Source organism: Micromonospora sp. Mcm103 (assembly GCF_024519755.1).
Taxonomy (GTDB): Bacteria; Actinomycetota; Actinomycetes; order Mycobacteriales; family Micromonosporaceae; genus Micromonospora; species Micromonospora aurantiaca.
This window is the reverse complement of record NZ_JALJRJ010000001.1, coordinates 174,403-403,055: the sequence shown is the minus strand read 5'-3', so window position 1 is coordinate 403,055 and position 228,653 is coordinate 174,403. Positions and strand designations below refer to the sequence as shown.

Below are 228,653 nucleotides of genomic sequence, written 5' to 3'. Positions count from 1 at the left end.
GTCTTGCGGGCCGGCCCCGTCGGGGCACGATCAGCGGCAGCTCGTCACGGGGGTGGGGGACGACGTCGATGTCGTACCGGTAGACCTCGCTGAGCAGCGGGGCGGTGAGCACCTCGCGCGGTGCCCCGGCGGCGCGGACGCGTCCGTCGCCGAGCAGGGTCACGGTGTCCGCGTACGCCCCGGTCAGCGTCAGGTCGTGCAGCACCACGACCACGGCGTCCCCGGCGCGGGCCCGCTCCCGGGCGATGTGCATGACCAGTTCCTGGTGCCGCAGGTCGAGCGCGGCGGTCGGCTCGTCGAGCAGCAGCGTGGTGGCCCGCTGCGCCAGGACCCGGGCCAGCGCGGCGCGAGCCTGCTCGCCGCCGGACAGCGCGGGGTACGGCCGGGCCGCGAAGCGGGCGACGTCGCAGCGTTCGAGCACGTCGGCGACGACGGCGTCGTCCTGTTCCCGCTCGGGTCGCCCGGCCCACGGCGCCCGGCCCATCCGCACCACCTCCCCGACGGTGAACGGGAAGCTGAGCGTGTTGCGCTGGGCGAGGATGGCGCGGCGCCAGGCCAGCTCCACCGGGCTCCACGACTCGCGGGGCAGCCCGTCGACCTCGATCCGGCCGGCGGCGGCCGGTACGTCACCGCTGATCGCGCCGAGCAGCGTCGACTTCCCGGCGCCGTTCGGCCCGACCAGGGCGTGCACCTCGCCGGCGCGTACCTCAAGGTCGATCCCGTCGAGCACGGGCCGGCCGGCGCGTTCGACGCGCAGCCCCGCCACCCCGATCCGGAGGTGCCCGGCGGGCGCCGTCTCCGGGGGGCGGGCGGCGGCGAACCGGCGTGGCGTACGCGGAAGGCTCATCCCCAGCCTCCGGCCCGGTCGCGAGTGCGGCGCAGCAGCCAGAAGAACGCCGGACCGCCGATGACCGCGGTGAGCACGCCGAGGGGCAGCTCCTGGTGCTCGACGAGGGTACGCGCCGCGAGGTCGGCGCCGATCACCACGACGGCCCCGCCGAGCGCGCTGGCGATCAGCAGCACCCGATGGCCCGGTCCGGCGACCATCCGGATCAGGTGCGGCACGACCAGTCCGACGAAACTGATGATGCCGGTGAACGCGACAGCGGCGGCGCCGAGCAGCGCGGTGACGACGATCAGCCGCAGCCGCAGGCGTTCGGTGTTGACACCGAGGTGCCGCGCGGCGGGTTCACCGAGCGCGAGCAGGTCGAGGCGGCGCGCGTCGGCGCAGGCGACGGCGAGGCCGGCGAGCAGGCACGGCGCGGCGAGACCGACTGCCGTCCAACTGGCCTGGGCGAGGCTGCCGAGGTTCCAGAACGCGATGGCCTGCACGCCGGACTGGTCGGTGACGAACATGAGCAGCCCGATCACCGAGCCGGCGACCGCGTTGACCGCGACGCCGGTCAGGACCAGCGTCACCACCTCGGTCCGGCCCCCGGAGCGGGCCAGCGCGTACACCAGGTAGGTGGTGGCGAGGCCGCCGGCGAAGGCGGCGAGCGGCACGGTCCATCCGCCCACGACGGTGACGCCGGTGACGATGGCCAGGGCGGCGCCGACAGCCGCGCCGGCCGACACCCCGATCACGCCGGGCTCGGCGAGCGGGTTGCCGAAGACGCCCTGCATGACCGCGCCGGCGCAGCCGAGGGCGGCACCGACGACGGCCGCCAGCAGCACCCGGGGGAAGCGGACGATCCAGAGCGCGTTCTCGCCCTGTGCCGCCGACGGCAGCGGACCGAGGTCCAGCCCGAGGCGGTGCAGCACGGAGCCGAGCACCTCCGCGGGGGAGATCGCCACCTGGCCGCGCCCGGCCGCCAGCAGGGCGACGAGCACCAGGGCGACGCCGAGCCCGGCCACCAGTACGGTGCCCCGCCGGCCGGGGGACCGGGGCGCGCCGGTGACCGTCGCCGGGGCGGCGGCGGGCGCGGGCCGCTTCCGTAGCGTGGTCACGACGGGTCCTCGCACGAGTAGACGGCGCGGGCGAGGGCCTGGACGACCCGGCCGGATCGGACGCCGAAGGTGAGCAGCGTGCCGTCGGCCATGTCGACGACGCGCCGGTTGGCCCCGGCCGGCGTCTGCGCCACGCCGGGCAGCTCGACCAGGCCGTCCACGCCGCCGACGGAGGCGAGCCCGGCGCTCATCACCAGGATCACGTCGGGCGCGGCGTTGATGAGGCCCTCGCTGGTCAGCGGACGGAACTTGGACAGCCCGGCGGCGCTGCCGGCGTCGACGCCGCCGATCGCCTCGATCATCGCGTCGGACCCGGCGCCCCGGCCGCCGATCAGGTACACCCCGGCGGTGCCGCGCAGGTAGAGGAACGCGATCCTCGGCGCTCGGCCCGCCGGGGCGGTACGCCGGGCCTCGGCGATCTCGCTCCGCACGCGGGTCACCAGCCGCTCCCCGGCCTCGGGTACGCCGAGCGCCGCCGCGATCGCGCGGATGTGCGCCGGTACGCCGTCGAGGGTCGGCTCGGCAGGTACCCGCACGACCGGGATGCCGGCGGCGCGGAGCTGGCGCAGCACCTCGGGCGGCCCGACGCCGTCGTCGACGAGCACGACGCTCGGGTCGAGGTCGAGCACCGCCTCGGCGGAGAGGTCGTGCCCGCCCGGGGTGACCACCGGCAGGTGTGCGGCGGCGGGGAACGTGGTCGAGGTGTCCCGCCCGATGACGTTGCCGCCCAGGCCGAGGCCGAAGACGATCTCGGCGATCGAGCCGTGCAGGTTCACCGGGAGGATGCGGCTGACGTCGTCGACAGTCACCGTCGTGCCGTCGCCGGAGCGGACGGTGGCCGGCAGCGCGGGCGTGGGCGCCGGGCGGACCGGGTCGACGTCGGCGTCGTCCACCGTAGCGGTGACCGGGCCGCAGCCGGAGGCGGTCGGCGTACCCGATCGGCCCGGCGCGGCGCAGCCGGTCGCCGCCATGGTCAGCGCGAGCAGCGCGACGAGCGGTCGGCGGCCCGGTCGCCGGTGCGGGCGGCTCACCGGCCGGCACCGCGACGGCGCCGCCACCGGCCGAGGGCGACCAGGACAACCAGGGCCAGTGCGGCGGCCACCACCCCGACTGTCCATCCGCGTCCGGCCCCGGAGGTGTCGCTGACCCGCGTGACGTGGAGGTCGGAGGCCGCGGCCTGCGACGGCGCCCCGGCTCCGGGCGCGGCGCCCGCCGCTCCCGTCGCCCCTGCCGCGCCCGCTGCGGCCGGCGCGCTGCCGGAGACGGCCGGCGCCGGCGCGTCCTGTCCGGTGGTGGTCCGGGGCGTGGCGGCGGGCGTGGTCGCCTTCGGCGCCGGGCCGGCCTTCGGCGGGGCGCTCGTGGCGCCCGCGGCGAAGGTGACCGGCACCCGTACGTCCTGGGACCGGTCGGAGGGCCGGGTGTGGTCGGCGCGGGTGACGACCGCGCACCGCCGGACGGTGCAGTCGACGTCGCCGATGGTGGGGGTCACCTTGACCGCCACCGAGAAGGAGCCGCCGGGGCCGTACGGCTTGGTCAGGCCCTCGGCGTAGGCGGGCGGGTTCGACGAGATCCACTGCGAGGCGCCGAGGCTGCCGGTGGTGTCGGCGCCGCCGCCGCACGGGGTGGCCGCCACGCCCGGTCCGTTGTCGACGCAGTACGCGACGTAGATGCCCTTGTCGACGTCGTAGCCGCGCCCGGAGACGGACACGGTGGCGCCGGAGCGGCTCAGGCCGGTGCTCGGGGTGACGGTGAGCTTCTGACCGCCGCTGCCGGTGGCGGTGCCGGCGTGGGCCGGCGCGGGCGTGGCGACGACGGCGGCGGTGAGCAGAACGGTGGTCCAGATGGTGCGGCGCCGTGCTCGCATCGGACTCCTCACACGACAGGTCCGGCCGGGCGCACCGGCCGAGCAGTTGCTTAGGTTTGGCTAACCTAAGTGGCAAACGCGCAGGTGGCAAGGGGTCCGTTCGGCTGAAGATCTTGAGACGCTTCGCGGATCGCCCGATCATCTTAGGTTTGCCTAACCTAATACCTTCGCTTCCCCTCCCGAGAGGAACAGCATGTTCAGATCCAGAGCCGGAGCCCTCCGGTCGATGCGCTGGGCGGCGGTGCTCGCCCTCGGCGTGTCGAGCGCGCTCGTGGGCACCGGACCCGCCTCGGCGGCCGAGGCCGAGATCGCCAGTGGCAGCCTGAACTGGGGTTTCAAGGCCAGCTTCCGCAACTACGTCAAGGCCGGCAACGGGGACCCGCCGATCGCTGTCAGCAACGGCGCCAGTGTCAACGCCGACGGCACGTTCACGTTCCCGTCGACCGGCGGCACGCACGACGCCGCCGCCGGTACGACGAACGCCACGTACGGCGGCACCGTGGTGTTCTCGTACCCGGCGCACCTGCTGACCATCACGCTGGCCAACCCGACGGTCGCCGTCTCCGGCGGCACCGCCTCGCTGAAGGCGGACGTCGACCTGGCCACCACGATGACCGAGCCGGTCTCGGTGAAGCAGGCCACCATCGCCACCCTCACCGGCGCTCCCGCCACCAGCGGGAACACGGTGACGGGCAGCAACCTCGCCGCGGCGCTCACCAGCGTGGGAGCCGGCGCGTTCAACGGCTTCTACGCCGCCGGTGAGGCGCTGGACCCGGTGTCGTTCACGTTCACCACGGCCGGCGGCACCGCGCCCGCCACCCCGGCGGTGACCGTCGACCCGGCCCAGGGCCTCGACCCCGCCGGGGCGACCGTCGCCGTACGCGGCACCGGCTTCGACCCGGACGTCAACAACGGGGCGGGCATCTACGTCTCGTTCGGACCGAAGGTCGACGAGCACTGGGCGAACGCCGGCGTCCTCCAGGTCACCAAGTGGGTCAACAAGACCAACGAGCCGACCGACGCCCGGGACCGGATGGCCGCCGACGGCAGCTTCACCACGACGCTGCCGATCAGCGCCGTCTACACCGACCGCAACGGCGACGAGGTGGACTGCACCGAGGTGCAGTGCTACGTCATCACCTTCGCCGCCCGCGGCTCGGCCGACCGCCGCCAGGACACGTTCACCCCGATCACCTTCACCCGGACCGGGGCGGGTGGGAACTCGGCCCAGCAGCGGATCACCAGCACCGTGACCGGCGGCCCGCTCAGCCTGAGCGTGGCCGGAGCGAACGTCGCCCTGCCGCCGGTCGGCAAGGGCGAGTACGCACGGGCGCCGCTGAACACGGCCACGGTGGCCGACCTGCGCGGCGCCGGCACCGGCTGGAGCCTGGTCGGACAGGTCTCCGACTTCACCTCCGCCGCCGGTGGCGTCATCGCCGGGAACTACCTCGGCTGGGCGCCGACGGCGAACGTGGTGGACGACCCGCTGGGCGGCACCACCGGCGCCGTCACCCCGGGTGCGGTGGCCGCTCCCGGCGCCGGTCTCGGTGAGGCCCGCGCCCTGTGCACGGCCGGAGCCGGGACCAGCAACGGCGTCTTCGCCTGCGGCGCCGAGCTCAACCTCGGTGTCCCGGCGTCCGCCGCGGCGGGCGACTACGTCGCCACGCTCACCCTGACCCTCTCCTGATTCACCGACCGGGTCGGACCTGGTGGGGCGCGGGCACGTCGCCCGTGCCCCACCAGCCGCGCCCCGGCGACCACCTCGCAGCGGAGCACGGTATGCCCCTCCTCACGCCCTCCACCCGCACCCCGCGACGGCACACGCCCGGCGCCCCGGCCGCGCGGTGGTGCGCCGCGCTCGCCGCCGTGCTGCTCGCGGTGCTGCTCGGGCCGCCGGCCGCCGGCGAGGCCGCCCTCCGGCCCGCACCGTCCGCCGACCCCGGCGCCGTCCGCTGGGCGGTCCAGCCGTCCGGGCCCGGCGGGCCGACCGGGCGCAACTACTTCACGTACGACCTGGCGCCCGGTGACACCGTCACCGACCACGTCGGCGTCACGAATCTCGGCGACCGCCCGCTCACCTTCGCGGTGTACGGCACCGACGCGTACACCACCACCGACGGCGCCTTCGCGCTGCTGCCCTCCGACCGGGCCGCCACCGATGTCGGCGCCTGGATCGGCGTCGAGCGGCGAAGCTGGACCGTCCAGCCCGGCCGGCGCGCGGACATCCCGTTCCGCCTCACCGTGCCGCGCAACGCCACGCCCGGCGACCACACCGGCGGCGTGATCGCCGCTGTCGCCCAGGACGGCGTCACCGCGGACGGGCAGCGGGTCCGGCTCGACCAGCGGATCGCCGCCCGGGTCTACCTCCGCGTCGCAGGCGAGGTCCGCCCCGCCGTGACTGTCGAATCGGTACGCGTCGACTACGACACCCCGCTCAACCCGATCGGCCGCGCCGACCTCACGGTCACCTACCGGGTCCGCAACAGCGGCAACGTCCGCGTCGGCGGCACCGGCGCGGTGGTCGTCGACGGCCCCGGTGGCTGGACGCTGTCCCGGACCAGCCCGGTCGACCTGCCGGAGTTGCTGCCCGGCGCCGAGTTCACCGTCACCGAGCGGGTCACCGGCGTACCACCCGCGCTGCGGCTGACCGCGACTGTCGACCTCGCACCCACCACCGTCGACACCGCGTTGCCCCCGGTGCAGCGCACCGCGAGCGTGTGGGCACCACCCTGGCTGCTGATCGCCGCACTGGCGGCCGCCGGAGCCTGGCTCTACCTGCGCCGTCGCCGCCGTCGTCCCACCCCGGCCGCGCCGCCCACCACGACCGGGCCGGCGGCGGTGTCCGAGCGCGCGGCGACGGCTGCACCCGCCGGGCCGGCGTCGGTGTCCGAGCCCTCGGCCGCTCCCGCCGGGCCGGCGGATGCGTCCGGGGCCACCGCCGGGGGGACGGCCGAACCCCCGGCGGGCGGCACGCCGGCCGGTGCCCGGTGACGCCGGTCCTGCCGGCCGCCGCCGCGATCCTCGCGCTGGCCGTGGCGGCCCCGGCGCCGCCGTCCGCCCCGGACGGCACCGCCGTCTCCGCCCCGGCCGCGCCGTCGTCCACTGCGGCCTCCGCGGCGCCGCGGCCCGCTGTCGTCGTGCCGTCCGGCCCGCTGACTGTCGGGCAGCGGGTCACCGTCACGCTGCGCGGCTGGCCGGCCGGTCCGGTCCACCTCACGGTCTGCGGTAACGAGGCCCGCCGGGGCGCGCTCGACTGCGCCAACGAGCAGGGCACCACCGTCCAGGCGCCGGCGGGCACGACGGTGGCGCCGATCGTGCTGGCGGCGCCACCCGTCGCCTGTCCCTGCGTGCTGCGCGCGCATGCGCTGACCGGCACCGCCCGGGCCACCGCCGCGCTGCCGGTCCGGGGCGTGACCGCCGCCCCGTCGCCCGCGCCGGCCGCCACGCCGCGACTGCACCTCGACGAGCTGCGCGTCGCCGGCCGCCGCCCGCTGCGGGAATGGTTCGGGCTGCCCGAGACGCTCACCGTACGCGTCGCGCTGCGCAACCCCGGCCCGGCCGACGTGGTCGACCCGCCGTTCACGCTGCTGTTCGGCCGGCCCGGACGGGCGCACACCATCGTCGCCCCCCCGCCACTGGGCACCATCGGCGCCGGGCAGGTCCGGACGTACGAGATCCCGGTGCCGGTGGACGTCGCCGTGCTCGGGGCGCACGAACTCCACGGCCGCGTCGACCTGCCGGAACGGCCGGTGGCCTTCGTGGTCGAGACCAGCCGCCACCCCTGGGGACTGCTCGGTGCGGCAGTCCTGGTGGTGGCGCCGGTCGTGCTCCGGCCGCGCCCGCCGCGCCGCCGGGGCCGGCACCGCACCGGCGAGGGCGCCGGCTAGCCGACGGCGGTGGGGGAGGGCGGAGCGCTGCCGCCCTGCGGCGCCTCGGCGGTCATCAGCCGGACGATCTCCGCCCGGTCGGCGGCCGACGGCATCCCCCACTCCGGCCGGTAGCCGAACGCCCGGTCCAGCGGGATCGACGAGGTCCGGCCGTCGAGGATCTCCACCGCGTCGGTACCGATCAGCCCGGGATGCTCGACGCCGCACGCCTCGGCCACCTTGACCAGGTCGCGGCGCAGCGTACGGATGTAGTTCGCGGCCCGCACCGACTTGCGCGCCGGGTCCAGACCTCGGGCCAGCCACGCGTTCTGCGTGGCGACGCCGGTCGGGCAGGTGTCGGTGTGGCACTTCTGCGCCTGGATGCAACCGATCGCCAGCATCGCCTCCCGCCCGACGTTGACCATGTCGGCGCCGAGCGCGAACGCCACCACCGCGTTGTCCGGCAGACCGAGCTTGCCGGCGCCGACGAACACCACCTGCTCGTGCAGGTCGCGTTCGGCGAAGGTCCGGTAGACCCGGGAGAAGCCCTGCTGGAACGGCAGCGAGACCGAGTCGCTGAAGATCAGTGGCGCGGCGCCGGTGCCGCCCTCGCCGCCGTCGACGGTCACGAAGTCCACGCCGCGCCCGGTGTCGCGCATCAGCGTGGCCAGTTCCTCCCAGAACCCCAGGTCACCGACGGCGGACTTGATGCCGACCGGCAGGCCGGTCTCGGCGGCGAGCAGCTCCACCCAGTCCAGCAGGCTGTCGCAGTCGGAGAACTCGGCGTGCCGGGACGGGCTGACGCAGTCCTGACCGGCCGGGACGCCCCGGGTGGCGGCGATCTCGGCGGAGACCTTCGCCGCCGGCAGCAGGCCGCCGAGGCTCGGCTTGGCACCCTGGCTGAGCTTGATCTCCAGCGCGCGTACCGGCGCCGACGCCACCAGGTCCCTGAGCCGTTCCAGGCTGAACCGGCCCTGCTCGTCGCGGCAGCCGAAGTACGCGGTGCCGAGCTGGAAGACCAGCTCACCGCCGTTGCGGTGGTACGGCGACAGCCCGCCCTCGCCGGTGTTCTGCAGGCAGCCGGCCAGCGCGGCGCCCCGGTTGAGCGCCTCCACCGCGTTCGCGGACAGCGAGCCGAAGCTCATCCCGGAGATGTTCACCACCGACTCCGGGCGGAACGCCCGCGCCCGGCCGCGCGCCGCGCCGAGCACCTTGGCGCAGGGCAGCGTCACGTCGTGCCCGGCGGTCGGCGCCGACGGCGGCACCGCCCGGCCGAACGTACGGTGCTTGATGATCGGATAGCCGGAGGTGTGCTCGATGTCGTTGTCGGTGCCGAACCCGAAGTAGTTGTTCTCCTGCTTGGCCGAGGCGTACACCCAGCGCCGCTGGTCGCGGGTGAAGGGCCGCTCCTCGTCGTTGCCGGCCACGATGTACTGCCGCAGCTCCGGGCCGATCGACTCGATCAGGTACCGGGCGCGGCCCAGCACGGGGAAGTTGCGGCGCAGCGCGTGGTCGCGTTGCAGCAGGTCCCGCGCCGCCAGCGCGGCGACGGCGGCGACGGCTGCGGGTACGGCTCTCTTCGCCCAGCTCATCCCGCCACTCTTTCCGGCCCGGCACCCGGTCAAACGCCTGATGGAACCCGGCCACCCCGGGCGGTGTCATGGAAGCGGACCGACGGCGGAGGCTGCCCTGGACGACGACGACCTCGTCACCCGCGTACGCGCCGGCGACCGGGAGGCGTACGACGCCCTGGTCGCCCGGCACACCGCGTCCGCGTACCGGACGGCGGTGCTGCTCGGCGCCGGTCCGGACGCCGAGGACGTGGTCCAGGAGGCGTTCGTCAAGGCGTACCGGAAACTGTCCCGCTACCGGGCCGAGGCGTCGTTCCGGTCCTGGCTGCTCGCGATCGTCGCCAACGAGACCCGGAACCTGCACCGGACGCGGACCCGGCGGGACGGGCTGACGCTGCGCGCGGCGACGGCGGACCCGGTCGCGGCGGTCACCGCCGAGGACGGGCTCGACGCGGTGCTGGCGGCCGAGCGCCGGGCCGAGCTGGTCGGGGCGCTGCGCCGGCTGCCCGCCCGCGACCGCGAGGTGATCGTCTGCCGCTACCTGCTCGACCTCGGCGAGGACGAGACGGTGACTGTGCTGGGGGTGGCCCGGGGCACCGTGAAGTCGCGGACCCACCGGGCGCTGGCGAAGCTGCGGGCCCTGCTGGACCGGGAGGTGGCACACCGTGGATGACCTGGAACGGGAGCTGCGGGAGCTGACGGGCTGGCTGGAGCCGGCGCGGACACCGGACCTCACCGCGCGGGTCCGGGCCCGGCTCGACGCGCCCGCGCCGCGCCGCCGCCGGCGGTACGTGCTGGCCGCCGCGCTCGCCGCCCTGCTCGTGGCGGTGCTGCCGCCGGGGCGGGCCGCGCTCGCCGACGCGGTGACCGGGCTGTTGCGGTTCTCCGGGGTGGTCGTGGACACCGCGCCCGCCCCGCCGCCGACGGGTACGCCGTCGCCGCTGCCCGCGCAGCACGAGGTCGCCCTCGCCGAGGCGCAGCGGCAGGTCCGCTTCCCGATCCGGGTGCCGGCCCGGCTCGGCGAGCTGGACCGGGTGCTCGTCGCCGATCCGGACGGCACCGGCGCGCACCGGGTCGCCAGCCTGCTCTACCGGGGCGGGACGGTCCGGCTGGACGCCTTCGACGGCTCGCTCGACATCGTGTTCCACAAGCGGTCCCTCGGGGCGGACGTGACGCTCACCCACGTCGGCGGCGAGTTCGCGATCTGGGTCGGCGGCCCGCACGCGCTGGCGTACGTGGACCGCTCGGGCACGGAACGGGTCGCCACCGCGCGGTTGTCCGCCGCCACGCTCATCTGGGAGCGGGCCGGGGTGAGCTACCGGCTGGAGGGCGACCTGACGCGCGAGCAGGCGCTCGACATCGCGTCCTCGCTTGAGTGAGTGCGGCGGGAACCTCGGGGCGCCGGGCGGTGTCCTGTCGACGAGAGTCGTCGACGGGGGAGGCCGGATGTCCGTTCCGAGAAGAGTCCTGCTGGTGCCGGTCCTGCTGCTGGCCGGGTGCACCGGCCCGGCCGCGCAGCCGGCCGGCGGGCCGGCCACGGGCACCGTGCCCGCCACCGGACCGTCCACGCCGGCGGCCTGCGCCGAGCGGGTGGAGACCGGCCGGCTGCCGGACTGGGCGGACGCCGGGTTCACCGGCGACACCCGGATCCGGCACGTCTTCGGCACCGGGGGCGACATCGTGGCGATCCTGTTCGCGTACCCGCTGGTGCACGCGCGCGGCGACGGCGCGAACAACAAGATCCTCTGGGTGGCGCGCCCCGAGCCCGGCCGGTCCGAGCCGGCGCCGCGGACCCCGCTGGTGATCACCGCGACGCGGGACGGGACGGACACCCCTGTCGTCCGGGAGGTGGCGGGCGGACCCGGGCCGTCCATCGTCGACCTGCCGGCCGCCGGCTGCTGGCGGCTGCGGCTGGACTGGTCCGGCCGCACCGACACGATGGATCTGGTCTACCGGCCGTCGTCCCGCTGACCGGCATGGCCGCTGCCGGTCCGGGTAACGCCTCGTCATGGCGAAGTACACCGAGCCGGAACTGCGCGAACGCCTCAAGGCCGAGATCCGCGCCTCCGACAAGGGCGGACGGCCCGGGCAGTGGTCGGCCCGCAAGTCGCAGCTGCTGACGAACGAGTACAAGAAGGCCGGCGGGGGATTCGAGGGCCCGAAGGACGCACGGCAGCGCTCGCTGCAACGCTGGGGCGGCGAGAAGTGGCAGACCCGCAGCGGTGACACGCGTGCCCGCAACGGCGGCGAAACGCGCCGTTACCTGCCTGAACAGGCGTGGGAGGAGCTGTCGGAGACCGAACGGCGGGCCACCGACACCCGCAAGCGCCGCGCGTCGCGTTCCGGCCGCCAGTACGTGCCGAACACCGGCCCGGCGAAGCGGGCCCGCCGGGACGCCACCGCCGCCGAGCAGATCAACGAGCTGCCGGTGACCGAGGCCGTCAAGCTGGTCCGCGACCTCGACACCCGCCAGCTCGGCGCGGCGCTGCGCCGGGAACGCGGCGGCAAGGCCCGCAAGACGCTCATCGGACGGCTGGAGTCGGAACTGGGCCGGCGCCGGGCGGCGTGAGCGTGATCCCGTGGCGCACCGCGACGGAGGGGCCGGCCCGCAGGCCGGCCCCTCCGCGCGACCGTCAGCGGCGCGGGTGCTGCGGGATGCGCGGCAGCACGTAGGGCGGACCGGAGAACATCAGGTCGGCCTTCAGTTCGTGGTACGCCAGCTTCGGCTGGTAGTTCTCGTCGTAGACGGTGGCCAGGCCCTCCGGCGGGTCGGAGAACGCGCCGGGCACCCAGGAGTGCTTGTCGGTGAAGCCCCAGAGCGTGAACGACAGGCAGTGCCGCTCGGCCAGGCAGGCCTGCATCAGCACGCTGAAGTTCGCCGCGGACGCCTGCAGGCGCGGGTTGATCTCCGCGGAGTCGCCGGCCTCCACCCCCTCGGTGATCTGGCTGCGTACGTCCACCTCGGTCAACGCCGTGGCCAGCCCGAGCCCGGCGAACTTGCGCAGGGCCGCGGCCACCTGGAGCGTGCTGAAGTTGCCGTACTGGGTGCCCAGGTGGCCCTGTGCGCCCACGCCGTCGATCGGCACGCCCTTGGCCCGCAGGTCACGGGCCATGTTGTAGACGAACTGCGTCTTGTCGTCGGCCGGGTTGCCGGAGCCGAACGCCTCGATGTTGTAGTCGTTGTAGAACAGCAGCGCCTTCGGGTCGGCGGCGCGGGCCCAGCGGAACGCGTCGGCGATGTAGCCGGGGCCGAGGTTCTGCGCCCAGAACCCCTTGTAGTGCAGGGTGGACGGGGTGTCCCAGGGGTCGCTGACCGCCTCGTTCACCACGTCCCACTGCCAGATCTTGCCCTTGAAGTGGGTGACCACTGCGGTGATGTGGTTGCGCAGGATCTGGCGCAGCTCGGCCTTGCTGATCGAGCCGTCCGCGACGCCGCTGGTCAGCCACGCGGGCAACTGGTTGTGCCAGACCAGCACGTGGCCCCGGACCCGCTGGTTGTTCTTGCGGGCGAACTCGACCAGCTCGTCGGCCGGGCCCCAGTTGTAGGTGCCCCGGGTGGGTTCGAGGCTCTCCCACTTCATCACGTTCTCGGCGGTGACGGTGGAGAACTCGGACGCGGCCAGCTCGCGGTACCGCGGCTCGGAGGCGTCGTTGAGGGCGGCCATGTCCACCGCGGTGCCCACGTAGAGGCCGTGGCGCTTGGCCAGCTCACGCAGGCTCTGCGCGGCCGGGTCGTACGGGCGTCCGGCCGTCGCGGGGACGACGTTGAGGGCGGTGGCGGTCGCGACGGCGACGGCGCCGGCGGCGAGCCATCGTCTCAGCTTCATGGTCGTTCCTTTCGGGAGGGTGCGCGCGGCCCGGGGGCCGGCGGTGGCGGTGCCGGAGACGCCGCGCCGTGGAACGGTTCGGCGGGCGCCAGGGTGGACTGACGATGCGGCTTCCGAAACTTCCGATCAACCTTCCGGAAGTAGCCCGAAACATTACGGACGCCGATAGCCGTCCGTCAATCACCTGGGCGGGGAGGGTGAGCCGGCGCGTCAGCGCAGCGGGTGGCAGGAGGCCCGGACGACCAGCTCGGTGGGGAGCTGGATGTGGGTGTCCCGCTCGACGCCGGCGATGAGGTCGATCAGCAGGCGCAGCGACTCGGCGCCCATGCGTTGCAGCGGCTGCCGGATCGTGGTGAGGGGCGGGTCGACGAGCGCCGACTCGGGGATGTTGTCGAAGCCGATGACCGACAGGTCCTCCGGTACGCGCAGGCCGAGGCCGCGGGCCACGTCCACCGTGGAGATGGCCGAGAGGTCGTTGCCGGCGAAGATCGCGGTCGGCCGGTCGGCGAGCGCGAGCAGCTCGGCGGCCGTGCTGGCGGCGGTCTCGGTGCGGAAACCGCCCACCCGCACGAGCCGTTCGTCCACCGGCACGCCCGCGTCGGCCATCGCCTTGCGGAACCCGGCCTCGCGCAGGCGGGCCGACTCCAGGTCGGGCCGGCCGCTGATGTGCGCGATCCGCCGGTGCCCGAGCGACAGCAGGTGGTCGGTGGCCAGTACCGCGCCGGCGAAGTTGTCGGAGTCGACGGTGGGCAGGCCGGACGGGCCGGTGTGCGGGTCGACGGCCACCACGTGGAAGCCGTGCTTGGTCTCGACCACCGTCGGCGTCACGATCACCGCGCCGTCGATGAGCGTGCCGGACAGCCGCGCCAGGGAGCGCCGCTCCCACCCTATGGCCGCGCCCTCGCCGTCGCCGCTGGAGTAGGCGAGCAGCTGGTAGCCGCTGCCGGCGACCTCGCGGGACGCGCCCTTGAGCAGTTCGGTGGAGAACGGCTCGAACTCGGCGACCAGGATGCCCAGTACGTTCGTGCGGTGGCTGCGCAGGCTCTGCGCGCCCAGGCTGGCCTCGTACCCGAGCTCGTGGATCACCTGCTGGACGCGCTCGACGGTGGCCTGCGCGACGCCGTACCGACCATTGACAACTTTCGATACAGTTGCCACCGAGACGCCGGCCGTACGTGCCACGTCCGACATCTTGACGCGCTCCTGGAACACCACGCCGACGATGATAGAGGGCTCTTCCAGGGGGATCGAAGACGATGTCGAAAACGTTATCGATACCGATTGACTTCACGTTACGGCCCTGTAAAACTCCCCGGCAGGTAACCCGACTGAGTGGTCGAGGAGACATCTGTGGTGATGAAGCGCCGTGCTGGTGCCGTCCTGGCACTGTTTGTGACAAGCGCTCTGCTGGCCTCCGCGTGCAGTGGTGGTGGCGACGAGGAGAAGGCCGCCGAGAGCGAGCTGTACAAGAACCCGGTGACGTTGACCTGGTGGCACAACGCGTCGCAGGACGGGCCCGGCAAGACGTACTGGGAGAAGGTCGCCAAGGACTTCTCCGCGGCCCACCCGACCGTCAAGATCGAGATCGAGGCGATCGAGACGAACCAGCTCCAGCGCACCCGGCTCCCCGCCGCGCTGCTGAGCAACGACCCGCCGGACATCTTCCAGGCGTGGGGTGGCGGCGAGATGCGCGAGCAGGTCGAGGCCGACTACCTCAAGGACATCACCGACCAGGTGAAGGGCGAGGTGGCCGACGTCGGCAGCCCCGCCGAGATCTGGCAGGTGGACGGCAAGCAGTACGGCCTGCCGTTCCGGATGGGCATCGAGGGCATCTGGTACAACAAGGACATGTTCGCGAAGGCGGGCATCTCGGCGCCGCCGACCACCTTCGAGGAGCTCAACGCCGCCGTCACCAAGCTCAAGGCCATCAACGTCGTTCCGATCGCCCTGGGCGCCGGCGACAAGTGGCCCGCGGCGCACTGGTGGTACAACTTCGCGTTGCGCGCCTGCTCGGTCGACACGCTGAAGAAGGCCTCCAAGGACCGCACCTTCGACGACCCGTGCTTCGTCAAGGCCGGCCAGGACCTGAAGACCTTCATCGACACCAAGCCGTTCCAGAACAACTTCATCGCCACGCCGGGCCAGAACGACCCGACCAGCGCCAACGGTTTGCTCGCCAACGGCAAGGCCGCGATGGAGCTGATGGGCGAGTGGAACCGCGGGACCTTGGACACCGTCGCCACCGACAAGGCGGCCCTGGGCAAGTTCCTCGGCTGGTTCCCGGTGCCGGCGATCTCCGGCTCGGCCGGTGACCCGAAGGCGGCTCTCGGCGGCGGCGACGGCTTCGCCTGCTCCAAGAACGCCCCGGCCGAGTGCGTCGAGTTCCTCAAGTACATCGTCAGCCCCGAGGTGCAGAAGGGCTACGCCGCCACCGGCACCGGCCTGCCGGCCGTCAAGAGCGCTGCCGACGGCGTGACCGACCCGGCGCTGAAGTCCATCCTGGAGTCGACCGCGTCCGCCACCTACATCCAGCTCTGGCTGGACACCGCCTTCGGCAGCACCGTCGGCACCGCGATGAACGACGCGATCGTCGCGATCTTCGCCGGCAACGGGACACCTGAGAAGGTCGTCTCGGCCATGAAGGCGGCCGCAAGCAAGTGACGTCCGCATCGCAGACCCGTACGCCCGCCGTCGGCGCGCAAGCGCCGCCGGCGGGCCTCCGGCCCGGCGCACGGGCCGCCTCCCGCCGCGCCGAGACCCGTCGCAAGTGGTACGAGATCATCGGTCTGACCACGCCCGCGGTCGTCATCTACGTGATGTTCGTGCTGGTGCCGATGGGCTTCGCGTTCTACTACAGCCTGTTCCGCTGGCGCGGCGTCGGCCCGCCCACCGAGTACGTCGGCTTCCGCAACTACACGCTCGCCTTCCAGGACCCGATCTTCCTGGACGCGCTGCGCAACAACGCGATCATCGTGTTCGGGTCGCTGCTGATCCAGGGCCCGGTCGCGCTGGGCATCGCCCTCCTGCTCAACCGCCGCTTCCGCGGGCGCTCGGCGTTCCGCCTGCTGGTGTTCGTGCCGTACGTGCTGGCCGAGGTCACCGTCGGCATCATGTGGAAGCTGATCCTGACCGAGAACGGCACGCTCGACGCGCTGCTGCAGTCGATCGGGCTCGGTGGCCTGGTGCAGGCGTGGCTGGCCGACCTGGACGTGGTGATCTGGACGCTGCTGTTCGTCCTCACCTGGAAGTACGTCGGCTTCGCCATCATCCTGCTGCTCGCCGGCCTGTCGAACGTGCCGCAGGAGCTGAACGAGGCCGCCGAGATCGACGGCGCGAGCTGGTGGCAGATCCAGCGCCACGTCACGCTGCCGCTGCTCGGCCCCACCATCCGGATCTGGATGTTCCTGTCGATGATCGGCTCGCTGCAGGTCTTCGACATGATCTGGGTGACCTCGGTGCCGGCGGTACGGTCCCTCGGCGCCTCGGCCACCATGGCGACGTACATGGTGGACAACGGCTTCTTCGCCCGGCTCTGGGGCTACGGCAACGCGGTCGCCGTGATCCTGTTCGCCATCTCGTTCGTCGCGGCGCTGCTGTTCCAGCGTTTCCTGCTCCGCCGGGACATCGAGGGTGCCATCACCCGGAAGGGGAAGTGACAGTGGCCGTGAACTCCGTATCCGCCCCCTCGGCCGGGCGCCGGCCGGTGCAGTGGAGCTCGCCGCTGACGTACGCGATCGCGCTCGCGGTCGCGGCCGTGTCGATCGCACCCGTCGTGTACGTCGTCGTCGGCGGTTTCCGGACCACGCCGCAGATCGTGAACGACCCGGCCGGCCTGCCGGACCCGTGGGTCTGGGACAACTACTACCGGGTGCTGACCCAGAGCGACTTCTGGAAGCAGGCGTTCAACAGCGCCGTGGTCGCCCTCGGCACCACGCTCGGCGTGGTGGTGCTCGGCATGGCCGCCGCGTTCGTGCTCGCCCGCTACACGTTCCGCGGCCGCGAAGGGCTCTACACCTTCTTCACCCTCGGCCTGCTGTTCCCGGCCGGCGCGGCGATCCTGCCGCTGTACCTCATGCTGCGCGACCTGAACCTGATCAACTCCTACTACGCGGTGATCCTTCCGCAGGTGGCCTTCTCGTTGCCGCTGACGATCGTCATCCTGCGGCCGTTCCTGTCGGCCATTCCGCGGGAGCTGGAGGACGCGGCCGCCATCGACGGCGCCGGCCGGCTCGGCTTCCTCTGGCGGATCGTGCTGCCGCTGTCGCGGCCCGCGGTCGTCACCGTCGGCATCCTCGCGTTCGTGGCGAGCTGGAACGCGTTCCTCCTGCCGCTGCTCGTCCTCGGGGACGTCAACCTGCACACCCTGCCGCTGGGCGTGCAGAACTTCTCCAGCCAGTACACCACCGACACCGCGGGAGTCCTCGCCTTCACGTCGCTGGCGATGTTGCCGGCGCTGCTGTTCTTCACCTTGGCGGAGAAGCAGATCGTGGGCGGTCTCCAGGGCGCGGTCAAGGGCTGAGCGGCGGCGGCACCAGCACAACCAGTGGAAAGGCACACCATGACAGAGGTCCACGCGGTGGTGGACGGGCCGGTACCGGCTCAGGCAGGTTCGGACCACGACCGGCCGGACGGACACGACGCCGAGACGCGCGTACGGGAACTGCTCGCTCGGATGACGATCGAGGAGAAGGTCGCGCAGCTCGTCGGGTTCTGGGAGAAGGAGGACGGTGAGGCGGTCGCGCCCCTGCAGGGCGAGTTCGCCGACAGCGGCCGGCTCGAGGACTTCTCCCGGCACGGGCTGGGTCACCTGACCCGCGCCTACGGCACCCGCCCGGTCGACGCCGCCGCCCGCGCCGCCTGGCTGTGGAAGTTCCAGCGGGACCTGGTGACGGGCACCCGGCTGGGCATCCCGGCCATCGTGCACGAGGAGTGCCTGACCGGCCTGTCGGCGTGGAAGGCGGCGACCTTCCCGACGCCGCTGGCCTGGGGTGCCGCGTTCGACCCGGAGCTGGTCACCGAGATGGCGGCGGCGATCGGGGCCTCGATGCGCGCGCTCGGCATCCACCAGGGACTGTCCCCGGTGCTGGACGTGATCCGGGATCCCCGCTGGGGCCGGGTCGACGAGTGCATCGCCGAGGACCCGTACCTCGTCGGCACCATCGGCACCTCGTACGTGCGGGGACTCCAGTCGCAGGGCGTGCTCGCGACGCTGAAGCACTTCGCCGGCTACTCCGGCTCGCGGGCCGGGCGCAACTTCGGCCCGGTGCACGCCGGTCCCCGGGAACTCGCCGACGTGCTGCTGCCGCCGTTCGAGATGGCGATCCGCGACGGCGACGCGCGCAGCGTCATGCACTCGTACGCGGAGATCGACGGCGTGCCGGTCGCCGCCGACCCGACGATGCTCACCGATCTGCTGCGGGACCGGTGGGGCTTCGAGGGGACGGTGGTGGCCGACTACTTCGGGGTTGCCTTCCTCAACCTGCTGCACCACGTCGCGGCCGACAACGCGGACGCGGCGGTGCAGGCGCTGAGCGCGGGTCTCGACATCGAGCTGCCCACCGGCGACGCCTACCTGACCCTGACCGAGTCGGTGCGGGCCGGCCGGGTCGACGAGGCGCTGGTCGACCGGGCGGTGCTGCGCGTCCTGCGCCAGAAGCAGGAACTCGGACTGCTCGACGCGACGTTCGACGACGAGCCGCCGGGCGCGATCGATCTCGACTCGCCGGAGCACCGGTCGATCGCGCGCCGGCTCGCCGAGGAGTCGGTGGTCCTGGTCGCCAACGAGGGCGTGCTGCCGCTGCCGGCGGGCCGCCGGGTGGCGGTCGTCGGGCCGAACGCGGACCGGCAGGGCGCGCTGTTCGGCTGCTACTCGTTCCTCAACCATGTGCTGGCCCACCACCCGGGCGTGGAGACCGGCTTCGAGGTGCCGACCGTGCTGGAAGCGGTGCGCGCCGAGTTCGGCGCCGACTCGGTCACCTTCGCGGCCGGCTGCGAGGTGGACTCGGCGGACCGGTCCGGGTTCGACGAGGCGGTCGCCGCCGCGTCCGCCGCCGACGTGGCAGTGCTCGTGATGGGCGACCACGCCAGCCTGTTCGGCCGCGGCACCGTCGGCGAGGGCTGCGACCGGGACGACCTGGAGCTGCCCGGCGTGCAGCGTCAGCTCGTCGAGGCGGTGCTGGACACCGGCACCCCGGTCGTCCTGGTGCTGCTCACCGGCCGCCCGTACGCTCTCGGCTGGGCGCTGTCCCGGTGCGCGGCGGTGGTGCAGACGTTCTTCCCGGGTGAGGAGGGCGCCGGGGCGATCGCGGGCGTGCTCTCCGGGCGGGTCAACCCGTCCGGCCGGCTGCCGGTCACCCTGCCCGGCTCGGCCGGCGCGCAGCCGTACTCGTACCTGCACCCCGAGCTGGGGGCGGGCATGAACGGCACGAACCTGCCGGCGACGCCGGTGGCGCCGTTCGGGCACGGGTTGTCCTACACCACGTTCGCGTACACCGACCTGACCGTGCCGGCCGAGGTGCCGACCGACAGGCCGCTGAAGGTGTCGGTGCGGGTGACGAACACCGGCCCGGTCGCCGGTGACGACGTGGTGCAGCTCTACGGCCGCGACCTGGTCGCCTCGGTGACCCGGCCGGTGGCGCAGCTGCTCGGCTACCGGCGGGTGCGCCTGGAGCCGGGCGCCTCGGTGACCGTCGAGCTGACCGTGCCGAACACGCGGCTGGCCTTCACCGACCGCACGCTCACGCGCGTGGTGGAGCCCGGAGAGGTCGACGTCTGGGTGGGCACGAGCGCCCGGCGCGACGTCCAGGCGCGGACGACGCTGACCGGCGACACCGTCGCGATCACCGCGGAGTCGCCCCGCTGGACGACGACCGACCTTCGCTGAGCCGGGTCCGCCGGTCGTCCACGGGGCGACCGGCGGACCCTTTCATCTCATATTGGCGTTATGTCGTTTTTGGCTCAGTAGGCTCCAGGATGTCATCCAGCCCCGGCTGGATCCCGGTCGCCGGCACCCACAGGGATGCGTGAGTCACGATGATGGACGCGGACACCATGGTTCTGCCCCGGCTCGGGGACGCCGTGGTCGAGGACCCGTGGGGCGAGGACCGGCCGCGCCGGGCCGCCGCCCGCGCCGCTACCGCCGCGAGGCGCTGGCGGATCGCGGCGTGGCTGCTGCCGGCGGCCCTCACGGGTGCGCTCGGCGCCGCCCGGATCACCGCGTCGGCGCCGAGCGCCGGAGAACTCGCGACGCGGCGCGCGGCCACGTCGTCGTGGCCCGGGATCGGCGCCGCGCTGACCGGCGACGAGGTCGCGCTCGGGCCGTACCACCTTCTCCTGCGTGCCTGGGCGGCGCTGTTCGGCGCGGCGGACCTCGCGCTGCGCGTACCGTCGCTGCTGGCCATGATCGGGGCCGCGGCGCTCGTCGGCGCGCTCGCCGCCCGGATCGCCACGCCCGCCGCCGGCCTGGCCGGCGGGGCGATCTTCGCGGTGCTGCCGACCTCGATCCGGTACGCGCAGGAGGCGCAGCCGTACGCCCTGGCGGTGTTCGCCGCCGTGCTCGCCACCTGGCTGCTGGTGCCCGCGCTGGACCGGCCGGGCCCGCGGCGCCTCGTGCCCTACGCGGGCGCGGTGCTGCTGCTGGGCCTGTGCCAGCCGGTGGCGTTGCTGCTGCTCGCCGGCCACGGCTGGATCGTGCTGGCGTTCCGTCGCCGCGTCGCCGTCAGATGGCTGGCCGCAGTGGTCCTCGGGCTGATCCCGGTCGCCGCGCTGCTCGCCTCCGGCCTGCGCGACGGCGGTCATCTGGCGTCCGGCGTGCGACCGGGCGCCGCCGTGCTGGCGGCCACGCCCGGCGACCTGTTCGGCGTCGCCGCGCTCGGGGGCGTGCTGGCCGGGCTGGCGTTGTTCAGCCTCCCGCTGCGGTACGCCGCCGCGATCTGCACCGCCTGGGCGCTGGTGCCGGCGCTCGGACTGCTGGCGCTGGCACAGGCCGCGCCGGTCTGGTCGGCGGCGAACCTGCTGTTCACGGTGCCGGCCTGGGCGGTGCTCGGCGGGGTCGCCCTGTCCCGGGCGCGAGTCGCCGGGGCCGTCGCCGTGCTGGCTCTCGTCGCGCTGCTCGCCGTGGCGGCCCAGCTTCCCGGCTGACCGCGTGACCCGTCGACGATTGGGCGATGTCTGCCTGATTCGCACTTTTTGCGGTTGATTGTCGGCTTAGCATTCGGTCGGCTCCAGAGCCTGCAGACCATGGGGGAAACGTGGCCGTCGCCGCCGATACACGCCCGTCCCGCGCCACGACGGCCGGGCCGCCGGGTGCCCGCCCGATCGCACCCGTCCCGCCCGGGACGCCGGCCGATCCGGACCGCCGGCAGCGCAACGTCCGCGCCCGCCTCGCGTACGCCCGTTGCGGTGCCACCGCCGGCCCGCTGCGACCGCCCCGCCGCCCCGACGCGGCGGTCGAGTTCCGCCCCACCGCCTCGGTCGCCGCGCGGCTGGTGCTGACGCTGCTGGTGCTCGTCAACAGCGCCGCCGGCCTGGTCTTCGTCGGCTGGCTGCTGCTGCCCCAGCACGTGCCCGGGCCCGGCGTCGTCGGCCTCGGCGGCTGGCAGACCGTCGCCGCCCGGCTGGCGTTCTGCGTCGTCGTCGGCGTCGAACTGATCCGCCTGGCGCAGAACGTGGTGGTCTGGGTCTTCGCCTACCACGCCCGGGACCCGGTGCCGGTCGACCCGCCGGTCGGCCTGCGGGTCGCCCTGCTCACCACGATCGTGCCGAGCAAGGAGCCGATCGAGGTCGCCGAGCGGACACTGCGCCGGCTGCGGGAGATCGTCTACTGCGGGCACGTCGACGTGTGGATCCTCGACGAGGGCGACGACCCGGCGGTCCGGGCGATGGCCGCGCGGCTGGGCGTCCGCCACTTCACCCGCAAGGGCCGGCCCGAGTACAACCGGCCCGGCGGCGAGTTCCGGGCCCGGACCAAGTCCGGCAACCACAACGCCTGGCGGGCCGAGCACGAGCACCGCTACGACGTGGTCGCGAACGTCGACCCGGACCACGTGCCGCTGCCGAACTTCCTGGAACGCACGCTCGGCTACTTCCGCGACCCGGACGTCGCGTTCGTGGTGACCCCCCAGGTGTACGGCAACATGCACCAGAACTTCGTCGCCCACGGCGCCTCGGTGCAGCAGTACCTCTACAACGGGCTGATCGCCCGCGGCGGCAACGGCCTGGACGCGCCGCTGCTGACCGGCACCGGACACCTCTACCGCCCGGCGGCCTGGCGGACCATCGGCGGCTACCAGGACTCGATCATCGAGGACCACCTCACCAGCATCCGCGTGCACGCGGCCGTGAACCCGGCCACCGGCAACCGGTGGAAGGGCGTCTACACCCCGGACGTGGTGGCGCTCGGCGAGGGACCGACCTCCTGGGCGGACTACTTCAACCAGCAGAAGCGCTGGGCGGCCGGGATCTGCGAGATCCTGCTCCGCCGCGAGCTGCGTACGCCGCGCGACCTGCCGTCCCGCCGCCGCTGGCAGTACCGCCTGCTCCAGTTCTACTACCCGAGCGTGGCGGTGAGCCTGCTGCTTGGTAACGCCGCCACCGCGCTCTACCTGCTGACCGGCGTCGACGCGGGCCGGCTCGACCCGCAGGTCTGGGCGACGCTGTGGGGCTCCACCATCGGCACCTGGTTCCTGCTCTGGCTGTGGCTGCGCCGGTTCAACATCGCCCCGCACGAGCGGGAGGAGGTGGGCATGGTCGGCATGGCGCTCGCCCTGTTCGCCGGGCCGGTGTACGTGGCCGCCGCGGTGGGCGCGCTGCTGCGCCGCAAGCTCGGCTTCGTGGTCACCGCCAAGGGTGCGCTGCGCACTGTCGAGTCGGCGCGTACGTTCCGGCTGCACCTGTGCTGGGCGCTCGCCGCCGCCGGGCTGCTCGCGGCGAGCTTCGCGCTGGATCACGACTACCCGCTGCTGCGGGTCTGGCCGGTGCTGACGCTGCTGACCGGGCTCGCCCCGCCGCTGATCTCCTGGGTGGAGAGTCTGCGGGCCCGCCGGGACCGGGCCGCCGAACCGGCCCGGGAACCGCAGGTGGTGCCCCGGACCGTGACCGAGGGCGGTGTGCCGTGCTGAGGCCGACGCTGCCCCGGATGGGCCTGGCGCTGGCCGGGTTGCTGCTGCTCGCGTACGCCTTCGTGGTGGCGCCGGGCGCGTGGCGCGACCCGGGCACCGACGCCGCGGCGCGGCGGCCCGCCCCTGCCACGCCGCAGGCGAGCACCGACGTGCCGGCGGCGGCCGTGCCGAGCCCGCACGGTGGCCCGTTCCCGCCGGCCGGGCAGGCGTTCTTCGGCGTGATGACCGACAAGGGACCGTACGACTTCGCGCCGGTCGACAGGTTCGCCGAGGCGGCCGGGCGCGCGCCGCAGGTGATGCTCTTCGGCGCGGACTGGGCGTCGGCCGCGTTCGACCGGAGCCTGTTCGACCGGATCGCCGAGCGGGGCATGATGCCGATGCTCGGCTGGGAGCCGTGGGACCAAACCGTCGACAAGGCGGCCCGCCGCACCGAGCTGACCGACAGGCAGATCGACCGGCTGCGCGCCACCCAGCCGGACTACCGGCTGTCCCGGATCGCGCGCGGCGACTTCGACGCGTACCTGCGCTCCTGGGCCGACGGCGTCCGGTCGCTGGGCTACCCGGTCGCGATCCGCTTCGCGCACGAGATGAACGGCGACTGGTACCCCTGGTGCGAGCGGGCCAACGGCAACCGCCCCGGCGACTACGTCCGCGCCTGGCGGCACGTGCACGACGTCTTCGCCGAGGCCGGCGCCACGAACGTCACCTGGGTGTGGAGCCCGAACGCCCGCTGGGACAAGACGACCGCCGGGGTCACCGGGCTCTACCCGGGCGACGAGTACGTCGACTGGGTCGGCGTCACCGGCTACTACGGCAGTGGCGCGTTCACCAAGACGTACTGGTCGTTCGACCAGATCTTCGGCCCGACGATCGCGGAGATCCGCAAGGTCACCGGCAAGCCGCTCGTGGTCACCGAGACCGGCGCGGCCGACGCCGCCGGGCACAAGGCGCGGTGGATCCGGGACACGTTCCGCGCCCTGCCCCGCTATCCGGGCCTGATCGGGCTGATCTGGTTCGAGGTGGACAAGGAGAAGGACTGGCGTATCGCCGGCTCACCGGCGGCGGCGACCGCGTTCGCCGAGGCGGTGGCCGCCGAGCGCTACGACGTCACCTGGTCGCCGGCGGTACGGCCGCGTACCGGGCCCTGATCCGGCTCAGACCAGCGTGCGGACCGCCCGCAGCGCCGCCTCCACGTCCTGCTCGCCGTTGGCGATCGTCGCGCCGAATCGCAGGTACGACGGCCGGTAGGGGGTGCTGCTGGCGATCACGCCGGCCGACCGCAGCCGGTCCACCGCCCGGTCCGCCGGCACGCCCGGCACCTCGCAGCAGACCACCCCGGCGGACAGGTCGGCGGCGCGCGGCGTGACCAGCCGGACACCCGGGATCCCGGCCAGCCCCTCCTTGAGCCGGTCGGCCAGCTCCCGGGTGCGTTCGGCGACCCGGGCCGGGCCGATGCGCCGGTGGAACGCGAACGCGTCGGCGAGCGCCCACCGGTGCTCGAAGCTGTGGTAGCCGCCGGGTGTGTGCGCCGCGCCCGGCGGCACGGGCTGCCCGCCGGTGCCGCCGGCGAGCCAGCGACCGATGCCACGCCTGTCGAAGCTGGGGATCACCGGTGTCATCCGGGCCCAGGCCCGCTCGGCGGCCCAGACCAGGCCGGTGCCGCGCGGCCCGAGCAGCCACTTGTGGCAGCCGGAGACGAGCACGTCGCAGCCGAGCTGCTCCGGTGTGGACGCGTCCGCGCCGAAGCCGTGCACCGCGTCGAGGCAGAGCAACGCCTCCGGGCTGCGCTCGCGGACCGCCTCGGCCAGCCGGCGTACCGGCAACTTCACGCCGGTGCTGGAGTGCACCCAGGTCAGCGCCACCACCCGGGTACGGGGCGTGAGCGCCGCGGTCAGGCCGGCGACCATCTCGTCCGCCGTGGCCGTGGCCGCGTCCCGGTAGAGGCGGGCCCGGCGCACTGTCACCCCGTCGCGTTCGGCGCGCAACCGCAGCGCCTCGTGCATGGCGTAGAAGTCGTGCTCGGTGGTCAGCACCTCCTCGCCCGCTCGCAGCCGGATCGCGCTGTAGACCAGGCCGAGGCCCATGGTGGTGGAGTCGGTGAGCGCGATCTGCTCCGGCCGGGTGCCGAGGTGCCCGGCCGCCGCGTCCAGCACCGCGCGGTCCAGCCGTTCCTCGTGGAGCCCCAGGTAACCCGAGGCGTCCCGGTCGAGACCGGCGCGGTGGACCGCCACGGCGGCCCGTACCGGTGCCGGGTGCGGGGCGAAGACGAACGTGGCCAGGTGTGCCCGGGAGGGGTCGAGCGCGAACTGGGCGCGGACGCTGTCCCAACTGGCCGGATCCAGGGCGGGCGCGTCGTCCGGCGCCGCGGTCCCGCCCGCCGGGCGGTCCGGCTCGCAGCCGGTGGCCAGGCCGGTGACGCCTGCCGCCGCTGTCGCGCCGAGCAGGTGCCGCCGGGTCAGGTGCCGTCGCGTCGGGTGCATGGGGCAATCGTCCGCCGTGCATGTCACGGCCGGGTCACCGCCGGGGGACCGGTGATTTCACCGATGCGCACCGGCGGCAGGGCATCGATGCTGACGCATGTCGATGTAATTCCGGCGCAAGGAGTGACCGACGTGCCCACCACCACCCGTTCCCGTACCCCCGTCCGTGCCCTCGCCCGCCTCGCCGTGGCGGCACTGCTCGCCACCGGCGGCGCCCTCGCCGTCCCGGCCGCGGCGAGCGCGGCAAGCCCCTACGAGCGCGGCCCGGCGCCCACGAGCGCCATCCTGGAGGCCAGCCGCGGCCCGTTCGCCACCTCGTCGATAAACGTCTCCTCGCTGAGCGTGACCGGCTTCGGCGGCGGCGTCATCTACTACCCGACCAGCACCGCCGAGGGCACCTTCGGCGCGGTCGCCATCTCGCCCGGCTACACCGCCTCCTGGTCCAGCCTGAGCTGGCTCGGCCCGCGGATCGCCTCGCACGGCTTCGTGGTGATCGGCATCGAGACCAACACCCGGCTGGACCAGCCGGACAGCCGGGGCCGCCAGCTCCTGGCCGCGCTGGACTACCTGACCCAGCGCAGCTCGGTGCGGGGCCGGATCGACTCGTCCCGGCTCGCCGTGGCCGGGCACTCGATGGGTGGCGGCGGCAGCCTGGAGGCGGCGGCGGCACGGCCGTCGTTGCAGGCCGCCGTCCCGCTCGCACCGTGGAACCTGGACAAGACCTGGTCCGAGGTGCGGGTGCCGACGCTCATCATCGGCGGCGAGACCGACAGCGTGGCACCGGTGGCGACCCACTCGATCCCGTTCTACAACAGCATCCCGGCGTCGTCCGAGAAGGCGTACCTGGAGCTGGACGGCGCGAGCCACTTCTTCCCGCAGACGACGAACACGCCGACGGCGAAGCAGATGGTGGCCTGGCTGAAGCGGTTCGTCGACGACGACACCCGTTACGAGCAGTTCCTCTGCCCCGGCCCGAGCGGGTCGGCGATCCAGGAGTACCGCAACACCTGCCCGAGCGCCTGATCCGGTCCGCTCCCGGGGTGGTCGCCGTGGCGACCACCCCGGGAGCGTGTCCGCCTCTTTTCCGACGGGTTGCCCATCTGTGACACTGCATGCATGGTTTCTGCATCGACAGTGCATATAGACCTGTGGGGCCGGGACGACGAGTGCGACGCGATCCGCCGGCTCCTCGACCACGACGACGGCGGCGCGCTGCTGTTCCACGGACCACCCGGCTCCGGGCGCACCGCCCTTCTGGCGTACGCCCGCAGGTGGGCGGGACAGCGCGCGGTGCTGGCCGGCGCCGGCGTGGCCGACGAGGCGACACTGCCCTACGCCGGGCTGCACCGCCTGCTCGACCCGGTGCTGGACGCGGACACCGCACTCCCGGTGCGGCAACGCCGGCTGTTGCGCCGCACGCTCGGCGGCGACGGGTGCCCGGCCGAGCAACGCCTGGCCCTGGCCGCGGCGGTGCGGTCACTGCTCGCCGCCGCGGCGGCGGACCGGCCGCTGCTGTGCACGGTGGACGACCTCGACATCGGCGATCCGCAGAGCGCCTGGACACTGGCGGTGGTGGCGCGCCGGCTGCGCCGGCTGCCGGTGGCGATGCTGCTGACCGCCACCGCACCGGCCACCGTCGACGGCGTACCCGCCCACCGGCTGCGCCCGCTGGACGCCCGCGAGTGCCACGCCATGCTCGCCGGCCTGCGGGAGCGGCCACCCGTGGCGGTGGCCACGGCGCTGGCCGCGCTCAGCCGAGGCAGCCCGGCGGCGCTGGCCGACCTGGCCGGCACGCTCACCGCCGCCCAGTGGCGGGGCGAGGCGCCGCTGCCCGACACGCCGCCGGTGGACGGCGTACTCGCCGCCGCGTACCGGGCCCGCCTGGACCGGCTGCCCGTCCCGACCCGGCGGATGGTGCTGCTCGCCGCGCTCGACCCCGGCGACGACCCGGCCACGCTGGTCCGCGCCGCGTGGGCGGCCGGACTGACCGTCGAGGCGCTCGCCCCCGCCGAAGCGGCCGGCCTGCTGCGCACCGGGCCGGGCGGGGTGACGTTCCCGCACCCGCTCGCCCGCACGATGATCACCGCAGTCGCGCCGCTCGCCGACCTGCGCTCGGCGCACCTGCTGCTGGCCGGCACGCTCGCCGAGGGCACGCTGGGCCGGGCGCTGCGCCACGCCATCGCCGCCGACTGTCCGGCCGACATGCTCGCCGCCGAGTTGAGCGCGGCGGTCGACGAGGTGCCGGACCGCGCCGCCGCGGCGGTCGTGCTGCGCCGGGCCGCCGAGCTGAGCCCCGACCCCGGGCGCGCGGCCGAGCTGACCATCGCGGCGGCGCGGTGCGCCTGGACCGCCGGCGACCCGGACCAGGCCCGAGGGCTGCTACGGCGCCTGACCGCCGGACCGGCGCCCGGTCGGGCCGACCTGCTCCGCGGCGAGATGCAACTGCGCTGCGACGCGCCCGCCGCCGCGGTCGCCACGCTGCTGGCCGCCGCCGACGCGGTCACGCCGGCCGACCGGCGGGCCGCGCTGCTGGCGCTGGTCCGCGCCGGCGAGGCCATCTGCGTCACCGGCGACCAGTACCGGTACGCCGAAGTGGCCCGCCGGGCCGAGGCGCTGCGTCGGCCCGGCGACCCACCCGAACTCGACCTGCTGGCCACGTTCGCCGCCGGTGTCGGGGCGACGCTGCGGGGCGACCACGCCCGTGGCGGTCCGGCGCTGCGCCGCGTCGTCGTCCTCGGCGGCCGGCTGGCCGGTCCCGCGCTCACCCCGGGCGCGCTCGTCTGCGCCGCCGCGGCCGCACTGCTCGTCGCCGTGGACGCTCCCGCGCACCGGCTCGCCGGCCGGGCGGTCGAGCTGGCCCGCTCGCGCGGCGAGCTGTCCCTGCTGCCCCGGGCGCTGGAGCTGCGAGCAGTCGCCGAGTACTGGCTGGGCCGGCACGAGGCGGCGGCGGAGACCGCCCGCGAGGGCGTGCGCGCCGCCCGCGCCACCGGCCAGCACGTCTGCGCCCAGGTGCACCTCGGCATCCTCGCCGTGCTGGCCGCGGTCCGCGCCGACCGGGACGCCGCGCTGGCCCGGATCGCCGAGATCGGCGACGGGGCCGCACCGGGAAGCCGGCCGGACGCGTACGCCCGCTGGGCGCTCGGCGTGCTGGACCTCATCGACGGCCGGTACGCCGACGCGGTGGCCCGGCTGTCCGCGCTGGCCCGTACCGGCACCGGCCGGGGCCAGGTGCTGGTCCAGGTGATGGCCACGCCGTACCTGGTGGAGGCCGCCGCCCACGACGGCGGGCGGCCGGCCGCCGCGCTCGCCGTGTTCGACCACTGGGCCAGCAGCACGGCGAGCCCGTCGCGGCGGGCGCTGGCCGCGCGCTGCCGGGCGCTGCTCGCACCCCGGGGCGGCCCGGAGGCCGAACGGGAGTTCCACGCGGCGCTGCGGCTGCACCCGGCCGACACCGACCGGTTCGAGCGCGCCCGCACCGAGCTGCTGTTCGGTCGCGAGCTGCGCCGCCGGCGCCGCCCCCGGGACGCCCGGGCGCACCTGCACCGGGCCCGGGAGGCGTTCACGCTGCTCGGCGCCACCGTGTGGGCCGAGCGGGCGGGGGAGGAGCTGCGCGCGGCGGGGGAGTCGGTCGGGCCGGTGCGGCGCGGCCCGGAGCAGATGCTGACCGGGCAGCAGTTGCACATCGCCCGGCTGGTCGCGGAGGGGGCGACCAACCGGGAGATCGCCACCCGGATGTGCCTGTCCACCCGGACCGTCGACCACCACCTGCGCAACGTCTTCCACCGGCTGGGCGTGCGCTCGCGTACCGAACTGGCCCGCCTGCTGTCCTGACCGCCCGCCGCCCTCGGCCCGCGTGGTGTCGGCCGCCGGGCCAGGCGCGCCGCCGGGATCAGCGCAGTGCGGCCACCGCGGCGTCCGCGCCGCCGCGCCAGAGCACGCCGGCCTCGGTGAAGCCGGCCGCGCGCAGCGCGTCCAGGTGCCATGCCGCGGGCGGGTTCCACTCCGGGCTGTGCCCGGTCGGGTAGATCTGCCGCCGCTTCTCCACGAGCGGGCCGAGCACCGGGTCGTCGGCCGCCTGCGCCCACCAGTCCGGCCAGGACAGCGCCGCGCCGGCACGGTGCCGGGCGTCCCGGCGCGCCCGCGCGCGCTCGCCGAGCCGTGCGGTGAGCGTCGGCATCGCGTCGTCGGGCATGTGGTCGGCGTTGACGAACACGCCGCCGGGGCGCAGCACGTCGCGGATCTCGCGGTAGAGCTCGGTCAGGCGCGGACCGTCCACCCAGTGCAGCGCGGTGGCGGTGAGCACGGCGTCGTAGTCGCGGTGCGGCAGCGCGGCGGCCCAGCCGGACCGGTTGAGGTCGGCGCTGACCACGGTGGCCCGCCCGGCCAGCGCCGCCTCGGCGAGGGTGAGCAGCACCGGGTCGAGGTCGAGCACCGTCACCTCGGCGTCGGGCCGGCGGGCCAGCGTCCGCAGGCTGATCGAGCCGGTGCCCCCGGCCAGGTCGAGCACCCGTGGCGGCCGGTCGCCGGTGACCGCTTCGACGGCGTCGAGCATCGCGTCGAAGCGGTGCTCCCGGTCCGGCAGGTACGCCTCCTGCTGCCGGTCCCAGCTCTCCTGCCAGGCCCGTACATCCAGATCGTAAGGAGTCATACCCCTCACGATAGTTACCGGCAGGCGACCCTGTCGAGGCTTGTTGCCAAACCTTTGCAATAAGCGGGGGCGTCCCGGCGGCGTCACCGGGGCCGGACGTCCGGCGGGCCGACGGTGACGAGGCGGTGACGCGCGCTACGGCAGGGTCGCGGCACGACGACGGCACCGTTCGAGGGGGCTGCATGATCAGGACGATGCTCCGGCTGCGCGCGCGCCCCGGCTGCGAGCCCGCGGTCGGGCCGGCCTTCGAGACGGTCGCCGGGCAGCTCGGCGCACTGCCCGGCAACATGCGGCACGAGCTGCTGCGCGACGCCCTCGACCCGCGCGGCTTCGTCGTCGTCACCGAGTGGGCCGACGACGCGGCGCTGCGCGCGTACCGGCGCGGGCCGGTGGCGGCCCGCCTGGCCGACCTGCTCCGGCCGCTGACCGAGCCGGACGGCGACCCCGGCTACCCCCTGATGCGCGAGACCGGGGACGGGACGGGTCCGGTCTACGTGGACGTCGAACTCACAGTGCCGCTCGACCGGCTCGCCGAGTTCCACAGGGGCTACCCCGAGGTGGTCCGGCGGATGGCGGCGATACCCGGCTACCGCCGCGAACAACTGCTGCGGGAGCCCGGCTCGGACATCCACCACATCTTCGCCGAGTGGGACGGCTCCGCGCCGTTCCTCGCCTGGATCGGCGACCCGGCCCACGCCTCCGCGCAGGCCGGGCCGATCGCGCCGTTCCTTCTCGACATCCGGCGCCGGCTGTTCCACGTCGTGCCAGACGCGGACGACCGCCGACACCCCACCACGGGCTGGGAGGCCGACGTGCACAGGACAACAGACGTACTCGTCGTCGGGGCGGGGCCCACCGGGCTGACCGCCGCCGTCGAACTGGCCCGGCGGGGCATCGACTGCCTGGTGATCGACAAGCAGGTCACCCCGCCCGGCCACGCCGACAAGGCGATCGGTGTGCACTGCCGCACCATGGAGATCTGGGAGGAGCAGGGTGTCGTCCGGGAGGCCATGGACGCCGGCATCTGGCTCACCGGCAACACGGTCTTCGTCAACGGCGAGCAGACCCACCGGATGAGCTGGGAACTGCCCGGCCTGCCGTACGACCACCTCGGCCTGCCGCAGTACGAGACCGAACGGATACTCACCACCCGGCTGGCCACCCTCGGCGTCCGCCCGCAGCGCGGCGCCGAACTCGTCGACTTCACCCAGGACGCCGACGGCGTGGCCGCCACCGTCCGCACCGCCGACGGCGGCACCGAGACGGTACGCGCGGCGTACCTGGTCGGCGCCGACGGCGCGCACAGCCGGGTACGGGAGCGGCTCGGGCTCACCTTCACCGGCGGGCTCGGCCGGTTTCCGCAACTGTTCATGCTCGTGGACGTCGACGTGGACTGGGACATGCCGGACGGGCACCTGCTGCGGTTCCTGCACATGACCGACGGGCAGATGGACGGGATGCTCGTCTGCGTACCGCTGCGCGGCGAGCACCGCTACCGCATCGCCACCCTCGCCCCGCCCCGGTTCTTCGCCCAGACCGGCGGGCGCGACGCCCCGCCCGGGTTCAGCGAGGAACTCGACGAACCGACAATCGAGGACGTGCAGGCGGCGCTGGACCGCCTCGCGCCACCCGGCACCCGGGCGAGCAACCTGCGCTGGTCGTCGGTGTTCCGGATCAGCCACGGCATCGTCGACCGCTACCGCGACGGCCGCGTGTTCGTCGCCGGGGACGCCGCCCACCTGCATCCGCCGGCCGGCGGCCAGGGCATGAACACCGGCATCCAGGACACCTGGAACCTGGCCTGGAAGCTCGCTCTGGCGGTACGCGGGCTCGCCGCGCCCGGCCTGCTGGACAGCTACGAGACCGAGCGGCGGCCGGAGGGCGAGGAGATCGTCGGCCGGGCGGTACGGATGGCCGGCACCGAGGAGGTGGACCGCGCCGACCTGGAACGGCAGTTCCTCCAGGAGATGTCCATGCTGCTCAGCTACGCCGGCAGCCCACTGGTCGGGGAGACCGTCGCCGACCCGGCCGCGCTCGGTGACGCGCCCCGCCCCGGCGACATCGCGCCCGACGTCGACGGGCTGCGCCGGCGCGGCGTCGGCCACCCGCTGCGGCTGCGTGACCTCACCCGGGGCACCCGGCACACGCTGCTGCTCTACGCCGACCGCACGGCCGGCGTTGAGGAGCTGGCCGCGTTCACCGGCCTGTGCGCCGACGCGCGGCGGCTCGCCGGCGGGGAACTCGACGCGTACCTGCTGCTCGACCCGGACGCCGGCGAACCGCGACTGCTCGACCCGCCGGTGGTGCGCGACGCCGAGCGCCGCTTCCGCGCCGGGTACGGCCTGGCCGGCACCGGCCTGTACCTGATCCGCCCGGACGGGCACATCGGGTTCCGGGGCGCGCCGGTCGACCCGGACGCGCTGCGCAAGCACCTGCACCTGGTCTTCGGGAGTGTCCGGTGAGCCGGGTCCGGACCGTGCTGTCGATGCGGACCCGGGAGGGCTGCGAGGAGCGCTTCGAGGCGGAGTGGCTCACCGCGGCCGAACAGATCCGCACGCTGGACGGCTGCCTGCACCAGGACCTGGTCCGTGACGCCGACGACCCGCGCAGCTACCTGATCATCAGCGACTGGGCGGACCGCGAGCGGCTGGACGCGTTCGGCCGGAGCACGCACCGGGACCGGCTGCTGAGCATCATCCGTGAGCTGCGCGAGTCCGCCGACCGGCACACCTACCAGGTGCTGCACAGCGTGGCCGGCGAGCCGGGGGAGGGGCGATGACCGACGACGTGATGCCGGCGAGCGAGCTCTACACCGACGGGTTCGCCGCCGACCCGTACCCCGCGCTGGCCCGGCTGCGCGCCGAGCGGCCGGTCTGCCCGGTCGGCTCGCCGCGCTTCGACTCCTGGCTGATCACCCGATTCGACGACGCCCGCACCGCGCTGACCGACCCGCGCCTGTCCAAGGACCTGTACGGCCCGGGGCAGCACTACCTGAAGATCTTCGGCCCGAACTCCGAGGGCCTGAACCGCAACATGCTCAACTCCGATCCGCCGGAGCACACCCGCCTGCGCCGGGTGGTGTCGCAGGCGTTCGCGCCCCGGCGGATCGAGGCGTTGCGCCCCCGGGTGGCGTCGATCGTCGATCAGCTCATCGACAAGATGGCACCGCACGGCGAGGCGGACCTGATGCACGAGTTCGCCATTCCGCTGCCGATGACAGTCATCTGCGAGCTGCTCGGTGTGCCGCCGGCCGACCACGACCGGGTGCTCGACTGGACCCAGGTCATCCGTACCTCCGGCTCCACCAGCCGGCCGCCGGCGCAGGAGCGGGCGGCGGTGCAGGAGGCCCAGCTCCGGCTGCACCACTACCTGGCCGGGCTGGTCCGCGCCAAACGCGACGACCCGGCCGACGACATCATCGGCGCGCTCATCAAGGCCGTCGACCGGGACGGGACGCTGTCCGAGGCGGAACTGGTCACCACCACGTTCCTGCTGCTGTTCGCCGGGCACCAGACCACCGCCGACTTCCTCGGCAACGCCGTGCTGGCCCTGCTCACCCACCCCGAGCAGATGGAACTGCTGCGCGACTCGCCCCGCCTGCTGCCCGCCGCGATCGAGGAGCTGCTGCGCTTCGACGGGCCCCTGCCCGTGGCCAGCCCGCGCATCGCCACCGAGGACGTCGACTACCAGGGCGTACGCATCCCGCGCGGCGCGATCGTCGGGGTCGCGATCAACGCGGCCAACCACGACCCGGCGCACTTCGCCGACCCGGACCGGCTGGACCTGCGCCGGGTCCGGGGCCCGCACCTCGGGTTCGGGCACGGCGTCCACTACTGCCTGGGCGTCTCGCTGGCCCGGATGGAGGCCGAACTCGCGCTCGGCGCGCTGCTGCGCCGGCTGCCCGGACTGCGTCTCGGCGTGCCGCTCGCCGAGGTGCGCCGGCTCCCCGCCGCCTCGCCGTTCCGTGGCCTGCTGGAACTGCCTGTCACCTTCACCGCCTGACGGCGCCGCCGTCTCGCGCCGCCGCCCCCGTCGCAATCATTCAAGGAGCAGTCATGGTTTTCCGCAACGTGATCGTCTGTCACATGGTCCCCGGCAGCGAGCAGATCGTCGGCGGCGTGTTCGGCCACTACGATCAGGCCACCCGGCCGCAGGATCTGGGCGTCATCGGCCGGTACCTGCTGTCGCACCACGACCTCTACCTCCACGTGATCGAGCGGGAGCAGGACCCGCGGATCTCCGGGCAGACCCGTGGCCTGCCCGCTTTTCAGAAGATCGCCGAGGAGATCGGCCCGTACGTCACCCCGTACCCGCGCTACTGGAAGAACCCGTCGGACTCGGTCGCGAAGGAGTTCTACCACTGGGCGCCCGAGGGGGAGCCGCCCGCCGACACCACGCTCACCGTGATCGTCGGGCGGATCAAGCCCGGCGCCGAACCGGACGTGGCACGGGTCTTCGGCGAGTCCGACGCCGGGTCGCTCCCGGCCGACCTCGGTGTCACCGGCCGCTGGCTCTACTCGATCGACGACGTCTACGTGCACCTGCTCGAACAGGAGTCGTCGGCGGCCGAGGCGACCCGCGACCAGCACGGCGACAAGCCCGCCTTCGGCAAGGTGATGCAGGACCTTGGCCCGTACATCGAGCCGTACCGGCCGGAGAAGTGGCAGGGCCCGCAGGACTCGGTGGCCACCGTCTTCTACCGCTGGCAGGCCCAGGACTGAGCACGCTCCGCGCTCCCGTCGGCCGGGAGCGCGGAAACGCCGCCCCCGCGACCGGCCGTACGCCAGGCTGGTGCGGGGGTGCCGGGTGTCGACGAAGGAGATCGTCCAGCACGTCGGGGCGCTGCTGGACCTGGCCGGGGTGCTCGTCATCGCGGTCGGCGTCGCGGTCGCCACGGCGGTGTTCGCGGTGCGTTGCGCCCGGACCCGGCAGGTGGTCGCGCACTACCGGGCGTACCGGCAGGGGGTCGGCCGGGCCATCCTGCTCGGCCTGGAGTTCCTGGTCGGCGGCGACATCATCCGTACGGTAGCGGTGTCGCCCACGTTCACCAGCGTCGGCGTGCTGGCGCTGATCGTGCTGGTCCGCACGTTCCTCAGCTTCTCCCTCGAGGTGGAGCTGGACGGCCGCTGGCCCTGGCAGGGCCGGACTCCGGCCGCCCGGCCCAGCGTCGGCGCCCGCCCCCAGCGCTGAGCGTCGTACCCCTGCGGCAGCATGCGGGCATGGCGGAGTTCCGGATCGTGCGCGGCGACGCGACGAGCCCGCAGGCGAAGGGCCCCAAGATCGTCGCCCACGTCTGCAACGATCTCGGCGGGTGGGGGAAGGGCTTCGTGCTCGCCGTCTCGCGGCGCTGGCCGGAGCCGGAACGCGACTACCGGGAGTGGCACCGGCACCGGGCCGGCAACGACTTCGGGCTGGGTGCCGTCCGGCTGGTCCGGGTCGCGCCGGACCTGTGGGTGGCCAACATGGTCGGCCAGCGCGGGATGCGCCGGGGCAGCGCCGGGCCGCCGATCCGGTACGACGCGGTGGAGCGTTGCCTCGCGACAGTTGCCGGACACGCCGAGGAGCTGGGCGCGTCGGTCCACATGCCGCGCATCGGCTGCGGGCTGGCCGGCGGCTCTTGGCAGCGGATCGAGCCGTTGATCCGGCGCGCGTTGTCCGACCGCGGCATCCCGGTGACCGTCTACGACAGGTAGTGACCTCCGCCTGTCGCCCGCGTCACTTCGCCGAGCCGGCACCGACAGGTACCCCCAGGGGGTATGGTGGTGCGATGGAGCACGGATCCGGTCACGACACCGGCCACCACGGCGACCACGGCGGCGGTCACGGCGCGCACGCCGGGCACGACCCGGAGCAGTTCCGCCGCCGGTTCTGGCTGAGCCTGGCGCTGACCGTGCCGATCGTCGCCACCAGCCACATGGTGATGGACTGGTTCGGCTACTCGCTTGAGTTCCCGGGCGTGCGCTGGGTCGGCCCGGTGCTCGGCACCGTGGTGTTCGCGTACGGCGGCTGGCCGTTCCTCACCGGCGGGCTGCGTGAGCTGCGCGAGCGCGCCCCCGGCATGATGCTGCTGATCTCGATGGCGATCGTCGTCGCGTACGTCGCCTCGGCCGCCACCAGCCTCGGCCTGTTCGACCTGGACTTCTGGTGGGAGCTGGCCGCGCTGGTCACCATCATGCTGCTCGGCCACTGGCAGGAGATGCGGGCGGTCGGGCAGGCGCGCGGCGCGCTCGGCGCCCTCGCCGCGCTGCTGCCCGACGACGCCGAGCGCCTGGACGACGCCGGGCGGCCGCATCCGGTGCCGGTCGGCGAGCTGCGGGTGGACGACGTGGTGCTGGTGCGCCCCGGCGGGCGGGTGCCGGCCGACGGGCGGATCGTCGAGGGCGCCGCCGAGCTGGACGAGTCGATGATCACCGGCGAGTCGCGGCCGGTGGCCCGCGCCGCCGGGGATCGCGTGGTCGCCGGCACCGTCGCCACCGACTCCACCCTCCGGGTACGCGTCGAGGCCGTCGGCGCGGACACCGCGTTGGCCGGCATCGGGCGGCTCGTCGCCGAGGCGCAGGCCTCCGGTGGGCGCGCGCAGGTGCTCGCCGACCGGTTCGCCGCGCTGCTGTTCTACCTGGCGGCGTTCGCCGGCCTGGCGACGTTCGCGGTCTGGGCGCTGCTCGGCGACCCCGACCAGGCGGTGGTACGCACCGTGACGGTGCTGGTGATCGCCTGCCCGCACGCGCTCGGCCTGGCGATCCCGCTGGTGGTGGCGCTGTCGACAGCGCTGTCGGCCCGTGCCGGCATCCTGGTCAAGGACCGGCTCGCGCTGGAGCGGATGCGCACCGTCGACACCGTCCTGTTCGACAAGACCGGCACGCTCACCACCGGCCGGCACACGGTGACCGGGGTGGCCGCCACCGGCGGGACGGACGAGGCAGCCGCCCTGGCCCTGGCCGGCGCGGTGGAGGCCGACAGCGAGCACCCGCTGGCCCGGGCGCTGGTCGCCGCCGCCGACGCCCGCGGCGCCCGTCCCGCCGCGCGCGGCTTCCGGGCGCTGACCGGCCGGGGTGTGCGCGCCACGGTGGACGGCGTGGACTGGGCGGTCGGCGGGCCGGCGCTGCTGCGCGAACTCGACGCCGCGGTGCCGGACGACCTGGCCCGGGCCGCGCGGGAGTGGTCGGGCCGGGGTGCCGCGGTGCTGCACCTGGTCCGCCTGCCCGAGGGCGCCCCACCCGAGGTGGTCGCCGCGTTCGGGCTGGAGGACCAGGTCCGCCCGGAGGCGCGGGCCGCCGTGGCCGAGCTGCGCGACCTCGGCGTACGCAAGATCGTGATGATCACCGGCGACGCGCGCCCGGTCGCCGAGGCGGTCGCCGCCGACCTCGGGTTCCGGCCCGGCGTCGACGAGGTCTTCGCCGAGGTGCTCCCGGCCGACAAGGACAAGGCGGTGGCCGAGCTGCGCGGCCGGGGACTGACGGTGGCGATGGTCGGCGACGGCGTGAACGACGCCCCGGCGCTCGCTCGCGCCGACGTCGGGCTGGCCATCGGCGCCGGTACCGACGTGGCGATCGAGTCCGCCGGGGTGGTGCTCGCCGGCTCCGACCCGCGCGGTGTCGGCGGCGTGATCCGGCTGTCCCGCGCGTCGTACCGGAAGATGCGGCAGAACCTGGCCTGGGCGGCCGGCTACAACGTGGTGGCGATCCCGCTCGCCGCCGGTGTCCTCGCCTGGGCGGGGATCGCGCTCAGTCCGGCGCTGGGCGCGGTGCTGATGTCCGCCTCGACGATCGTGGTGGCGCTCAACGCCCAGCTGCTACGCCGGGTCCGGATCACCCCGGCCGACTGAACCGCAGTTCCGGTCCCGAGCCGCCTGGCGGCTCGCGGATGCGAGCCACCACGCCCCTTCCGGCTGGCACCTGCGGGCCGCTAGGGTGAGCGCGTGACGGTGTTCCGGATCGGTGAGGCAGCCGAACTGCTCGGGGTCAGCGCGGACACGGTCCGCCGCTGGATCGACGCCGGCAAGCTGCCGGCCACCCGCGACGAGCACGGCCACCGGGTGCTCGACGGCGCCGACGTGGCAGCGTTCGTCCGCGCGCCCGGCCACCCCGAGCTGTCCTCGGCCCGCAACCGGCTGCGTGGCATCGTCACCGCCGTCGTGAAGGACACCGTGATGGCCCAGGTGGACATCCAGGCCGGGCCGTTCCGGGTGGTGTCGCTGATGAGCCGCGAGGCCGTCGACGACCTCGACCTCCAAGTCGGCTCCGTCGCCGTCGCGGTGATCAAGTCGACCACCGTCGTGGTCGAGCGCGCCCCCGCCGCCACCCCCAGGGGAAGGACGAGCCCGTGACCGTACGGTGGATCCGCGCCGCGCTCGCCGCCGCGCTGGTGGGGGCGCTGGGCCTGACCGGGTGCGGCGGCGCCGACGAACCGGCCGGGCCCGACGGCGCCGGCCCGGTGACCGTGTTCGCCGCCGCCTCGCTCACCGAGTCGTTCACCACACTCGGCAAGGAGTACGAGGCCGCCCACCCGGGCCGCACCGTCACTTTCAACTTCGGCGGCAGCTCGGGCCTCGCCACCCAGATCACCCAGGGCGCGCCCGCCGACGTGTTCGCCGCCGCCTCCCCGGCCACCATGAAGACGGTCACCGACGCCGGTGATGCGGCCGGCGAACCGGCAGTGCTGGTGCGCAACCAGCTCGTCGTCGCCGTACCCCGAGGCAACCCGGCCCGGGTCGGCGGCCTGGCCGACCTCGCCCGCCCCGGCGTCAAGGTGGCGCTCTGCGCGGAGCAGGTGCCCTGCGGCGCCGCCGCGCGTACCGCGCTGGACGCCGCTGGTGTGCCGCTCACGCCCGCCACGCTCGAACAGGACGTCAAGGGCGCGCTGGCCAAGCTGCGCCTCGGCGAGGTCGACGCGGCACTGGTCTACCGCACCGACGTCCGCGCCGCCCCCGGACTCGACGCGGTCGAGTTCCCCGAGTCGGCGCGCGCGGTGAACGACTACCCGATCGTGGTGCTGCGCGCCGCCGGCAACCCGGCCGGCGCTCGCGCCTTCGTCGACTTCGTCCGCTCCGACGCCGGGCTCGCCGTGCTCACCGCCGCCGGGTTCCAGGCGCCCTCCGGCACATGAGCCGTGCCGTACGCCGGCAGCGGGTGCCGATCGCCCTGCTCGTGCCCGCCGGGTTGGGACTGGCCTTCCTCGTCCTGCCGCTCGCCGGGCTGCTGCTCCGGGCACCCTGGACCACGCTGCCCCAGCGGCTGACCGAACCGGGTGTGCTCACCGCGCTGCGGCTGTCGCTGGAGACCGCCACCGTCGCCACGCTGCTCTGCGTGGCGCTCGGCGTACCCCTGGCCTGGCTCTTGGCGCGGGTGGAGTTCCCCGGCCGGCGGCTGGTCCGGGCGCTGGTCACGGTGCCGCTGGTGCTGCCGCCGGTGGTCGGCGGCGTGGCGCTGCTGCTGGTCTTCGGCCGGCGCGGGCTGGTCGGGTCGTGGCTGGACGAGACGTTCGGGGTGACGTTGCCGTTCACCACCGCCGGGGTGGTGCTGGCCGAGGCGTTCGTGGCGATGCCGTTCCTGGTCATCGCCGTCGAGGGGGCGCTTCGTGGCGCCGACCCCCGGTACGAGGAGGCCGCCGCCACGCTCGGCGCCGGACGGTTCACCACCTTCACCCGGGTCACGCTGCCGCTCGTCGCCCCGGGAGTGGCGGCCGGGGCGGTGCTCTGCTGGGCCCGGGCGCTCGGTGAGTTCGGCGCCACCATCACGTTCGCCGGCAACTATCCCGGCCGCACGCAGACCATGCCGCTGGCGGTCTACCTGGCGCTGGAGACCGACCTGCAGGCCGCGATCGTGCTGAGCCTGATCCTGCTCACCGTCTCCGTGGTGATCCTCGCCGCGCTGCGCGACAAATGGGTCGGCAGCACATGACCGCGCTGCTGGACGCGCACCTGGTCGCCGAGCGGGACGGCTTCACCCTCGACGTGCGGCTGCGCATCGCCGCCGGTGAAGTGGTGGCGCTGCTCGGCCCCAACGGCGCCGGCAAGACCACAGCGCTGCGGGTGCTCGCCGGGCTGCACCCGCTCGCCGCCGGTCACCTCACGCTCGGCGGCGCGGACCTGGACCGGCCGGACCGCCGGGTGTGGACGCCGCCGGAGCGCCGGCCGGTCGGCGTGGTGTTCCAGGACTACCTGCTGTTCCCGCACCTGAGCGCGCTGGACAACGTGGCGTTCGGGCCGCGCCGCCGGGGCGCCGACAAGCGTGCCGCCCGCACCCGGGCCCAGGAGTGGCTGGACCGGGTCGGCCTCGGTGACCAGGCCCGGCGCCGGCCCCGGCAGCTCTCCGGCGGGCAGGCGCAGCGGGTCGCGCTGGCCCGCGCGCTCGCCGTCGACCCGGCGCTGCTGCTGCTCGACGAGCCGCTCGCCGCGCTCGACGCCCGGACCCGGCTGGACACCCGCGCCGAACTCCAGCGCCACCTCGGCGCGCACCCCGGCGCGACGCTGCTCGTCACCCACGACCCCCTCGACGCCCTGGTGCTCGCCGACCGACTGGTCATCGTGGAGCACGGCCGGGTGGTGCAGGAGGGCGACGCCGCCACCGTCACGGCCCGGCCGCGCACCGACTACGTGGCCCGGCTGGTCGGCCTCAACCTGCACCGCGGCCGCGCCGACGGACACGCCGTCACCGTCGGTGAGCTGACGCTCACCACCTCCGACACCGTTCACGGTGAGGCGTTCGTCGCGTACCCGCCGGCCGCCGTCGCGCTGCACCCGTCCCGGCCGGAGGGCAGCCCGCGCAACGTGTGGGCGGCCACCGTCACCGGTGTGCAACGCCACGGCGACAACCTGCGCGTGCAGCTGGCCGGGCCGGTCGAGGTCGCCGCCGACGTCACGCCCGCCGCCGCGGCCCACCTCGGACTGATCCCCGGCCGCCTGGTCTGGGCGGCGGTCAAGGCAGCCGAGACGCGCGCCTATCCGGCGTGACAAACACCGCTGGTCGCGACATGTGCGCAGGTGAGAGGTTTGATCTGCGCTCAACCGGTCACTGGGACGGTAGCGACGACGCAAAGGGGGACACGGTGCCCGACACGATCCGCAACAGGTCCAGTCTGGACGCCGACCTGCCACGGGGAGTCACCGACCCGTTGCTCTGGCGGGCCGCGTACGACGTTGCCGTCGCCCACCGGCCCGACGATTCCGGCCGGTGCGAGAGCCTGCTGTGTGACGGTCAGGTCGCGCCGTGTGACGCGCTGACCGCCGCCCACCGCGCCATGGAACTGGCCGGGGACCGGGACTCCGACCGGGCCGAGGCCGAGACCTGGCGTACGGAGCAGCGCCGGCGCGCCGCTTGAGCGTCGGGTCGCGGGCGGTTCGAACCGCTGATGCCCCGCTTCCGTGTTTATGATCGACAACTCGGTCGGAATGCGGGGAAGAGGAGAGTTCGTGACGGTCGACGCCCACGCGTTCTGGCTCCGCGCCCCCGGCGAGGGCGAGATCCGGCCGGTCCGGCTCGCCGACCCAGGCCCCGGTGAGGTGCTGGTCCGCACCCGCTTCTCGGGTGTCAGCCGCGGCACCGAGACGCTGGTGTTCACCGGCCGCGTCCCGGCCGACCAGCACGACGCCATGCGCGCGCCGTTCCAGGAGGGCGACTTCCCGGCGCCGGTCAAGTACGGCTACCTCAGCGTCGGCACCGTCGAGGCGGGCGACGAGCGGCTGCTCGGCCGTACCGTCTTCTGCCTCTACCCGCACCAGAGCGCGTACGTGGTACCGGCCGACGCCGTGACCGTCGTGCCGGACGGCGTACCGGCCGAGCGCGCCGTGCTGGCCGGCACCGTGGAGACGGCTGTGAACGCGCTGTGGGACGCCGCCCCGCTGGTCGGCGACCGGGTCACCGTGATCGGCGGCGGGATGGTCGGCTGCGCGGTGACCGCGCTGCTGACCCGCTTCCCCGGCGTACGCGTCGAACTGGTCGACGCCGACCCGGCCCGCGCCGGTATGGCCGCCGCGCTCGGCGCCGACTTCGCCACACCCGCCGACGCCACCGGCGAGCGCGACCTGGTGGTGCACGCCAGCGCCACCGCCGACGGGCTGCAACGCGGCCTGGAGCTGCTGCGCCCCGAGGGCACCGTGCTGGAGCTGAGCTGGTACGGCGACCGGCCGGTCACGCTGGCGCTGGGCGGCGCGTTCCACTCCCGACGGCTGGGCATCCGCAGCAGCCAGGTCGGCACCGTCTCGCCCCGGCGGGCCGACCGCAGCTACGCCGACCGGCTCGCGCTCGCCCTGGACCTGCTGGCCGACCCGGTGTTCGACGCGTTGCTCACCGGCCGGTCCCGCTTCGACGACCTGCCCGACGTGCTGGACCGGCTCGCCTCGGGTGAGCTTCCGGCGCTGTGTCATCTCATCACCTACGGCGAGGAGTGATCGTGTTCAGCGTGACCGTCCGGGACCACATGATGGTCGCCCACAGCTTCCGCGGCGAGGTCTTCGGCCCGGCGCAGCGGCTGCACGGGGCGACGTTCGTCGTCGATGCCACGTTCCGCCGCGCCGAGCTGGACGACGACGGGATCGTGGTCGACATCGGGCTGGCCACCGAGCAGCTCAGGGCCGTGCTCGCCGAGCTGAACTACCGCAACCTCGACGACGAGCCCGCCTTCGCCGGGGTGAACACCACCACCGAGGTGCTGGCGCGGACGATCGCCGACCGGCTCGCCGACGCGGTGACGGCCGGCCGGCTGGGGGAGGGCGCGCGCGGCCTGGCCGGGATCACCGTCACGCTGCACGAGTCGCACATCGCGTGGGCGAGCTACGAGCGGTCGCTCTGACCGGATGACAGTCGTCCACGTGGTGCTGCCGGGCGACATCGACGACCCGGCGGACCCCAGCGGCGGCAACGCCTACGACCGCCGGGTCTGCCGGGGTCTGGCCGCGCGTGGCTGGACGGTACGCGAACACCAGGTACCCGGCGGCTGGCCGCATCCGGGGCTTGGGGAACGCGCCGACCTGGCCGGGCTGCTCGGCGGGCTGCCCGACGGCGTACCGGTGCTGCTCGACGGCCTGGTCGCCTCGACCGTGCCGGACGTGCTCGCCCCGCACGCCGCGCGGCTGCGCCTGGTGATCCTGGTGCACCTGCCGATCGAGGGCGAGACGGAGGCACGGTCACTGGCGGCGGCCACCGCAGTGGTCGCCACCAGCGCGTGGACCCGCGACCGGCTGCTCGACCGCTACCGGCTGCGCCCCGAACGGGTGACTGTCGCGCCACCCGGCGTCGACCCGGCGCCCGTCGCCGACGGCACGCCCGGCGGGGGACGGCTGCTCTGCGTCGCCGCGGTCACCCCGGTGAAGGGCCACGACGTGCTCGCCGCCGCGCTCGCCGAGGTGGCGGACCTGGACTGGACCTGCGACTGGGTCGGTCCACCGGACCGGGACCGGGCGTTCGCCGACCGGCTGCGCGGGCGGCTCACCGCTACCGGTCTCGCCGGCCGGGTCCGGTTCACCGGTCCGCGCACCGGCCCCGACCTGGCCGCCACGTACGCGGCGGCCGATCTGCTGGTTCAGCCGTCGCGGCGGGAGACGTACGGGATGGTGGTCACCGAGGCGCTGGCCCGGGGCGTACCGGTGCTGGCGAGCGACACCGGCGGCCTGCCGGACACGCTCGGGCACGCCCCCGACGGCGACCGGCCCGGCCTGCTGGTGCCGCCGGGCGACCCGGGCGCGACCGCCGCGGCGCTGCGCCGCTGGCTCACCGACCCGGGCCTGCGGGACCGGCTGCGCCGCGCCGCCCGGCAGCGGCGGCACACCCTCACCGGCTGGACGGTCACCGTGGACCGGCTGGCGACGGCACTGAAGGAGGCGACCGCGGCATGACCACCTCACTCCCGCCCGGCTTCGCGGACTGGCTGCGACTGCGCGAGCCGGCCGACGCGGCGGCCCGCAGCACCGAGCTGGCCGACGCGGTCCGCGATCGGCTGCCCGCCGGCCGGCCGCTCGTCGTGCACGACCTGGGCAGCGGCACCGGATCGATGGCCCGCTGGCTCGCGCCCCGGCTGCCCGGCCCGCAGCGCTGGGTGCTGCACGAACGCGACGCGGACCTGCTGGCGCTGGCCCGGGCCGGACGGCTCACCGCCGCGGACGGCGCCGAGGTCACCGTGACCACGCGCGGCTCCGACGTCACCCGGCTGACCGCCGCCGACCTGGCCGACGCCCACCTCATCACCGCGTCGGCGCTGTTGGACATGCTCACCGCGGAGGAGGTCGAGCGGATGGCGGCCGCCTGCGCCGGCCACCCGACGCTGTTCGCGCTGACCGTGACCGGACGGGCCGAGTTCACCCCGCCGGACCCGCTGGACGCCGAGCTGACCGCGGCGTTCAACGCCCACCAGCGCCGCACCGTCGACGGCCGGGTGCTGCTCGGGCCGGACGCCGTGGACGTCACGGTGGCCGCCTTCCGCCGCCACGGCGTCGGGACGCTCGTGCGGCCGACCCCGTGGCGGCTCGGCCCGGAGCAGGCGGAACTGGCCGCCGAGTGGCTCACCGGCTGGGTCGACGCGGCGATCGAGGAACGACCGCATCTGTCCGGGCCCGCCGCGACGTATCAGAAGTGGCGGCTCGCCGAGGCCGCCGCCGGGCGGCTCGACGTGGTGCTGCACCACGCGGACCTGCTCACCGGCTGAACCGAACCGGGTGCTGGCACGTGACAACCGGTGGGAACGAGGGAGGACCGTTTGTCACACGTCGCCGTCGCCGGACCCGTACCGGCTGTCACACCCGCGCCACCGCGCCGGGCTCGGCCGGGCGGAGCCTGGCTCCGCCCGCTGCTCGGGCTCGCGGTGCTCGCCGCGCTCGTCGCGTCGGTGGGCACCGGCCCGTTCCTGGCCGGGTTGCGGCTGATCGACGCGCCCGCGCTGGCCGCCGCGCTCGGCATCGGCGTGATCACCACCGTCTGCTGCGCCTGGCGCTGGTCGCTGGTCGCCGGTGGGCTGGGCGTGCGGCTGCCGATGCGCGCCGCGGTGGCGCACTGCTACCGGGCGGTCTTCCTCAACTCCACACTGCCCGGCGGCGTGCTCGGCGACGTGCACCGGGCGGTTCGGCACGGCCGCGACGCCGGGGACGTGGCCCGGGGCGTGCGGGCGGTGGTGTGGGAGCGCACCGCCGGGCAGGTGGTGCAGGTGGTCATCGCGGTGGCGCTGCTCGCCGCGTTCCCGTCGCCGGTACGCCGGTACCTGCCGGCGCTGGCGGCAGTGCTCGCCGTGGTCGCGCTGGCGCTGGTGCTCGCCGCCCGCGCGGTGCCCCGCTCCGGGGCGTCCCGCTTCGCCCGGGCCGCCCGGACCGCTGTCGCCGACGTCCGCTCCGGCGTGCTGGGCCGCCGGACCTGGGCCGGCGTGGTGGTCGCCTCGACCGTGGTGTTCGCCGGTCACCTGGCCACGTTCGTGGTGGCCGCTCGCACGGCCGGCACGGACGCGCCGCTGTCGCACCTGCTGCCGCTGACGCTGCTGGCGTTGCTGGCGATGGCGGTGCCGCTGAACGTGGGTGGTTTCGGGCCGCGCGAGGGGGTGGCCGCGTGGGCGTTCGCCTCGGCCGGGCTGACCGCCGCGCAGGGTGTGGCGACCGGCATGGTGTACGGCGCGCTGGTGCTGGTGGCCAGCCTCCCCGGCGCCGCGGTGCTGCTCGCGCGGCGGCTGCCCCGGCGCGAGCCCGGCAACTGTCGGTGATCCCGCCTACGGTGGGGGAGCGAGGTGTGCGTCGCCGGGTCCGCCCGGCGACCGGACGACAGGAGAACCATGGACGAAACGCTGCCCACCGCGACGGTCCGGACCCGCGTGACGGTTCCGCTCCGGTTCCCCGACGGCTACGTGACCACGGCCCGCGTGCACACCTTCCACGGTCTCGTCGACGGCCGCGAGCACCTGGCGTTCGGTCTCGGTGAGCACGCCGACGCCGACCCGCCGCTGGTCCGCCCGCACAGCGAGTGCCTCACCGGGGACGTGTTCGGCAGCCAGCGCTGCGACTGCGGCCCGCAGTTGCGCGAGGCGGTCGAGCGGATCGCCCAGGCCGGCGGCTACCTGCTCTACCTGCGGCAGGAGGGGCGCGGCATCGGCCTGTACGCCAAGCTCGACGCGTACGCCCTGCAGGACGGCGGCCTCGACACGTACGAGGCGAACCTGGCGCTCGGGCGCGGCGCGGACGAGCGCGACTACACGGTGGCCGCGCAGATGCTCGCCGCGCTGGGCGTGGACCGGGTGTCCCTGCTCAGCAACAACCCGGACAAGGCGGCCCAGCTCGAGCGGCTGGGCGTGAAGGTGGCCGACCGGGTGTCCACCGGCGTGCACCTGTCGCCCGCCAACGCCGGCTACCTGGCGGCCAAGGTGACCCGCGCCGATCACGCCCTCGACCTGCCGTTCGTGCCGTGACCACCCGCCCGTACGTGCTGCTCAGCTGCGCGATGTCGATCGACGGCTACATCGACGACGCGAGCACCGAGCGGCTGCTGCTGTCGAACGACGACGACCTGGACCGGGTGGACGCGACACGGGCCGGTTGCGACGCGATCCTGGTCGGTGCGGCCACCGTGCGCCGCGACGATCCCCGCCTGCTGGTGCGCAGCGAGCACCGGCGCGCCGAGCGGGTGACGCGCGGGTTGCCGCCGTCGCCGGTGAAGGTGACCGTCACCGGCAGCGGCGACCTCGACCCGCGGGCCCGGTTCTTCACCGCGGGCGACGGGCTCAAGCTGGTGTACTGCCCGAGCGGCGTGGTGGACAAGGCCCGCGAGCAGGTGGGCGCGGTGTCCACTGTCGTCGACGCGGGCGATCCGGCCACCGCGGAGGCGGTGGTGGCCGACCTGGCCGGGCGCGGGGTGACGCGCCTGATGGTGGAGGGCGGCGGCTCGATGCACCGCCAGTTCCTCACCGCCGGCCTGGCCGACGAGTTGCACCTGGTCGTGGCGCCGTTCTTCGTGGGGGACGGGCGGGCGCCGCGCTTCGTCGGGGACGGCCGCTTCCCGTGGCACCCGGGCCGTCGCGCCCGGGTGGTCGAGGTACGCCAGATCGGCGACGTGGTCCTCACCCGGTACGCGCTGTCCGACCGCTGCCCGGCCTGACCGTCGTGTCGATGCGGTCCGCCCTTGTGCAAGCTCACGGTCGTGATTAGTTTGTTGACCATCCATACGAACTAATCCGCTGCGCTTCCCTTCCCGAAGGGGGACCGATGACCGCGCACCACCCCGACCCGGGCTCCTCCCGCCGCCGCTTCCTCGGCCTGGTCGGCCTCGGCGTGGCCGCCACCGCCACCGGCCCGCTGCTCGCTGGCTGCTCGGAGAAGCCGGCCGGCTCCGGCGCCGCCCAGAACCTCGACGCCGTCTCCGGCCTGCTGCCCACCCGCAAGGACCTGCCCGGCGGCATCAAACCCGACATCACGGGTACGCGTCCGGTGCCCGACGGCTACACCAGCTACCCGGCGAACCTCGTCGACGCCATCACCGACAAGCCCGGCACCAGCGGCAAGCAGGCCACCGCGATGACCCCCGCCTGGGGTCCGGCACCGCCCGGAGCCGCGCAGAGCGCCTACCTCCAGGCCGTGAACGCCGAGCTGGGCGTACCAGTCAACTTCACCATCCAGGACGGCAACACGTACGCCGACAAGCTCAACGCGATGCTCGGCGCGCGGGACGTACCGGACCTGCTGTGCGTGCCGGGGTGGGAGGTGGAGAAGATCCCGCGCTTCGCCGAGGCGATCAAGGTGCTCTTCGAGGACCTGACCGACCACCTCAAGGGCGACGCCGCCGCCGCGTACCCGATGCTGGCGAGCTTCCCCACCGGGGCCTGGCGGCGTGCGGTGTGGAACGAGCGGATCATGTCCGTGCCCAACCCCACGGACGGCCCGTTCCCGTGGGCGCTGTTCACCCGCAAGGACGTGCTCGACGCCCGCGGCCTGGGCGTGCCGGCGAACCTGGACGACCTGCTCGCCGCGGCCAAGCAGGTCACCGACCCGGCGCGCAAGGTGTGGGCGTTCAACGACGTCTTCGCCATGATCCAGATGTTCCACAAGGTGCCGGGCCACAAGGGCGGATGGCGGGTCAAGCCGGACGGCACCCCCGAGTTCAAGTACGAGACCCCGGAGTTCCGCCGCGCGCTGGAGGTCATGGCCAAGATCTACGCGGACGGCCTGGTCCACCCGGACATCATGGCCAGCAAGGGCGCGGACGCCAAGCAGCTGTTCGCCAAGAACGGCGCGATCGTCTTCCTCCAGGACGGCGTCGGCTTCTGGCAGGGCGCCCAGGCCGAGCACCAGAAGACCAACCCGAAGCTGAACATCCAGCCGGTGCCGATCTTCTCCGCCACCGGCGGCGACCCGCTGGTCTGGGGCGACGACGAGCCGATCTCCTACACGTTCGTCAAGAAGGGCCTCGGCAAGGACCGGGTCCAGGAACTGCTGCGGATCATCAACTGGTGCTCCGCGCCGCTCGGCAGCCAGGAGGCGCAGCTGCGAGACTTCGGGGTCGCGGGCAAGCACCACACCCCGTCACCGAACGGTCCCGTCAAGACCGACCTGGCGTTCAAGGAGATCGCCAACCAGTACTTCTTCATCAGCGGCCGCAACCCCACCATCGGGCCGTTCCCGGACACCCCGCGCTTCGTGCCGGACGTGCTCGCGTACTCCAACGAGATGGTCAAGCACATGGAGCCCAACCCCTGGGCCGGGGTGAAGCTGGAGATGCCCGCGGCCTACAAGGCCAACCAGGTGCCCACCGAGGACAAGTTCACCGACGTGCTGCGCGGCCGCCGGCCGCTCAGCGACGTGGACGCCATCGTCAAGGAGTGGAAGGCGAACGGCGGCGAGGAGGCCCGCAAGCTGCTCGCCGACTCGCTGCCCAAGGAGGGCCGGTGAACGAGCCGGCCGTCCTGGCCGGGCCCGAACGGGCCCGGCCGGACGCGCCGGCCCCACCCGGCCGCCCGCCCCGACGCCGCCCGTCCCGCCGCCGGGTGCCGCTGCGCACCCGGCTGCGCCGGGACTGGCAACTGCTCGCCATGGTGGCGCCCGGCTTCCTCATCCTGCTGATCTTCAGTTACCTGCCGATCGCCGGCAACGTGATCGCGTTCCAGGACTACAACCCCTACCTGGGCGACAACCCCTGGCAGGCGTTCCTGCACAGCGACTGGATCGGCTTCGGGCAGTTCCAGCTGCTGTTCGACGACCCGGCGTTCTGGGACGCGTTCCGCAACACGCTGGCGATCACCGCGTTCCAGCTCGTCTTCTTCTTCCCGCTGCCGATCCTGCTGGCGATCGCACTGCACAACCTGCTGTCCAGCCGGCTGCGCGGGCTGATCCAGACGATCGTCTACCTGCCGCACTTCTTCAGCTGGGTACTGGTGGTGACGTTCTTCGTCGCGATGCTCGGCGGCGCCGGGCTGCTCGCCCAGAGCATGCGCGAGGCCGGGATGCAACCGTGGAACGTGATGACCAACCCGGACACGTTCATCGTCCTGGTCACCGTCGAGGCGGTGTGGAAGGACGTCGGCTGGGGCACCATCGTCTTCCTCGCCGCGCTGTCCACCATCGACCAGAACCTCTACGAGGCCGCCGCCGCGGACGGCGCCGGCCGGTGGCGGCGGCTGTGGCACATCACGCTGCCCGGCCTGCGCCCGGTGATCGTGCTGCTGCTCATCCTGCGGCTGGGCGACGCGCTCTCGGTCGGGTTCGAGCAGTTCCTGCTGCAACGCGACGCCGTCGGCCGGCAGGCCGCCGAGGTGCTCGACACCTTCGTCTACCACTTCTCCATCGCCACCGGGAACTACGGCTACGGCGCCGCGGCCGGACTGTTCAAGGCCGTCATCGGGCTGGTTCTCATCCTGGCCGCGAACCGCGTGGCGCACATGCTCGGCGAACGAGGGATCTACTCGAAGTCATGACCACGCTGATCCGCCGGGCCGCCGGCGACCGATCCCGCCGGCCGGTGTGGCAGGAACCGCCCACCCCGGTCGGCCAGGGGCTCAAGGCCGTCCTGCTCACCGTGCTGGTGGCGGGCGTACTCTTTCCGCTCTGGGTGATCCTGGTGACCAGCCTCTCCTCCCGGGAGACCATCGCGCGGGCCGGCGGTCTGGTGGTCGTGCCCCGGGGCATCGACACGTCCGCGTACGAGACGATCTTCGCCGGCGGTGCGGTGACCCGGGCGCTGTGGATCAGCACGCTGGTCACCGTCTTCGGCACCGCCATCGCGCTGACCGTCACCGTGCTCGCCGCGTACGGGCTGTCCCGGCCGGGCTCGCTGGGCCACCGCTGGCTGCTGGCGTACTTCCTGATCCCGTTCCTGGTCTATCCGCCGCTGGTGCCGCGCTACCTGGTGGTCACCGGGCTGGGCCTGAAGGACACCATCTGGGCGCTGGTCCTGCCGCCGGCGATCAGCGTGTTCAACCTGGTCGTGGTGCGCGGGTTCTTCCAGGGCATCCCGTCGGAACTGCTGGACAGCGCCCGCATCGACGGCGCGAGTGACTTCCGGACGCTCGCGCGTATCGTGCTGCCGCTGTCCCGCGCGGTGATCGCCGTGGTCGGCCTGTTCTACGCGGTCAGCTACTGGAACGTCTGGTTCGACGCGTTGCTGTTCATCGACCGCAACGACATGTACCCGATCCAGCGGGTGCTCCAGAGCTACCTGCTGGCCGGGCAGGCCCCGCACACCTCCGGCGGCAGCAGCGGGGTGACCATGCCGCCGACCGAGGCGGTCAAGATGGCGGTGGTGGTGCTGACCGTCGCGCCGATCGTCGCGGTCTACCCGTTCATCCAGCGGCACTTCGTCAAGGGCGTGCTGATCGGCGCGGTGAAGGGCTGAGGCCGCGGGTCTGTCACAGCACCTGGGACAGGAAGCGTCGCAGTCGTGGGTGCTCCGGCGCCTCGAACACCGCCTCCGGTGGCCCGGCCTCCAGCACCACGCCCGCGTCCATGAACGCCACCGTGTCGGCGACGCTGCGCGCGAACCCCATCTCGTGGGTGACCACGACCATCGTCATCCCGGCGGCGGCCAGGTCCGCCATCACCGCGAGCACGCCCTTCACCAGTTCCGGGTCCAGCGCGCTGGTCGCCTCGTCGAACAGCATCACCTGCGGGCGCAGCGCGAGCGCCCGCGCGATGGCGACGCGCTGCTGCTGGCCGCCGGAGAGCTGCGCGGGCCGCGCGTCCGCCTTGCCGGCCAGGCCCACCAGGTCGAGCTGGGCGCGGGCCAGCGCCACCGCCTCGTCCTCGCTCATCTTCTTGAGTTTGCGCAGCGCCAGCGTGATGTTGCGCAGCACGCTCAGGTGCGGGAACAGGTTGAACTGCTGGAACACCATGCCGATGCGCTGGCGCAGCGCGTCCGGGTCGTCGCGCAGCACGCTGCGCCCGTCCAGCAGCACGTCACCCCGGTCCGGCTCGATCAGCCGGTTGATGGTGCGCAGCAGCGTCGACTTGCCGGAGCCGGACGGGCCGATCACGCAGGCCGCCCTTCCCCGGGCCACGTCCAGGTCCGCGCCGCGCAGTACCCGGTGCGCGCCGAAGGCCAGGTGCACGTCGCGGACGGCCAGGCTGACCGAGGTCGTGGTGGTGGTCATCGCGGGTCCTTTCCGGACGGGGTGAGATCCGCCGGCTCGGCGTCGGGCTCGGGCTCGGGCGGCGCGGCCGGGCGGCCCTGCCGCAGCCGCCGGTCCAGCCAGTTGACCGCGTGGGTCAGCGGCACGGTCAGCACCAGGTAGAACAGCCCGGCCAGCAGCAGCGCGGACTGGTTGCCGGTGTTGGCCGCGTAGTCCTGCCCGATCCGGAACAGCTCCCGCTGGCTGGCCAGCAGGCCGAGGAAGTAGACCAGGCTGGAGTCCTTGATCAGCGCGATGAGCTGGTTGACCCAGGCGGGCAGGACCCGGCGTACGCCCTGCGGGATGATCACCAGGCGCATCGCCTCGCCCCAGGAGAAGCCGAGCGCCCGCGCGCCCTCCAACTGGGCGGCCTCCACGCTGAGGATGCCCGCCCGGAAGATCTCACCGAGGTAGGCGGCGGCGATCAGGGACAGCGCCAGCACGCCCAGCGGATACGGGTTCGGGCCCCACACCTGCATGCCGAGCGGCGCCAGGCCCACGCCGATCAGGAGGATGGTCGCCGCGGCCGGCAGGCCGCGGAACACGTCGGTGTAGACCCGTGCCGGCCACCGCAACCATCGGGTACGCGAGATGCCGGCGACGGCCAGCAGCATGCCCAGCACCGAGCCGAGCAGGGCGGCGGAGACCGCCAGGGTGAGCGTGTTGGGCAGCCCGACGGTGAGCATCTCGGGCAGCGCCTCGCGCATCGAGTCCCAGTCGAAGAACGTCTCCCACAGCGTGCTCAGTGGATCCATGTCCGCTCCGTCCGCCCCGCTCGTGCTCGGTTACCGGTTCAGGAGGCGGCCGACGGCGACGGCACCGCCACCGACCCGCTGCCCGGCTTGAAGTCGGCCGGGATCGGCCGCCCCGGGTAGTACTCGGCCTGCAGGCGGCTCCACGTGCCGTCGGCGATGACCTCGTCGAGGCCCTTGTTCAGCGCCTCGCGCAGCTTGTCGTCGCCCTTCGCCACCGCGTACGCGGTAGGGGTGGGGCTGAGCTGCTTCGCCGCGACCTTGATCTTGCCGTTGCTGTCGGCGGCGGACTTGTCGCCGATCTCGGCCGGGGCGATCCAGGCGTCAGCGGTACCGGCCTTGAGCTGGTTGATCGCGCTGTTGTAGTCGGGCACCCGCACCGGGTCGAGGTTCTGCTTGGTGGCGTAGTCGTCCTGCACCGTGCCCTGGACCACCACCACGCGCTTGCCGGCGAGCTGGTCGAAGCCGGTGATCGAGGAGCCGGCCGGCACGTCCAGGCCGAAGTAGCCGAAGTCGTAGCCGTTGCCGAAGTCCACTGTCTTCTTGCGCGCCTCGGTGATCGTGATCGAGGAGCTGCCCACGTCGAACTTGCCGCTGTTGACCTGCGCGAGCAGGCCGGAGAAGTCGGTGCCGACGAACTCCACCTTCAGGTCGATCTTGGCGGCCACGGCACGCAGCAGCTCGTTGTCGAAGCCGGTGAACTCACCGTCCTTCAGGAAGACGTTCGGCGGGGCGTCGGTGAGCGTGCCGGCGCGGATCACGCCGGGCTGGAGCAGGCCGTACGGGTTGTCGGCCGCGGCGGTGTCGTCGTTGCCGCAGGCGGTGAGCGCGGTGACGGCGAGCAGGGCGGCCGCGCCGACGGCGGCGGCACGGGTCAGGACGGTACGGAAACGCACGATGTCTCTCCAGAGTGGATGGACGCGCGCGGTGCGCGTCGACGCCGGCCCGCCGGACGGACGGCCGGGCCGGAGAAGGGTGGAACGGGGAAAGGAGGAGTGGCGTTCGCTCAGCGCGCGAGGCGACAGGCGTCGCTGCACACCCGCATCAGGTCGACGTGGCGGCGCTTGACCAGCGCGAAGCGGGCCGGGTACGCGGCGACGTCGCCGGACGGGGTGGAGGGTGGTGCGGACATCGGTCTCCCTGGTCTGTTGCTGACCTGGGTGCCAGGCCACGCTTGCACCGGCGGCTGCCGGTGCCTGGTCTTCACCCGGGGCACCCCACCGCGGAGGAGGGTTGCCGGCCAGCGAGCCGGGGCTTCGCGCTGGCGCTCATGACCTGCCCAGAAGGCTAGCAGCACCGCCGCGGCGGTCGTCCAGCGGTTATGACCACCCTCACGTGGCCCCCGCACCGGCGGGCCGGGACGCCTGCCGCGCGGGTGCGGCCGGTGAGCCGCAGAATGGGCGAATGAGCGACCGGCGGGTGGCAGTCGACGACCTCGGTGCGTGGTTGATCAAGGGGAACGCGGACGCGGTGGACCTGACGGCCCGCTTCGTCGCCGACCCGCGCGTCACCGGCTGGTGCGTCCGACCGGGTTACCGGGTACGGCTGATGCGCGCCGGTCAGCCGGTCGTGTTCTGGGCCAGCGGCAGCAGGGGCCGGGCGCCGTACGGCGTCTGGGGCGTCGGCCGGATCGCCGCCCCGCCGGAGCCGGGTGCGCCGGGCGAGGCGTGGACCGCGCCGCTGGACCTGACGATCCTGGACGAGCCGCTGCGGGTACGCCGCGAGGTGCTGCGCGCCGACCCGCGGCTGGCCGGCGCGGAGGTGCTCCGGCAGCCGCAGGCGGCGAACCCGTCCTACCTGACAGTGGCCCAGTTCGAGGCGCTGCGCGCCTACCTGCCCCGCGACATCGGCACCTGACTCAGGCGGCCAGGGTGGCGGCGAGCCGGCGGGCCTCGGCGACCAGTCGGCTGCCGCCGCCCCGCTCCACCACGTCGGCCAGTCCGGGTACCTCGATCCGGACACCCGTCGCGGTCGCCGCTTCCGCTGCCACCGCCAGCAGGTCCGGCGTGCCCCGGGGCGGCGTCGGCGCGGTCAGCAACGGCGGCAACGCCGCGGCGAGCAGCCGCCACACGCTCAGCGGAGCACCCGCCGCCACCGCGTCGCGCAGCGGCGTGACCGCCCGGGTCAGCGTCACCTGCCCGCCGGCCGCCAGCGTGCCGAGGTGCCCGCCGGTCGCCGGCGCGTCCAGGTCACCGGCGGCGGCCAGGATCAGCACCGCGTCGAGCGCGGCCACCCGGTCCGCCTCGTGGCGGGCGCACAACCCGTAGGCCAGCGCGAGGTCGAGGGCCGGTCCGCCCGCGCCCGTGCACTCGGCCAGCACCGGCAGGGCGGCGGCGTGCCCGAGGGTGTCCTCCTGCGCCGCGCCGGCCACCTCGGGCAGCAGGTGGGCGGCGACCACGCCCCGGTGCCCGGGCAGGACGGCCGGCCAGACGTCACCCCAGCCGTCGGTCCACCGGCCGATCGGCGTGGGGGTCAGGGTGAGCAGGCCGAGCCGGTCCTCGACGCCGTCCGGCGGGGTGAGCGCGACGAGCGTCCGGCCCTCGGGTAGCCGGTCGTAGCCCCAGTCGTACCCGGCCGACCGCGCCCTCCGGCCCACCGTCACCACCTGCTGCGCCGGGGCCGGCACGGCGGCGCCGCGCAGCCAGCGGGCCAGCTCGTCGCCGGCCGGCGTGCGCAGCGCCGCGGCACGTTCGGCAAGTGGCCCGTCGACGCCGGCCGGCAGGCGCAGCAGGGCCTGCGCGAGATCCCAGCGCCACACCGGACGGTCACCCAGCGCGGCCAGCCGTTCGTAGAGCGCCACCGGCTCGATCGCCCCGGTGACCGAGGTCGGCGTGGACAGCAGGCCCGGGTCGTCGCGGCCGTCCAGCCGCTGCCCGATCTCGGCCAGGCGGGCGCAGGCGAGCTGGACGGGCGCGGGCCGGCGTGTGGCCGGCACCGGCGGACCACCCCGGAACGGGAGCGGCGCGCGTGGGCGGGACTCGGTCAGCAGCGTGCTCCACTGGTCGCGGCGGGTCGCCGCCTCGGCGTCGCCGCAGACGGCCAGCAGGAGCCCGTGCATCTGGATCGAGATGTTGAACACCGACCAGGGATGGTCGTACGCGCCGACCTGCTCGCGGCGTACCACAGGCAGCAGCGCCGCCGCGAGCCGCTCGCGGTCGGCGGTGCCGAGCCGGACCAGGCCGTCCATGACGCGTTCCGCCGTCAGCGCGGGCCAGCGCCGGCCGAGCGACGCCGCGATCTCCTCCACCAGTTCGTCCACGTTCTGGATCGGCGGCGGCGCGGCCGCCGCCGGCAGCGGCGGCGGCAGGTCGTCGCGGGCCTCGGCCACAGTGGCCAAGGCCACCGGCCGGTGACCGTGGCGCGCCGCCAGCGCCAGCGCCCGCTCGCGCAGGCCGGCGTCGGGATGGCCAGCCGCCACGGCGAGCACCGCGCCGATCTCCGCAGCCTGGTCCGGGTGCTGCCGGGCCAGCCGGTCGAGCCAGGACACCTGCGCCCGGACCAGTGCCTTCTCCGGCCGGGCCAGCACCGTCCGGGCGGCCTCCCACAGCGCCTCCGGCTCGGCGGCGTCACCGGCCTGCCGCAGCGTCCGCTGGGCGGCGCGGGCCACCGGCCCGGGACCGTCGGCGAGCAGCCGCAGATAGGCGCTCGACCGCACCGCCACCTCGTCCGGGGTCGGTGCCAGCAGGTCGTGCAGGACCAGGAACGGGCGCAGTGCGTCCGGGCGGTCGCCGCGCAGCAGCCGGCCGAGGACGCCGTTGAGCAGGACCGCCCGGTCGAGCCGGCCCTCCGCCGCCAGCGCCACCAGCGCCCGGGGCAGCGCATCCGAGTCCGTGCCCGCGCCGTCGCCGCGGGCCAGTTCGGTGCCCACGCCGTCCACCTCGAACAGGCGCGGCAACAGCGCGTCGAGGAACGGGTCCGCGCGCAGCCGGTCCACAGTCGGCAGGCGCGTCCCGCGCGGATCCGGCCAGCCCTGCGCCGCGGCCCAGCCACGCACGAAGTCGTCAGCGGTCGGCGGCGGCGCCTTCTCGGCCAGCAGGAGGCCGGCGACGAACCGCCAGCCCGCGACCATCCGGTCCCGGGGCAGCCGGTCGGCCAGCTTGTACGCCACGTCGGGCAGCCAGGTCACCCCGCGCTCCCGGGCGACGTCGACCACCGGCGCCGCGTCGACGCCGCTCAGCCAGACCGAACGGCGGCCGAGCAGCGCGGCCACCTTCGTCGGCGTGCTCAGCGTGCCCACCGCTGCGACCGCCAGCGTCGCCGCCTCGCCCTGCCACCACCAGGCGTCCCGCCTGCGGCGCACATCGGCGACCAGCTCGTCGCCGAGCGCCCGCCGGGCTGGCTCGTCCAACCCGGCCAGGGCCGACCGGACCTGCGACATCCGGCCGTGCACCACCGCCTCGACGAAGCCGGTCACGACAGCGCCCCCACCGGCGCCGCGACCATCGACACCGCCAGCGCGTGCCGGCACGGCCCCCGCTGCCCGCGGTGCCGCGCCCACCAGCGGCAGGAACAGGAGTACGCGCCGTCCGGGTGCCGTCGTACCCGGTAGGTCTCGGCGTCGGTGCGGACCGTCGCGTCCTCGCCGTCGCGCTCGACTGCGCCGCGCTCGACCAGCGCCCGCGCGCCGACCAGCCGTGGGTTGTCCCGCTCCGCGCGGCCCGCGTCATAGGGCATCACCCGGTGGAAGTACGCCCCGTCCGCCACGTCGTACCCGACCCGCCCGGCGGTGCCCAGCTGGGCGAGCGCGGCCCGCACCCGCTCGTCGGGCAGCGCGGCGGCGTCGGCCAGCGCGGCCACGTCGATCGCCGGATCCCAGTTGAGCAGCGCGCCCACCAGCTCCGCGTCGTCGACCACGTCGTCACCGGCGAGCGCCGCCAGTGCGGCGCCCTCACCGGAGAACCCCCGGTACGGCTCGGGGGACAGCGTCAGCGACACCCGCAGCGCCCCTGTGTCCAGCTCCCAGGTGCTCGGCACGGCCGGCGACCCGGCGCGCACCGCCGGGCCGTACACCCGCAGGGTGCGCGCGTGGCGCAGCACGCCGCGCAGCGCCGCGAGCCGGCCCGCGCCGGCCAGGCAGACAGCGCCCGGCACCGGGCGGGAGGTCAGCCGCAGAGTACGCCCGGCGGGCACCGCCCACAGCACACTGCGGTCGTTCGCGGCAGGCAGCCGGCGCAGGAACGCCGCCGCCTCCGCCGCCGCGATCTCGGCGCGCGGCTCGAAGCCGGCGGTGAGCACGTGCACCTCGGCGAAGCCGCGCAGCCAGCGGCCGGGCAGCGGCACCTTCCGCTCGACCACCGAGCCGTCCATGGTGGAGACCGTCAGGTCGTCCGGGCCGACCGCCACGTGCAGCGGCTCGATGCCACCCACCCGGGCCAGCGCCTCCCGCAGCGGCGGGTTCACATCCACGTTAGTGGTGCCGTGGCCGCTGATCTCCCCGTCCAGCCCGGCCGGCAGCACGTCCATCCGCGCGTACACCCCGCAGCAGCCGGAGAACGACTCGAACCGCAGGCGACCGCGGCTGCCGGTCACCACCGGGTCCAGGCTGGCCGGGTTGACCGGCTGGTGGTAGCGGGTGCGGGCCACCTCGGCGACGGCGAGCAGCCCGGCCGCCGACGCGGCCGCGGCGGTGAGGAACCCGGCGAAGAAGCGCGGGTTGGCCGCCGGGCCGCCGCAGGTCTGCAGATCGAGACCGGCGGCGCGCAGCGCGGACGGCTGAAGGTATCGGTACGTCTGGACGGCGTTCACGGCGCAGACCGTAGAGGGACCGACCGACAAAAGTGGGACGGTCCTGCTAGCTTCCTCGGATGTTCGCCCACGCCCTCACCGACGACGCCGAGCTGCGTCCACTGTCGCCCTGGCACGCCGACGAGTTCCTGGCCAACCTCGACCGCTGCCGCGACCACATCTCGCCCTGGGTCGGCGCGTCCTTCGTCGCCACCGACGCCGCGTCGGCCCGCAAGGTCCTCCAGGCGTACGCCGACCGGTGGGCCCGCGACGACGGCGGCATCTGGGGCATCTGGCAGCGCGGCACGCTCGTCGGTGGCGTGCTGTTCGTGTCGCTGAGCACCGAACGCGGGGTGTGCGAGGCGGGCTGCTGGCTGGAACCCGGCGCCGAGGGGCAGGGCCTGGTCACCCGCGCCGCCCGCTTCGTCATCGACTGGGCGGTGCGGGAGCGCGGCATCCACCGCGTCGAGTGGGTCACGAAGGCCGGCAACGACCGTAGCGTCGCCGTGGCGCGGCGGCTCGGCATGAGCCGCGACGGCGTCATGCGCGGCGCCGCACCGACGCCCGACGGCCGCGCCGACCTGGAGGTCTGGTCCGTGCTGGCGCCGGAGTGGACCGGCTGACCGCCGAAATTGTCGTACCCGGACGTGAACATCTGTCCATGGCTGTCCCCGCACTGGCCGACCGGTCCCCCCAGCCGCGCGCCCTGCCGCTGCGCGAGGTCCGCACCCGGCTCACCCAGCTCGTCTCCCTGGCCGAGCTGACCGACACCGTCACAGTCGTCACCCGCGACGGCGATCCCCGGCCGGTCGCCGCGATCGTGCCCGCGTCCGCCGCCCGCACCGGCGCCCAGGCGCGCGCGGACGCCGAACGCGTCGCCGCGATCAGCGCCGGCTGGGCCCGCCGCCTGGAGGAGTTGCACCGGCAGTCCAGCCGGCGGCACGCCGCCGAGCTGCGGGCGCTGGCCGACGCGCTCGCCGAGGCGTGGGCCGAACTCGACCGCCGCGCGCCGGCCGGCGACGCGGCGCTGACCCGGCTGCGCGCCGCGCACGCCGACCTGCTGCGCCGCTGACCCGTGGCGTCCCGCCGGTGTACGCGGGACGCCACGGCGTGCGGTCAGCTCCGGCCGCGCTCGGCCCGGTAGCGGCGGATCAGCTCGGCGGTCGAGGTGTCCACGTCGGCCAGGTCCGGGTCCGGCCCGGTGAGCTTCGGCGCGAGCTGGTTGGCCATCACCTTGCCCAGCTCCACACCCCACTGGTCGAAGGCGTTGATGTCCCAGATCGCGGCCTCGGTGAACGTGATGTGCTCGTAGAGCGCGATCAGCTGGCCCAGCGTCGCCGGGGTGAGCTTCGGCGCCAGGATCGAGGTGGTCGGGTGGTTGCCCGCCATCACCCGGTGCGCCACCACCTCGGGCGCGGTGCCCTCGGCCTCCACCTGCTCCCGGGTCCGCCCGAACGCCAGCGCGGCGGTCTGGGCGAAGAAGTTCGACATGAACAGGTCGTGCATGTCGCCCAGGTCGTGGTTGGGCCGGCTGAACGCGATGAAGTCCGCCGGGATCAGCCGGGTGCCCTGGTGGATGAGCTGATAGAAGGCGTGCTGCCCGTTGGTGCCCGGCTCGCCCCAGAAGATCTCCCCGGTCGGGTACGTCACCGGCGAGCCGTCGACGCGTACCGACTTGCCGTTGCTCTCCATGGTGAGCTGCTGGAGGTAGGCGGGGAACCGGTGCAGGTACTGCGAGTAGGGCAGCACCGCGTGGGTCTCCGCGCCGAGGAAGTCGGTGTACCAGACGTTGAGCAGGCCGAGCAGCGCCGGCACGTTGCGCTCCACCGGTGCGGACCGGAAGTGCTCGTCGACCGCGTGGTAGCCGGCCAGCATCTCGCGGAACCGGTCCGGCCCGATCGCCAGCATCACCGACAGGCCGACCGCGGACGGCAGCGAGTAGCGCCCGCCCACCCAGTCCCAGAAGCCGAACATGTTCTCCGGGTCGATGCCGAAGTCGCGGACCCGCTGCTCGTTGGTGCTCACCGCGACGAAGTGCCGGGCCACCGCGTCGTCGTCCGCGTCCAGCCCGGCGAGCAGCCAGCGCCGCGCCTGGTCGGCGTTGGCGAGCGTCTCCTGGGTGGAGAACGTCTTCGAGACCACGACGAACAGCGTGCTCGCCGGGTCCAGGTCGGCCGTCTTGTCGTGGATGTCGGTCGGGTCGATGTTCGACACGAACCGGCAGCCGATGCCCGCGTCCCGGTACGCCTTCAGCGCCTCGTACGCCATCACCGGCCCGAGGTCCGACCCGCCGATGCCGATGTTCACCACTGTGGTGATCCGCTCGCCGGTGTGGCCCCGCCACGAGCCGGAGCGCACGCGCTGCGCGAACGCCGACATGCGGTCCAGCACGGCGTGCACGTCGGCGACCACGTCCTGGCCGTCCACGGTGAGTGACGCGTCGGCCGGCAGGCGCAGCGCGGTGTGCAGCACGGCCCGGTCCTCGGTGACGTTGATGTGCCGTCCGGCGAACATGGCCGCGATCCGGTCGGTCAGGCCGACCCGCTCGGCGAGCGCGCCGAGCAGCGCGATCGTCTCGTCGGTGACGAGGTTCTTGCTGTAGTCCACGTGCAGGTCGGCGACCTCACCGGTGAGCCGCTCACCCCGCTGCCCGTCGGCGGCGAACAGGTCGCGCAGGTGCGTGGCGCGCATCGCCTCGGCGTGCTTGCGCAGCGCCTGCCATTCGTCGGTGGTGGTGACGTCCACAGCCATCGGGTCGATCTTCTCCTTCACGACGGGCGGTCGGCCGGCGCGCGCCGGCGAACCCCACAAGCCTGCCACCCGGACCGGTCGCGCGCGACGCGACCCGGCGGCGATCACCGTGCGGGCGGGTGTCTAGGGCCACCGCTGCGGGACACGCCGTTGGGACATCTGTACGACACGCCGGTTACTGAATGACATCCTTCGATAGCGGACCGTAGTATCCAGCGTTGCTGTCCGAACGCGTCGAGGAGGTGCCATGGCCGGGGTGATCCGTCCTCGTCCGGCGTCCGACCCGGAGGAGCCGGCCGGGGAGACGACCCTGCCCGAGCTCGTCGATCCGCACTGGATGCACCGGGCCACCGAACTGGCCCACACCGGCTTCTGGTCGGTGGCGCGCCGGCTGCCCACACTGATCCGCGAGGCGATCAGTCTCGCCTGGGCCACCAGCCGGCGGGACACCGCCGCCTCGCTGGGCCTCAACGTCGCCGCCGGTGTGCTCACCACGCTGGGCCTGCTCGCCACCACCGGGGTGCTCCACCAGCTGTTCGCGGCCGGCCCGACACCGGACCGGATCCGGGCGGCGCTGCCCGCCCTGGCGCTGGCGGCTGCCGCCGTCGCCGGGCGCGGCGCGCTGACCATCGCCGCCGGATGGGCGCAGGCCCGGCTCGTACCGCAGATCAACTTCACGGTGGAGCGGCGGCTGTTCGAGACGACGTCCGCCGTGGAACTGGCGGCCTTCGACGACGCCGGCTTCGCCGAGGAGATGGACCGCGCCCGCGACCGTGGACTGGCCGAGGCGGGCTCCCTGGTCAACGACACGGTCAACCTGGTCACCGGCGTGGTCGGCGTGATCGCCACGGCTACCGCCGTGACGATCATCCACCCGCTGCTGCTGCCCTGCCTGGTGGTCGCCGCCGCGCCGGAGGCGGTGACGGCGGTGCGGATGGCCCGCCGTCAGCACGTCGACTGGCTCGCCCGGATCACCCGGCGGCGACGCAAGTGGATGCTGGGCGACCTGATGGCCAACCGGCACACCGCGGCCGAGATCCGCGCCTACCAGATGCGCGACTTCCTGCTATCGGAATACCACCTCGTGACGCGCCTGGAGACGCGCGCCGAGCTGCGCCTGGCCCGGGCGCAGACGGTCACCCGGGCGATCGGCCTGTCCATCACGGGCATCGCCACGTTCGGGCTCTACGTGGTGCTGGGCGCGTTGCTGGTGGGCGGCGTGGTGGCGCTCGCGGCGGCGGCCACCGCGCTGCTCGCGCTCCAGGCCGCGCGTACGAGCCTGCGCACCGCGATCTTCGCCACCAACTCGCTCTACGAGGACGCTCTCTACTACCAGGACTACCGCGACTTCCTCGACCGGGCGGCACGGCGGATCCCGGCCGGCGGGCACCTGCCCGTCGACGGGTTCACGCGGATCGACGTCGACCGGGTCAGCCTGCGCTACCCGGACACCGACAGTGCGGCGGTCGACGAGGTCAGCCTCACGTTCCGGCGCGGCGAGGTGATCGCGCTGGTGGGGGAGAACGGCTCCGGCAAGACCACGCTCGCCAAGCTGATCGCCGGCCTCTACCGGCCCACCGGCGGCACGATCCGCTGGGACGGCGTGGACACCGCCGAGCTGGATCCACGCCAGACCGCCGCCCAGGTCGCGGTGATGAGCCAGGACTGGTGGAAGTTCCCGTTCACCGCCCGGCAGAACATCCGCGTCGGCCGCCACGACCGCGCCGACGGCCCCGGACCGAGCGTGGAGACCGCCGCCCGTGACGCCGCCGCGCACGACATGATCAGCGAGCTGCCGTTCGGGTACGACACGCTGCTGGACCGGCAGTTCAAGGACGGCCAGGACCTGTCCGGCGGGCAGTGGCAGCGGCTGGTGGCCGCACGCGGCCTCTACCGCGACGCCCGGCTGCTGATCTGCGACGAGCCGTCCGCCGCGCTCGACGCGCGTGCCGAGCACGCCCTCTTCCAGCATCTGCGGCGGCACCCGGACCGGGCCGTCGTGCTGATCACCCACCGGCTCGCGAACGTCCGGCACGCCGACCGGATCTTCGTGATGGACCACGGCCGGCTCGTGCAGTCAGGCGACCACGACACGCTGATGGCGCAGGGCGGGCTCTACCGCGAGCTGTTCGAGTTGCAGGCGGCCGGCTACCTCGCCGGCAGCGCGGAACCCGCCGACGGTTGACCTCCAGCGCACTCGAACTCCTACCGTGACCGGACCGCGCGCCACCCGGCCGGCGCGGTGCAACCCAGGGAGTTCACATGCGCTATCGCGTCCTCGGCGGCACCGGCATCGAGGTCAGCGTCCACTGCCTCGGCACCATGATGTTCGGCGTGGTCGGCAACCCCGACCACGACGACTGCGCCCGGATCGTCCACGCGGCACTCGACCGTGGGATCAACTTCGTCGACACCGCCGACATGTACTCGGCCGGCGAGTCGGAGGAGATCGTCGGCAAGGCCCTGCGCGGCCGCCGCGACGATGTGGTGCTCGCCACGAAGGTCCACTTCCCGATGGGGGAGGGGCCCAACCGGGGCGGCAACTCGCGACGCTGGATCGTCCGTGCGGTCGAGGACAGCCTGCGCCGGCTGGGCACCGACTGGATCGACCTCTACCAGGTGCACCGCCCGGACCACACCACCGACGTCGAGGAGACGCTCGCCGCGCTCACCGACCTGGTCCGGGCCGGGAAGATCCGTGCGTTCGGCTGCTCGACCTTCCCGGCCGAGGAGATCGTGGAGGCGCACCACGTCGCCGAACGGCGTGCGCTCGCCCGGTTCCGCACAGAGCAGCCGCCGTACTCGATCCTGGCGCGCGGCATCGAGACGTCGGTGCTGCCGGTCTGCCGCCGCTACCGGATGGGTGTGCTGGTGTGGAGCCCGCTGGCCTCCGGGTTCCTGTCCGGCCGGTACCGGCAGGGGCGGCCCGTCGACCTCGGCGCGGGCCGCCCGGCACTCACCCCGGCCCGGTTCGACCCGGCGCTACCCGGCAACACCGCCAAGTACGCCGCCGTGGAGGACCTGGTCGCGCTCGCCGGCGAGGTGGGCTGCACACTGCCGCAGCTCGCTGTGGCGTTCACCGCCGTGCACCCGGCGGTCACCTCGACCATCATCGGGCCGCGCACGATGGACCAGTTGGACGCGCTGCTGGCCGGGGCGGAGCTGACGCTCGACGACGCGGTGCTGGACCGCATCGACGAAATCGTCCCGCCGGGCACGAACCTCTACCAGCCCGACGGCGCCTGGTCCCCGCCGACCCTGACCGACCCGTCCCACCGCCGCCGCCCCCTCCCCGAGCGGGCCGCCGCCTGACCCCCGCTCCTCCCGCCAACCCCCGTCTCCGCCCTCAGCCCTCAGCCCGTCGATCATGGAGTTCCGGCCCCGGCAGACAGCGCGAACCGGACACTCGAGGGGCGCAAACCGCAAGATCGGCGAGGTGAGGCGAGGCGGGGTGGGGCGGGGCGAGGCGGGGTGGGGTGGGGTGGGGTGGGGCGGGTGGGGAACTGCGTCGACACGGGACGGGGGCGGCTCCACACTGGGCCTGTGGAACATCGGGAACTTGTTCGGGTGAGCAAGCGGCTGTCGCTGGCGTTGCGGCACCGGCCCGACGCGTACGGGCTGCGACTCGACCGGGCCGGCTGGGTGCCGGTGGCCGACGTGCTCGCCGGGCTGAGGATCAGCCGCGCCCAGCTGGACGCCGTGGTCGCGGGCAACGACAAGCAGCGCTTCGCCGTGGAGGCCGGCCCGGACGGGGCCGACCGGATCCGCGCCAACCAGGGCCACTCCGTCCCGGTCGACCTCGGCCTCACTCCGGCCGCGCCGCCGCCCCGGTTGTTCCACGGCACCGGCGAGGCAGTGCTGGACGCGATCCGGGCGCAGGGGCTGCGCCGGGGCGGGCGGCACCACGTACACCTGTCACCTGATGTGGCGACGGCCCGGCGCGTCGGTGCGCGCCGGGGCGGCGCGGTGGTGGTGCTGACCGTGGACGCGGCGGCGATGGCCGAGGCCGGGCACCTGTTCTACCGCTCGGCGAACGGGGTGTGGCTCACCGACACCGTGCCGCCGCCCTACCTCGGCACCACCTGAGCGGCGGTCAGCAGGCGGTCACCGGGTGGGCCACCACGGCGTCGAACAGGTACGCGAGGTCGTTCGGCGCGGCCCGGTCGGGCTGGACGGCGCCGGTGCAGTCGGTGGCGCGGGCGCGCAGCACGTGCCGGCCCGCGCCCGGCGGACGCCACCGGACGGTCCAGCGCTGCCAGGCGCCGCCCCGGTCGGCGGCGACCAGGTCGGCCGGGCGCCACCCGTCGCCGGTGTCCACCTCGACGTGCGCGATCGGGCCGTTGCCGGACCAGGAGCGGCCGGTCAGCAGCACCTCCTCGCCGGCCGGCACCCGGGCGTCCCAGGGCAGCTCGAACGCGCTGCGCACCGGCTGGGCGGTGAGGACGGTGCCGTCGGCCGGGTGGCCGGGGCCGAACATCCGGTAGAACTGCGTGTTCCACGGCGAGAACAGGGCAGTGGTGGAGACCTCGATCGCGCCGACCCACTTGATCGAGGAGATACCGACCCAACCGGGCACCACGACGCGTACCGGGAAACCGTGGTCGGGGGGCAGCGGCTCGCCGTTCATCTCGTACGCCAGCAGCACGTCGTCGAGCGCCTTCGCGACCGGCATCGGTCGGCGTACCCGGCCGAGGTTGACCCCGCCGGAGACGTAGTCCGGGTCGAGTCCCTCGGGCATCACGTCGACCGCCTCGTCGCGCAGCCCGGCCAGGCGCAGCACCGTGCCGAGCCGCACGCCCCGCCACCGGGCCACGCCGACGCTGCCCAGCCCCCACGCCACGCCCGGGGCGGGCTCGTCCTGCTGCTCGGCGAAGTAGCGCCGCCCGTTGCCGGCGCACTCCAGCAGCGCCGCGTGCTCCTCGGCGGGGAGCCGGCGCAGCTCGTCGAGGTCGAACTCGACCGGCTTGTCGCGGGTCGGCGCGCCGCGCAGGCCGTCGCCGAACAGGCGCAGCCGCCAGGTGGCCGCGTCCAGGTACGGAGTGACGGTGTGGTTGCGGACGAAGAATCGGTCGGTCGGGACCACGTACCCCTGGCCGGCCATCGACGGCCAGCGCATCTCGGCGTTGGTGTCCAGCGGGCGCAGCAGCTCCGGCGGCAGCGGCTTGACGATCGGCGCGCCGGGGTCGACGCCGACCGGCGCGGACGCCACCGCGACCGGCTCGCGTTCCGCAGCGGCGGCGGTCACCGCGGCCATCGCCGCGCCCACCTCCAGCAGCCGGTCGCGGTCGACGCCCGGCCCGTGTGCCTGCCCGGCGAGCCACTGCCGGCTCCGGTCGGCGTCGTGGACGGCTTCGGCGGGGGACGGGGAGTGACTCACTGCTGACCTCCGGGGTAGGCGACGCTGCCTTTCCTATTCAATCAGTAGGACTTCTCGTCGATCCGTCGCAGGTGGTGGTGACTCACGCCGCAGCGATCAGCGTCACCACCCCGGCCGCCACGAGCACACCGGCCCAGAGCCGGTCGACGTTGAACCAGGCCCGGCGCAGCACACCGACGCCGAGCACCTCGTACACCAGCAGGGCCACCACCAGCGCGACGGCGAGCATGGCGACGGTGTGCACGGCGGCGGCGAGCAGGCCGGTCAGCGCGCCGGCCGGCGCGGCGGCGAGGTGCCCGGCGTGCGGCCCGGCGCCGGCCGCCGGTTCGGCGAGCAGCACCGGCAGCAGCATCAGGCCTGCGCCGTGCGCCGCCGACATCAGGAACGACCAGGCGGTGAGCTGCGCCGCCGACAGCCGCATCCCGGCCCACCGGAAGTGCCGCTCGGACAGCAGCCGCCACAGCCCGAACCCGACCAGCAGCACCCCGCCGGCCACCGCGACCAGCGTGCTCGCCGTCACCGACCGGGTGGCGCTGACCAGGGCGGCGACCACCGCCACCGACGCCAGGTGCCCGGCCGCGATCGGCGGCAGGGCCGCCAGGAGCGCGGCCCGGCGACGCTCCTGCAGGCCCCGGGCCACCGCGAACAGCCATCCCATCGCCGGGTTCAGGCCGTGGAACGCGCCGAGGCCGGCCAGCGCCGCCCAGGTCGCGCCGGTCACGGGAAGCAGTACGAGTCGGACGAGGCGTCGCCGCCCTGCAACCGGGTCTGGTGCACGCGCAGGCCGCGGAACTCCTCGCCGCGCGGGAAGAACCGCGGGTCCGGCACGAGGCCGCCGGTCGCCGGGTCGACGTCGAGCTTCGCCACCCAGGCGCCCACGCCGTCGGGGTAGAACTGGTCGTCCCAGGCGCCGTAGAGCGAGTTGCTGACGTAGACGCGGCGGCCGTCGCGGCTGATCTCGACCATCTGCGGGCCGCCGGCCAGCGGCTCGTCCGGGTACGCCGGGTGCGGGGTGCGGTTGACGATGCCGCCCAGGCGCACCGAGCCGACGCGTACCGGGTGGAACGGGTCGCTGACGTCGTAGCGGATCAGTTCGCCGGTACCCCAGCAGGAGACGTGCAGGAACCTGTCGTCCACCGACAGGTCGATGTCGGTGACCAGCGGCGGCACCGCCCCGAACGGCTTGAGCAGGTCCGGCAGGTCGGCCGGGTCGGCCGGTTCGGCCGGGATGTCGATCACCTTGGTCACCGCCCAGGTGTCGCCGTCGCGGTGCCACAGCCAGATCGAGGCGGACAGGTCCTCGACGCTGATCACCACGCCGACGAAGCCGTACGACTTCGTCGGGTCGTGCGCGGGGCGCAGCTCCAGCGGCATCTGGTACTGGTCGCCGAGGTCGACGCGCTGCACGTGCCGGCGCCTCGCCAGGTCCCAGAAGTGGATCGCGTGCCCGTACCTGCGGCCGAGCAGCAGCTCACCGACGATGCCGTCCTCGATCATCGACGGCGTGCCCCACTCGCTGGTGACAAGCACGTCCTGGGTGTAGTGCCACCAGAAGTCGTACGCCAGGAACTGCGGCCCCCGGTCGGCCTCCCACGCGCCGCGTACCTCGAAGGTGGTGTGGTCGAGCACGGCGATGCCGCCGGGCCCCTCCTGCCCGTCCGCGCCGCCGAGCGCGGAGACGTAGATGCCGTCCGGCCCGCAGTGCACGGTGTGCGGGCGGGAGTACCCGGCACGCTCGCCCAGTTCCTTCGCCTCGATCACCTTGACCAGGCTCGGCCGGCGCGGGTCGGGCTTGGTGTCCAGCACGTGGATCCGGGACGAGCGCAGGCCCGGCACGATCAGGTAGCGGCGTTCCACGTGCGGGTGCGGCGCGGTCGGGCAGAGCGCGCTGCTGCACGCGTTCCAGCCGAAGTGGTGCAGCTCGTCGCCGGTGTTCGGCAGCTCGGTCCAGCCCACCACCCGGCCGTACGAGCCGGAGTCCGGGTCGGTGTCGAGGACCGCGATGGCGTCGGGGCGCTGCCCGGCGCGGTCGAACGCGGCGACGTACGCGAGTTTCTCGGCCGGCGCGGTGGCGGCGAGCGCGGGGGAGGGGTAGAAGGTCGGGTCGGGGGTCCAGCGGGTCATCGGTTCTCCCTCGCGGTCAGCCGGCGGGTACGCCGAGGCGGTCGAGCAGGTGGCGGCGCAACGCGCCGAGGGCCGGGTCGTCGGGGCTCGGGGACGGGCCGAGGCGTACCGGCACCTCCTCGGCGATCACGCCGTCGTCGAGCAGCAGGACGCGGTCGGCCAGCAGCAGCGCCTCCTCCACGTCGTGGGTGACGAGCAGCGCGGCGAAGCCGTGCTGGGCGCGCAGCCGCCGCAGCAGCCCCTGCATGCGCAGCCGGGTCAGCGCGTCCAGCGCGCCGAACGGCTCGTCCAGCAGCAGCAGGTCCGGTTCGCGGACCAGCGCGCGGGCCACCGCGACGCGCTGCGCCTGCCCGCCGGACAGTTCGGCCGGCCAGGCCCGGCCCCGGTCGGCGAGCCCCACCTCGGCCAGTGCGCGGCCGACCCGGTCGCCCACGTCCGGCCCGGTCAGGCCGAGCGCCACGTTGTTCGCCACCCGCTTCCACGGCAGCAGCCGGTGCTCCTGGAACACGACCGCGGCGGTGCCGTGCACCGCGTGCTCGCCGCCCGCGTCGCCGTCGAGCCCGGCCAGCACCCGCAGCAGCGTGCTCTTGCCGGATCCGCTGCCGCCGAGCAGCGCCACCGTCTCCCCGGCGCCGATGGTCAGGTCCACCCCGGCCAGCACCACCGCCGGGCCGAACGCCCGGGTCACCGCGTGTGCGGTGAGCACCGGCCCGGTCAGGTCGCGCGCAGTCCGCGTCGCCACGCCAGCGTCCTCCTCTCCGCGTACCGGATGAGCAGGTCGGAGGCCAGCCCCAGCAGCGCGTAGACGAGCAGGCCGAGCACCACCACGTCGGTCTGGCTGAACTCGCGCGCCTCCATCATCAGGAAGCCGACGCCGGTCTGCGCGTTCACCTGCTCGCCGACGACCAGGCTGAGCCAGGCCGCGCCGATGGCCAGCCGCAGCCCGAGGAACAGCGACGGCAGCGCGCCGGGCAGCACCACGTGCCGCAGCCGGGCCGCCGCGCCGAGACCGCAGGTACGCGCCGCCTCCACCAGCCGCTCGTCGATGTCGCGGATGCCGGCGTACGTGTTGAAGTAGATCGGGAAGAACGCGCCGAGCGCGACCAGCGTGACCTTCAGCGACTCGCCGATGCCGACCCAGATGATCAGCAGCGGGACCAGGCCCAGGTGCGGCAGCATCCGGGCCATCTGCACCGGCGGGTCGACCAGGTCGTCGCCGAGGCGCAGCAGCCCGGCCGCCGCGCCGAGCACCAGCGCCAGGCCGCCGCCGATGAGCAGGCCGAGCGCGGCGCGGGTGAGCGAGTCGAGCAGGTGCACGCCGAGTGTCCCGTCGCTCGCCAGCCGCCACCCGGTCGCGAGCACCGCGCTGGGCGCGGGCAACTTCTCCGCGGCGAGCAGCCCGGTCCGCGCGGCGGCCTCCCAGGCGAGTACCAGCACGACCGGGCTCGCCGCGCGCCGCCACCGCCGCGACGCGCGGGCCCGCGACCGCCGCGGCGTCGCCCGTTCGGGTACGACCGGAGCGGCCGCCTCGGCCAGCGCCGGACCGCTCACTGGAACGCCTCGTTGAACCGGCCGTCCACCCGTCCGGCGATGTCGACCGGTCCGGGTACGAGCTTCAGCTCCACGAAGCTGTCCGCGATGGCCTGCAACTCCGCGCCGATCTCCGGGGTGACCGGGGCGAGCGGCTTGGCGCTGCGGGCCAGCGCCCGGGTGGTCACGTCGAGCGGGATCTTCAGCTCCGGGGCGAGGACGGCGGCCCGCTCGCCCGGGTGGGCGATACCCCAGTCGGTGGTCTGCCGGTACGTGTCCAGGAACGCGCGTACGTCGTCGGTGCGGTTCTTCACCGCGTCCGGTGCGGCCAGCACGTACTCGCGGTTGCCGGCCAGGCCGGTGGCGTCGGCGAGCACCCGTACGCCCGGCTGCTCGGCCAGCGCGAAGTACGGATCCCAGATGATCCACGCGTCGACCTGCCCGTTGTCGAACGCGGGCCGCCCCTCGGCGGGCTTGAGGTACTTCACGTTGATGTCGGCGAGCGTCATCCTGTTCGCCTCCAGCAGCTTGACCAGCAGCCAGTGCACGTTGGAGCCCTTGTTCAGCGCGACCGTCTTCCCGCGCAGGTCGGCGAATCCACGATACGGGCTGTCCGCCTTGACCAGCACCGCCTCGCCCTGCGGGATCGGCGCCGACGTGCCGATCACGGAGAAGGGGATCTTTCCGGCGGCGGCGAACACCGGTGGCGCCTCGCCGACCTGGCCGATGTCGATCGAGCCGGCCTTCAGTGCCTCGGTCAGCGCCGGGCCGCTCTCGAACAGCGACCAGGTGACGTTCTTCGCGTCGCCGCGCGCCTTGACCAGGCTGAGCCCGCCGAAGCGCTGGTAGCCGATCCGCAGCGGGCCGTCGCCGCCGCTGGCGTCGGCCGCCTCGCCGCCGCAGGCCGTCAGCGCCGTCGCGGCGAGCAGCGCGAGGGTGGTGAGCAGCGCGGCCAGCGGCCGGCGGCGGGTTCTGGGGGTACGCATGGCGACTCCTCGGGGAGGGATGGGCCCGGCCGTCGGCGGGCGACAGCAACCTACCAACCCGATAGGTTTTATGGGTAGGGTGTCGGCGTGGTCGTCCCACCACTCAGGAGGCGACCCGTCCCATCCCGCACCGGAGGTACACCATGTCGCTCACCTTCCACTGGTTCCTGCCGACCTACGGCGACAGCCGGGACATCGTGGGCGGCGGACACGGCGTACCGGTCGGCACGGCCGGTGGCGCGCGGCCCGCGAGCGTGGCGTACCTGGGGCAGATCGCCCGCACCGCCGAGCAGCTCGGCTTCGCCGGTGCGCTCACCCCCACCGGCGCCTGGTGCGAGGACGCCTGGCTGACCACCGCCATGCTCAGCGAGGTCACCGAGCGGCTGAAGTTCCTCGTCGCGTTCCGGCCCGGCCTGCTCTCACCCACCCTCGCCGCGCAGATGGCCTCCACGTTCCAGCGCCTGTCCGGCGGGCGGCTGCTGCTCAACGTGGTCACCGGCGGCGAGTCGGCCGAGCAGCGCGCGTACGGCGACTTCCTGGACAAGGACGCCCGCTACGCGCGTACCGACGAGTTCCTGCACGTGGTGCGGGCGCTGTGGCGCGGCGAGACGGTCGACCACGACGGCGCCCACGTGCGGGTCGAGGGCGCCCGGCTCAGCCGGGTGCCCGACCCGGTGCCGCCGGTCTACTTCGGCGGGTCGTCCGGCGCGGCCGGGCCGGTGGCGGTACGGCACAGCGACGTGTACCTCACCTGGGGCGAGCCGCCGGCCCAGGTGGCCGGCAAGCTGGACTGGATCCGCGGGCTCGCCGCCGAGGCCGGTCGCGAACTGCGCTACGGCATCCGGCTGCACGTGATCAGCCGGGACACCGCCGAGGAGGCGTGGGCCCAGGCGCGCAAGCTGCTCGACGGCATCCCCGAGGCCGACGTGCGCGCGGTGCAGGACGGGCTGCGGCGCAGCGAGTCCGAGGGGCAGCGGCGGATGCTCGACCTGCACGGCGGCTCCCGCGACGGGCTGGAGGTCTCGCCGAACCTGTGGGCCGGATTCGGGCTGGTACGCGGCGGCGCGGGCACCGCACTCGTCGGCAGCCACACCGAGGTCGCCGACCGGATCGCCGAGTACCACGCGCTCGGCCTGGACGAGTTCATCCTCTCCGGCCACCCGCACCTCGAGGAGGCGTACTGGTTCGGCGAGGGCGTGCTGCCGATCCTGCGGCGGCGCGGGCTGTGGCGGCACCCGGCCGGTGAGCCGGAGACCGAGGCGCCGGCCGCCGTGCCGTTCTCACCCCAGCCCGTCCCGGCCCGCGGCTGACCGCGCCGCGAGTGGCCGCCGGTCCGTCCGGCGGCCACCGGCTCCGGTCAGAGCGGGCGTTGACCGGCGAGGAAGTCTGCCAGCACCCGGGTGTGCGTGGAGAAGGCCAGCTCGACCGGATCGGTGAGCACCAGCCACTCGGTGGCCTCCTCGGTCGGTGCCGACGGCGGCAGGTCACCGACCGGCCGCTCGGGCAGCACCCCGAAGACCATCATGGTGCCGCCCGCCGGGGCGCCGTGCACCGCGAACAGCCGCGCCTCGCCGGCCTCCGCCAGCAGGCCGGTCTCCTCCCGCAGCTCGCGGACGAGCGCCTCGGACCACTCCTCGCCGTACTCGATGAAGCCGCCCGGCAGCGCGAGCCGCCCCCGGGCCGGTTCGATGTCGCGGCGTACCACCACCACGCCGAGCCCTTCCGGCGTGCGGACCGGCAGCACCGCCACCGCCACCGGCAGCGGATTGCGCCACACCGTCTCGCCGCAGGAGGAACAGACACGCGGCCACCCGGCGCCCGCCGGGTAGGCCGCGCCGCAGAACGAGCAGTGCGAGTACGCGGTCACGCCGCAGCACGTTACCCGCACCTGTCGCCCGAGGTCAGGCGTCACCCCCTCGGGCCGGCGAGCGCGGCGCGCGCCTCCATCAGGGCGAACCCCAGGAGGTTGTCGCCCCGCCAGGTCGCCGGGTCGGCGGCGCGCGGATCGTCGGCGGTCAGGCCGATGCCCCAGATCCGGTCGGTCGGGCTGGCCTCGACGAGCACCCGGTCGCCGGTGCCGAGCAGGAACCGCCGCAGCGGCTCGTGCTGGGCGAACTTGGCGACACTGCCGGCCACCACGATCTCGTACCGGCGGGCCGTCCAGGTCGCCTCGTCGAAGTCACGGACCTGCCGGCCGAGCGCCTTGGCCCGGTGCGGATGCCCGGCCACCAGCACCCGCTCGGCGACCGCGTCGTCACCGAAGAGGGTGGCCTTGTGCCACATCATCCAGTGCTCGGCGGTGGCGAACTCCCGGCCGTCCACAGTGAACGCCGCCGGCCACCACTGGCTGAGGCAGCTCGCGCCGATGCTGCCGTCAGGCCGTGGCCGGTGCCCCCAGAAGTGCAGGTACTTGACCGTCCGACCGGCGTCGAGCGCGGCGGTCAGGTCGGCGACGGTACGGATCGACATGCCCGCAGTCTGCCCCACCCCACCGACATCCCACCCCCGCGTTTCGCCCCCGGCAAGGCACCGCGCGCCTCCCGCGCACCGACGTTGAACGTCTCGCCGCCCGTCGCGCGTCACCCGTCGACGCAGTCGCCCGGAGCCTGCCTCCTGCCCGCCTCACGAGGCGCGACGTCCCACTTTGAGGGAAGCGCGTTCCGCATCCCGGGATCCAGAGAGATCTTGGTAGGAAGAGGCCCCTATGGGGACCATTTCCTACCAAGATCTCTCGCCGGGGCGGGCGCCAACTCTCCACCGCGCCCCGTGGTCCTCGCCGATCTTGCGCTTTGGTGCCCCGCAATCCAGGCGGAAAGGGGCATCACAAGGGCCCGAACTGCAAGATCGGCGAGGCGAGGCGAGGCGAGGCGAGGCGAGGCGGGGCGAGGGCGGGAGGGTTAGGGAGTGGGGGCGCCTGTGTAGAACGCGGTTACTCGGGTGCCTGCCGTCCGCGCCTGCTCGGTGGGGGTGCCGGACTCGATGCTCGCCCTTGTCCAGCTCTCGCTGGACTCGGTGACGAAACTGCGGCCCTCCTCCGAGGCCATCCAGTCGGCTGCGGTGGCCGGATCGACGCCCGTGCCGTCGGCGGCGAAGTGGGAGGCCAGGCCGACCAGCGCCAGGTCCCAGCCGATGCCGACCGCGCCCGGACCGTACTCGGCCCACCGCTGGTCGTCGACGTGCGCGACGTGTTCCAGCTCGAAACGGGTGCGCCCCGGGCCGGCCTCGCGCAGCCGCACCTCGATCCAGCTCACCTCGCCGCCGAACTCCCAGGTGGCGGCGAAGCCGTGCGGCGGATCGCACCGTTCGACGGTGCCGCCGGCGTTGCCCTCCAGCTGGTACCGGCCGCCGAGGCTCAGGTCACCGGAGACCGGCAGGAACCAGCGGGGTATCCGTTCCGGGTTCGTGCAGGCGTCGAAGACGTCGGCGACGGGTGCGTCGTACGTCTGGGCGATGGTGAGCACCCGCGCCTGCCCGGCGGGGAGCGTACGGTCGCCGACGCGGCGCTCGACGGCGCTGATCTGTCCGGTCACGTCGATCATGGTTCGGTCCTCTCGTCGTCTGTGGTGTCCTCGCGCAGCCGTCGTTCGCGGCGGCCCCGGGCCAGTTCGGTGGCGAGCGCCGCCAGTGGCGGGGTCCAGAAGCGGCGGAACCCGTCCAGCCACGCGTCGATCTCGCGCAGCGGGCCGGGGTCCACGGCGTAGAGGCGGCGGGTGCCCTGGGCGCGCACTGTGGTGAAGCCGTGGTCGCGCAGCACCTTGAGGTGCTGGGAGACGGCGGGCTGGCTGATGCCGAACTCGCGCCGCACGGTCTCGCCGAGCGCGCCGGCGGGCTGCTCGCCGTCGGCGAGCAGCTCCAGGATCCGGCGCCGGACCGGGTCGCCGAGGACGTCGAAGGCGTGCACGACCCTTTGTATCATGCACGGCTTATATAAGCGAGGACTGACGTATCGCGGGGCGCCCGTCGCACCCGGGCGCCCCGCGTACCCCCGTGGGTCAGCCGCCGAGACGGGCGGCGACGGTACGGCGCAGCTCCGGAAGGCGGCCGTGCAGCAGGCCCGGGCACTGCGTGTCGTTGAAGTCCTTGTGCCCGTAGATCTCGGTGGGCGCGATGCCGTACTGCTGGCAGGTGAACGCGCAGAACGTGACCAGGCTGTTCCAGAGCGCCTGGGGCGGCTGCACGTCCACGTAGATGCCGTCGTTCTCGATGCCGATGGCCTGGCTGTTCTGCCCGACGCAGTGCGCGCCCTGCACCATGGTCTGGCCGTGCAGCAGCGCGTAGAGGCTGCCGTGCCGGCCCTCGGTCAGGTAGCCGCCCCGGCTGTTGGTGAAGTGCTGCCCGGAGTCGAGCCAGCCGTTGCCGTCCATGTGCAGGTTCTGGATGTCGCGGGAGTTGCGGTACGCCTGGGCGAGGCTGTAGTCGGTGGTGTTCGGGAACGCCGTGTGGTGGACGATGATCTTGTTCGGCCGGCCGGCCACCACGCTCACCGGCGACGAGGGCGGGCGGGCGCCCCAGGTCGCGCAGTTGGCGATGGTCGGCTGGTCGACCCGGGTGGCGGCGGCCCGCGCGCCGGGGCCGGAGCCGATCTGGGTCAGCGCGCCGACGCCGGCGGCGGCGCCGAGCAGGACCGCGCCGCGCAGCACGGTCCGCCGGGGTACGGGAACGGACATCGCAACCTCCTCGCGGAAGGGGAACGCCGGATCGGCCGGTACGCCGGGCGTGGCGGGACCGGCACCGCCCGCCACGCCCGGGCCGGTCTCAGCAGGGTCCGTTGCAGGCCAGGACGCGCAGCCGGTCGAGCGAGCCGTTCCAGACGTTCTGGTCACCGGGGAAGACTCCGGAGGAGGACCACTGCCAGAACGAGTACGTGCCCCAGCCCGCGGGCAGCGTGCCGACGCTGCTGGAGTAGCGGGCGATCCACAGTGGGTTGTTGGCGGCGAACTGCGAGGTGTTGCCGGTGCAGGTGCTCCACCAGTCGGTGGTGGTGTAGATGGTGGCCCACCGGCCGGTGCGGGCGTAGTACTGGTTGACGAACGAGGCGATCCAGCTGCGCATCGACGCCTGGCTCAGGCCGTAGCAGGTCGCGCCGTACGGGTTGTACTCGATGTCCAGCGCGCCGGGCAGCGTCCGCCCGTCCTTCGACCAGCCGCCGCCGTGGTCGACGAAGTAGTTGGCCTGGGTGGCGCCGCTCGTGGTGTCGGGGCGGGCGAAGTGGTACGAGCCGCGGATCATCCCGACGTTGTACGAGCCGTTGTACTGCTGGGCGAAGTACGGGTTGGTGTAGTACGTGCCCTCGGTCGCCTTGACGTACGCGAACCGGGCGCCGTTCGCCCACGCCCCGGACCAGTTCACGTTGCCCTGGTAGCTGGAGACGTCCATGCCGGGTAGCCCGGCCGGGGCGGCGCCGGCGGGGGCCGCCCCGGTCAGGGCCGCGGCGGCGACGGTGACGGTGGCGAGCAGTGCGGCTCCGGCCGCGCGCAGCGCCGATCGGATCGATCTGTGCATCTGTCCTCCCTGGGGGTTGCCGCGCTCCGGCGGCGGGAGTATGACGAAAGGAACTGTCGTCATTAGGGCACAGGGCGGAGAAACTTTTCAATAGATTGCATCGAAGAATCTCACTGAATTGGGTGCTCAGCCGAGCTGGGCGAGCGCCTCGGCGGCGGCGCGCTCGCCGGCGGTCACCGCGCCCTCCAGGTAGCCGCTCCACCGGGTCGCGGTCTCGGTGCCGGCCCAGTGCACCCGGCCCACGGGCGTGCGCAGTTCCGGGCCGTACGCGCACCACGCGCCGGGTGGCAGGACGCCGCAGAAGCAGCCGCGCGTCCACTCGTCCGCCGACCAGTCGTACTCGACGATGTCGTCGGGACGCGCGGCGGCCGGGCCGAAGATCGCGGCGAGCGCCTCGCACAGTGCGTCCCGGCGGGCGTCCTGCGGAAGCCGGCGCAGCGCCCGGGCCTGCGCGCCGTAGCTGAACGCGGTGAGCACCCCGCCGGGCGCGTCCGGCAGCGAGTTGTCGACCGTCTCGGTGAGCGGCCCGGTGTCGGTGCTGGACACGCCGGAGCGGCCGTCGGCCCGCCAGAACGGCTCCGGATAGAGCGCGTGCACCTTGAGCGCCACACCCATCGGCATCCGCTGGGTCAGTCCGTCGCGCAGCGGCGGCAGCGGCGGGTCGTACCGGATGCGCCCGGCCAGCGTCGGCGCCAGCGCGACCACCACCGCGTCGCCGCGGTACGTCTCGCCGCCGGAGCGCACCCGCACGCCGTCGTCGTCCTGCGCGACGCCGTCCACCGGGGCGCGCAGGCGCAGGCTCCCCGGCGGCAGCGCGGCGGCCATCCGCTCGGCCAGCGCGGCCGGACCGCCCGCCATCCGGTCCTGCTGGGCGCCACCGGCCATGCGCAGCAGCGAGCCGGTACCGCCGCCGCTGCGCAGGTAGAACAGCATGTGCAGCAGCGAGACCTCGTCCGGTGAGGCGGCCAGCAGGCCACCGGCGAGCATCCGGCCCGCGTATCCGGCGGTGACCGGGTCGGCCGCGCTCGCGTCGAGCCAGCCGCCGAACGTGACCCGGTCCCACCGTGCCGCCTCGGCGGCACGCCACGGCGCGGCCGGGTCGAGCGTGCCCGCCATCTCGTCGAGCGTGCCCAGCAGCGCGGACAGCCCCGGCGGCTCGCCGGTGGCCGGGCGTCCGCCGAGCAGCAGCGCCGCCGCACCGTGCGCGGGGGAGGAGAAGGTGGTCAGGCCGTACGCGGCGACGAGCGCGTACATCCGGTCCTGAGTCGGGCCGATCCACTGCGCGCCGAGATCCAGCCAGCCGCCGCCTGGTAGCGGGCGGCTGCGCGTCCGGCCGCCCACCCGGTCCCGCGCCTCCAGCACCCGTACCTCGGCGCCCGCCGCGTCCAGCGCGAGCGCGCAGGCCAGACCGGAGAACCCGGCGCCCACGACGACGACCCGGTGACGGCGCACGCGACGGCGTACCCCGCTCCCGGCCGGATTCACCCGGCCCGGCGTGTCGAAACCGGCATCAGTCGTTCGTGTGGAGGGTGAGAGGGCGGCGCGGGGCCGTCCCCGGCGGTGAGGAGACACCGATGAAGCAGTACCTGATCAGCATGTACCAGCCGGTCGGCGAGGGCCGTCCCGACCCGGAGTTCCTAACCGGGGTGATGCGCGAGGTCGAGGCCATCGGCCGGGACCTGCGGGAGGCGGGGTGCTGGGTGTTCGGCAACGGCCTGCACGACCCGCAGACCGCCACCGTGCTGCGCCCGGCCGGTGACGAGGTGCTGGTCACCGACGGCCCGTTCGCCGAGGGCAAGGAGTACCTGGGTGGCGTCACCATCATCCGGGCGCCCGACCTGGACGCCGCGCTGGACTGGGGCCGCCGCTACGCCCTCGCGACCACGCTGCCGATCGAGGTCCGCCCGTTCCAGGGCGAGGGATGACCGACGTCGAACGGGTCTTCCGGGCCGAGTACGGCCGCGCGGTAGCCGTCCTGGTCCGCCTCCTCGGCGACATCGACCTCGCCGAGGAGGCGGTCCAGGAGGCGTTCACCGTCGCCGTGTCGCGGTGGGCCGCCGACGGGCCGCCGGCCAGCCCGGCCGGCTGGATCATCACCACCGCCCGCAACCGCGCGATCGACAGGCTGCGGCGCGAGGCGACCCGGGCCACCCGGCACGCCGAGGCCGCCCTGCTGCACGCCGACGACGACCCGCCCGCCGAGGAGGGGCCCGTGCCCGACGACCGCCTGCGCCTGATCTTCACCTGCTGCCACCCGGCGCTCGCCGCTCCCGCCCGGGTGGCGCTGACGCTGCGCCTGCTCGGTGGCCTGAGCACCGCCGAGATCGCGCGCGCCTTCCTGGTGCCGGAGCCCACCATGTCGCAGCGCCTGGTCCGGGCCAAGGCGAAGATCCGCGACGCCGGTATCCCGTACCGGGTGCCGCGCGACGCGGACCTGCCGGACCGGCTGCGCGGGGTGCTCGCCGTGGTGTACCTGATCTTCAACGAGGGGCACACGGCGAGCGCGGGGGAGCGGCTGGGCCGCGCCGAGCTGGGCGCCGAGGCGATCCGGCTGGGCCGGCTGCTGGTGACGCTGATGCCGGACGAGCCGGAGGCGCTCGGCCTGCTCGCGCTGATGCTGCTCACCGAGGCGCGCCGCGCCGCCCGGACCGGGCCGGACGGCGTGCCGGTGTCGCTGTCCGAGCAGGACCGCCGCAGGTGGGACCGGGAGCTGATCGCCGAGGGGCAGGACCTGGTCCGCCGGTGCCTGCGGCGAGGCCGGCCCGGCCCGTACCAGATCCAGGCCGCGATCGGCGCGGTGCACGCGGACGCGCCCACCGCCGCCGCCACCGACTGGGGACAGATCCTCGCGCTCTACGACCAGCTCGCCGCCGTCGCGCCCGGGCCGGTGGTGGCGCTGAACCGGGCGGTCGCGCTGGCCGAGGTACGCGGACCGGCGGCGGGACTGACCGAGGTGGAGCGTCTGGATCTGGGCGGCTACCACGTGTGGCATGCGATCCGGGCCGACCTGCTGCGCCGGCTGGACCGTCCGAAGCAGGCGCGGAAGGCGTACGACGCGGCGATCGCCGGCACCGGCAACGCGGCGGAGCAGACGTTCCTGCGCCGCGCCCGCGACCGCATGCCGGGATGATCGCACCGACCGTGCAGGTAGGAGGCTCGCAGCCGGTCGAGAAGGGTCGTGATCGTCGGGGGCATTGACGCGGCGGCAGAGAAAAGTACACTCCCGGTGTAATTAGTTTTCTCTGCTCCCTCGACCGGCACGAGGTGACGATGAGCCCACCGGCCGCCCCCGCCGACGAACCGGGCCTGGCGCTGCACCACGTCGGCGTACGCTTCGGCGGCCTGGTCGCCCTCGACGACGTCTCGCTGCGGGTGCCGCCCGGCCGGATCGTGGGCGTGATCGGCCCCAACGGCGCCGGCAAGACCACGCTGTTCAACGTGGTCTGCGGCTTCGTCCGGCCGACCGAGGGCTCGCTCACCCTCGACGGCCGGCCGTTCCGGCCCCGCCCGCACGCCCTCACCCGGCTCGGCATCGCCCGCACGCTCCAGGGTGTCGGCCTGTTCGCCGGGCTGACCGTGCTGGAGAACGTGGTCGCAGGCGCCAGCCACACCGCCCGCGCCGGTTTCGCCGCCGCGCTGTTCGGCCTGCCCCGCAGCGACGACGACGAGCGGCGGCTGCGCACCCGGGCGATGGACCTGCTCGCCGAACTGGGCATCGAGAAGTACGCCGACGCGGCGCCCGCCACCCTGCCGTACCCGGTACGCAAGCGGGTCGCGCTGGCCCGCGCGCTGATCGCCCGGCCCCGGCTGCTGCTGCTCGACGAACCGGCCGGCGGTCTCGGCGCCGACGACGTGGCCGAGCTGGCCGACCTGGTCCGCGCGCTGCCCGACCGGGAGGACGGCTGCGCCGTGCTGCTCGTCGAGCACCACATGGACCTGGTCATGTCCGTCTGTCAGGAACTGGTGGTGCTCGACTTCGGCAAGGTGATCGCGGCCGGGCCGCCGGAACGCATCCGAGACGACCCCCGGGTCACCGAGGCGTACCTGGGCGCCGACGTGCCGGCCGAGGGGAGCACGCGGTGACCGCCGTGCTGGAGGTGGAGGCGCTCAGTTGCGGCTACGGGCCCGTGCCGGTGCTGCGCGACGTCGCGTTCACCGTCCCGGCCGGCACCGTCACCGCCGTGCTCGGCGCCAACGGCGCGGGCAAGACCACGCTGCTGCGTACCCTCTCGGGTCTGCTCCGTCCCACCGGCGGCCGGGTCCGGTACGCGGGCGAGGACCTGCGCGGTGTCCGGGTGGAACACCTGGTCCGGCGCGGCCTGGCGCACGTGCCGGAGGGGCGGGGTGTGGTCACCGAGCTGACAGTGGCGGAGAACCTGCGCCTGGGCGGGCTGTGGCGGCGCGACCGCGCCGACGCCCGGCGCGCGCTCGACGAGGTGTACGAGCTGTTCCCCGCCCTGGCCCGCCGCCGCGACCACGCCGGACACCAGCTCTCCGGCGGGGAACGGCAGATGCTCGCGATCGGCCGCGCGCTGATCGCCCGGCCCCGGCTGCTGCTGCTCGACGAGCCGTCACTCGGGCTGGCGCCCAAGGTCACCGCGCAGATCATGGCGCTGCTGCGGCGGCTGCGCGACGAACGGGGGCTCACCGTGCTGCTCGTCGAGCAGAACGTGCGCAGCGCGCTGTCCGTCGCCGACCAGGGCATCGTCATGTCGCTCGGGCAGGTGGTGACGGCCGCGCCGGCCGCCCGGCTACGCGACGACGACCAGCTCCGGCACGCGTACCTCGGATTCTAGGAAGGGGTCGCGGATGGAGCGGTTCTGGTTCCTCACCTTCGACGGGCTCGCCTCCGGGGCGGTGTACGCGGCGTTCGCGCTCGCGCTGGTGCTCATCTGGCGGGCCGCCCGGGTGGTCAACTTCGCCCAGGGCGCGATGGCCGTGGCCACCGCCTACGTCGGGTACGCGGTCGTGTCCGCCACCGGCTCGTACTGGCTGGGCCTGGCCGCCGCGATCCTGTCCGGGCTGGCCCTGGGCGCGCTGGTGGAGCGGGTGCTGATGCGGTTCGCCGGCCCCGGCGGCCCGCTCAACCAGGTGATCGTCGCGCTCGGGCTGGTGCTCGTCATCCAGGCGGTACTCGGCATGGTCTTCGGCAACGACTACCGGCCCGCACCGGCGCCGTTCGACACCGACGCGCTCACCATCGGCGGGGTGGCCGCGCTGTCCCCGTACGACCTGTGGGTGCTCGGCGCGGCGCTGACGGTGGTGGCGCTGCTCGCGCTGCTGTTCACCCGCACCCCGGTGGGACTGCGGATGCGGGCCGCCGCGTTCGCCCCGGAGGTGTCCCGGCTGCTCGGCGTCAGCGTCGGCCGGATGCTCACGCTGGGCTGGGCGCTCGCCGCCGGCGTCGGCGCGCTCGCCGGCATGCTCGTCGTCCCCACCGGACTCGGCCTGCACTCGCACGCCATGGACCTGGTCTTCGTGGTCGCGTTCACCGCCGCCGTGGTCGGCGGCCTGGACAGCCCGGTGGGCGCGGTGGTCGGCGGCCTGCTGGTCGGGCTGATCCTGTCCTACGTCACCGGCTACCTGGGACCGGACACCACCCCGCTGGCCGTCCTGGTGCTGCTGCTGTCCGTCCTGCTGGTCCGCCCCGGCGGGCTCTTCTCCGCGGCGAGAGCGAGGCACGTGTGACGAGCACCCCCACCGAGATCGCGCCCGCCGCGCCGTCCCCGCTGCGGCGGCTGCTCCCCGGCGCCCCCGCCGGACACGAGGCGCGCGGCTCCACGCTGCTGCGCCACCTGGCGCTCGCGGTGTTCGCCGGCACGCTCGTCGTGCTGGTGACCAACCAGCTCGCGCCGTACCAGAACCTCCAGGTGGCGCGCGTCTGCGCGTTCCTCTGCGTCACCGCCGGGCACACCGTCCTGGTCGGACTCAACGGCCAGCTCTCGCTCGGGCACGGCGCGCTGATGGCCACCGGCGCGTACACCGTGGCGCTGACCCAGCAGGCCCTGGACGAGCGGGCGATACGCGGCGGGTGGACGCTGCCCGCGTCGCTGCTCGTCGCCGTCGCGGTGACAGCGCTCGGCGGGCTGGTCGTCGGGCTGGCGGCGGCCCGGCTGCGCGGCCCCTACCTGGCCGGCGTGACCCTCGCCGTGGCGACGCTCGTCCCGGCGGTCACCACGATCTTCACCGGCGTGTTCAACGGCGAGCAGGGGCTGCGGTTCCCGGCGCAGACGCCACCGGCGGCGCTCGGCGCCTACTTCCAGCCGGAACGCTGGCTGGCCTGGATCGCGCTGGCCGCCGCGCTGCTCACCATGCTGCTGCTGGCCAACCTGGTACGCAGCCGCTTCGGCCGGTCCCTGCGGGCGGTCCGCGACGACGAGGTCGCGGCCCGGCTCGCCGGCATCCCGGTGGCCCGCACCCAGGTGCTCGCGTTCGTGGTCAGCGCCGCCTGTGCCGGCCTCGGCGGCGGCGTGTACGCGATGCTCACCGCCACCGTCGCGCCCGGCAAGTTCCCGCTGGACCTGTCGCTGTTCCTGCTCATGGCGATCGTGATCGGCGGGCTGGGCAGCCTCGCCGGCGCGGTCTGGGGAGCGGTGCTGCTGGTCGCGCTCCAGGACCTGCCCGGCCTGCTCACCGAACACCTCAGCCTGTCCGCCGGGCTGGCCCAGCGGCTGGAGGGCAACCTCGCGCTCGCGGTGTTCGGCCTGATCCTCATCGTCGTCATGCTCGCCGCCCCGGGCGGCCTGCAGGGCGGCGTGCGTGCCGTCCGCGCCCGGCTGCGCGCCGCGCTGCGCCGTCGTCGCGCCACCCGCCGGTCGCCGGACCGCTGACCTCACCGGTTCCACCCACACCGTTCGCACCGTCGCACCGGATTGGAGAACCATGCGCCCCACCACCCGCCGCGTTCTCGCGGCCGCCGCCGGCCTGGCCATGCTGGCCGCGCTGACGGCCTGCGCCGACGACGAGAAGCAGGCCGCCGAGAACGTCCCCGGCGTCAGCGACTCCGAGGTCGTCATCGGCACCCACCAACCGCTCACCGGACCGGCCGCGCCCGGCTACTCGAAGATCTCCGCCGCCACCAAGGCGTACTTCGAGCACGTCAACAGCAAGGGTGGCGTGCACGGCCGCAAGATCGTCTACAAGGTCATGGACGACGGCTACAACCCCGCCAACACCGAGAACGTGGTCCGCAAGCTGGTGCTCGACGACAAGGTCTTCGCGCTGCTCGGCGGCCTCGGCACGCCCACGCACACGAACGTGCTGGAGTTCGTCAAGACGCAGAAGGTGCCGGACCTGTTCGTCGCCTCCGGCAGCCGCAACTGGAACCAGCCGGACAAGTACCCGACCACGTTCGGCTGGCAGCCCGACTACACAGTCGAGGGCAAGATCCTGGCGAGCTACGTCAAGAAGGAGTTCCCCGGGGCGAAGGTCTGCCACTTCGGGCAGAACGACGACTTCGGCCGGGACTCGCTGGCCGGCGTCGAGCAGATCCTCGGCCCGGTCGCGGCGAAGCAGACGTACACCACCACCAACCAGCAGGTCGGCCCGGCGATCGGGGCGCTGCGCGCGGCCGGCTGCCAGGTGGTCATCTCGGCCACCATCCCCGGCTTCACCGCGCTCGCCATGGGCCAGGCCGCCGGGCAGGGCTTCAAGGCGCAGTGGGTGGTCTCCAACGTGGGCGCCGACTACACCACGCTGTCCGCGCAGCTCGGCGACAAGAAGGTGATCCTCGAGGGCATGGTCGCCGACAACTACCTGCCGAACGTGGCCGACACCGCGAACCCGTGGATCCAGGAGTTCACCAAGATCCACCAGAAGTACAACGCGGGCAACCCGGTCGACGGCAACGCGATCTACGGCTACTCGATGGCGTACACGTTCGTGCAGGCGATGCTCGCCGCCGGGCCCGACCCCACCCGGGAGAAGCTGGTCGAGGCCGTGCGCAAGGGCGGATTCCGCGGGCCCGGCCTGGTCCCGTTCCGGTACGCCGACGGCGTGCACGCCGGCTACGGCGGTGTGCGGCTCACCAAGGTGAGCAACGGCGTGCAGGAGTACTTCGGTCCCGCGTACACCACGGATGACGGCGACGGCGCGGTCACCGAGTTCACCGACCCGCCGACGACCCCGCCCGCGGACGCGGTGCCGACCGCATGAGGCGTCCCCGCCGGGCGGCCGGGTGCCGGCCGCCCGGCGGGACGCACGTAGAGTGGCCGCCGGCAGACGAGCAACAGGAGATTCCGTACCCATGATCGAGGTGGAGGCCGACCCGCCGGAGCGGGTGGACGGCCGGGCGGCGCGGGCCGAGCGGACCCGGGCCGCGATCGTGGAGGCGCACCTGGCCCTGATCGACTCCGGTGACCTGCGGCCCACCGGGGAACGGATCGCCGAGCGGGCCGGGGTGTCGCTGCGCACGCTCTGGACCAACTTCAAGGACATGGAGACGCTGTTCGCCGCGACCGGGCGGCGGGTCGGCGAGCGGCAGGCCGCGCTCTGGCGGCCGGTGCCGCCGGAGCTGCCGCTGACCGCCCGGATCGCCGCGTTCTGCGACCAGCGCGCCCGGCTGCTGGAGGTGCTGGCGCCCTCGGCCCGCGCGTCGGCGCTGCGGGAGCCGTTCTCCCCGCAGTTGCGGCGCAACCGGGAGGCGGCGGTCGCCCGGGTCCGGCACGAGATCGAGGCGGTGTTCGCCCCGGAACTGGCGCAGGCCGGGCCGGGCCGCGCGCAGCTGCTGGACGCGCTGACGGTGGCCGGCACCTGGTCGGCGTGGTCGATGATGCGCGACTCGATGGGGCTCGACGTCGAGGCCGCCCGCGCCGTGATGGCCCGTACGCTGGGCGCGCTGCTGGTCGACGCGATCGCCGCCGGCCTGCGCTGAGCGCCTGTCGGCCGGACCGTCAGGTGATTTCGTGGGTGGTCGCCACCTCGCCGAGCTGGCCCAGCGTGCTCAGGTAGGCGTCGTGCAGCTCGTCGGTGGCCGCCGTGCACGCGTCGGAGACGGTGACGATGCGATATCCGTTGTCGACCGCCTGATAGGCGGTGGCGGCGACGGCCAAGTTCGTCGCGACGCCGGTGAACACCACGGTCCGCACGCCCCGGCCACGCAGGATCAGGTCCAGGTCGGTGCCGGTGAACCCGCCGAGCCGGGTGGAGGTGACGACCACGTCGTCCGGCTGCCGCGCGACCTCGTCGACGATCCGGGTCTTCGGGTCGCCCTCCAGGAACGCCCCGCGCTCGGCGATCATCGCGAAGCTCGGGGTGTTGGCGATCAGGTCCGGATAGCCGGGCCGGTAGGCGACGCGGGTGAAGACCACGAGGCCGCCCGCGGCCCGCCCGGCCCCGGCGACCCGGGCCGCGTTCGCCGCCACGCCGTGCCGGGCCACCTGGCCGGCGAAGAACGGGCCGAAGACGCCGTCCGGGCTGACCACCTCGTGTTGCCAGTGGACGCCCACGATCGCGGTGTGTGCCCAGTCGATGCGCTGCATGTCGGTCCCGTCAGGGTGCGGAGAGCTGCTGCGGCGCCAGCTCGTAGCGGCTCAGGCCGCCGGCGGCGGTGCTCCTGCCGAAGGCGTCCCGGCGCCCCCAGCGGCCGGGGACGTCGAGCAACGCCACGTAGTCGAGGCTAGCAGGCAGGGCGGGCCGGGCCACGAGATCGTCGCCGACCGGCCGCAGGCCGAGCATCGTCCGCAGGAGCAGCAGCGGGGCCCCGGCCGACCAGGCCTGCGGGCTGCACGCGGTCGGATACCGGATCGGGTAGCGGGTCTCGGACCGGGCGTGCCCGGCGAACGCCTCCGGCAGCCGGCCGTCGTAGAACGCCGCCGCGTCCAGGATGCCGGCCGCGATGCGGGCCGCCTCGTCGGCGTACCCGTAGCGACGCAGACCCCAGGCGATGAACGAGTTGTCGAACGGCCAGATGGTCCCGACGTGGTAGCCCACCGGGTTGTAGCGGGCCTCGCCCTCGGCCAGCGTGCGGACACCCCAGCCGCTGAACATCGCCGGTGACATCAGGTGCCGCACCAGGGCCTCGGCCTTCGGCTCCTCGACGATGCCGCTCCACAGCAGGTGGCCGATGTTCGAGGACAGAGCGTCCACCTTGCTGCCGTCGCCGTCCAGCGCCAGCGCCATGTACTCGCCGTCGTCGATCCAGAAGTCGTGGTTGAAGCGGCGTTTGAGGTCGGCGGCGTCCCGCTCCAGCCGGTCCGCGTACGCCGGGTCGTGCCAGATCTCGCGGGCCAGCCGGGCGGTGCGCACCTTCGCGTCGTACGCGTACCCCTGGAGTTCGCAGGTGGCGCGCGGGAAGCCCGGCAGCCGGCCGTCGCGGTAGGAGATGCCGTCCCAGGAGTCCTTCCAGCACTGGTTCTCCAGGCCGTTCACCGGGTTGCGCCGCTCGTAGGAGACGTAGCCGTTGCCGGCCCGGTCGGCGTAGTGGTCGATCCAGTCGACGGCCGCCCGCGCCTCCTGCTCCACCGCGCGGACGAGGGCGGCGTCGCCGGTCCACCGCTCGTACTCGTCGAGCAGCACGAGGAACAGGGGAGTGGCGTCCGCGCTGCCGAAGTAGGGGCTGTGCGGTGTCTCGTCGAAGACGGTCAGCTCGCCGTAGCGCATCTCGTGCAGGATCCGGCCCGGCTCCTCCTCCCGGAAGTCGTCGATCCGGCTGCCCTGCCGGAAGGCGAGCACGGTGAGCGTGGTGGCGGCGAGTTCGGGTGCGAACGGCAGCGCCTGGAGGCTGGTGAGGATGCTGTCGCGGCCGAACAGGCACATGAACCACGGCAGCCCGGCGGCCAGGACGCACCCGGCTCCGGCGAGGAACGGGCTGAACCGCAGTGCGGCCAGGTCGATCAGGCTCTGCCGGTAGGTGTTCTGCAACGGTCCCCAGCTGGTCTCCAGGCGCGGCGCCCGGTCCAGCCACTCCCGCAGCTCGGCGGGCTTGTCCCGGGCGCGGCCCGCGACCCGCCCGGGCAGGCTGAGCCGCTCCAGCCCGCGGGGCAGGGGGAGGTCCGGCTCGGCGGTCAGCCGGGTCTGCCACCGGCCGTGCGGCTCGATGTGCACGCGCAGCGTCAGGCCGTTCTCGTCCACCTCCGCCGGAGCCGTCGCCGACACGATCGTCTCGCGGCGGAACCGTTCGCGCTGGTAGCCCAGGACGAGCCGCGGGCCGTCGACCCGCCGGTAGTGCCACCCCTCGCGGTCCGTCGTGCCCTCCTTGACCGCGAAGAGGTCCGCGAAGTCCGCGTCCGCCTCGATCCGCACGGTCAGGTCGACGGGCCGCCGGTCGTTGTTGACCAGGAGCAGCTCCTCCTGGAGTCCGCTGTTCAGCGTGTGGGTGCGGCGCACCTCGAGCGTGCTGTTGACGTAGACGTCCTGACTGCCCGGGACGAGGTAGAACCGGTTCTCGAAGTACTGGATGTCGTCGATGGACAGCGTGCTGAGCCGCTCGCCGTCGATGGTCAGCTGCCACCGGGACAGCAGACGCGTGTCGTGGGCGAACAGGCCGTGGGTGGCGTCGGCCGACGGGACGATGTCGCCCGCCCGGTCGCAGACCAGGAAGATCGTCCCGTCGAAGATGCCGACGTGGCCGTCAACCATCGTCGCCTCCCCGGTGTCGTTCCGGGCGCGATCCGGGCGGGGAGGGGAACAGCCGGCGTACTGTCGCGAACAGCCGCGGGCTGCCTTCCACCTCGGCCTCGCCGCGCAGGACCGTGGTCAGGAAGTACGCCTCACCCCGCGCGATCCGGTCGAAGACGGCCCGGTCCGCCCGGACGACCGCGTCCCCGCCGGTGGCCTGCCGTGCCGCGGTGACCTCGCCCCGGGCGATGGAGACCAGCCAGTGGTCGACCGACCCGTCGCCGGCGATGTCGAACCGGACGGTGCCCTCGTGGAGCGCTGTCAGCCCGCGCTGCCCGCGCTGCCCCAGGCCCCGGAAGAACTCTTCGGTGGCGTCCGCCATCGGCCCTCCTCCCGGTGGCGCTATTCCCCGCCACGGGGCCTGTCGCCTCACCCGGAGCGGGTGAAATCGGGGCTAGTCCTCGCGCAGGCGGAGCAGGATGCGAGCCAGCTCGGCCCGGTCCTCCGGCGAGAGCGCGCCGAAGAACCGTTCCGCCTCGGTGGCCCGGGCCTGCCGGATCGCCGTGCCGACCCGCTCGCCCTCGGCGGTGGGGGCGACCAGCGTGGCCCGCCTGTCGCCCGGGTCGGGCCGTCGCTCGACCAGACCCCGCTCCTGCAACCCGTCGACCACCTCGGTGGCCGAGCGCGGCGCGATGCGCAGGTGTTCGGCGAGCGCGCCGGGCCGCAGCGCGCCGTGGCGCATCAGCACGCCGAGCGCCCGCGCCTGCCCGGGGCTGATCTCCCACGGCGCAAGCGCGCGCTTGGTCTGGTGCCGCAGCCGGCGGGTCACCGCCCAGAACGTCTCGGCCAGGCTCTCGTCGCTGCCGTTCACGGGGAATACGGTAACAGCCTTTCTTGTTGTTCCCTCATGTTGAGGTAACCTCAGCACTGTTTTCCCCCGGCATGAGGAGCACTCTTGGATCGCATCCCCGACGGCCGTCGTGACGGCCGCACCGTTTCCCCCGCCGAGAAGGCCCAGGCCCGCGACGTGTCCCTGCGCCGCATCGGCGGCCTGTTCACCGCACACCGCGGCCCGCTCGCCACCGTGGTGGCGATCATCGTGGCGTCCTCGATCATCGCGATGGCCACGCCGTTCCTGCTGCGTGCCGTGATCGACCGGGCCCTGCCCGAGCGTGACCTGACGCTGCTGGCCTGGCTGGTCGCGGGCATGGTCGCGGTCGCCGCTGTCACCGCCGTGCTCGGCGTCGCCCAGACCTGGATCTCCACCCGCGTCGGTCAGCAGGTCATGCACCGGCTGCGCGCCGACGTCTTCGCCCACCTCCAGCGGCAGTCGATCGGCTTCTTCGTGCGCACCCGCACCGGCGAGGTGCAGTCGCGCATCACCAACGACATCGGCGGCATGCAGGCGGTCGTCACCTCCACCGCCACCTCGATCGCCGCCAACCTCACCACTGTGGTCGCCACCACCATCGCCATGCTGGCGCTGAGCTGGCGGCTCACGCTCGTCTCGGCCGTCGTGCTGCCGCCCGCGCTCTGGCTCACCCGCCGGGTCGCCCGGTTGCGCCGGGAGATCACCGCCCAGCGCCAGCGCGAACTGGCCGACCTCACCGTGACCATCGAGGAGGGGCTGTCGGTCAGCGGCGTCCGGCTGGCCAAGACCCTCGGCACCGGCCCGGCCCTGGTCGACCGGTTCACCGCCTCCTCGGCCCGCCTGGTCGACCTGGAACTGCGCTCCGAGCTGGCCGGACGCTGGCGGATGGCCGCCATGAGCATCGTCTTCGCCGCCATCCCGGCGGTGATCTACCTCGGCGCAGGGCTGCCCGGCACCGCAGGCACGCTCACCATCGGCACGCTCGTCGCGTTCACCGCGCTCCAGGGCAACCTGTTCCGGCCGCTGATGGGCCTGCTCAACGTCGGCGTCACGCTCACCGCGTCCCTCGCCCTGTTCGCCCGCATCTTCGAATACCTCGACCTGCCCGTCGAGGTCGCCGAGCCGGCCCGCCCGGTCCCGCTGGACCCGGCCACCGCCCGCGGCCACCTGCGCGTCGAGGACGTCACCTTCAGCTACCCGGGCAGCGACACCGCCGCCCTCGCGGGCGTCAGCCTGGACGTCCCGGCCGGCACCAGCCTCGCCCTGGTGGGGGAGACCGGCTCCGGCAAGAGCACGCTCGCCGCGCTGATCAGCCGGCTGCACGACCCGGACGCCGGCCGCATCACCATCGACGGGATCGACCTGCGCGACCTGCGCCCGGCCGACCTGGCCGCCGTCGTGGGCGTGGTCAGCCAGGAGACGTACCTGCTGCACGGCACCGTGCGGGACAACCTCCGGTACGCCCGCCCGGACGCCACCGACGCCGACATCGAGGCCGCCGCCCGCGCCGCCCGCATCCACGACCTCATCGCCGCACTGCCCGACGGGTACGACACCATGGTCGGCTCACGCGGCCACCGGTTCTCCGGCGGCGAGCAGCAGCGCCTGGCGATCGCCCGGACCCTGCTGCGCGACCCGCGGATCCTGGTGCTCGACGAGGCGACGAGCGCGCTGGACACCGAGACCGAGCGCGCGGTCCAGCGGGCGCTGGACGAACTGGCCCGGGGCCGGACGGTGGTGACCATCGCGCACCGGCTCTCCACCGTCCGCGACGCCGACCGCATCGCCGTGCTCGATCACGGCCGGATCGTCGAATCGGGTACCCACGACGCGCTGCTGGACCGGCGCGGTCGTTACGCCGCCCTGGTCGGCTGAGTGCCGGCCCGTGCGGCGCCGCCGCCTTTGCCGCCGGACCCGCCGTCGGTGTCGGATGCGCTGCCGCTGCCTGGTCCGCCGCTGCCCGGTCCGCCCGCGCCGATGCGGGAGGCCAGGTCCAGGGCGGCCCGGATCGGGTCGTCCGACCAGCGGCTGGCGAACGCCTCGTGCAGCCGCCACCCGGCCCGGATCAACGTGCGCTGCCGCTCCAAATGCGCCGCAACCCCGTCCGGGTGCACCGCGCAGACCACCCCGACCGCGTCGGAGTCCGTGCCCACGCAGAGGTCGACGCGCCACCGGCCCACCGGATAGCCCGGCCGCACCGGCAGCCCGAGCCGGCGCAGCTCCTCCGCCAGCTCGGCGGTCCAGCCCGTGGCCGGCTCCGCCTCCGGTGCGACAGGCGGCCGGCCCGCGTAGGCCAGGAAGTCACCCACCAGGCCCTCCGGTGAACGCAGCGAGGTGACCACCGTCAGCCGCCTCCGAGCCCGGGTGACCAGCACGTTGAACAGGTTCGGCCCGGCGGCGAACCGGTGTCGCGACGGCGGATCGTCGTCCACCAGCCCGAGCGACGCGATCACCACGTCCGCCTCGCTGCCCTGCAACCCGTGCACGGTGCCCGACCGCAGCCCGAGACGCTCGATCTCGTCGACGTCGTACGCGGCCAGCAACGCCGCCTCCACCGCGTCCGCCTGCGCGCGGAACGGGCTCACCACGGCGATCCCGCCAGCCGGGGGAGCGTCGGCGAACCGCCGTACGAGGTCGAGGACGGCAATGACCTCGGCCTGGTTGACGCCGTCGACCACGCTTGCCCCGTCCACGGTCACCACGTCGATGACGTCGGCGCGCTCGTTGCGCGGATGCCGGGTGACCAGTTCCAGCCGATCGCCGTAGAACCGGCGCGCGGAGAACCCGATCAGGTGCGGCACGGACCGGTGGTGCTCACCCAGCCAGGTGACCGGGGCGGCGCCGGCCGCCACGTCGAAGGCGCTGGAGCGGCGGACGTCGAGCCGGTCGCCGAACCGGTCCAGACCGTGCCGGCGCAGGGTGGCGACCACGTCCACGTCGGCCACGAACGACACGAACCGCAACTGGCGGGGGTCGCCGGCCACCAGCGCACGCCGCGCCCGGGCCAGCGCCGGCGCCGCCCGTAACTGGTCGATGTGCGCTGCCTCGTCGAGCACCACCAGGTCGAACATCCCGGGCACCGGGGGCAGCAGGTCCTCGACGTCGGTGACCGTGCCGACCCAGAGCGGCAGCGCCCGTACCAGCGCCTGGGCGTCCAGACCGGCCAGCAGCTCGCGGCGGCGGTTCCGCCCGGCCCGCAGCGCGGCGGCCAGGCCACCGGTGGCGCGCCGCGCCGCGTCGCTCCACCGATGCGCGCTCGTCGCCCGGTGGCGCATCGCCGTTCCGACGGCCTCCGCGAGCGCGGCTTCCGCCGTCGTCAGGGCGCGCCAGGCGGCGGCCAGATCAGTCCCGCCGGTGGCGGCCAGCCGCGCCGCCGCCCGTACCGCGCCCGCCGCGTCCAACGCGGTCCGCAGCCGCTCCACGGGTACGTCGTCGCCGCTGAGCCGGCGCAGCCGCCTGCCGGCGCGGGCCCGCTGCCAGCGCCGCCACCAGCCGTCACCGGACGTCGTGGCCGCCGTCAGCGCGGACCGGGCCGCGTCCAGGTCGGCGTCCGGGTCGAACAGGCGGGGTACGTCCCGGCTCAGCGCGGGCAGCAACGGCTGCCAGTCGGGCAGCGTGGCGGCGCGGCGCTCCTCGTCGAGGGCGGCGACGATCCCCTCCGACAGGGCCGCCACCCGGTCGCGGGCGGCCGCCACGGCGGCGTCGGCGTCGCGCAGCGTGGCGTCGTCAGTTCCGTCGGCCGCACCGCCGGCCAGGTCGGCGGCGATCGTCTCGCGGCGCTCGGCGTCGCCGAACAGCACCGGCGCCGGGCCGCTGTGCCGGCGCAGCAGGTCACCGAGCACGTCGGCGGCGTGCACCGACTGGGTGGCCACGAGCACCGACCCACCCCGGTCCACGGCGTCCAGCGCGGCGGCGACCAGCGCGTGGCTCTTGCCGTTGCCCGGCGCGCCCGACACGACCACGACCGGCTCGGTACGGGTCCGCCGCACCAGTTCACGCTGGGCCGCGTTCATCGGCAGGGGCGACAGCACCTCGGCCTCGGTGTCGTCGCTCCCGCCGCTGGTGTCCCGCCGGCCCCGGCCGGCGCGCCGGCCGCTCTCGCCGCCCCGCCTGGTGTCGTCGCCCTGGGCATTGGTGCCGCTCGGCGTGGAGTCGCCCCGGCCGGTGTAGAGCCGGCTCAGCGCCGTGTCGGCCAGTCCGGGCCGGGCCGCCCAGGCGAGCAGTGTGTCGCGTAGCCGGCCGGCCAGCACGTCGCGGGTGGTGAACAGCGCCGCGGCGGCGACGCCGACCAGTCCGTCGTCGTCGATGCGGCGGGGCGGCCGCGCCTGAACCGTCGCCGGTTTCAGGCCGGCCGCTTCGGCGGCGGCGGTGATCCACGCCTTGGTGCCGGGCGCGCCGAGCCAGCCCGGCCCGGCCAGCCCTGGGGCGGCCTCCAGCCGGCCGGCGAGATCTCGGTCCTCGACGAGCGAGGTCAGTTCCAGGTCTCCGGCGGGCACGATCCGGTAGCTGCGGCTGGTGCGCTCCAGGCGTACCGGCTGGGCCAGCAACGGCACGCGGACCCGGCGGCGGCCACCGTCGAGGTCGGCCGCGCCGACGACGAAGGCCAGGCCCCGGCGCAGGATCCGCTGGTCACGGTGCAGCGCGTCCAGCGCCGCCAGGCGGTCCAGTGTGGCGTCGCGCGGCGCGCGGTCGGGCTCGGCCAGCCAGATCAGCGGACGACCAGCGCCGGAGACGTCGAAGATCCGCTCGGCACCGGCCGGTGCCAGGTCGGCGAGCGCGGTGAGGATCCTGGCCGCCTCCATGGCCCGCGATTCTGCCGTATGCGCGCCCGGCCCGGCCACCGCCGGCCCAGTGCCGGCGATGAAGAGATGTAGAAAACCTTTGCCCTGACATTCATGTGTGTAGCTATTTACCCGACCGGGCGGCGGCCCTAGCATCGATCTACATCGTTGTCGATGAAGAGGAGGGGCGATGTCCCTGACGTTCACCGCCGCCCGGATGCGCGTGCCCGCGATGCTCACTGTCGCCGTCGTCGCGGGCGCGATGCTCGGTGTGCAGCCCGCGCAGGCCGCCCGGCCGGGCTTCCGGATGCCGTTCCTGTGCGGCCAGACCTGGCAGGGCAACAACTGGAACGGGCACAGCCCGGCCCACGCCATCGACTGGAACCACTACGACGCCAACGGCAGCCCCGACGACCTCAACCGCCGGACTGTCGCCAGCGCCGCCGGCACCGTGCTGGAGTCGTACTACTCCACCACCTCCGGCTACGGGAACACCATCGTCATCGGGCACGGCGACGGCTGGCGTACCCGGTACGCCCACCTCAACTCGCGCGCGGTGGCCAAGGGTGACACCGTGAAGCGCGGCGACGTCATCGGCCGGGTCGGCGCGACCTCGGCGAAGTACGACCTCAGCCCGCACCTGCACTACGAGCAGATCCACGACGGCAGCGTGGTGGTGGCCGTCGTCCAGGGCGTCACCTGGTCCGACGGGCTGAAGCGCAACCAGACCAGCACCAACGGCTGCTGATCCGGGGGGCGGGTCGCCGGGGCAGAAACCCGATCTGCAAGACGTGATTTAGAGAGCACCGATGGGTAGAGTGGCGCGGTGCGCGGTGGGGTGCAGGCTCAGGTGCCGGTGCTGTCCGTCGGCGACGCCGACGCGGCCGGCCGGTTCTACGCGCTGTTCGGCTACACCGGGCAGCCCGGCGAGGACGGCCGGACGCGCCTGCACTGCGGCGACCTGACACTGCTGCTCGTCGAGGGGACCCCGGTCCCGGCCACGCTCCACGTCCACGTCGACGACGTCGCCGCGATCGCCGAACGCCTCGCCGCCGCCGGGCACCCGGTCGAGCACACCCCCGGCGGCGAGTGCCGCACCGCCGACCCCGACGGCAACACGATCCTGTTCACCCGCGCGCCCGAAGTGCCCGTACCGCAAATCGAGCCGGACGGGCGGCCCGCGCTGGTCCGCCGAGCGGCCCAGGTAGTTGCCCGCCGCGACGGCACGCCCGGGCACTGCCAGATCGGCGGACCACGAGGCGAGCCCTGCACCGAGCCGGCCGAGGTCAAGCTCGCCGACTCGTGGGGTGACACGGTCTGGGGCTGCCTCACCCACGCCGACGAGACGCTGGTCAACGCGCGCGGCGCGTTCCTGGCCACCGAGGACGGCACCGGGCTGGCCGCGTACCTGGCCGCCCGCCAGGCCCGCACCGACACCGCCGCCGTACCGGGCTGACCGCCCCGGCTCAGACGAGGGGCCCGTCCCGGCTCAGACCTGGGGCGGCTCCGGCTCGCCCGGGCGGGGCCGCTGTCCCGGAGCCGTGCGCGGCGCGGGCGGGGGGAGCAGCGGCTCCAACGGGGTGAACGCCTCCACCGGTCCGTCCAGCCGCGATCCACGTCGCACCCGCCCCGCCTCGCCGGGCATCCCTCGCGCGTCCCGTACCGCTCCCGCCGGTCCGCTCCCGTCGGCAGGCGGTGCCGTGGTGGCCGGCTCGCCGTCCTTCCCGGCCCGCGCCGTCGTCGGTCGTCCACGCCGGTCGCGTTCCTCGGCGTACTCGGCGCGACGCCGGGCCAGGTCACGCTCGCACTCCAGCGCGATGCGCTGCTCCCAGTACGGCTGGAGCAGCTTGCGCACCCGCTCGTCCAGGTGGACAGTGACGTCCGGCTCGCAGGCGAACGTCACCTCGCCGCGCGCGTACGTCCAGGGCGGCGGGTCCTCGTCGGCGAGCGCGGCGGTCAACGCGGCGTGCAGGTCGCGCGGACGGTGCGGCGGCACCTCCGCCGCGCACCGCACGGCCAGCCGGTTCAGGCGTTGCGTGGCCTGCTGCTGGAAGTAGTCCACGTACCAGCCGAACAACTCCGGCCGGGCCGTCTCCGACGACCAGGTGTAGGTGGCGCGCACCAGGAACACGTACACCTGGCCCTGCGCCGGCACCGCGAGCGGCTCCGGGACGCGGCGGTCGACTGTGGTCACCGCCGTCACCGGCTCCTCGGTCCACCAGAGCTGCCGCAGCGTCGGCTGCGCGCCGTCCCAGAAACGCCGGGTCCGCACGTGCGCCGCCTCGCCCAGCGCCCGCGCCCGTCCGGCCCACCGCCGCCGGCGGCTGTCCACCGGCGCGCCGGGCTTCGGCCGGCCGCCGCCCCGCTCGGGCCCCTCCGGCACCGCGGTCATCGCACCCCCTCCATGCCGGATCGCAGCACCGCGTCCCGCGGCGTCACCGGGACGCGCGGGCCGTCGGGCGAGGGGTGGCCGGACCGCCGTGGCGGTCCGCGATCCACGCTAACAACCCCGACCGGTGTACGCGCGCAGCCGCGCGCACGGCGCTTCCGCCCGGCCCGAGAGGCGGGCGCTGACCGATCGGACGAGCCGTCCCGTAGTCCTATCCGTGGGACTCGGAGCGGTTTCGGTCCCGCTCACGGGACCAACCATCCAGAGTCGATCGGCGCACCTTGATCCGTGATCGAAGCGCTTCGTAGCGTGAGGCTCCGCGATCCTTCGGGGGAGGACCAAAACGCATGGGCGTAGACGCTCGTCAGGCCGCCGGCCAGGCCGTGACATATCTGCGGTCCCTGGCCGAGCGGCAGTACGACCGGGTCTGGACCCCGGACTTCCTGCACCTCACCCCCGACGTGCAGGGCTTCGCCGTGTTCCACCGTGGCGGCCTGGTGCTGGTCTACGGCGCGGTGTCACCGGAGGACTCGGCCCGCTGGGTCTTCCGGATGGCCTGCGTGGCCGGCGCCGACGTGCCCGACATCTCCGGGGCGATGGCCTGGGCGAACATCAGGAACCGGCTGGCCGAGGCCGGGCGCTACTACTGCGTCGTGAAGGCCGACCAGAGCGCCTGCCACGTGGTGTTCGCGCTCGACGTGCGCAGCCCGCTGCTCGACGACGTCACGGCGCCCGACGCGCAGGCGGTGCGGGAACTGCTGCACTTCTCGCTCGCGGTGTGCGTGCACAACGCCGTGGCGGACTTCCGTGATCTGGCGTCCTACCTGCCGGCGCGGCCCCTCGCCCCGACCGAGATCGACGCCTGGATGCTGTTCGCCGGCACCCAGGACTGACTGTGCGGCATCGGCTCGCCGGCTCGGCGCAGCCCCGCGAGCTGTACGAAGATGTCCCGCTTCGCGGTCGCGGTGCCCCGGCGGTTGAGCACGTAGCCGGTCAGCCAGATCCAGCCCATGTGCGTCACCTCGGCGCCGATCGACACGACCCGGAATGTGAGCGCCCGGTCGCCGCCGAACTGCACCGACGCGCGACCGTCGACCCGCAGCAGGTCACCGGTTTGCGGGCGCACCGCTACCAGGGGCCGTCGTTCGGCGGGCGGCACTCCCGGGCGTGCATGGTCTGCCAGTCCCGCAGGGCGCGCTTCAGCCTGTCGTTCTCCTGCGCGAGCAGGCGTACCTGCCGGTGCAGCTCGGTCAGCTCGTCGGCGACCCGGGCCTGGAACTCGCGTACCTGATCGGGGTCGACACCCCGCCGACGGGGATCGAAGGCGTGGGTGCGTATCTCGTGCGGGGTCATCCGGGCCGGTAGGCCGGTCAGGTAGATCCGGCCGGATCGATACTGCGTCACTTCGGTCCTTTCCGGGGCAGGCGGAGACGCGGCGGGTCGGTGCGGTGGGTCTGGAAGGGCGGGCCGCCCGCACGCCGGCCGCGGGCGGCCCGCCCGCTCCGCCCCCGCAGCCCAGATCGGCGGTACGGAGGCGGAGCAGTCCGGAGGGTCGGGACGGGTACGCACACCCGCCCCGACCGGGGATGAGCCGAACTCGTTGCCACGCGAGGAGCGGCCCGATAGCAACACTAACGGCTTAGCCGTTTAAGTCAACCACTGATTGTTGTCGTTCGTGGGCGTTTCGTGATCGAATTGGCGTGCCACGCAAGGAGCGCCATGCCTACGACACCCGACTACATCCGCATCTCCGACGACATCATCGCTGCTGTTCGGAGCAAGCGGCTCAAGCCAGAGGACAAGCTGCCGTCGATCGCCCAGATGGCGGCGGACTACAAGGTCGGTACCTCGACCATCCAGATGGTCTATGTCCGCCTGGAGGCGCTCGGCGTTATTCGGCGCCACCAGGGCAAGGGCATCTTCGTGACCGACCCGAAGACCTGGATGAGGGAGCCGTAACCGGCGCCAGCCCAGCATGCCCCCTCGGTCGGCGCGCGACTCGCCATACTGTCGGCGATGACTGCTGACGTGCGTACCGAAGACGGTTGTCGCCTGTGGGCCGACCAGGCCGGCGCCGGGTCGCCGCTGGTGCTCTGTCACGGCGGCCCGGGCATGTGGGACTACCTCGACCCGGTCGCCCGGCTGCTCGACGATCGCGCCCGCGTCATCCGGTGGGACCAGCGCGGTTGCGGGCGCTCCGAGCGGCGTGGTCCGTACTCGGTCGGCCGCTTCGTCGCCGACCTCGACGCGGTACGCGAACACCTGGCCGGACCGCGAACGGCAGTGCTGGGCCACTCGTGGGGCGCGCACCTGGCGCTGCGGTACGCGATCGAGCACCCGGAGCGGGTCAGTCACCTGATCTACGTCTCCGGCACCGGCATCGACCCCGAACGCGGCTGGCATCCGCACTACGAACTCAATCTCAAGCGGCGACTCGGGCTGCACCTGAAGCGGTGGGAGGAGTTGGGCGCTCGCGCCCGCACCCCGGCCGAGGATCGGGAACGGGCGGTGCTGCAGTGGTCGGCCGACTTTGCCGACCCCGACGCCGCCGTGCGGCACGCCGAGGACATGGCCACGCCGTGGCTTGGTGTCAACAGTGACTGCAATCGGGCGATCAACGCCGAGGTCAAGCAGGAACTCCGCACCTGCGACATCGCGGCGCGGTGCCGGACACTCGACCTGCCCGTGCTGATCATCGACGGACCCGAGGACATCCGTCCCCGCTGGGGCGTCGACTCGCTGGAGAAGGCGCTGCCGAACTGCGAGCGGGTCAGCCTGCCCGGATCAGGTCATCTGCCGTGGGTCGAGAACCCGCACGGCTTCCGCCGGGCCGTTGCCGGCTTCCTCGACGGCCACGGGTGAGCCACGTCCTTCTCGATCCAGTAGCTGCTGACGGCGTGGAGATCTTGGTACGAAAGGGCCCCCATGAGGGCCGTTTCGTACCAAGATCTATTCGCGTCTCGTCTGGTGAGACGTCAGTCTCGGAAGTGCTCGGGTGGAGGCTCCGTGGGGGCCGCCGAGAAATCGACGCAGCAACATTTTTGGATGTTCGGCTGGTGTCGGCGCGTTGATCGTCCTGGTCGGATGGCGGAACGGACATCGCCGTTCGACGATGACAGGAGGGACCGTGCGCACACCATCCCGTGCGTTGACGGGGACCACCGCGCTGCTGATGGCAGCCGGTCTGGTCCTGACCGCCGCTGGCGGCGGCCAGGCGGCACCCCGGGAACAGACCCGTACCCAGGCGCCACCCGACCACCTGCCGGGCGACCGGCACGACACCAAGGCCACTGACAACCGCAAGGGCCGCGTTCTCGCCAGCGACCGGCAGCGCGACCGCGCCGCCGCGCTCGGCGCTCGGGTGCGCTGGACCGACTTCGGTACGCCCGCGACGCTCACCTCGACCGGCAAGCCCCTGGCCACCGGGCTGCCCGCCGACCCGGCCGCCGCCGCGCGCGCGTACGTCGCAGCCAACCGGGACGTGCTGGGCCTGACCGTCGAGGGCGCCGCCGCGCTGGAACTGCTGACGGTGGCGCCGATGGGGCAGGGCGCCACCGTACTGTTCCGGCAGCGCTTCGGTGACCTGCCGGCCGCCGTCGACGGCATGCTGTCGATCGGCGTACGCGACGGAGCGGTGTGGCACGTCAGCTCCTCGCTCGCCCGTGACGCCGGTACGCCGGCCCCCGCGACGATCAGCGCCGAGCAGGCCCGTACGGCCGCCGTCGCCGACGCGGGCCGTGCCGACGCGCAGGTCGTGCGTACCTCATTGGTCGCGGTGCCCACCGCGGACCGTGGGCCGCGCGCGGCGTGGGAGGTGGTCCTCGGCGCGGACACCACCGGCGCGGACCCGGCCGCCTACTCCACCTACGTGGACGCCCGCGACGGCACGGTGCTGGTCCGCGAGGACCTGATCGACCACGACGCCGACCACCCCTCGTGGGAGGTCTTCCCCAATTCGCCGCGTGTCGACGGGTCCTCGGCCGACACCCGCAAGCGGTGGTGCGCCGTGCCGGCGCGCGGCTGCGCCGAGGTGGTGGGCGTGCCCGGGCACCCGGCGTGGGACGTGGACCCGGCCACCGGCCAGTCCACCACCACGACCAAGGGCAACAACGCGATCGCGGTGCAGAACTGGAACAGCAACGACCCGTTCAGCGTCGGCACCGAGACCGCGACGCCGCGCCCGGACCGCCGGTACGACTACCCGTGGACGAACCAGTGGCAGGAGCAGCGCTGCAACCCGGAGGTGTTCACGTCGCCGCAGGCGAACGACATCGACGCGGCGCGGGCGAACCTGTTCGCCATGCACAACCGGATGCACGACTGGACCTATCACCTCGGGTTCACCGAGGAAACCTGGAACATGCAGCAGGACAACCTCGGCCGCGGCGGGCTCGGTAACGACCCGGAGCAGGGCAACGCGCAGGCCGGTGGCATCAGCGGCGGTCCGCCCGCGTTCGCGGCCCGTAACAACGCCAACCAGATCACCCCGCCGGACGGCGTCGCGCCGACCACGAACATGTACCTGTGGCAGCCGATGGCGGGCTCGTTCTACGCGCCGTGCGTCGACGGCGACTTCGACATGTCGGTGATCGCCCACGAGTACGGCCACGCGGTCACCAACCGCATGATCGCCGGCCCGAGCGCCGGGGTCAGCTCGCCGCAGGGCATGAGTGAGAGCTGGTCCGACCAGCTCGCCATGGAGTACCTCTTCGAGCACGGGTACGCCGCGCCCGGCCGGCGCGGCTTCACCATCGGTGAGTACACCACCGGGGACCCGAACGCGGGTATCCGCAACTACAACATGAGCGACAGCCCGCTCAACTACAGCTCGGTCGACTACGACTTCGTCGGCCTCCAGGTGCACGCCTCCGGCGAGTTGTGGAGCGCGACGAACGCCGACATCCGGGCGGCCATGATGCGCCGCTGGGGCAGCGGCACCCCGGCCGTGCAGAAGGCGTGCGCCACCGGCGCCCGCGACGTGACCGCCTGCCCTGGTAACCGACGCTGGATCCAGCTGGTCTTCGACTCGTTCCTGCTCATGTCGGTCAGCCAGGTCAGCATGGTCGACGCCCGGGACGCGATGCTCGCCGCCGACCGGATCCGCTTCGGCGGGGCCAACCAGGACCTGCTGTGGAACGCGTTCGCCAAGCGCGGCCTCGGCGAGACCGCGGCCAGCGTCGGCCACACCGACGCCGACCCCACGCCGGGCTTCACCTCGCCGTACGCGCGGGAGGCCGCGCTGCGGTTCCTGCCGGTCGGCGAACGCGGGCCGGTGGCCGGCGCGCAGCTGTTCGTCGGGCGCTACCAGGCCCGGGCGGTGCCGGTGGCGGACACCGACGCGGCCACCCCGCTCACCGACCGGGTCGAGCTGGTGCCCGGCACGTACGAGTTCGTGGTGCGGGCGCCCGGCTACGGCCACACCCGGATCGGCCCGGTGACGGTCAAGGCCGGTCAGAACCGGACGCTGCCGGTGACGTTGCGACCCAACCTGGCCTCGGCCACCGCGGGCGCGGCGGTCACCGGCGACGGGATCAACCTGTCGCAGATCGCCGACGACGACGAGGCCACCAACTGGGCCGCGCTCGGCGCGCCGGTCGCCGGCCGGCAGGTCACAGTCGACCTGGCCGGTGACGTCCAGCAGGTACGCCGGGTGCAGGTGAGCGCCATGCTGCGCCCGCCGGTCACCGGTGACGCCGATGCCGGCACCCAGAGCCGGTACTCCGCGGTGCGGCAGTTCCGGGTCCTGGCGTGCACCGCGACGGGGCCGGTGACCTGCGCCGACGCAGCGGACTTCCGCCCGGTCTACACGAGCCGGCCGGACGCGTTCCCGGCTGTGGCGCCGCGTCCCCGGGCGCCGGAGCTGATCATGCGGTCGTTCGACATCCCGCGTACCAAGGCCACGCACCTGCGCGTCGAGGTGCTGACCAACCAGTGCACGGGCGCGCCGGACTACGCCGGTGAGCAGGACGACGACCCGCGGGCGGCGACCGACTGCGCCACCGCCAGCCCGCAGGCGCAGAACGTGCGGATCGCCGAGTTCCAGGCGTTCTCGCACTGACACACGCGGCGGGTGCGGACGGGCGGCCCCTGTCGTCCGTCCGCACCCGCCACCGTGTGTTCACGCGCGGTTCGGGGCGCCGTCGCCGGATCGGGACTGTACGGCGGGCAGGATCCTCGACAGACTGAGCACCGATTGGCCATCAATGCTGATCGATGCGCTGTCGTCCCGTTCAAGGAGGATCCCTTGACCCCGTTCCGCGCCGCCGTCACCCGCGTACGCCGCGCCCTCGCCGCGTCCGCCCTGGTCACCGCCGTGGCCGCCGCTGCGCTCGTCGCACCGTCCACCGTCTCCACCCGCCTCGCCGAACCGGCCGTGGCAGCCGTCTACGGCTCCTGCACGCAGTCCCGCTGCGCCGACGCGCGCGCCGCCCGTTCCGGCTGGTCCGCGAAGAGCTTCCCGACCAGCCGCGGCTGGTACTCGTGGAGCGGCGGCCAGTGCAACTTCGCCGGCGGCCGGTTCTACAACTACGAGGGACAGCTGCCCACCGGCGCCACCTACTACGAGTACGACGTGTACCCGCGCGCCTGCAACGCCTCCCGGGACGCGTACCGGATCGTGGTCAACAAGAGCACCGGGGCGACCTGGTTCTCACCCGACCACTACGCCAACTTCTACCGGCTCTGAGCAGCCTCGACGCCGGCCGGGCCCGCTGTGCCCGGTCGGCGCCGTCGGGAAAGGACGGACCATGGGCGCAGCGTCCGCGCAACCGCCGGCCTGGCTCGTGTACGGCGGCACGCCGCCCGAGCCGGAGGGCGGCGCGACCGTGTCAGGCTCGGGCGGTGACCCCTGGTCGGGTGGCGGGGCGCTCCCGGGCGGCGTGCTGATTTCCGGCGCGCAGGCCCGGACCCGGGCCACGCTGCACGAGACGCTGGCCGGGGCGCTGGAGCTGCCCGGCTGGTACGGCCGCAACTGGGACGCCCTCGCCGACGCGCTCGCCGACCGCCTCGACGCCGGTCCGCTGACAGTGGTCGTGACCGACGCGGCGGACCTGCTCGCGGACGAGCCGCCCGCCCAGCTCGGCACGCTGCTGGACGTGCTGGGCGCGGCCGCCGCCGGTGGGCACGAGACGTTGCGGGTGGTGCTGCGCGACCACCCGGACCGCCTGCCCGCCCTGCGCGCCCGGGTAGCCGCCGTGCTCGGCGGCCACGTAGGCGCCCCACCCCCCGCCGACTGACCCCCCGCCCCCCGCCACTCACGCCCGCCACCCGCGGACCGGGCGGTGATCAAGGACTTTGCGTCCGGATCAGGCCCCTACGGCGACACAAACTCCTTGATCAACGCCTAGGGGCGGGGCGGGGTGGGGGAGGGGTCAGGCGGGGTGGTCGAGGATGGCGCTGAAGCGTTCCTCGGCCAGGTCGAGCTGGGCGAGGATGTGTTGCTTGACCGGCGGGGACAGTGGTGTGTCCGGGCGGGCGACCAGGTCACGGAAGACCGGCACCAGCGGGCGGTACTTGGCGGCGGCGCGGGCCACCTTCGGCCCGACCGTGTGGATCACGCCCACGCCGTTGTCGGTGAAGTCGGACACCTTGATCACCCGCGCCCAGGGTTCCCGTTCCAGGCTGGCCGCCACGTGCTCCCGGTACTGCTCGTCGCGGTCCCGGCCCGGGTCGTACGCCGGGTTGGTGACCGCCGCGACCAGCCGGGCGACCCGCGACCCGAACCGGCCGGACAGCGCGGCGAGCGCCGCCGAGGTCACGTCGGGCCCGGTGGCCGAAGGGTCGAGCCCGGCCAGCTCGGCGGGGTGGTCCTCGACCGCGTCGTGCAGCAGCCCGGCGACGATCACGTCCACGTCCCGCACCTGGTAGTGGTGCATCAGCCGGATCGCCACCCGCAGCAGGTGGTTGAGGTACGGCTCGCGTACCCGCCGGTCGTCGCGGTGCAGGTCGGCGGCCAGGTCGAGCGCCTCGGTCAGCCGGTCGCGCGCGGCCTCGTCGAACGCCTCGATCTCCAGCCGGAACCGGGCCAGCAGGCCGGGCTCGCCGTGGATCTCGGTGATCGCGTGCATCGGCATGGTGGCGAGGTACGCGGGAAACTCCATGCGTCCCTTATAGCCGATCTTCGCTGGATCCGGCGTCCGACACCGTGGCCGGTATGTCACCAGCGGCGCCACTTCGGCAGGTCGCGGCGCGACATCTGCCTCCAGAACCGGCGCATCCGTGCGTGCCGTACGTTCTGCCAGGGCGCGCGGGCGGAGAACGCATACCACCACGAGGTCAGGTCGGCCTGCCGGCCGCAGAAGTTCTGGTCCATCCGGTGCGGCAGCGGCTCGCCCCTGGCCGGCAGCGGGCACAGCCGGAAGGCGCAGTCGTCCAGGCAGGTCGCGCCGGGTACGCAGGCATCGGCCCGGCGGGTGCTGCGTTCGGGCTCGAGCGGTTCCCGGTCCGCGGTGATACAGGGCGGGAGATCGCACCGGTCCGCCCGGTGCAGACGTTCCTCGCGCTGCTTCACCGATTCGCCCCGGTCGGCGAGGTTCAGCAGCAGCATGACGTCGGCGAGCAGCCGTTCGGCAGTAGGTTCGAGCACGCTCCAGCCGGTGGAGTCGGGAATCCACAGCCGTTGGTTGCGCCGTACCTCGGGCGACGGGCTGCACGACCCGACCCGGCCGGCCGTCTCGCCCTCTTCGATCCAGCAGAACCGTTCCGGCTGCCGGGTGACGAGCGCCGACATGCAGAGCCGCGCCGCGGCCAGCAGGAACGGATGGGCCGGGCACGGCTCACGATCGGCGACGGCGCTGCCCGCGGTGCGCAACCAGTGCTGCACCAGGCCGACCGGATCGGCGCCGGCCCCCCGCTTCGGCAGCGGCTCGCTCGGGTTCATCGGCAGCGACAGCAGGGTCAGCGCCTGGATCAGCACCAGGTGGCTGTACCAGAAACGGGAGTGGGCCAACGCGAACTCGGCCTTCTCGACCAGGAAGCTGCGGTCGGCGTCCTGCCGGCCGATCGGCAGGTGCCGGACGTTCGCCGCGATGCGGAATCCCTGCGCCAGCGCGATCTCCAGGCTGAGGCCGAGCCGCCGGTCGTCGCGGAGGTCACGGTTCGCCGCGAGCGCGTCGAGCCAGGCGTCGAGCTGACGCCCGGCCCGTCGCCGGCTGGCCGGGGTCTCGGTGTCGCGGTCGACCGACAGCAGCAGCAACGGCGCGATCCACGCCCGCAGCCGCTGCGGCCAGATCGCCGGAGCGACGGCGTACCGGTCGGGCAGGCGCGGGCCCGCCCCGCCTTCGGGTCGTAGTGCCTCCGCGGCGTCCACGCCGCCGAGCCCGATCTCGCGCGCGGCGGCGAGCTGGACCCGGTACGAGGCTTCCCCGGCAGCGAGGCGGAAGAGGCTGGCGTAACTGGACGGCAGTCCGGACGGTGGCTTCGGCAACCCGTCCCGGCGACGGCGTTCGGCGAGGTACCGGGCGGCATCCCCCCACCGCCGGACGAGCGCGAGCTTGGCCTCGTCCAGCGGGCGGTCACCGACGTCGCCCTCCTGGAAATCGGACCAGCCCGCCTCGATCTGCGCGGCGATCCGTTCCTGCTGCGGACGGTCGGTGGCGGCGTCCACCTCGAACGCGGTCGCGTACATCTCCAGCCGCCAGCAGGGGTTGCGCCCGGCGTCGGCGCGGCGCAGCAACCGTTCGACCAGACCGGAGTTGAACGCGTCGTGGCCCGGCTCCCGGGACAGGAGAACCAGCGCGATGAGCGCTTCCCGGCTCGGTTCGTCCGGAACGAGCAGGGGCAGCAGGGCGTTGCGCATCTGCGCGTCGGACAGGAACCGGGCACCGAGGTATGCCTGGATCACGCCGTGCTGGAAGCGCATGCCGTCGGGATGCAGCGTGACCAGGGAGAACTCACCGGCGGTGGTGACGGCGGTGACGAGGTCGGCGCGACTTCGCGCGTCGAGCCCGTCCCTGACCTGGTTTTCGAGGTGGGATACGACGATGCCGAGCGCCGTCCCGAGTTCCGTTCCGCCGTCGCGGGCGTTCGTCATCTGGTCGTAGGTCACGTTCAGCGACTTGCGCAGCAGGCCCACGCACGCGAAGGCGGACACCACGTCCAGGGCGTGCCGGCGTTCCTTCGGATCGTGCGCGAAGTCCTCGCAGATGTATCCGTCCTCGAGCGCCTGCAGCCACGCGTCGAGCAGGAGGCGGCGGATCTTCGCCCGGTCCACCGGACGGACCGATCCGCCGGTCTCGCGGTGGCTGCCGAGCCCTTCCGGTAGCCGCCCGAGCCGGTTGAGGTCCCGGATGACCTTCAGGTAGACGGGTGACTCGGTCACGTCGGCGTCGTTGATCAGGTGCGCGACGGTCATCCGGGACGGCCTCGGCGCCGGGTCGTCGCTGTCCAGGCCGAAGGTGAGCGCGTGGGTCTCGCTGAGCGGTTCGAGCCCGATCACGACCGCCGGCATGCTGCGCAGCGGATCGTACGGGCGGGCGGCGGCGATCAGCGGAAGCCGGTTCTGCGCCGCCCGGGTGAACGCCTGGCGGAGCACGCTGTCGTGCTGGCCCTCCTGGCCCTCGCGGTCCTGCCCGCCCAACTCCTCCAGCCCGTCGGCCAGCACCGCGATCTTGTTGCTCCACCGCAGTTGGCGCCACAACCGGTCGGCCTGTCCGCCGTTCCACAGGTACGGGTCGACGAACTGCGTGAACTGCTCGCGCGCCGCCTTCTCGAAGTCGAGGGAGCCGACGTCCTTCACGTCGCGCAGCGAGAGGGCGACCGGCACGACGCCGCGTCGCGCCAGCTCGTGGGTCAGCCGGAGCATCACTGCGGTCTTGCCCGCGCCGACGCCGCCGACGAGGACCATCGGGCACCGGACGTCCGGGTCACGGATCCGTTCGATGAGCACCTCGCACAGTTCGTCGCGTCCGACGATGTCGGCGAGCGTGTCGTTCGAGGTGCCCACCAGGTCCTCGGGATGGTGCTTGGCGATCCGCTGGTACCGCCGGTACACCCGGACGAAGGTGAGCAGGTAGAAGCCGACGAAGACGATCGCCACCGCGAGGATCTTGCCGAGGAAACCGCTTATCTTCTTGCACTGCCCCTGGTTCGCGGGCCCGGTGCAGAAACGGTCCTGCACCCAGGCCAGGGGCGGGAGCTGCTCGACCCGCCAGTGCCCGACGGTCACGTTCCACAACGGCAGCACGAACTGGGTGAGCACCCAGAAGCCCACCACCACCGCGGCGCCGACCGCCAGCACCAGCCACCACCATGGGCGGTGCCACCACCGGGCTGGAGCCGCGGGACGGGTCGCCGCCCTCCGGCGCTGCCGCTGCGACCGGTTCCCGTACCAGGTGCCGGCCCGGCGGAAGGTCATCGCGACCCAGACACGCGGCGTCCACAGCCAGCCGCGCCACAGCGGACCCCGCATGCCGGCACCCCCCGGCCCGCATGCCGCCGTTCGGCGGAGGCGAGCGACGCTCACGAAATCTCCGGGCCGAGGCTAACCCCTGCGAGAGCTGCGAGGAGGGGGTTTGCGTCAGTCGCCCGGGGTGAGGCGCTTGACCAGGCGTACGCAGGTGCCCTCCGGCGTGCCGACGATGGTGGCCTCGTCCATCACCCGCGCCATGATCAGCCGCCCGCGCCCCCGGTCGCCGCTGTCGTCGCCGTCGGCCGCGCGCCAGCCGCCGCGGTCGCGTACCTCGATCTCCAGCCGGTCGCCGCGCAGCTCGGCCCGCAGGGTGGTGATGCCTTCCGGGGCGAAGCGGTAGCCGTGCTCGATGGCGTTGGCGCACGCCTCGCCGGTGGCGATGAGGACGGTGTCGACGTCCCACTCGCTCACGCCTTGGGCGTGCAGCCAGCCGCGCAACCGTTCCCGGGTGGCGGCGAGCCGGGCCGGGTCGGCCGGTAGGTCGATGGTGAGGACCGGGCCGACGTCGCCGGATGTCCCACCCGTCACGTCCGGCCCTCCGTCCCGTGCCCGTCCCCGGGCCTGGGCGCCCACTCGCGCTCTCACCGCCTGATTCTCACCTTGTTGTCCCCGGTGGCCGCCGATTCATTCCCCCGGCGGCGATGTCCGTCAACGTGATCATCGCGCATCGGCGGCGGCGTGTCAGCCGGCGGGCCGGTGACGACGCCGGGCCGGCATCCCCCGGGGGACGCCGGCCCGGTTGCCGGGGTGGGTTCCGGCGCAGGTCAGAGCGGCAGTCTGCCGGCCCCGGCGAAGGCGTCCACGACGAACGGGACCAGTGGGGTCGGCAGCGGCCGGGCGGCGCGCAGCGTGGGCGTCCACCCGGCGTCGCCGCCGAGGTCCGGGTCGTGGGCGGCGTTGTACCCGGCGAGCAGGCTCACCGGCCGGGGCAGGCGGTCACCCTGCCGGACCCAGCTGCCCCGCTCGGTGAGCGCGGTGCCGCCCCAGTCGTAGAGCAGGTCGGCCGGGGTGGTGTCGCCGGTGAGCGTGAAGAAGTTGTTCTCCGCGTACAGGGCGGACTGCACGCCGACGCCGAGGGCGTACGCGAAGCCGGGACCGCCGAGCCGGTAGTGGTTCTCGTGCACGTCGACCTGGCCGAACCGCACCCGGGGCAGCCGTTGCAGCGTGCCGTCGAACAGGTTGTGCCGCACTGTGACGTCGAGCCGGCCCACGTCCGGGCCGACGGTGTTCGACGAGCCGATCAGCATCACCTTGTCCCGGCCGGTGAACCGGTTCCAGGACACGGTGACCAGGCTGGCCGTGTGCGTGACGTCCACCGAGCCGTCGTGCACCTGCCAGGGCCGGCCGAAGTAGACGGGCTGCGCGCTGTCCGGGTTGTCGCCGTCGGTGAACGTGTTGTGGTCGATCCAGACGTGCTCGCTGCGCCGCACCGAGATCTGGTCGTACTGGGAGTTCCAGTTGCCGGTGTCGCCGTCGGCAGGGGACCAGGCGGGGAAGCAGTCGCGGGCGTCGGCGAACTCGATGTTGCGTACGATCACGTTGTCCACCCGGTCGATCATCAGCGTCAGGCCGGTGAGCCGGGCGCCGCGCAAACCGATGATCGTGGTGTTCGAGCCGACGTTGATCTGGGTCTGCCGGGTCTGCGCGGCCACCGAGCGCACCCGGGCGGCCTCCAGCGGCCCGCTCGGGTTCGTCCGGCCCCAGGTCGCCGGGTCGTACGCGGCCAGGTAGGCGGGTAGCGAGTACTCCGGGTCGGCCAGGTCGGCGCAGTCCAGCGTTGTGCCGTCCGGGCCTTCGAAACCGTCGACGGTTCCGGCCACGTACACGATCTTTCCGGTGGCGTCGGCGGCGTTCGTGGCGTTGTCGCCGCCGAGCGCGTCGACCAGCTCGGCGCGGGTACGCACGACGCGTACCCGGTCCGGCTCGGCGGCCGACCCGCCGGTGGTGCCGGTGCCCGCGGCGGCCCAGCCGTCGTTCGCGGCGAGGGCCTGGCGGCCGATCAGCTCGGCGGCCCGGGACGGCTCACCAGGTGCGGCCGGCGCGGGCGCGGCGGTGGTGAGGACGAGCGCGGCGGTCAGCGCCGCGACGACTGCGGTTCGGGTACGCATGACTCGTTCCGTTCTCCTGGAGGGACATTCACTGCGCGGGCGGGTCCACCACGTACGGCGTGGCCGCCCACGGCACGCCCGCCTCGGACGGCAGCGCGCCGGTCTCCGCGGCGGCCCGCAGCACCGCGCCGACGCCCCGCACCATCCGCACCCGCTGCGGCCCGTCGCCCGCCTCGCGTACCAGGTCCCCGTCGAGCAGCGTGGGAACGGGGGCGTCCCGCAGCGCGTCCAGCACCGCGGTGAACGGCTCGGTACGCGCCAGCGGCGCGATCAGCGGTGTGCCGTCCGCGCGGTGGTCGAGCAGGTTCGCCAGCAGCCCTCGGCGGCCGGGCACCGGGCGCGGCGCGTCGTCGCCGGGCAGTCGCAGCCGGTCGGTCGGGTACTCCAGCAGCGCCCGTCCACGCTCGCCGGTGACGAGCACCTCCCCGGGGACGTGTTCCTCGGCGGCGAGGGTGAGCGCGGCCAGCACCGGCGGCCCGGCGTGCGGGGTCAGCCGCAGCACTGTGGTGTCGTCCACCTCGATCGGGCGGACCCGGTAGCGCTCCACAGCGATCCGGGCCGGGCGTACCGGCGCGCCGGTGACCGATTCGGCGACGGCGAGGCACTGCATGAGCGCGTGCGCGAGCGGGTTGGCGAGCGCACCGTCCAGCGCCGGGCGGCCGTCGACGGTTCGTCGTCCGGCCCAGGGGGAGCGGGCGTAGTAGGCGTCCGGACGCTGCCAGGCGGCGAGCGTGGCGATGCCGGTGACCGGGCCGAGCCGCCCGAGCGCGCCGGTCAGTTCGGTCAGCGCGGCCGAGCCGAGCGCCTGGAAGTTGACCTGCACGGCCCGGCCGGCGGCGTCCGCGGCCTCGGTGAGCGTCAGGTGTTCGGCGAGGTCGAGCACCGGCGGCTTCTCCAGCAGCAGGTCCGCCCCGGCGGCCAGTACGTCGAGCGCGATCGGCAGGTGGGTGTGCGGCGGCGTGCAGATCACCACCACGTCGGGCCGGGAGTCGGTGAGCATGGCGCGGTGGTCGGTGAGGACGGCCGCCTCCGGTGGGACCGGCGCTTCCGGTTCGGTCTCCAGCGGCCGCACGTCGACCAGCGCGACAAGACGCGCCCGCCCGGCCGCGTGCAGCTCCGCGATGGCCCGGCGGTGCCAGCGGCCGTGCCCGTTCGCCCCGACCAGCGCCACCCGCGGCGGGTCGTTGCCGCTCACCGGCGACCCCCGCCGGGTCGCCGCCCACCCGGCACGCCGCCGGTCACCGTGCGTCCGCCAGCGTGGCCCGGACGCCGTGGCGTTCCAGCGCGGTGAGCCAGCCGGTCACGTCGGCGCGGAACTCCTCGTCGGCGGCCAGGTCGGCCGGGAACACCTCGCGCAGCGCGAAGACCGCGTCCACCACCCCGGACGGGGTGTGCGCTCCGGCGGCGAGGGCGGCGCGCAGCCGGTCGGCGAGCGGGTCGTCCAGCGGCAGCGGCCGGCCGTCGTCGGCGTACCCGAGCAGGAACCGCAGCCACGCGGCCACCACGAGCGCGCTCCACCGCGCCGACCGTCCTGCCGCCCGCAGGTCGGCGACGGTCTGCAGCACCCGCTGCGGCAGCTTCTGCGAACCGTCCATGGCAACCTGCGTCGTCCGGTACCGGATCGCCGGGTTGCCGAAACGGGCCAGTACCTGCTCGCCGTAGTCGGCCACGTCGGCGCCGGCCGGCGGGGTGAAGCTGGGCGCGATCTCCTCGGCGAGCAGCCGCCGCAGCACCGCGTCCAGGTGCGGCAGCGTCAGCGCCTCGGCCACCGTCTCCGCGCCGGCCAGTGCACCGAGGTACGCGGTGGCGGAGTGCACGCCGTTCAGTGCCCGCAGTTTCAGCCGCTCCCACGGGCCGGCGTCGCCGGTGAGGATCGCGCCGGACCGTTCCCAGGCCGGACGCCCGCCGGGGAAGTCGTCCTCGATCACCCACTGCGACCACGGTTCGGCGGCGACCGCCGCCAGGTCGGTCACGCCCAGCGCCCGCCGGGCGGTGTCCCGGGTCTCGTCGGTGCTGGCCGGCACGATCCGGTCGACCATGGTGCCGGGGCAGGTCACCGCCGCGAGCACCCGTTCGGCGCTCGCGTCCGGCACCCGGGCCAGCGCGAGGCACTGCTCCACCAGCCCGCGCAGCCGGCGCCCGTTGGCGGGCAGGTTGTCGCAGCTCACCAGCGCGATCGGCCCGGCGTCGGCGGCGGCGCGGGCGAGCAGCCCGCGGACCAGCAGACCCGGCACGGTACGCGGGGGACGGCCGGTGGTCAGGTCGGCGGTCAGGTCCGCGTCCACTGTCAGCGCGGCGGTCACCGGATCAAGCCGGTACGCCTTCTCCGTCACCGTCAGCGTGACCACCCGGATCGCCGGGTCGGCGAGCAGGCCGACCACCGCGTCCGGGTCGCTCGCGGCGTGCCGTACCCCGGTGAGCGCGCCGACCACCCGGGTGTCCGCGCCGTCCGCGGCGAGCGTGGTGACGCTGAACAGGCAGTCCTGCGCGGCCAGGGCGTCGACCACGTCGGTGCTGCGCGGCGCGACGCCGATGATGCCCCAGTCGCCGCCGGCCGCGCCGACCGCCGCCTCCGTGTGCACGGCCTGGTGGGCGCGGTGGAACGCGCCGACGCCGAGGTGGACGATGCCGGCCGGCACGGTGCCGGGGCGCAGCAGCGGCCGGGACTCCGGCGGCAGGTGGCGCAGCGTGGCCAGGCCGAGCCGGTCGGGGGTCAGCGCCATGCCGGGCCGTCCGGGAAGCGGAACCGCGCGATCGACTCCTGGCGCATGGTGGCGCTGTAGCCGGGCGCGGTGGGCAGCAGGTAGCGCCCGCCGCGGGTGCGGACCGAGTCGGTGAAGTGTTCGTGCAGGTGGTCGACGTACTCGACCATGCGGCCGTCCAGGCTGGTGCCGATCCGCAGGTGGTCGAAGATCGCGAGGTGCTGCACGTACTCGCACAGGCCCACGCCACCGGCGTGCGGGCAGACCGGCACGCCGAACTTCGCGGCCAGCAGCAGTTCGGCGAGCACCTCGTCCACGCCGCCGACGCGGCAGGCGTCGATCTGCATCACGCCGATCGCCTCGGCCTGGAGCAGCTGCTTGAAGATGACCTTGTTGGCGGCGACCTCGCCGGTGGCGACCCGGCAGCGACCGCCGGTCAGCTCGGTGACCGCGCGGGCGATCCGGGCGTGCCCGAGCACGTCGTCGGCGTGCGTGGGCTCCTCGATCCAGTACGGGTCGACAGCGGCGAGCACGCCCATCGCGGCGATCGCCTCGTCCACGTCCCACACCTGGTTGGCGTCCATCATGAGCAGCGCGTCCGGTCCGATCTCGGCCCTGATGATCCGGGCCCGCCGCAGGTCGTCCTCGATCCGCCCGCCGACCTTCATCTTCATCGCGCGCCACCCTTGGGCGTACGCGTCGCGGGTCAGCGCGCGCACCTGCTCGTCCGGGTAGCCGAGCCAGCCCACCGATGTGGTGTACGAGGGGAACCCGTCGCGTTCCAGCCCGGCGAGCCGGTCGGCCAGGTCGTCGCGTCCCTTGTCGAGGATGGCCGCCGCCTCGTCGGGGGTGAGCGCGTCGGTGATGTGGTGGAAGTCGACAGTCGCGACCAGTTCGTCGGTGGGGGCCTCGGCGAGGAAGCGCCACATCGGCTTTCCGGCGAGCTTGGCGCGCAGGTCCCAGACCGCGTTGACGAGCGCGCCGGTGGCCATGTGGATCACGCCCTTCTCCGGGCCGAGCCAGCGCAGTTGCACGTCGGCGGCCAGGGAGCGCCAGAACGCCACGGGCTCGGCGGCGATCTCGGCGACGGTGCGTCCCCGGACGTGGTGGGCGAGCGCGCGGACCGCCGCGCAGGTGATCTCGTTGCCCCGCCCGTTGGTGAACGTGAACCCGGTGCCTGTCGGCCCGCCGTCGGTGGTCAGCTCCACGTACGTGGCCGAGTAGTCGCCCCTGTTTATCGCGTCCGAGCCGTCGCCGCTGGCGGCGGTGGGGAAGCGCACGTCGTGCACCTCGACGTCGACGATCGTGGTCATGCGGGCCCGCCTCCGAACTTGAAGACCTGCTTCGGCAGCCGGTACGCCAGGTCGACGATGGTCTCGGCGGCCTCGTCCCCGGTCAGCCGGTGCTCGGCGACGAGGCGGGCGAGGAAGCCGGCGTCGACCCGGCGGGCCACGTCGTGGCGTACCGGGATGGAACAGAACGCGCGGGTGTCGTCGACGAACCCGGCGGTGTTGTAGAACCCGGCGGTCTCGGTGACCGCCTCCCGGAACCGGCGCAGCACCTCGGGGGAGTCCAGGAACCACCAGGGCGCGCCGAGGCGCAGCGCCGCGTACCCGCCGGCGAGCGGCGCGAGTTCCCTGGTGAACGTGTCCTCGTCGAGCGTGTAGAGCACCACTGTGAGCCGGGGGTCGTTGCCGTGCGCGTCGAGCAGCGGGGCGAGGCCGTGCACGTACTCGGTGGCCTGCGGCACGTCGCCGCCCACGTCGCGGCCGTGCCGGGCGTGCAGCCACCGGTTGTGGTTGCGCACCGCGCCGGGGTGCAGCTGCATGACCAGGCCGTCGTCGAGCGACATCCGGGCGAACTCCAGCAGCATGTGCGCCCGGAACGCCTCCGCGTCGGCCGCGTCGGCGTCACCGCGCCGCCCCTTGTCGTAGAGCGCCGCGGCCTCCGCCGGGGAGAGATCGAGGGTACGGGCGGTCGGGTGCCCGTGGTCGGTGGAGGTGGCCCCGGCGGCGGCGAACGCCTCCCGCCGTGCCCGCAGCGCGGCCAGGTATCCGGCGTACGTGCCGGTGTCCTCGCCGGAGACCTCGGCGAGCCGGTCCACGTTCGCGGCCCAGTCGCCGAACTCCATGTCCACCACGTCGTCGGGGCGGAACGTGGTGACCACCCGGCCGCCGGGCCCGCCCCAGCCGTCGGCGGCGAGCTTGGCGTGCCGGCCCAGGTCGTCCAGCGGCGACTCGGTGGTGGCGAGCACCTCGATGCCGAAGCGCTCGAACAGCGCCCGGGGCCGGAACCCCGGCTCGGCGAGGCGCGCGGCGAGCGCGTCGTAGACGGCGTCGGCGGTGGCCGGGCTCAGCGGCGTGTCGACGCCGAACACGTGCCGGAACGTCTGCTCCAGCCACAGCCGCGACGGGGTGCCGCGGAACAGGTGCCAGTGCGCGGCGAAGCGCCGCCAGATGGTCCGCCCGTCGGTCTCCACCGGGCTGCCGTCGACGCTCGGCACGCCCAGGTCGGCCGGGGGTACGCCCTGGCTGAGCAGCATCCGGGTCAGGTAGTGGTCGGGCACGATGAGCAGCCGGGCCGGGTCGGGGAACGGCTGGTCCTCGGCCAGCAGCCCGGGGTCGACGTGCCCGTGCGGGGAGATGAGCGGCTGCTCGGCGGCGAGCGCGTACAGCTCGCGGGCCAGGGCGCGAAGCCCGGGCTCGGCGGGCAGCAGCAGGTCGCCGCGGGGGATGATCGGCACAGCGAGGGCTCCTCGGTCAGGGCAGGGTGAGCAGGTCGGCGACCCGGACGGGCGCGCCGGTCTCCAGTGAGCGGTTGGCGGCCAGGCCGGTGAGCAGGGCGAGCGCGCCGTCGCGGGCGGTGGCGGCCCGGCCGAGCGGGTCGGGTTCGCCGCCGAGCAGCACCCGGGTCATCCGGGCGTCAGCGCCGCCGTGCCCGCGCCGGGTCCAGCCCTCGACCGGGATCTCCTGTGGCGGTGCCCAGAACGGGCGCAGCGTGAGCCGGGCCGCGCCCTGCTCGACGGCGGCCTCGTCGCCGTGCAGCGCGGCGCCCTTCAATGCACCGGCGACGGACGGGCTGACGTGGTCGCTCTCGGTCACCTCCAGTTCGAGGCGGCCCCGGCTGCCGTTGACCATGACCCGGTAGCCCTCCCAGGGGGCGTACGCGGTGAGGTGGTAGGTCATCGTGGCGCCGGTGTCGTAGCGGGCCAGCACCGCGAGGTCGTCCTCGATGGTCACGCCGGGGGCGAAGACGTTGCGGTCGCGGTGGTAGCCGTCCTCGGCCTCGGCGTCGAGGTACAGCTCGCGCAGCCTCGGGTGGTCGGCCAGGCGCAGCGCGAACGGGTCGCCGTCGGCGGCGGGGGAGCCGTGCGCCCGGTCGTAGTCGCGGGCGTAGCCGTGCCGGCGGCCGTCCGCGCCGTAGAAGAACAGCCGGCCGTACGCGTGCACCTCGACCGGCCGGGCGTCGAGCCACCAGTTGACCAGATCGAAGTGGTGACCGGACTTGTGCACCAGCAGCCCGCCGGAGACGGACTTGTCGCGGTGCCAGCGGCGGAAGTAGTCGGCGCCGTGGCGCACGTCGAGCAGCCACTCGAAGTGCACCGACCCGATCTCGCCCACCGCGCCGTCGGCCAGCAGCCGGCGGACCTGCTCGTGCAGCGGGTTGTAGCGGTAGTTGAACGCGACGGTGACGCGCCGGCCGGTCTCGGCGACCGCGTCCAGGATGCGGCGGCACCGTTGCGCGTCCACGGTCATCGGCTTCTCGACGACCACGTCGCAGCCGGCCCGCAGCGCCGCCGTCACGTACTCGTCGTGGGTGGCGTCCACGCTGGTCACCAGCACCACGTCGACCCGCTCCTTGGCGAGCATGGCGGCGAAGTCACCGGCGGCGTACGTGGGCACCGGCGGGTGGCCCAGCTCGGCCAGCCAGCGGTTGTGGGCGTCCATCCGGGTGTGGTTGACGTCGGCGAGCGCTACCAGCTCGGCGGTGTCGGCGTGGTCGAGCGCGAGGGCACTGACGAACATCTCGGCGCGTGCCCCGGCACCCACCAGGGCGTGGCGGACCCGTTCCCGGGCCGGTGGTGACATGACGTCGGCCTCCCCGCCAGTCGGCTGCAAAGGTTTGCAGCCGAAGAAACCATGACGATGGATGCGTCGTCAACGGATGGCGGCCAAGCCGCCCTATCCATCCGCATTGATGGGGTTTCGCGCGCCCACCGGGATCATCGCCGCAATCGAGCCGCAACAATGGACCGTTGACACGGGCGCAACCGTTTGCATTAATGGGCGGCACCCGTGACGCCCACCACATCGGACGAGGGAGCCCGCCGTGCCAGCCACCATCCGGGACGTCGCCCGCGCCTCCGGTGTGCACATCTCCACCGTGTCCCGGACGTTCTCGGCCCCGCACCTGGTCAACCCGGAGACGCGGGTCCGGGTACTGGCCTGCGCGGAGGACCTCGGCTACCGGCCCAACCGGGCCGCCCGGGCCCTCATCACCGGCCGTACGCACAACATCGGCCTGATCGTGGCCGACATCGCCAACCCGTTCTTCCCGCCGCTGATCAAGGCGGCGGAGGGGCAGGCGCGGCACCGCGACTACCACGTGTTCGTGGCCGACACCAACGAGGACCCGGTCGCCGAGGAGGACCTCGTCCACGCCCTGGCCAAGCAGGTCGACGGCGTGCTGCTGTGCAGCCCCCGGATGAGCAACAGCCTGATCGAGCAGGTCAGCCGCGAGGTCCCGGTGGTGGTGATAAACCGCCAGGTCGCCGGCCTGCCCTGCGTGATGATGGACGTCGGGCAGGGCGCCCGGGCCGCGATCGAGCACCTGCTCGGGCTCGGCCACCGCCGGATCGCGCTGCTCGGCGGCCCGCGCGGCTCCTGGACCGCCCGGGAGATGCGCCGCGCCGCGACCGCCGCCGCCCGGGGCGGGGGAGCGGAACTGACAGTCCTCGGACCCAACCAGCCCACCGAGACCGGCGGCGGCGCGATCGCCGAACAGGTACGCCGCAGCGGCGTCACCGCCGTGCTCGCCTACAACGACCTGATGGCGATCGGCCTGATCGAAGGGCTGGACGCGCTCGGGGCGCGGGTGCCGCACGACGTCAGCGTCGTCGGCGTCGACGACATCGCGTTGAGCCGGCTCACCCGCCCCAAGCTGACGACGGTGGCCACGCCGACCGCGGCCGCCGGCCGGACGGCCGTCGACATGCTGCTGCAACTCGACTCCGACGCGCCGCGTGGCGCCCGGGGCCGGGGCGCGGCGGCCGGCGACCGTCGCACCACCGCACAGGTAATGCTCCAGACCGAACTGGTCGTCCGCGACTCGACCGGGCCCGTCCCCGCGCCCGGCCGGGACGGCACCGGAGCCTGAGCAGGTGGCCCGGGCCCGCACAGCACTGCGGACCCGGGCGGCCCGTGGACGGCCGCCGGTGACGTCGTCGCCTCCCACAGCCGAGGAGTGAGCGCAGATGCACCCCGCAACGTCCCCCACCGCCGGCGTACCCGCCGGGCGGGATCACCGTACCCCCCTGACCCGACGCCGACTCGTGCGCGGCCTGGCCGCTGTCGCGCTCGCCGTACCCCTCGCCCTGGGCGCGGCCGGCTGCGGCGACGACTCCGCCGGCGGCGACGGCGGCCCGGTCAAACTCTCCGTCTTCTGGTGGGGCGGTGAGGCCCGGGCCAAGCTCACCGAGGACGCCCTGGCCCTCTACACCAAGAAGCACCCCGACGTGACGTTCGAAAAGACCTGGCAGGCCAACCAGGGCTACTTCGACAAGCTCGCCACGCTGACCGCCGGCGGCAACCCGCCGGACCTGTTCCAGATCGACGACAACTACCTGGCCGAGTACGCCGGCCGCAGCACCACGCTCGACCTGGGCAGCTACCGCGACTCCGGCAAGCTCGACGTGTCGAAGTTCCCCAAGAGCCTGCTGGAGTACGGCGTGGTCGACGGCAAGCTCGCCGGGGTGGCCGCCGGGGAGAACACCCAGGGCCTGGTCTACAACAAGACGCTGCTGACGAAGAACGGGCTGCCCGAGCCGACCACCGGGATGAGCTGGGAGGAGCACATCGCCTGGGCCGAGCAGGTGGCGAAGAAGACGAAGGTGCCCGGCACCCAGGACCCGAGCGCCGACTACAAGGCGCTCTGGGTGTGGCTGCGCCAGCAGGGCAAGGACCTGTACAACGGCAAGGAACTCGGGTTCACCGCCGAGGACGTGACGAAGTGGTTCGAGCTGTGGAAGGGCGCGCGGGACCGGGGCGCCACCCCGACGCCTGACGTCATTCACGAGGGCAACTCCAGCGACATCACGAAGCAACTGGTGGTCACCGGCAAGTCGGCCACCTCCTGGGTCTGGGTCAACCAGATGCCGGACCTGAAGAAGAACACCAAGGACGAGCTGGGCGTGGTCGCGTACCCGGGTGACCCCAGCGCCCAGTGGGCGCGCGCCTCGATGTACTGGTCGGTGTTCAAGGGCAGCAAGCACAAGGACGTCGCCGTCGACGTGATCAACTTCCTGAACAACGACCCGGAGGCGGTGGCGCTGCTCGGCACCGACCGTGGTCTGCCGTCCAACATGGACCTGCGCGCCAAGGTCAGCGAGACCGCCACCGACCCGGCCATGAAGCAGTCCATCCAGGTCGAGTCCGAGCTGGCGCAGAAGTTCGGCGCCTCGCCCCAGGTGCCGATCAAGGGCCACAGCAAGGTCAAGTCCGAGCTCGTAAAGGCCGCCGAGAACGCCCAGTACGGCCGCGCCACCCCGGCTCAGGCGGCGGAGCAGTTCGTCACCGCCTGCAAAGCCGCGATCGCCTGACCCCACGAAAGGACCGGTCCCGTGGCTCTCACCACGGCGCCCGGCCGGACCCCGCGTACCGGACCGGCCGGCCCCCGCCCCACGCGGCGCGGGGCCGGCCGGGCCCGGCTCGGCGAGGGTCTGGCGGGGTACGTCTTCCTCTCGCCCTGGCTCATCGGACTGATGGGCGTCACGGCGATCCCCATGCTGCTGTCGCTCTGGCTGAGCTTCACCGACTACGACATCCTCACGCCGCTGTCCGAGGTGCGGTGGGTGGGGCTGGCCAACTACGAGCGGATGTTCACCGCCGACCCGTCGTACTGGCACGCGGTCCGGGTCACGCTGACGTTCGCGCTGATCGCGGTGCCGCTGAAGCTGGCCGCCGCGCTCGGCGTGGCGCTGCTGCTCAACCGGGCCTGGCGCGGCGTCGGGCTGTTCCGCAGCCTGTTCTACCTGCCGTCGCTGCTCGGCGGCAGCGTCGCGCTGGCGATCGTCTGGGTAAACATGTTCAACCGGGACGGCGCGTTCAACTCGTTCCTCGCCCTGTTCGGCGTCGAGGGGCTGCCCTGGGTCAGCGACCCGGACTGGGCGCTGGAGACACTGATGGTGCTGGCGATCTGGCAGTTCGGCGCACCCATGGTGATCTTCCTGGCCGGGCTCAAGCAGGTGCCCACCGAGCTGTACGAGGCGGCGGCGGTGGACGGCGCCGGGGCGTGGCGGCGCTTCCGCGCGGTCACCCTGCCCATGCTCTCCCCGGTGATCTTCTTCAACCTGGTGCTGGAGACCATCAACGGCTTCCAGGGCTTCACCGCCGCGTTCGTGCTCAGCAACGGCACCGGCGGCCCTGTCGACTCCACCCTGATGTACACGCTGAAGCTCTACATCTCCGGCTTCACCGACCTGGAGATGGGCTACGCGTCGGCGATGGCGTGGGTGTTCCTGGTGGCGATCGGCGTTATCACCGCCGTCTTCTTCAGCACCGGCCGGTTCTGGGTGCACTACTCGGACGGAGACGACTCATGACGGCGCTCGCTGCCACCCGCCGGCCTCGCAGCGGCCGCAACGTGCTGCGGCTGGTCGTGCTCGTGGCGATCGTCGCGGTGGTGCTCTACCCGCTGTTCTGGATGCTCGGCACGTCGGTCAAGTCGCAGGCCGAGATCGTCAACAACGTCGGCCTGCTGCCGGAGGAGTTCACCCCCGGCAACTACGTCGACGGCTGGACCAACTTCGACATCAGCTTCGGCCGGTTCTTCCTCAACAGCGCAGTGGTCAGCGGGCTCACCGTCGTCGGCAACGCGCTGTCCTGCCTGCTCGCCGCCTACGCCCTGGGCCGGCTGCGGTTCCGGCTGCGCAAGCTGTGGTTCACCGTCATGATCGGGACGCTGCTGCTGCCCGGGCACGTGCTGATCGTGCCGCAGTACATCCTGTTCCGCAGCCTCGGCCTGGTCGGCGGCGACTGGCCGTACCTGCCGCTGCTGGTGCCGCAGTTCCTGGCCACCGAGGCGTTCTTCGTCTTCCTCATGGTGCAGTTCATGCGCGGCATCCCGCGCGAACTGGACGAGGCGGCCACCATCGACGGCGCGTCCCCGTACGGCGTGTTCCGGCACGTCATCCTGCCGCTGAGCCGCCCGGCGCTGGTCACCACCGCGATCTTCTCGTTCATCTGGACCTGGAACGACTTCTTCCGCCAACTGGTGTTCCTGTCCAGCCTGGACGACTACACGGTGCCGGTGGCGCTGACGCTGTTCATCGACTCGACCAGCCAGAGCGCCGTCGGCCCGATGTTCGCCATGTCGGTGCTGTCCCTGCTGCCGGTGTTCCTGTTCTTCCTGGCCTTCCAGCGGATGCTCGTCGAGGGCATCAACACCAGCGGGTTGAAGGGATGACCGCCGTGCCTGCCCCCACCGACGCCGCACCCGTCCACCCCGCGCCGGCCCGGGCCGACTGGCGGGACACGCTGCGCGAGGCGACCGACCTGGCGCTGCTCGGCTTCGCCGTCGCGCTCGCCGCGCTGCCGGTGCTCACGCTCGCCCCGGCGGTCGCCACCGCCGGTGCCGCGCTGCACGACAGGTCGGTCACCGGTGCCTGGCCCGACGCGCGGACCAGCCTGGCCCGCTTCGGCCGCGCGCTGCCCGCCGGGCTCGCGGTCAGCGCCGTCGCCCTGGCCGCCGCCGCGCTGCTCGCCGCCGACCTGCTCGCGCTCACCACCGGCCGGGTACCAGGCGGCGGGCCCGCGCTCGCGCTCACCGCCGTCGTGGTGGCGGTCCTGCTCGGGTACGCGGGCCTGGTCGCCGTGGCGGTCGGACGCACCGGTGGCCGGGGCTGGCGGGCCGCAGCCCGCCGGGTGGCGCGTTCCTGCCCGGAGCGTCCCGGTGTGTGGGCCGCCGCCTCCGGCGTCTGCGCGCTCGCCGTGGTGCTGGGTGTGCTGGTCACGCCGGTCGCGGTGCCGATCCTCGGCGGGTACACGCTCGCGGCGCTGCACGCGCTGGACGCCCGCCGCCCGGTCCCCGCCCCGGAGCCGTCGTGACCGCCGAACCTCGGCTGGTCGTGGACGGCGTCGAGGTGGCCCGGTATCTGGTCCGGCCGGACCTGGATCCCCGCCACGGCCCTCGGCCGTACCTGCATCCGGTGCGGACCCGGGCCGGCACCCCGGTCACCGACGCGCTCCCGGCCGACCACGTCTGGCACCTCGGGGCGTCACTTGCGGTGCAGGACGTCGACGGCGTCAACCTGTGGGGCGGCCGGACGTACGTGCGCGGCACCGGCTACACCTGGCGCGACGACCACGGCGTCATCGCGCACACCGGCTGGCGGGAGCGGACCGCCGACCGGCTCGACCACGACCTGGAGTGGCGGGACCGGCGCGGCCGGGTGCTGCTGCGCGAGCACCGGCGGATCACCGCCACCCCGGCCGGGCCGGACGCCTGGTGGCTGGACCTGTCCGCCACGCTCACCTCCGCCACCGGCGCCGACGTGCGCCTGGGCAGCCCGGCCACGAACGGCCGTCCGGGCGGCGCCGGTTACGGCGGCTTCTTCTGGCGTGCCGTGGCCGACGGTGAACCGCGCGTCCGCACCGCCGACGCCATCGGTGAGGGCGACGTGAACGGCTCGGCCGCGCCCTGGCTGGCGCTGTCGGCCACCGCGCCCGGCGGCGGCGCGTACACGCTGGTGTTCACCGGTCTGGGGCCTGGTGACAGGTGGTTCGTACGTACCGCCATGTACCCGGGCGTCTGCGTCGCGTACGCGTTCGACAGCCCGGCGGTGGTCGCGGCCGGGCGGCAGCGGCACAACCGGCACCGCGTGCTGGTCGCCGACGGCCGCCTCGATCCGGCCGACGTGTCGGCCCGAGTCGAGGCGGTTCTCCGGTGAGCGGGCCGATTGGTGCCGCTGTCGCGGACGGAGGCGGCGCCGGGAGCGGGCCGGAGGTGGTCTGCGTGGGCGAGACGATGGTGGTGCTCGCCCCTGACGACGGCGCGTCGCTGGAGCACGCCGCGCGGCTGACCGTCGGCGTCGGCGGTGCGGAATCAAACGTGGCGGCCGGGCTGGCCCGGCTCGGGCACCGCGCGGCGTGGGTCAGCCGGGTCGGCGACGACCCGTTCGGGCGGCGGGTGGTGGCCGAGGTCGCCGCCGCGGGCGTGGACGTCAGCCTGGTCACCGTGGATCCGGTCGCGCCGACCGGGCTCTACCTGAAGGATCCGGGGCCGGACGGCACCCGCGTGCACTACCACCGCGCCGGGTCGGCCGCGAGCCGCCTCGGCGCCGCCGACCTCGCGCGTCCCGGGCCGGCCGGGGCACGCCTGCTGCACCTGTCCGGGATCACCGCCGCGCTCTCCGGCACCTGCCGTGACCTGCTCGTGTCGGCGCTGGACGGGCGGGCGCTGCCGGGTGCCCGGGTCAGCTTCGACGTGAACCACCGGCCGGCGCTCTGGCCCGCCGACCGGGCCGCCCCGGTGCTGCGTGACCTGGCCGACCGTGCCGACGTGGTGCTGGTCGGGCTGGACGAGGCGGCGGTGCTCTGGTCGGCGGACGATCCGGCCGCGGTCCGTGCGCTGCTGCCGGGCCCGGAACTGGTGGTGGTGAAGGACGGGCCGGTCGGCGCGACGGCGCTGCCGCGTACCGGGAAGGCGGTGTTCGTGTCGGCGCTGCCGGTGGACGTGGTCGAGCCGGTCGGCGCCGGGGACGCGTTCGCCGCCGGGTTCCTCTCCGGACTGCTGCGTGACCTCGACCTGCGAGCCTGCCTGCGGCTGGGGCACCTGACCGCCGCGCCGGTGCTGGCCGTGCCGGGCGACACCGCGCCGCCACCGGATCCGGAGACGATCGCGCGGGCGCTGGCGCTGCCGGACGAGGCGTGGCCTGAGGATGCGCGAGCGCGGGTCAGGGGAGGGAGCGACGGATGAGCGGACACGACTTCGAGGCCCTGTTCGGCGAGGCGCGGGTGATGGTGATCCTGCGCGACCTGCCGCCCGGTGAGACGGTCCGGCTGGCGGAACTGGCCTGGGATCTCGGCATCGCCGTGGTGGAGGTGCCCATCCGTACCCCGGAAGCGGTGCTGGCGCTGCGCGCCGCCGTGACGGCCGGACGGCGGCGGGACCGGATCGTGGGCGCGGGCACCGTGCGTACCCCGGCGCAGGTCCACGACGCGGTGGCCGCCGGGGCGGCGTTCACAGTGGCGCCGGGCCTGGACCTGGCGGTGGCCGACGCGGCGGCCGGTCTCGGCGTGCCGCACCTGCCCGGCGTCGCCACCCCGACCGAGGCGCAGCGGGCACTCGACCACGGCCTGGTGTGGCTCAAGGCGTTCCCGGCGGTCAGCCTCGGCCCGGCCTGGTTCCGGGCGGTCGCCGGGCCGCTGCCGGAGGCCCGCTTCGTCGCCACCGGCGGCGTCGACGCCGGCAACGCGGGTGACTTCCTCGCCGCCGGGGCGCGCGTGGTGGCGGTCGGATCGGCGCTGACCGACCCGGAGCAGCTGCCGCGCCTGGCCACGCTCGCCGCCGGCGGCGCCATCAAGTGACGGTACGGCCGGACGTGGTGGCGGTGGTCCGGACCGCCTTCACGATCGCCGGGATCGACCCGATCAGCAGCACCAGCGCCCAGATCAGCGCCACCACGGCGAACACCACGGCGCCCAGGTCGTCGAGGATGCTGACCAGGATCACCGGCAGCAGGCCGTGCAGGAACTGCAACACCACAGTGCACAGCAGCGTGGTCAGCGCCAGCGCGACGAGGCCCTTGTTGCGCAGGAACCGGGGCTGGGCGGCGAGCAGCAGCGCGACCCAGACCAGTTTGAGCAGCAGCGCCAGCCCGAGCAGCACCGCCGCGTCGCCGACCGGGAAGAACCCCCACACCGCGAGGTACGCCAGGGTGCCGAACGGCGGGGCCAGGAACAGCGAGACCATCACCGTCAGCTCGACGAACGCGACGATCAGCAGGACCAGCGACACCAGCAGCAGCACGATCGAGAAGACGAGCGTGGCCACGCCCTGCACCCGGCCCTGCATCCGGTCCGGCAGCACCAGGCTCAGGCAGAACAGCCCGGTCGTCCAGAGCGCCACCACGTCGATCAGCGCCAGGTAGCCGATGCCCCGCCCGGACGGTTCGGACACCGCGCCGACGTCGCCCAGCTCGACGCCGAGCCGGCCGGCGCTGTCCCGCAGCGCGCCGCTCGCGTCGCCACCGCCGGTCAGCGCCGCCGCGCCCAGCTCCACGCCGACCACCAGCGCCACCGCGAGCAGGGCCAGCAGCAGGAACGGCTTGCGCAACTCACCCATGCCGCGTCTCCGTCCCGGTCAGGACCGGGCCAGCGTGACCGAACATCCGCCACCTCCCGGACAGCGCAGGAGCACCTCGGTCTCCCGGTCCACCGCCACCTTCGCCACCGCCGGGCCGTCCGCGTCCGGGGCGACCTCGTCGGTGACTGTGACGTCCGCGTCGCCGGGTGCGCGGGCTGTCACCTCGAACGGCGTCGTCCCGCGCAGCACGAGCGTGCGCAGCGCGCCCGGATCGGCCACCCGTAGCCGGCACACCGCCCCGAACGCGAGCGTCACCCCGTCGGCGGTGGTGGCCGGTTCGGCGGCCGGCGGCAGGCAGGTCACCGCCACCGTCGCCGGGTCCACCGTCCCGGAGCCGCGTCCCAGCCGGGCCAGCGCGCCCGGCCCGGCCGCCGGGTCGCCCCTGTCGTCGCGGCGCCCGGCCACCGCCACCACGTACAGCGCCACCAGCAGCACGGCCACCGCCACCAGCAGCACCTTCTGCTTGGTCGTCATGGCCGGACGACGGGCGTGAAGCGGATCTCGTCCACCCCCGCGAAGTACCTGTCGGTGCCCTGCGTCTTGCTCACCGCCACGAGCGTCAGCTTGTGCGGCCCGCGGGTCAGCTCCACCGTGCCCACGTCCACCTCGTCGGTGCGGACCACCGTCGGGCTGAACCCGAAGAACGTGTCCCCGACCTGCCGGCCGTCGACCAGCCAGATCGTGTTCGCGTAGTCGAACGAGGTGGTGCGCACTGTGGAGAACCGCCAGGTGCCGTCGGCCGGCACGTTCACCTGCACCGTCACCCGGTCGCCCACGCCCCGGCCCAGGAAGAACAGTTGTGCGTCGCCCGACCACACCACGTCGCAGCAGTTCTCCTGCGCCACCACCTCCGCCTTCGCGCCGGTGGTGGACTGCACCGCGGCACCGGAGACGAGCGTCTCCGCCTCCACCGTCACCGCGTCCGCGCGCGGCGGGGCCGGGGTGTCCGGGCCGCGGGTCACCAGCCAGGCCACCACCCCGGCCACGACCAGCACCAGCGCCGCGGCGGCCGCGATCCACGGCCACGGCGCGCGCTTCGGGGGTACGACGGCGCGCACGTCGTACGTGACCCGGCCACTCGAGCGGGAACTCTCCTCCGGTGCGGTGTTCGCCGAGTACGCGAACCCGGTCATGTCGTAGCGCCGGGGCGGCGTGCCGGGCGGTACGGCGAGCCGCACCAGGAACGACACCGACCCCTGCCCCGGCACCACCCGCTGCGGCTCGGCCACCGTGAACCAGGCCCGCTGGCTGCCCTCGCCGGGCGCCACGTCGAAGACGACGGTGTCCGGCGCGGTGCCCGGGTTCGACACGGTGAACGTCAGCTCACCGGCGTTGCGGGCATCAAGCGTGAACTGTTCGGCGGCGGCGACGACTGTCCATTCGGTGGTCATGACGGCTCCTCGGGCGGATCGTGGGGCAGGGGTGCGGGTACGTGGGCCCGGCCGACCGCGCGCACCGTCGCCACCCCGGCGACGGGCTCGGCGGCGTCCGGCTCGGGCTCCTCGGCGTCGAGCGGGGAGGCGAGCACCTCGACGGTGACCGCGGCCGGTTTCTCCGCCTCGACGATGCGGGTGACCAGCGCGAGCCGGTCGGCGGCGGCCGGTGGCACCCGCACCACCAGGTGGAACGGCCGGTCGGGCGGCTCGTCCAGCACGAACCCGGTCACGCCGGTGGCCAGTTCCAGCGCGGTCCGCATCCCGTACGGGGTGCCGCGCCACCGGGCCAGCAGCGCGCCGTGCGCCACCAGGTCCCGCAGCCGGCCCACCGGCAACGGCAGCGGCGCGTCGGCGCGGGGCGCGGCGACCACGTGGTCCATCGCCACCCAGCGGGTCAGGTACGCGACGAACCCGTCCGGCGTCCGGTACGGCCCGAACAGCGCGTCGACGTCGGCGAGCACCGCCTCGTCCGGGGCGTGCAGCGCCTCCATCACGTCCAGCAGCGCGCCCAGCACGCTGCCCGGGCCGGCGGCCCGCTGGTACGCGGCCGGCAGCAGCCGCTCAATCGCCGCTCGGCGCATCCTGCCGCACCACCTCGATGTCGTGCTCGCCGGAGCAGAGCAGCCAGGTGCCGGGGACGGTGACCACGTCGGCGGTGGCCTGGTTGGCGCTCGCCGTCCAGTCCTCGCCGTCGCCGCTGCGGAACACGCCGCGCTCGCCGCCCGCCAGCACCAGCCGCCCGGCGCCCGACGTGCCGGTGGGCGCGGTGGCGGCGATGGCGTCGACCGGGACGAACCGGGTCCGGTCCCGCAGCGGCAGGCCGCAGTTGACCATCACCGGCGACCACTGCGGCTGCCCGGCGAGCGTGTCGAGCCGGACCACGCCGCCGCTCTGCGTCGCGGCGAGCGCGAGCGGGCCGCTGAACGCCAGATCCCGGCAGGTGCCGCCGATCCAGCCTGACGCCATCGACTGCCACTTCACGTCCGACTCGAACAGCCGGGTTCGGTGGCAGCCCTGGCCGGGCTTCTTCGGGTCCGGCTCGCCCGCGCCGCACCACAGCAGCGTGGCCGGGCCGTCGTACTGCACGGCGAGCACCCGGTTGTCCACGTTGGCGAGGCCGACGTGGGCGAACGTGCCGGGCCGCCCGGCCGCGGTGGACAGGTAGACGCCGAATCCGGCCTGCGCGGCCACCGCGACCCCTGGTGCGCCGCGCTCGGAGACGAAGGCGCGCACCGCGTAGAAGCCCCGGTCGGCGTCGGCCGGGTCGACCAGGATCTGCAGCGGCACCGCGCCGGGTAGCAGCGGCACCTCGTACAGGCCGGTGTCGGTGGCCAGCAGCAGCGCGCCGGTGCCGTCCCGGTCGATCCAGGCCAGGTCGCGTACGCCGGAGTCGAGGTCGGTCAGCAGCGTCCACGTCTCACCCAGGTCGGTGCTCAGCCGGACCCGGGAGCCACCGGCGTCGCGGGCGGTCACCACCGCCACCGAGCCGGCCCGGGGGACGACGCCGGGGCGTACCGGGGCGGGCGCGGGGACCACCCGCACCACGGTCTCGTCGTCGAACCGGCCCGCCGGTTCCCAGCCGGCACCGGCGTTCGTGGAGCGGAACAGCACCTGGCCGCCGCCGGCGTACCAGGTGTCGGCCTGGTACTGGTCCACCGCCACGGTCCGCACCCGCGCGTCGGGTGCCTCGTCGACCACGAACCGCACCGACTCGACGTAGCGCACGCCCGGCTCGGCGTGCTCCAGCATCCGATACACGTTGGAGGCGCGTAGCGGCTCGCCGAACGCCCAGCCGGCCGGGTTCAGCGGCGTCGGCAGCGGGCTGAGCGTCTGGTGCAGCCGGTCGTGGATGCGGCGGCGCACCGCGTCCACGTCCTCCTCGCGGCGTACCACCACCCGCGCCTGGATGGACACCGCCTTGTAGCGGGCCCAGCCCGCGCGCACCGCCGTACCGAGGGCGCGGCGGCGTTCCAGGTCGGCCTCGACCCGGCGGCGGGCCTCCTCCACCTCGTGCTCGCGCAGCACCGCCACCGGCAGTCGTCCGCCGGGGCGGGCCGCCTCCGGCACGTACGGCACGAGCACCACCTCGACCTCGCCGGGCCGGGCGAAGCTGTAGACGGCGGCCCTGGTGAACGCCCGCGCCCGCGCCACCGCCCCGGAGCCGGTGGCGAGGATCTCGAAGTCCCGGGCGGTCACCGCGCGCTGCTGGGCGAAGAACTCGTACGGTCCGCGCGCCAGCACCGACTCCAGGGACTCCAGTTCCCGGCCGCCGGTGGCCGGTTCCGGGTTGTCCACTGTCACCCCGGGCAGCGGGTCGCGCAGGCTGGTCAGCACACCCGCCGCCACGTTGCCGGCGGGTCCGCCGCCGCAGCGGTACCAGAGCCGCACCTGCCGCCCGGCCGGCGGCACCGCCGCCACCGTGGTCGCCCCGGCCGCCCCCTCGACGGCCGGGGCGGCTCCGGTGTCCGGGCGCAGGTCCAGCGCCGGGGCGAACGTGACCACCCCGGAGGCCCGGTCCACCAGGTAGACCTTCGCCTGCGCCCCGACCCCGGCGAAGCTGTCCACCGGCCGCCAGATCTCGTACGTGCGCCCCTCGTGCTCCCGGGCCGCCGCGCCCAGCTCCACCGAACCGGCCGGCACCTCCACGCCGAGCAGCAGGTCCAGCGCCTCGGTGGTACGGGTCAGCGGCGCGCGGGCGGCCCGGAACACCTGACCGGCCTGCCCGGTGCCGGTGCCGAGCAGCTCCGCCTCGACCGGCTCGCAGTGGTGCACGCGTACCGTCGCCGTGGTCTCCCCGGCGGGCAGCACCGCCGGTTCGGTGGTCACGAAGACGACCGGCCGGGGGTCCGCGCCGCGGGCCGCGGCGACGCGGGTGCCGGCCGGCACCCGCACCGGGCCGCGGTCCGGGCCGGTGCGGGTCAGCCGCACGTCCGCCCAGGCCGCCGCCGGCGGGTGCCGGGTGACGCCGAGCAGGTTCAGGAACGCGACGTACGCCTTCTCCGGCAACTGGTTCAGCCGGTAGATCATCACCTCGGTCAGGTAGGCGAACGCCTCCACCAGCGCCATGCCCGGGTCGTGCGCGGACAGGTCGGTCCAGTCCGGGCAGGACCGGGCGATGCGTTCCCGCGCCTCGGTGACCAGGTCGAGGAAGGCGCGGTCGTCCAGGTGCGGCACCGGCAGCGTCATGGCGTGCCCTCCTCGTCTCCGGTCTCCTCGTCGGCGGGCAGCAGGTCCACGGAGAACACCAGGTGGCCGGGGGAAAGGCTGGCCCGCACCCGGTAGTCCAGCCGGATCACCAGGCGCCACGGGTCGTCCGGGTCTCCACCGGCGTCCACGTCGAGCACCTCGACCCGGGGCTCCCAGCGCCGGATCGCCTGCCGCACGTAGTGGATCGCCAGCCCGGCCGTGGTGTCGTCGTTCGGCGCGAAGACGAGCCGGTGCAGCCGCGACCCGTACCCGGGACGCATCAGCCGTTCCCCGGGCGTGGTGGACAGCAGCAGGTACAGCGCCTGGCGTACCGTCTCGTCGCCGTCGGTCATGGCGAGCCCGCCGGCGGCGGTGAGCGCGAGACCACCGGCGCGGCCGGCGTCGAAGCCGGCGCCGACGAAGCGGAAGGCCCTCATGCGTCCGCCCCCAGGAAACCCTGCCGCACGTCGCGGACCTGGTGGTGCACGGTGCCCGGCGGGGTGCCGTCGGTCAGGCCGTCCAGGTGCGACAGCACCACCGGCTGCCGGTCCACCCGCACCCACGTGCTGTAACCCACAGTCACGGTCAGCGTGTGCAGGCACGGTTTGATCGTCGGGCCGTAGTTCGGGCAGGCGGTGATGTCGCGCCCCTCCGGGTCGGGTCGCACCAGCACGGGCACGGCCTGGACGGTGACCCAGTCCTGGGACGGGCGGTTGCTCACCCGCCCGTCGTGTCCGCAGGTGATCAGCGAGTCGCGGTGGATCCAGCGCATCAGCCACCTCCGGCGGAACGGGCGAGCGTACGGGCCTGCGCGGCGGCGGTCTCGGCGTCCTCGGCCGCCGGGGCGTGCAGGAAGTCGACGGTGCGGCCGCGCACCACGACGGCCCGGCCGGGCGCGGACAGCACCAGGTCACCGGCGGCGTGCACGGTGGTCAGCTCGGGACGCAGCTCGACGAAGCTGCCCGCGTCGGTGGCCAGCCGCAGCGTGCGCCCGTCGTCGTCGATCACTATCGACTGGCCGGTGCCGGTCCGCATCGACCAGCGGCGCGAGCGCCCGGAGACGATCCCCGCGTCGTACGGCTCGACCGCGCCGAACAGCGAACCGAGCACCACGCCCGAGGCGGGTTCGCCGCCGGGCAGCGCCACGAGCACGGTGTCGTCCGGGTCGGGCAGCGCGACGATTCCCTTGCCCCGGCCCGCGCCCGGGCAGAGCACCGCGAGCCAGCCGGCGTCCAGATCGCCGTACGCCGGGAGCGTCACCCGGGCCCGGCCCAGCCCGTCCGGGTCGTCGATGTCGGTGACGGTGCCGAGCGTGACTGTGGCCGCCGGGGGCGCGGCCGACGGCGGCGGGCCGGGCGGCGCCGTGGAGAACCGGGTCAGGTGCCCGTCCGCGTCCACCGTGTGCACCACCTCGGTGAGCACGTACACCCCGGCGACCGGCTCCGGGACGCCGGCCAGGGCGATCCGCCGGCCCGGCCGCAGCGCCGGGTCGCCCTCCGCGGTGCCCTCGGCGGTGACCAGCGCCGCCACCCGGGCGTCCAGCCCGGCCTGGGCCAGCGCGGCCAGCTCGTCGTCGCTGCGGCCGGGCTGGTCCACAGCGGTACGCACACCGTCCGCGCCCACGTCGCCCGGGTCCGGGCGCAGCGGGATGCGCCGCCCGCTGCGTGCCTCGCCCGCCCGCTGGCCCAACGGCTCCGCGCGTTGCGGATGCCAGCCGAGGACGGCGCACTCCGCGCCGGCCCGGTCCAGGTTCTCGGTGACCCGCAACGCGTGCACCGTCTCGCCGAGCGTCAACGGCAGCGGGTCCCCGTAGCCGTCCAGCGTGAACAGCCGCAACCGGTCCCCGTCCATGCCCAGATGCAGCCCGGCCCGGCCGGCCACCTCGCACAACAGGTCCAGGTCGGTGTGCCGGTGCTGGAGCAGCCGGTCCAGGCGCGGCCCGTCCTCCTCGGCCGTCACGCTCAACCCCAGCCCGGCACACAGCTCACCGGCCAGTTCGGCGGCCGTCACCGACTCGAACACCCGCAGCTCCTGCCGTTTGCGCAGCCGGTGCAGCGGGTCGTACGCCCGGATCCGGGCCAGCGCGGCACCGTCACCGGCGTACTCCCGCTCGACTGCTGTCACCTCGCCGGTGAACAGCGCCTCCGCCTGCCCGTCGAGGCGCACGTCGACTGTGGCGCCGGGGCGTACCGGCGGGTCGAGCGGGACTGCGCCGGGAGCGGCGGTGAGCGTCAGCTCGCACTGCGCGGGCCGGTCCAGGCGGGCGGCGACGCGGATGCCGCGCAGCCGGGCCGGGTCGGCCAGCGGCCGGCCGTCCACAGTCACGAGGGCGGCCCGGCTCACGGCGTGCTCCCGACGGCCGCTCGCCGCGCCGGGCTGGTCGCGTGGCGGGTCACGGCGTGCCTCCCGTGGTGACGGCATCCGGCGGGGACGCGGCGGCGCCGACCGGCGGAACGGCGAGCGCGGTGCCGGCCGGCACGGTCAGCGGGTCGGTGATCCGGTTGTGCTCGGCGAGCAGCCGCCAGCGCAGCGGCGAGCCCAGCGCGTCGTGGGCGAGCAGGTCGAAGCGCACCCCGGACCAGCCCGGCTCGGCCGCGCCGTCGGCGGCGGCGACCACCGCCGAACCGGGCGCGACGGCGGGCGTGCTCGCGGCGGCCAGTTCCTCCTCGAACCCGGCGCGCGCCGCCTCCGCGCCCTCCGCGACGCGGACCAGCTTCAACCGCAGCCAGGACCGCCGGGGCGTCCCGGTGAGGGTGAACGCGTCGAACCGTTCGGCGATCGCCGTGATCACACCGGGGACGTTCCAGGTCTTGCCCCAGACCAGGCGGACCAGCGGCGGGCGCAGCCAGCCGTGCTCGACCGCCGAGTTCTCGGCCAGCATCCACAGCGGCCGCGTCAGCGCGCGGACGTCCTCCGGCCGGGCCGGGGACTCCACGAAGTCGACGTCGAAGAGCAGGTCCAGGACCAGTTCGGTACGTCCGCCGCCGGTGAAGACGAGCGGGTCGTCGGCCAGTCCGGCGCCGATGAGCGGCCCGTCCGGCCCGCCGCGCGGGCGTACCCCGGCCAGCCGGGTCACCTGCACGGTCTCCGGGTTGAGCAGGCAGTCCACGCGGGTACCGGACTCGTCCACGAGGAAGGCGACGCGCTCCATCAGTCACCCGCCTGTTCCCGGTCCAGCCGGGCCGTGTCACCCCACGGCGTGGTCCGTGTCGGAAGCCACGCCGGTTCGGCCGGGAGCACCGGCCAAGGGTCCGCGTGTGCTCCGCCGTCGGTCGCCCGGGCCGCGCCGGCCGGGCTCGTCGTCCGGGCCGGGCCGGCGTCGTCCGGCAGGACCGGCCACGGGTTGCCGGACGGGGGTCGCGTGGGTCGCTGCCACTGTCGCGTCCGGAACTCGTCGCCGGTGGCCGGGTCGTGTCCGTTCGGGTACGGCGAATGCGCGGCCGGGTAGTGGTCGACGGCTCCGCCGCGACCGTCAGCCGGCCCGGTTCGGCCGCGGCCACTCACGGGCCCGTGTCCGTCGTGACCGTTCGCCGGCCCGGCCCGGTCCTCCCTAGTGCGTGCGGCCGGTCCCTGCGACGACGGTGGCGCAGCCGCGAAGACGAGCGGGAGCACATCCCCTCGATCGGGCGAGAGGTCCGCCCCGGCGTCGTCATCCCGGTGCCGTGCCCGGCCTCGGCGGACCTGTGCGAGGTTCCGGAGCGCGTCCGCCCGACCCGGGCTGCGACCGGGCCATCGCTTCGGGGCTGACGGCTGGGCCGGGTCGCCGGACGCGACGCGGCCTCGCGATCCGATCGCGTCACGGCTGCCGTCCGGGCCGGTGCGCCGGTCAGCGCTGGTGGGCGCGCTGGTACCGATGCCGGCGGAACTGTCGGTGTCGTTGAACCTGTCGGTGCCGTTGCGATCGCTGCTGCCGGTGCCTGCCCCTGTTGCTCGTCCGGTGTCGGCGGTCGCTGTGAAGCTGGTGCTGGTGCTGGTGCTGGTGCTGGTGGCCGGGGTGCCGTGGGTGCCTGAACTGCCGAGGGCGTCCCGCGACCCGGATCGATCGGCGACGCACCCCGATCCGGCTGGGCCGGGTGACGTTACGCATTCGCATGCCGGAGCGTCCTCACGTGACCCGGCGCCGCCCGGGCGTACCACGTCGTGCGAGCGGCACCGAGCGTCCACCGCTGGCGGGAACGTCTCCGCCCCCGCCGTGTCCTCCCCACCAACCGAGATCCCCGTCCCACTCTCCAAGACCTGCAGAAGATCTTGGTAGGAAACGGCCCCTATGGGGGCCCTTTCGTACCAAGATCTCGACGGGCCGTTGCGGGATCCGGCAATTCCGTCGATTACACGTGCCATCCAGTTCCGCCACCGCCCCCTCCGGCGCCCTTCGACGGAGCGCGGGGGAGGAGCGGAGGGGGGAAGGTCGCGCAGCAGGCCGGGGGCGTGCGCCGCCACCAGCAGCCGCCAGTGCTCGGGCGGCTGTCCGGGGGAGAATGGCGCGTCCTCGGCCGGGGCCGGTCCGGACAGGCGATCCGCGGCGGCCCGCAGCGCGCGGGCCAGCCGGTCACGCGGTCGCCGGGGCGGCGGCACCGCCGGCCTCCAGCTCCAGGCCCTCGTACGCCAGGGTCAGCGCCTCGATGGCGATCTCCTGCGACAGCGTGTTCAGGTGCGCGCCCCGCCACCGGGTCGGCCACGCGTTGATCATGTTCCAGCGCAGCACCTCGGCGGTGCCGGCCGGGTCGAGCAGCACCACCGACACGTTGCGCCGGTTGACGGTGCCCTTCGCCGCCGCGTTCACCCAGTCCCACAGCTCCCGCGAGCTGGTCAGGCCGAAGTGGAGGGTGACCGGGGCGTACTCGACCTGGCCGGGCACGGCCCGGATGCGTTCGTTGCCCGCCTCCCGGTACGACAGCGCCGGTATCGCCACCTCGAAGCCGCTGACCTCGGTGAAGTGCCCGTTGGTGATGCCGTTGATCAGCAGCTTGAAGTGGTAGGCCCGGTACGGGTCGACGGGTGCGCCCGGCTGCGGCGTCGCAGTGGTGGGCATGTCAGCCTCCGATCGTCTCGGTCTCGGTGCCGCCGGCCCACTGGCTCAGCTTGAACACCACGAACTCCGCGGGCTTGACCACGGCTATGCCGATGTGCGCCACCACCATCCCGGCGTCGCGGACGTCGGCCGGGTTGGTCTCCTCGTCGCACTTCACGAAGAACGCCTCCTCGGGCGTACGGCCGAGCAGCGCGCCGTCGCGCCACACCCGGGTGAGGAACGCCCCGATGTCGCGGCGGATCGAGCGCCACAGCGTGAAGTCGTTCGGCTCGAACACCATCCACCGGGTGCCGCCCGCGATGGCCTGCTCGATGGAGATGGACAGCCGCCGCACGTTCAGGTAGCGCCACTCGCTGGCTTCGGCGGCGAGCGTACGGGCACCCCACAGCCGGATGCCCTCCCCGGCGAAGAACCGGATCACGTTGACGCCCTTGGGGTTGAGCACGTCGTGCTCCGGCCGGGTCACCCGGTACGCGAGGTCGACGGCCCCGCGTACCGGCTCGTTGGCCGGCGCCTTGTGCACGCCGCGCAGCGCGTCGGTGCGGGCCCAGATGCCGGCGACGTGGCCGCTCGGCGGGGGGAGCACGAGGTCGCCGCTGAGCGGGTCGCGGACCCGGATCCACGGGAAGTAGAAGGTGGCGAAGTCCGACTGCCGGGGCCGGTCGCCGCCGGTGCCGGGCGGTTCGCCGTCGCCGTCGCCCGGCGTACCCTCGGCGGGTTTGTCGGACGACGCGGCCGCGCCGGCGGACGCGGGCTTCGGCGGCTTGCCCGGCGTGGCGACGCGGGTGAGCCGCGAGACGTCGGTGACCTCCGGCGGCGGGTCGCAGATCGCGACCATGGTGCGCAGCCGCTCGGCCATGCTGATCAGGGCCTCGTGCGACACGGGGTCGTGGTAGCCGGGCGCGGCCAGGATGGAGATCTCGTCGATCGCCTCCAGCAGTTCCAGGCCGCCGCGCCGCCCGCCGGTGCCGGTGAGCCGGCCGCCCTCGCCGACGTTGACGACCCAGCAGCGGGTGCCGCCGTTGTCCAGGAAGCCGAACACGGCGCGGGCCAGCGGGGTGCTCTCCAGCTGCTCGCCGTCGGCGTACAGCCGCAGGAACTCGGTCCAGCTGTTCACCGCCAGCGCCTCGCCGACGTGGGCGCCGCGGTCGGGCGCGACCCCGACGAACGCGGCGGTACTCATGCCGACCGGCCCGATCGGGCGGGCCCCGCTGGGCACCTCCTCGACGTAGATGCCGGGGGAGAAGTAGGTGGGCATCGGTCCTCCTCGGACGTCAGTCGGGCGCGCGGACGACGATCAGGTGGTCGCCGTCCGGATCGAGTTCGGCGGTGTGGACGCGTCCCGCGCCGACCAGCCGGATCCGCACCGGGGCGTCCGGCGCGGCGGGGTCGTGCGGCACGCCGGCCAGCCGGAACCGGCCGGCGGCGTCGGTCTCGGTGGCCTGGGCGGTGCCCACCAGCTCCACCCGGACGGCGGCGAGCGGCTGGTCCTGCGGGCCGACCACCCGGCCGTCGAGCGTGCGCATGCCGAGCTGCCGCAGTCGCAGCGGCTGGCGTACCGGCGGTGCGACCGGGACCGGCCGCTCCACCCGGGCCGGCGCGTCCAGCAGCAGCGCGGGCCGGGGCGCCACGCCCAGCGCCCGCCACAGCGCCGGGTCGCCGGCGTCCAGGACCAGCTCCGGCCGGCCCGCCGTGGTGGCGGCGGCGAGCACCCGGTCCAGCGCGGGCAGCGCCGCCGGCCCGCCGCCGGAGACCAGCAGGCGGACCACGAACCGGTACGGCTCGCGCGTGGCGCCGCCGGTAGCGGTCTGCCGGGCCGGTCGCAGCTCCAGCGGCCAGACCGTGAGGCCGCCGCCGGGGTCGTCGCGCGGCGGACCGACCGGTACGGGTTCACCCGCGGCCCCGGCCAGCCAGCTCGCGACGTCCGCGACGGCCGCCTCGATCGCGCCGGTCATCGCGGTGGTGTCCCCTGGATGCGGTACGCGATGGCCTCGTTCCACACGTGCGGGTAGACGCCGATCTCGAAGTAGCGGGTGAACCGGTTGATCGGCGCGTTGGTGTGGTCGTGCCAGAGCAGCCACACCGGCGCCACGGTGAACAGGACGTAGTTGAGCGCCACCAGCGGCAGGTAGAACGGGCCGAGGAGCCGGGCCTGGAACACGTGCACGTCCTCGTGCCGCTGGATGCCCGGGCTGGACCCGGCGCAGACGGTGCCGATCGTGGTGGCGTACCGGGGGGAGACGCCCTCGATCACGTTGACCCGGCCGCTGCCGGCCGAGACGACCCGGTCGAGCTGGTGGCCGAAGACCAGGTGCAGCGCCAGGTAGAGCGCCCCGGCGAACGTGTTGAGCAGGCTCCAGGTGTGGTCGATCACGAAGAGGAAGATCCCCTTCGGGTCGGCGCCGTACGTGCCGGCCGAGGCGGACGCCCAGCCGAACGGCGCGCCGACGAGCAGGCCGACGACCGCGCCGACGAGCAGGCCGACGGTGCCGGCGGCGAGCTGTCCGAGCAGGGCGCCGAAGACGATCTGGACGGCGGCGCTGACGATGCCGAAGATCATGGGGTCACCTCTCTCAGACCCAGGAGCGGACGAAGCGGGGCTCGCGGCCCTGGGCGAGCTGGGTCGGCGACGCCTGCGTCGCCTGCCGGTTGCCAGGGGGGAGCTGGTTGACGCCGAGCGCGGCCGAGAAGATCACCAGACCGTTGAAGAACGCGATGATCCACTTCTCCGGGCCGGCGTCGTCGGCGAAGGCGGCGGTCAGGTAGGACAGCAGGAGCGCGACGCCCAGGGCGATCCACTTGCGCGCCTTGTCGCCGCTCGGTCCGATCAGCCCGCCGATGACGTTCGTGGCGAGCAGGGTGGCGGCGCTGGCGCCGGTGAGGCTCCCCAGGGCGGCCCAGGTGAAGAGATCGTTCACGGCGATCCCCCTCTTTTCGATGGTGCGGTGGTGCGGTCGGGGTGGAGTGGTGCGGCGGCGTCCGGGTTCGCTGAACCCCGGGTTCCGCCCGGTGTGCTGGTGGGCCGCCGGCGCGGACGCCGTCGGTGCTCGGTGGGTCTCAGACCGGCGGACCGGCGGGTGGTGCCGGTGCGGCCGAGCCCGTGGTGGCGGCAGGCGCGGGGCCGGCGGGCGCACCCGGGCCGGCGGTGGCCGTCGCGTCCGGGCCGCCGCGGGAGCCCCGGCGGCGCAGCAGGAGCACGACCACCACGGCGACGACAAGCAGGAGCACGACCGCGCCGGCGACGACCGGCAGCCAGGGGAAGGAGCCGTCCCCGGTCACCACTGCCGCCGGGCTGGTGGCGGGCGGCGGGGGCGCCTGGGCGACGGCACGCAACTCGGCCGGCTTGGGCTGGTTGGCGACCACCTTCCAGCTCACCGAGCGTCCGGTGATCGTGCCGTTCGTGTCGAGCACCCGGCCGGGGAACGTCACCGAGATCTCGAACTCCATCAAGGTCATGAACGCCTGTTGCTGGCGCGGATCCTGCTGTCCGAACTTGCCGCCGTATTTCTTCGGGTCCAGCGGGAGCGAGAAGCGAATGAGATCCTCGTCCCGGACAAGATTCACGCTTTCGCTCGTGAATTGCGCCAGCGGCGTTTTCCGGTACGTGATCTGAATGCCGTACGAGGTGGCGTCCTCGTACCGGGTCTCCGCTCCGGGCGGAAGTGAGGGAATGTTCGGCCGCAGTTCGGCGAACGCCACCGCCGGATCCGGGTTCCGCTGCTTGAGCACGGACTTCGGCGCGGTGAGCAGGAGCTGACCGGAGACCGTGTCGTCATCGTTCACGGTCAGCCCGAGGTTGAGCTGCATGCAGCCGCTCAATATCGCCACGAGGGCGAGACACACCGCGAGTCCGAATGCCCGGCTGCGGCGGAGTCTCGTATTCATGCGGCAAGTGTGAGCGCCCGCGGCGGGCGCGACAGTCAGCGATCAGCCGCCTTCGTGTCGCCGATCTTACCGGCCGTCTCTCCCATTCGGCCGACCCCGGGAAACCGTCGCGCTCGATATTCTGGAATGTTGTGTCCGGGTGTTCTCATCCGGTGCCCGCCACGACCCGGAACACCGGGATGCCGGCGGCGACGCGGGCGAACTCGGCGAGCGGAGCGTGCCGGTCCACCGGCACGTGCGCCCGGGCACCAGGGGCCAGCGCCAGGTGCCGCCGCAGGATCGCCGGCCGCTGTGCCACCGGCACCTCGACCAGCCGGACCGGCTCGCGGCGGCGACGCCGCAGCACCACCCGCCCGTCCGCGGCACGCACGTTCGCCACCCAGTTGGCACCCGCGCCCAGCATCGACACCACGTACCGCTCGCCGTCGAGGTCGGCGACCACTATCGGCACCGAGACGGTCCGGCCGGTCCGGCGGCCCGGCACCTCCATCGTCACCCAGTGCCGCGGGGCGAGGCCGGCGCCGTACTGCCAGGCCGACAGCGCGTTCATCATCCGGGCCAGCCGGTTCGGCCGGCCGCCCCGGTACATCCACGTCATGACCCCGCCCATCGGACCCCTCCTTCTCCCGTACCCATTGACGGACGTCCGCCCGGCGACGGCCAGGGCCGACCGGCCCGAACACGTCCACCGCAGCGTGAACCGCCGCGCGCCCGGCCACCGGCCGGTCCCGCCGGGCCGCAGGATGAGGTACGCAGACCGGAAGGGAAGATGACAGCGACCGCGAGCCGGGTCGCGTCGGCGCTCCGGCAGGCGGCCGGGCGGCTCCGGCACGGCTGGCGCCCGGCCGGCGCATCCGCCGTACCGCCGAGGTGGTGCTCGGCGTGGCCGTCGGCGTGCTCGTGGCCGAGCTGGTGGTGCAGGCGCTGGGCCCGCGCACCACCAGCACCGTCCTCGTGGTCGTCCTGCTCACCGTCACGCTGGCGGTGGCGGTCGGCGCCAGCTCGGTCAGCACCGTGCCGACCACGCTCTCCGCGCTCTACCTGGCCGTGGTGTCGCCACCGAACGAGACGCTCGTGCCGGTGCGGTTCGTCGACGCGCTCATCGGCGGTGTGGTCGCGCTCGTCACCAGCCAGGTCCTCAACGTCCGCCGGCCGCTCGTCCCGCTCGCCGGGCAGTGACCGGTGCTCAGGCGCTCTCCCGGGCGACAAGCGTCGACGGGAACGCGGTGCTCGGGGCGGCCGGCGCGCGCGTCAGCACGGCCGTGGCCGCGGCGGCCGCGATCCGGTCCACCGGGTGGGTCGCGGTGGTCAGCGGCGGGCTACTGATCGCCGCGTACGGCAGGTCGTCGAACCCGGCCACCGCCACGTCGTGCGGCACCCGCACGCCGCGCCCGCGCAGCGCCGCGATCACGCCGAAGGCGGTGGCGTCGCTGGCCGCGTAGACCGCGTCGGCGTCCGGCCACCGGCGCAGCGCCTCCAGCGCCGCCCGGCCGCCCCGCGCCGTGGTGAAGTCGCCGGTGACCAGCCGCTCCGGCGCCCCCGACTCCCGCATCAGCTCCCGGTACGTGGTGACCGACCGTTCGGCGCAGCTCAGCCAGCGCGGCCCGGTGACCATGACGATGCGGCGCCGGCCGGTGGCGTACAGGTGACGCAGCACCTCGCCCGCGCCACCGGCGTTGTCGACGTCGAACGAGGGCACCGTCGGCGAGCCCCGACCGATCGAGACGACCCGGCCGCGCAGCCTCGGCGGCACCGCGTCCAGCGCGGCCTGGGTCGTGTTGACCAGGATCACGCCGCATACGCCCCGGTCCGCGCCGAGCCGGGCCAGCCCCGACGGGTCGGCCAGCGGCAGCCACTCCAGCGCCACGCCGACGCCGTGCGGCGCGCACACCCGTGACGCCGCGCTCACCACCCGGTGCACGTACGGGTCGTCCAGCACCGTGCCGTCGCGGCCCACCACGGCCACCACCAGGCGTACCCCGGCCCCGCGCACCAGCGCCCGGGCCGCGAGGTCCGGCACGTAGTCGAGGCGCTCGGCGGCGGCCCGCACCCGGGCACGGGCGTCCGCCGAGGCGAACCCGTAGCCGCCGAGCACCCGGGAGGCGGTGGCCCGGGACACCCCGGCGTCGCGGGCGACGTCTTCGAGCGTGGCGGGACGTGCGGTCGGCGTACCCATGTCCGCATCATGCCTGCTCCGGCGCGGATGGGCGAAGCCTTAACGGCGCTTGTGGTGGAAGCGCTCTCAGGTGTGCGATTGTCGTCGGGATCAGACGGGGGAAGGGACCACCGCACCGTGAGCAGCACCATCGACGCACCGGCCGGGAAGCGGCCACCGGCGCCCCGGGCGGTGCTGACCGCCCGCAACGGCGTCGCCGTCGTCTTCGCCCTCAACGGGCTCGCGGTGGCGAGCTGGTTCTCCCGGGTCCCGGCGGCCCAGGAGGCGCTCGACTTCAGCCCGGGCCGGCTCGGCCTGCTGCTGTTCTGCGTGTCCGCGGGCTCGCTGCTGGCCATGCCCACCGCCGGCCTGGTCACCCAGCGGCTCGGGCCGACGCGCACGGTGGCCGTCTCGGTGGTGCTCGTCGCGCTCGGCCTGACCGGGGCCGGTCTCGCCGCCAGCCTGGCCGGATCGGCCGTCGGGGTCGGGCTCGGGCTCGCCGCGTTCGGCTTCGGCTCCGGCATGTGCGACGTGGCGATGAACGTCGAGGGCGCGGCGGTGGAGAAGCGCCTCGGGTACACCATCCTGCCCCGGTTCCACGCCGCCTGGAGCCTCGGCTCGGTGGCCGGGGCCGGGCTGGGCGCCGGGGCGGCGCATTTCGGCGTACCCGTCGGGGTGCATCTGCCGGTCCTGTCCGTGCTGGTCCTGGCCGGCACGCTGCTCGGAGCCCGGGCGTTCCTCGCCGCACCGGCCGAGGCGGCCGGCGACGGGGAGGCGGCGGCCCGGCGGCGGGCGCTGCTGGCCGCCTGGCGCGAGCCCCGCACCCTGCTGATCGGGCTGCTCGTGCTGGTCATGGCATTCACCGAGGGCAGCGCCAACGACTGGCTCGCGGTGGCGTTCGTGGAGGGGTACGAGGTCGACGAGGCCGTCGGCGCCGCCGTGTTCGGCGTGTTCGTGGTGGGCATGACGCTCGGCCGCACCGTCGGCACGATCGCCATCGACAGGTGGGGGCGGGTGCCGGTGCTGTACGGGACCATCGCGATGGCGTCCGCCGGCGCCGCGCTCGCCGTGCTGGCCGGCTCCGGCCCGCTCGCCGTGGCCGGCGTGGCGCTGTGGGGCATCGGCGCGTCGCTCGGCTTCCCGGTCGGGATGAGCGCCGCCGCCGACGACGAGGACAAGGCCCCGGCCCGGGTGAGCGTGGTGGCCGTGATCGGCTACACCGCCTTCCTCGCCGGCCCGCCGCTGCTCGGCTTCCTCGGTGACCACTTCGGGGTGCTGTCCGCGCTCGGCGTGGTGCCGCTGCTCCTGCTGCCCACGCTCGCGCTGGTGCCGGTGCTGCGGGAGCGCCGCGCCGCGCCGGACGCGCATGCCGGAACCCCGGCGGCGAAGATCGGCTGAGCCGCTCCAGCCGACTCCCACCGCGCTCCCAGCCGCCTGCCAGGCGGGCGTGCTGCACTGGAGCGAACGCCGAGGAGAGGAGGCGGGCATGGGCTGGTTCAGCCGCCGGGCCGCCGACCCGACGACGCCCACGAAGCTCGACCGCGAGGCGACCAAGGAGGACCTGGCGCAGCTGGAGGCGTTCGTCACCAGCCGGCGCGGGGTCGAGTTCTACCTGGAACCGGAGACCACCGCCACCGACACCACAGTCGTCGCCATCGCGCACGACGGCGAGTGGATCCGCCGCCGTACCGGCTCGCCCCGCGTCGCCGGCCGGATCGCCCAGAAGCACGCGGTGCCGCTGTACGAGGCGGCCCGCACCGGCTACCCGGAGCGGATGCGGGCATGGAACCGGGCTCACCCGGAACGCCGGGCCCGCTGACCGGCGCGGTCAGCCGGTCAGCGCGGTGACGCAGGCGTAGCCCAGGAACGCCGCGCCCAGGCCCGCGACGACACTGAGCGCCACATTCGCGTACGCGAGGCGGCGCTTCCCGGTGCGGGCCAGGCGCAGCGTCTCGTAGCTGAGCGTGGACCACGTGGTCAGCGCGCCGCAGAAGCCCGTGCCGACCAGCGCCGCCACACCCGGGTCGACGGGCGCCGCTAGCAGGCCGCCGAGCAGCAACGACCCGGCCACGTTGACGGTGAGCGTGCCCCACGGGAACGGCGAGCCGTGCCGGGCCTGCACCGCCCGGTCGGTCAGGTAGCGCAGCGGCGCGCCGATCGCGGCGCCGAGCGCGATCAGCAGAACGCTCACCGTCGCCTCCCGTCCCAGGCGGTCACCGTCGGCTCCCGTCCCGGGCGGGCAGCAGCCGGGTGGTCACCGTGTCCCCGGCGGCGACCGCCGCCAGCGCGCCGAGCACCGTCGCGGCCAGGTAGAGGCCCGCCGTACCGGCCGCGCCGTCGGTCAGCAGCCGCTGCGCGTCGACCGCGTACGCGGAGAACGTGGTGAACCCGCCGAGCACGCCGACCCCGAGGAACGGGCGGGTCAGCGGGTGGGCCGGGCGGGCGGCGAGCATCGCCATCAGCACGCCGATGAGCAGGCACCCGGCGACGTTGATGGCGAACGTGGCCCACGGGAACTCGCCGGGCCGGTGCGGCACCGCGGCCTGCGCGCCGGCCCGGGCCAGCGCACCGATCACGCCACCGGCGGCGATCACGCCGAGCACGGCCGCCGGGTGCGCGGACAGTTCCGACCGGTCGGCCGGTACGCGCAGGTCGACATCCGGATCGACCCGGGGATCCGACACGACACCTCCCACCAGCACCCGAGAGCATAACCCCGCCCGCCGCCCCGCCTCCCGCTCTCGGCGATCTTGCACTTTCGGCCCCGGCACAGCGGGCGAAGCGGACACCCGAGGGGCGGCAAGTGCAAGATCGCGGGGGAGGGGGGTGGGGGAGGGGGAGGGGGTGGCGGGCGTACGGTGGGCGCAGCGCCCGGCGCGCGGCGTCCGGGGCCCGTCGTGCCAGGAGGTCACCGTGGAGGAGCGCACGCCCCGTCCGGACGAGCTGGATCCCGTCGAGCGGATCGGCGTCGACGAGCTGCGCGCGCGGCAACTGGACCGGCTGCGGCACTCGCTGCGGCACGCGTACGACAACGTGCCCCACTACCGGCGCGTGTTCGACGCCCTCGGCGCGCACCCCGACGACCTGCGTGAACTGGCCGACCTGGCCCGCTTCCCGTTCACCACGAAGGCGGAGCTGCGAGAGAACTACCCGTTCGGCATGTTCGCGGTGCCCCGCGAGCGGGTCGCCCGGCTGCACGCCTCCTCCGGCACCACCGGCCGTCCCACAGTGGTCGGCTACACCCGCGCCGACCTGGACACCTGGGCGAAGCTCATGGCCCGCTCGATCCGCGCCGCCGGAGGCCGCCGCGGCGACCGGGTGCACGTCGCGTACGGCTACGGGCTGTTTACCGGCGGGCTCGGCGCGCACTACGGCGCCGAGGAGCTGGGCTGCACGGTCGTCCCGGTGTCCGGCGGCATGACCGAGCGCCAGGTCATGCTGATCCGCGACCTCGAACCGGAGGTCATCATGGTGACCCCGAGCTACATGCTCGCCATCGTGGACGAGATGGAACGCCAGGGCGTCGACCCGCGCGCCACCTCCCTGCGGGTGGGCGTCTTCGGCGCCGAGCCGTGGACCGAGGACATGCGCCGCGAGCTGGAGCAGCGCCTGGACATGCACGCGCTGGACATCTACGGCCTGTCCGAGGTGATGGGCCCGGGTGTGGCGGTCGAGTGCGTGGAGACCAAGGACGGCCTGCACCTGTGGGAGGACCACTTCTACCCGGAGATCATCGACCCGATGACCGGGGAGGTGCTGCCCGACGGGGAGCGGGGCGAGCTGGTGCTGACCTCGCTGACCAAGGAGGCCATGCCCGTGGTCCGCTACCGCACCCGGGACCTGACCCGGCTGCTGCCCGGCACCGCCCGCCCGATGCGGCGGATCGAGAAGATCACCGGACGGACCGACGACATGATGATCGTCCGGGGGGTGAACGTCTTCCCGACGCAGATCGAGGAACTGATCCTGCGTACCCCGGCCCTGTCGCCGCACTTCCAGTGCGTGCTCGACCGGCGGGGCCGGCTCGACACGCTCACCGTGCACGTGGAGCGGCGCGCGGGCGCCGCCGCCGACGAGGCCGACCGGGCCGGCGCCGCTCTCGTCGAACAGGTGAAGAACACGATCGGGGTGTCGGTGGCGGTACGGGTCATCGAGCCGGACGGGGTGGAACGCTCGATGGGCAAGATGCGCCGCATCGTCGACCAGCGGCGGGAGTCCTGAGATGAGCGGTGACGGCGGCCGTACCGCGGCGCACGACATGTTCGACGCCGACGTGGCGTCCAAGGGGCTGGGCATCGAGCTCGTCTCGGCCGGCGACGGCGCGGCGGTGGCCCGGATGCGGGTCACCCCGTCGATGCTCAACGGGCACGCGATCGGGCACGGCGGCTTCGTGTTCCTGCTCGCCGACACCGCGTTCGCGCTGGCGTGCAACAGCCACGGCCCGGCCACTGTGGCGGCCGGCGGCGAGATCAGCTTCCTGCGCCCGGTACGCGAGGGCGACCTGCTGGAGGCGTACGCCACCGAGCGGGTCCGGCAGGGCCGCAGCGGCATCTACGACGTGACGGTACGGCGCGGCGACGAGGTGGTGGCCGAGTTCCGGGGCCGCAGCCGCACCATCGCCCGCGACTGATCCGTCCGGCCCGCCCGACCGGCCTGCCCGCCGAGTGACGTCCGGGCCGGAGTGGCCCCGTGCCCGCTCCGACCCGGACGTCATGCCGCCAGCCCGAGCGCGTGCCCGCCGGGCTCGGTTCTTCGCCGGTTCCGGCCCACCCGCCAGGGCGGACCGATCCGCCGTTCCCGCCCCGCCGTGACCACTGGTGACGGGTCGGGCCAGGCTGCGACTACGGACGACGGGCTGCTCCGCTGCCCGGGCCACGCCGTGACACCCGGGACGATCCGTGTCGCGGCGGCCGCCGGTCCGGCCCGCACCGGCTGGCCCGCCCGTCCGGGCTCCGCCGGGAGCGCGCCGGCCCGGCCCGGCTGCCCGGGCACCGTGTCGCAGGCATCGGTCCGGTCCGGCGGGACGGGCGCCGGTCGGGCCCCTCCACCCGACCGGCGCGACCGCCCCGCCCCGAGCGGGCAGACCTCCCGCTCGCCGGCGCCCCGGGACGGGACGCCGGTCGCCGCTCCCGGCACACGGCCGGCAGCGGTGTCCTTCGCGGCACGCAGGCGGCGGGCGAAGTCCGCCCGTACCGCACGGGAAAGCCGCAGCGCGGCCACCCGCGCCACCAGCGCGTCGACCGCCCAGCGGCCCGCCGCGACCGGGTGGAGAAGCCGCGCCGCGGCCAGCGCCCGCAGCACCGGCTCGGCCCGGCCGGCGGGCCAGCCGAGCATCGCCTCCACCGCGGCGGCCCCGGCCGGACCGCCGGAAGCGGCAGCGGCCAGCAGCACGGCCCGGTGCGTACCGTCGAGCCGGTCCAGCCGGGCGTCCACCAGGCGGCGCGCGGCGGCGGGTACGCCGGACGGTTCCGCGCCCGCGTACGCCGCCGCGACCGCCGGGTTGCCGCCGACCAGCGTCACCAGCCGCGCGGCGAGCGCGGCCGGCCGCCCGGCCCGGTCGAGCAGGTGCCGCAGCAGCCGCCCGGTGTCCAGCGGGCCCAGCGGCTCCAGCGGGATCCGCCGCGCCGGCGCGGGCAGCGGGTCGGCCGAGCCGGATCCGCAGGTGGTGACCACCGCCAGCGGCAGTCCCCGCTCACCGGCCGCCACGTGGAGCTGGTGCAGGAACCGGCGCAGCGCCGGGGCGGCCCGGTCCAGGTCGTCCACCGCGACCACCACCGGCGCCTCGGCGGCCAAGCCGAGCAGCGCCTCGCGGCAGGCGACCACGGCGCGCTGCGCCACCGTGTCGTCGTCCGGCGCGGCCAGGAACGCCGCCAGCACGCCGCCCGGGCCGTCCACTCCCGTCGCGTCCGGCCGGGGCCGCACCAGGTCGGCCAGGGGCGCCAGCTCCCCGCACGGGTACGGCGGGCAGGCAGTCACCCGCCGGCGCACCGGCACGCCGTCCACGCTCGACACGGCGCGGGTCACCTCGTGCAGCAGCCGGCTGCGGCCACTGCCCGGCGGGCCGACCAGTGAGATCCAGCGGGGACGCCGCTCACGCAGCGCCCGGGTCACCTCGTCGGCCGCGCTCGCCAGCTCCCGGCGGCGGCCCACGAGCGGGACGCGGTGCCGGGCCGGCCGGCTCCCGGCCGGCCCGGTCACCCGCCACACGTCAAGCGGAAGCGTCTTGCCGGCGAGCGTCAGGGTGGCGAGTGGACGCTGCTCGACCAGCCCCGCCACCGCGTCCCGGGTGGCCGGGCAGACCACGACCCCGCCGGGCGGCGCGTGCTCCTGGAGGCGGGCCGCCGTGGTGATCACCGCGCCGCTGGCCGCGCCGTGGCCGCCGTCGCGGACCCCGGCCAGGTCCAGCAGCACCTCACCGGTCGCCACGCCGACCCGCACGCTCAGCCGGACGCCGGCCGGGCGCCGCCGCGCCAGCGCGGCCTGGATGTCCAGCCCGGCCCGCACCGCCCGGTACGCGTCGAGACCGTCCGAACCGGACGCGTCGAACAGTGCCATCACCGCGTCGCCGACGTACTTCTCCACCACGCCCCGCCAGCGGCGCAGCACGGAGGCGACGGTGCCGAAGTAGGCGCGCTGCAAGGCCCGCACGTCCTCCGGGTCGAGCTGCTCGACCAGCCGGGTCGAGCCCACGATGTCGACGAAGAGGACGGTCACGATCCGTCGTTCCTCGGGCACCGGCCGGCACGCCGCGATGACGGCTTCCCGACTCCCCACGGGCGTGGTGATCAACATCGCACCCACCCTTTCCCCGATAGCGGTGCCCGACGACCTCCGCAGACTTTCACCACCGGGTTCTCGGGGGATCTGTAGGACGACGTATGTCGGGCACCCGCAACCATTAGTCGTGTAGTCGACGCGAGAGGTACGAGTCCGGCCCGGAGGCCGTAGAACGGTGCGGGGACCTGTGACTAGGCTGCGTTCCATGGCCAGCGACGTGGACACGGCACCGCTCGTCGGCCGTACCGGGACCATGGCGACGCTGCGGTCGGCGCTCTACGACGACCTGCGGCCCGGGCAGACCGGCGCGGTGTTCCTCACCGGAGAGAGCGGAGTGGGCAAGACCCGCCTGCTGACCGAGGTCGGCGAGCAGCTGCGGCAGACCGGCGCGCTGGTGCTCACCGGCACCTGCCTCGACATCGGAGACGCCTCGCCGCTGCACCCGGTACGGCAGGCGCTGCGCCGGCTCGAGGCCGAGCAGTCCGAGGCGCGCACCACCTCGGCGATCCGCGGGGTGTTGCAGGTCTTCGACGAGGAGACCCCCGGCCCGGACGGCGCCGGTGCGCTGCTGGAACGCGTCGCGCAGGGCCTGCACGTGGTGGCCGGCGGACGGCCGCTGGTGCTCGTCCTCGACGATCTACAGTGGGTCGACCGCAGCACCCGCCAGCTCCTGCTCTACCTGCTGGCCGGCCTCGGCGACCTCCAGCTCTCCGTCCTGGCCGCGATCCGGGCCGAGTCGCTGCGCGGCGCGCATCCACTGCGCCGGGTGCTCACCGAGCTGCGCCGGCTGCGCTCGGTACGGGTGATCGACCTGCTGCCGCTGGACCGGTCCGCCACCGACGAGCTGGCCGCCGCCGTGGTCGGCGCGCCGCTTCCGCCGGACGCCGCCGACCAGCTCTGGCAGCGCAGCGGCGGCAACCCGTTCGTGGTGGAGGAACTGGCCCGCGACCGGCGCGACGGCCGCGACGGTCTCTCCGACACGCTGCGCGAGGTGTTCCTCGACCGGGTCGACGCGCTGCCGCAGCCGGCGCACGCGGTCGTGCACGCGGTGGCGGTCGGCGTCGAGCCGGTCGAGCACTGGCTGCTGGCCCAGGTGGTGCGGCTGCCCGAGGACGAGCTGCTCGACGCGGTCCGGGAGGCGGTCGCGCACCGGCTGCTGGTCGGCGCCGACGACGGCTACCGGCTGCGGCACCGGCTGGTCGCCGAGGTCCTGGCCCACGAACTGCTGCCCGCCGAGCGGGCCGCGCTGCACCGTCGCTACGCCGAGGCGCTCACCGCCGTACCGGCCGAGCTGCACCAGGCCCGGCTGGCCCACCACTGGCGGCACGCCGGGGAGCCGGGCCGGGCGCTGCCCGCCGCGATGGCCGCGGCCCGCGAGGCGGAACGGCTGCACGGGTACGCCGAGGCGCACCGCCACTGGTCGGCAGCGCTGACCCTGGCCACCGAGCCGGCCGCCGTCCTGCCCGACGGGGCACGGCCCGAGCCGGTCGAGGTGGACCGGGCCGAGCTGCTCAGCCACGCCGCCGAGGCCGCGCACCACAGCGGGGAGCACGCCCGCGCCCTGACGCTGCTGGAGGAGCTGGCCGACGACCCGTCCGGCCCGCCGGTCTGCGCGCTGCGCATCCGCCGGGCCCGCTACCTGGCCGCGGCCGGCCGGTCCGCCCCCGCCGAGCAGGAGTACCGGCAGGTGCTGGGCTCGCCCGACTGCACGCCGCGGGAGCGGTGCACGGCCGCCGCCCGGCTGGCCGAGCTGCTGCTGCACCTGGGCCGCTACGCCGAGGCCGGTGACCAGGCACGGGAGGCCCTCGCGCTCGCCGCCGACGTGCCCGGCACCACCTCCGAGGTGGTGATGGCCAGCGCCGCGCTCGGGTTCAGCGAGGCGTTCCTGGAGGATCCGGCCGCCGGGCTGGCGGTGATGCGCCGGGCGCTGGACACCGCCGAACGGTCCGGCCGGCCGGAGGACGTGGCCTGCGCGTACCTGCACCTGGCCGAGCTGCTCACCGGGCCGCTGAACATCCTCGAGGAGGGGGTGGTGGTGGCACGCCGGGGCGCCGACCGGGTCGCCGAGCTGGGGCTAGGCCGCACCTGGGAGACCCGGCTGCTGGCGGTGGCGACGAACGGGCTGTTCCGGGTGGGGCAGTGGGCCGAGGCGGAGAAGGTGGTCGCCGTCGCGCTGCGGCACCGCCCCTCCGGGGCCGACGCGGTCGAGCTGCTGCTGGCCCGGTGCCGGCTCTCCGTCGGGTACGGCGACGTCGAGGCGTCCGACCGTGACCTGGAGGCGGTGGCGACGGTGCTGGCCGGCGGCGGCGCCCGGCACGTGCTGCCGATGCTCATCCTGCGCGCCGGGCTGGCCATGTGGCAGGGCCGGCACGACCTGGCCCGGCAGGCGGTGCAGCGGGGCCTGACCGAGAGCCGCTCCGACGACGTGATCGTGCTGGCCACGCTGGCCTGGCACGGGCTGCGCGCGGAGGCCGAGGCGGCGGCCGGCCGCACGATCGAGGTGGACCCGAACGCGGTACGCCGGCTGCGCGAGGTGGTCGACCGGGTGACCGGCAAGAGCGCCAAGGCGGGCGCGCCGGTGCGGTACGTCGCCGACGGGTTCCTCGCGCTCTGCGACGCCGAGCTGAGCCGGCTCGACGACGGCCGCGGCGACCCGGCGCTGTGGGAGCGTTCCGCCGCCGAGTGGGACCGGCGCAACCACCCCTATCCGGCGGCGTACTCGCGGTTGCGGCAGGCCGAGGCGCTGCTGGCCCGCCGCAGCCGGGTGGCCACCGCCGGCAAGCTGCTGCACCGGGCGTACGCGATGGCCCAGTCGCTCGGCGCGGTGCCGCTGACCGCGGAGATCCGTACCATCGCCTCGCGGGCCCGGGTGCCCCTGGACGCCGCGCCGGATCCGGCACCGGTGCCCCGGCAGCGGGCGGCGGCGCCCGCCGGGCCGGCGGTGGACGAGCTGGCGACGCTCACCGCGCGGGAGCGGGAGGTGCTCGCCGCGGTCGCCGAGGGTCTGACCAACCGGGAGATCGGCCAGCGGCTGTTCATCAGCGAGCGGACCATCGGCGTCCACGTCTCGCACATCTTCGACAAGCTCCAGGTACGCACGCGGGTGCAGGCCAGCGCCATCTTCCTGCGCAACGGCGCGGAGTAGGCGTACGTCGCCAATACGTCGTTCGACGGATCCGCCGGGTGGACGACGCCTGGCAGGCTGTCCCGCGGAACAGGGGTGGTGGCGTCGTGGGGGCGCCGGGGGCGCGGTGGAGGAGAGATGACCGAACCGGTCTGGGGTCCTGTGCACCAGGACATCGTCGGGTTGCTCGCCGATCACCCCGCCGACGTGCCGGCGGTCGTGGACCATCTGACCAAGCTGCAGGACCTGCTGGTCCGGCTGCCGCCGCTGGAGGAGAGCTGCCCGCTCGCCGACTTCAACAAGCTCTACCTGGTCATCACCAGCACCGTGCTCGACGGCCTGTACGACGACCGGTTCTGCGACCCGGTGTTCCTGGCGCGGCTGGACGTGGAGTTCGCGGCCCGCTACTTCGAGGCGCTGCGGTTCTGGACCGACTCCAGCCCGAGCACCCCGAAGGCGTGGTCGTGCCTGTTCAAGCGGATGCGCGGGCCGGACGCCCGGCCGCTGCCGTCGGCCGCCGCGGGCGTCAACGCGCACATCAACTACGACCTGCCGTTCGCGCTGGTGACCACGTTCGACAGCCTGGAGTCCGAGCCGATCGACGGCAGTGACCAGCACCGCGACTACCTGGAGATCAACAAGATCTTCGCCGAGCGGATCCCGGACCTGCGCCGTGGCTACCTGGACAACTGGCAGCTCATGATCGACATGGTGAACGGCGAGATCGACGACTGGTACCAGGGCGAACTGGTGGAGTACACCCGGAACGTGGCCTGGCGCAACGCGCAGAAGATCTGGCGCTGCCGGCACGACCCGGACGCCCGCGAGTGTGAGCGGACGCGGCTGGACGACAACGCCGCGCTGCTCGGCCGGCTGCTGCTGTCGCCCCTCGGGGCGTTCCTGCAGTAGCCGGGACGGGGGGTTCCCGCGTCCCGCCGTCCGGGCGCGGGACGCGGGAACGCCGCCCGCGGGTGTCGGGCCCGCCGCACCGGGTACGTCGCCGCCGTGCCACCAGACGAACCGGCCGGCCCCGGGGCGTTCCCGCCGGGCCCGGTCCGCCGCTTCCCGTTCCGCTTCGACCCGGCGTTCCGGCTGCCGCTGGCGCTGCTCGGCGTCCGGCCCGCCACGGCCTGGCTCGACTGGGGCCCGGACGCGCTCGTCGTCCGGTTCGGGCCGTGGCTGCTGCGCACCACGCCGGGCAACGTGACCGGGGCCGAGCTGAGCGGGCCGTACCGCTGGTGGCGGGCGATCGGCCCGCACCTGTCGGCGGCCGACGGCGGGGTGACCTTCGGGGCCAGCGTGGCCGGCGGGCTCTGCCTGCGCTTCGCCGAGCCGGTGCCGGCGCTGGCCCCCGGCCCGTGGCTGCGGCACCCGGCGGTCACCGTCACCGTGGCCGACCCGGCGGCGGTGCGCGACGCGCTGACCCGCGGACCGGATCTTTGACCGGTTCGGCCGGGCCGCGCCCGGGACAACCCCTACCGTCGTCATAGGGACGAAGGGGAGCAGATGGGGCAGGCGGGGGAGCCGGAACAGCCCCGGCGTACGCGGGAGCGGCGCCGGGAGGCGCACGCGGCCGCGGCGGCCCGGGCCGGGCGGCACGGCGACCACGCCGAGCGGGCCGGTCGTACCGTGCCGGAGCTGCCGGAACGGGTGGCGGCCCCGACGCGGCCGGCGGCACCGGCGGGCCGGCTGCACCGGTGGTTGTTCGCGCACCGGGTCGAGCCGGTCGGCCCGGAGGTCCGCGAGCACCAGACCCGGTCCCACCCGTGGTGGCAGGTGATGTGCCTGACCGGCGTCGACTACTTCTCCACGCTGTCCTACCTGCCCGGCATCGCCGCCGTGGCGGCCGGCGCGCTCAGCCCGCTGGCCACGCTGCTGATCGTGGCGCTGACGCTGCTCGGGATGCTGCCGATGTACCGCCGGGTGGCCCGGGAGAGCCCGCACGGGCAGGGCTCGGTGGCCATGCTGGAGCGGCTGCTGCCGTTCTGGCGCGGCAAGATCTTCGTGCTGGTGCTGCTCGGCTTCGTCGCCACCTCGTGGATCATCACGATCACGCTGTCCGCCGCCGACGCCAGCGTGCACCTGCTGGAGAACCCGGTGCTGCCCGGGTCGTTCCCGCACGGCGGCACCGCGGCGGTGCTGGTCACGGTGGCGCTGCTGCTCGTGCTCGGCGGCGTGTTCCTGCTCGGGTTCAGCGAGGCCGTGCAGGTGGCCATCCCGCTGGTGGCGGTGTTCCTGGCGTTGAACGCGGTGGTGGTGGTCGCCGGGGTGGCCGAGGTCGTCGCCGATCCGGGCCTGCTCGGTGACTGGACCGGCCGGCTGACCGACGCCGGCGGACCCGGCGACGTCCTGGTCACCAGCGTGCTCGCGTTCCCGCTGCTGGTGCTCGGCCTGTCCGGGTTCGAGACCGGGGTGAGCATGATGCCGCTGGTGCGCGGCGAGGGCGAGGACGCGCAGCGGCGGCTGGACGCCCGGATCCGCAACACCCGCCGGCTGCTCACCGCCGCCGCGCTGATCATGTCGGTCTACCTGATCGCCACCACGTTCGTGACCACCGTGCTGATCCCGCCCGAGGCGTTCGAGCCCGGCGGGCCGGCGAACGGCCGGGCGCTGGCGTTCCTCGCCCACGAGCACCTCGGCGAGGCGTTCGGCACCGTCTACGACATCAGCAGCGTGCTCATCCTCTGGTTCGCCGGCGCCTCCGCGATGGCCGGGCTGATCAACATCGTGCCCCGCTACCTGCCGTCGTACGGCATGGCCCCGGAGTGGGGGCGGGCGGTACGTCCGGTGGTGCTGGTCTACACCGCGATCAGCATCGCCATCACGATCGCCTTCTCCGCCGACGTGAACGCTCAGGCCGGCGCGTACGCCACGGGCATCCTCGCGATGATGGTCTCCGGCGCGATAGCGGTGACCATCGCGGCGGTGCGCGCCCGCAGCCGCGCCGCCGCGGCCGGGTTCGCGTCGCTCACCGCCGTGCTGCTGTACGCGCTGGTGGAGAACGTGGTGGAGAAGCCGGACGGCATCACCATCTCCGGGTTCTTCATCGCCGGGATCGTCGCGGTGTCGCTGATCTCCCGGGTCACCCGGACCACCGAGCTGCGCGCCGAGCGGATCGAGTTCGACGAGGCGGCCCGCCGCTTCGTCGACGAGTCGGTGGCCCGGGACGGGCGGTTGCACCTGATCGCCAACAAGCGGCAGACCGGGTCGGTGAAGGAGTACCGGGTCAAGGAACGGGCGCAACGGTCGATGAACCCGGTGCCGGGCGCCGCCGACGTGCTGTTCCTGGAGATCGACGTGAGCGACCCGTCCCAGTTCAGCCAGGTGCTGCGGGTGCACGGGGTGGAGTCCGGCGGCTACCGGATCCTGCGCGCCAGCAGCCCGGCGGCACCGAACGCGATAGCCGCGATCCTGCTCGCGTTGCGGGACGCGACGGGGGTTCGCCCGCACTGCCACTTCGAGTGGTCCGAGGGGAACCCGATCGCGCACCTGCTGCGCTACCTCATCCTCGGCCGGGGCGACACCCCGCCGGTGGTGCGGGAGATCATCCGCAAGTCCGAGCCGGACCCGACCCGCCGTCCCGGCATCCACGTGGGCGGCTGAGGTGCGCGGGCGGAGGCGCGAGGGCCGGCTGAGACGCGCGGGCCGGCCGAGCGCGGGGGATCGGCGGAGCGCTAGCCGAGCGCGCGGACGCGGGCGAGCAGGTCGCGGGCGCAGAAGTCCAGGAAGCCGTCCGGGTCCGGCCCGGCGTTCTGCAGCACGATGTGGTCGAAGCCGGCCTCGACGTACGTCCGCGCCTTCTCCACGTGCGGCTCGGCGTCCGGGCCGACGGAGAACTGCTGCCGGATGTGGTGGTCCTCGACCCAGGCGGTGGCGGCGTCGAAGTTCACCGGGTTGGGCAACTCGCTCATCACCTTCCAGCCGGTGATCGCCCAGCGGCTGGTCTCCCGGGCCGCGCGGACCGCCGTCTCCTCGTCGGTGGCCCAGGCCATCGGCACCTCGGCGTAGCGCGGGCCCTGGCCGCCGGCGTTGCGGTAATGGTCGACGATCGACGACTTCGGCTCGGTGGCGAACAGGCCGGTGCCCAGCTCGGCCGCGAGACCTGCCGACTCCCGGCCGCTCGCCGCCACGGCGATCACCGGCGGCTGCTTTGGCAGGTCCCAGATGCGGGCGTCCTCCAGTTGCAGGTGCCGGCCGCCGTACGAGCGGTAGCCGCCCTGCCAGAGCAGCCGGATGATCTCCAGCGCCTCGCGCAGCCGCTCGTGCCGCCCCCGGACGCTGGGGAACCCCTGCCCGACGACGTGTTCGTTGAGCCGTTCCCCGGCGCCCACGCCGAGCGTGAACCGCCCGTCGGAGATCAGCGCCATGGTGGCGGCGGCCTGCGCGACGATCGCCGGGTGGTAGCGGACCGACGGGCAGGTGACGCCGGTGGCGAGGCCGAGGGTGGTGGTGCGGGCGGCGATCGCGCCGAGCGCGCTCCAGGTGAAGCAGGAGTGCCCCTGCACCTCCAGCCAGGGGTGGTAGTGGTCGCTCATCTCGACGAAGTCGAAGCCGGCCTCCTCGGCTCGGACCGCCTGCCGGATGAGTTCCTGGGGCCCGAACGCCTCCGAGGCGAGCTTGTAGCCGATGCGCATGCCCGGTTCTCCGTTCCGTCGTCGCGGAACCGCTGCCGTTCCCACCGGTCCCGGCGGCAAACCAGGCGAAGCCCAGCCTCCTAGGACGCCGTAGGGATGGTGACGGCCCGCGCCGCGGGCACGGAACGGCCCGCGCTCGCCGGGCGGGCGCGGGCCGGGAGTACGGGGGTGGTGGCCTACTTCGACGGCTCGGGAAGCTTGCAGTCCACCTTCGGGTTGGCGCCGATGTAGTTCAGCGGGCCGGCCACGATGGTGACCAGGATCGTGCCCGCCTCCGCACAGTTGGTTTCGTCGTTGCCGTAGTAGCCGCGCTGACCGGCGGCGATGGCGCCGATGATGAGCCAGATGACGACCAGGACGCCGACTATCGAGGTGCCGCGCATCAGTTGCCTCCACTGGGGTTGTGGTGGATTCGAGGTGGAGGCCTTGTACCCCGTGCGGGTGATCCGCCAAACGGCGCACCGGTGCCGGCACGGCCGATTCCGATTACCTCAGTGCGGTGGCATCGGCTCCTCGGGCGGCCGGCCTCGGCTGCGGCGGTAGTCGGCGGACGCCACCCCGGCCAGCACCAGCATCGCCCCGGCGGAGGCGTAGACCGGCGCGAGGAACAACCCGGCCGGGGCGATCGTGAGCAGCGCCAGTATCCCGCCGGGCCGGGACGCCGACACCCGGCTGAACACCTCGTACTCGAACGCGCCCCGGCCGATCAGGAACAGCGCCGGCCCGCCGAGAATCACCGCCAGCCAGGCCGGCGGCGTGTGGCCGGTCGGTTCCAGCAGGACCAGGTCGAAGCCCGCCGCGGTGGTCACCACGCCGGCCACCATCAGCAGATGGGTGTACGGCGCGGTGTTGAGGAACCGGCTCGGCTGGGCGGCCCGGGCGATGGCGTGCGGCAGCAGCTCACCGGACTTGTGCACGTAGATGCGCCAGAGCAGCAGCGTGGTGGCGAACGCGACGGTGAAGGCGGCCAGGTTCTCCAGTTCGGAGTGGTGCAGGCTGAACACGGTGCCGGCGACCAGCACGGCGTCGCCGAGCGCGATGATGAAGAACTGCTGGTACCGCTCGGACAGGTGCTCGGCGGTCACGTTGCGCTGGGACTCCGGCACCGCGCCCAGACCCGGCACCGGGTACGCCAGCCGGAACCCCAGGTAGTCGATGGCCAGGGCGCCGGCCCAGAACCACAACCGGGCGGTGCCGTACGCGGCCAGTGCGCCGACCAGCCACGGCACGGCCGACACGGCGAACCAGGCGAAGATGCGCAGGACCCGGCGGTTGCTCTGCGGGTGCCGCCGCACGGCGGGCATGAGGAACAGGCCGCGTCCGAGATGGATCGCCACGTACGTGCCGGCGAACACCAGTCCCCGGGCGCCGAACGCCTCCGGGATGGCGGTGGTCATCAGCAGCGCGCCGAACATCACCGCCACGATCAGCAGCTTGATCTCGGTGCGCCGCGGATCGTAGATGTCGGTGACCAGGGTGGTGATCGCCCACGTCCACCAGATCGCCATCAGCATGACCAGGGACTCGGCGGCCCGCTCCCAGCTCACCGACCCGACCAGGTTGCGCGAGATCAACGCGAGCGCCACCACGTAGACCAGGTCGAAGAAGAGTTCGAGCAGCGTCACCCGGCGCGGCGCCTCCGGATCGCGGACCGGCGGTCGCCGGCCGGCGGGCTCCGGCGCTGCGGTGGGCACGACATGCTCCTGCGGGTGGCGGTTCGTGCGGCCGGCCGGGCCGGCCCTTCACCGACCGTAGCCATGCCCGCCCGCACGCGGTCACTTTTCCGGCATACCGGCCCGGGGCGGCGGTGGTGATGTCACCACGTCGGGTGCTGGTGCTGGTGGAGCGGCCGCCGGTTCGGGGTCGTGGCGGGGTCGGCGGGGTGCTGATGTCACCACTTCGGGGCACTGGCGGGGCGGGCCGCGAGGTCGGGGAGGTGACGGGGTGGGGAAAGGCGCCGGGCCGGTGGCGACCATCGTCACCACCGGCCCGGAATGTGGAGGACTGTCTACTCGGCGCTCGCCGGCAGCACCCGCTCGGCGTCGGCGGCAGCACCCGCCAGCACCTTGGCCTGCTGCGGCCAGGTGGCGAGGCCCGGCGCGGAGCGCAGGCCGGCGGCCTTCACGGTCTGCCGCAGCGCGGCCTCGTCCAGCTCGGCGAGCTGCCGGTAGGTGCGGATCCCGGCATCCTGCAGGGCGGTGGCCAGCTTCGGCCCGATGCCCTGGATCCGCCGGAAGTCGTCCGGCGCGTCGGTGTCCGCCGCGGCGGGGACGTCGTTTTCGACCGAGGTACGCGGGGCGGGCACGGCGACCGGCTCGGTGGCCTCGACCGGCGCGGCCTCGGTGGCCGGCGTGTCGATGGTTGCGCCGACCGCGGGCTCCTTCTCCGCGACCGGCTCGGCGTCGACGGCGGTGGCCGAAGCCGTCACCGGCTCGGCGTCGACGGTGGTCGGAGCCGTCACCGGCTCGGCGTCGGCCACGGGCGTGGCAACCGGTTCGGTGGACACCGGCTCGGTCTCGGACGTCGCCGACACCGGCTCGGACACGACCGGCTCGGACACGACCGGCTCGGAGGTGACGGGCTCCGACACTGCGGGCTCGGACACGACCGGGTCGGAGGCGGCGGGAGAGGACGCGGCCGGCTCGTCGTCGGAGCGGGCGGCGGTGGCGACGGCCGGCTCGGCGGTCGCGGACTCGGCGGGGGGGGGCTCGGACACGGTGGCTGCGGCCGAGGGCTCGTCGACCACAGCGACCGGGCGCGGCTCGTCGACGGTGGCGGTCACCGCGGGGGCGGTCTCCACCGTGGGCGTCGCCGGGGCGCCGGACCGGCGACGGCCGACGACCACCCAGCCGACGCCGAATCCGATGAGCAGGGCCAGGATCACGAACAGCCACTGCCCGAAGCTCGACGGCATGGCCAACCTCCTTCTATGTACGTGTACGACGGTGGCGAAAGACTCGGGGCAGCTTCGCACACGCGCGCGGCGCACGACAGGCAGCCCGGGGCCGGGCCACGACGGTGGGACCGGCGGTGTCGGCCGGTGCCCGGAGGATGACCGAGCGTGTGCCGAAAGGCGGCGTCGAGCGGATCGGAGAACGGGGAGACGCCCCGGAACCCGGGTGCCGTGCGTGGTTCCGGGGCGTCCCGTCCGTCGCCCGTGGCCGGTCAGTGGATCCGGTCGGGCGCAGGGGTGTCGGCGGAGTCCCAGCTGTAGAAGCAGCCGGCCACGGCCTCGCGGGGCGAGTGCCAGGTCGGCAGGTACGGGGAGGTGTGCGCGGACAGCCGCTTGTTCACCTGTTCGTAGAGCGGGTTGTCGCGCAGTTCCGCGGTGAGATCGGGGGCGACGTCGACGGTCTCCATCAGATGGACGCACAGGTCGTGCAGGTAGTACAGCGACCGGTGCCGGACGCCGGTGAGGTGGGGGAGTTCGGTGGCGTCGGCCTCGGCGAAGATCTGCGCCACCCGCCCCTGTGCGCCCGGCACGATCCGGCTGACCACCAACAGTCGACTCATCGTGACCCCTCTCGCCGCCGCGGTGCTGGCCTCACGGTGCCGGTCGCGCTGTCACCTCGCCGTCACCGCGTACCCCGGGGCATTGATGGTGGTGGCGACGGTGAGGTGGGGGCGCGCGGCGCCGGTTTGGCGGTCCGGTCCGTGCGGCGCGGCGGCGGCTCCGGGCGGCTGGCCCGGCGGATCGGCGCGAGGGTGTCGTCGAGCAGCGCGGTCATCGCCGGGGACGGTTCCAGCCGTAGTTCGCGCAGCAGCAGATCGCGGTAGACGTAGAAGGAGTGGACCGCCTCGAACGCGTTGCCCTCGGCCAGGTGGATGCGGACCACCAGACGGTGCGGGGTCTCCCGCAGCGGTTCGGCGGCCATCGCCTCCAGCGCCGCCTCCAGCGCCTCGCCGTGCCGTCCGGCGGTGAGGTGGTTGCCGGCGAGTTCCTCCAGCATGTGCAGGCGCAGCTGACGCAGCCGTTCGCGTTCCAGCAGCACCCAGTCGTCGTACCAGCCGGGGAGCAGGTCGTGGCGGCCGGCGCCGGCGGCGCCGCGCGGGACGGTGCCCTCGCGGACCAGCGCCGCGGTCTCCACCAGGTCGTCCACGTCGAGGCGGACGGTCGGTCCGAGGCGGACGGTGTCGCCGTCGGTGCGCAGCGGGCAGCACGGATCCTGCCGCAGCCGCCACAGCGCGGTCCGCAGCGACGACAGCGCCCGCTCTTCAGGCGTCTCGGGCCACAGCAGCCCGGCGAGGTGGCTGCGGGTCGCGGCCGGGCGCAGGCCGATCAGGGCGATGACGCGCTGCAACCCCCGGGGTACGACCACGGGCGTGTCGTCGTGCAGCAGCTGGAAGCCGCCGAGCAGGTGCAGTGACACCCGTGGGGCGGGTTCGCCCGCCGTCGGCATTCTCGATCCACCCGCCACGGCGCACCCCCAGCACCGGAACCCTCGTCCCGACGTATCGCGTTGCCCGGACCGCCGCCCGCGACGCCGGTGTCGGAACGCCTCCGCCACGGTCGGGAACCTCTGCCGTGGCCGGGCTGACCGAGACGCAGAATATCAACGCCTGTTACTCTCAGTCAACGGTCGGTCGGTCACCTGACTGTCCGTAGTGGGCTTGGTAATACGCCCGTGATCTGCGAAGAAGTGTCGTCACCCGAAAATCGGAGAGCGATCTTCCCATAGCTCGTGCACAGCTTGCGTCAACGCAGCGTCACCATGTTTGTGGCGCGATGGGGCCCGGTTGACGCCCGGTAGACGCCTCCGGCGCGACCGTGTGGCAATCCGTGCGGCGCGACCGGTTCGCCGCGCACCGGGACGTGCAGGAGGCGCGAATGGACCGTTCGCTCATCATCGCCAAGGTGGTGCCGACGGCCGAGGACCGGGTGGCCGAGATCTTCGCCGAGTCCGACGCGACCGAGCTGCCCGGCCTGGTCGGGGTCCGGCACCGCTCGCTGTACCGGCTGCACGACCTCTACGTCCATCTGCTGGAGACGGAGACGCCCGCGCAGGGCGCGGTGGAGGACAACCGCGGGCATCCGGAGTTCATCCGGATCAGCGAGCGGCTGCGGCCGTACGTCTCGCCGTACCTGCCGACCTGGCGGTCGCCGCGCGACGCGATGGCGCACTGCTTCTACCGCTACGACGCGCCGGCCCACGACACCGCCGGGCGGCCACGGTGACCACGACCGCCCCGCGCGACGAGCAGCTCTGGTCGAGGTGCGACGGGTGCGCGTCGCTGCTCTACCGCAAGCGGCTGCGCCGCAACCTGGACGTCTGTCCGGAGTGCGGCTCGCACGCGCGGCTGGACGCGCCGGACCGGGTGGCGCAGCTGGCCGACCCGGACTCGTTCGTCCCGCTGCCGGACCGGGCGGTACGCGTCGACCCGATCGAGTTCGTCGACGAGCTGCCGTACCCGCACCGGCTCGGCGCGGCCCGCGCGACGACCGGCCTGGACGAGGCGGTGCTCTGCGGCACCGCCCGGCTGGGCGGGCACCCGGTCGCGCTGGCGGTGATGGACTTCCGCTTCCTCGGCGGCAGCCTCGGCTGCGCGGTCGGTGAGCTGATCACCCGGACCGCCGAGCGGGCGCTCGCCGACGGGATGCCGCTGGTGCTGGTTACCGCGTCGGGCGGGGCGCGGATGCAGGAGGGCGCGCTGTCGCTGATGCAGATGGCCACCGTCAGCCAGGCCGTCGCGGGGATGCGGGAGGCGGGCCTGCTCACTGTCAGCGTGGTCACCGACCCGACGTACGGCGGGGTGGCCGCCTCCTTCGCCACCAACACCGACCTGGTGCTGGCCGAGAGCGGCGCCCGGCTGGGCTTCGCCGGGCCCCGGGTGATCCGCCAGGTCACCGGCGCCACGCTGCCGGAGGGCTTCCAGACCGCGGAGTACCTGCTGCGGCACGGCCAGGTGGACATGGTGGTGCCCCGGCACGCGCTGCGGGGCCGGCTCGCGGCGCTGCTCGCCGCCGCCGAGGCGGGCCGCCGCGCCCCGGAGAACCCGCCCGCGCCGCGCCCGCCGGCCACCGCGCCCACAGCGACCGCGCGTCCGGACCGCGACCCCTGGGAGACGGTACGCACGGCGCGGCACCCGGGCCGGCCGACCACACTGGACTACCTGGAGACCGCGTTCGACGGGTTCGTGGAGTTGCACGGCGACCGGCTCGGCGCGGACTGCCCGGCTGTCGTCGGCGGCATCGCCCGCCTGGACGGACGGCCGGTGATGGTGATCGGTCACCAGAAGGGGCACACCACCGCCGAGCTGGTGACCCGCAACTTCGGCATGGCCAGCCCGGCCGGGCACCGCAAGGCGCTGCGGCTGATGCGTCTCGCGGCGCGGCTGCGGCTGCCGGTGGTGACGCTCGTGGACACGCCCGGCGCGGACCCGGGGGTTAGCGCCGAGCAGCAGGGTCAGGCGGCGGCGATCGCGGAGAACATCCTCGCGCTCACCGTGCTGCCCACGCCGGTGGTGGCGGTGGTCACCGGGGAGGGCGGCAGCGGCGGCGCGCTCGCACTCGCGGTCGCCGACCGGGTGCTCATGCTGGAACACGCCGTCTACTCGGTGATCAGCCCGGAGGGCTGCGCCGCGATCCTCTGGCCGGACAGCTCGGCCGCCCCGCAGGCGGCCCGCGCGCTGCGGCTCACCGGCGCCGACCTGTGCCGCCTCGGCGTCGTCGACGAGCTGGTGCCGGAGCCGCGCCCGGCCGCCCACGCCGACCCGGGCGGCGCGGCCGAGCTGCTGCGCCGGGCGGTCGCGGCGAACCTCGCGCCGCTGCTCACCGTCCCTCCGGCCACGCTGGTCCGCCGCCGCCGGCAGCGGTTCCGCCGCTTCGGCGCGGCCCGCTCGGCCGCCGGCCCGTCCCCGGCCTCGCCGCCGGGTGACCGGGCGGAGGTGGCGTGATGGCGGACGCCGAGTCCGAGCAGGTGCTCGACGGGCTGCGCCGGCAGGCCCGCAAGCTCGTCGCCGACCTGGCCGGGCCGGTACGCCGGGTGCGGCTGCGCAGCGGCGAGTCGGTGCTGGAGGTCGAGTGGCACGACCCGGCGGCGCCGGCGCAGCGCACCGCCGACCCGGCCGAGGCGCTCTCCGCCCGGGCCGCCGAACCCGCCGCGCGTACGGCGCCGGTGACCGACCGGCCGGCCGTGCGCTCACCGGTGGTCGGCACGTTCTACCGCGCCCCCGAACCCGGCGCGATGCCGTTCGTCGCGGTCGGCGACATGGTCCGCCCGGGCCAGGTGGTCGGCATCGTCGAGGCCATGAAGCTGATGAACGAGGTGACCGCCGGCCAGGCCGGACGGGTGGTCGAGGTGCTGGTCGACGACGGCAAGCCCGTCGAGTACGACCAGCCGCTGATCGCCCTGGAACCGGTCACCGGACGGGACTCCTGATGTTCGACAAGGTGCTGATCGCCAACCGGGGCGAGATCGCGCTGCGGGTGCTGCGCGCCTGCCGGGAACTCGGCGTGCGCACGGTGATGGTGCACTCCAGCGCCGACGCCGACTCGCTGCCGGTACGGCTCGCCGACGAGGCGGTACGGATCGGCCCGGCGGCCAGCCGCCGCAGCTACCTGAACGCGGCGGCGATCGTGGAGGCCGCCCGGCAGACCGGCGCGCAGGCGGTCCACCCCGGCTACGGCTTCCTGTCCGAGGACGCCGACTTCGCCGAGATCTGCGCCGAGAACGGCCTGGTCTTCGTCGGCCCGCCGCCGCAGGTGATGGCCGCGCTCGCGGACAAGTCCACGGCCCGCGCGCTGATGAGCAAGGCCGGGCTGCCGTTGCCGCCGGGCAGCGTCCGGACGCTGCCCACCGTCGGCGAGGCGCAGGAGGTGGCCGCCGAAGTGGGCTATCCGGTGATCGTGAAGGCCGCGGCGGGCGGGGGCGGGCGCGGCATGACTGTGGTGCGCTCGGCGGCCGAGCTGCCCCGCGCGTACGCCCGGACCCGCGCCGCCGCCCAGGTCGCGTTCGGCGACGACCGGGTGTACGTCGAGCGGTACCTCGCCGACGCCCGCCACGTCGAGGTGCAGGTGCTCTGCGACGGCCACGGCAACGGCGTGCACCTGGGCACCCGCGACTGCTCGGTGCAGCGCCGGCACCAGAAGCTGATCGAGGAGGCGCCCGCGCCCGCGCTGCGGCAGGCCACCCTGGACACCGTCGCCGAGGTGGCGCTGCGCGGCGCGCTGTCGGTCGGCTTCACCGGCGCCGGGACCGTGGAGTTCCTGGTCGACGAGGCCGAACGCTGCCACTTCCTGGAGATCAACTGCCGGATCCAGGTGGAACACCCGGTCACCGAGATGGTCAGCGGCATCGACCTCGTGCAGGAACAGCTGCACGTGGCGTACGGCACGCCGCTGCGGCTGCGCCAGTCCGACGTACGCCTGGACGGCGTGGCGATCGAGTGCCGGGTCAACGTGGAGGACCCGGACCGCGACTTCGCGCCCGCGCCGGGCCGGCTGGACCGGTTTCGCCCACCGGGCGGCCCGTTCACCCGGGTCGACACCCACGGGCACGTCGGCTACCTGGTCAGCCCGCACTACGACTCGCTGCTGGCGAAGGTGGCGGTGTGGGCGCCGGACCGGGACGCCGCGCTGGACCGGCTCGACCGGGCGCTGGCCGAGTTCGACGTGGCCGGTCCCGGTGTGCGTACCACCATCCCGTTCGCCCGGCGGGTGCTGCGCGACCCGGCGTTCCGCGCCGCCCGGCACACCACCGCCCTGGTGGAACGCCTGCTCGCCCCGCCCGCCGACGACGCCCCGCCCGCCGGTGACGTCCCGCCCGCCGGTGACGTCCCGCCCGCCGGTGACGGCCCACCGGCCGAGGCGGCGCGGGCCGTCGTGCCCGATCCGCGCGGCGCTGCCGAGCCGGGCGGCCGTACCCCCGTCAGCGCCGTGCCCGGCGCCGGCCCGACCACCTGGAGGAAACGATGACCGTCGCCCCCGACCGCCCGCTCGCCCGCGAGATCACCGACATCCTGGTCACGCACTGCGGCCTGGACCCGGACGCCGCCGCCGGCGCGCCCGCCGCGAGCCTGGAGGAACTGGGCATGGACTCGCTGGCCCTGCTCGAACTGTCAGCGGTGGTGGCCGACAGGTGGCGGGTGAAGATCCCCGAACAGGCCGGGCAGCTCAGCATCGCCGGCGTCGCCGACCTGGTGGCCCGCAAGGCGGACCCGCCCGGGCACACCGAGAACGCCGTGGAGATCGCCGCGCCGCTGCCGCTGGTCTGGGAGATCACCAACGACGTGGCCCGGTGGCCGGAGCTGTTCACCGAGTACGCGACCGCCGAGATCCTGCACCGCGACGGCGACACCGTGCGCTTCCGGCTCACCATGCACCCGGACTCCAACGGCGTGGCGTGGAGCTGGGTCAGCGAACGCACCGCCGACCCGGCCACCCGCGAGGTGCACGCGCGGCGCGTCGAGACCGGCCCGTTCGAGTACATGCGCATCCACTGGCGCTACGACGAGACGCCCGGCGGCACCCGGATGACCTGGACGCAGGACTTCGCGATGAAGCCCGACGCGCCCGTCGACAACGCCGGCATGACCGATCGGATCAACACCAACAGCACGATCCAGCTCGCCGTGATCAAGGAGAAGATCGAGCGGGCGCATGCGGGAGGCGCGCGATGACCGACACCACCACCGCCCGGGTCTCCGTCCACGACGTACCGGCCGACCGCCGCCGCGGCGGGGAACTGCGGGTGCTGCTCGGCCCGAAGACGGTCGGCAGCACCTCCGGATTCATGGGCGTCGCCACGCTCGCGCCGGGGGAGCGGATCGCCGAGCACTACCACCCGTACAGCGAGGAGTTCCTCTACGTCGCCCGCGGCGCGATCACCGTCGACCTGGACGACGTGCCGGTGCCGGTGGCCGCCGGGGAGGCGCTCTACGTACCCAAGGACGTGCGGCACCGGCTGCGCAACACCGGCGCCGAGCCCGCCGAGGTGGTGTTCCACCTCGGACCGCTCGCCCCCCGCCCGGAACTCGGCCACGTCGACACCGAGAGCGCGGCACCGCCGCCACGGGAGCCGTCGTGACCGGCCGGCGCACCGTGGTCACCGGCATCGGCGTCGTCGCACCCGGCGGCGCCACCCGGGACCGCTTCTGGAAGACGATCACCGAGGGACGCACCGCGACGCGGCGGATCAGCTTCTTCGACCCGTCGCCGTTCCGCTCGCAGATCGCCGCCGAGTGCGACTTCGACCCGGACGCCGCCGGGATCACGCTCGCCGAACGGCAGCGCGCCGACCGGTACGTGCAGTTCGCGCTCGCCTGCTCCGCCGAGGCGCTCGCGGACAGCGGCCTCACCCTCACCGACGCCCAGCGGGAACGCGCCGGGGTGGTTCTCGGCACCGCCGTCGGCGGGACCATGGCGCTGGAACAGGAGTACGTGCGGGTCAGCGACTCCGGCCGGCAGTGGCTGGTCGACCACGCGCTCGGCGGGCCGTACCTCTATCAGGCGCTGGTGCCCAGCAGCCTGGCCGCCGACGTGGCCTGCCGGCACGGCCTGCACGGCCCGGCGCAGGTGATCTCCACCGGTTGCACCTCGGGCATCGACGCCATCGGGTACGCCCACCAGCTCGTCGCCGACGGCGAGGCCGACGTGGTGCTGGCCGGCGCGGCCGACTCGCCGATCTCCCCGGTGACCGTCGCCTCGTTCGACGCGATCGGCGCGACCAGCCCGGACAACGACGATCCGGAGCACGCCTCCCGGCCGTTCGACGCCGACCGGCACGGGTTCGTCCTCGCCGAGGGGGCGGCGGTGCTGGTGCTGGAGGAGGCCGAGCACGCCCGCCGCCGGGGCGCGCACGTCTACTGCGAGGTCGCCGGGTACGCCAGCCGCAGCAACGGCTTCCACATGACCGGGCTGCGCCCGGACGGCGCGGAGATGGCGGTGGCGATCAGCGACGCGCTGCGGCAGGCCCGGCTCGCCCCGACGGCCGTGTCGTACGTCAGCGCGCACGGCTCCGGCACCCGGCAGAACGACAGGCACGAGACTGCGGCGTTCAAGCGGGCGCTGGGGGAGACGGCGTACCGGGTGCCGATCAGCTCGATCAAGTCGATGGTCGGTCACTCGCTGGGCGCCATCGGCTCGATCGAGATGGCCGCCTGCGCGCTCGCCATCGAGTACGGCGTGGTCCCGCCGACGGCGAACTGGACCACCCGCGACCCGGAGTGCGACCTGGACTACGTGCCGAACGAGGCCCGGGAGGTGCCGGTGGACGTGGCGTTGTCGGTGGGCAGCGGGTTCGGCGGCTTCCAGTCGGCGATGGTGTTCCGCCGGCTCGCGGTGACGGCACCGTGACCGCGCGTGCCGTGGTGACGGGCATCGGCGTGGTCGCGCCCAGCGGGATCGGCGCCGAGGCGCACTGGAACACCGTGCTCGCCGGCACCCGGCGCACCGGGCCGATCACGCTGTTCGACCCGGAGCGCTACCCGACCCGGGTGGCCGGGGAGGTGGCCGGCTTCGACCCGGCCGGGTTCAGCGACACCCGGCAGCGGGTGCAGACCGACAGGTGGACCCACCTCGGCTTCGCCGCCACCAAGCTGGCGCTCGCCGACGCCGGACTGCCCGAGGTGTCGCCCGACCCGTACCAGTGGGCGGTCACGCTCGCCAGTTCCTCCGGCGGCAACCTGTTCGGGCAGCGGGAACTGCAACGGCTCTGGGGCGGGCCGAGCCGCACAGTCGGGGCGTACCAGTCGATCGCCTGGTTCTACGCCGCGAGCGTGGGGCAGCTGTCGATCCGCCACCAGTTCAAGGGACCGTCCGGGGTGACCGTGTCCGAGTCGGCCGGCGGGCTGGACAGCCTGGCGCACGCGGTGCGCACCATCCGCCGGGGCACACCGGTGGTGATCGCCGGGGCGACCGAGTGCCCGCTGAGCCCGTACGCGCTGGCCTGCCAGCTCCGCTCCGGCCTGCTCAGCGACGTGTCCGACCCGGAGCGGGCGTACCGGCCGTTCGACGTCGCGGCCAGCGGGTACGTGCCGGCCGAGGGCGGCGCGGTCTTCGTGGTGGAGGAACTCGGCCACGCGCTGGCCCGGGGCGCCCGCGTCTACGGGGAGATCACCGGCTGGGCCGCCACCCACGACGCCGCGCCCACCGACCCGGCCACCGGACCCGACCCGGCCCACTACGCCCGCGCGCTGCGGCTGGCACTGGAGCGCGCCGGGGTACGCCCGCACGACGTGGACGTGATCTGGCCGGACGCGCTCGGGGTGCCCGCGTACGACCGGGCCGAGGCGGCGGCGCTGCGTACCGTGTTCGGCGACCGGACCCCGCCGGTGACCACGCAGAAGCCGCTGACCGGCCGGGCCCACCAGGGCGGGTCCGCGCTGGACGCGGCCACCGCGCTGCTGGCGTTCCGCCGTGGGATGCTGCCCGCCTCGGCCGGCCCGGACGAGCCGGCGCCCGGCTGCGAGCTGACGTTCCTGCGGCAGCCCCGCCCGCCGCGCAGCCGGATCGCGCTGGTCGGCGCGCGCGGTTTCGACGGATTCAACAGCGCGCTGGTGCTGCGCGGCGCCGCGCCCCCACCGGCCGGCGAACGCTGACCGTCACGACGGCCGGGCCAGGTAAGCGGTCTTGGCGTCGCCGGAGAACCCACAGGCCAGATAGAAGGCGTGGGTCGCGGGCGAGCGCGACCCGGTCATGAGCATCGCCTTGTAGCAGCCCGCGTCCCAGGCGGCCCGCAGCGTGCCGGCCATGATCTGCCTGCCCAGGCCGGTGCCGCGCCGCGACTCGTCGACCACCACGTTCTCGATCACCGCGTACGGCGACGCCGACCGGCTCAGGTTGGGGATGACGTTGAGGTACGTGGTGGCGACGACCGCGCCGTCCAGGTCGAGCACGAACAGGTGCAGCCCCTCGGTGGCCAGGATCCGCGCGAAGGCCCGTTCGTCGGAGCCGTCGCTCAGGTGCGGGTCGTCCGGGTTCAGCTGCCGGTAGAGGCGGATGAGCTGCGGGAAGTCCTCGGGCCGGGCGGTACGGAACATACCGGGAGCGTAGTCGCCGGCCGTCCGCGTGGGAGCCCGCGCGCACAGCATCCGGCGGCCGGCGGACTACCTTGCCGGCGTGGCCTCGATCCTGCCTGTCCGATCGAGCCTGAGCAATCCACCCAGCCGCTGTTTTGGATCTAGCCATTTGCATCTGGCGATGCGGAAGAGGGCCGTCGTAGGGTTCCGCCATACCCCGAACGACGTACCCGCTGGGCGGATCCGCCCAGTTCCTCAGTGGAACGGTGGCTGGTCGTGACTGCACATCCCGTGGCGGAAGATCCTGCCTCGACGACGGTGAACTGGGTGGACGACATCCTGTTCACCGGCCGCGACACCGACGTCTGCCTGCGCCTGCCCGAACCGGTCGACAAGGGCACGCTGCGCCGGCTCGTCGGCGAGGCGCAGGACCGGCTCGCCGGGGCCGGGCTGCGCGCCGGAGGCGCCGCCGCGCTGCGCCTGCCGCCCTCGCTGGCGTACGTGGCGCACCTGCTCGCCACCTGGCGTACCGGCGCCCAGGCGGTGCTGCTCGACCACCGGCTCACCGACCACGAGGTCGACCAGGCGCTGCGCCGGCTCAGCCCGCAGGTGGTGGTCGCACCGGTCCGCTCCGGCGGCGGCGCGCTGCGGATCTTCGTCGACGTCACCGCCGGGGTCACCGCGTACTCCGACCGCCCGGCGGGCAGCCCGCACGCGGTGATCCAGCTCAGCTCCGGCTCCACCGGGCCGTCCAAGGTGATCGGCCGTACCGCCGCCGACCTGATCGGCGAGGTGCACCGCTACACCCGCATCGACGGCGTCGCGCTGCCCGGTGAGCGGATCATCCTGCTGCCCAGCATGGTGCACGTGCTCGGCCTGGTCGGCGGCCTGCTCTACGGGCTGCACGCCGGCGTCGAACTGTGCCCGCCGGAACGGCTCAGCGGCGACGCGATCCTCGCCGCCGTCGCCGCCCAGGACACCCCGGCCACGGTGCTCGGCGTCCCGTTCCACATCGGTCTGCTCGCCTCCACCACACCGGCCGGGCCGCTGCCGCAGCTCAAGCGCATGACCACCGGCGGCGAGCTGGTGTCCGCCGCCGTGGCGAACGCGTTCACCGACCGCTACGGCGTGCCGCTGGGCAACATGTACGGGATGACCGAGGTCGGCGTCATCGGCACCGACCTGTACGGGCGGCACCGTCCCGCCATCGCGCCCGCCCCCGGCATCGAGGTGCGGGAGCGCGACGGCGAGCTGTGGGTGAGCTGCCCGGACAACCCGTACGTCGGACTGGCCGACCCGACCCGGTGGGCCGACGGCTGGCTGCACACCCGCGACGCCGGCGTGGTCGACCCGGGCACCGGTCTGGTCACCATCAAGGGCCGGCTGGACTCGCAGGTGTCGGTGGGCGGCCTGAAGGTCGACCTGACCGAGGTGGAGGCCACGATCGCCGGGCTGCCCGGCGTCGTCGCCGCGGTGGTGGTCTGGGACGACGGCATCACCGCGTACGTCCAGACCGACGGCTCACTGACCGAGGACACGCTGGACAAGCTGATCGCCGAGCGGCTGGCCGGCTTCAAGCGGCCCCGCACCCTGCGGCTGCTCGACCAGATGCCCCGCACCACCACCGGGAAGCTGGTCCGGTCCGTGCTGGCGCTGCGGGACGCGGCGTCGTGACCGGCCCGCTGTACGAGCCGCACACCCACCGGACGCCCGCCGGGCGTCCCGTGCACCCCGATTCCCGCCCCGGACCGGCCGGGCAACGCGCCACCCGCGCGCCCGACCCCGCCGGTTCCCACGCACACGGTGTCCCGACCGGGCACCGTCAGCCGGTACACGGAGAAGAGGTCTGAACCCATGCGAGACGAGGTCCGCACCTTCGTCGTCGAACAGCTCGCCGACATGAACTACGACGTGGAGGAGCTCGACGACGACACCACGCTCGGCCCCTCCGGCATCGACCTGGAGTCGCTGGCCCTGGCCGACCTGGCGGTCCGCGTCGAGGACCGGTACGGCCTGAAGTTCGCCGACGACGAGTCGGAGAAGATGGCGCTGATGACGGTCGGCGAGTTCACCACGATGGTCGCCGACCGGGTGGCCGCGAACAGCGACAAGTCCTGATGTCCGGTCAGCCCGACCTGGGGCGAGCTGACCTGGTGAGCATGCTCGCCGAACTGACCGCGAAACCCGCCGACCAGGTGCCGGACCGGCTCGGCTCGATGGAGCTGGCCTGGCTCGTGCACATGGTCGAGCAGCGCTACGACCGCCGGCTGGACCTGAGCGACGACGAACTCGCCGGCATCCGCACCGTCGACGACGCGCTCGCGGTGTTCCGTGGCTCGCTGACCGCTCCCGCAGATGGCTGAGCGGGAGACCGTACGGATCACCGGCACGTACGCGCTCAGCGCCCTCGGCAGGGGCGCCGACGCGCTGCTGGCCGGGGTGCTCACCGGCACCCCGGCGTTCGCGCCGGTGCGCCGTTTCGACACCTCCGGCCGCCGGGTGACGGTGGCGGCCACAGTGCCGGGCGTCGGCACGCTCGCCGGCGAGCTGGCCGACGCGATCGACACCGCCGTCCGGACCGCCGGACTGGACCGGGCCGGGCGGGCGGAGTCGGCCCTGTTCCTGGCCACCCACGGCGGGCCGTACTCGCTGCCCGTACCGGCGGGGTGGGTCGAGCCGACGGTGCCGGCACTGGCCGGTCACCTGGCCGCGCGGTGCGGCCTGGGCGGGCGGACCCGGATCTACACCACCGCCTGCGTGTCGGCGAGCAGCGCGGTCGCCGACGCGGCGGCGCTGATCCGCCGGGGCGACCTGGAACGGGTCGTGGTCGCGGCCGGTTACCTGGTCGAACCGGACCAGTACGCGCTGTTCGACGCCGGGCGGGCGCTCGCCGCCGACGGCGCGGTACGCCCGTTCAGCGCCGGCCGCAAGGGCCTGCTGCTGGGCGACGGGGTGGCCGCCGTGGTGCTGGAGTCGGCCTCCGCTGCCGCCCGGCGCGGTGCCGAGACGCTGGCGAGCGTGGCCGGGTGGGGCCGGGCGGGGGACGCGTACCACCCGTGCCAGCCGCACCCGGACGGGCTCGGGCTGGCCCGGGCGGTCGAGGCGGCGCTGCGCCGCAGCGGGCTGCCACCGGACGCGATCGGCTACGTCAACGCCAACGCCACCGGCACCCCGTTCAGCGACGCCTCCGAGGCGGCGGCGCTGGTCCGGGTGTTCGGCGAGGACGCCGGGCGGCTGCCGGTCAGCTCCACGAAGTCGGTGCACGGGCACGCGCTGGAGGCGTCCGGGCTGCTGGAACTGCTGGTCACCGTGCTGGCCCTGCGGCACGGCAAGCTGCCGGTCACCGCCGGCTGGCTCGGCCCCGACCCGCAGTGCCCGCTGGACGTCATCCGCGACGCCCCGCGCCCCGCGCGCACCGCGCACGCCCTGACCCTCAACGCCGCCTTCGGCGGCGCCAACACGGCCCTCCTGGTGAGCGCCTCATGACCGCCTCCGTGCCTAGCCCTCCGCGATCTTGCACTTCCGGCCCCGGCGAATCGGGCACAACGCCCGCCGAGGGGGCACCAACCGCAAGATCGCGCGCAGGGGTGGTGGTGCTCGCGGAGGCGCGGTGGCCCGAGGACGGGGATGAGGGTGCGGGGCCTGCCGGGGTGGCGGGGTTCGTGCACTCGCCGTTCCATCCGCTGGTGGCGGCGGTGGCGCAGCGGTGCCTCGCGCGGCGGTACGGCGACGGGCCGCTGCCGCCGGGCAACCGCACCGCCGTGGTGCTGGTCAGCGCCGGTGGGGACACCGCCGGGGCGGCGCACGTCCGCGCCACTGTGGACGCGGGCGGGCGGATCGGGCCGCTGTTCTTCTTCCAGTCGGTGCCGAACAGCGTGGCCGGGCACGTCGCGGCGCGCTGGGGACTGGACGGCCCGGTGGTGTGCCTGAGCCCGACCGGCGACCCTCGGGCCGACGGGGAGGCGGAAGCGGACCTGCTGCTGTACGACGGCGACGCCGCACAGGCGTTGCTGATCCTGATCGAACTGGCACCGGACGGTACGCCGGGCGAGGCGACCGCGGTGCTGCTGGGGGAGGGAACACGTCAATGAGGACGAAGGGACTGCGCGGCGCGCTCGCGGCCGACGCGGAACTGGGCGCGGGCAACGTGCTCGCCCGGGTGCTGGCCCACGGCGCCGACCCGGACGGGCCGGGACTCACGTTCGACACCGAGATCGACGGCCACCCGGCCGAGACCCCGCTGACCCTGGGCCGGCTCGACCGGATGGTCGCCGCCCGGGCGGCCTGGCTGCACGAACAGGGGGTGAAACCACGCGACCCGGTCGCGGTCTGGGCCGGCACGGCCGCCGACATGGTGCTGTCGTTCCTGGCGCTGACCCGCCTCGGCGCCATCCCGGCGCTGATGAACGGCAGGCTGCGCCCCGAGATCGCCGCCGAGTACATCCGCCGGCTGCGCGCCGCCGGGGTGCTCGCCGACGCCGCGCACGCGCAGGCGCTGGCCGGGCACGACCTGGGCGCCCCGATGATCGGCGAACCCGCGCAGGCGGGCACCGGCGACCCGGACGCGGCACCGGCGCACTACCGGCACCACCCGGACGACCCGATCGTCATCACCCACACCTCCGGCACCACAGGCGTGCCGAAGGCGGTGCTGCACTCGCACGCCAGCCTGTTCGCCGCCACCCGCCACCTGCTGTCCATGCCGCAGGCGCAGGGCACCACACGCATCCTCAACGCGCTGCCCGCCCCGCACACCGCCACCGTGCTCATGGTCAACCAGGCCCTCGGCAACCGGGCGGAGATGTTCCTGCTCTCCGAGCAGGGCGGCGAACGGGTGCTCGACGCGATCCAGCGCTGGCGCCCGGACGGCGTGTTCGGCTTCTCCGTCACCTGGGCCGAGCTGGCCCGCTTCGACCTGTCCGGCTACGACCTGGACTCGGTGCGGCTGTGGTTCAACACCGGCGACTGCTCGCACGAGCCGCACGTACGGCGGCTGGTCGCCGTCGGCTCCCGGGACGTGATGACCCGCGAGGGTGTGACCCGGGTACCCGGGTCGGTGTTCATCGACGGGCTCGGCTCCAGCGAGATGGGCCACTCGATGTTCCACATCACCCACACCGTCGACACCGACCGGTACGGCCGCTGCGTCGGCCGCCCGTACCGGTTCACCAAGGTCGCCGTGCTCGACGCCGAGGGCAACGAACTGCCGGCCGGGCAGGTCGGCTGGCTCGGCATCGACTCGCCGTCGCTGTTCCGCGGCTACTGGAACGACTCGGTCACCACGTACCGGTTCCGGCTGCGGGGCTGGTACCTCACCGGCGACCTGGTGTACGCCGACGACGACGGCCGCTACTACCACCTGGACCGGGCGGTCGACTCGGTCGAGGCAGGCGACGGGAAGCGGTTCTTCACCGCGCTGTCCGAGGAACGCATCCTCGCCGCCAGCCCCGACGTCACCGACTGCACAGTGGTGATAGTCAAGGCGGACGACGGCACGGTCACCACCGACGTGCTGCTGGAACTGGCCGCCGGCGCCGACCCGGACGCGGACCGCGCCGAGCGGATCCGTACCGCGCTCGGCCCGGACGTGGCCGCCACGCTGCGCCGGATCGTCCCGGTACGCGCCGACGACATCCCGGTCACCGTCACCGGCAAGGTCCGCAAGGTGGCGCTGCGCGAGCGCTACCTGACCGAGGCGCCGTCGTGACCGCCGTCATCACCGGCATGGGCCTGTTCACCCCGGCCGGGCGCGGCGCGGCGGACACGTTCGACGCCCTCCTCACCGGCCGGTCCGGGCTGCGCCGCCCGCCCGAGGGACACCCGGCGGCGGGCAGCCTGGAGGTGGCCGGGGTGCTGCCGGACATCGACCCGCGCAGCGTCGCCTCCGGACCGGAGACGAAGGTGCTCGACCGGGTGGTGCTGCTCGCCCTGATCACCGCCGCCGAGGCGCTCGCCGACGCCGGCATCGAGGTGGGGCGCGACGTCGACCCGGAGCGCATCGCGGTGATCGTCGGCGGTGTGGGCGGCATGTCCACCCTGGAGGGTCAGGTTCTGGCGCGGGCCGCCCGGGGCCGGGCGGCGGTCAGCCCGTACCTGCTCACCGGCATCCTGCCGAACATGCCCTCGGCGCGGATCGCCATCGCGCACGGCATCCGCGGCTACAGCTCGTCGGTCGGCACGGCCTGCGCCTCCGGCGCCCAGGCGGTCGCCGACGGGGTACGCCTCATCCGCTCCGGCGAGGCCGACGTGGTGGTGTGCGGGGCGAGCGAGGCGCCGCTGTTCGGCACGTTCGCCGACACGTTCGGCAACGCCCGGGCGCTGGCCCGGGGCTGGGACGAACCCACCGAGGCGAGCCGCCCGTTCGACAAGCGGCGCAACGGTTTCGTCCTGGCCGAGGGCGCGGCGCTGCTGGTGCTGGAGCGCGCCGGGCACGCCGACGGCCGGGGTGTGCGCGGCTACGCCGAGGTCGCCGGTTTCGGGGCGAACACCGACGCGTACCACCCGACCGCGCCCCGGCCGGACGGCGCCGGCGCGGCGGCCTGCATGCGCCGGGCCCTCGCGGCAGGCGGGGTCGAGCCCGCCGACGTCGGGTACGTCAACGCGCACGGCACCGGCACCAAGCTCGGTGACGTCGCCGAGACGATCGCGCTGGCCGAGGTGTTCGGCACCGGCGGTGTGCCGGTCAGCTCCACCAAGGCGCTCACCGGGCACCTGCTCGGCGCGTCAGGGGTGCTGGAGGCCGCCGCCACCGCGCTGGCGCTCGACAGTGGCCTGCTGCCACCCACCTACCACCTGGACGACCCGGACCCGGAGTGCGAGGCGGACCACGTCCGCGCCGTGCCCCGGCCCACCCGGGCCGGCCACGCGCTGACGAACTCGTTCGGGTTCGGCGGCCAGAACGTCAGTCTGCTCCTGCGCCGGCTCTCCGGGCCGGCCCGCCGGGCCGCCACCCCGGCCGCCGGCTGACCGGACTCCAGTCCCGGGCGTCCGTCCGGGTCGCGATCACGGGGGGAACAGGGGAAGCCCATGACCATCAACGGGATAGATCATCTCGAACTGTACGTGGGGGACGCCCGGCAGGCGGCCTTCTACTTCGACAACGCCGTCGGTTTCCGGCTGTGCGGGCAGGGCGGTCCGGAGACCGGGCTGGACGGGCAGCGGTCACTGCTGCTGGCCCAGGCCGGCATCCGGCTGCTGCTGACCACCGGACTGTCCGCGGAGCACCCGGCGGCCACGTACGTGCACCGGCACGGCGACGGCATCGCCGTGGTGGCGCTCGCCGTGGACGACGCCGCCGGGGCGTACGCGGAACTGGTGGACCGGGGCGCGACGGCGCTGAGCCCGCCGCGCACCTTCACCGGCGCGGACGCCGAGGTGGTGGTGGCCGAGGTCGGCGGCTTCGGCGACGTGGTGCACCGCCTCGTCGAGCGGCGCGGCGACGCGGGTGTGTTCCTGCCCGGCGCGATCGAGCCGGTGTCCGTGCCGGACGGCGCGGACACGCTGCTCGCCGAGGTGGACCACCTGGCGATCTGCGTGCCACCGGGGCAGCTCGGCGAGACCGTCGCGCACTACGAGAAGGTGTTCGGCTTCGCCGACATCTTCACCGAGCACATCGAGGTCGCCGGTCAGGCGATGAACTCCAAGGTGGTGCAGAGCCCGTCCGGGACCGTCACGTTCGTGCTGCTGGAGCCGGACACCGGCGCCCGGCCGGGGCAGATCGAGGACTTCCTGCGCTGGCACGCCGGCGCCGGGGTGCAGCACCTGGGTCTGCGTACCGACGACATCGTCACCGCCGTCGGCGCGCTCGCCGGGCGCGGGGTGCGGTTCGCCAGCACGCCCGGTGCCTACTACGACGGGCTGGAGCAGCGGGTCGGCCGGCTGGACGCGCCGGTGGACCGGCTGCGCGAGCTGAGCATCCTGGTCGACTCCGACCACGACGGGCAGCTGCTGCAGATCTTCACGGAGTCGATGCACGTGCGCCGCACGCTCTTCCTCGAACTCATCGAGCGGCGCGGGGCGCGCACCTTCGGCAGCGGCAACATCAAGGCGCTCTACGAAGCGAAGGAACGCGAGCTGGCCGCGGCGGGGGCGACCCCCGGCGTCGCGGCCGGAGGGGTAGGGGCATGACCACCATCGATCCCGGGCTGACCGCCGAGGAGGAGGCGCTGCTTCCCTCCGACGAGGACGTCCGGCACTACGCCGAGCACGGCTGGTACCTGTCGAAGAAGCTGCTCACCGACGACGAGGTGGACGAACTCGTCGCCGCCACCGACGGCTACTACGCCGGGGAACGTGACCGCCGCCTGCCGGTACGCCCGCCGAAGCTGGCCTACTGGGAGCCCTCCAAGGGTGACGTGCAGCGGCACAACGACTACGTCCACCACGAGCACGACGGCATCGCCCGCATCCTGCGCAAGCCGCTGATCGGTGCGGTCGCCGCCCGGCTGGCCCGCGCCGCCGAGATCCGGATCTTCCAGTCCACGCTGATCTGGAAGCCGCCGATCGCCGGTGAGCCGTCGAACATCGTGCCCTGGCACTTCGACAAGCACTACTGGGCGTCCTCGTCGTCGGAGAACATGCTCACCGCGTTCATCCCGTTCCACGACTGCGGCGAGGAGATGGGCACGATCACCATGGTCGACGGCTCCCACCGCTGGCGGGAGATCGGCGCCGACGACACGGTGGTCCGGCACTTCGCCGACCGGGACCGCGACCAGCTCGAGGTGATGCTCGCCGAGAACGCGGCGTACAACGGCGCGCAGATCCGCAAGATCCCCATGGTGATCCCCAAGGGACACATGAGTTTCCACCACTGCCGCACCTACCACGGCAGCGGTGCGAACGTCAGCGGGCGGCCCCGCCGGGCCATCTCGCTGCACCTGCAGGACGGCGACAACGCCTGGCGGGAGTATCCGCTCTCCGACGGCACGCTCGCCGCGTACAACCACGACGTGCTGGTCCGCCGCACCCACGAGGGCCGGCCGGACTACGCGGACCCCGATTACTGCCCGGTCATCTGGCGCGACCGCGCCCAGCAGGGAGGCTGACAATGTCACGGTACGACTGGGGTAAGACGCACCCGGGCATCGAGCGGCTGGAGCGGGCGGTGACCGAGCGCCGCGACGTGGTGGTCAAGCACCCCCTCTACGCCAACCTCGACACCCACGACGCGCTCGTCACGTTCATGGAGCACCACGTCTTCGCCGTCTGGGACTTCATGTCGCTGCTGAAGTCGCTGCAGCGGCAGCTCACCTGCGTCACGGTGCCGTGGATCCCGACCGGCCCGACCGGCAGCCGCCGCCTGATCAACGACATCGTCATGGTCGAGGAGAGCGACGAACTCGGCGACGGCTACATCAGCCACTTCGAGCTGTACGTGCAGGGCATGACCGAGGCCGGCGCCGACACCACGGCCGTCAACAAGCTCGTCGACCTGCTCCGCGACGGCACCCCGGTCACCGAGGCGCTCGGCGGCGCCGGCGTCCCCGCGGCGTCCGCCGCGTTCGCCGGCACCACCTGGCGGATCATCGAGACCACCCCGGTGCACTGCCAGGCCGCGGCGTTCGCGTTCGGCCGCGAGGACCTCATCCCGGAGATGTTCACCCAGGTCGTCGCCGTCAACGAACGCAGCAACCGGCTGAACAAGTTCGTCGACTACCTGGAGCGGCACATCGAGGTCGACGGCGAGCAGCACACCCCGATGGCCATGCAGATGCTGGCCGACCTGTGCGGCGACGACGACACCAAGTGGCAGGAGTGCGCCGACACGGTGAACGCCGCGCTGGCCGCCCGCGCCCGCCTCTGGGACGACATCCTCGCCGCCGTCAAGGAGGGCCGTCCGGCGTGACCGGCTCCGACCCGCTCCGGCTCTACCGGACGGTCCGGCTGATCCGCCGCTTCGAGGAACGCGCGATCGAGCTGGTCCGCGCCGGGGAGATCGTCGGCGGCATCCACCCGTACCTCGGTCAGGAGGGGATCGCCGCCGGCGTCTGCGCGGCGCTGTCCGCCGATGACCTGGTCACCGGCACCCACCGCGGGCACGGGCACGTGCTCGCGAAGGGCGCCGACCCGGCCCGGATGCTGGCCGAACTGTGCGGCCGGGTCACCGGGCTCAACCGGGGCCGGGGCGGGTCGATGCACGCCGCCGACTTCGGCGTCGGCGTCCTCGGCGCCAACGCCATCGTCGGAGCCGCCGGCGCGATCCTCACCGGAGCGGTGTGGGAACGCCGGCGGCGCGGCGCCGACATCGTCGGCGCCACCTTCTTCGGCGACGGCGCGGTGAACGAGGGCATGCTGCTGGAGGCGTTCAACCTGGCCGCGCTCTGGCGGATACCGGTGCTGTTCGTCTGCGAGAACAACGGCTACGCCACCACCATGCCGGTCGACGGCGCGGTCGCCGGCACCATCGCCGGGCGGGCCGCCGCGTTCGGCATGCCGGCGGCCGTCGTCGACGGGCAGGACCCCGAGGCGGTACGCGAGGTCACCGCCGCCGCCGTCGCGCGGATGCGTGCTGGCGGCGGCCCCGAGCTGATCGAGGCCCGCACCTACCGCTTCGACGCCCACCACACCTTCGAACATCAGGTACGCCTCGACTACCGGCCGCCGGAGGAGGTGGCCGAGGGCCGGTCCCGCGATCCGGTGGACATCGCCGGAGCACGGCTGGACCCGGCGGTACGCGCCGAGGTGGACGCCGCGGTCGAGGCGGAACTGGACGCCGCCGTCGACTTCGCGCTCGCCGGGCCGCACCCCGACCCGGCGACCGCCCTGGACCACCTGTACGCCAGCGGGCTCACCGCCCGGACCGGAGGTGGCTGAATGCCCCGGCTCTCCTACCGCAGGGCGCTCACCCGGGCCCTCGCCGACGAGATGGCCCGCGACGAGTCCGTAGTGGTGCTCGGCGAGGACATCCGGGTGGCCGCCGCGAACGTCACCACCGGCCTGCTGAAGAAGTTCGGCCCGGAACGGGTCCGCGACACGCCCCTGTCCGAGCAGGCGTTCACCAGCTTCGCCACCGGCGCGGCGCTGGCCGGGGCCCGCCCGGTGGTGGAGTTCCAGATCCCGTCGCTGCTGTTCCTGGTCTTCGAGCAGATCGTCAACCACGCGCACAAGTTCCCGCTGATGACCGGCGGCCAGTGCGCGGTGCCGGTCACCTACGTGGTGCCCGGCTCCGGCTCCCGCACCGGCTGGGCCGGGCAGCACTCCGACCACCCGTACGCGTTGTTCGCCCACGTCGGCGTGACCACAGTCGTACCGGCCACCCCGGCCGACGCGTACGGGCTGCTGGTCTCCGCGATCCGCTGCGACGACCCGGTGGTGGTCTTCGCCCCGGCCGGCGCCCTGGACCTGCGCGACGACGTGACCGACCCGGCGCCGGTGCCGCTGGGTCGCGGGATCGTCCGCCGCGCCGGCACCGACGTGACGGTGGTGGCGGTCGGGCACCTGGTGCACGACGCGCTCGCCGTCGCCGAGGAACTCGCCGGCCAGGCGTCGGTGGAGGTCTTCGACCCCCGCACGCTCTACCCGTTCGACTGGGACGGCCTCGTCGAGTCGGTGAGCCGCACCGGGCGGCTTGTCGTCGTCGACGACGGCAACCGCTCCTGCGGCATCGCCGGGGAGATCATCGCCACGGTGGTCGAGCGGGTCCGGCTGGCCGCGCCACCCCGCCGCGTGACCCGCCCCGACGGCGCGGTGCTGCCCTTCGCGCCCGCCCTCGACCGGGCCGTGCAACCCGGCCGCGACCAGCTCACCGCCGCCATCCAACTGACCCTCAAGGACGGATGAACGATGGACCCGAACTACACGTGGCCGCCGCTCGGCCAGGCGTGGACCGACCTGCCCGAGTCCACCCGTACCGCGATGGTGACCGCCGGCGCCGCGGCCTGGGAGAAGATCTTCCACGGCCGGGCCACCTACAACAAGCAGTGGCGGCTGGCCCGCCCGCCCGTGTTCACCGCCGACGCGTTCCGCGAGCTGAACGAGGTCTGCGACCGCATCGCCCAGCTCATCCTCGAGGCCTGCCGGCGCCGCGCCCGCACCGCCGGTGAGCTGCGCCTGCTGCTCGACGTGCCGGACGGCGAGACCCGGCTGCTCGACCCGGACGAGGAACTGCACGAAGGGCTGCTCGCCGCGTACCGGCCGGACGTGCTGTTCTCCGGTGGCGTGCCGTGCATCGTCGAGTACAACATCGACAGCAGCCTCGGCGGCGGCTTCGACGCCGACACCGTGATCCAGCGGTACGCCGAGCTGTACCGTACCCATGACCTGCTCGACGGCGCGCGACCCGCACCGTCCCTGCTGGACCAGCGGTTCGTGGCCATCCGGGACACACTCGGCCTGCCCGACGGCGCCCGGGTGGCGCTGCTGATGGACTTCGACGCCGACTACCCGGGACTTGACGACCCGGAGACGTTCATCCGCATCCTGTCCCCGCTGATCGACCAGGCCCGCCCGTTCGGCATCGACCTGGTCATCGCCCCGGTCGCCACCGCCACCCTGGACGCGCAGAGCCGGCTGGTCGTCGGCGGCGCCCCGGTGGACGCACTGTTCCGGTTGTTCGTGCCCAACCGGGTCACCCCGAGCGCCGGGCTGGACGCGGTGGCCGACGCGCTCGCCGCGGGCACGCTGCCGATGTTCGTCAGCAGCGCAGCCTGGCTGCTCAGCAACAAGCTGAACTACGCCTGGCTCTGGGACGACCTGGACCTGCTGCCGGAGGACGACCGGACGCTGATCCGCCGGTACGTGCCGCACACCGTGGCGCTCACCGCCGACCAGCTCGACCGGGCGCTCGCCGAACAGGCCGACCTGGTCGCCAAGCCGGCCGGTGGCTCGGCCGGACACGGCGTGCTCATCGGCCGGGAGATGACACCTGTGGCGTGGGCGGACGGGGTACGCGCGGCCGTCGCCGAGGGCGGCAACATCCTGCAGCGCTACCACGAGGCGGACCGGGTGGCGATGGACTTCGTGCAGATCGAGACCGGTGAGACGGTCACCGCCGACGTCCCGTACAGCCTCGCCCCGTACCTGTTCGACCGCACCGGGTCCGGCGCGCTCGCGCGGGTCGGTTACCCGGGTTGCGACGAGGTCCTCAACCTGGCGAGAGGCGTCCTCCTGACCGGCATCCTCCTAACCGACTGACCCGCCCCGTCCCCTCCGCCCACCCACCCCAGCGCGTCGATCAAGGAGTTTGTGTCCTCACCAAGGCGTATTCCCGACACAAACTCCTTGATCACCGATCAGATCCGACCCGCAGGTCGACCCGCCGGCGCCCCTCGCAGCGTCGATCATGAAGTTAGCGGGGACAAAAGGGACGCCCACTGCCGCCAACTTCATGATCGTCGGGTTGGGTCGGGCAGGGTGCTCGGGCGGGCCCGCTAGGGGAGGGGTCAGGGGTGGGGGAGGTGGGTGGCGAGGACCTTCAGGGTTTCGGCGGTGGCTATGGCGTCGCTGCGGGCACTTCCGTGCCGGCCGTCGCTGCTGTACAGCGACGCATCGGCCACCAGCGGATGGTCGGTCAGGTGGACGTGCAGCGTGCCCAGGCGCTCGGCCACGCCCCGGGTGTGCCGCGACAGCCGGCGCATCCGCTCGCCCAGGCCCGCGCGCAGCGCGTCCGGCACCGCAGGGCTGTGCGACACGTCGAACATGCCCACAGTGATGACGTCCGCCCCCGCCTCCCGCAACGCGGTGATCATGGCGGTCAGCTCGGCGTCGACCGCGTCCGGGTCGTAGGCGGACCGGAACGCGTCGTTGCCGCCACACACCACCAGGGCCAGGTCCGGCTCGAAGGCCAGCGCGTCGGCGAGCTGGGTGGCCCGGACCTCGTGCGCGCGCAGCCCGCGCCGGCCCAGGTTCAGGTAGGCCAGCTCCGGCCGGATCGCGCGTAGCTCGGCCGCGATCCGGTCGGCCCACTGGAGGTCGGGGTAGCCGTCGGCCGGCTCGCACAGTCCTTCCGCGACGCTGTCGCCCAGCACCACGAACCGGCGCCAGGGGTGCCCGCGCAGCAACTCGGTGGCCTCCCCGGGACGCAGGCACCACGGGTCGGTCGCCTCGGTCAACGTCGATGGCATGACCGGCAGGCTAGCCGAGCGTCCCACGCGGGGAAAGAGGCTCAGGGCAGCAGGGCCAGCAGCTCCCCGGGCCGGGACAGGCTGAGGTCGGCCGGCTCGTCGGGGTCGTACTGGTGGCCCCACGCGGCGGCCACCGCTACCGCGCCGCTGTGCCGGGCGGCGCGTACGTCCAGTGGTGAGTCACCCACGTACGCGGCGCGGCCGGGCGGCACGCCGAGGTGCCGGCAGGCCGCCTCCACCCCGTCGGGCGCCGGTTTCGGGCGGTCGACCTGGTCGCCGCCGAGGACGACCTGGAAGTGGCCGAGCAGGCCCGCCCGGTCGAGCAGGATCTCGGCGGCCCGGTGGCTCGCGCCGGTGAACACGCCCACCGGCACCCGGGCGGCGATCTCGGCCAGCGCGTCCGCGACGCCGGGGTAGACGCGTACCCGCCCGGCGAGCGCGTCCAGCTCGGCGTGGTAGCGGTCCAGGTCGTCGCCGGAGGCCGGCCGTCGCAGCAGGTGCGTCAGCAGGTCGATGGGGGAGCCGATCGAGTAGCCGGCGATGACCTCGGCGTCGGTGTACGACGGGCCGCCGCCGGCCCGCACCGCCGCCCGGTACGCCGCCGGCACGACCGCGTGCGACTCGACGAGCGTGCCGTCCATGTCGAAGACGATCGCCTCCACCGGGCCGGTCACGCGGTCTCCGCCCGGTGCGCGGTGGCGAGCCGCTTCGGGGCGCGCGCGTGCCACGCCTCGGTGACCAGTTCGGTCAGCTCGTCCACGTCGATGCGGTCGAGCCGGACCAGCACCGCCGGATAGCCGTCGAAGTGCGGCGTGGTGAAGTAGACCGCCGGGTCGTCGGCGATCAGCGCCTCCTTGGCGCCCAGGTCGGGCACCCGCGCGCCGAGGATCGGGCCGTCCGGCGCGGCGTCGCCGAGCGACTCTAGTTCGCCGCGCCGCAGCGGCCGTTCCCAGACGAACGACTTGTCGCGGACGCGCCAGGCGGGCGCCTGGTCGTACGTGGGTCGTTCGGTGGTCTCCGGCAGTGCCAGCGCGATGCGCCGCACGTCGTCCCAGGTCGCCATGGCCCCGACCCTACCGCCGCCCCCCGACACCGCGGCCCGGACCGGCAGGCTCAGACCGGACCCGCAGGCTCAGAGCGGACCCGCAGGCTCGGGACCGGGCCGGCGGGCTCAGACCGGGGTGGGCGTGGCCGGTTCCGCGGCCGGGCGCCGGGACGCCCGGTTCAGCAGCAGCGGTCCGACGGTCAGCACCAGGCAGACCACAGACATCACCAGCAGCGCCGGGGTCAGGTCGAGCAGCGCCACCGACCAGCCGCCGAGCAGCGCGCCGACGGGCAGGCCGAGGAACGCCACCGATCCGGAGATGCCCAGCACCCGGGTCTGCAGCTCGCCCGGCACCCGCTGGTAGAGGGCGGCGCCGAGCAGCGGGTTGACCGCCGCGATGCCGATGCCGGACAGGAAGGTCACCACGAGCACCACGACCAGGTCGTCGCTGAGCGCCAGCGCGAGCAGCCGGGGTGCGCCGCTGAGCGTCAGCCCGAGCGCGAACGTCGTCCCGGCCGGCAGCCGGGTGCCGAACATCGTGAACAGCAGGTTGCCCAGCAGTGCGCCGGCCGAGAAGACGCCCAGCAGCAGACCGAACCCGGCCGGGTCGCCGAGCACCTGGTTGACCCAGAGCGGGATCCAGACCGCGACGCTGGCGTTGGCGAACATGTTCGACACCGAGACCACGATCAGCATGATCATCAGCGTCCGGTCGGTGCGCAGGTACGCGAAGCCGCCGCGCAGCGCCCGCAGGTAGGGCTCCCGGGGCGCCGGTTGCGCCGGTGCGGGTGGCCGGACCAGCACGCCGATCAGCAGCGCGCAGACCGCGAACGTGGCCGCGTCGATCCAGATGGCGCGGGTCAGCCCGACCCAGTCGATGAGCAGTCCGCCGAGTACCGCGCCGAACAGCGTCATGCCCCGGGCGAGGCCGTCGTAGGCGCTGGTGAGCCGGATCAGCGGCACCCCGGCCCGCTCGGCCGCCGGTTTGAACAGCACGTGCTTGACCCGGTCGCCGATGCCGCGCAGCCCGCCGGCGATCGCCACCAGCACCAGCAGCGTGCCGAAGCCGAGCCAGGGCGCCAGCGCCACCACGGCCATCGCGACGGCGCTCGCCGCGTCCACGAACACCGAGGTACGGCGTACCCCGAACCGGTCCGCCCACGGCGTCGCGAGCGCGCTGGAGAGCATGTACGGAAGCGTCTCCGCCGCCGCGACGAGTCCCATCTTGGTGGGACTGCCGGTGGTCTCCAGCACCAGCCAGGGGATGGCGACCACCGAGATCCGCGTGCCGAGGTTGGACAGCAGGTCGGCGCCGACCAGGGTGTACAACTCCCGGCGCGGGTTCACGCCGGACTGCCGATCGGGTCGGCGCCGGCCGGGTGGGCCGCCGCGTACCGGGCCCGCAACGCGCGCTTGTCCACCTTCGCGGACCGGTTCAGCGGCAGCGCGTCGACGAACTCGACGGCGCCGGGCGCCCACGTCTCGCTCAGTTCCCGGACCACGAGCGCGATCAGCTCCTCGCCGGTCACCGACGCGTCCGGGGCGGGCACCACGTACGCGTGCGGCAGCTCCCCGGCCACCGGGTCCGGTACGCCGATGACAGCGGCGGCGCGTACCTCGGGGTGGCCGGCGAGCACGTCCTCGATCGGGCGGGAGTAGATCGGCCAGCTGCGCTGCCGGGTGAGGATGCGGTCCTGTAACCGGTCGACCAGGTAGAGGTAGCCGTCGGCGTCGAGGTGCCCGATGTCGCGGGTGCGCACCCAGCCGTCGACGAGCGTCTCGGCGGTCAGCTCCGGCCGGCCGTGGTAGCCGGCGAAGCTCAGCTTGGTGCGCACCCACACCTCGCCGTCGGAACCGGCCGGCAGCACCCGCCCGTCCGCGTCGCGGATCTCCACCGTCACGTCGCCGTACGGGCGGCCGCAGGACCGCAGTCGCTCCGGATGCTCCGGGTCCTCGGTGAGTCCGGGCAGCGCGCAGATGACGACCGCCTCGCTGAGCCCGTACACGATGCGCAGGCACGGGCCGAAGCGGGCGATGGCCTGGCGTAGCCGGGCCGGCGCGGCGGGCCCGGCGCCCACGTTGAACATGAACATGGCGGAGAAGTCGGCGCCCGGCAGGTCGGGATGGTCGAGCACCTCGTAGAGCATCGGCGGGGTGACGAACGTGGAGGTGAGCCGCTCGGCGTCCACGGTGGCGATGAACGCGGCCGGGTCCCACTGCTCGCGCAGGAACAGCACGCCGCCGGTGAACAGGTTGAACAACGTGGTGATCTGGCCGCTCGCGAGCCACATCGGGGAGTGCGACAGGTGCCGCAGCAGCGGGAACCCGGCGCCCCGGAAGTCGGCGGCCAGCGCGAGCACCTGCCGGTAGAAGCTCTCCCGGTGGTGCACCAGCTTCGGCGTGCCGGTGGTGCCGCTGGTCTGCAGGAACGACTCCGGCGCGGGCACCGCGGCGGGCAGATGGACCGCCGGTCCGGCGGCCTGGGCGGTCAGGTCCGGTCCGGCGCCGCCGGGACCGAGGCAGAGCACCGGTACGCCGGACAGGCCCGCCGCGATCTCCACCGCCTGCGCGTCGCGCGGGTCGTGGACGAACGCCTCCGGCGCGGACAGCGCGACGAACTCGTCGACCTCCCGCCGCGAGGTCACCGGCGCGACCCACATGCTCCGGCAGCCGAGCAGGTGCAGGGCCAGTTGCAGCAGCGGCCCCTCGACCGTGTTGCCGAGCATCACCAGCACCGCGGCGCCCGGGCGTACCCCGTGGTGGTGCAACGCGGCGGCCAGGCCGCGCACCTGCGCGGCGACCTGGGGGTAGGTGAGGCGGCGTCCGCCGCCGACGAGCGCCTCCCGGTCGCCGAACCCGGCGAACAGCTCCAGCGCCTCGTGCACATAGTTCGGCCGGTCGGTCATCGGGCAGCCCCCATCATGGTCCGCGAGCGGCGTCCGGCCAGGTCAGGGCCGGGACAGGACGGCAGGTGCCAGGGTCGGCGACCGCACCGCCGCCAGCCCCGAGCCTAGGCAGCCACGGTCCACGGCGGACAGAGCCGATCGTCGCTGCGTCCCGTCCCGCGGGCATTTGATCATGTCGATCAGGTTGATTGACGCTCGTCACAGCCGGAAGCTAGTTTCCGGTCCATCGCCCGGGCCGGTGCCGCCGACCGCGTCACGCCCGGGGCTGCCGACCATGGAGGATCGATGCCGACCCCGAAGAGATGGCACGTCATAGCTTCCGCCGTCACGCTGCTGATCGCCGCCACCCCGGCGGTCACGGCGAGCGCCGGCCCGACCGGGAACGACCGCGCCGGGCACGGGCGCGCCGAGTGGGCCGGAACCTGGGCCGCCGCGGTGACCCGCGGGAACACAGTGGGCCTGACCAACACCGGCCTGAACAACCAGAGCATCCGGATGACAGTGCAGACCTCGGTGGGCGGCCCGCGCCTGCGGGTGCGGCTGACCAACCTGTACGGCGAGCAGGCCGTCCAGGTCGGCCGCGCCACCATCGCCCGGCCGAACACCGCCACCCCCGACGACCTGTCCGACATCGTCGGGTCGAGCGTCCGCCAGCTGACGTTCTCCGGCGCCGGCTCGGCGACCATCAACAAGGGCGCCGAACTGCTCAGCGACCCGGTGGCCTTCCCGGTGGCCGAGCAGGAGGACCTGGTCGTCACCCTGTACTTCCCGGTGCTCACCGGGCCGGTCACGTTCCACGGCCAGTCCCGGGTCACCAACTTCATCGGCGCCACCGACCTCACCTCGGCGGCCGAGGGCACCGGCTTCACCATCCGGCCCAACTGCTGCTGGATGTTCCTGTCCGGCATCGACGTGGAACGCAAGGCCACGCCCGGCTCGGTGGTGGTGCTGGGTGACTCCATCAGCGACGGCAACGGCAGCACCGTCAACGCCGATCAGCGCTGGTCCGACCTGCTGGCCAAGCGGCTGATCGACGCCCGCCCGGAGCCGCGTACGCCGGGTGTGCTCAACCTCAGCCTGGCCGGCAACCGGCTCAACCACGAGGGCCCCGAGCCCGGCGCGGACAACTTCCCCGGCTACTACGAGCTGGGCCCGAACGCGCTGGCCCGGCTCAACGAGGACGTGTTCCCGCAGACCGGGGTGCGGACCGTCATCACCCACCTGGGCATCAACGACATCTGGATGAACGGCGACAGCCCCGAGGCGATCATCGCCGCGCTGCGCCAGCTCAACCGGCAGGTCCAGGCGCGGGGCCTGACCAGCATCGCCGGCACGCTCATGCCGTACGAGGGCAACGGCGGGCCGGGCGTGTGGACCCCGGAGAAGGACGCCACCCGCCAGGCGGTGAACACCTGGCTGCGCGGGCCCGGCCGGGCCGAGTTCGACGGCATCGTCGACTTCGACGCGGTGATGCGGGATCCGGCCCAGCCGAGCCGGCTGCTGCCGGCGTACGACTCGGGTGACCACATCCACCCGAACGACACGGGCGCCGCGGTCATGGCGAACGCCGTACCACTGAAGTTGCTCGGACTGTGACACCGGGCGGGGGCGGCGGTCGACACGACGCCGCCCCCGCCACCGTTTTCCTGGGGAGGAAGAGACAGTGGACGTCAGCGAGATCCTGACCGGCCTGTACAGCGAACAGGGCCGGCAGAACCCCTATCCCTTCTACGCGGCCCTGCACGAGCACGGGCCGATAAACGCCGTACCGGCCCGGGCCGAGCACAGCACCGTGAGCGCGGTCGCCGGCGGATACGACGTGGTGGACCAGATCCTGCGCGATCCCGGCTGGTACAAGGGCTTCCCGCCCGGCTGGGAGGAGCAGGAGATCCTGCGCACGTTCCTCACCTCGATGATGTTCGTCAACCCGCCGGACCACACCCGGATGCGCGCGGTGTTCGCCAGGACGTTCACCCCGCGCCGCCTCGGCGCGCTGGAACCGGTGATCGAGCGGATCGTCGCCGAACGCCTGGACCACCTGGCCGAGGCGGGCGCGGACGGGCACGAGGTGGACTTCGTGGCCGACTTCGCGTACCCGGTCCCGGCGCTGGTGATGGCCGAGTTCATCGGCCTGCCCGCGGCCGACCTGACCTGGTACCGGCAGCGGGTCGACTGGATCGACGAGTACATGGACGTCTCCGGCAAGACGCCGGAGCGGCTGGCCCGGGCCAACCAGGCCGCCGAGGAGCTGCGCGTCTACTACCGGGACCTGATCGCCCACCGCCGCCGCACGCCCGGTCACGACCTGATCAGCGGGCTGGTCGAGGTGCTCGACGCGGGCGGCGTGGACCTCACCGAGGAGGAGTTGATCAGCAACCTGATCGTGCTGTTCAACGCCAGCTTCGTCACCACCGTCTACATGTTCAGCAACGGCCTGCCGCTGCTGCTGGACCACCCGGACGTCACCGCCGCGCTACCAGGCGACGACGAACTGGCACGCGGCTGCGTCGAGGAGGTGCTGCGGATGGAGAGCCCGGTGCACTTCCTGGCCCGATCCGCGCCCGCCGGCGCCGACCTCGGCGGCGTGCCGGTCAGCCGCGACGACAACGTGCTGCTGCTGATCGCCGCCGCCAACCGTGACCCGGCGAGGTTCCCCGACCCGGACCGCTTCGACCCGCGCCGCGCCGGCCCGCCGTCGCTGGCCTTCGGCGTCGGGCTGCACTTCTGCCTCGGCTCGGCGGTGTCCCGGCTGGAGGGCCGCCTGGCGCTGCCGCGCCTGTTCGCGCGCTTTCCCCGGCTCGCCGTCACCCAGCCCTACACGTACAGCGGGAGCCTGTTCCTGCGTGGAATCGACAAACTCTTCGTCACCACCGGGGAGGCCGGATGACACTCGATCCGCAGGTGGTCGCGTGGCGGGCCGCGCGCGCCGCCGCCGGCACCGCGCCGCTCTACACCCAGACCCTCGCGCAGGCCCGCGCCGCCGACCTCGCCGCGATCCGCGCCGGGTCCGGCGCGGTCGAGCCGGTCGCCGAGGTACGCGACACGACGGTGCCCGGCCCGGCCGGGCCGCTGCCGGTGCGGATCCACCGGCCGGACGGCGACGGTCCGCTGCCCACGCTCGTCTACTACTTCGGTGGCGGCTGGACGCTCGGCAGCGTCGACACGGCCGACGGGATCTGCCGGCGGCTGGTCAACCTGGCCGCCGTCCAGACCGTGACCGTCGGCTACCGGCTCGCCCCGGAGCATCCGTTCCCGGCGGCGGTGGAGGACTGCCACGCCGCGTTGCGGCACCTCGCCGCGCACGCCGCCGAGTTCCGCGTCGACGCCGACCGGCTGGCGGTGGGCGGGGACAGCGCGGGCGGGAACCTGGCCGCCGCGGTCACGCTGCTGGCCCGCGCCGACGGCGGTCCCCGGCTCGCCGCCCAGCTGCTCGTCTACCCGAACACCGACCAGCGGCCCGGGCACCGGCCGGGCGACGACGAGGACCCGATGCTGTTCAACAGGCACTCGGTCGGCTGGTACCGCGGCCACTACCTCACCGACCCCGGCGACGCCGCCCACCCGCTCGCGTCGCCGCTGCTCGCCGAGGACCTGTCCGGCCTGCCGCCGGCGTTCGTGGTCACCGCCGGGCACGATCCGCTGCGCGACGAGGGCCTGCGGTACGCCGAGCGGCTGCGCGAGTCCGGCGTGCCCACCGAGACGGACGACTACCCGGGCATGGTGCACGGGTTCTTCGCCATGCCCGGCGTGTTCGACGCCGGACGGCAGGCCCAGGAACGTGCCGCCGCCTTCCTGCGCCGCGCCTTCGGGCTCGACCCGGCGCACGCCCGGGCGGCGACGGGTGCCGACCATGGCTGACCCGGCGGACGGGTTCGTGCCGCCGGCCAGCCTGGCCGAGTTCGCCGCGCTCGCCCGGGCGGTCCTGCCGGCCGACGTGTGGGACTTCGTCGACGGCGGCAGCGGCACCGAGACCGCCCTGGCCGCGAACCGGGCCGCGCTGGACCGGGTGGCGGTGCTGCCCCGGATGCTGGCCGGGGTGGACGACCCGTCCACCGAGGCGGCGCTGCCCGGCGGCCGGGCCGCGTTGCCGGTGGCTGTCGCGCCGATGGCGTACCAGCGGCTGCTGCACCCCGACGGCGAGCCGGCGCTCGCGGCGGCGGCCCGGGCGGCGGGCGTGCCGTACGTGGCGAGCACGCTGTCCAGCACGCCGATCGAGGAGATCGCGGCGACCGGCGCGACGGTGTGGTTCCAGCTCTACTGGCTGCGCGACCGGGCGCTGGTGGCCGACCTGCTCGACCGGGCGGAGGCGGCCGGCTGCGCAGCGGTGATGGTGACTGTGGACGTGCCGGTGCTCGGGCGGCGCCTGCGCGACGCCCGCAACGGGTTCGCGCTGCCGCCGCACGTCACCGCCGCGAACCTGCCCGGCGGCCGGGACGACCTGGCGCACCAGGGCACCCCCGGCGTCTCGGCGGTGGCGGTGCACACCGGCGCGGTGTTCGCCCCGGCGCTGAGCTGGGCGGACCTGGAGTGGTTGCGGGAGCGTACCCGGGTGCCGTTGCTCGTCAAGGGCATCCTGGACCCGCGCGACGCGGTCCGCGCGGCGGACGCCGGCGTCGACGCCGTGGTGGTCTCCAACCACGGCGGACGGCAGCTCGACGCCGCCCCGGCCAGCGCGGCCGTGCTGCCTGAGGTGGTCGAGGCGGTCGACGAGCGGTGCGTGGTGCTGCTGGACAGCGGCGTCCGCGGCGGTGTCGACGTGCTGCGCGCGCTGGCGCTCGGCGCGGACGGCGTGCTGGTGGGCCGGCCGCTGCTCTGGGCGCTCGCGGCGGGCGGCCGGGCCGGCGCCGAGGCGGCACTGGCGCTGCTCGCGGCGGAACTGCGTGACGCCCTCATCCTCAGCGGCTGCCCCGACCCGGCCTCGGCCCGGCGGCTGCGTACCCGGATCGGAGGCTGACGTGGAACCCGTCGACCTGGCCGTCTCGGCGCTGCACGGCAGCGTCGGCGACCCGGCGCTGAACTCGATGAACTTCCTCAACGAGGTGGCGCAGCACTACCCGGACGCGGTGTCGCTGGCGGCCGGGCGGCCGTACGAGGAGTTCTTCGACTCCGCGGTGCTGCACACGCACCTGGACCGCTTCCGCCGGTATCTGGCCGAGGACGTCGGGCTGGACCGGGCCGGCGTGGACCGGACCCTGTTGCAGTACGGGCGCACCAAGGGGATCGTGCACCACCTGATCGCCCGGCACCTCGCCGTGGACGAGGGGCTCACCGTCGACCCGGAGTCGATGGTGGTGACGGTCGGCTGCCAGGAGGCGATGTTCCTGGTGCTGCGCGCGCTGCGGACCGGCCCGGCCGACGTGCTGTTCGCTGTCGCGCCCACGTACGTCGGGCTCACCGGCGCGGCCCGCCTGGTCGACCTGCCGGTGCGCCCGGTGGCCGGCGGACCGGACGGCGTCGACCTGGCCGACCTGCGCGCCGGGGTGCGCCGGGCCCGCGCCGAGGGGCTGCGGCCCCGGGGCTGCTACGTGATGCCCGACTTCGCCAACCCGTCCGGCGTCAGCATGGACACCGCGCAGCGGCGGCGGCTGCTGGAACTGGCCGCCGAGGAGGACCTGCTGCTGATCGAGGACAACCCGTACGGCCTGTTCCCCGCCGACGGCACCGAGCGGCGGCCCACCCTCAAGGCGCTTGACACCGCGCGCCGGGTGGTCTACCTCGGCTCGTTCGCCAAGACCGTCCTGCCAGGCGCCCGGGTCGGCTACGTGGTCGCCGATCAGCGGGTGGGGGAGGCGGACGGCACCGTGGTTCCGTTCGCCGACCACCTCGCGAAGATCAAGAGCATGGTCACGGTGAACACGTCGCCGATCAGCCAGGCGGTGATCGGCGGCGCGCTGCTGGCGCACGACTGCTCGCTGGTGGCCGCGAACACCAGGGAGCGGGCCGCGTACGCCCGTAACCTGCGCCACCTCGCCGACGGCCTGGCCCGGCGCTTCCCGGCCGGCGGGCCGGTCACCTGGACGGTGCCGGCGGGCGGGTTCTTCGTGGTGGTGAGCGTGCCGTTCGCCGTCGACGACGCGCTGCTGCACCGTTCGGCGCGCGAGTACGGCGTGCTCTGGACGCCGATGGCGCACTTCTACGACGCGGGCACACCGGTCAACGCGCTGCGGCTGTCGGTGAGCGCCGTCACACCGGAGTCGATCGATGTGGGCCTGGACCGGCTGGCCGCGCTGGTCACGGACACCATGGCCGGTGGTGCGATACCGGAGTGTCAGGGTTCCGGCACCGTGCGTGTTTCCTGACGCCGTTTCGTCTGTTGATAATGGACGAATGGTTGCCTGGGAGTACGCGTTGCTCGTTCGTCGGTATCAGGGTCAGGGTCGCAATTTCCACGTCTCGTTCGTGTGGTACGGCCCGGACGGGTCACGCACCGACGTGACCGCGTACGGCGACACCGCGATCGCGCACCTCAACCGGGTCGGCCGGGAGGGCTGGGAACTGGTCTCCGCCGCCGAGGACGTGAACAACGTGCAGGGCAGCACCGAGGTCCACCGCTACCACCTGAAGCGCCCGCTGCGCTGACCCCGTTCACACCGGCGCCCCGGGAGACTCGTTCTCCCGGGGCGCCGCCGTCATATCAGGTCAGGTCAGGTCCACGGCGGGGTAGAGCGGGAACGGCGTGAGCAGGTCGGCGGCCTGCTTGCCGACGGACTCGGCGACGGCCGGGTCCAGCACGTACTTCGCCTTCGACGGGGCGCCGTCCGGGCCGGTGCCGGGCGTGGTCTGGCTGAGCACGGTGTGGATCAGCTCGGCGGTGGCGTCCATCTCGGCTGCGCCGAGGCCGCGGGTGGTGAGCGCCGGGGTGCCGATGCGGATGCCGGAGGTGTACCACGCGCCGTTCGGGTCCTGCGGCACCGAGTTGCGGTTGGTGACGATGCCCGAGTCCAGCAGCGCCTGCTCGGCCTGCCGGCCGGTCAGGCCGTACCCGGACACGTCGATGAGCACCAGGTGGTTGTCGGTGCCGCCGGTGACCAGCGTCGCGCCCCGGCGCAGCAGCCCGTCGGCGAGCGCCTGCGCGTTGTCCACGATCCGCTGGGCGTAGTCGGCGAAGTCGGGGCGGCGCGCCTCGGCCAGCGCGACCGCCTTGGCGGCCATCACGTGCGGCAGCGGCCCGCCGAGCACCATCGGGCAGCCCCGGTCGACCTGGTCGGCCAGCTCCGGGCCGCAGAGCACCATGCCGCCGCGCGGGCCGCGCAGCGACTTGTGCGTGGTGGTGGTGACGATGTGCGCGTGCGGCACCGGGTCGAAGTCGCCGGTGAAGACCTTGCCGGCGACCAGCCCGGCGAAGTGGGCCATGTCGACCATGAAGGTGGCGCCGACCGAGTCGGCGATCTCCCGCATGATCCGGAAGTTGACCTTCCGCGGGTACGCGGAGTAACCGGCGACCAGGATCAGCGGCTTGAACTCGCGGGCCGCCTCGGCCACCCGGTCGTAGTCGATCAGGCCGGTGGCCGGGTCGGTGCCGTAGCTGCGCTGGTCGAACATCTTGCCGGAGATGTTCGGCCGGAAACCGTGGGTGAGGTGCCCGCCGGCGTCAAGCGACATGCCCAGCATCCGCTGGTTGCCCAGCTCACGGCGCAGCGCGAACCAGTCCGCCTCGGTCAGGTCGTTCACCTGCCGCGCCTGCGCCTTGCGCAGCGCGGGGGACTCGACCCGGTCGGCCAGGATCGCCCAGAACGCGACCAGGTTGGCGTCGATGCCCGAGTGCGGCTGCACGTACGCGTGGGACGCGCCGAACAGCTCCCGGGCGTGCTCGGCGGCGAGCGCCTCGACGGTGTCGACGTTCTGGCAGCCGGCGTAGAACCGGCGCCCGACCGTGCCCTCGGCGTACTTGTCGCTGAACCAGTTGCCCATCGCCAGCAGCGTCGCCGGGGACGCGTAGTTCTCGCTGGCGATGAGCTTGAGCGACTCGCGCTGGTCGGCCAGTTCCGCGGCGATGGCGTCGGCCACGCGCGGCTCGACGCCGCGGACGACCTCCAGCGCGCTGCGGAAGGCGGTGGACTCGGCGTTGCGCGACATGCGACCTCCAGGTGACGTGCGGAAGGCCCAGGCGCTCGGCATGCGTCCTCATGACGAGGCCGCTCCCCGATGGTGCTCCATCTCCACGCGCCAGTCACGGCCCGTGCCGATCCTACCGGCCCGGCCGGGACCTGCGAGGTTGGGCCGCCCGTCCCGGCGACTGAACCCCGCGACGCGAACGGGACCGCCCCGAGGGAGGGGCGGTCCCGCTCGCGTCGCGGTGCCGGTCTCAGGCGACCACGGCATCGAGGGACTTCTTCAGCGCCTTCGGGGCGGTCGGCGTCTTCGGCGCCTTGGGGCGCAGGTCGAGCATCCGCTGGCCGATCTCCTGGAGCTGGTTACGGCCGAGCGCCTCGCGGACCTTCGGGAACCACTCCTGCTCCTCCTCCTCGATGTGGTGCAGCACGTTCTCGATCAGCACCGTCGTCTTGGCGTTGTACCGCTCGTCGCCGGCGTCCATCGTGAACAGCTCGAAGCAGAGCACGTCCGCGACGTGGTGCTCCTCGTACGACTCCAGGACGTCGTCCTCGACGTCGGGCACCAGCTCGCGGACCTCCGGGTACATCACCTCGTTCTCGAGGTAGGTGTGCACCGTGAGGGCTTCGAGGATCTGCCCGACGATCTTCCCGCGCTTGCTCGCCGGTCCCTCCTCGGCCTCCTGGAAGGCCTTGAACAGGCGGCGGATCTCCTTGTGGTCCTCCTTGAGCAGGACGATCGCGTCGGTGGACACCGGTTACCTCCTAGGTCGGCTGACGGTGCCCCCCTACCCGGCGCCCCACCAGGACAAACAGACCGGGCCCAGCGTGATCGCCGGGCCCGGTCCACGCGGATACCGGTTACTTCACCGCGTTGTACGCGTCCACGACGCCGGCGCCGTAGAACCCGTTGCGGTTCCCGCCGGAGCAGGTCGCGTCGTACGCGTTCGGGCCCGCCGGGATCAGCGGAACCGGGTTGTAGACGCCCGACGGGCAGGACTTCGCGACCGCCGTGCGCTCCAGGAACGAGGACAGCTGGCCCGGGGTCATGCCCGGGTGCGCGGACAGCGCCAGCGCCGCGACGCCGGTGGCGTGCGGGCTGGACATCGAGGTGCCCTGCTTGTAGCCCCACCCGTTGGTGCGGGTGGCGGTGTTGAAGGTGGTGGACAGGATGCCGTCGGCGGACGTCGAGCGGGCGCCCTGGGTCCGGAACCGGGTGTCGCCGCCCGGCGCGGTCACGTCGATCACGCCCTGGCCGTACGAGGAGTAGTAGCTCTTCTCCCCGGTCGGGCCGACGGCCGCGACGGTCACCACGCCCGGCGCCTCGGCCGGCAGGTCGAGGCAGGCGTTGGTGAGGTTCTCGCGCTCCTCCGGCGTGCCGTTGTTCGGGCTGCCGGTGTCGGTGATCTTGTGGGCCAGGTCGTAGTTCGAGTTACCTGCCGACGCGACGTGCAGCACGCCCTGGGACTGCGAGTAGCGCAGGGCCCGCTGCACGGCCTTCCACACCGGGCGCTGACGCGCGTCGTTGCGGCAGTTCAGCTCCCACGGGTCGATGTAGTAGCTGTTGTTGGTCAGCTGCATGCCGTGCTCGGCGGCCCACATGAACCCGCAGACGGCCGCCTCCGGGAAGATGTAGCCGTCGTCGTTCACCACCTTGACGGCGGCGACCTTCACGCCCGGCGCGACACCGGTGACACCGACGCCGTTGACGGCGGCGGCGATGGTGCCGGCCACGTGGGTGCCGTGGTCGCTGGTGGTGGGGTTCCACGCGGTCTCGGCGGTGTTCGGGACGCCGCCCACACAGGAGGCGCTCTTGTCCTTGGCGATCTGGGTCGCCAGGTCCGGGTGGCTGCTGGAGATGCCGCTGTCCAGCACACCCACCACGACCGACGGGCTGCCGCCGGTCACGGCGTGCGCCTGCGGGACGCGGATCTGGGGCATGTCCCACTGCAGGTTGTAGAGCGGCTCGGCGGTCGGGTCGCCGGTGGCCGCGGCGACGGCGGCGGCCGGCACCTCGACCGTCTCGCCCTCGTCCAGGGCGGTGCCCAGGCCGGCGGTGGAGGCGACCGACTCGACGCCGGCGCCCGCCACCCGGGTGGCGAAGTCCGGGGCGGACGAGCGCACGACGAGCACACCGATCTTGTCGTACGCGGCCACCACGGTGCCGTCGGCGGCCGCCACGCGGGCGGCGGCCTTGGCGGTGCTGTTGCCCTGCGGGGCGAGCACGATGTAAGAGGTTTCCGGTCCGACGGCCGCGGCCGGTGCCGTGGCGCCGACGAGGGCGAGCCCGGCGCCGAGCGTCACTGCCGACGCCGCGGCGAGTGTCTTGCGACGGAGGTTGTTCACACAGACTCCCAGGGGTTCGTGCGGGTGGACCGCACCCCTGAGCGGGCTGCGGTCCGGGCGGAGGCACGGCGAAGTACCGGCCTCGCCCGGACCAGCGCCACCGCCTCCCGGCGTGTTACACGTGCCGCAAGCCCGGTGAAGTGGATCGTCAGACGGTGGCGATCGTGTAGGGGATCTCGTCGAGCAGTTCCCGGGCGAGGAAGCCGATCCGCCCGTACCGGGGGACCAGCCGCTGCCCGCTCACCGCGTGCGCGAACGCCGCCCAGCAGGCCGCCTGCGCCGGGTCGGCGCCCCGGGAGAGCAGACCCGCGAGCAGCCCGGCCCGCACGTCGCCGCTGCCCGAGGTGCCCAGCCCGGCGTCCCCGCTCTCCTCCCGCCAGGCCCGGCCGTCCGGCGTCGCGATGTGCCCGTACAGCGAGACGACCGCGTCGTACCGGCCGGCCAGTTCCACCGCCTCGGCGTCCAGGTCGTCGCCCGGATCGCGGCCCAGCAGGTGCCGCGCCTCGGTCAGGTTGGGGGTGAGCACCGCCTTGCGGCCGGACCCGGCCAGCAGCTCCGGCGCGTGGCTGAGCGCGCCGAGCGCGTACGCGTCGAGCACCAGCGCGGTCTCCCGGCCGGCCGCGTCCAGGACCAGGCGCAGCAGCTCCCCGGTGGCCTCGATGTCCGTCAGGCCGGGTCCGACCGCCACCACGTCGGCCTCCGTGACCAGGCCGCGGAGCAGGTCGCCCGGGTCGCCGCGGACCGCGCCGTCGCCGGTCTCCGGCAGGCCGATCACGAGCGCCTCGGGCACCTGGATGCTCAGCGACGCCGCAGTCGACTCGGCCGCGGCGAGCTGGAGCACTCCGGCGCCGGCCCGCAGCGCTGCCACCCCGGCCAGCAGCACCGCGCCGGGGGTGAACCGGGAGCCGCCGACCACCAGCACGGTGCCGCGCGCCTCCTTGCCGCCGGTGGGCACCGGCAGCGCCCAGTCCCGCAGCAGCGCGGGGGTGATCACGTCAGACCGGCTCGGCATTGACCTCGTCCTCCCTGGTGGGCTTCGCTCCCTGCCGGTGCAGGTGGGCGACGTCGTTGAACACCTCCGGCACGAGCCGGCCGGCGTCGTCGGCGTGCCAGGCGGTGACCGAGCAGTTGGCGATCACGTGCTCGCGGGTCAGCGCCATCAGCTCCGCCTCGGTGAGCCCCTCCACCAGGTAGCGCAGCAGGAAGACCAGCGCGTCGTGGCCGAACAGCAGCACCCGGCCCCCCTCTTGGTCGCGGCGCAGGTCGCCGAGCAGCGCCCGCAGCCGCAGCGCCACGTCGGTCCAGGACTCGCCGCCGGGCGGGCGGTAGTAGAACTTGCCGAGCCGGGTACGCCGCTGCGCCTCCTCCGGGTAGCGCCGGGTCACGCCGTGGCCGGTGAGCCCGTCGAGGACGCCCAGCTCCCGGTCGCGCAGCCGCTCGTCGACGCTCGCCGGGATCCCGGTGCCGCCGAGCGCCAGCTCGGCCGTGCGCACCGCCCGCAGGTACGGCGACACCACCGCCACGTCCGGCCGCCTCGGCTCCGGCAGCCCGGCCAGCCAGCGGGCGGTCGCCCGCGCCTGCTCCTCGCCGGTCGGCGACAGCGGGACGTCCGCGTCCCGGTGGGTGAGGTCGATCAGCTCGGCGCCGGACGTCTCGGCCGCCGTGGCCGCCACGTTCGCCGTGCTCTCGCCGTGCCGGACGATCCAGAGCGATCCCAACTCCGCCATGCGGCTCCCGGTACCCGGGCTCGACCGGGGATAACCGTGCCGGACCGGAGGGGCGGGGGACTGCGCCGCAGTGCATCGACCCGGCACAATGTCCCACGACGCGGGACGGACGGCCCGGGTCCGAGGGAGGCGCACATGGCGACTGTGGTGCGGGGTCTGCGGGAGGCGCTGGTGCTCTTCCTGATCGCCGCCGTGGTGATCGCGGCGGCGGTCGGCATCTGGGTGGCGGTCGGCGGCGGCGACTTCACGCACCGGCTGGGCGTGGCGTTCATGATCGTCGGCGCCGTGATCGGGATGACCGGCGACCTCACGCTGAGCCGCATCGGCATGCTGCCGGCCCGGTCGGCGTTCGGGCTGGCGCCCGAGCGGGAGGACGGCGGCGGCGGGCGGGTGCTCACCGGCGTCGGCATCTTCCTGTTCGTCTCGGTGCCGCTGATCGTCGTCGGTGCGCTGCTGATCACCTGAGCACGTGACGGCCGTCGCCGGACCGGTCAGTCCTCCGGCGAACCGGGACTCACGAGGCCCGTCTCGTAGGCGACCACCACCGCCTGGACCCGGTCGCGCAGGCGGAGCTTGGCGAGGATGCGGGCGACGTGGGTCTTCACCGTCGCCTCGGACAGGTGCAGCGCCTCCGCGAGTTCGGCGTTGCTCAGGCCGCCGGCCAGCAGGCGCAGGACCTCCGTCTCGCGACGGGTCAGCGTGGCCAGGTCGCGGTGCACCGCCGCCGTCTCCGGGTCGCGGCGGGCGAAGCGCCGCACCAGCCGGCGGGTGATGGCCGGTGCGAGCAGTGCGTCACCGTCCTGCACCATGCGTACGGCCGCGACCAGGTGTTCCGGCGTCACGTCCTTGAGCAGGAAGCCGCTCGCCCCGGCGGCGAGCGCGGCGTAGACGTACTGGTCCAGGTCGAACGTGGTGAGGATGATGATCCGGGGCGCCGCGACGGCCCCGGTGAGGATGCGGCGGGTGGCCTCGAGACCGTCGAGCTCGGGCATGCGCACGTCCATGAGCACCACGTCGGGCCTGGTGCGGCGGACCGCGTCCACCGCCTCCGCGCCCGTCGCCGCCTCGGCCACCACGTCCACCCCACCGGCCGTGAGGATCATGCGGAATCCGGTACGGACCAGTGCCTGGTCGTCGGCGACCACCACACGTACCGTCATGTCGCCTCCCACGGGATCAGCGCCTCGACGTGGTAGCCGGCGCCCGGCCGGGCGCCGGCGCGCAACGTCCCACCGTAGACGGCGAGGCGCTCCCGCAACCCGATCAGGCCGCGCCCGCCCGAGCCCACTATGGCGGCCGGGACGCCGGGCTCGGTGTTGCCGACCTCGATCCGCAGGCTCTCCGGCGCGTACTCGACGACGACGGTGCCCGCGGCGCCGGGTGCGTGCCGGACCATGTTCGTCAACGCCTCCTGCACCACCCGGTAGGCGGTCAGCCCGACACCGGAGGTGACCGGCCGGCGCTCGCCGGAGATGGTCAGCCGTACCGGCACGCCGGCGTCACGCACGCGTTCGATCAGCTCGGGCAGGCCCTCGATCCCGGGCTGCGGGTCCTCCGGGTCGTCCGGTTCGGAATCCGCCAGCAGGCCCATGACGTGCCGCAGCTCGGTGAGCGCGGACCGGCCGGTCGACTCGACGGCGAGCAGCGCCTCCCGCGCCTGATCCGGAGCGGCGGCGAGCACCGTCCGGGCGGCGCCGGCCTGGATGACCATCACGCTGACGTGGTGCGTCACGACGTCGTGCAGTTCCCGGGCGATGCGGGCCCGTTCACCGGCGACCGCGTCGCGCAGCGCCTGCTCGTGGGCGCGGGCCTCGGCGGTGAGCCGCCGCCGGTCCTCACCTGCTCGTCGCCGCCACACGTGATGGCCGCCCGCGGCGGCCACCAGCGGGGCCAGCACGACGAACGGCAGGTTGGCCGCGGGCACCGTGACCGGCATCAGCTCCCGCAGGCCCAGGGCGAGCAGCGCCACCGCCGGGACCGATGCCAGCGCCGGCAGCCGGTACGGGCTGTGCGCCGCCGCGCTGTAGACGGCGACGAGGCAGGTCAGCACCACGCACGGGTACAGGGCCGGTTGCCGGTCCCCGTCGGTCACCAGCACCAGTGACGCGGCGCCCATGGTCGCCCAGAGCACCGCGAGCGGATACCGGCGGCGCAGCACCAGCGGCGCGCACATGACGAAGACCAGCAGCAGCGCCCCGAGCGTCGACCCGGGCTGTGCCGGCTGCGCCTCCGGCGGGACCGCCAACGGGGGCAGCGGCAGCGGCGGCGGCAACGGCGGGGGCGGGACGCCGACGTCGTCGGTGGCGGCCTGGAAGCACACCAGCCCGAGCACACCCGCCAGCGCCGCGTCGAGCAGCAGCGCCCGCCAGCCCGGCCTCGGCAGCGGCCCGGTCGCCACGATGCCTCTCACGCGTCCATTCTCGCCGCCGGTGCCCGGCCGGGGCATCGGCCCCGGTGTGCAGTGCGACTACATCGCAGGGATGACCCCGGGCGAAGATCCACCTCCGGCGGTACGGCGATGCGTCGCGGGACCGATGCCCGGCCTCCGGATCCGCCCCTAACGTCACGGCGTCCAGTCGACGGCCTGACCGCAAGGGGCGACACATGACCGATCCGGTGATCGACGTACGCGGGGTGACCCGCCGCTACGGCGAGGGGCCGCCCGCGCTGCACGACGTGTCGCTGACCGTCCGGCCCGGCGAGTGCGTGGCGGTACTCGGCCCCTCCGGCAGCGGGAAGTCCACACTGCTCAACCTGCTCGCCGCGCTCGACCGGCCGGACGTCGGCACGGTGACCGTCGCGGGCACCCGGCTGGAGAAGCTCGGCGAGGCCGCGTCGGCCCGGTTCCGGCGCGCACACGTGGGCCTGGTCTTCCAGTTCTTCAACCTGCTCGACGACCTGACCGTGCTGGACAACGTCCTGCTGCCCGCCCAACTCGCCGGCGCACCGGCCCGCGCGTCGCGTGAACACGCGGCCTCCCTGCTGGACTCGCTCGGCATCGCCCGGCACGCGCACGCGTACCCGGGACGTCTCTCCGGGGGTGAGCGCCAGCGCGTCGCCGTCGCCCGCGCCCTGGTCAACCGGCCCGCGCTCCTGCTGGCCGACGAGCCGACCGGCGCGCTGGACACCGCCTCCGGTGAGGACGTCCGGCGCCTGCTCGACGACCTTCACCGCAGCGGCCAGACCATCGTGCTCGTCACCCACGACCTGCGGCTGGCCGAGGCGTCCGCCGGCCGGACGATCCGCCTGCGCGACGGCCGGGTCGAGGTGCGACGGTGAGCGGGCTGCGCCGGGTCGTCCGGTCCGGCGTACGGCGCCGCCGCGTGCAGACAATAGTCGTCGGCCTGGTCACCGCCGCCGCCGTGACCGCCACGGTGCTCGGCGCCGGGCTGCTCGTCGCGTCGCAGGCACCCTTCGACGACGCGTTCACCACCCAGCGGGGAGCGCACCTGACCGTGCGGGCGGACTCCGGTGCGGTGACGGAACCGCAGCTCGCCGCGTCGGCCTCGGCGCCGGGCGTGGTGGCCGCCGCCGGTCCGTACCGGGTGCTCGTGGTCGCCTTCACGGAGGGCGGCGGGATGCGGACGCCGCCGCTGACAGTCGTCGCCCGCACCGATCCCGGCGGTCCCGTCGACCGGATCGAGCTGGCCGGCGGGCGGTGGCCGGCCGGGCCGGACGAGATCGTGCTCAGCGGCGGCGCCGTCCGCCTGCCGCCCGGCTCCCGCCTGACCACGCCGAGCGGCGCCGAGTTCACGGTGGTCGGTACGGCCCGGTCGATCAGCGACACCGCCGGCGCCTGGGTGCTGCCGTCGGCCGTCGGCGTACTCGACGGGCCGGACACGGCGGACGGGTACCAGATGCTCTACCGGTTCGCGGACGCGCGCACGGCGACCGAGGTCGGCACCGGACGGGACGCCGTGGTCGCGGCGCTGCCCGCCGGCGCGGTCACCGGCGCCCGATCCTGGCTCGACGTGCGGCAGCAGGCAGTCGAGGACGCGGCCGTCTTCGTGCCGTTCCTCGTCGCGTTCGCGCTGCTCGGCATCGTGATGGCGCTGCTGGTGGTCGGCACCGTGGTCGCCGGGACGGTCGGCGCCGCCACCCGCCGGATCGGCATCCTCAAGGCGCTCGGCTGCACCCCCGCGGGCATCGTCCGCGCCTTCGTCGCGCAGACGCTGGTCCCGGCCGCCGTGGGTGCGGCCGCCGGAACGGTCACCGGGAACCTGATCGCGCTGCCCGTACTGGCCGAGACCGAGCAGGTCTACGGCTCGGCGAACACCACCATCGCCTGGTGGGTGACGGTCCTGGCCACCGGCGGGGTGCTGGCGGTGGTGACGCTGACCGCGTGGACGGCCGCGCTGAGGGCGGGCCGGCTCCGTACCGTGGACGCCATCGCGGTCGGACGGGCGTCCGGTCCGGCGCGGGGCCGGTGGGCGTCGCGCCTGGCGGCGCGGCTGCCGGTGGCCAGGCCGGTGGGCCTCGGCCTGGCCCGCCCGTTCGCCCGGCCGGCACGCACTGTCGCGATCCTGCTGGCGGTCGCGACGGGCGCGGCGGCCGTGACGTTCGCGACCGGGCTCGCCGCGTCGCTGCTGCGCATCCAGACCGCGCTCACCCAGGACGTCGCTGACGTCACGGTGAACGGCGACCCGGACGCCGGACCGGCCGCCGCTCCCACCGCCGATCCGGCCGCGGTGCTGGCGGCGATCGACGCCCAGCCGGGCACCCGCGCCAGGTACGGCCTCACGCAGGCGCCGGGCGCCGTCGCGGGCGTCGCCGACCCGGTCTCCGTCACGACGATCACCGGCGACGCGGCGTGGGACGGCTTCGAGATGGTGTCCGGACGCTGGTTCACCGCTCCCGGCGAGGCCGTCGTCGGCGGACCCCTGCTGACCGCGACCGGAACCCGGATCGGTGACACCGTGACGGTCCGGATCGAGGGCGAGCCGGTACGCCTGCGCATCGTCGGCGAGGTGTTCGAGTCCGCCATGGCGGTGTTCACCGGTACCGCCACGCCCACCGGCCGGAACCCGTCCGAGTACCGGATCGCGCTCGCCCCGGACACCGACGCCGGCACCTACGCGCAGGCGCTGACCGGCGCACTCGCCGGCCGGGGCCTCACCGCGCGGCCGAGCGGCGCGGAGACCGACCCGCTCCTGCTGGTCGTGGAGGGGCTGACCGCCACGCTGACCCTGCTGCTGCTCGCGGTGGCCGCGCTGGGTGTGCTCAACATGCTCGTCCTCGACCTGCGCGACCGGGTGCACGATCTCGGTGTGCACAAGGCGCTCGGCATGACGCCGGGCCAGACGATCGCGATGGTGGTCGCCTCGGTCGCCGCCGTCGGTCTGGTCGGCGGGCTGCTCGGCGTACCGGCGGGTGTGGCGATGCAACGGCTCGTCGTCCCGGCGATGGCCGCCAGCGGCGGACTGCACCTGCCGGAGCGCCTGCTCGACGTGTACGGGCCGGTCCTCCTGGCGGCGCTGGCGCTGGGCGGGCCGCTGACAGCACTGCTCGGAGCGCTGCTGCCGGCCGGGTTGGCGGCCCGGACCCGGACCGCGACGGCACTGCGGAGCGAGTAGCGCGCCCGGCGGCGTCGCTGGTGTCGGTGGGGCCGGTTATGGTCCCCGCACACTGCGGGCGATCAAGGAGACGGTGTGCGCAGATTCGAGTTCGTGGGTGGCGGTTCGGCCAAGTTCTGGGAGGTCGGGCAGAGCGACGCGACGGTGACGGTCCGCTATGGATCGATCGGCGCGCAGGGCCGCACCCAGGTCAAGGAACTGGGTTCGCCGGCCGAGGCCGCCGCGCACGCCGACCGGCTGATCGCGGAGAAACTGCGCAAGGGGTACGCCGAGACGACAGTCGCGCCGTCCGCCGGGCACACCGCAGCGCCCGCCGCCGGGCCGGCCGCGCCGAGCCACGACCCGGAAGCGGCCGGCGCCGATCCGGCCGGTAGCGCCCCGGCCGGGGCGCTACCGGCGGCGCCGCCCGCCGGCGAGCTGCCGGACGAGGAGGCGTTCGAGGTTCCGGCCGGCTGGCGACGGATGCTGGTCCCGCGCCGGGGTGGCGCACCGGGCCCGGCCCTGCCGAGCGCCGCGAAGGGCCGGGCCGCCGGGCGGAAGGTGCTGGACTCGGTGGCCGCCCAGGTCGCCGCCACCGCGCGGGCCACCGACGATCCCGAGCTGGGCCCGGCGCTGCGCGGCTACCTGGACGGCGAGCCCGGCCCGCTGGGCGGTGCCGCGCTGGTGGCGGCGGTGGCGGTGGCGCTCGGCTATCACGGGCGCGACCAGCAGGGGGTGGCCCTCGCCGACCTGCTGGTCGCCGATCTCGGCCCGGTCGGCGCGGCGGTCGCCGCGACCGGGCAGATCACCGTGGCGGCCACCGGGTCGGCGTCCCCGCTTCTGCTGAACCGCACCGAGGCGGAGAAGTCACACAACTACGGCCACTGGCGTCTGCGCCAGTCCGTGCTGCGCCGGGTCCGGGCGCACCTCGCGGCGGCCGGTGACGCCGACTACGCCGCCGCCCGCACCGCGCTGGTCCCGTACCGGTCCGGGCCGCTGGCGACGCGGGCGGTCACCTCGTTCCTGCTGCCGACCGAGCGGGAGTGGGTGGCCCAGGACGTCGCCGACGTGGCGCGCGACGGGGGCCCGTTCCTCGCCGAGTTGCTGCTCGCCGCGGTCGACGACGTGGACGCCATCCACGCCCTCGCCGGGCACCTGCAGGTCTACCGGCTGATGTACGACCAGGCGCCGATCGTCACCGCCACCACCGCGGTCGGGCCACCCGTCGCGCCGGTGCTGGCCGGGTGGTTCGACCACGAACACACCGGCGCGGACGGGCGGCAGCGTCTGGTGTCGCTGCTGGCGGCCCTGCCCGGCGACGAGCCGATGACGGCGCTGCTGGACCGGCTGGACCGCAGGTACGTCCCGCCCGCGGTGACCGAGATGCTGCGCCGCTTCCCGGTGCGCGGCGTGCGCCTGCTGTCCGCCGCCGCCGAGGGGCGCAGCCCGGCCGCGCGGGAGGCCGCCACGTTGCTGCGCGCGCACGTGCTGGCCAACCCGGCCGCCGTCGAGGCGGCGCTGCCGGCGCTGAACCCGGCGCAGCGGGAGCGGGTCGAGCGGATCCGCGACGACGCGTCCGCGCTGCCGGTCGCCGGGCCGGACCGGCTGCCGCCGGTGCTGGTGACGCCGCCCTGGTCGGTCCGGCGCCCACGAGCCACCCCGCCTGTGGTGGACGGGCTGGAGCGGCCCGCCGGGTCCACCGTGGCCTGGCTGCCGGGGGAGCGGGAACGATGGGCCGCGATCGTGCCCGGCTGGGCCGGTCACTGGCACGGGAACGACCTGGGCGCGCTCGCCACCGAGGTCGCCGCCGGGCGGGCCGGATCGTACGCGGCGATCCACTTCTTCGTGCGGGCCACCGAGGAGCTCGCCCGGCCGCTGCTGCCGTCCTGGCGGCCCGACGAGTCCTGGGGCGCCGACCGCTGGATGCTGCGCCTCGCCGGCCGGTACGAGCTGGACGCGCTACCCACCGCGCTGCACCTGGCTCGCACCGCGCCGAAGAGCGTCGGCGAGGTGCTGCTGCCGTACGCCGACGGTGAGGTCGCCGACCTGATGGCCGACTGGCTCGACCGGCTCAAGACGGTCCGCCCGATCGCCCGGGCCTGGCTGCGGCGGCACCCGGATTACGCCGTGCGGGCGCTGCTGCCGGCGGCCCTGGGCACTCCCGGCCCGCGCCGCCGCGCCGCCGAGCGCGCGCTGCGCCTGGTCGCCGCGGAGCACCGTGCGGTGCTCCTCGGCGTGGCCGGGGAGCACGGCGAGGCGGCGCTCGCCGCCGCGACGGTGATGCTCGACGCGGACCCGCTGGCCCAGCTTCCGGCCCGGATGCCGAGCCTGCCGGCCTGGCTGGACCCGGCGGTTCTGCCGCAGGTGCTGCTGCGGGACCGTTCGGCGGCGCTGCCCGCCGACGCGGTACGCCACCTCTGCACGATGCTTGCCATCTCCTCGCCCGGCGAGCCGTACCCGGGCGTGGAGGTCGTCCGCGCGGCGTGTGACACCGACTCCCTGGCGGAGTTCGCCTGGGCGCTGTTCGAGAGTTGGCAGGCCGCCGGCGCGCCGTCGAAGGACGGCTGGGCGTTCACCGCGCTGGGGCTGCTCGGCGACGACTCGACCGCCCGGCGGCTCGCGCCGCTGGTCCGGGCCTGGCCGGGCGAGAGCCAGCACGCGCGGGCGGTGACCGGCCTGGAGGTGCTGGCGCAGATCGGCACCGACGTGGCGCTGATGCACCTGTACGGCATCTCGCAGAAGGTGAAGTTCCGGGGCCTGCGGGAACAGGCGGCACGCAAGGTCACCGAGGTCGCCGACGGGCTGGGCCTGACGCCCGAGCAGCTCGGCGACCGGCTGGTGCCCGACCTCGGGCTGGACGCCGACGGCAGCCTGGTCCTCGACTACGGGCCGCGCCGGTTCACAGTCGGCTTCGACGAGCAGCTCAAGCCGTACGTGGTGGACGGCACGGGCGCCCGCCGCAAGGACCTGCCCAAGCCCGGCGCCCGGGACGACGCCACGCTGGCGCCCGCCGCGTACAAGCGTTTCGCCGGCCTGAAGAAGGACGTGCGTACGCTCGCCGCCGACCAGATCCGCCGGTTCGAGGCGGCCATGGTGACCGGGCGGCAGTGGCCCGCCGCGGACTTCCGCCGCTACTTCCTGTCCCACCCACTGCTGTGGCACGTCGTGCGCCGGCTGGTCTGGGCCACAGTGGACGACACCGGCCGGGTGGGCGCCGCGTTCCGGGTGGCCGAGGACCGCACGCTCGCCGACGTCGACGACGAGACGTACGTCCTGCTGGACGACGCCACTGTCACCATCGCGCACCCGCTGCACCTCGGCACGGTGGTGCCGGCCTGGGCGGAGGTCTTCGCCGACTACGAGATCCTGCAGCCCTTCCCGCAGCTCGGCCGCGAGGTGCACCGGCTGGACGAGGCCGAGCGCGGGGAGACGCTGCTGCAGCGGCACATGGGCGTGACGGTCCCGGCCGGGCGGCTGCTGAGCCTGGAACGGCGGGGCTGGCGGCGCGGCACCCCGCAGGACGCCGGCATCCAGAGCTGGTTGGACCGCGAGGTCCCCGGGGGCCGGGCCGTGGTGCTCGACCTCGACCCCGGCATCGCTGTCGGCGTGGTGGACATGTTCCCCGACCAGAAGATCGAGGCGATCTGGGTGAACGACGTGCCGTACGGCGACTGGTTCCCGCGCGGCGGCAAGGTCCGCCTGCGCGACCTGGACGACGTCACCGTCTCCGAGGTGCTGCGCGACCTGGCGGAGGTGACCCGGTGACCGCGCTCGACCCGACCGCCGAGCGGGCCCGGCGGCCTCCGGCCGTCGAGCGAGCGCAGCGGCCTCCGGCCGAGGTGCGGTACGCAGACGAGCTGGCCGCGCTGGCCGCGAACGACAGCGACCCGCGTCCGCCCGGCTGGCGGCTGAGCCTGCGCGCCGCGCGCCGGTTCATCCTCGGCGACCAGGCCGCCGGGATCCGGCGCAAGTTCGTCGGCGACCCGTCGCTGATCGACCGGGCGCTGGTGGCGCTGGCGACCAGCCGCGGCCTGATGCTCGTCGGCGAGCCCGGCACCGCCAAGTCGCTGCTGTCGGAGCTGCTCGCCGCCGCGGTCAGCGGCGACTCCACGCTCACCATCCAGGGCGGCGCGGCCACCACCGAGGACCAGATCCGCTACTCGTGGAACTACGCGCTGCTCGTCGCCGACGGCCCGTCGCCGCGCGCCCTGGTGCCGGCGCCGCTGCTGCGCGGCATGGCCGAGGGGCGGGTGGTCCGCTTCGAGGAGATCACCCGCTGTCCGCTGGAGGTGCAGGACTGCCTGCTGTCCCCGCTGTCGGACCGCGTGCTCGCCATTTCGGAGCTGCCGGGCGCCGACGCCATGGTGTTCGCCCGCGAGGGCTTCAACGTGATCGCCACCGCGAACACCAGGGACCGGGGCGTCAACGAGATGAGCGCCGCGCTGAAGCGGCGGTTCAACTTCGAGACCGTCTTCCCGATCCCCGACCTCGGCACCGAGCTGGAACTGGTCGAGGCCGAGGCGGGCGAGTTGCTGCGCCGCTCCGGCGTGGCCGCGCCGCCCCGGCGCGACCTGCTGGAGGTGCTGGTCACCACGTTCCGGGAGCTGCGGACCGGGATCACCGAACGCGGCGACGCGATGGAGCGGTTGTCGGCGGTGATGAGCACTGCCGAGGCGGTGTCGGTGGCGCACGCGGTCGGGCTGCGCGGCTGGTTCCTGCGCGGGGAACCCGGCGACGCCGCCGACCTGGTCGCCTGCCTGGCCGGCACCGCCGCGAAGGACGACGCGGAGGACCTGGCACGGCTGCGGCGCTACCTGGAACAGCAGGTGTCCCGCCGTTCCGGCGCGCAGTGGCGGGCGGTGCACGACGCCCGGCACCTGCTGCCCGGGTGAGCACCGTCGAGGCGCCCGGCGGCGTCACCTTCCTCGGCGTCCGGCACCACAGCCCGGCCTGCGCCCGGCTGGTCGCCGCCACGGTGGCCCGGCTGCGTCCGGCGTACGTGCTGGTGGAGGGCCCGGCGGACCTGAACGGGCGGATGGACGAGCTGCTGGGAGACCACGAGCTGCCGATCGCCGTGTTCACCGCGCACCGCGACGGGACCCGGCGGCACGCCTCCTGGAGCCCGTTCTGCGCGTACTCGCCGGAGTGGGTGGCGCTGACCGCCGGGCGCCAGGTGGGCGCGCAGCTGCGCTTCATCGACCTGCCCGCGTGGCATCCCGCGCTGTCCGGCCGCGCCAACCGGTACGCCGACGCCGACCAGCGGTACGCCGAGGCGGTCCGCCGGCTCTGCGCCACGCTCGCCGTGGACAACGTGGACGCGCTCTGGGACCACCTGTTCGAGATCGGCCCGGACGACGGGCTGGCCGAGCGCCTCGACACGTACTTCGACGTGCTGCGGGGCGAGTCGGCGGCCGGGGAGGACGACACGGCCCGGGAGGCGTACATGGCCCGCTGGGTACGCGCCGCCCGGCGCCGGGCCGCCGGCCGGCCGGTGCTGGTGGTGACCGGCGGCTTCCACCGTCCCGCCCTGGTCCGGCTGACCGCCGGCGACGACGGAGCGGACGACGACTGGCCGGAGGTCCCCGCTCCCGCACCGGACGCGGTGGCGGGCAGCTACCTCGTGCCGTACTCGTTCCGGCGCCTGGACGCGTTCGTCGGCTACCAGTCCGGGATGCCGTCACCGGCGTACTACCAGCGGGTCTGGGAGGACGGGCCGCGCCGGGCCGCCGAGGCGCTCACCGAGGCGGTGGCGGCCCGGCTGCGCACCCGGCGGCAGCACGTCTCCACCGCCGACCTGATCGCCGCCCGGAGCATGGCCGGCGGCCTGGCCCGGCTGCGCGGCCACGCCCACCCGGGCCGCGTCGACGTGCTCGACGGCCTGGTGTCCGCGCTGGTCACCGACGCGCTCGACCAGCCGCTGCCGTGGGCGACCCGGGGCACGCTGGCACCCGGCGCCCACCCGGTGGTGGTGGAGATGGTGGCCGCGCTCAGCGGCGACCGGGTGGGCCGCCTGCACCCGGACACGCCGCTGCCGCCGCTCGTACACGACGTCGACGCCGAGCTGGCACGGCATCGGATCGATCCGCACGAGGCGGTCGAACTGGACCTGACAGTCGCCGGCGACCTGACCCGCAGCCGCCTGCTGCACCGGCTGCGGCTGCTCGACGTACCCGGTCACGTCCGCGAACGCGGCCCCCGGGTGGGCGCGGACGCGCTGCTCACCGAACGCTGGTCACCCGCGCCGTCGGCAGACCGGCTCGCCCGGGTGATCGAGGCGGGCGGGTACGGGCCGACCGTCCTGGACGCCGTCACCGCCCGGATCGAGGAGCGGGTGACGCTGCTCGGCGCGGACGTCGACGCGCTCGCCACGACGCTGTTCGACACCGCGCTGGCCGGGCTGCCCGAGCACTCCACCCGGACGCTCACCGCGATCGCCCGCGCCACCGGCTCGGTCACCGACCTGCGGGCGCTGGGCCGGGCGCTCGCAGTCGCACTGGCGCTGTGGCGGCACGACCGGCTGCTGGGCAGCGCCGGGACCGCCCCGCTCGGCGCGCTGATCACCGCCGCCGTACGCCGCGCGCTCTGGCTCGTCGAGGGCGTGCGTGCCACGGCCGCACCGGCCGACCCGGGCCGGCTCACCGCGCTCGTCGCGGTCCGGGACGCGGTCCGCCACGCCGGCCCGGCGCTCGGGCTCGACCGGGACGGCGCGCTCGCAGTGGCCGGGCGGGTGGCGGCCGACCCGGCGGCCCCGCCGGACCTGCGCGGCGCGGCGCTGGGCCTGGCCTGGTCGCTGGGGGACGTGCCGGACGCGGCCCGCGCGGTCCGGGCCGTGGCCGCGCCGGACACGCTCGGCGACTGGCTGTCCGGGCTGTTCGCGCTGGCCCGGGAGGAGGTGGTCAGCGGCGACGCGGCGCTGCTCACAGTGGTGGACGAACTGCTCGCCGCGATGGGCGCGTACGACTTCCTGGTGGCGCTGCCCGCGCTGCGGCAGGCGTTCGGCTGGTTCCCGCCCCGGGAGCGGGCGGAGGTGGCCCGGCACGTGCAGGCGCTGCACGGCGGCGACGCGCCGCCCAGTGACCTGCTGCGCCTGGACGCCGACCCGCTGCTGGTGGCCGCCGCCCGCGCGGTGGAGGAGCGGGTCGACGCGGTGCTGACCCGGGAGGGGCTGTGGGAAGGGGACCGGACGTGACCGACCCGATGCGGGAACGCTGGCGGCTGGTGCTCGGCGACGCCGCGCAGGACAGCCTGGGCGGCCTGTCGGCCGAGGCGGCCGGCCGGGACGCCGCGCTGGACTGGCTCTACGGCCGGGACGCCGAACTCGGCCGCCGCGACGTGCGGCGAGGCGGGTCCGGCCCGTCCGCGCTGACCACTGTGGACTGGCTGGACGGGATCACCCGGCTGTTCCCCAAGGAGACGGTGCAGCGGCTGGAACGCGACGCGGTCGAGCGGTACGGCATCCACGAGGTCGTCACCGACCCGGCAGTGCTGGCCCGGGTCGAGCCGAACCCGGCGCTGCTGCGCGCGGTGCTGCGCACCAAGCACCTGATGGACCCGCAGGTGCTGCGGCTGGCCCGCAAGCTGGTCGAGGCGGTGGTGCGGCAACTGGTCGAGCGGCTGGCCGCCGACGTGCGGCAGTCGTTCTCCGGGCCCCGGGCGCGCCGCCCCAGCCGGTTCCGGCAGGCCCGCAACTTCGACGTACGCCGGACCATCCGGGCGAACCTGGCGCACTGGCGGCCGGACGAGCGCCGCCTGCACGTCCGGCAGCCGCACTTCTTCTCCCGTACCCGCCGCCACCTGGACCGCTGGCAGGTGATCCTGCTGGTGGACCAGTCCGGCTCGATGCTCGGCTCGGTGATCCACGCCGCGGTGACCGCCGCCTGCCTGTGGGGGCTGCCGGGCGTACGCACCCACCTGGTCGCCTTCGACACCGATGTGGTCGACCTGACCTCCGACGTGGACGACCCGGTGGAGCTGCTGATGAAGGTGCAGCTCGGCGGCGGCACCGACATCGCTCGCGCGGTCGCGTACGGCGCGCAGCTCGTGGAGAACCCGCGCCGGGCGATCGTCGCGTTGGTGTCCGACTTCTACGAGGGCGGGGACGCCGGGCGTCTGGTCCGGTCGGTGAAGCAGCTCGTGGAGCAGGGCACGCACGTGCTCGCGCTGGCCGCGCTGGACGAGGAGGCCGACCCGGCGTACGACCGGGCCACCGCCCAGCGGCTGGCCGACGTGGGCGCGGCGGTGGGCGCGATGACGCCGGGCGAGCTGGCCGCGTTCGTGGCCGAGCACGTGGGCCGGTAGGGGGACCGGATGACCCGTGACGACCTGATCGCGCTCACCCCGGACGTGCTGGCCGCGCTGAGCAACAGGGGCCTGGTGAAGCGCGCCACGAAGGAGGTCGACGCCGGTGAGCGGCCGATGCTCACCGAGGACGCCGACGGCGAGGTGCGCGCGGCGTACCCGGACGGGGTGACGGTGACGCTGCCCGGGGGCGGCGGCCTCGCGGCCGGGATCTGCTCCTGTCCGGCGCCCGGCGTGTGCCGGCACCTGCTCGCCGTCGTGCTGACCTACCAGCGCACGCACGCCGACGCCCCGGACCGCGAGGCCGCGCCCGACGGGGAGGCCGCGTCGAACCGGCACGCCGCGCCGGATCACGACGCCGCACCGGACCGGAAGGCCGCGTCGGACGGCAAGGCCGCTTCGGACTGGGAGGCCGCGCCGGGCCGGGACGCGGCGCCGGACGGGGAGGACGCCTCAGCCGGGAGCGAGCCGTGGCGGTGGTCGCCGGGCGACGTCACCGACGAGGAACTGGCCGCCGCGATCGGCGCGCCCGCGCTCACCGCCGCGCGACGGCGGCTGCGTCGCGGCTACGCCGCAGTGGTCCACCGGCCGGACGCCGCCGACCCGGTTCCGCGCGTGGAGCTGCCCACCGGCACGGTCCGCTTCCTGGTGCCGCGCCAGATCGGGTACGCGCGCGGCGACGCGGCCGACGACGGCGGCGAAGCGATCGCCCTCGCGGTGTGGGCGTGCCGGACGGCCGACCGGGAGCAGCCGGACCGGCCCGAGGCGCAGGTACGCGTCGGCGGAACCGCCACCGTGACGGAGCATCCGGCGCTGGACGCGGCGGTGGCGCTGGCCGCCGACGTGCTGCTGACCGGGGCCGCGCACCTGGGCTCCGGCGTGGACGGCCGGCTCGCCGCCGCCCGGCGTGACCTCGACGCGGCCGGTCTGCGCTGGCCGCTGCTCGCCGTGGAGGACCTGGCCGGGCAGATGGAGGCGTACGCCGCGCGCGGCGCCCGGTACCGGCCGGAGACGTTCGCCGACCTGCTCGCCGAGTTGCCCGCCCGGCGGCGCGCGGTGGTGAACGCCGGCGCCACCCCGGTGGAGCGGGTACTCGGTACGCACGAGCCGGCGGAGACGCCGCTACGGCGGGTACGGCTGACCGGCCTGGGCGCCCGGGTCCGGGAGAGTGGCGGCGAGGTGGGCGTGGACGTGGTGCTCGCCCACCCGGCGGCCGTCTCGGTGCTGGTGCTGCGCCGCGCCTACCCGGTCACCGACGACGACCCGCCCACCGGGCACGAGCTGGCCGGTCGGCGCGTCACCGGCGCCACGCTCGGCGCGCTCGCCACCGGCAACGTGGTCTCCGAGTCGGCGGTGCGCAGCGCCGCGCACCGGCTCCGGATCGCCGCCGGCCGGCTGGCCCGCACCACTGTCACCCCCGGCGCGGGGGAGTGGTCCGGCCTGCCGTCCGGTCTGCTCGCCCGCGACCCGGACGCGCTCGCCGCCGAGCTGGCCGGGCGGCCACCCCGGCTGCTGCGTCCCCGCACCGCCGCCGAGTCGGTGCGGGTGCTCGCGCTCGGCGAGGTGCGTGCCATCGGGTACGCGGCCGGCGAGCAGCGCCTGCACGCCACGGTGACCGGGGCCGACGGGGGCACGGCTACCGTCACCGCGACCCACCACGCCGCCGCACCGGGCGCACTCGACGCGCTCGCGGCAGCGCTGGACGGCGCACACGGGCCGCCGCGCTACGTCAGCGGGACGGTGCGCCGGGGTGCCGACGGACTCGTGATCGAGCCGCTGGCGGTGGTCGCCGACGCGGTGGTCGTACCCGATCTGGCACCCGGGGTGGGCGACGGCCGGCTGGCCGGCGCGATAGACGCCCGGCCCGACCCGGTCGCCGCGGCGCTGGGTGCGGCGTCGGCGCTGCTCGCGCAGGCGGCGCACACCGGCCTGCGGCACCTGCCGGCCGGCTTCCCGGAGCGGCTGCGCGCGACGGCGGCCGGGCTCGCCGCGGTCGGCCTGGACCGCTGCGGCGCGACAGTGGCCGGCCTGGCCGGTGCGCTCGGCGCCGACGCCGGTGAACCGGCGGTACGGGCCTGGGTGGACGCCTGGATCCGCCTGTCGGTGACGGCGGAGTCCCGGTGAGCCGGTCCCCACGGCGGGGCCGGGTCGCTACGGTGTGACGGTGGCGACCACGGCGGCGCAGGAGATCCAGGTGGGGGAGCGGCTGGTCCGCGTCTCCAGCCCCGACAAGCCCTACTTCCCGGAGCGCGGGCTGACCAAGCTGGACGTGATCAGCTACTTCCTGTCCGTCGGCGGCGGCATCCTGCGCGCGCTGCGGGACCGGCCGACCATGCTGGAACGCTGGCCGCGCGGCGTGTTCGAGGGCGCGAAGGTCGCCACCCGGCAGACCAACAAGGGCGACGCGTTCTACCAGAAGCGGCTCCCGGCGGGCGCGCCCGACTGGGTCCGCACCGCGCACATCACGTTCCCCAGTGGGCGTACCGCCGACGAGGTCGCCCCGAGCGAACTGGCGGTGGTGATCTGGGCGGCGAACCTGGGCACGCTGCGGTTCCACCCGTGGCCGGTGTCGAAGGACGACGTGGAGCACCCCGACCAGCTGCGCATCGACCTCGACCCGATGCCGGGGGTCGACTTCGCGCAGGTGGTGCCGGTGGCGCACGAGGTGCGCGCGTTCCTGACGGAGCTGGGGCTGGAGGGCTTCCCGAAGACCACCGGCGGGCGCGGCATCCACGTGTACGTCTCGATCGAGCCGCGCTGGAGCTTCGGCGAGTGCCGGCGGGCGGTGCTCGCGCTGGGCCGGGAGATGCAGCGCCGCCTGCCCGACCTGGTCACCACCACCTGGTGGCGCGACCAGCGGGACCGGCCGGTCTTCGTCGACTACAACCAGATGGCCCGCGACCACACCATGACGTCGGCGTACTCGATCCGGCCGGCCCCGGCGGCGCTGGTCTCGGCGCCGCTGGACTGGTCCGAGCTGGACGACGCCCGGCCGGAGGACTTCGACGTGCTCAGCATGCCCGCGCGGTTCGCCGGGCGTGGCGACCCGCACGCCGGGCTGGACGGGCGGCGGTACTCGCTGGAAGCGCTGCTGGAGCGGGCCGACGCCGAGGGGCTGGAGTCGCCGCCGGAACGCTGACCGGTCAGTCCCAGGGGCTCTGCGTGCCGTCGAACTCCTCGAACACCAGCCAGGTACGTGTGGACAGCACCCCGGCGATGCTCTGCACCCGGTCCAGCACCACGTCCCGCAACGTCGCGTTGTCGGGTGCCCGGACCAGGGCGAGGACGTCGTGCTCGCCGCTGAGCAGCGCCGCGTGCTCGATGTAGCGCACCCGGGCCAGCTCGGCGGAGACCTCCCGCCAGGTGTTCTGCTCGATGGTGAGCGCGATGTACGCCGACGTGCCCAGCCCGGCCGGCTCCGGCGCGATCCGCGCGGTGAACCCGGTCAGCACTCCGTCGCGCAGCAGCCGCTCCACCCGGGCGTACGCGTTGGTGCGGGACACGTGCACCCGTTCGGCGAGCGTACGGATGGACGTGCGGGCGTCGCGGACCAGTTCGCGCAGGATCCGCCGGTCCACCTCGTCCAGCGGCCCGGCCGAACGTCCCGTTCCGCCCGCCGCGCCCGGTGTGGCGCCGGTCTCCTGGCTCACCTCAGCCGCCCTCCTGTGCCATTCGTCCCGCGTTCATCCCGGATGTTGAGTCAATCATCCACGACCGGGAGCATAGGGCCACCACACGTCCAGGAGGTCCCCGCCGTGACGACCACACCCCAGGCGGTCCGCAGGGCATCCCCGCGCACCCGCCGGAAGACCACCCCGGCCGCACCCGACCCGTCGGCCGGCTTCATGCCGCAGCGGGAACCGGTCCGGCTGCTCGAACCCGACGGGACCCCGCTGCCGGCCCGCGACGACTACCCGGAGCCGCCGGTCGAGACGCTGCGCGAGATGTACCGGCGGATGGTCGTCGGCCGCCGCTTCGACGTGCAGGCCACCGCGCTCACCAAGCAGGGCCGCCTCGCCGTCTACCCGTCCGCGCGTGGCCAGGAGGCGTGCCAGATCGGCGGCGTCCTCGCGCTGCGCGACACCGACTGGGTGTTCCCCACGTACCGCGAGTCGATGGCGCTGACCGCGCGCGGCCTCGACCCGGTCGAGGTGCTCACGCTGCTGCGCGGCGACTGGCACTGCGGGTACGACCCCGCCGCCACCCACACCGCGCCGCAGTGCACCCCGCTCGCCACCCAGTGCGTGCACGCCGCCGGGCTGGCCTACGGCGAGTCGTACCAGGGCCGCGACACCGTGGCGCTGGCGTTCATCGGCGACGGCGCCACCAGCGAGGGCGACTTCCACGAGGGCATCAACTTCGCCGCCGTGTTCAAGGCGCCCGTCGTCTACCTCGTGCAGAACAACAAGTACGCGATCAGCGTGCCGCTGTCCCGGCAGACCGCCGCGCCCAGCCTCGCCTACAAGGGTGTCGGCTACGGCGTACCCAGCGAGCAGGTCGACGGCAACGACCCGGTGGCGGTCCTGGTGGTGCTGGAGCGCGCCGTCGCGCACGCCCGCGCCGGCAAGGGCCCCTACCTGGTCGAGGCCCACACGTACCGGATGGAACCGCACACGAACGCCGACGACCAGACCCGCTACCGCGACGCCGACGAGGTCGAGGCGTGGCGCGACCGCGACCCGATCGCCCGGCTCGAGGCGTACCTGCGGGCCAAGGGCGTCCTCGACGACGCCGCCGTCGCGGCGGTCGCCGAGGAGGCCGAGGAGTACGCCGCGACGCTGCGCCGCCGGATGGACTCCCAGCCGACAGTGGACCCGCTGAGCCTGTTCGACCACGTGTACGCCGAGCCGACGCCGCAACTCGTCGAGCAGCGCGAGATGGTCCGGGCCGAGCTGGCCGCCGACGCGGAGGGGGACGCCTGATGGCCACCATGACCATGGCGAAGGCGCTCAACGCGGCGCTCGCCGACGCGATGCTCGACGACGACCGCGTGCTCGTCTTCGGTGAGGACGTCGGCCAGCTCGGCGGCGTCTTCCGGATCACCGACGGGCTGCAGGCCCGCTTCGGCGACAAGCGCTGCTTCGACACCCCGCTCGCCGAGGCCGGCATCGTCGGGTTCGCGGTCGGCCTCGCCATGTCCGGGCTGCGGCCGGTCGTGGAGATGCAGTTCGACGCGTTCGCGTACCCGGCGTTCGAGCAGATCGCCTCGCACGTGGCGAAACTGCGCAACCGCACCCGCGGCGCGCTGAGCGTGCCGATCGTCATCCGGGTGCCGTACGCCGGTGGCATCGGCGGCGTGGAGCACCACTGCGACTCGTCCGAGGCGTACTACGCGCACACCCCCGGCCTGAAGGTGGTCACGCCCGCGACTGTGGACGACGCGTACTCGCTGCTGCGCGCCGCCATCGACGACCCCGACCCGGTGGTGTTCCTGGAGCCCAAGAAGCTCTACTTCACCAGCGCCGAGGCGGACCTGCCGGCCCGTACCGCACCGATCGGCAGCGCCGTCGTGCGCCGCCCCGGCACCGACGCGACGCTGATCGCGTACGGGCCGGCGGTGCCGGTGGCGCTGGCCGCCGCCGAGGCCGCCCGCGAGGAGGGCTGGGACCTGGAGGTCGTCGACGTCCGCAGCATCGTGCCGTTCGACGACGCCACCGTCACCGCCTCGGTCCGCCGTACCGGCCGGTGCGTGGTGATCCAGGAGGCGCAGGGCTTCGCCGGCGTCGGCGCGGAGATCGCCGCCCGGGTGCAGGAGCGCTGCTTCCACGCGCTGCACGCGCCGGTGCTGCGGGTGTCCGGGCTGGACATCCCGTACCCGGCGCCGATGCTGGAGCACACCCACCTGCCCTCGGTCGACCGGGTGCTGGACGCCGTGGCGCGGCTCCAGTGGGACGACCAGCCCGACACGAGGTGGGTGGCGGCATGACCGAACGCACCGAGCGGAGCGAGGGCCGTGAGGGCATGCCCGGTCAGCACACCATGACCGAACGCACCGAGCGGAGCGAGGGCCGTGAGGGCATGCCCGGTCAGCGCGGCATGACAGCGGCGATCGGAACCCGGGACTTCCTTCTGCCTGACCTCGGGGAAGGGCTGAGCGAGGCGGAGATCGTCGAGTGGCGGGTCGCCGTCGGCGACGTCGTCACCGTGGACCAGACGGTGGTGGAGGTGGAGACCGCCAAGGCCGTCGTCGACGTGCCGTGCCCGTACGCCGGACGGGTCGTGGCCCTGCACGGCACGGCCGGTGAGGTACGCCCGGTCGGCCAGCCACTCATCACCATCGCCCCGCTCGACGACGCCCCCGACCCGCACGCCACCTACCGTGAGGAGGAGCGGGCCGGGTCCGGCAACGTCCTGATCGGCTACGGCACCGGCCACGGTGGCACGGGCCGTCGGCGGCGCCGTCCGCGGCTGGCGCTGGCCCCCGAGCCCGGTACGCCGGTCGCGGCGGACCCCGCGTCCGGTCCGGCGGCGGGCTCTCCGGTTCCGGCCGGTTCGTCGGTTCCGGCGGGCTCGGTTCCGGCGGGCTTGTCGGCTCCGAACGGCACGGCTGCCTCGGCGGAGCGCTCGGCTGAGCCGGCAACGAACGGCGTGCAGTCGGCGCCGCTGGTCATCTCGCCGATCGTGCGGCGGCTGGCCAAGGAGCACGGTATCGACCTGGCGTCGCTGCGCGGCACCGGGCCGGGCGGCGTGATCCGCCGGGCCGACCTGGACGCCGCCGTGGCCGCCCCCGCTGCTCCGGCGGCCCGGCTGGCCGCGGTGCCGGACGCCCCGGCCGCCCACGTCGGGCTCGCCCCGGCGGGCGACGGGGACACGGTCATCCCGCTCACCGGTATCCGCAAGGTGATCGCCGACAAGCTCTCCCGCAGCCGGCGGGAGATCCCCGAGGTGACCATCTGGGTCGACGTGGACGCGACCGGCCTGCTGGAGACGCGCGCCGCGATAAACGCGGCCACCCCGGACACGCCGGTGAGCATCCTGGCGCTGCTGGCCCGGATCTGCCTCAGTGGCCTGCGGAGGTACCCGCAGCTCAACGCGCACGTCGACACCGAGGGCCAGCGGATCATCCAGTCCGCGGGCGTGCACCTGGGCATCGCCGCGCAGACCGACCGGGGCCTGGTCGTGCCGGTGCTGCGCGACGCACAGCGGCTCACCACCCGGGAGCTGGCCGCCGCGCTCGCCGAGACCACTGCGGCGGCCCGGGCCGGCACGCTGCCGCCGGCGCGGCTGACCGGCGGGACGTTCACGCTCAACAACTACGGCGTGTTCGGCGTGGACGGCTCCACGCCGATCATCAACCACCCGGAGGCGGCGCTGCTCGGCGTCGGCCGGATCGTGGACAAGCCGTGGGTGGTGGACGGGCAGCTCGCCGTCCGCAAGGTGACCCAGATCAGCCTCACCTTCGACCACCGCGTCTGCGACGGCGGCGTGGCCGGCGGCTTCCTGCGCCACGTGGCGGACTGCGTCGAGCAGCCGGCCCTCCTGGTAGCCAACGTCTGACCCGTCCGCCCCCCGGCCCCGGCCTCTCCTCACGAGGGGCCGGGGTCGCTCCGTCCTCCGCAGCCCGCCCGCGATCTTGCACTTGCGGCCCTTGATGTGCCCGATTCGCACCTTTCTCCAGGACCGCAACTGCAAGATCGCGGCGGCGATGCGAGTGGCGTGGGCGATCGCGTCCAGCGCATCTCGTTCTCGTCCGTCGATCATGAGGTTGGCGGGGACAAAACGGACGCCATCCGCCGTCAACTTCATGATCGACGGACCGGGGTAGCTGAGCGGCGGGTGAGGGGGTGGGGAACCGGGCGGAGGGCGCTTAGGGCGCAAGACGGTACGGGAATTACCTGTCCGGCACGATTCTCCGCAACCGTTTCCGAGTAATTCCGCCGAAGGTGCCACGGCGCGATCCCGGGCCTACAGAATGTGGGCGAGAGGGTTCGGAAATGGGGGGCGAAATATGTTTGCGAGGCGCCGACTGACGCTTTTCGCGATGACCGTCGCAGCCGCGCCGCTGGCGGTCGGCGCGTGTACCGCCGGCCCGAAGTCGGTGGCGAAGCGGGCCGAGGCGGCGCCGCCGTCGGTCTCCGTGACGCCGGCCGACAGTACCCGGGGCGTGCCGATCAGCGCGGAGGTGGGCACGAAGGTGAGCAACGGCAAGGTGACAGCCGTCAAGCTGACCGACGACAAGGGCAACGCGGTGCCGGCCCAGCCGCGGGAGGACGGTTCCGGCTGGGTGCCGGACCGGCCGCTCGCCAATTCCCGGACGTACACCGCGGAGGTGACCGCGACCGGCGATTCCGGCAAGACCGCCACGCAGAAGACGACGTTCACGACGATGGCCAAATCCACCAAACCGGCAGTCACCAGCGAATTGTATTTCCGGCCGAATCAGACGTACGGGACGGCGATGCCGGTCGTGCTCGGATTCGACCCGCCGATTCCGAAGGAGGCGCGTGCGGACGTCCAGCGCCGGCTCTTCGTGAAGACCGACCCGCCGCAGCCGGGCACCTGGTCCTGGGTGGCCGACGGCAAGCAGGCCGAGTACCGGGCGCCGGACCGCTGGAAGCCGGGCACGAAGATCAGCGTGCGCAGCGCGCTGGAGGGGCTGCCCATCGGCAAGGAGGCGGTCGGCGATTCCGACCGGGTCGCGAGCGCCAAGGTCGGCCGGCAGGTGACCCTGGACATCGACAACGGGACGAAGCAGATGACCGTCTACGAGGACGGCAAGGCGGTCAAGAAGATCCCGGTCAGCCTCGGCAAGGAGAGCACGCCGACGTCCAGCGGCACCATGGTGATCATGGAGAAGCACGAGCACACCACCTTCGACACCCGGGGCGAGCCGAACGGCGGCTACGTGGTCGACGTGGACGACGCTCAGCGGCTGACCTGGGGTGGTGAGTTCATCCACTCCGCGCCGTGGTCGGAGGGGGAGCAGGGCTACACCAACACCTCGCACGGCTGCACGAACGTCTCGGCCACCGCCGCGGACTGGCTGATGGGCTTCACGCAGGTCGGTGACCTGGTGACGGTCAAGGGCACCGAGGTGAAGCTGGATCAGGGCAACGGCTTCACCGCCTGGAACGTCAGCTGGGACGAGTTCGCCAAGGGCAGCGCGCTGCCCGTACCGGCGGGGCTGAAGCCCACGCAGAGCGCCACGCCGCACCCGGGCGCGGTGGCCGGCGGGTCGTCACCGGCCCCGGCCCCCTCGCGGAGCAACAGCGGCGGCTGAACCTGGGGAGGAACGGCCACGGGGCCGGCCCGCCGTCCGCGCGGGCCGGCCCCTGCGTCGTCTCAGTCCAGGCCGACCCGGGCCACCCCGGCCGCGGTCAGGCTGCCCAGCCAGAGGTCGCGGCCGTGCTGCCGCACGCCGGTGACCATCGGGTACGCCCCGCTCGGGCCGTGCAGCGTGCGCAGCACCCGGCCGTCGCCGTCGACCAGCGCGACCAGCCCGTAGCGGCGCGGCTGCGGCTGCACCGCGCCGGGCAGCAGAGCCACGATCTGCCGGACCCGGGGATGCGGCAGCAGCCGTTCCATGGCCCGCAGCCGCGGGCTGGGCAGCGCCACCCAGTAGGTGCCGTCGCCGACGCCGGAGATGTTGTCCGGGTACGCGGGCAGGTCGGTGAGCACAGTGGCCCGCCCGCTGGGCAGGTCGACGCGGAGCAGCCGGTGGGTGGCGGTCTCGGCGAGCATCAGCGCCGACTCGTCCGGGGTGAGCGCGAGCCCGTTGGGGAAGTAGAGCCCGTCCGCGACCACGTCGGTGCGCCCGGTGCGCCTGTCGTACGCGAGTACCCGCCCGTTGGGCCGGTGCTCCAGCAGGTCGCGTTACCAGTGCGAGAGCGGGAACCGGTCGGACGAGTCGGTGAAGTAGACGGTGCCGTCACGCGCCACCGCCGCGTTGTCGGCCAGGTGCACCGGCGGCGCGGTGCCGGTCAGCTCGTGCACCCGGCCGGCCGGGTCGATGCGCAGCAGCCCCCGGTACGCGTCGCAGACCAGTAACCCGCCGTCGACCGGATCCCGCTCGATGCCCAGCGGTCGTCCGCCGGTCTCGGCCAGCAGCGTCGGCGGCGTGCCGGGCGGGGAGTCGGCCGGCCACCACCAGAGCCGGCCGTCCTCGTCGCCGCTGACCACCCGGCCGTCGCCGTCGACCACGACGTCCTCCGGGCCGTGCCCGCCGGCCGGCAGCGGCAGCAGGTCGGCCCGGTCGAGCCGGGTGTCGGCGGGCGACCAGGGGCCGGTGAGCGGCGGCGGCACCGTCGCCGGCTCGCGGACCGGCCGGATCAGCAGTGGGGCGCGCGGGCGGGGGACGACCATCGGCTCATTGTGGCCCCGCGGCGTCGCGCAGGGCAGTCCCCGGCGGCGTTTCGCCGCTTCCCGCGCGGCGTGGCGGCACGGCTGCGGGATGACCCTGAGACGGCTCGGGGTCGGTTCCCGGACACTACCCGGAACCCCCGCCGCGAGGTCCGGAAATGTCGGAGGGCGCGGGTAGGTTTGGCCGCATGGTACACAGCGGTGAGCGCTTCTTCGTGGCGATGGACGTGCACGACCACGTGGTCGAGCTGCGACCGGTCGGCGAGATCGACATCGCCACCGTGACGGCGTTCCGGGCCGCGCTCTGGGCGGCGCCGGCCCGGCCGGTGCTGCGGGTCGACCTGGCCGGTGTCCGGCTGCTCTCCGCCGCCGGCGTCCGCGCGCTGGTCGCCACCCACCTGCGGGTCCGCTCCCGGGGTGGCGAGCTGGTGCTCACCGACCCCGACCCGGTGGTGGCCCGGGTGCTGCGGGTGACCGGCCTGCACCGGGTGCTCCCGGTGCGCTGCACCGACCGCGCCCAGAACCTCCCCGACCGCGCCCAGAACCTCCCCGACCGCGCCCAGAACCTCCCCGACCGCGCGCCGGACCTGCCCGGCCGCCCCCGCGAGCTGGTGGCCTGCGCGGCCTGAACAGGCGGCGGCCCGAGCAGAGGCGGGCCGGCGGCCCGAACATGCGCCGGGCCGCCGGCCCGGAAGCCGGCGGCTCGACGGGACGGTGTCGCGCTCAGCGCACGCCGAGCAGGTCCACCACGAAGACGAGCGTCTCGTTCGGCTTGATGACGCCGCCCGCGCCCCGGGCGCCGTAGCCCAGGTGCGGCGGGATGGTGAGCTTGCGCCGGCCGCCGACCTTCATGCCCACGACGCCCTGGTCCCAGCCGGCGATGACCTGGCCGCCGCCGAGCGGGAACTCGAACGTCTCACCCCGGTTCCACGAGGCGTCGAACTCGCGGCCGTTCGAGTGGGCCACGCCCACGTAGTGCACGCTCACCAGCTGGCCCGCGCGGGCCTCCGGGCCGTCGCCGACGGTGATGTCCTCGACGACCAGATCGGCGGGCGGCGCGCCCTCGATCGGGCCGATCTGGGGCTTGTCCATGAGCGGGTCTCCTCGGTGCTGACGGTGTGGTCACCGTCGATCCTGCCGGATCGCGACCGGCCGATACGCGCCGGTCCCCGCACACCGGCGTGGCGGGGACACGAGAAGAGGGCGGGCGCCGCCTGTCGGCGACGCCCGCCCCGGAGCGGGCTGGTTCACTTCAGCCAGGGGAGACGCTGGACCAGGGGGAGCTTCGCCCAGATCCGGCCGAGGCCGAGGGTGTTGCCGGCGCCCACCAGGGCGAGACCGGCCAACAGGCCCGCGTAGATGAGGTGGTCGTCCATGAAGGGGTTGTTCGCCGGGGGCAGCACGGCCGTCCACATCAGGACCAGGAGCAGTCCGCCGGCCACGGCGGCGATCCGGATGCCGATGCCGAGCATCAGCGCGACACCGATGCCGAGCAGGCCGACCATGAACAGGGTGTCCGCCCAGGCCGCGCCGGCGATGTTCCGGTAGAGGTCCGCGAACGGGCCCTCGACCGCGTTGCCCAGGAAGCCCTTGGTCGGGCTGCCGCCGTTGATCCAGGCGTTCTTCGCCGGGGTCTCGTGGCCGAGGCCGAACATCTTGTCGAGGAAGGCCCAGAGGAAGATCCAGCCCAGGGCGAGCCGCAGCCCGGCCCAGACGTACCGGGTGGCCTTCTGGCGGGTGGTCTCGGTGTGCGCCGCCGGAGCGATGGTGGCGGCGGGGGTCCGCTTGACGGCGGGGGTCCGCTCGATTGTCGCGGTCATGGTGTCCACGTCCCTTCCTGTGCCTCGCACCGCGCTTCCCGGTGGCACATTCATTCCACCGCCGCGCGGCGCCCGGGAGCAGGGCCGAGAGGTGCCCTCGTGACCGGGTCCTTGGTCCCGTCCGTACCCGGTCCGGTCGGCCCCTCGCGGCCGGTCCGCCGCCCCTGACCAGGCCGTACGCCGGCGGCCTACCGTCGCAGGTGGAAACCCGGTACGAGGAGGTCGTGATGAGGGCGTGGCAGGTTACCGACGTGATGACCAGGGACGTCGCCACGGTGACGGAGGAGACCCCGTACCGCGAGGTCGTCGACGTGCTGGTGCGGCAGCGGATCAGCGGTGTGCCGGTGGTGGACTCGTTCCGCCGGGTGCTCGGGGTGATCTCCGAGGCGGACCTGCTGCACAAGGTGGAGCGGTCCGGTCACCCGGACGAGCGGCGGGTCTTCGAGGGACGGCGCCGCCGTACCGCGCGGGAGAAGGCGGGCGCGCTCGTCGCCCGGGACCTGATGACCGCGCCCGCGGTCACCACCCACGAGCGGGCGTCGCTCGCGGCGACCGCCCGGCTGATGGACCACGAGGCCGTCAAGCGGCTCCCGGTGCTGGACGACCTGGGCCGGCTCGCCGGCATCGTCACCCGCGGTGACCTGCTGCGCGTGCACCTGCGTACCGACGCGGAGATCCGCGAGGAGGTCGTGCACGAGGTGCTGCGCCGGGTGCTGTCCGTACGCGACGGCCTGGTCACGGTCCAGGTCCGCGGCGGCGAGGTCACCATGGACGGGCGGCTGGACCGGCGCAGCGCCGTCGAGCTGGCGGGCCGTCTCGCCGCGCAGGTCGCGGGCGTGGTCGCGGTGCACAACGCGATCGGGTACGACGTGGACGACACCACGCTGATGGAGCTGGACCCGGTGCACGCCACCCCGGTCGCCTGAGCACCGGCACCCGGGCCTCACCGGTCAGGTGGGGCCCGCGGCGGCGAGCTGGGCGGCCAGCAGCGCCGGGGCCTCGGCCAGCGACGGGCCGTACCAGGTGAGGTGCCGGCCGGACACCAGCGCCGCCGGCACACCGGGGAACGCCTCCGGCCCGTCGTCGGCGGTGAACCGGTACGGCTCGTCGGGCAGCACCACCAGCTCCGGCGCCCGGGCGCGCAGCTCGTCCAGGCTGGGCCGGGGATAGCGTTCCGCGTCCCCGGCCCAGCCGTTGCGCACACCCAGCCGGGCCAGCACGTCCCCGGCGAACGTGTCCCGCCCCAGCACCACCCACGGGCGCCGCCACACCGGCACCACGGCGCTGCGGACATGTCCCGGCGCGGGCAGCGCGGCCCAGGCGTGGCGGGCCTCCCGCAGCCACCGCGGCTCGGCCGGCACGCCGAGCGCGTCGACCAGCTCACCGAGCTGGTCGAGGGCCTCGGGGACGGTACGCGGGAAGGTGACCCGGACCGGCACCCCGGCGGCGCGCAGCGCCTCGGCGTCGGCCAGCCGGTTCTCCTCCTCGTTGAGCAGCACCAGATCCGGCTCGAGCGCGAGCACCCGGTCCAGGTCCGGGTACTTCGTCCCACCGACCCGGGCGACGTCCAGCCCGGCCGGGTGGGTGCACCAGTCGGTCGCGCCGACCAGCACCTCCGGGCGGGTGGCCGCGACCGCCTCGGTCAGCGACGGCACCAGCGACACCACCCGCACCGCGTCTCCCTCTCCTCGAACCGGACCGGCCGGTCAGCCGGCCGGCGCGGCCACGGCGTCGGCGTTCTCCGGCGGCAGGCCCGCCACCGGCAGGCCCTTGCGTACCGCCCAGTCGACGGCGGCGCGCAGGTCCGCGGTGGGCAGCGGCCGCCGGGTGGTCACCCCGACCGCCGCGTGCACGATGTACGCCATGAACGGGTACGACCGGGCCAGCGCGCCGATCCCGTCGTGCAACCGGCGTACCACCTCCAGCGCGGCCGGTTCGTCGAGCCCGGGCAGGACGAGCTGGAACTCGTTCTCGGTGACGCGCACCGCGCGGTCGACCGGCCGCAGCACGCCGGTGATCGCGGTGAGCACGGCGTGCCCCTCGCGGGCGACGCCGCGCCGGCCGAAGCGTTCCGGTGAGCCGGGCGGCGCCTCCACCCGCAGGCCGACCAGCGCCACCGGCAGCGTGCCGGAGGCGGTCACCCCGTCCGCGCCGGACCACCGGGCCAGGCCTGATTCGTCCAGCATGGTCTCGGCCGGCTCGACCGGCTGGTGGTTCCGGTCGCCGCGGCGGGCCAGCATCCGCAGTGCCGCCTCGGCGCGCGGTTCGCCCGGCCCGGCCGGGATGTCCCGCACCCGGGCGATCGCCTCGTCCAGCGCGGTGCGTGCCGCGGCGGGCAGCCGTTCGGCGAGCTGTTCGCGCAGCCGGATCACCTCGTGCAGCGCCTCGTCGCGGCGGAAACCCCAGCGGCCCTCGAACAGCCGGCCGGCCTCCAGCGTCGGCGCGGGCGCCACCTCGGCCCGGTCGTGCGCGACGAGTGTGGCGCCGAAACGCGGGCTCAGCGCCACCACCGTCCACTCCCGGGCCAGCGCCTCCGCCTCGTCCAGGGTCACGCCGTACGCCCCTTCGGGCAGGTCGGGCGGCGGTCCGCCGACCATCGCCACCACCGTCACGGCGGCGCGGCCGGCGATGCGCCGGTAGACCTCGCGCTCCCGGGCGAAGTACGGCAGCCGCTGGAACAGCGCGAGCACGACGAGCGGGCCGTCCTCGGCCTCGGCGAGCGCGGCGCGTTCGATGGCGTGGGAGACGGCGACGAGACTGCGTTTGGTGAACTGTTCCGGGGTCCGTCCGCTGGGCACGGGCAGAGCCTAGAGGGACGGGCGCGGTAGCGCACCGGGCGGCCGTACCGACTGCGCCGCACCGCCTACACTCGGGCGTCGACCGGACGAGGGGGGATCGGGGCGAGATGACGAGCACAGGCAGCGTGACCGCCTCCTGGCTGCGGCCGGTCCCGCCCGGCGTCGCGCCGTCCCTGGTCCGGGCCGGCCACCTCGGTCACGCCGGCCGGCGGCTCGGTGACCTGGTGCAGGGCCGCCCGCCGGGGGTCACCGGCAGTCAGTGGAGCACCGCCGGGCGGGCGTCGCTCGACCTGGTGGTCTGCGCCGCCGACACCGGGCTGCCGCGCTTCGCGGTGCGGTTCACCGCGCCCGCTCCGGACGGGTCGCCGGCCCGGCGGGAGGAACGGCTCACCGACGCGGTCTGCGCCGCCGTCGGCCTGCCGCTGGTGCGCGTCGAGTCGCCGGCGCTGGGCGGCGCGGAGCAGGTCCGCCGGTTCGCCGAGTACGTGCTGGACGCGCGGGCCTACGCCGACGGCACCGACCCGGACGCCGGCGACGCGGTGGGCTTCCGGGACATCATCGGCCGGCTGCCGGACGGCCGGCGTGGACCGGTGAACGACCTCGGCGCGCTGGCCCGGGTCGAGGCGGTCGAGGCGTACGTGGCGGGCCGGATCGCCGACCCGATCGTGCGCGGCCTGCACGTGCGCTGGACCGACGGGCCGGCGGAGGGCTGGGCCTGGGCCGAGGTGCGGCCCGGCCGCTGTCTGCTGGAGCGGGTCCGGCTGACCGCGCGCGGCTTCGCCTGCGGCGTCGACGCGGGGCGGCTCGCCGAGGATCTGGCCGTGGTGGCGCTGGGGGAGCGGCTGCGTGACCTCGACGGGGCCGCGCCGTCCCTGCTGGACCGGGACGAGCTTCTCCGGCAGGTCCGCGCGCTCGCCGCGCGGCGGGACTCCTTCGACGGCGGCTTCGCCTTCGACCACCTCTGCGCCGACTGAACCGTCCCCGCCGGCGCGGACGGCGACTTTTCGATTTTTTTCCGATCTCCGGTTGAACCTTCGCCGACGGCGCTCCGTACCTCATCGGGAATGGACGCAGATCTTCCCCGCCGCGCCCGGACGGCGCGGAGACGGTGCGGAAAGGGCATCGTCGGCCATTGACTCGCGACTGAGCGTCGCAGTGATCTCACACCCCGAATTCGTCGGTCCGCCGGGATCACCAGTCAACTACCGGATCGAGAAGGAGAGCAATTCGATGCGCAGGTCCACACGGGCGCGCCGGTCATCCGGTAACGCGCGGAGCAAGCGGATGCTGGCGGTTGTCGGCACGCTCGCGGTCTTCGGCGGCATCGTCGCCGTCACCCAGATCTCGTCCGCCCAGGACCGGCGGACGACCACCCGCGCCGCCTCGGCGTCCTGCGTGCCCGCGAGCCCGGGGGCGACCGCCCCGGACGGCCAGGGCAGCACCACCCGTACCTGGCAGAACGGCCGCTGGGTCCGCAACCACTGGGGTGACGGTCAGATGTCGCCGGCCGAGTGCCAGCAGACCACGGCGGGTGGCGCCGG

Annotated in this window: 214 protein-coding genes, 1 pseudogene and 2 riboswitches (1 of these 217 running past the window's edge); of the genes and pseudogenes, 123 read left to right on the top strand and 92 right to left on the bottom strand. The window is 74.3% G+C overall.

Going from position 1 to position 228,653, the window contains the following annotated elements; translation table 11 throughout:
* The 4 genes in view from OC439_RS01910 to OC439_RS01895 are tightly spaced (each overlapping or abutting the next) and all read right to left on the bottom strand, a layout consistent with a single transcriptional unit that may run on beyond the window.
* Positions 1-847 carry the 5' portion of a heme ABC transporter ATP-binding protein gene (locus OC439_RS01910; RefSeq protein ID WP_262011886.1) on the bottom strand. Its footprint begins 23 nt before the window's first position, so the window shows 847 of its 870 coding nt (coding positions 1-847); its start codon is at positions 845-847; its stop codon lies beyond the left edge, outside the window.
* On the bottom strand, positions 844-1,947 hold the full coding sequence (locus OC439_RS01905; protein WP_262011885.1) for a FecCD family ABC transporter permease: 1,104 nt from the start codon (positions 1,945-1,947) through the stop codon (positions 844-846). Before OC439_RS01905 ends, OC439_RS01910 begins: the two co-directional genes overlap by 4 nt.
* Positions 1,944-2,978 (bottom strand): hemin ABC transporter substrate-binding protein, encoded by a 1,035-nt coding sequence (locus OC439_RS01900; RefSeq protein WP_262011884.1) that lies wholly within the window; start codon positions 2,976-2,978, stop codon positions 1,944-1,946. Before OC439_RS01900 ends, OC439_RS01905 begins: the two co-directional genes overlap by 4 nt.
* Positions 2,975-3,811 carry a neocarzinostatin apoprotein domain-containing protein gene (locus OC439_RS01895; protein WP_262011883.1) on the bottom strand — a complete coding sequence of 279 codons (837 nt, stop codon included), beginning with the start codon at positions 3,809-3,811 and terminating at the stop codon, positions 2,975-2,977. The genes OC439_RS01900 and OC439_RS01895 overlap by 4 nt, the downstream gene beginning before the upstream one ends.
* Before the next feature lie 193 nt (positions 3,812-4,004).
* On the opposite strand from OC439_RS01895, the gene OC439_RS01890 reads away from it, so the two are divergent.
* From OC439_RS01890 to OC439_RS01880, 3 genes are all read left to right on the top strand, one after another.
* The gene (locus OC439_RS01890) at positions 4,005-5,498 is read left to right on the top strand and encodes an HtaA domain-containing protein (RefSeq protein ID WP_262011882.1); all 1,494 of its coding nucleotides are present in this window, start codon (positions 4,005-4,007) and stop codon (positions 5,496-5,498) included.
* A gap of 92 nt (positions 5,499-5,590) precedes the next feature.
* Positions 5,591-6,802, top strand: coding sequence for a WxL protein peptidoglycan domain-containing protein (locus OC439_RS01885; RefSeq protein WP_262011881.1), 1,212 nt, complete (start codon positions 5,591-5,593; stop codon positions 6,800-6,802).
* On the top strand, positions 6,799-7,698 hold the full coding sequence (locus tag OC439_RS01880; RefSeq protein ID WP_262011880.1) for a hypothetical protein: 900 nt from the start codon (positions 6,799-6,801) through the stop codon (positions 7,696-7,698). Before OC439_RS01885 ends, OC439_RS01880 begins: the two co-directional genes overlap by 4 nt.
* Here the strand turns inward: OC439_RS01880 and OC439_RS01875 are convergent.
* Positions 7,695-9,269, bottom strand: a complete 1,575-nt coding sequence (locus tag OC439_RS01875) for an FMN-binding glutamate synthase family protein (protein WP_262011879.1) — start codon at positions 9,267-9,269, stop codon at positions 7,695-7,697. The two genes, OC439_RS01880 and OC439_RS01875, sit on opposite strands and share 4 nt — an antisense overlap.
* A gap of 40 nt (positions 9,270-9,309) precedes the next feature.
* On the opposite strand from OC439_RS01875, the gene OC439_RS01870 reads away from it, so the two are divergent.
* The 4 genes from OC439_RS01870 to OC439_RS01855 all read left to right on the top strand — a co-directional run bounded on the left by OC439_RS01870 (position 9,310) and on the right by OC439_RS01855 (position 11,817).
* On the top strand, positions 9,310-9,921 hold the full coding sequence (locus tag OC439_RS01870) for an RNA polymerase sigma factor (RefSeq protein WP_262011878.1): 612 nt from the start codon (positions 9,310-9,312) through the stop codon (positions 9,919-9,921).
* Positions 9,914-10,627, top strand: coding sequence for a hypothetical protein (locus OC439_RS01865; RefSeq protein WP_262011877.1), 714 nt, complete (start codon positions 9,914-9,916; stop codon positions 10,625-10,627). The genes OC439_RS01870 and OC439_RS01865 overlap by 8 nt, the downstream gene beginning before the upstream one ends.
* A 67-nt stretch (positions 10,628-10,694) precedes the next feature.
* Positions 10,695-11,219 (top strand): hypothetical protein, encoded by a 525-nt coding sequence (locus OC439_RS01860; protein ID WP_262011876.1) that lies wholly within the window; start codon positions 10,695-10,697, stop codon positions 11,217-11,219.
* A gap of 37 nt (positions 11,220-11,256) precedes the next feature.
* Positions 11,257-11,817 (top strand): DUF5872 domain-containing protein, encoded by a 561-nt coding sequence (locus OC439_RS01855; RefSeq protein ID WP_262011875.1) that lies wholly within the window; start codon positions 11,257-11,259, stop codon positions 11,815-11,817.
* A 64-nt stretch (positions 11,818-11,881) separates the two neighbouring features.
* Here OC439_RS01855 and OC439_RS01850 read toward each other — a convergent pair whose 3' ends face one another.
* Positions 11,882-13,075, bottom strand: a complete 1,194-nt coding sequence (locus OC439_RS01850) for an endo-1,4-beta-xylanase (protein ID WP_262011874.1) — start codon at positions 13,073-13,075, stop codon at positions 11,882-11,884.
* Positions 13,076-13,285: 210 nt separating this feature from the next.
* On the bottom strand, positions 13,286-14,290 hold the full coding sequence (locus OC439_RS01845) for a LacI family DNA-binding transcriptional regulator (protein WP_262011873.1): 1,005 nt from the start codon (positions 14,288-14,290) through the stop codon (positions 13,286-13,288).
* Between the two features lie 177 nt (positions 14,291-14,467).
* Here OC439_RS01845 and OC439_RS01840 point away from each other — a divergent pair, with 177 nt between their 5' ends.
* The 7 genes from OC439_RS01840 to OC439_RS01810 all read left to right on the top strand — a co-directional run bounded on the left by OC439_RS01840 (position 14,468) and on the right by OC439_RS01810 (position 24,341).
* Positions 14,468-15,736, top strand: coding sequence for an extracellular solute-binding protein (locus OC439_RS01840; RefSeq protein WP_262011872.1), 1,269 nt, complete (start codon positions 14,468-14,470; stop codon positions 15,734-15,736).
* Complete coding sequence (locus OC439_RS01835; protein WP_262011871.1) at positions 15,733-16,731, top strand: carbohydrate ABC transporter permease; 999 nt, start codon at positions 15,733-15,735, stop codon at positions 16,729-16,731. Before OC439_RS01840 ends, OC439_RS01835 begins: the two co-directional genes overlap by 4 nt.
* The gene (locus tag OC439_RS01830) at positions 16,728-17,594 is read left to right on the top strand and encodes a carbohydrate ABC transporter permease (protein ID WP_262011870.1); all 867 of its coding nucleotides are present in this window, start codon (positions 16,728-16,730) and stop codon (positions 17,592-17,594) included. Before OC439_RS01835 ends, OC439_RS01830 begins: the two co-directional genes overlap by 4 nt.
* Before the next feature lie 39 nt (positions 17,595-17,633).
* Positions 17,634-19,958: a beta-glucosidase family protein gene (locus OC439_RS01825; protein ID WP_262011869.1), complete on the top strand. Its 2,325-nt coding sequence runs from the start codon at positions 17,634-17,636 to the stop codon at positions 19,956-19,958.
* A gap of 149 nt (positions 19,959-20,107) precedes the next feature.
* The gene (locus OC439_RS01820; RefSeq protein ID WP_262011868.1) at positions 20,108-21,214 is read left to right on the top strand and encodes a glycosyltransferase family 39 protein; all 1,107 of its coding nucleotides are present in this window, start codon (positions 20,108-20,110) and stop codon (positions 21,212-21,214) included.
* A 110-nt stretch (positions 21,215-21,324) separates the two neighbouring features.
* A complete protein-coding gene (locus OC439_RS01815; RefSeq protein WP_135240566.1) occupies positions 21,325-23,193 on the top strand; it encodes a glycosyltransferase family 2 protein in 1,869 nt (622 codons plus the stop codon).
* A complete protein-coding gene (locus tag OC439_RS01810) occupies positions 23,187-24,341 on the top strand; it encodes a glycoside hydrolase family 26 protein (protein ID WP_262011867.1) in 1,155 nt (384 codons plus the stop codon). Before OC439_RS01815 ends, OC439_RS01810 begins: the two co-directional genes overlap by 7 nt.
* Positions 24,342-24,347: 6 nt before the next feature.
* Here the strand turns inward: OC439_RS01810 and OC439_RS01805 are convergent, their stop codons facing one another.
* On the bottom strand, positions 24,348-25,673 hold the full coding sequence (locus tag OC439_RS01805) for an aminotransferase class V-fold PLP-dependent enzyme (protein ID WP_262011866.1): 1,326 nt from the start codon (positions 25,671-25,673) through the stop codon (positions 24,348-24,350).
* Positions 25,674-25,805: 132 nt separating this feature from the next.
* Here OC439_RS01805 and OC439_RS01800 point away from each other — a divergent pair, with 132 nt between their 5' ends.
* Together OC439_RS01800 and OC439_RS01795 are read left to right on the top strand one after the other, a co-directional pair.
* A complete protein-coding gene (locus OC439_RS01800) occupies positions 25,806-26,696 on the top strand; it encodes an alpha/beta hydrolase family protein (RefSeq protein ID WP_262011865.1) in 891 nt (296 codons plus the stop codon).
* 93 nt (positions 26,697-26,789) lie between these two features.
* Entirely contained in the window at positions 26,790-29,504 is a 2,715-nt protein-coding gene (locus OC439_RS01795) for a helix-turn-helix transcriptional regulator (RefSeq protein ID WP_262011864.1), read from the top strand.
* A gap of 58 nt (positions 29,505-29,562) precedes the next feature.
* Here OC439_RS01795 and OC439_RS01790 read toward each other — a convergent pair whose 3' ends face one another.
* Positions 29,563-30,321, bottom strand: a complete 759-nt coding sequence (locus tag OC439_RS01790) for a class I SAM-dependent methyltransferase (RefSeq protein ID WP_262011863.1) — start codon at positions 30,319-30,321, stop codon at positions 29,563-29,565.
* 182 nt (positions 30,322-30,503) lie between these two features.
* Between OC439_RS01790 and OC439_RS01785 the strand changes: the two genes are divergently transcribed.
* The 22 genes from OC439_RS01785 (at position 30,504) to OC439_RS01680 (ending at position 51,107) form a co-directional block, all read left to right on the top strand.
* Positions 30,504-32,783: an FAD-dependent oxidoreductase gene (locus OC439_RS01785; RefSeq protein WP_262011862.1), complete on the top strand. Its 2,280-nt coding sequence runs from the start codon at positions 30,504-30,506 to the stop codon at positions 32,781-32,783.
* Positions 32,780-33,100, top strand: a complete 321-nt coding sequence (locus OC439_RS01780) for a putative quinol monooxygenase (RefSeq protein ID WP_120569519.1) — start codon at positions 32,780-32,782, stop codon at positions 33,098-33,100. The genes OC439_RS01785 and OC439_RS01780 overlap by 4 nt, the downstream gene beginning before the upstream one ends.
* Positions 33,097-34,323, top strand: coding sequence for a cytochrome P450 family protein (locus OC439_RS01775; protein ID WP_262011861.1), 1,227 nt, complete (start codon positions 33,097-33,099; stop codon positions 34,321-34,323). The genes OC439_RS01780 and OC439_RS01775 overlap by 4 nt, the downstream gene beginning before the upstream one ends.
* Positions 34,324-34,376: 53 nt before the next feature.
* Entirely contained in the window at positions 34,377-35,042 is a 666-nt protein-coding gene (locus tag OC439_RS01770) for a TcmI family type II polyketide cyclase (RefSeq protein ID WP_262011860.1), read from the top strand.
* An 85-nt stretch (positions 35,043-35,127) separates the two neighbouring features.
* A complete protein-coding gene (locus OC439_RS01765; RefSeq protein WP_262011859.1) occupies positions 35,128-35,511 on the top strand; it encodes a DUF1622 domain-containing protein in 384 nt (127 codons plus the stop codon).
* Between the two features lie 29 nt (positions 35,512-35,540).
* Positions 35,541-36,014, top strand: a complete 474-nt coding sequence (locus tag OC439_RS01760) for a macro domain-containing protein (protein ID WP_262011858.1) — start codon at positions 35,541-35,543, stop codon at positions 36,012-36,014.
* Positions 36,015-36,088: 74 nt separating this feature from the next.
* Entirely contained in the window at positions 36,089-38,146 is a 2,058-nt protein-coding gene (locus OC439_RS01755) for a heavy metal translocating P-type ATPase (protein ID WP_262011857.1), read from the top strand.
* Between the two features lie 93 nt (positions 38,147-38,239).
* Positions 38,240-38,647: a molybdopterin-binding protein gene (locus OC439_RS01750; protein WP_135240553.1), complete on the top strand. Its 408-nt coding sequence runs from the start codon at positions 38,240-38,242 to the stop codon at positions 38,645-38,647.
* Positions 38,644-39,426: a molybdate ABC transporter substrate-binding protein gene (gene modA, locus OC439_RS01745; RefSeq protein ID WP_262011856.1), complete on the top strand. Its 783-nt coding sequence runs from the start codon at positions 38,644-38,646 to the stop codon at positions 39,424-39,426. The genes OC439_RS01750 and modA overlap by 4 nt, the downstream gene beginning before the upstream one ends.
* Positions 39,423-40,220 carry an ABC transporter permease gene (locus OC439_RS01740; protein WP_262011855.1) on the top strand — a complete coding sequence of 266 codons (798 nt, stop codon included), beginning with the start codon at positions 39,423-39,425 and terminating at the stop codon, positions 40,218-40,220. Before modA ends, OC439_RS01740 begins: the two co-directional genes overlap by 4 nt.
* Positions 40,202-41,272: an ABC transporter ATP-binding protein gene (locus tag OC439_RS01735; RefSeq protein ID WP_262011854.1), complete on the top strand. Its 1,071-nt coding sequence runs from the start codon at positions 40,202-40,204 to the stop codon at positions 41,270-41,272. Before OC439_RS01740 ends, OC439_RS01735 begins: the two co-directional genes overlap by 19 nt.
* A 95-nt stretch (positions 41,273-41,367) precedes the next feature.
* Positions 41,368-41,640, top strand: a complete 273-nt coding sequence (locus tag OC439_RS01730; protein WP_262011853.1) for a hypothetical protein — start codon at positions 41,368-41,370, stop codon at positions 41,638-41,640.
* 49 nt (positions 41,641-41,689) lie between these two features.
* Complete coding sequence (locus tag OC439_RS01725; protein ID WP_402810877.1) at positions 41,690-42,709, top strand: zinc-binding alcohol dehydrogenase; 1,020 nt, start codon at positions 41,690-41,692, stop codon at positions 42,707-42,709.
* Positions 42,710-42,711: 2 nt separating this feature from the next.
* On the top strand, positions 42,712-43,110 hold the full coding sequence (locus OC439_RS01720; RefSeq protein WP_262011851.1) for a 6-pyruvoyl trahydropterin synthase family protein: 399 nt from the start codon (positions 42,712-42,714) through the stop codon (positions 43,108-43,110).
* A gap of 4 nt (positions 43,111-43,114) precedes the next feature.
* Positions 43,115-44,152, top strand: coding sequence for a glycosyltransferase family 4 protein (locus tag OC439_RS01715; protein ID WP_262011850.1), 1,038 nt, complete (start codon positions 43,115-43,117; stop codon positions 44,150-44,152).
* Positions 44,149-44,958: a class I SAM-dependent methyltransferase gene (locus OC439_RS01710; RefSeq protein WP_262011849.1), complete on the top strand. Its 810-nt coding sequence runs from the start codon at positions 44,149-44,151 to the stop codon at positions 44,956-44,958. Before OC439_RS01715 ends, OC439_RS01710 begins: the two co-directional genes overlap by 4 nt.
* Positions 44,959-45,099: 141 nt before the next feature.
* On the top strand, positions 45,100-45,996 hold the full coding sequence (locus OC439_RS01705; RefSeq protein WP_262012001.1) for a YbhN family protein: 897 nt from the start codon (positions 45,100-45,102) through the stop codon (positions 45,994-45,996).
* Positions 45,997-46,065: 69 nt separating this feature from the next.
* Entirely contained in the window at positions 46,066-46,695 is a 630-nt protein-coding gene (gene ribA, locus OC439_RS01700; protein WP_262011848.1) for a GTP cyclohydrolase II, read from the top strand.
* Positions 46,692-47,381: a RibD family protein gene (locus OC439_RS01695; protein WP_262011847.1), complete on the top strand. Its 690-nt coding sequence runs from the start codon at positions 46,692-46,694 to the stop codon at positions 47,379-47,381. The genes ribA and OC439_RS01695 overlap by 4 nt, the downstream gene beginning before the upstream one ends.
* A gap of 107 nt (positions 47,382-47,488) precedes the next feature.
* Positions 47,489-49,168, top strand: a complete 1,680-nt coding sequence (locus OC439_RS01690) for an extracellular solute-binding protein (RefSeq protein WP_262011846.1) — start codon at positions 47,489-47,491, stop codon at positions 49,166-49,168.
* Positions 49,165-50,190, top strand: coding sequence for an ABC transporter permease (locus OC439_RS01685; RefSeq protein WP_262011845.1), 1,026 nt, complete (start codon positions 49,165-49,167; stop codon positions 50,188-50,190). Before OC439_RS01690 ends, OC439_RS01685 begins: the two co-directional genes overlap by 4 nt.
* On the top strand, positions 50,187-51,107 hold the full coding sequence (locus OC439_RS01680; RefSeq protein ID WP_262011844.1) for a carbohydrate ABC transporter permease: 921 nt from the start codon (positions 50,187-50,189) through the stop codon (positions 51,105-51,107). Before OC439_RS01685 ends, OC439_RS01680 begins: the two co-directional genes overlap by 4 nt.
* 13 nt (positions 51,108-51,120) lie before the next feature.
* Here OC439_RS01680 and OC439_RS01675 read toward each other — a convergent pair whose 3' ends face one another.
* From OC439_RS01675 to OC439_RS01660, 4 genes are all read right to left on the bottom strand, one after another.
* Positions 51,121-51,861, bottom strand: a complete 741-nt coding sequence (locus tag OC439_RS01675) for an amino acid ABC transporter ATP-binding protein (RefSeq protein WP_262011843.1) — start codon at positions 51,859-51,861, stop codon at positions 51,121-51,123.
* Entirely contained in the window at positions 51,858-52,634 is a 777-nt protein-coding gene (locus tag OC439_RS01670) for an amino acid ABC transporter permease (RefSeq protein ID WP_135240538.1), read from the bottom strand. The genes OC439_RS01675 and OC439_RS01670 overlap by 4 nt, the downstream gene beginning before the upstream one ends.
* A gap of 38 nt (positions 52,635-52,672) precedes the next feature.
* Positions 52,673-53,527 carry an ABC transporter substrate-binding protein gene (locus OC439_RS01665; protein ID WP_262011842.1) on the bottom strand — a complete coding sequence of 285 codons (855 nt, stop codon included), beginning with the start codon at positions 53,525-53,527 and terminating at the stop codon, positions 52,673-52,675.
* Between the two features lie 110 nt (positions 53,528-53,637).
* The gene (locus tag OC439_RS01660; RefSeq protein WP_013286752.1) at positions 53,638-53,763 is read right to left on the bottom strand and encodes a hypothetical protein; all 126 of its coding nucleotides are present in this window, start codon (positions 53,761-53,763) and stop codon (positions 53,638-53,640) included.
* Between the two features lie 33 nt (positions 53,764-53,796).
* Positions 53,797-53,907, bottom strand: a riboswitch (SAM riboswitch).
* 128 nt (positions 53,908-54,035) lie between these two features.
* Here OC439_RS01660 and OC439_RS01655 point away from each other — a divergent pair.
* Positions 54,036-54,488 carry an EVE domain-containing protein gene (locus OC439_RS01655; RefSeq protein ID WP_262011841.1) on the top strand — a complete coding sequence of 151 codons (453 nt, stop codon included), beginning with the start codon at positions 54,036-54,038 and terminating at the stop codon, positions 54,486-54,488.
* A 1-nt stretch (position 54,489) separates the two neighbouring features.
* Here the strand turns inward: OC439_RS01655 and OC439_RS01650 are convergent, their stop codons facing one another.
* On the bottom strand, positions 54,490-57,045 hold the full coding sequence (locus OC439_RS01650; protein WP_262011840.1) for a hypothetical protein: 2,556 nt from the start codon (positions 57,043-57,045) through the stop codon (positions 54,490-54,492).
* A complete protein-coding gene (locus OC439_RS01645) occupies positions 57,042-58,376 on the bottom strand; it encodes an SWIM zinc finger domain-containing protein (RefSeq protein ID WP_262011839.1) in 1,335 nt (444 codons plus the stop codon). The genes OC439_RS01650 and OC439_RS01645 overlap by 4 nt, the downstream gene beginning before the upstream one ends.
* A 59-nt stretch (positions 58,377-58,435) precedes the next feature.
* Here OC439_RS01645 and OC439_RS01640 point away from each other — a divergent pair, with 59 nt between their 5' ends.
* The gene (locus tag OC439_RS01640) at positions 58,436-58,978 is read left to right on the top strand and encodes a GNAT family N-acetyltransferase (RefSeq protein WP_194799155.1); all 543 of its coding nucleotides are present in this window, start codon (positions 58,436-58,438) and stop codon (positions 58,976-58,978) included.
* A 38-nt stretch (positions 58,979-59,016) separates the two neighbouring features.
* Entirely contained in the window at positions 59,017-59,427 is a 411-nt protein-coding gene (locus OC439_RS01635; RefSeq protein ID WP_013286745.1) for a hypothetical protein, read from the top strand.
* Between the two features lie 44 nt (positions 59,428-59,471).
* On the opposite strand, the gene pgi is transcribed toward OC439_RS01635, so the two are convergent.
* Complete coding sequence (pgi, locus tag OC439_RS01630) at positions 59,472-61,106, bottom strand: glucose-6-phosphate isomerase (RefSeq protein ID WP_262011838.1); 1,635 nt, start codon at positions 61,104-61,106, stop codon at positions 59,472-59,474.
* A gap of 247 nt (positions 61,107-61,353) precedes the next feature.
* Here pgi and OC439_RS01625 point away from each other — a divergent pair, with 247 nt between their 5' ends.
* The 3 genes from OC439_RS01625 (at position 61,354) to OC439_RS01615 (ending at position 65,192) form a co-directional block, all read left to right on the top strand.
* Positions 61,354-63,291, top strand: coding sequence for an ABC transporter ATP-binding protein (locus OC439_RS01625; protein WP_262011837.1), 1,938 nt, complete (start codon positions 61,354-61,356; stop codon positions 63,289-63,291).
* Between the two features lie 77 nt (positions 63,292-63,368).
* The gene (locus OC439_RS01620) at positions 63,369-64,418 is read left to right on the top strand and encodes an aldo/keto reductase (RefSeq protein ID WP_262011836.1); all 1,050 of its coding nucleotides are present in this window, start codon (positions 63,369-63,371) and stop codon (positions 64,416-64,418) included.
* A 231-nt stretch (positions 64,419-64,649) separates the two neighbouring features.
* On the top strand, positions 64,650-65,192 hold the full coding sequence (locus OC439_RS01615; RefSeq protein WP_262011835.1) for an RNA 2'-phosphotransferase: 543 nt from the start codon (positions 64,650-64,652) through the stop codon (positions 65,190-65,192).
* 7 nt (positions 65,193-65,199) lie between these two features.
* Here the strand turns inward: OC439_RS01615 and OC439_RS01610 are convergent, their stop codons facing one another.
* The 6 genes from OC439_RS01610 to OC439_RS01585 form a co-directional block, all read right to left on the bottom strand.
* Complete coding sequence (locus OC439_RS01610; protein WP_262011834.1) at positions 65,200-66,483, bottom strand: sulfite oxidase; 1,284 nt, start codon at positions 66,481-66,483, stop codon at positions 65,200-65,202.
* A gap of 82 nt (positions 66,484-66,565) precedes the next feature.
* Positions 66,566-67,204: a hypothetical protein gene (locus tag OC439_RS01605; protein ID WP_262011833.1), complete on the bottom strand. Its 639-nt coding sequence runs from the start codon at positions 67,202-67,204 to the stop codon at positions 66,566-66,568.
* Positions 67,201-68,607 (bottom strand): selenium-binding family protein, encoded by a 1,407-nt coding sequence (locus OC439_RS01600; protein WP_262011832.1) that lies wholly within the window; start codon positions 68,605-68,607, stop codon positions 67,201-67,203. The genes OC439_RS01605 and OC439_RS01600 overlap by 4 nt, the downstream gene beginning before the upstream one ends.
* A gap of 16 nt (positions 68,608-68,623) precedes the next feature.
* The gene (locus OC439_RS01595) at positions 68,624-69,349 is read right to left on the bottom strand and encodes an ABC transporter ATP-binding protein (RefSeq protein WP_262011831.1); all 726 of its coding nucleotides are present in this window, start codon (positions 69,347-69,349) and stop codon (positions 68,624-68,626) included.
* The gene (locus OC439_RS01590) at positions 69,322-70,158 is read right to left on the bottom strand and encodes an ABC transporter permease (protein ID WP_262011830.1); all 837 of its coding nucleotides are present in this window, start codon (positions 70,156-70,158) and stop codon (positions 69,322-69,324) included. The genes OC439_RS01595 and OC439_RS01590 overlap by 28 nt, the downstream gene beginning before the upstream one ends.
* Positions 70,155-71,123 carry a sulfonate ABC transporter substrate-binding protein gene (locus tag OC439_RS01585; RefSeq protein ID WP_262011829.1) on the bottom strand — a complete coding sequence of 323 codons (969 nt, stop codon included), beginning with the start codon at positions 71,121-71,123 and terminating at the stop codon, positions 70,155-70,157. The genes OC439_RS01590 and OC439_RS01585 overlap by 4 nt, the downstream gene beginning before the upstream one ends.
* Before the next feature lie 143 nt (positions 71,124-71,266).
* Between OC439_RS01585 and OC439_RS01580 the strand changes: the two genes are divergently transcribed.
* Positions 71,267-72,433 (top strand): LLM class flavin-dependent oxidoreductase, encoded by a 1,167-nt coding sequence (locus OC439_RS01580; protein WP_262011828.1) that lies wholly within the window; start codon positions 71,267-71,269, stop codon positions 72,431-72,433.
* A gap of 47 nt (positions 72,434-72,480) precedes the next feature.
* Here OC439_RS01580 and OC439_RS01575 read toward each other — a convergent pair whose 3' ends face one another.
* From OC439_RS01575 to OC439_RS01545, 7 genes are all read right to left on the bottom strand, one after another.
* Positions 72,481-72,990: an NUDIX domain-containing protein gene (locus OC439_RS01575; protein ID WP_262011827.1), complete on the bottom strand. Its 510-nt coding sequence runs from the start codon at positions 72,988-72,990 to the stop codon at positions 72,481-72,483.
* Between the two features lie 41 nt (positions 72,991-73,031).
* Positions 73,032-73,592 carry an NADAR family protein gene (locus OC439_RS01570; protein ID WP_262011826.1) on the bottom strand — a complete coding sequence of 187 codons (561 nt, stop codon included), beginning with the start codon at positions 73,590-73,592 and terminating at the stop codon, positions 73,032-73,034.
* A 428-nt stretch (positions 73,593-74,020) separates the two neighbouring features.
* Complete coding sequence (locus tag OC439_RS01565; protein WP_262011825.1) at positions 74,021-74,662, bottom strand: SRPBCC family protein; 642 nt, start codon at positions 74,660-74,662, stop codon at positions 74,021-74,023.
* Positions 74,659-75,024, bottom strand: a complete 366-nt coding sequence (locus OC439_RS01560; RefSeq protein WP_194799170.1) for an ArsR/SmtB family transcription factor — start codon at positions 75,022-75,024, stop codon at positions 74,659-74,661. Before OC439_RS01560 ends, OC439_RS01565 begins: the two co-directional genes overlap by 4 nt.
* Positions 75,025-75,115: 91 nt before the next feature.
* Positions 75,116-75,790, bottom strand: a complete 675-nt coding sequence (locus tag OC439_RS01555; RefSeq protein ID WP_262011824.1) for a peptidoglycan recognition family protein — start codon at positions 75,788-75,790, stop codon at positions 75,116-75,118.
* An 88-nt stretch (positions 75,791-75,878) separates the two neighbouring features.
* Positions 75,879-76,625, bottom strand: coding sequence for a lysozyme (locus OC439_RS01550; protein ID WP_262011823.1), 747 nt, complete (start codon positions 76,623-76,625; stop codon positions 75,879-75,881).
* A gap of 126 nt (positions 76,626-76,751) precedes the next feature.
* Positions 76,752-78,077: a flavin monoamine oxidase family protein gene (locus OC439_RS01545; protein ID WP_262011822.1), complete on the bottom strand. Its 1,326-nt coding sequence runs from the start codon at positions 78,075-78,077 to the stop codon at positions 76,752-76,754.
* A gap of 122 nt (positions 78,078-78,199) precedes the next feature.
* Here OC439_RS01545 and OC439_RS01540 point away from each other — a divergent pair, with 122 nt between their 5' ends.
* From OC439_RS01540 to OC439_RS01505, 8 genes are all read left to right on the top strand, one after another.
* Entirely contained in the window at positions 78,200-78,550 is a 351-nt protein-coding gene (locus tag OC439_RS01540; RefSeq protein WP_262011821.1) for a YciI family protein, read from the top strand.
* Positions 78,547-79,755 (top strand): RNA polymerase sigma factor, encoded by a 1,209-nt coding sequence (locus tag OC439_RS01535; protein ID WP_262011820.1) that lies wholly within the window; start codon positions 78,547-78,549, stop codon positions 79,753-79,755. The genes OC439_RS01540 and OC439_RS01535 overlap by 4 nt, the downstream gene beginning before the upstream one ends.
* A 140-nt stretch (positions 79,756-79,895) precedes the next feature.
* Positions 79,896-80,708, top strand: a complete 813-nt coding sequence (locus OC439_RS01530) for an ABC transporter ATP-binding protein (protein ID WP_262011819.1) — start codon at positions 79,896-79,898, stop codon at positions 80,706-80,708.
* Complete coding sequence (locus OC439_RS01525) at positions 80,705-81,421, top strand: ABC transporter ATP-binding protein (protein WP_262011818.1); 717 nt, start codon at positions 80,705-80,707, stop codon at positions 81,419-81,421. The genes OC439_RS01530 and OC439_RS01525 overlap by 4 nt, the downstream gene beginning before the upstream one ends.
* Positions 81,422-81,434: 13 nt before the next feature.
* On the top strand, positions 81,435-82,313 hold the full coding sequence (locus OC439_RS01520; RefSeq protein ID WP_194799177.1) for a branched-chain amino acid ABC transporter permease: 879 nt from the start codon (positions 81,435-81,437) through the stop codon (positions 82,311-82,313).
* Positions 82,310-83,455, top strand: coding sequence for a branched-chain amino acid ABC transporter permease (locus OC439_RS01515; protein ID WP_262011817.1), 1,146 nt, complete (start codon positions 82,310-82,312; stop codon positions 83,453-83,455). Before OC439_RS01520 ends, OC439_RS01515 begins: the two co-directional genes overlap by 4 nt.
* Before the next feature lie 52 nt (positions 83,456-83,507).
* The gene (locus OC439_RS01510) at positions 83,508-84,779 is read left to right on the top strand and encodes an ABC transporter substrate-binding protein (RefSeq protein WP_262011816.1); all 1,272 of its coding nucleotides are present in this window, start codon (positions 83,508-83,510) and stop codon (positions 84,777-84,779) included.
* A gap of 91 nt (positions 84,780-84,870) precedes the next feature.
* Entirely contained in the window at positions 84,871-85,497 is a 627-nt protein-coding gene (locus OC439_RS01505; protein WP_262011815.1) for a TetR/AcrR family transcriptional regulator, read from the top strand.
* Positions 85,498-85,516: 19 nt separating this feature from the next.
* On the opposite strand, the gene OC439_RS01500 is transcribed toward OC439_RS01505, so the two are convergent.
* The 4 genes from OC439_RS01500 to OC439_RS01485 all read right to left on the bottom strand — a co-directional run bounded on the left by OC439_RS01500 (position 85,517) and on the right by OC439_RS01485 (position 89,052).
* Positions 85,517-86,104 (bottom strand): cysteine hydrolase family protein, encoded by a 588-nt coding sequence (locus tag OC439_RS01500; protein WP_262011814.1) that lies wholly within the window; start codon positions 86,102-86,104, stop codon positions 85,517-85,519.
* A gap of 10 nt (positions 86,105-86,114) precedes the next feature.
* Entirely contained in the window at positions 86,115-88,202 is a 2,088-nt protein-coding gene (locus OC439_RS01495; RefSeq protein ID WP_262011813.1) for a glycogen debranching N-terminal domain-containing protein, read from the bottom strand.
* Positions 88,195-88,563 carry an SCP2 sterol-binding domain-containing protein gene (locus tag OC439_RS01490; RefSeq protein WP_262011812.1) on the bottom strand — a complete coding sequence of 123 codons (369 nt, stop codon included), beginning with the start codon at positions 88,561-88,563 and terminating at the stop codon, positions 88,195-88,197. The genes OC439_RS01495 and OC439_RS01490 overlap by 8 nt, the downstream gene beginning before the upstream one ends.
* A gap of 72 nt (positions 88,564-88,635) precedes the next feature.
* Complete coding sequence (locus OC439_RS01485) at positions 88,636-89,052, bottom strand: MarR family winged helix-turn-helix transcriptional regulator (protein WP_262011811.1); 417 nt, start codon at positions 89,050-89,052, stop codon at positions 88,636-88,638.
* Between the two features lie 84 nt (positions 89,053-89,136).
* Here OC439_RS01485 and OC439_RS01480 point away from each other — a divergent pair, with 84 nt between their 5' ends.
* On the top strand, positions 89,137-90,927 hold the full coding sequence (locus OC439_RS01480; protein WP_315985896.1) for an ABC transporter ATP-binding protein: 1,791 nt from the start codon (positions 89,137-89,139) through the stop codon (positions 90,925-90,927).
* On the opposite strand, the gene OC439_RS01475 is transcribed toward OC439_RS01480, so the two are convergent.
* The gene (locus tag OC439_RS01475; RefSeq protein WP_262011810.1) at positions 90,906-93,854 is read right to left on the bottom strand and encodes an AAA domain-containing protein; all 2,949 of its coding nucleotides are present in this window, start codon (positions 93,852-93,854) and stop codon (positions 90,906-90,908) included. The genes OC439_RS01480 and OC439_RS01475 overlap by 22 nt on opposite strands.
* A gap of 169 nt (positions 93,855-94,023) precedes the next feature.
* Here OC439_RS01475 and OC439_RS01470 point away from each other — a divergent pair, with 169 nt between their 5' ends.
* Positions 94,024-94,581, top strand: a complete 558-nt coding sequence (locus OC439_RS01470) for a M23 family metallopeptidase (protein WP_262011809.1) — start codon at positions 94,024-94,026, stop codon at positions 94,579-94,581.
* Positions 94,582-94,659: 78 nt separating this feature from the next.
* Positions 94,660-95,289 carry a VOC family protein gene (locus OC439_RS01465; RefSeq protein WP_262011808.1) on the top strand — a complete coding sequence of 210 codons (630 nt, stop codon included), beginning with the start codon at positions 94,660-94,662 and terminating at the stop codon, positions 95,287-95,289.
* A 33-nt stretch (positions 95,290-95,322) separates the two neighbouring features.
* Here the strand turns inward: OC439_RS01465 and OC439_RS01460 are convergent, their stop codons facing one another.
* Complete coding sequence (locus tag OC439_RS01460) at positions 95,323-96,225, bottom strand: hypothetical protein (RefSeq protein WP_262011807.1); 903 nt, start codon at positions 96,223-96,225, stop codon at positions 95,323-95,325.
* Positions 96,226-96,569: 344 nt separating this feature from the next.
* Here OC439_RS01460 and OC439_RS01455 point away from each other — a divergent pair, with 344 nt between their 5' ends.
* On the top strand, positions 96,570-97,115 hold the full coding sequence (locus OC439_RS01455; protein WP_262011806.1) for a hypothetical protein: 546 nt from the start codon (positions 96,570-96,572) through the stop codon (positions 97,113-97,115).
* Here OC439_RS01455 and OC439_RS01450 read toward each other — a convergent pair.
* Complete coding sequence (locus OC439_RS01450) at positions 97,043-97,348, bottom strand: hypothetical protein (RefSeq protein WP_262011805.1); 306 nt, start codon at positions 97,346-97,348, stop codon at positions 97,043-97,045. The two genes, OC439_RS01455 and OC439_RS01450, sit on opposite strands and share 73 nt — an antisense overlap.
* Before the next feature lie 2 nt (positions 97,349-97,350).
* The gene (locus OC439_RS01445) at positions 97,351-97,626 is read right to left on the bottom strand and encodes a DivIVA domain-containing protein (RefSeq protein WP_262011804.1); all 276 of its coding nucleotides are present in this window, start codon (positions 97,624-97,626) and stop codon (positions 97,351-97,353) included.
* A 315-nt stretch (positions 97,627-97,941) separates the two neighbouring features.
* On the opposite strand from OC439_RS01445, the gene OC439_RS01440 reads away from it, so the two are divergent.
* The 5 genes from OC439_RS01440 (at position 97,942) to OC439_RS01420 (ending at position 103,457) form a co-directional block, all read left to right on the top strand.
* Positions 97,942-98,181, top strand: a complete 240-nt coding sequence (locus OC439_RS01440) for a winged helix-turn-helix domain-containing protein (RefSeq protein ID WP_151014346.1) — start codon at positions 97,942-97,944, stop codon at positions 98,179-98,181.
* 57 nt (positions 98,182-98,238) lie between these two features.
* Entirely contained in the window at positions 98,239-99,084 is an 846-nt protein-coding gene (locus OC439_RS01435) for an alpha/beta fold hydrolase (protein ID WP_262011803.1), read from the top strand.
* Positions 99,085-99,370: 286 nt separating this feature from the next.
* A complete protein-coding gene (locus OC439_RS01430; protein WP_262011802.1) occupies positions 99,371-102,280 on the top strand; it encodes a M36 family metallopeptidase in 2,910 nt (969 codons plus the stop codon).
* Between the two features lie 186 nt (positions 102,281-102,466).
* The gene (locus OC439_RS01425) at positions 102,467-102,907 is read left to right on the top strand and encodes a ribonuclease domain-containing protein (protein WP_262011801.1); all 441 of its coding nucleotides are present in this window, start codon (positions 102,467-102,469) and stop codon (positions 102,905-102,907) included.
* Between the two features lie 61 nt (positions 102,908-102,968).
* Positions 102,969-103,457 carry a barstar family protein gene (locus tag OC439_RS01420; RefSeq protein WP_262011800.1) on the top strand — a complete coding sequence of 163 codons (489 nt, stop codon included), beginning with the start codon at positions 102,969-102,971 and terminating at the stop codon, positions 103,455-103,457.
* Positions 103,458-103,592: 135 nt separating this feature from the next.
* On the opposite strand, the gene OC439_RS01415 is transcribed toward OC439_RS01420, so the two are convergent.
* The 9 genes from OC439_RS01415 to OC439_RS01375 form a co-directional block, all read right to left on the bottom strand.
* A complete protein-coding gene (locus OC439_RS01415; protein ID WP_262011799.1) occupies positions 103,593-104,321 on the bottom strand; it encodes an HD domain-containing protein in 729 nt (242 codons plus the stop codon).
* Positions 104,322-104,377: 56 nt separating this feature from the next.
* Complete coding sequence (locus tag OC439_RS01410; RefSeq protein ID WP_262011798.1) at positions 104,378-107,629, bottom strand: hypothetical protein; 3,252 nt, start codon at positions 107,627-107,629, stop codon at positions 104,378-104,380.
* Between the two features lie 108 nt (positions 107,630-107,737).
* A complete protein-coding gene (locus tag OC439_RS01405; protein WP_262011797.1) occupies positions 107,738-108,157 on the bottom strand; it encodes an ATP-binding protein in 420 nt (139 codons plus the stop codon).
* A 236-nt stretch (positions 108,158-108,393) separates the two neighbouring features.
* A complete protein-coding gene (locus OC439_RS01400) occupies positions 108,394-109,737 on the bottom strand; it encodes a polysaccharide lyase family 1 protein (RefSeq protein WP_262011796.1) in 1,344 nt (447 codons plus the stop codon).
* A gap of 28 nt (positions 109,738-109,765) precedes the next feature.
* Entirely contained in the window at positions 109,766-110,932 is a 1,167-nt protein-coding gene (locus tag OC439_RS01395) for a Gfo/Idh/MocA family protein (protein WP_262011795.1), read from the bottom strand.
* A 43-nt stretch (positions 110,933-110,975) separates the two neighbouring features.
* A complete protein-coding gene (locus OC439_RS01390) occupies positions 110,976-112,460 on the bottom strand; it encodes a mannitol dehydrogenase family protein (RefSeq protein ID WP_262011794.1) in 1,485 nt (494 codons plus the stop codon).
* Positions 112,451-113,752, bottom strand: coding sequence for an enolase C-terminal domain-like protein (locus tag OC439_RS01385; protein ID WP_262011793.1), 1,302 nt, complete (start codon positions 113,750-113,752; stop codon positions 112,451-112,453). The genes OC439_RS01390 and OC439_RS01385 overlap by 10 nt, the downstream gene beginning before the upstream one ends.
* Positions 113,749-115,182 carry a glucuronate isomerase gene (gene uxaC / locus OC439_RS01380; RefSeq protein ID WP_262011792.1) on the bottom strand — a complete coding sequence of 478 codons (1,434 nt, stop codon included), beginning with the start codon at positions 115,180-115,182 and terminating at the stop codon, positions 113,749-113,751. The genes OC439_RS01385 and uxaC overlap by 4 nt, the downstream gene beginning before the upstream one ends.
* A 16-nt stretch (positions 115,183-115,198) precedes the next feature.
* Positions 115,199-116,527, bottom strand: a complete 1,329-nt coding sequence (locus OC439_RS01375) for a Gfo/Idh/MocA family protein (RefSeq protein ID WP_262011791.1) — start codon at positions 116,525-116,527, stop codon at positions 115,199-115,201.
* 241 nt (positions 116,528-116,768) lie between these two features.
* Here OC439_RS01375 and OC439_RS01370 point away from each other — a divergent pair, with 241 nt between their 5' ends.
* The 8 genes from OC439_RS01370 (at position 116,769) to OC439_RS01335 (ending at position 124,243) form a co-directional block, all read left to right on the top strand.
* Positions 116,769-117,815, top strand: coding sequence for a LacI family DNA-binding transcriptional regulator (locus tag OC439_RS01370; RefSeq protein ID WP_262011790.1), 1,047 nt, complete (start codon positions 116,769-116,771; stop codon positions 117,813-117,815).
* Positions 117,816-117,912: 97 nt separating this feature from the next.
* Positions 117,913-119,256 carry an ABC transporter substrate-binding protein gene (locus OC439_RS01365; protein WP_262011789.1) on the top strand — a complete coding sequence of 448 codons (1,344 nt, stop codon included), beginning with the start codon at positions 117,913-117,915 and terminating at the stop codon, positions 119,254-119,256.
* Positions 119,257-119,277: 21 nt separating this feature from the next.
* Entirely contained in the window at positions 119,278-120,258 is a 981-nt protein-coding gene (locus OC439_RS01360; protein WP_262011788.1) for a carbohydrate ABC transporter permease, read from the top strand.
* Positions 120,255-121,121 carry a carbohydrate ABC transporter permease gene (locus tag OC439_RS01355; RefSeq protein WP_262011787.1) on the top strand — a complete coding sequence of 289 codons (867 nt, stop codon included), beginning with the start codon at positions 120,255-120,257 and terminating at the stop codon, positions 121,119-121,121. Before OC439_RS01360 ends, OC439_RS01355 begins: the two co-directional genes overlap by 4 nt.
* Positions 121,118-121,762, top strand: a complete 645-nt coding sequence (locus tag OC439_RS01350) for a hypothetical protein (RefSeq protein WP_262011786.1) — start codon at positions 121,118-121,120, stop codon at positions 121,760-121,762. Before OC439_RS01355 ends, OC439_RS01350 begins: the two co-directional genes overlap by 4 nt.
* Positions 121,759-122,604 carry a PmoA family protein gene (locus OC439_RS01345; RefSeq protein ID WP_262011785.1) on the top strand — a complete coding sequence of 282 codons (846 nt, stop codon included), beginning with the start codon at positions 121,759-121,761 and terminating at the stop codon, positions 122,602-122,604. The genes OC439_RS01350 and OC439_RS01345 overlap by 4 nt, the downstream gene beginning before the upstream one ends.
* A 65-nt stretch (positions 122,605-122,669) precedes the next feature.
* Positions 122,670-123,632: a sugar kinase gene (locus OC439_RS01340; protein WP_262011784.1), complete on the top strand. Its 963-nt coding sequence runs from the start codon at positions 122,670-122,672 to the stop codon at positions 123,630-123,632.
* The gene (locus OC439_RS01335) at positions 123,629-124,243 is read left to right on the top strand and encodes a bifunctional 4-hydroxy-2-oxoglutarate aldolase/2-dehydro-3-deoxy-phosphogluconate aldolase (protein ID WP_262011783.1); all 615 of its coding nucleotides are present in this window, start codon (positions 123,629-123,631) and stop codon (positions 124,241-124,243) included. The genes OC439_RS01340 and OC439_RS01335 overlap by 4 nt, the downstream gene beginning before the upstream one ends.
* On the opposite strand, the gene OC439_RS01330 is transcribed toward OC439_RS01335, so the two are convergent.
* The 16 genes from OC439_RS01330 to OC439_RS01255 form a co-directional block, all read right to left on the bottom strand.
* Complete coding sequence (locus tag OC439_RS01330; RefSeq protein ID WP_262011782.1) at positions 124,236-125,000, bottom strand: hypothetical protein; 765 nt, start codon at positions 124,998-125,000, stop codon at positions 124,236-124,238. The genes OC439_RS01335 and OC439_RS01330 overlap by 8 nt on opposite strands.
* Before the next feature lie 18 nt (positions 125,001-125,018).
* Entirely contained in the window at positions 125,019-125,495 is a 477-nt protein-coding gene (locus OC439_RS01325; protein ID WP_262011781.1) for a hypothetical protein, read from the bottom strand.
* On the bottom strand, positions 125,492-126,412 hold the full coding sequence (locus OC439_RS01320; protein WP_262011780.1) for a hypothetical protein: 921 nt from the start codon (positions 126,410-126,412) through the stop codon (positions 125,492-125,494). The genes OC439_RS01325 and OC439_RS01320 overlap by 4 nt, the downstream gene beginning before the upstream one ends.
* On the bottom strand, positions 126,409-127,038 hold the full coding sequence (locus OC439_RS01315; protein WP_262011779.1) for a phage tail protein: 630 nt from the start codon (positions 127,036-127,038) through the stop codon (positions 126,409-126,411). Before OC439_RS01315 ends, OC439_RS01320 begins: the two co-directional genes overlap by 4 nt.
* On the bottom strand, positions 127,019-129,643 hold the full coding sequence (locus OC439_RS01310; protein ID WP_262011778.1) for a baseplate J/gp47 family protein: 2,625 nt from the start codon (positions 129,641-129,643) through the stop codon (positions 127,019-127,021). The genes OC439_RS01315 and OC439_RS01310 overlap by 20 nt, the downstream gene beginning before the upstream one ends.
* On the bottom strand, positions 129,640-130,080 hold the full coding sequence (locus OC439_RS01305) for a GPW/gp25 family protein (RefSeq protein ID WP_262011777.1): 441 nt from the start codon (positions 130,078-130,080) through the stop codon (positions 129,640-129,642). The genes OC439_RS01310 and OC439_RS01305 overlap by 4 nt, the downstream gene beginning before the upstream one ends.
* Positions 130,077-130,415, bottom strand: coding sequence for a hypothetical protein (locus OC439_RS01300; protein WP_262011776.1), 339 nt, complete (start codon positions 130,413-130,415; stop codon positions 130,077-130,079). The genes OC439_RS01305 and OC439_RS01300 overlap by 4 nt, the downstream gene beginning before the upstream one ends.
* Positions 130,415-131,986 carry a phage baseplate assembly protein V gene (locus tag OC439_RS01295; protein ID WP_262011775.1) on the bottom strand — a complete coding sequence of 524 codons (1,572 nt, stop codon included), beginning with the start codon at positions 131,984-131,986 and terminating at the stop codon, positions 130,415-130,417. Before OC439_RS01295 ends, OC439_RS01300 begins: the two co-directional genes overlap by 1 nt.
* A gap of 49 nt (positions 131,987-132,035) precedes the next feature.
* Positions 132,036-132,794 (bottom strand): hypothetical protein, encoded by a 759-nt coding sequence (locus tag OC439_RS01290; RefSeq protein WP_262011774.1) that lies wholly within the window; start codon positions 132,792-132,794, stop codon positions 132,036-132,038.
* A gap of 1,398 nt (positions 132,795-134,192) precedes the next feature.
* Positions 134,193-134,675: a phage tail protein gene (locus OC439_RS01285; protein WP_013286679.1), complete on the bottom strand. Its 483-nt coding sequence runs from the start codon at positions 134,673-134,675 to the stop codon at positions 134,193-134,195.
* Between the two features lies 1 nt (position 134,676).
* Positions 134,677-135,933 (bottom strand): phage tail sheath family protein, encoded by a 1,257-nt coding sequence (locus OC439_RS01280; RefSeq protein WP_262011773.1) that lies wholly within the window; start codon positions 135,931-135,933, stop codon positions 134,677-134,679.
* Between the two features lie 16 nt (positions 135,934-135,949).
* Positions 135,950-136,630: a carboxypeptidase-like regulatory domain-containing protein gene (locus OC439_RS01275; RefSeq protein WP_262011772.1), complete on the bottom strand. Its 681-nt coding sequence runs from the start codon at positions 136,628-136,630 to the stop codon at positions 135,950-135,952.
* Positions 136,627-137,235, bottom strand: coding sequence for a glycine zipper family protein (locus OC439_RS01270; RefSeq protein WP_262011771.1), 609 nt, complete (start codon positions 137,233-137,235; stop codon positions 136,627-136,629). Before OC439_RS01270 ends, OC439_RS01275 begins: the two co-directional genes overlap by 4 nt.
* Before the next feature lie 13 nt (positions 137,236-137,248).
* On the bottom strand, positions 137,249-137,593 hold the full coding sequence (locus OC439_RS01265; protein ID WP_262011770.1) for a hypothetical protein: 345 nt from the start codon (positions 137,591-137,593) through the stop codon (positions 137,249-137,251).
* A gap of 139 nt (positions 137,594-137,732) precedes the next feature.
* The gene (locus tag OC439_RS01260) at positions 137,733-138,560 is read right to left on the bottom strand and encodes an LppM family (lipo)protein (RefSeq protein WP_262011769.1); all 828 of its coding nucleotides are present in this window, start codon (positions 138,558-138,560) and stop codon (positions 137,733-137,735) included.
* Positions 138,561-138,705: 145 nt separating this feature from the next.
* On the bottom strand, positions 138,706-139,170 hold the full coding sequence (locus OC439_RS01255; protein WP_262011768.1) for a nitroreductase family deazaflavin-dependent oxidoreductase: 465 nt from the start codon (positions 139,168-139,170) through the stop codon (positions 138,706-138,708).
* A gap of 224 nt (positions 139,171-139,394) precedes the next feature.
* Here OC439_RS01255 and OC439_RS01250 point away from each other — a divergent pair, with 224 nt between their 5' ends.
* Positions 139,395-139,739 (top strand): FUSC family protein, encoded by a 345-nt coding sequence (locus OC439_RS01250; protein ID WP_315985901.1) that lies wholly within the window; start codon positions 139,395-139,397, stop codon positions 139,737-139,739.
* Positions 139,740-139,746: 7 nt separating this feature from the next.
* On the opposite strand, the gene OC439_RS01245 is transcribed toward OC439_RS01250, so the two are convergent.
* Positions 139,747-140,736, bottom strand: coding sequence for a LacI family DNA-binding transcriptional regulator (locus OC439_RS01245; protein ID WP_262011767.1), 990 nt, complete (start codon positions 140,734-140,736; stop codon positions 139,747-139,749).
* A gap of 117 nt (positions 140,737-140,853) precedes the next feature.
* Here OC439_RS01245 and OC439_RS01240 point away from each other — a divergent pair, with 117 nt between their 5' ends.
* Complete coding sequence (locus OC439_RS01240; RefSeq protein ID WP_262011766.1) at positions 140,854-142,113, top strand: MFS transporter; 1,260 nt, start codon at positions 140,854-140,856, stop codon at positions 142,111-142,113.
* Positions 142,114-142,201: 88 nt separating this feature from the next.
* Complete coding sequence (locus OC439_RS01235) at positions 142,202-142,534, top strand: hypothetical protein (RefSeq protein ID WP_120569611.1); 333 nt, start codon at positions 142,202-142,204, stop codon at positions 142,532-142,534.
* Positions 142,535-142,543: 9 nt separating this feature from the next.
* On the opposite strand, the gene OC439_RS01230 is transcribed toward OC439_RS01235, so the two are convergent.
* Both OC439_RS01230 and OC439_RS01225 read right to left on the bottom strand, forming a co-directional pair.
* Positions 142,544-142,906: a fluoride efflux transporter FluC gene (locus OC439_RS01230; protein ID WP_262011765.1), complete on the bottom strand. Its 363-nt coding sequence runs from the start codon at positions 142,904-142,906 to the stop codon at positions 142,544-142,546.
* Positions 142,907-142,928: 22 nt separating this feature from the next.
* A complete protein-coding gene (locus tag OC439_RS01225) occupies positions 142,929-143,411 on the bottom strand; it encodes a FluC/FEX family fluoride channel (protein WP_262011998.1) in 483 nt (160 codons plus the stop codon).
* Positions 143,412-143,628: 217 nt separating this feature from the next.
* Here OC439_RS01225 and paaK point away from each other — a divergent pair, with 217 nt between their 5' ends.
* Together paaK and paaI are read left to right on the top strand one after the other, a co-directional pair.
* Complete coding sequence (gene paaK / locus OC439_RS01220; RefSeq protein WP_315985900.1) at positions 143,629-144,936, top strand: phenylacetate--CoA ligase PaaK; 1,308 nt, start codon at positions 143,629-143,631, stop codon at positions 144,934-144,936.
* Position 144,937: 1 nt separating this feature from the next.
* Positions 144,938-145,345 (top strand): hydroxyphenylacetyl-CoA thioesterase PaaI, encoded by a 408-nt coding sequence (gene paaI / locus OC439_RS01215; RefSeq protein ID WP_262011763.1) that lies wholly within the window; start codon positions 144,938-144,940, stop codon positions 145,343-145,345.
* Between the two features lie 80 nt (positions 145,346-145,425).
* Here the strand turns inward: paaI and OC439_RS01210 are convergent, their stop codons facing one another.
* On the bottom strand, positions 145,426-147,429 hold the full coding sequence (locus OC439_RS01210) for an adenylate/guanylate cyclase domain-containing protein (RefSeq protein WP_262011762.1): 2,004 nt from the start codon (positions 147,427-147,429) through the stop codon (positions 145,426-145,428).
* A 268-nt stretch (positions 147,430-147,697) separates the two neighbouring features.
* On the opposite strand from OC439_RS01210, the gene OC439_RS01205 reads away from it, so the two are divergent.
* From OC439_RS01205 to OC439_RS01190, 4 genes are all read left to right on the top strand, one after another.
* The gene (locus tag OC439_RS01205; RefSeq protein WP_262011761.1) at positions 147,698-150,637 is read left to right on the top strand and encodes a helix-turn-helix transcriptional regulator; all 2,940 of its coding nucleotides are present in this window, start codon (positions 147,698-147,700) and stop codon (positions 150,635-150,637) included.
* Between the two features lie 117 nt (positions 150,638-150,754).
* Positions 150,755-151,525 carry a DUF5995 family protein gene (locus OC439_RS01200; RefSeq protein WP_135240450.1) on the top strand — a complete coding sequence of 257 codons (771 nt, stop codon included), beginning with the start codon at positions 150,755-150,757 and terminating at the stop codon, positions 151,523-151,525.
* Positions 151,526-151,621: 96 nt separating this feature from the next.
* A complete protein-coding gene (locus OC439_RS01195) occupies positions 151,622-152,059 on the top strand; it encodes a hypothetical protein (RefSeq protein ID WP_262011760.1) in 438 nt (145 codons plus the stop codon).
* Positions 152,060-152,122: 63 nt separating this feature from the next.
* Positions 152,123-154,219, top strand: coding sequence for an amino acid transporter (locus OC439_RS01190; RefSeq protein ID WP_262011759.1), 2,097 nt, complete (start codon positions 152,123-152,125; stop codon positions 154,217-154,219).
* A 71-nt stretch (positions 154,220-154,290) separates the two neighbouring features.
* On the opposite strand, the gene OC439_RS01185 is transcribed toward OC439_RS01190, so the two are convergent.
* The 6 genes from OC439_RS01185 to OC439_RS01160 all read right to left on the bottom strand — a co-directional run bounded on the left by OC439_RS01185 (position 154,291) and on the right by OC439_RS01160 (position 159,668).
* The gene (locus OC439_RS01185) at positions 154,291-155,250 is read right to left on the bottom strand and encodes a TIGR03557 family F420-dependent LLM class oxidoreductase (RefSeq protein WP_262011758.1); all 960 of its coding nucleotides are present in this window, start codon (positions 155,248-155,250) and stop codon (positions 154,291-154,293) included.
* 176 nt (positions 155,251-155,426) lie between these two features.
* Positions 155,427-155,633: a hypothetical protein gene (locus tag OC439_RS01180; protein WP_013286658.1), complete on the bottom strand. Its 207-nt coding sequence runs from the start codon at positions 155,631-155,633 to the stop codon at positions 155,427-155,429.
* A 108-nt stretch (positions 155,634-155,741) separates the two neighbouring features.
* A complete protein-coding gene (locus OC439_RS01175; RefSeq protein ID WP_262011757.1) occupies positions 155,742-156,944 on the bottom strand; it encodes a low temperature requirement protein A in 1,203 nt (400 codons plus the stop codon).
* Positions 156,945-157,258: 314 nt separating this feature from the next.
* Positions 157,259-158,164, bottom strand: a complete 906-nt coding sequence (locus OC439_RS01170) for a helix-hairpin-helix domain-containing protein (protein ID WP_262011756.1) — start codon at positions 158,162-158,164, stop codon at positions 157,259-157,261.
* Positions 158,165-158,415: 251 nt separating this feature from the next.
* Positions 158,416-158,763: a TcmI family type II polyketide cyclase gene (locus OC439_RS01165; RefSeq protein WP_262011755.1), complete on the bottom strand. Its 348-nt coding sequence runs from the start codon at positions 158,761-158,763 to the stop codon at positions 158,416-158,418.
* Positions 158,764-158,825: 62 nt separating this feature from the next.
* Positions 158,826-159,668 carry a BTAD domain-containing putative transcriptional regulator gene (locus OC439_RS01160; RefSeq protein WP_262011754.1) on the bottom strand — a complete coding sequence of 281 codons (843 nt, stop codon included), beginning with the start codon at positions 159,666-159,668 and terminating at the stop codon, positions 158,826-158,828.
* Positions 159,669-160,078: 410 nt separating this feature from the next.
* On the opposite strand from OC439_RS01160, the gene OC439_RS01155 reads away from it, so the two are divergent.
* From OC439_RS01155 to OC439_RS01120, 8 genes are read left to right on the top strand one after another with little or no spacing between them, the layout of a single operon-like run.
* The gene (locus OC439_RS01155; RefSeq protein WP_262011753.1) at positions 160,079-160,426 is read left to right on the top strand and encodes a TcmI family type II polyketide cyclase; all 348 of its coding nucleotides are present in this window, start codon (positions 160,079-160,081) and stop codon (positions 160,424-160,426) included.
* Complete coding sequence (locus tag OC439_RS01150) at positions 160,423-162,144, top strand: acetyl-CoA carboxylase carboxyltransferase subunit alpha (RefSeq protein WP_262011752.1); 1,722 nt, start codon at positions 160,423-160,425, stop codon at positions 162,142-162,144. Before OC439_RS01155 ends, OC439_RS01150 begins: the two co-directional genes overlap by 4 nt.
* Positions 162,144-162,629, top strand: a complete 486-nt coding sequence (gene accB / locus OC439_RS01145) for an acetyl-CoA carboxylase biotin carboxyl carrier protein (RefSeq protein WP_262011751.1) — start codon at positions 162,144-162,146, stop codon at positions 162,627-162,629. The genes OC439_RS01150 and accB overlap by 1 nt, the downstream gene beginning before the upstream one ends.
* On the top strand, positions 162,629-164,164 hold the full coding sequence (locus OC439_RS01140; RefSeq protein ID WP_262011750.1) for an acetyl/propionyl/methylcrotonyl-CoA carboxylase subunit alpha: 1,536 nt from the start codon (positions 162,629-162,631) through the stop codon (positions 164,162-164,164). Before accB ends, OC439_RS01140 begins: the two co-directional genes overlap by 1 nt.
* Positions 164,161-164,868, top strand: a complete 708-nt coding sequence (locus OC439_RS01135) for an SRPBCC family protein (protein WP_262011749.1) — start codon at positions 164,161-164,163, stop codon at positions 164,866-164,868. Before OC439_RS01140 ends, OC439_RS01135 begins: the two co-directional genes overlap by 4 nt.
* Entirely contained in the window at positions 164,865-165,275 is a 411-nt protein-coding gene (locus OC439_RS01130) for a cupin domain-containing protein (protein WP_262011748.1), read from the top strand. The genes OC439_RS01135 and OC439_RS01130 overlap by 4 nt, the downstream gene beginning before the upstream one ends.
* Positions 165,272-166,543 (top strand): beta-ketoacyl-[acyl-carrier-protein] synthase family protein, encoded by a 1,272-nt coding sequence (locus OC439_RS01125; RefSeq protein WP_262011747.1) that lies wholly within the window; start codon positions 165,272-165,274, stop codon positions 166,541-166,543. Before OC439_RS01130 ends, OC439_RS01125 begins: the two co-directional genes overlap by 4 nt.
* On the top strand, positions 166,540-167,787 hold the full coding sequence (locus OC439_RS01120; protein WP_262011746.1) for a beta-ketoacyl synthase N-terminal-like domain-containing protein: 1,248 nt from the start codon (positions 166,540-166,542) through the stop codon (positions 167,785-167,787). The genes OC439_RS01125 and OC439_RS01120 overlap by 4 nt, the downstream gene beginning before the upstream one ends.
* Positions 167,788-167,790: 3 nt before the next feature.
* Here OC439_RS01120 and OC439_RS01115 read toward each other — a convergent pair whose 3' ends face one another.
* Entirely contained in the window at positions 167,791-168,279 is a 489-nt protein-coding gene (locus OC439_RS01115; RefSeq protein ID WP_402806772.1) for a GNAT family N-acetyltransferase, read from the bottom strand.
* 204 nt (positions 168,280-168,483) lie between these two features.
* Between OC439_RS01115 and OC439_RS01110 the strand changes: the two genes are divergently transcribed.
* The 13 genes from OC439_RS01110 to OC439_RS01050 all read left to right on the top strand — a co-directional run bounded on the left by OC439_RS01110 (position 168,484) and on the right by OC439_RS01050 (position 181,341).
* Positions 168,484-169,881, top strand: a complete 1,398-nt coding sequence (locus tag OC439_RS01110) for a class I adenylate-forming enzyme family protein (RefSeq protein WP_262011744.1) — start codon at positions 168,484-168,486, stop codon at positions 169,879-169,881.
* Positions 169,882-170,061: 180 nt separating this feature from the next.
* The gene (locus tag OC439_RS01105) at positions 170,062-170,325 is read left to right on the top strand and encodes an acyl carrier protein (RefSeq protein ID WP_262011743.1); all 264 of its coding nucleotides are present in this window, start codon (positions 170,062-170,064) and stop codon (positions 170,323-170,325) included.
* Positions 170,325-170,570 (top strand): hypothetical protein, encoded by a 246-nt coding sequence (locus OC439_RS01100; protein ID WP_013286638.1) that lies wholly within the window; start codon positions 170,325-170,327, stop codon positions 170,568-170,570. The genes OC439_RS01105 and OC439_RS01100 overlap by 1 nt, the downstream gene beginning before the upstream one ends.
* The gene (locus OC439_RS01095) at positions 170,563-171,693 is read left to right on the top strand and encodes a beta-ketoacyl-[acyl-carrier-protein] synthase family protein (protein ID WP_262011742.1); all 1,131 of its coding nucleotides are present in this window, start codon (positions 170,563-170,565) and stop codon (positions 171,691-171,693) included. The genes OC439_RS01100 and OC439_RS01095 overlap by 8 nt, the downstream gene beginning before the upstream one ends.
* 104 nt (positions 171,694-171,797) lie before the next feature.
* On the top strand, positions 171,798-172,298 hold the full coding sequence (locus tag OC439_RS01090) for a hypothetical protein (protein ID WP_262011741.1): 501 nt from the start codon (positions 171,798-171,800) through the stop codon (positions 172,296-172,298).
* Complete coding sequence (locus OC439_RS01085; RefSeq protein ID WP_262011740.1) at positions 172,295-173,914, top strand: class I adenylate-forming enzyme family protein; 1,620 nt, start codon at positions 172,295-172,297, stop codon at positions 173,912-173,914. Before OC439_RS01090 ends, OC439_RS01085 begins: the two co-directional genes overlap by 4 nt.
* Positions 173,911-175,173, top strand: a complete 1,263-nt coding sequence (locus tag OC439_RS01080) for a beta-ketoacyl-[acyl-carrier-protein] synthase family protein (RefSeq protein ID WP_262011739.1) — start codon at positions 173,911-173,913, stop codon at positions 175,171-175,173. The genes OC439_RS01085 and OC439_RS01080 overlap by 4 nt, the downstream gene beginning before the upstream one ends.
* A 60-nt stretch (positions 175,174-175,233) precedes the next feature.
* Positions 175,234-176,334: a 4-hydroxyphenylpyruvate dioxygenase gene (gene hppD / locus OC439_RS01075; protein WP_262011738.1), complete on the top strand. Its 1,101-nt coding sequence runs from the start codon at positions 175,234-175,236 to the stop codon at positions 176,332-176,334.
* On the top strand, positions 176,331-177,254 hold the full coding sequence (locus OC439_RS01070) for a phytanoyl-CoA dioxygenase family protein (protein WP_262011737.1): 924 nt from the start codon (positions 176,331-176,333) through the stop codon (positions 177,252-177,254). Before hppD ends, OC439_RS01070 begins: the two co-directional genes overlap by 4 nt.
* Positions 177,255-177,256: 2 nt before the next feature.
* Positions 177,257-178,054 carry a DUF3050 domain-containing protein gene (locus OC439_RS01065; RefSeq protein ID WP_262011736.1) on the top strand — a complete coding sequence of 266 codons (798 nt, stop codon included), beginning with the start codon at positions 177,257-177,259 and terminating at the stop codon, positions 178,052-178,054.
* The gene (locus OC439_RS01060; RefSeq protein ID WP_262011735.1) at positions 178,051-179,022 is read left to right on the top strand and encodes a thiamine pyrophosphate-dependent dehydrogenase E1 component subunit alpha; all 972 of its coding nucleotides are present in this window, start codon (positions 178,051-178,053) and stop codon (positions 179,020-179,022) included. Before OC439_RS01065 ends, OC439_RS01060 begins: the two co-directional genes overlap by 4 nt.
* Positions 179,023-179,988: an alpha-ketoacid dehydrogenase subunit beta gene (locus OC439_RS01055; protein ID WP_262011734.1), complete on the top strand. Its 966-nt coding sequence runs from the start codon at positions 179,023-179,025 to the stop codon at positions 179,986-179,988.
* 3 nt (positions 179,989-179,991) lie between these two features.
* A complete protein-coding gene (locus OC439_RS01050) occupies positions 179,992-181,341 on the top strand; it encodes a hypothetical protein (protein WP_262011733.1) in 1,350 nt (449 codons plus the stop codon).
* A 248-nt stretch (positions 181,342-181,589) separates the two neighbouring features.
* On the opposite strand, the gene OC439_RS01045 is transcribed toward OC439_RS01050, so the two are convergent.
* The 5 genes from OC439_RS01045 to OC439_RS01025 all read right to left on the bottom strand — a co-directional run bounded on the left by OC439_RS01045 (position 181,590) and on the right by OC439_RS01025 (position 186,221).
* Entirely contained in the window at positions 181,590-182,270 is a 681-nt protein-coding gene (locus tag OC439_RS01045; RefSeq protein ID WP_262011732.1) for an SGNH/GDSL hydrolase family protein, read from the bottom strand.
* Between the two features lie 41 nt (positions 182,271-182,311).
* Positions 182,312-182,944 carry an HAD family hydrolase gene (locus OC439_RS01040; RefSeq protein WP_262011731.1) on the bottom strand — a complete coding sequence of 211 codons (633 nt, stop codon included), beginning with the start codon at positions 182,942-182,944 and terminating at the stop codon, positions 182,312-182,314.
* Complete coding sequence (locus OC439_RS01035; protein WP_262011730.1) at positions 182,941-183,333, bottom strand: MmcQ/YjbR family DNA-binding protein; 393 nt, start codon at positions 183,331-183,333, stop codon at positions 182,941-182,943. Before OC439_RS01035 ends, OC439_RS01040 begins: the two co-directional genes overlap by 4 nt.
* Before the next feature lie 108 nt (positions 183,334-183,441).
* Complete coding sequence (locus OC439_RS01030) at positions 183,442-184,662, bottom strand: MFS transporter (RefSeq protein ID WP_194799265.1); 1,221 nt, start codon at positions 184,660-184,662, stop codon at positions 183,442-183,444.
* Positions 184,659-186,221 (bottom strand): AMP-binding protein, encoded by a 1,563-nt coding sequence (locus OC439_RS01025; RefSeq protein WP_262011729.1) that lies wholly within the window; start codon positions 186,219-186,221, stop codon positions 184,659-184,661. Before OC439_RS01025 ends, OC439_RS01030 begins: the two co-directional genes overlap by 4 nt.
* A gap of 285 nt (positions 186,222-186,506) precedes the next feature.
* Here OC439_RS01025 and OC439_RS01020 point away from each other — a divergent pair, with 285 nt between their 5' ends.
* The 6 genes from OC439_RS01020 to OC439_RS00995 all read left to right on the top strand — a co-directional run bounded on the left by OC439_RS01020 (position 186,507) and on the right by OC439_RS00995 (position 192,800).
* Complete coding sequence (locus OC439_RS01020; protein WP_402806737.1) at positions 186,507-187,817, top strand: SGNH/GDSL hydrolase family protein; 1,311 nt, start codon at positions 186,507-186,509, stop codon at positions 187,815-187,817.
* 67 nt (positions 187,818-187,884) lie between these two features.
* Positions 187,885-189,108, top strand: coding sequence for a cytochrome P450 (locus OC439_RS01015; protein ID WP_262011728.1), 1,224 nt, complete (start codon positions 187,885-187,887; stop codon positions 189,106-189,108).
* Positions 189,105-190,079, top strand: coding sequence for an alpha/beta hydrolase (locus OC439_RS01010; protein WP_262011727.1), 975 nt, complete (start codon positions 189,105-189,107; stop codon positions 190,077-190,079). The genes OC439_RS01015 and OC439_RS01010 overlap by 4 nt, the downstream gene beginning before the upstream one ends.
* Positions 190,072-191,175, top strand: a complete 1,104-nt coding sequence (locus OC439_RS01005; protein WP_262011726.1) for an alpha-hydroxy acid oxidase — start codon at positions 190,072-190,074, stop codon at positions 191,173-191,175. Before OC439_RS01010 ends, OC439_RS01005 begins: the two co-directional genes overlap by 8 nt.
* 1 nt (position 191,176) lies before the next feature.
* Entirely contained in the window at positions 191,177-192,520 is a 1,344-nt protein-coding gene (locus tag OC439_RS01000) for a PLP-dependent aminotransferase family protein (RefSeq protein ID WP_262011725.1), read from the top strand.
* A gap of 28 nt (positions 192,521-192,548) precedes the next feature.
* Entirely contained in the window at positions 192,549-192,800 is a 252-nt protein-coding gene (locus OC439_RS00995; protein ID WP_013286617.1) for a hypothetical protein, read from the top strand.
* Positions 192,801-192,860: 60 nt separating this feature from the next.
* On the opposite strand, the gene OC439_RS00990 is transcribed toward OC439_RS00995, so the two are convergent.
* The 5 genes from OC439_RS00990 to OC439_RS00970 form a co-directional block, all read right to left on the bottom strand.
* On the bottom strand, positions 192,861-194,297 hold the full coding sequence (locus OC439_RS00990; protein WP_262011724.1) for a glycine hydroxymethyltransferase: 1,437 nt from the start codon (positions 194,295-194,297) through the stop codon (positions 192,861-192,863).
* A gap of 18 nt (positions 194,298-194,315) precedes the next feature.
* Positions 194,316-194,405: riboswitch (ZMP/ZTP riboswitch) on the bottom strand.
* A gap of 121 nt (positions 194,406-194,526) precedes the next feature.
* Entirely contained in the window at positions 194,527-195,027 is a 501-nt protein-coding gene (locus OC439_RS00985; protein WP_262011723.1) for a hemerythrin domain-containing protein, read from the bottom strand.
* 106 nt (positions 195,028-195,133) lie between these two features.
* The gene (locus OC439_RS00980; RefSeq protein ID WP_262011722.1) at positions 195,134-196,618 is read right to left on the bottom strand and encodes a S8 family peptidase; all 1,485 of its coding nucleotides are present in this window, start codon (positions 196,616-196,618) and stop codon (positions 195,134-195,136) included.
* A 148-nt stretch (positions 196,619-196,766) separates the two neighbouring features.
* Positions 196,767-197,630, bottom strand: coding sequence for an NAD(P)H-hydrate dehydratase (locus OC439_RS00975; RefSeq protein WP_262011721.1), 864 nt, complete (start codon positions 197,628-197,630; stop codon positions 196,767-196,769).
* The gene (locus OC439_RS00970) at positions 197,614-198,345 is read right to left on the bottom strand and encodes a histidine phosphatase family protein (RefSeq protein ID WP_262011720.1); all 732 of its coding nucleotides are present in this window, start codon (positions 198,343-198,345) and stop codon (positions 197,614-197,616) included. Before OC439_RS00970 ends, OC439_RS00975 begins: the two co-directional genes overlap by 17 nt.
* Positions 198,346-198,480: 135 nt before the next feature.
* Between OC439_RS00970 and OC439_RS00965 the strand changes: the two genes are divergently transcribed.
* Complete coding sequence (locus OC439_RS00965; RefSeq protein ID WP_262011719.1) at positions 198,481-198,810, top strand: hypothetical protein; 330 nt, start codon at positions 198,481-198,483, stop codon at positions 198,808-198,810.
* Positions 198,811-198,836: 26 nt separating this feature from the next.
* Here the strand turns inward: OC439_RS00965 and OC439_RS00960 are convergent, their stop codons facing one another.
* Both OC439_RS00960 and OC439_RS00955 read right to left on the bottom strand, forming a co-directional pair.
* Positions 198,837-199,505 (bottom strand): response regulator, encoded by a 669-nt coding sequence (locus OC439_RS00960; RefSeq protein ID WP_262011718.1) that lies wholly within the window; start codon positions 199,503-199,505, stop codon positions 198,837-198,839.
* Positions 199,502-200,755, bottom strand: coding sequence for a sensor histidine kinase (locus OC439_RS00955; RefSeq protein ID WP_262011717.1), 1,254 nt, complete (start codon positions 200,753-200,755; stop codon positions 199,502-199,504). The genes OC439_RS00960 and OC439_RS00955 overlap by 4 nt, the downstream gene beginning before the upstream one ends.
* A gap of 194 nt (positions 200,756-200,949) precedes the next feature.
* On the opposite strand from OC439_RS00955, the gene OC439_RS00950 reads away from it, so the two are divergent.
* From OC439_RS00950 to OC439_RS00915, 8 genes are all read left to right on the top strand, one after another.
* Entirely contained in the window at positions 200,950-201,624 is a 675-nt protein-coding gene (locus OC439_RS00950; protein WP_262011716.1) for an ABC transporter ATP-binding protein, read from the top strand.
* Complete coding sequence (locus tag OC439_RS00945) at positions 201,621-203,918, top strand: FtsX-like permease family protein (RefSeq protein WP_262011715.1); 2,298 nt, start codon at positions 201,621-201,623, stop codon at positions 203,916-203,918. Before OC439_RS00950 ends, OC439_RS00945 begins: the two co-directional genes overlap by 4 nt.
* Before the next feature lie 75 nt (positions 203,919-203,993).
* Positions 203,994-207,662, top strand: coding sequence for a DUF4132 domain-containing protein (locus tag OC439_RS00940; RefSeq protein ID WP_262011714.1), 3,669 nt, complete (start codon positions 203,994-203,996; stop codon positions 207,660-207,662).
* The gene (locus tag OC439_RS00935) at positions 207,659-208,789 is read left to right on the top strand and encodes an ATP-binding protein (protein ID WP_262011713.1); all 1,131 of its coding nucleotides are present in this window, start codon (positions 207,659-207,661) and stop codon (positions 208,787-208,789) included. Before OC439_RS00940 ends, OC439_RS00935 begins: the two co-directional genes overlap by 4 nt.
* A complete protein-coding gene (locus tag OC439_RS00930; protein WP_262011712.1) occupies positions 208,786-211,086 on the top strand; it encodes a DUF5682 family protein in 2,301 nt (766 codons plus the stop codon). Before OC439_RS00935 ends, OC439_RS00930 begins: the two co-directional genes overlap by 4 nt.
* A complete protein-coding gene (locus tag OC439_RS00925) occupies positions 211,083-212,195 on the top strand; it encodes a VWA domain-containing protein (protein WP_135240398.1) in 1,113 nt (370 codons plus the stop codon). Before OC439_RS00930 ends, OC439_RS00925 begins: the two co-directional genes overlap by 4 nt.
* Positions 212,196-212,204: 9 nt before the next feature.
* A complete protein-coding gene (locus OC439_RS00920; protein ID WP_262011711.1) occupies positions 212,205-214,319 on the top strand; it encodes a hypothetical protein in 2,115 nt (704 codons plus the stop codon).
* A gap of 34 nt (positions 214,320-214,353) precedes the next feature.
* Positions 214,354-215,334, top strand: coding sequence for a DNA polymerase domain-containing protein (locus tag OC439_RS00915; RefSeq protein WP_262011710.1), 981 nt, complete (start codon positions 214,354-214,356; stop codon positions 215,332-215,334).
* Positions 215,335-215,338: 4 nt separating this feature from the next.
* On the opposite strand, the gene OC439_RS00910 is transcribed toward OC439_RS00915, so the two are convergent.
* Positions 215,339-215,845 carry an Lrp/AsnC family transcriptional regulator gene (locus tag OC439_RS00910; protein ID WP_262011709.1) on the bottom strand — a complete coding sequence of 169 codons (507 nt, stop codon included), beginning with the start codon at positions 215,843-215,845 and terminating at the stop codon, positions 215,339-215,341.
* A 72-nt stretch (positions 215,846-215,917) separates the two neighbouring features.
* Here OC439_RS00910 and pdhA point away from each other — a divergent pair, with 72 nt between their 5' ends.
* The 4 genes from pdhA to OC439_RS00890 all read left to right on the top strand — a co-directional run bounded on the left by pdhA (position 215,918) and on the right by OC439_RS00890 (position 221,415).
* Positions 215,918-217,117: a pyruvate dehydrogenase (acetyl-transferring) E1 component subunit alpha gene (gene pdhA, locus OC439_RS00905; RefSeq protein WP_262011996.1), complete on the top strand. Its 1,200-nt coding sequence runs from the start codon at positions 215,918-215,920 to the stop codon at positions 217,115-217,117.
* Positions 217,117-218,121, top strand: coding sequence for an alpha-ketoacid dehydrogenase subunit beta (locus OC439_RS00900; protein ID WP_262011708.1), 1,005 nt, complete (start codon positions 217,117-217,119; stop codon positions 218,119-218,121). Before pdhA ends, OC439_RS00900 begins: the two co-directional genes overlap by 1 nt.
* Positions 218,122-218,231: 110 nt before the next feature.
* The gene (locus tag OC439_RS00895; RefSeq protein ID WP_262011995.1) at positions 218,232-219,692 is read left to right on the top strand and encodes a dihydrolipoamide acetyltransferase family protein; all 1,461 of its coding nucleotides are present in this window, start codon (positions 218,232-218,234) and stop codon (positions 219,690-219,692) included.
* A gap of 451 nt (positions 219,693-220,143) precedes the next feature.
* Entirely contained in the window at positions 220,144-221,415 is a 1,272-nt protein-coding gene (locus tag OC439_RS00890) for an Ig-like domain-containing protein (protein ID WP_262011707.1), read from the top strand.
* A 62-nt stretch (positions 221,416-221,477) separates the two neighbouring features.
* Here the strand turns inward: OC439_RS00890 and OC439_RS00885 are convergent, their stop codons facing one another.
* Both OC439_RS00885 and OC439_RS00880 read right to left on the bottom strand, forming a co-directional pair.
* The gene (locus OC439_RS00885) at positions 221,478-221,999 is read right to left on the bottom strand and encodes an SMP-30/gluconolactonase/LRE family protein (RefSeq protein ID WP_262011994.1); all 522 of its coding nucleotides are present in this window, start codon (positions 221,997-221,999) and stop codon (positions 221,478-221,480) included.
* Between the two features lie 9 nt (positions 222,000-222,008).
* Positions 222,009-222,497 carry an SMP-30/gluconolactonase/LRE family protein gene (locus OC439_RS00880; RefSeq protein WP_262011706.1) on the bottom strand — a complete coding sequence of 163 codons (489 nt, stop codon included), beginning with the start codon at positions 222,495-222,497 and terminating at the stop codon, positions 222,009-222,011.
* 185 nt (positions 222,498-222,682) lie between these two features.
* On the opposite strand from OC439_RS00880, the gene OC439_RS00875 reads away from it, so the two are divergent.
* On the top strand, positions 222,683-223,123 hold the full coding sequence (locus OC439_RS00875; protein ID WP_262011705.1) for an STAS domain-containing protein: 441 nt from the start codon (positions 222,683-222,685) through the stop codon (positions 223,121-223,123).
* A gap of 94 nt (positions 223,124-223,217) precedes the next feature.
* Here the strand turns inward: OC439_RS00875 and OC439_RS00870 are convergent, their stop codons facing one another.
* Together OC439_RS00870 and OC439_RS00865 are read right to left on the bottom strand one after the other, a co-directional pair.
* On the bottom strand, positions 223,218-223,586 hold the full coding sequence (locus OC439_RS00870; RefSeq protein ID WP_013286592.1) for an FKBP-type peptidyl-prolyl cis-trans isomerase: 369 nt from the start codon (positions 223,584-223,586) through the stop codon (positions 223,218-223,220).
* Between the two features lie 155 nt (positions 223,587-223,741).
* Positions 223,742-224,323: a hypothetical protein gene (locus tag OC439_RS00865; RefSeq protein ID WP_402806684.1), complete on the bottom strand. Its 582-nt coding sequence runs from the start codon at positions 224,321-224,323 to the stop codon at positions 223,742-223,744.
* A gap of 218 nt (positions 224,324-224,541) precedes the next feature.
* Between OC439_RS00865 and OC439_RS00860 the strand changes: the two genes are divergently transcribed.
* Complete coding sequence (locus tag OC439_RS00860; protein WP_262011703.1) at positions 224,542-225,240, top strand: CBS domain-containing protein; 699 nt, start codon at positions 224,542-224,544, stop codon at positions 225,238-225,240.
* 24 nt (positions 225,241-225,264) lie between these two features.
* Here the strand turns inward: OC439_RS00860 and OC439_RS00855 are convergent, their stop codons facing one another.
* The gene (locus OC439_RS00855; RefSeq protein ID WP_262011702.1) at positions 225,265-225,987 is read right to left on the bottom strand and encodes a helical backbone metal receptor; all 723 of its coding nucleotides are present in this window, start codon (positions 225,985-225,987) and stop codon (positions 225,265-225,267) included.
* Positions 225,988-226,020: 33 nt separating this feature from the next.
* Positions 226,021-227,112 (bottom strand): DICT sensory domain-containing protein, encoded by a 1,092-nt coding sequence (locus OC439_RS00850; RefSeq protein WP_262011701.1) that lies wholly within the window; start codon positions 227,110-227,112, stop codon positions 226,021-226,023.
* Between the two features lie 107 nt (positions 227,113-227,219).
* Between OC439_RS00850 and OC439_RS00845 the strand changes: the two genes are divergently transcribed.
* Positions 227,220-228,086: a DUF2726 domain-containing protein gene (locus OC439_RS00845; RefSeq protein WP_262011700.1), complete on the top strand. Its 867-nt coding sequence runs from the start codon at positions 227,220-227,222 to the stop codon at positions 228,084-228,086.
* Positions 228,087-228,396: 310 nt separating this feature from the next.
* Positions 228,397-228,653, top strand: a pseudogene (locus OC439_RS00840) (hypothetical protein); the annotation flags it as partial.

Excerpts from the sequence above, each read along its gene's own strand:
- OC439_RS01895 (WP_262011883.1), bottom strand. The coding sequence starts at position 3,811 with ATGCGAGCACGGCGCCGCACCATCTGGACCACCGTTCTGCTCACCGCC.
- OC439_RS01890 (WP_262011882.1), top strand. The coding sequence starts at position 4,005 with ATGTTCAGATCCAGAGCCGGAGCCCTCCGGTCGATGCGCTGGGCGGCG.
- OC439_RS01885 (WP_262011881.1), top strand. The coding sequence starts at position 5,591 with ATGCCCCTCCTCACGCCCTCCACCCGCACCCCGCGACGGCACACGCCC.
- OC439_RS01875 (WP_262011879.1), bottom strand. The coding sequence starts at position 9,269 with ATGAGCTGGGCGAAGAGAGCCGTACCCGCAGCCGTCGCCGCCGTCGCC.
- OC439_RS01870 (WP_262011878.1), top strand. The coding sequence starts at position 9,310 with ATGGAACCCGGCCACCCCGGGCGGTGTCATGGAAGCGGACCGACGGCG.
- OC439_RS01860 (WP_262011876.1), top strand. The coding sequence starts at position 10,695 with ATGTCCGTTCCGAGAAGAGTCCTGCTGGTGCCGGTCCTGCTGCTGGCC.
- OC439_RS01855 (WP_262011875.1), top strand. The coding sequence starts at position 11,257 with ATGGCGAAGTACACCGAGCCGGAACTGCGCGAACGCCTCAAGGCCGAG.
- OC439_RS01850 (WP_262011874.1), bottom strand. The coding sequence starts at position 13,075 with ATGAAGCTGAGACGATGGCTCGCCGCCGGCGCCGTCGCCGTCGCGACC.
- OC439_RS01825 (WP_262011869.1), top strand. The coding sequence starts at position 17,634 with ATGACAGAGGTCCACGCGGTGGTGGACGGGCCGGTACCGGCTCAGGCA.
- OC439_RS01820 (WP_262011868.1), top strand. The coding sequence starts at position 20,108 with ATGATGGACGCGGACACCATGGTTCTGCCCCGGCTCGGGGACGCCGTG.
- OC439_RS01805 (WP_262011866.1), bottom strand. The coding sequence starts at position 25,673 with ATGCACCCGACGCGACGGCACCTGACCCGGCGGCACCTGCTCGGCGCG.
- OC439_RS01795 (WP_262011864.1), top strand. The coding sequence starts at position 26,790 with ATGGTTTCTGCATCGACAGTGCATATAGACCTGTGGGGCCGGGACGAC.
- OC439_RS01790 (WP_262011863.1), bottom strand. The coding sequence starts at position 30,321 with ATGACTCCTTACGATCTGGATGTACGGGCCTGGCAGGAGAGCTGGGAC.
- OC439_RS01785 (WP_262011862.1), top strand. The coding sequence starts at position 30,504 with ATGATCAGGACGATGCTCCGGCTGCGCGCGCGCCCCGGCTGCGAGCCC.
- OC439_RS01775 (WP_262011861.1), top strand. The coding sequence starts at position 33,097 with ATGACCGACGACGTGATGCCGGCGAGCGAGCTCTACACCGACGGGTTC.
- OC439_RS01770 (WP_262011860.1), top strand. The coding sequence starts at position 34,377 with ATGGTTTTCCGCAACGTGATCGTCTGTCACATGGTCCCCGGCAGCGAG.
- OC439_RS01760 (WP_262011858.1), top strand. The coding sequence starts at position 35,541 with ATGGCGGAGTTCCGGATCGTGCGCGGCGACGCGACGAGCCCGCAGGCG.
- OC439_RS01755 (WP_262011857.1), top strand. The coding sequence starts at position 36,089 with ATGGAGCACGGATCCGGTCACGACACCGGCCACCACGGCGACCACGGC.
- OC439_RS01740 (WP_262011855.1), top strand. The coding sequence starts at position 39,423 with ATGAGCCGTGCCGTACGCCGGCAGCGGGTGCCGATCGCCCTGCTCGTG.
- OC439_RS01735 (WP_262011854.1), top strand. The coding sequence starts at position 40,202 with ATGGGTCGGCAGCACATGACCGCGCTGCTGGACGCGCACCTGGTCGCC.
- OC439_RS01725 (WP_402810877.1), top strand. The coding sequence starts at position 41,690 with ATGATCGACAACTCGGTCGGAATGCGGGGAAGAGGAGAGTTCGTGACG.
- OC439_RS01715 (WP_262011850.1), top strand. The coding sequence starts at position 43,115 with ATGACAGTCGTCCACGTGGTGCTGCCGGGCGACATCGACGACCCGGCG.
- OC439_RS01710 (WP_262011849.1), top strand. The coding sequence starts at position 44,149 with ATGACCACCTCACTCCCGCCCGGCTTCGCGGACTGGCTGCGACTGCGC.
- ribA (WP_262011848.1), top strand. The coding sequence starts at position 46,066 with ATGGACGAAACGCTGCCCACCGCGACGGTCCGGACCCGCGTGACGGTT.
- OC439_RS01690 (WP_262011846.1), top strand. The coding sequence starts at position 47,489 with ATGACCGCGCACCACCCCGACCCGGGCTCCTCCCGCCGCCGCTTCCTC.
- OC439_RS01680 (WP_262011844.1), top strand. The coding sequence starts at position 50,187 with ATGACCACGCTGATCCGCCGGGCCGCCGGCGACCGATCCCGCCGGCCG.
- OC439_RS01675 (WP_262011843.1), bottom strand. The coding sequence starts at position 51,861 with ATGACCACCACCACGACCTCGGTCAGCCTGGCCGTCCGCGACGTGCAC.
- OC439_RS01670 (WP_135240538.1), bottom strand. The coding sequence starts at position 52,634 with ATGGATCCACTGAGCACGCTGTGGGAGACGTTCTTCGACTGGGACTCG.
- OC439_RS01660 (WP_013286752.1), bottom strand. The coding sequence starts at position 53,763 with ATGTCCGCACCACCCTCCACCCCGTCCGGCGACGTCGCCGCGTACCCG.
- OC439_RS01655 (WP_262011841.1), top strand. The coding sequence starts at position 54,036 with ATGAGCGACCGGCGGGTGGCAGTCGACGACCTCGGTGCGTGGTTGATC.
- OC439_RS01640 (WP_194799155.1), top strand. The coding sequence starts at position 58,436 with ATGTTCGCCCACGCCCTCACCGACGACGCCGAGCTGCGTCCACTGTCG.
- OC439_RS01635 (WP_013286745.1), top strand. The coding sequence starts at position 59,017 with ATGGCTGTCCCCGCACTGGCCGACCGGTCCCCCCAGCCGCGCGCCCTG.
- pgi (WP_262011838.1), bottom strand. The coding sequence starts at position 61,106 with ATGGCTGTGGACGTCACCACCACCGACGAATGGCAGGCGCTGCGCAAG.
- OC439_RS01625 (WP_262011837.1), top strand. The coding sequence starts at position 61,354 with ATGGCCGGGGTGATCCGTCCTCGTCCGGCGTCCGACCCGGAGGAGCCG.
- OC439_RS01620 (WP_262011836.1), top strand. The coding sequence starts at position 63,369 with ATGCGCTATCGCGTCCTCGGCGGCACCGGCATCGAGGTCAGCGTCCAC.
- OC439_RS01600 (WP_262011832.1), bottom strand. The coding sequence starts at position 68,607 with ATGACCCGCTGGACCCCCGACCCGACCTTCTACCCCTCCCCCGCGCTC.
- OC439_RS01585 (WP_262011829.1), bottom strand. The coding sequence starts at position 71,123 with ATGCGTACCCCCAGAACCCGCCGCCGGCCGCTGGCCGCGCTGCTCACC.
- OC439_RS01580 (WP_262011828.1), top strand. The coding sequence starts at position 71,267 with ATGTCGCTCACCTTCCACTGGTTCCTGCCGACCTACGGCGACAGCCGG.
- OC439_RS01570 (WP_262011826.1), bottom strand. The coding sequence starts at position 73,592 with ATGTCGATCCGTACCGTCGCCGACCTGACCGCCGCGCTCGACGCCGGT.
- OC439_RS01565 (WP_262011825.1), bottom strand. The coding sequence starts at position 74,662 with ATGATCGACGTGACCGGACAGATCAGCGCCGTCGAGCGCCGCGTCGGC.
- OC439_RS01555 (WP_262011824.1), bottom strand. The coding sequence starts at position 75,790 with ATGTCCGTTCCCGTACCCCGGCGGACCGTGCTGCGCGGCGCGGTCCTG.
- OC439_RS01550 (WP_262011823.1), bottom strand. The coding sequence starts at position 76,625 with ATGCACAGATCGATCCGATCGGCGCTGCGCGCGGCCGGAGCCGCACTG.
- OC439_RS01540 (WP_262011821.1), top strand. The coding sequence starts at position 78,200 with ATGAAGCAGTACCTGATCAGCATGTACCAGCCGGTCGGCGAGGGCCGT.
- OC439_RS01535 (WP_262011820.1), top strand. The coding sequence starts at position 78,547 with ATGACCGACGTCGAACGGGTCTTCCGGGCCGAGTACGGCCGCGCGGTA.
- OC439_RS01530 (WP_262011819.1), top strand. The coding sequence starts at position 79,896 with ATGAGCCCACCGGCCGCCCCCGCCGACGAACCGGGCCTGGCGCTGCAC.
- OC439_RS01520 (WP_194799177.1), top strand. The coding sequence starts at position 81,435 with ATGGAGCGGTTCTGGTTCCTCACCTTCGACGGGCTCGCCTCCGGGGCG.
- OC439_RS01510 (WP_262011816.1), top strand. The coding sequence starts at position 83,508 with ATGCGCCCCACCACCCGCCGCGTTCTCGCGGCCGCCGCCGGCCTGGCC.
- OC439_RS01505 (WP_262011815.1), top strand. The coding sequence starts at position 84,871 with ATGATCGAGGTGGAGGCCGACCCGCCGGAGCGGGTGGACGGCCGGGCG.
- OC439_RS01500 (WP_262011814.1), bottom strand. The coding sequence starts at position 86,104 with ATGCAGCGCATCGACTGGGCACACACCGCGATCGTGGGCGTCCACTGG.
- OC439_RS01495 (WP_262011813.1), bottom strand. The coding sequence starts at position 88,202 with ATGGTTGACGGCCACGTCGGCATCTTCGACGGGACGATCTTCCTGGTC.
- OC439_RS01490 (WP_262011812.1), bottom strand. The coding sequence starts at position 88,563 with ATGGCGGACGCCACCGAAGAGTTCTTCCGGGGCCTGGGGCAGCGCGGG.
- OC439_RS01475 (WP_262011810.1), bottom strand. The coding sequence starts at position 93,854 with ATGGAGGCGGCCAGGATCCTCACCGCGCTCGCCGACCTGGCACCGGCC.
- OC439_RS01470 (WP_262011809.1), top strand. The coding sequence starts at position 94,024 with ATGTCCCTGACGTTCACCGCCGCCCGGATGCGCGTGCCCGCGATGCTC.
- OC439_RS01460 (WP_262011807.1), bottom strand. The coding sequence starts at position 96,225 with ATGACCGCGGTGCCGGAGGGGCCCGAGCGGGGCGGCGGCCGGCCGAAG.
- OC439_RS01455 (WP_262011806.1), top strand. The coding sequence starts at position 96,570 with ATGGGCGTAGACGCTCGTCAGGCCGCCGGCCAGGCCGTGACATATCTG.
- OC439_RS01440 (WP_151014346.1), top strand. The coding sequence starts at position 97,942 with ATGCCTACGACACCCGACTACATCCGCATCTCCGACGACATCATCGCT.
- OC439_RS01435 (WP_262011803.1), top strand. The coding sequence starts at position 98,239 with ATGACTGCTGACGTGCGTACCGAAGACGGTTGTCGCCTGTGGGCCGAC.
- OC439_RS01420 (WP_262011800.1), top strand. The coding sequence starts at position 102,969 with ATGGGCGCAGCGTCCGCGCAACCGCCGGCCTGGCTCGTGTACGGCGGC.
- OC439_RS01415 (WP_262011799.1), bottom strand. The coding sequence starts at position 104,321 with ATGGAGTTTCCCGCGTACCTCGCCACCATGCCGATGCACGCGATCACC.
- OC439_RS01410 (WP_262011798.1), bottom strand. The coding sequence starts at position 107,629 with ATGCGGGGTCCGCTGTGGCGCGGCTGGCTGTGGACGCCGCGTGTCTGG.
- OC439_RS01400 (WP_262011796.1), bottom strand. The coding sequence starts at position 109,737 with ATGCGTACCCGAACCGCAGTCGTCGCGGCGCTGACCGCCGCGCTCGTC.
- OC439_RS01390 (WP_262011794.1), bottom strand. The coding sequence starts at position 112,460 with ATGGCGCTGACCCCCGACCGGCTCGGCCTGGCCACGCTGCGCCACCTG.
- OC439_RS01385 (WP_262011793.1), bottom strand. The coding sequence starts at position 113,752 with ATGACCACGATCGTCGACGTCGAGGTGCACGACGTGCGCTTCCCCACC.
- OC439_RS01375 (WP_262011791.1), bottom strand. The coding sequence starts at position 116,527 with ATGTCACCACCGGCCCGGGAACGGGTCCGCCACGCCCTGGTGGGTGCC.
- OC439_RS01365 (WP_262011789.1), top strand. The coding sequence starts at position 117,913 with ATGCACCCCGCAACGTCCCCCACCGCCGGCGTACCCGCCGGGCGGGAT.
- OC439_RS01355 (WP_262011787.1), top strand. The coding sequence starts at position 120,255 with ATGACGGCGCTCGCTGCCACCCGCCGGCCTCGCAGCGGCCGCAACGTG.
- OC439_RS01350 (WP_262011786.1), top strand. The coding sequence starts at position 121,118 with ATGACCGCCGTGCCTGCCCCCACCGACGCCGCACCCGTCCACCCCGCG.
- OC439_RS01335 (WP_262011783.1), top strand. The coding sequence starts at position 123,629 with ATGAGCGGACACGACTTCGAGGCCCTGTTCGGCGAGGCGCGGGTGATG.
- OC439_RS01330 (WP_262011782.1), bottom strand. The coding sequence starts at position 125,000 with ATGGGTGAGTTGCGCAAGCCGTTCCTGCTGCTGGCCCTGCTCGCGGTG.
- OC439_RS01325 (WP_262011781.1), bottom strand. The coding sequence starts at position 125,495 with ATGACGACCAAGCAGAAGGTGCTGCTGGTGGCGGTGGCCGTGCTGCTG.
- OC439_RS01320 (WP_262011780.1), bottom strand. The coding sequence starts at position 126,412 with ATGACCACCGAATGGACAGTCGTCGCCGCCGCCGAACAGTTCACGCTT.
- OC439_RS01315 (WP_262011779.1), bottom strand. The coding sequence starts at position 127,038 with ATGCGCCGAGCGGCGATTGAGCGGCTGCTGCCGGCCGCGTACCAGCGG.
- OC439_RS01310 (WP_262011778.1), bottom strand. The coding sequence starts at position 129,643 with ATGACGCTGCCGGTGCCGCACCTGGACGACCGCGCCTTCCTCGACCTG.
- OC439_RS01305 (WP_262011777.1), bottom strand. The coding sequence starts at position 130,080 with ATGAGGGCCTTCCGCTTCGTCGGCGCCGGCTTCGACGCCGGCCGCGCC.
- OC439_RS01300 (WP_262011776.1), bottom strand. The coding sequence starts at position 130,415 with ATGCGCTGGATCCACCGCGACTCGCTGATCACCTGCGGACACGACGGG.
- OC439_RS01290 (WP_262011774.1), bottom strand. The coding sequence starts at position 132,794 with ATGGAGCGCGTCGCCTTCCTCGTGGACGAGTCCGGTACCCGCGTGGAC.
- OC439_RS01285 (WP_013286679.1), bottom strand. The coding sequence starts at position 134,675 with ATGCCCACCACTGCGACGCCGCAGCCGGGCGCACCCGTCGACCCGTAC.
- OC439_RS01280 (WP_262011773.1), bottom strand. The coding sequence starts at position 135,933 with ATGCCCACCTACTTCTCCCCCGGCATCTACGTCGAGGAGGTGCCCAGC.
- OC439_RS01275 (WP_262011772.1), bottom strand. The coding sequence starts at position 136,630 with ATGACCGGCGCGATCGAGGCGGCCGTCGCGGACGTCGCGAGCTGGCTG.
- OC439_RS01270 (WP_262011771.1), bottom strand. The coding sequence starts at position 137,235 with ATGATCTTCGGCATCGTCAGCGCCGCCGTCCAGATCGTCTTCGGCGCC.
- OC439_RS01260 (WP_262011769.1), bottom strand. The coding sequence starts at position 138,560 with ATGAATACGAGACTCCGCCGCAGCCGGGCATTCGGACTCGCGGTGTGT.
- OC439_RS01255 (WP_262011768.1), bottom strand. The coding sequence starts at position 139,170 with ATGGGCGGGGTCATGACGTGGATGTACCGGGGCGGCCGGCCGAACCGG.
- OC439_RS01245 (WP_262011767.1), bottom strand. The coding sequence starts at position 140,736 with ATGGGTACGCCGACCGCACGTCCCGCCACGCTCGAAGACGTCGCCCGC.
- OC439_RS01235 (WP_120569611.1), top strand. The coding sequence starts at position 142,202 with ATGGGCTGGTTCAGCCGCCGGGCCGCCGACCCGACGACGCCCACGAAG.
- paaI (WP_262011763.1), top strand. The coding sequence starts at position 144,938 with ATGAGCGGTGACGGCGGCCGTACCGCGGCGCACGACATGTTCGACGCC.
- OC439_RS01205 (WP_262011761.1), top strand. The coding sequence starts at position 147,698 with ATGGCCAGCGACGTGGACACGGCACCGCTCGTCGGCCGTACCGGGACC.
- OC439_RS01200 (WP_135240450.1), top strand. The coding sequence starts at position 150,755 with ATGACCGAACCGGTCTGGGGTCCTGTGCACCAGGACATCGTCGGGTTG.
- OC439_RS01190 (WP_262011759.1), top strand. The coding sequence starts at position 152,123 with ATGGGGCAGGCGGGGGAGCCGGAACAGCCCCGGCGTACGCGGGAGCGG.
- OC439_RS01185 (WP_262011758.1), bottom strand. The coding sequence starts at position 155,250 with ATGCGCATCGGCTACAAGCTCGCCTCGGAGGCGTTCGGGCCCCAGGAA.
- OC439_RS01180 (WP_013286658.1), bottom strand. The coding sequence starts at position 155,633 with ATGCGCGGCACCTCGATAGTCGGCGTCCTGGTCGTCATCTGGCTCATC.
- OC439_RS01170 (WP_262011756.1), bottom strand. The coding sequence starts at position 158,164 with ATGCCGTCGAGCTTCGGGCAGTGGCTGTTCGTGATCCTGGCCCTGCTC.
- OC439_RS01165 (WP_262011755.1), bottom strand. The coding sequence starts at position 158,763 with ATGAGTCGACTGTTGGTGGTCAGCCGGATCGTGCCGGGCGCACAGGGG.
- OC439_RS01155 (WP_262011753.1), top strand. The coding sequence starts at position 160,079 with ATGGACCGTTCGCTCATCATCGCCAAGGTGGTGCCGACGGCCGAGGAC.
- accB (WP_262011751.1), top strand. The coding sequence starts at position 162,144 with ATGGCGGACGCCGAGTCCGAGCAGGTGCTCGACGGGCTGCGCCGGCAG.
- OC439_RS01140 (WP_262011750.1), top strand. The coding sequence starts at position 162,629 with ATGTTCGACAAGGTGCTGATCGCCAACCGGGGCGAGATCGCGCTGCGG.
- OC439_RS01135 (WP_262011749.1), top strand. The coding sequence starts at position 164,161 with ATGACCGTCGCCCCCGACCGCCCGCTCGCCCGCGAGATCACCGACATC.
- OC439_RS01130 (WP_262011748.1), top strand. The coding sequence starts at position 164,865 with ATGACCGACACCACCACCGCCCGGGTCTCCGTCCACGACGTACCGGCC.
- OC439_RS01115 (WP_402806772.1), bottom strand. The coding sequence starts at position 168,279 with ATGCTGTGCGCGCGGGCTCCCACGCGGACGGCCGGCGACTACGCTCCC.
- OC439_RS01105 (WP_262011743.1), top strand. The coding sequence starts at position 170,062 with ATGCGAGACGAGGTCCGCACCTTCGTCGTCGAACAGCTCGCCGACATG.
- OC439_RS01100 (WP_013286638.1), top strand. The coding sequence starts at position 170,325 with ATGTCCGGTCAGCCCGACCTGGGGCGAGCTGACCTGGTGAGCATGCTC.
- OC439_RS01095 (WP_262011742.1), top strand. The coding sequence starts at position 170,563 with ATGGCTGAGCGGGAGACCGTACGGATCACCGGCACGTACGCGCTCAGC.
- OC439_RS01085 (WP_262011740.1), top strand. The coding sequence starts at position 172,295 with ATGAGGACGAAGGGACTGCGCGGCGCGCTCGCGGCCGACGCGGAACTG.
- hppD (WP_262011738.1), top strand. The coding sequence starts at position 175,234 with ATGACCATCAACGGGATAGATCATCTCGAACTGTACGTGGGGGACGCC.
- OC439_RS01070 (WP_262011737.1), top strand. The coding sequence starts at position 176,331 with ATGACCACCATCGATCCCGGGCTGACCGCCGAGGAGGAGGCGCTGCTT.
- OC439_RS01065 (WP_262011736.1), top strand. The coding sequence starts at position 177,257 with ATGTCACGGTACGACTGGGGTAAGACGCACCCGGGCATCGAGCGGCTG.
- OC439_RS01055 (WP_262011734.1), top strand. The coding sequence starts at position 179,023 with ATGCCCCGGCTCTCCTACCGCAGGGCGCTCACCCGGGCCCTCGCCGAC.
- OC439_RS01050 (WP_262011733.1), top strand. The coding sequence starts at position 179,992 with ATGGACCCGAACTACACGTGGCCGCCGCTCGGCCAGGCGTGGACCGAC.
- OC439_RS01045 (WP_262011732.1), bottom strand. The coding sequence starts at position 182,270 with ATGCCATCGACGTTGACCGAGGCGACCGACCCGTGGTGCCTGCGTCCC.
- OC439_RS01035 (WP_262011730.1), bottom strand. The coding sequence starts at position 183,333 with ATGGCGACCTGGGACGACGTGCGGCGCATCGCGCTGGCACTGCCGGAG.
- OC439_RS01025 (WP_262011729.1), bottom strand. The coding sequence starts at position 186,221 with ATGACCGACCGGCCGAACTATGTGCACGAGGCGCTGGAGCTGTTCGCC.
- OC439_RS01020 (WP_402806737.1), top strand. The coding sequence starts at position 186,507 with ATGCCGACCCCGAAGAGATGGCACGTCATAGCTTCCGCCGTCACGCTG.
- OC439_RS01010 (WP_262011727.1), top strand. The coding sequence starts at position 189,105 with ATGACACTCGATCCGCAGGTGGTCGCGTGGCGGGCCGCGCGCGCCGCC.
- OC439_RS01005 (WP_262011726.1), top strand. The coding sequence starts at position 190,072 with ATGGCTGACCCGGCGGACGGGTTCGTGCCGCCGGCCAGCCTGGCCGAG.
- OC439_RS00995 (WP_013286617.1), top strand. The coding sequence starts at position 192,549 with ATGGTTGCCTGGGAGTACGCGTTGCTCGTTCGTCGGTATCAGGGTCAG.
- OC439_RS00990 (WP_262011724.1), bottom strand. The coding sequence starts at position 194,297 with ATGTCGCGCAACGCCGAGTCCACCGCCTTCCGCAGCGCGCTGGAGGTC.
- OC439_RS00975 (WP_262011721.1), bottom strand. The coding sequence starts at position 197,630 with ATGCCGAGCCGGTCTGACGTGATCACCCCCGCGCTGCTGCGGGACTGG.
- OC439_RS00970 (WP_262011720.1), bottom strand. The coding sequence starts at position 198,345 with ATGGCGGAGTTGGGATCGCTCTGGATCGTCCGGCACGGCGAGAGCACG.
- OC439_RS00965 (WP_262011719.1), top strand. The coding sequence starts at position 198,481 with ATGGCGACTGTGGTGCGGGGTCTGCGGGAGGCGCTGGTGCTCTTCCTG.
- OC439_RS00960 (WP_262011718.1), bottom strand. The coding sequence starts at position 199,505 with ATGACGGTACGTGTGGTGGTCGCCGACGACCAGGCACTGGTCCGTACC.
- OC439_RS00950 (WP_262011716.1), top strand. The coding sequence starts at position 200,950 with ATGACCGATCCGGTGATCGACGTACGCGGGGTGACCCGCCGCTACGGC.
- OC439_RS00920 (WP_262011711.1), top strand. The coding sequence starts at position 212,205 with ATGACCCGTGACGACCTGATCGCGCTCACCCCGGACGTGCTGGCCGCG.
- OC439_RS00900 (WP_262011708.1), top strand. The coding sequence starts at position 217,117 with ATGGCCACCATGACCATGGCGAAGGCGCTCAACGCGGCGCTCGCCGAC.
- OC439_RS00895 (WP_262011995.1), top strand. The coding sequence starts at position 218,232 with ATGACAGCGGCGATCGGAACCCGGGACTTCCTTCTGCCTGACCTCGGG.
- OC439_RS00890 (WP_262011707.1), top strand. The coding sequence starts at position 220,144 with ATGTTTGCGAGGCGCCGACTGACGCTTTTCGCGATGACCGTCGCAGCC.
- OC439_RS00880 (WP_262011706.1), bottom strand. The coding sequence starts at position 222,497 with ATGGTCGTCCCCCGCCCGCGCGCCCCACTGCTGATCCGGCCGGTCCGC.
- OC439_RS00875 (WP_262011705.1), top strand. The coding sequence starts at position 222,683 with ATGGTACACAGCGGTGAGCGCTTCTTCGTGGCGATGGACGTGCACGAC.
- OC439_RS00870 (WP_013286592.1), bottom strand. The coding sequence starts at position 223,586 with ATGGACAAGCCCCAGATCGGCCCGATCGAGGGCGCGCCGCCCGCCGAT.
- OC439_RS00860 (WP_262011703.1), top strand. The coding sequence starts at position 224,542 with ATGAGGGCGTGGCAGGTTACCGACGTGATGACCAGGGACGTCGCCACG.
- OC439_RS00845 (WP_262011700.1), top strand. The coding sequence starts at position 227,220 with ATGACGAGCACAGGCAGCGTGACCGCCTCCTGGCTGCGGCCGGTCCCG.